We start from the raw sequence: 230686 nt of genomic DNA, 5'->3' as shown, positions 1-230686 counted from the left end.
AGGCCCTCGTGGGTGTGCGCCCCGGGAGCGAGCCCGCGCACACCTCATCGATGATCGGCTACACCACACAGCGGGACGCCATCCTCGTCGCCGGTCGGGCGGAAGGGCCGTTGCGAAGCCCTGCGACCTGGTGATCGCGCCGGTCACATGATGTCCAGCAGGTCGGGCGGCCGGTCGCGCGCGGCAGGCGACTGCGCCGCCGGCAGGGCGACCGTCGATCCCGCGTCGCCGAGCGCTCCTGCCGGGCCCGGCTGCCGACTGTGACGGCCGGCTTCTGCCGCGTGCTGCTGGTGCCCGGACCGTTCGTCTTCTCCCTGCACGCCATCGAGGCCCGCTCCATCGTCCGGCAGCTCAACGCGGCCGGCTGCCAGGTGCTGGAACTGCCTTCCCCCACGCGGCGGCCGCCCGCCCTGCGACGGCCGGAAGGTGCCAGCGCTGATGGCTGATCAGGATTCGGCGAGGCCGCCGCACCGCCCGGGCGCATCACCCGGCGCGAATCGTGCAGATCCCATCGGGAGTACGGGGCCTCCGGGCGATGCGCGGAGCGGCGCCATCGACAAGACGGGCGGAAGGGCGTCCGACGGTGCAGGGGAGAGGGCGGGTGAAGCCCGCGAACTGCGTCACCCCGCGCGGGGCCGCTGAGAGATTCTCATCCTCAAAGTTGCAGGTCACGAGGTCTGGTGTGGGGTGGGGGTGGGGTGCTCGGGCTGGTCGGTGGCGTGATCGGTAGCAGGTGATCGTCTGCCGCATGGCCGCTTCGCCGGAATCGCTCTGCCGGGCCGGGGCCGCCTCGGACGCTCCATGGAGGGACGCGGGAAGGGGCCTGTTGGTTGTGGATGTGCTGGTGTGGGTGATGCAGCGGCGGGTGGTGCTGGCCGGCCCGGCCGAGCGGCTGCGCAAGGAGCTCGCCGGGATCGATGCCGAGGTCGCTCGGTTGGTGGCCGGGGAGGTGGCGTTCGGGCAGTTCGCCGACGCCCAGCGGGCCGGGACCGCTGATGACCCGGCCATGGCGGAGGGGTTCGAGCGGGTGACGACCTCGCCGGGGGCGGGCAGGGTGCTGCTGGTCCCGCACCGCGGGGACGGCATGGACACCAGCGCGCTGCCCGCTGACTACCAGGCGATCATGAAGATCGTGACTTTGCTGCCGGAGCCAGTTCCGGCCAAGGAGGTCGGCGTCAGGCTCGGCAGGGGCTGTTCAACATCTGACCCCTCCGCCCAGCCGCCGTGCCTGCGCCGCCCCGGGATCTCAGCTGACCGTGTGAAGCACTCCGAGGCGGCGTCCCGCGCTGCCCCGGAGTGCCCGGTGGTGGGGTGCCGGGCCCGTTGCGGGCCCGGCGGGTCAGGGGGTCGGCGGGGTGTTGAAGGGGGCGGCCCAGGTCTGGTTGGCCTGGATGTTGTCGGGTGCGGCGCCGCAGGTCCAGAGGTCGACGGGCGTGCCCGGGGTCGTCGTTGTGGTGCCGTAGACGTCCAGGCACTTGGTGGTGCCGGCGAGCTTCAGGTTGCCGTCGCGGTTGTAGGTCCAGGTCTGGTAGCCGGGGGCGGAGCCGCAGGTCGCCACACCGGCCCACTGGCCCGATGCGCCGTTGACCACCCCGGTGGTCGTGGTGGCCTGCGCGGTCAGGCAGAGGTTGGAGGCCCCGGTCTGGAGCAGCTTGACGGAGCCGTCGCTGTTCATCTGCCACTGCTGGTTGGAGGCACCGCCGCAGGAGGCGAGGTCGATGGCGGTGTTGGTGGTGCGGGACTGGTAGTTCTCAAGGCAGAGCGCGGCCTTGCCCCAGCTGTTGCGGGAGGCGGTGATCTGGCCGCGCGGGGTGGAGGTGCTGCCGGTGGGCGGGGTGATCTTCAGCATGGCGCTGTCGTGCGAGGCGACGGTGAGCGCCACCGTTCCGGCCGACGTGCTGGTGGTGTGTGCCCACAGGTCGCGGACGGTGTAGCTGCCGCCGGTGGTGTTGAAGCCGATGGCGTTCAGGTCGAGGGTGTAGTTGGCGGACGCGGCGCCCTTGTTGAGGACGACCACGGCCTTGCCGCCGTCGGCGAGCGGCTTGACCACGACGTCGATGCCGCTGCTCGCGGCGGGGGTGCCGTCCGTGTTGGCTGCGCCGCCGGAAATCCGCTGGCCGCCGGCGCCGAGGGTGTCCTGGTCGACCGCGATGACCTCGGGGTTCTTGAGGATGTCGATCGAGGCGTTGAGGTGGGCCGCCTCCGCCGGATGGGCGGCGATGTAGGACGGGGAGAACTTGCGGGCGTCGGTGGAGATCACCAGGGGGGCCGCCATCGCGGAGAACAGCGACATCTGGCTGCGCTCCTCGGCGGTGGTCATGCCGTTGTCGCCGATCAGCAGCAGGTCGGCGTCGTTCCAGTTGCCCGGCCCCTGGTAGCGGGCGAGCTCCTGAACGGCGTCGAAGCTCTGGTAGGCGCCGAAGTTGTACGAGGACTGCACGCCGAGCGGCTGGTTCCACGGGTCGGTGGCGCCGTTGTCCCGGTCGTTGAAGATGTCCGGCCCGACGCGCCAGAGCTGGCCGTTCGAACGGACCATGTTCATGAGGGCGGACTTGGTCGAACTGTTGCCGTACCCGGCCGGGGCGGAGATGTTGAACATGACGTTCGGCCTGGCGGTGCCGCTGTTGTTCTTGTTGGTGACCGCGGTCTTGAGGGCGCCCGCCATCCTCGGGGCGGTGACGTAGTGGCCCTCCTCGTTGCCGCAGTTGTCGTACTTGAGCGCGTCGACGCCCCAGAAGACGAAGGAGTTGGCGTCGGCCTGCTCGTGGTACTCGCTGCCGTTGGGCAGGTTGGGCGCGGTCGGTGTGATGGTGGTACAGGTGTGGGTGCCGGAGGTCTCGTAGATGCCGAACTTGGCCCCCAGGCTGTGCAGGTAGTCCCCGTACGCGGTCAGCTCGTAGTCGAAGCCCGGCTGCTTGGTGGTGTCGCGGACGTCGGTCTTGCCGCCCCAGTTCAGGCCGCCGTGCAGGTAGCCGGAGCTGTTGCGGTACATCCAGCAGTCGTCGACGGTGATGGTCTTGTAGCCGTTGGCGATCAGCCCGGCGTCGGACAGGCCCTTGGCGTTGTCCTTCATGTACTGCTGGAACGAGTAGTTGAGCTGTGCGGAGCCGTCGAGCGGGGCCTGGGGCCGGCACTCGGTACGGGCCCAGTTGTTGAAGCCCATGGGCGGCAGGGCGGCGATCGGGCCCTGCGGGGTGGCTGCGGTCGAGTAGTTGGCGACGGACTGCGAGACGCCGTCGTTCGCGAACACCGGGGCGGCGTTCAGGACCGCGCCGGTCATGATGAGGGTGACGCTCAGCAGCAGGGTCGCTGCCTTGCGCGGGCGGTGTGCGGGAGGGATCACTGTGGGGGAGCCTCTCTCAAGAAGTGGTCTGACGTGCACCTTTGGCCGCTCGATGATGCAACTTCGAGCTTGCGGCCGTCTGAGCGGAGCGGCGCAGGAGCGACGTCGAATGGGCAGGTGCAGGGTGGGCCGCCGATGATCCGGCGCTGGGACGAACCGGACGCGGACCCCGACATCTGACGGGAGGGCACGGGGCCCGGTCAGCCGAATCACATGACACCGTCCGTGGGTTGCGGCCTGCGGAGCCCCGCCCTGGATGTGCGAGCCTCACACGGAAGAGCGCGATCCGGGGGTGGGGATGGGGTGGTGACTTCGTCGGAGGCGGGCTGGTTCCGCGCTGGGGGCGGAGAGCGTGGTGGGTGCGCTGTCCGAGCCGGCTGCCGTTGTGCGGCGCCACGCTGCGATGGGCGTAAGTGTTGACCCCTGGGAACTGCGACCTCCAGCCCGGTTACCAATTCGTTGCAGAGATTCGCCCGTTGAATCGAACAAATCATGTTAAAACGCCCAAAGTTTGCTTGGTCATGCATCAAGATGGCTTGAATAAAGCATGATGAGTCACCAATGGAGCTTCCTGTTGAACGAACGCAACCTCCGCAGCCGCCTCCCAGCCGCAGGGGGGTGCCCCACTCGCACGGTCGGTGATCAACCCCGGTGATGAAAGGAAGCTCGGTGTGACGGCTGTTCAGAGCCACCCCGTCCTCCGAAGCTGCGCGCAGGCAACCACCCCTTGAGGAACGTGTGGCGGTCAAGTGCACAGGAGCCTCGACGAGCCGCCCCTGCCGCGGGACGCGAGCGTCCCGACGTCGGTCCGAGGGCGTACCGGCCACACGGCTATCGCGTGTTCCCCGTCGCAGCCTCGGCCCGGCAGGCCCTCCAGCGTCCCCGCGACCTCGGCGTCCTGCCCCGAGCACTGGGCATACGCCCGGCCCGGGCTGCGCCCTGATCAGACCTGGACGACCTCGATGCCCTGGCTGGCGAACTGCTGGACCAGGTCGTGGTCGGCGTCCTTATCGGTGACCAGGACTGATCCGCTGGTCATCTGGCAGACCTGGGCGAAGGCCCGTCGTCCGAGCTTGCTGGAATCCGCGACGATGATGATCTTTTCGGCGCGTTCGGCGATGGCGCGGTTGACGTCGGCCTCGCCTTCGTCGTGGGTGGCGGCGCCGAAGTGGGCGTCGACGGCGTTGACGCCGAGGACGGCCACGTCCAGGGCGAGGGACTGGAGGACGTGGGTTGCCAACGGGCCTGTGAGTTCGTAGGAGTTGGGACGGGCGACGCCGCCGGTGACGACGACTTTGATCTGCGGTCGTACGGCGAGTTCGTTGGCGATGTTGATGGCGTTGGTGACGACGGTGAGGGACCCGCCGGGGCCGTTGTCGTTGAGGTCGGCCCGGGTTGCCAGTGCGCGGGCGACCTCGGAGGTGGTGGTGCCGCCGTTGAGGCCGACGATCCCACCGGCCGGTACGAGGGCGGCGGCCGCCTCGGCGATACGGTGTTTCTCGTTGGCCCGGCGTGCGGTCTTGTAGCGCAGGGGAAGGTCGTAGGAGACCGAGCTCAGTACGGCCCCGCCGCGGGTCCTGGTCAGCATCTGCTGGCGGGCCAGCTCGTCCATGTCACGCCGGACCGTCGCCGCGGAGACGCCGAGCCTCTCGGACGCCTCCGTCACCGACAGGTGGCCGGCCTCGCCGAGTACCTCCAGCAGCTGAGTCCACCGCTCGTGCGCGCCCATGGTCGTCCATCCTGTGTGCGTGTGCCATGCATGGCATCTGCCCGGTGCCCGACGTGTCGTGCGTGTTCCCGCCTTTCTCCCACCCTATTGGCTCGCGTACGGATGGCCTGGACCAAGGCCCAGTGCCAGGGGGAGTGAGCCGGCCGTTGCCTGTGGGGCCGTTGCCTGTCGGCGGCGTTGAACCGTGACCCTTTCTCGTCCGTTGAGTTCTGCCCCTCGCGTCTTGTGTTGATCTTGTTGGATCGGTGGTCGACGCGGTGGAGCCGGAGTGGTGACCGCGGGTGCTTGCTCGGTGCGTGAGCCTGGCAGCGGGCGTGTGCTCGTGACGAGCAGGGCCTGGCCGCCGACGCCCAGGGCGTCCGCCAGGCCCTGCCCGGGCGTCGTTCCAGGCGGTACGGGGCTTGCCCGGGCCGGTGTGGTCGTGCGCGGTGGCATGGACGCCCACGACTTGGCCGGCCGCCGCCTGCTTCGACCTCGGCCACGATCTCCACGCGTCCCGCGGCGACGCGGAGCTCTCCGCCTCGACGGCCGGATCGGACAACCCCTCTCGCTCGGCGGCCGACCTTCGACACGGTCGGCGACATGACCGTCGACGTCGCGATCGCCGGGCCGTGGGTCCTCGACGGGTTCAGCGATTCGCCGGCCGGCACCGGTTCGGCCTCTCCGGCCTGCTTCCGTTGCCCGCCCTCGGGCAGGCGGTCTAGCCTGCGGGTATGGGTGAGTCCGAGCGGCGGAGCCGGGGCGCGGCCAAGGCCGGTCTTCCCGCCGAGCTGACCAGCTTCGTCGGGCGCAGGCGGGAGATCGCCGAGGCGAGGAGCCTGCTGTCCACCGCCCGCGCGGTGACCCTGCTCGGCCCGGGCGGTATCGGCAAGACCCGGCTGGCACTGCGGGTCGCCGACCAGGTTCGTAGGGCGTTCACGGAGGGGGTCACGTTCGTCGACCTCGCGCCGCTCCAGGACGCGGACCTGCTCGCCTACACGGTCAGCGATGCGCTGAGAATCGCGAGCCGTCGTCCGCACGACCCGGTGGACGTCATCACGGAGTTCCTGCGGGACCGGCAGACGCTGCTGGTGTTCGACAACTGCGAACACCTGACGGACGCCTGCGCGGATCTGGTCAACATCGTGCTCCGCGCCGCCCCCGACGTGCGGGTGCTGGCCACGAGCCGGCAGCGCCTCGGGGTCACGGGGGAACGCCTGTGGCAGGTGCCGCCGCTGACCGTACCGGATCCGGACCGAACCGGTCGGCCCGCCGCCGTCCCTGAGTCCGAAGGGCTGACCCTGTTCGCCGCGCGGGCCGCGTTGGTGAGCGACTTCGTCCTCACCGAGGACAACTGGCCCGAGGTGGCGCGGCTGTGCCGCAGGATGGACGGCCTGCCGCTGGCGATCGAACTGGCCGCGGCAGGCACCAGGGTCCTGCTCCCCGGCGACATCCTGGAGCGGCTCGACGGCAGGGTCCGCATCCTCGCCTCCACCGACCGTGGTGCACCCTCCCGCCACCGCACCCTGGACGCGGTCGTGGACGGGAGCTACGGATCGTGCTCACCGCAGGAGCGGCTCCTGTGGTCCCGCGTTTCCGTCTTCGCCCACGGCTTCACCCTGCACGCCGCCGAGCAGGTCTGCGGTGACGAGACCATTCCCCCCGACACCGTCCTCCACCTGGTCACCGGCCTGGTCGACAAGTCCGTCCTGACCCCCGAACGGCACCTCGGCGAAATCCACTACCGCCTCCTGAACACCCTCGCCCGCTACGGCCGGGACCGGCTCCGCGAAGCCGGTGAGGAGGACGCCGTCCGCCGGCGCCACCAGCGCTTCTACGCCGCCATGTCCACACGGTTCTCCACCGAGTGGTTCGGCCCCGGGCAGGTCGAGCAGGCCCGGCGGATGCGGGCGGAGCACGCCAACCTCCGAGCCGCACTCGACGAGTGCCTCACGGCCCCCGGGGAGCGCCAGGCCGGTTTGGTCATGGCCACCGACCTCATCCACTACTGGGTGGGGTGCGGGCACATCACCGAGGGCCGGCACTGGCTCGAGCGGGCACTCGCCCTCAACCCCGAACCCACCCCGGAACGGGCAAGGGCGCTGCGCCGGCTCGGCTCGCTCGCCGGGAGACAGGGCGACGCCGCCGCGGCCGTCCCGGCGCTGGAGGAGTGCCGGGCCATCGCCCAGCGACTGGGCGACGGTGTCCTGGACGCGGAGGCCGTGGCCATGCTCGGGCAGGCCGCCATCACCGCGGGAGACCCCGAAGCGGCTCTTCCCTTCCTGCGGGAGGCGGCCGAGAGCCTGCGCCGGCTGCAGCACCCACCGGAGCAGCACCTCTACGTCCCCATCCTCATCGCCCTGGCGAAGCTCCTGCTCGGCGCATTCGACGAGGCGGCCGCCGCGGCCCAGGAGGCCGGCCGGCTCAGCAGTCGGTCCGGCGACCGCTGGTACCTGGCCGCCGCCCTCCTCGACTTGGGATACGCCGAGTTCGGCCGGAACAACCCGGCTGCGGCCGCCGCGTACGCCATACAGGCCATGGACATCGGGCATGACTTCGACGACCCCACGACCGTCGGTCTGGCGCTGATGTGCCTGGCCGGTACCGCGATGGCGACCGGAGATCACCGACGCGGCGCCGTGCTCACGGGGGTTTGCCATGGCATCTGGCAGCAGGCCGGCATGTCCCTCGGCGTCGCGGCCGTCTTCAGCCCGACGATGAAGCCACTCGAAGCTGCGACCAGTGCGGCACTCGGCGAAACCGAATTCCTGAACGCGGTGGCCTACGGCGCCGGGCTCGACCTCGACCAGGTCATCGGGTTCGCGCACGGCGCCCACAGTGAGACCCCGGAGCGGACCGGCCCGGGTGACAGTCCGCTGACCAGACGCGAACAGCAGGTGGCGGTCCTCGTGGCCGAGGGCTTGTCGAACAAGCAGATAGCGGCCGACCTGGTCATCGCCCAGCGCACCGCCGAAGGCCACATCGAGCACGTCCTCAGCAAGCTCGGTTTCACCTCCCGCACCCAGATCGCCATCTGGGTCGCCCAGAACCCCAACACCGCGCACCATCCGGCCGCGAGAAGACAGCGGCAGAACTTCGGCAATCAGACCTGAGGTGCATGAGCCACCCCAGGCCCCTGGCAGGGCACCCGCGACCCGGCGGCCGGCCCTCGACCCGACGGGATGCGGGCCGTTCGAGCAGCGGACACCTGCCCGTCCCATGGGCTCACGCTCGCTGCAGATGAACCCGGCCGGGTGAGGTCCGCCCTGGCGGGCGCACGGTCAGTTGATGTTCCAGCGCTGCAGGGTGGAGGCGGTGTCCGTCTCCTGGGTGACGAGGGCGCCGTTGGAGGTCGAAGCGGTGGTGACGGAGAGCCCGCTGTTCTGCGAGGTGATCTTGTAGCCGCCGGTGGTGGCGGCGACCACCCAGCGCTGGTTGCTTCCGCCGTGGCAGGTCCACTGGATCACCTGGGCTCCGGCCGCGACGGAACCGCCGTTGACGTCCAGACACAGCTTCGAGGAGCCGTTGGCGATCTGGTAGCTGCCGTCCGCCTGCTGGGTGAAGACCCAATTCTGATTGCTCGCGCCGTTGGGAGCCCAGGTGATGAGCTGGGTGCCGGTGTTGGGCGAGCTGTTCGGGTCGTCGAGTGCCTTGCCCGAGGTCCGGACGGTGCGGGTGCCGTTCAGTGCCGGGCTGACGGACCAGTTGACCGAGGCACTGCCCGACGGACCCGTGCTGTCCGTGGCGGTCACCTTGACGCTGTACGTACCGGAGGTCGTCGGCGTACCACTGACGAGACCGGACGAAGGGTTGACCGACAGCCCGGGCGGAAGGCCCGTTGCAGTCCAACTCAAGCTCCCCGTAGCCGTGTCCGTCGCCCGCAGCTGCAACGTGGTCGCAGTCCCGGCCGTGCCCGCCTGGTCACCCGGCGCGGTCACCGTGACGCTTCCGGCGGTGCCGGTGGTCCAGGCGTCGGTGATCGGGGTCGCCTGGGCGGCGGCGCCGGCGTAGGGCAGACCGTACATGTCCTCGATGGTGCGCAGGACGCTGAAGTGGTCGATGTGTTCGCCGTAGGTGCCGGGCTTGACGGGCTGGCCGTTGATCAGGGTGGCGATCTGGTTGTTCCCGGCGCTGTCGTCCTCGTCGAAGGTGGTGATGAGGAGGCTGTTGTGGGTTCTGGCCCACTGCACGTAGGCGTCCAGGTGGTTCTTGAGCCAGGTGTCGCCGGTGGCGGTGGAGCAGTCGTGCATGTCGTTGCAGAGGTTGGGGACCACCCAGGAAACGGTGGGAAGTTGGGTGAAGTCGGTGGGGAAGGCGGTGAGCGGCCTGTTGGCGGTGGCCGGGACGTTGGTGAAGTTGACCCAGGGGTTGTGCTTGCGGGCGTACTTGCCGCTGCTGCAGACGGTGGAGCCGGTCGAGGGAAGGTCCTCGGAGTAGCCGGCGAAGGTGAGGCCCTTGGCGAACAGCTGGGCGGCCTGGTTGTCGGTGGGGAAGGTGTGCGGGCAGGAGTCGTTCGTGACGCCCTGGCTGGAACCGGAGAACAGGTCCAGGTAGTTCGGCTGGCTGGGGTGCGTGATCGCGAAGGAGTTGGTGAAGTTGGCGCCGGTGCTCGCGAGTTGGTTGAAGTACGGGGCATCGGGGCTGCCTATGACGGAGCTCTCGGCAGTGTTCTCGAAGACCACGACCACCACGTGGTCGGGGCGCGGCACGCCGGTGGTGGCGGCGGCGGGCAAGGCGGTGGTGATGGAGGCCAGGCCACCGAGCAGGCCCAGGGCGGTGAGGTGGGTGACCGGACGGGTGATACGCAACGCGAACTCCTCGCAGAATTGGGTGATGTTTTCCATCTTTGGCGATGATCCTTCTCTGCATAAGGAGTCGAAGGGGAAACGTCAGAAGAATTAGGCGCGGCCAATGAGAAGGTGCATCGTATGCGACCAAATAGTTCATGCGAGAGTAGTTTCCAGTGGGAAGAAATATCACCCCTATGCGGGTCGAAATTGGCTCGCCCTCTGGATCAAGGTTCCCGGTGAGGGTGATTTCTCGGCCCCGTGTGCCGCTCGCGGCGAGGGTGATATTTGTGCGCCAGGCCGGGGCGGGTAGAAGCTGCTGGTCGGCGGGGCGGAGGGTGTCGGTGGGCCGGGGGTGGCGACCCTTGGCGGGCATGTTCTTCAAGCCGGTACGACAGCAAAGGGCGAATTCGATCCGTCGGGGTCTTCGCGCCCTACATGCCCCGGTGCAGGGCCCGGGCGCGTCGTCGGCTCGGAGCCTTTGCCCGGTCCTGTCTGGGCCGCGGTCGTGTGGCTCTGCGCGTGACGGTTGGCTGTGCGGCCCCCGACTGCCCTGAAGGCCAGGGGGGATCGGCCTCCTGTACTGGGCGGGGTGGATCAGTCAAATGATCTGCTCATTTGAATGGCCAAGTCAACAGCAATGAGCATTGAGTTTCAGCTTCGAGCAAAGTTCGACGTGTCCTCGCCAAGCGGGGTGCGCGCCTGGTGTGCGCCACTCGCACGCCTGGCCCCACAGGTGGCCGGCACCAACGAGCCCGGGATCAACAGGCGGCCTCCGGGCCCCACGAACTGGGCGAACCATGTATGCGTGAGCGCCCGCGGCGCGCAAGTCGTCGGCTCTCGACCTGTCCGACGCCGCCAACTACCAGCCGGCAACCGCGAGGCGGCCTTCTACGCACCTTTCCCGCAATGATCGGAGCGGACCGTTATCGCAGCGGGGCCGGCGGGTGTGGGAACCTCCGCGGAGGTCTGGAATCGTGGATCCCGAGAAGTCATCCGGACTGCTGAACACCACATCAGCCGACGCCGTACGTCGTATCACCCACGCCGCCGCCGGCGGCCGGGCGTGGACGAGGACACCACCGAACAAGCCCTGCAGGTCGATTTCCCCTTCACCACCACCCCCGTCGAGCACACCCCGCCGCCGATCGCCCTCCACCTCGACCACCCCACCCACCATGGGTCACGCCACCCTGCGCATGGCGTGGACGACTGCGCCCCGCCACCCGGGCGGGTGACCGGAACACCAGCTGCACACCGAACGACCCTGTCCGACAGGTCCGGCAGGGGCGCTTCTCCGAACCCTCCGGGGAGCAGACACATGCACACCTCCGACCCCTTCGCCCCTCTGCAGCCTGCCGCCTACCTACGCCGTCCTCTCCATGGCCCGACCTCGCTGGAGACCCAGCGCGATACCTTGCGCCGCTTTGCCGCCTGCCTCGGGATGCCCGCTCCGGCGCTCTACCTCGACAACCTTCCACCAGCCGACAGCCGGCGGCCTCGGCCTCAGTTCGAAGCCCTCGTCCATGCCATGAAGGACGGCTCCCACCATGTGCTGCTGATACCGGGATCCTGGGTCTTCTCCAGCGACGAGTACCGCGCCCGCCTCGCCCACCAGGTACTCACGGCCGCCGGGTGCCGCCGCATCCTGACCCTGCCCACGCCGCTCGCGACCATCTGGCGCCGCCGGGCCGACGCAGGTCAACAGGTGTGAGGGAGTGCCAGGGCGGGGGGCGACGCCGGCCGAGCCGCTGCCGGTGAAGGTCATGCCGCCCACAACGCCGGTGGTCACATCGTCGCCGCAATCACGCACCGGGTCGCTACCTGGAGCGACCTCGTCCCGCACCTGGTCGGTTCGCACGAGATCGGTGCGTCGGTTGAAGTATGACGGCGCATCAGGGCAGGGTCGGCGGGATGGTCTGCCGACCCTGCCCTGATGCACCTCGGGAGAGCGCACAGCCCCCTTGCTCCCCGCCCGGCCTGCTCGGCGTCGCCGCCGTCCCGGGCGGCTGCCGGTGGCGGATCGCGTCGCGCTCGCTGGTGTCGTCCGCATGCTGCGAAAGGGCGTGGTACAACGCTACATCCCGGCGCGGTTCGTGGGCTGCTCCGGGGCTGACCAGTGGGCGCCGGCTGCGGGACCTGACCGAGGCCCGTTGCCCCCTCGCACGAGGTCGGAGCCCGCGCGGGCCGACGGCCGTCGATCGCGTGGGCTCCGACCGGTTCCACGGCAGAGCCGTTCCTGACCGCCCGACCTGCACGTCACGTGCCCGGCCCCGTCCCGGCTGCGTGATCAGGAGGTGTCGATGGTGCTGCGGGGATCGGTGAAGTTCTCGCGGGTGGTGTGGAGTTTCCTGAGTGTGTTGGCGACGTGATGTTCGACGGTGCGGGGGGAGAGCGCGAGGGCTTGCGCGATGTCCTTGTTGGTGGCGCCGGTGGCGAGGAGGCCGGCAACCTGCTTCTCGCGGGGGGAGAGTTCGTTGCCGTAGCTGCGCCGACCGCGAGGGGTGGGACGGTCGAGGCCGAGATCGCGCAAGGTGCGTTGGCAGCGGGCGGTGTCGGCGGTGGCTCCGAGGGCGGCGAAGGTGGTGGCGGCGTCGGTGAGGTGGCGGGCGGCGGTGTTGGGGTCCGCGCCGGCCAGGTCTCGGGCGGTCTCTTCGAGGCCGCGGGCCGCGTAGTAGGGGCGGCCGATGAAGGCGATGATGCGGCGGTGCCTGTCGAAGCACGCGGCGGCGCCGGCGCTGTCGCCGTCGTACCGCAGGAGGAGACCGCGGGTGAAGGCGAGTGCGGAGCGGGTGGCGGGAGCGTCCTCACCTTCCAGGTCCTGTTCGGCCTCGGCGGTGATCTCCCGCGCGGCCTGCGGGCGGCCGCTGGCAAGGGCGGCCTGAACGGCGACCGCCAGCAGAAGGGCGGCCCTGGCCCAGGTGGACTCGCTGCGCCGCCTGTCGAGGGCGGTACGGATGACGGCCCAGGCGTCCTGGGCCTCACCGCGGATGAGGAGAACGTGGGCGATGCCGGCCGCCGCGCGCAGGGCGCAGTCCGGCTCCAGGGCCGTCTCCGCGAGGCGGGCGGCGTGGCGCAGTTGCTCCAGGGCGAGGGTCCACTGCCCGCGGACCGCGGCCAGGTATCCGCGGCCCAGGTAGGCCTCCATCAGGATGTCGGCGGTGTCGGGGTACTGCGTGAGCAGGGCTGTGTGGTCCGCCTCCAGGTGCTCCCAGCGGCCTGCCTGCCAGTCCAGCCGCAGGAGTTGGCTGGCGCTGTAGACCTCGATGAGTGCGGCCGTGCCCAGGCGTCGGGCGAGGTCGAGGCTCTCCCGGAGCAGTGCCTCGGCGCGTCGGTCGTGCCCGACCGCCAGACCGTAGTACGCGACGTTGAACAGTGCGCGGGCGCTCTGGCGCAGGACTTCGGGATCGGCGTCGTCGCGGGGCAGCCGCTCCACGAGGTCCTAGACGGCCGGGTCGTTGGCCCTGGCCATCAAGGTGAGGCGGGTGGCGTGGACGGCGGCGCGAGCGCCGCGGTTGGGGCTGTCGTGGACGGCGTCCTCCGCGCGCCGCATCCATGTCCGCACTTCCTGCGGGGTCCGGTTCGGGTGCACGGCGAGGGCGACCATGGCCCGGGCGGCGACGTCGGGCCGGGTGGCCAGTTCCTCGATCGCCCGCTCCAGTTCGCGTTCGCCGCCCGCCGCGTCTCCTCCCTGGTTGACCATGAGGAGACCGAGGGCGAGGCGGATCTCGCTGCGGGCGGCCTCCGTCAGACGGGGGGCGGAGACGATGCGGCGCAGGGCGGTGGCGCTGGTCGTGTGGTCGACGCCGTTGACGGCGATCCGGGACAGGGCCAGGGCGGCGCGGGTGCGCAGGTCGCCCTCCAGCCGGGGTTCGGCGAGGATCTCGTGGATGAGCGTGGACGCGGTGCCTTCGTCGCCGAGGGAGATGGCCTGGTCGGCGGCGGCTTCCGCCTGGCGCAGCCAGGTGGGGACGTCGCCGAGGGTGCGGGTGTGGTGGGCGATCTGGACCAGGGGCGGGGAGGGGGAGGCCGTGAGGGCGCGGACGGCCTGGCGGTGGAGGTTCTGCCGGTGGGGGCCGGGGATGTCCTGGTGGACGGTCTGCTGGGCGAGGGCGTGGCGGAAGGTGTAGCGGCCGGGGGCGGCTTCGTGCAGGACGGTGGCCTGCAGGGCTTCGGTCAGTGCTTGGTCGACCTGCTTCGGGTCGAGCCTGGCGACTTCGGTGAGCAGGTGCTGGTCGGCGGGTACGGCGAGGACGGCGGCGGCCTCCACCAACGCGACTGCCGGCTCCGACAGGGTCGCCATGCGCTGGTTCACTGCTTCGCGCAGGCTCCGTGGGACCTCTGCTTCCCTCAGTACCGACACGTCGTCCGTGGCAGTGGCGACACCTATCGTGTGGCCCGGGCGTGGCTGGGCGGTGAGGGTGAGCAGGTCCTCCTCCACGATGAGGGGCAGGCCGGCGCTGCGTTCGAACAGGGTTCGCCTCAGGGCTGTGGTGGCGCGTGGGCCGAGGACGGCGGTGGCGAGGTCGTGCACGTCGTGTTCGGTGAGGGGTTCGAGGTGGATCTCCGCGCCGCCGGTTCCCGGTGGGCGGCGGTAGGGGACTCCGAGGACGGGGACATCGGTGGGCAGGTCCTCGCGGCGGTAGGTGAGCACCAGCCCGAGCCGTCTGGGCAGGTCCCGGGCGAGGAGCAGGAGCAGCTCGCGGGTGGCTTCGTCCGCCCAGTGCAGGTCCTCCACCACCAGGACCAGGGGGCCCACGGCGTCGAGCACGGAGCGCACCGCACCCATCAGCTGGAAGCGTCCGGCCCGGGTGTCGTCCGGGAGAGCGGGGGGCGGGGGCAGCCGGTGGGCGAGAGCGGGCAGCAGCGGCGCCAGTGCACCGGCCTGCGGGTTGAGGCGCTCGGGAGGGGGCAGCCACTCGCCGGTGCCGCCCAGGGCGTCCAGGACCGGGCCGAACGGCAGGGGTTCTCGCAGCGGGTGGCACATGCCGGTCACCATGCGTATCCCGCGGTCGGTCAGCGCCCCGGTCGCCTCCTGCACGAGGCGTGACTTGCCCACTCCGGGCTCGCCCTCCACCAGCACCACGGCCGGCGGGAACTCCAGCGCCGCGACCAGCAGGTCCAGCTCCCGGCCCCGGCCGACGCAAGTGAAACCGCGCCCCGAAGCCGCATGATTCACTGCCACCACCGACCTCCATGGGCTCGGTAAATTCCGTCCATGACCCCTCCTTCAAACTACTCCCCGTGAACTCCCGCCGAAACGAACAGGTGCGGCGTAGCGTCCTGGCCCCCAGGACCTCAGGCCGGGCGCCCAGTTCCTCGGATGCTCCGCCACCGACAGGTGGCCGGTTTCACCGAGTACCTCCAGCAGTTGAGTCCATCGTTCGCGCGTGACTCCCGCGGCGACATCGCCATTTGGTGGACGTACCCCTCGTCGCCGACCACGACGGCGCGCTCCGGTCGGCGCCGTGCGACCGGCGCGTACAGGGCCACGTCCACGTCGCCGCCGGTGGCTGGGCCGGCGCGCGGCAGCCGGTAGGTCTGGTGACACCCGTAGCGGGGTTCCTCACGGTGCGTGACCCGATCAGGGCCGTGGCAGCGCACGTGCCATCGGTGCCCGGGTGCGGCAGCGGGCACGCGCTCATGACGAGCGGGTCCTGGTCGTCCGAGCGGAGATGCGTCGAGAGCGGTTACCGCGGCGTGCGGCAGCGGGGCGCGCCGACAGACGGCCGGGCGGGCGGTGTGCGGGGGAGCGGGCGAAGGCGGTACGGCCTGTGCGGGCTTGCGCCGCCCGGCCGTTCGGCGAGCCTGACAGAGGCTGTTCGGGGGTGCGCCGGTGTGGTGGACGCGCGCAGCCTGCGGGTTCCTGTGCCAGGTCAGGGGTGCCTCCGTGGTTCTGGTCAGCCGTCACTACGGCGTCCTGTCACGAGCCGAATTCGATCGTCGGCCGTGGGTGACCCGGACGACCGGAGCGGCCGGGACGGCGATGGCGCCAGGTGCGCCAGCGTCACGTTCCCGATCCATCTGGTGACGCATTATGCTTCATCTGGCGCTTAAGAATGCAAGAACAAGCAAAATCAGCAGATGTTCGGGCTGTATGTCCGACTTGCCGGGAAGCGCCGCAACGATTCGATAACCGAGCTGGAGATCGTTGTCGGAACCCGTTAAGACTTGCGCTCATCTCGGGACGACGCCCCACAACGGCAGCCGGCCGGACAGCACGACCGTGCCCTCCGTTCGCCGCACCCCGGATCCATCTCCTCCGACGAAGTCGTCGTCCCCACCCATCCCTCCGGGCCGCGCAACGCACGGTCCGCGCACAAAGGCGAAATGTCATGAAGCGACGTCTGCTGTGCCTCTCGGCCATCGGTGTCACCGGCGCCCTCGCGCTCTCGGCGTGCTCCTCCGGCGGCTCGAACTCCCCGGTCGCCGGTCCCTCGAAGACCACGATCAAGCTTGTGGCGGCCGACTACGGCGACAAGGAGTCCAACAGCTCCAAGGCCTACTGGGACGCCGTCGCCTCCGCGTTCACCGCGGCCAACCCCGCCATCACGGTCGACGTCCAGGTGGTCAACTGGAACGACATCGACAAGCAGGTCAAGACGATGATCCAGTCCGGCAACGTTCCCGACGTGCTGCAGACAGGCGGCTACGCCGACAAGGTCGCCGACGACCTGCTGTACAAGGCGACTGACGTCCTCTCACCCGCGACGCAGGCCAACTTCATCGACACCTTCTCCAAGGCCGGCCAGGTCCAGGGCACCCAGTACGGCATCCCGTTCGTCTCCTCGGCGCGTGCCTTCTTCTACAACAAGGCCCTCTTCGCACAGGCCGGCATCACCGAGGCCCCCAAGACCTGGGACGACGTCCGGAAGGACGCCCAGCTGATCAAGGCGAAGGTCCCCGGCGTCACCCCCTACGCGCTGCCGCTCGGTCCCGAGGAGGCCCAGGGCGAGAGCATGATGTGGGAGCTCGGCAACGGCGGCGGCGTCACCGACGCCTCCGGCAAGTACGCCATCAACTCCGCAGCCAACATCGAGACGTTCCGCTGGCTGAAGGCCGACCTCGTCGACGGCGGCCTGACCTACCCCAACCCGGCCACCACCGACCGCAAGACCGCCTTCGCGGACTTCGGCGCCGGCAAGGCCGCGATGCTCAACGGCCACCCCTCGCTGATCCAGATGTCCAAGGACGGCAAGGTCGACTACGCGGTGGCCCCGATCCCCGGCAAGGACGGCCCGCTGGCCTCCACCCTCGGTGTCGCCGACTGGGTGATGGCGTTCAAGAAGAACGGCCACCAGGAGCAGGTGAAGTCGTTCCTCGACTTCGCCTTCAACAAGGAGAACACGCTCAAGTTCGACGAGCTGTACAACCTCATGCCGGTCACCAAGGACACCCTCGCCGACATGACCAGCAGCGGCAAGCACGCCGACCTGGCGCCGTTCTTCGCGCTGCTCCCGCAGGCGAAGTTCTACCCGCTGGGTGACACCAGCTGGGACGCGGTCTCCGCCGAGATCAAGAAGAGCGGCGGCACCGCCGTCTCCGGCGACCCCGCCAAGGTCCTCGGAGACCTGCAGAAGAAGGCCGAAGCGGCAGCTGCCGACAAGTAGCAGCCCGCGGCCGAGCGCCGCACCGAGCCCGGGCGCCGCCGTCCCCGACACCTTCGGCCGGCGCCCGGCTCGACCCGCACCCCCCGAAGGGCACCAACCCCGTGTCATCACACACTCCACCCAAGGGCGCCAAGGGCCCCTGCCCTCCTCGCCCGGACGCGAAAGCCCGCCGCCGTCGCGGTGCCGGCCCGCTGCCGTGGATCGGTCCGGCCGTCGCCCTGATCCTGCTCGTCGTCCTGTGGCCCGTCGTCGAGATGGTCCGCACCTCGTTCCTGAGGATCAGCACCAGCGGCTTCGTCCGCGGCAGCGCCGGCCTCGACAAATACCGCAAACTCTTCGACGAACCCGGCTTCCTCCCGGTCCTCCTCTGGACCGCCCTGTGGACCGTCGCGGTCGTCGCCGCCACCATCGTCCTCTCGCTCGCCCTGGCCCAGCTGTTCAACCAGAACTTCCCCGGCCGCCGCCTCACCCGCTGGGCACTCATCGCCCCCTGGGCCGCATCCGTCCTGATGACCGCCATCGGCTTCAAGTGGATGCTCAACCAGACCGCCGGAGTCCTCAACACCGCCCTCACCGACCTCGGCATCGTCGACGGCCCGCAGGACTGGCTCGGCGACCCCGCCTCCGCCAAACCCTGGATGGCCCTGGTCGCCGTCTTCGTCTCCCTCCCCTTCACCACCTACACCATCCTCGCCGGCCTCCAGACCGTCCCCGGCGAGGTCTACGAAGCAGCCAAGGTCGACGGCACCAGCACCTGGCAGACCTACCGCCTCATCACCCTGCCCATGCTGCGCCCGGCCCTGCTCGTCGCACTGGTCATCAACCTGATCAACGTCTTCAACTCCTTCCCCGTCATCTGGGGCATGACCCAGGGCGGCCCGGACAGCGACACCGCGACCACCACCGTCTTCGCCTTCCAGCTGATGAACACCGACATCGGCGAATCCGCCGCCATGTCCGTCGTCAACTTCGGCCTGATCGTGGTCATGGTGCTGGCCTTCCTCAAGGTCAGCCGCTGGAACGAGGAGAACTGATGACCACTCACATACCGATGGCCCGGCGCCGCGCCGTCAAGAAGCTGCCGGCCATCGGCCGTCGCACCGCCCTGATCGCCGTCACGGCCTGGTCCCTCGCGCTGCTGTTCCTGCTCCCGTACGCCGAGATGGTCATCACCGCGCTGCGGCCCGCCGACGAACTGCGCGACGCCACCTACCTGCCCGGTCACTTCGCCTGGTCCAACCTCATCGACGTATGGCGCGAATCGACCCTGGGCACCAACCTGCGCGTCACCCTGCTGGTGGCCGCCGGCTCCACCCTGCTCGTCCTGCTCGTCGCCCTGCCGGCCGCCTACTACACCGCGCGGGTCAGATACCGCGGCCGCAACGTCTTCCTGCTGCTCGTCCTGGTCACCCAGATGTTCCAGCCCACCTCCCTGCTGGTCGGCCTCTACCGCGAGTTCTACCAGTTCGGGATGCTCAACTCCGTCTGGACCCTGATCCTCTGCAACGCCGCCTTCAACCTCGCGTTCGCCATCTGGATCCTCACCGCCTACATCTCCTCCATCCCCGTCGAACTCGAGGAAGCCGCCCAGATCGACGGCCTCGGCCGACTCGGCGCCCTGCGCCGCGTCACCGTCCCCCTCGCCATGCCCGGCATCGTCACCGCCCTCATCTTCACCTTCATCTCCGCCTGGAACGAATTCGTGATGGGCCTGCGCCTGACCACCGTCCCGGACAGCCAGCCCCTCACCGTCGGCATCAACAACTTCATCGGCAACTACACCGTCCAGTGGAACTACCTCTTCGCCGGATCCGTCGTCGCCATCCTCCCCGTCGTCGTCCTCTTCGGCCTCATCGAAGGGAAGGTCGTCTCCGGCCTCACCGCCGGATCCGTCAAGTAACACCCGTGCCCTCACCCGCCATCCAGGAGAATCCTTGTCCCACTTAGACCGACCGGCAAATGGATCACTTGAGGCGTCGGGTGGTGGGCCGGCCGTCCCAGCGGTAGCGGCTCGTTGCCCGGCGGATCAGCATGCGGAGCGTGACGAGGGCGGCGGCGAGGTAGAGGTAGAAGTCCACGACGCTGCCGCTCCTCTCGGTGCAGCGCCGGAGCTTGCCGTAGTCGTTCATCCACGAGTGCGTGCGCTCGACCACCCAGCGCTTGCCGGCCTGGATCGGGGCGGGCACGCCCTTGCGGGCGATCTCCGCGGTGAAGCCCAACTGGGCTATCAGCGAACGGGACTTGGCGCTGTCGTAGCCGCGGTCGAGGTTGACGTTGACGGCTTCCGGCAGCGCGCCGACCTGGTCCTTGGCGGCGTCCAGGGTCGGGCCGAGCAGGGGCGAGTCGTGCCGGTTGGCCCCGTCGGAGACGATCCCGAGCGGGACGCCGCAGGCGTCGGTGGCGACGGAGCGCTTCAGACCCTGCTTGCCCCGGTCGACCGGCGAGCGCCCGGCCTTGTCACCGCCGGACGGGGCCTTGGTGATACAGCCATCCACCGAGATCTCGCCCAGACCGAGGCCGATCATCCGGTCGTAGGCCTCGAGCGCGAGAGCGTGCACAGATTCGGAAATCCCTTGCTCGGCCCACTCTTTGACACGCCGCCTGATCGTGCGGTCGGAGCATCCAGGGGTGGAGACGCGCTCGTAGCCGGAGCCGTGGACCAGCGCGAGCACGATGTGCTCGAAGACCGTCCGGTCAGCGATCCGGCGGCGGTGGCAGCCCAGCGGATGGTTCGCGACGAACGCTTCCCGGGCAGGCAAGAGTGCAGCGAACTGGTCCCAGAGGGGTTCGAGCAGGCAAGATGGCAGCGCGGGCACGGCCGTCCTTCGTGATCACTGAGCGTAGAGAACTCCATGATCACGTGGACCCGTGCCCGTACTGCATCCACCCCGCCTTACGTGCGACAGCGACTGCCTATTGCCGGTCGGTCTTAGCTTGAATTTAAAGGTTGCCCCTCGGCGTTCCGGTCGAGGGGTTGTCCTTTTTGCTCTGGTTTTTTCCGACGGGATGGCGGGGTGCGGGGGCTGAGGTGCTGCCGGTGGGGCGGCCTGGGCCGGGGCGGGTGGCTTTCGGCGGGTTCGCGGGAGTGCCGACAATCCGGCGGATCCGGTGATAGCCGCGGCGGACCCTGGCCGGGGTGAGGCGGCCGGGGTCGAGGGGTTTCTCCCAGGGGCGGCGGAGGTCCTCGGCGAGGGGACGGGCGAGGCGGAGTTGCGTGTGGGCGGCCACGAGGAGCCAGGCCCACCGGTCGGCCTGTTCGGGGTGGCGGAGGCGGGGCCGGGTGAGGCCGAGAGTCTGCTTGAGGAAGCGGAACGTGTGCTCGAGGTCGAATCGCCGCAGGAAGATACGCCACAGCCGGTCGACATCGTGGGCAGTCGCGTCGGGGACCGAATGCCACAGCCACAACGGTTTCGGGTCCCGGTTGCCTGGCAGGTGCTCGACCACCAGGTGAACCAACGTGCCTTCGACGATGGGAAGTTCGCCCTCGTGGCCGGTCCAGCCGCCCTGGCGGCGTTCCAGCTTCGGGTGCAGGCGCCCCCAGCAGCGGGCGGTCACGGCGCCGAACCGGTCATGGCGGGTGGCCGACTCCTGGACCGGATCCGGATGCGTGGCCGAGTGGGCGAGGCGGAACTCCTCCCCGTGGCGGGGCTGCCGGCCGGGCCACGGTCCCTTGCGGCGGCCGGCCGGGTGGTGCATCACGCGATCGGAGCGGATCCGGCCGAGCAGCCGCACCGGCTCCTCGCGCAGCAACCAGGTCAGGCGCACGATGTCGTAGCCGGAGTCCAGGACGAACAGCACCTCGGGGTCGCCGTCGCGCCACTGCCCGGCCTCACGAAGCCGTTCCAGCAGGTCGCGGATCTGGGCGGCGGTGACCGCCGTAGGATCGTCGCCAGGCCCGATACGGACCGCGTCGAGCACCCCGGTCCAGGACGAGCGGCCGCCGCCCAGCGCGGCGGCGACCTGGTACGGCCAGCCTGGAATCGTCTGCCGGACGCCGTCGCACCGGCACGGCCGGTAGCAGTGCAGGCGGGCCGGCGAGCACTCCGCGTCAGGCCTCGGCCAGGGCGTCACGTCCACCGCGATCGACAGTTGCCGATCCGCCCCGCGCGGCAACTCAAGCGCGGCCAGAGCCAGCCGCAGTCGTCCGACATCGATCCGGCCGTTCGCCAGAGCGTCGTACATCGCCCCGTGGCCGCGCCGGTGCACCGACTCCAGGCTCAACTCCGGCAGCGACACCACCGGCCCGTCCGCACACAGCACCGCGTCCACCAGCTCGAACAACGCGTCCGCGCGGCGCGGCAACGCACCGAACAACTCCATCCGAAAGGAGGACAGTTCGACCAAACCCGACATCTGCACAGCCGCATGGACCACACTGGACACCGACGACCTCCGACCCGTTGTGAGACTCGACATCACACAGCGTGAACCAGAGGTCGTCGCCATTTCCGGCGAATCCCCATGTGGGTGAACAGATCGGGCATCAGGCGATCACGGAAGGTTAAAACTCAAGCTTAGACGCCGAGACCGCGAGCCGACCCCCCTGCTGGGCGCGCGCCGCCGCCACGGCCCCCGGCGACACGGGCAGCGTTCCCGCGGCCGTAGCCCTCGCCAAGGCCAGCGGCCTCGGTCCGGACCAACCCCGCGACCTCACCCGCTCCGTCGTCCTGACCGCCGCATGAGCGCCGCAGCCCCCAGGGTCATCGCCATCGACGTCGGCGGCACCGGTATCAGGACCGCGCTCATCGACGCCCACGCCAAGGTGCACGACCAGACCTGGCGACCCACCGCACGCGAGCGCGGCCCAGGATCGGTCGTCCGCACCGTCACCGCCCTCGCAGCCGAACTGGCCGATGCCGCCCGCCGCGCCGCAGCACCCGCCCACGTCATCGGCCTGGCCCTCCCCGGAATCGTCGACGAAGCGACCGGCACCGCTCTGTACTCGGCCACCATCGGCTGGCGCGACGTCCCCTTCGGCGACCTCATCACCCAGGCCACCGGCTTACCCACCGCCATCACCCACGACGTCAGAGCCGGCGGCATCGCCGAAGCCCGCCTCGGCGCCGGCCGCGGCCACCGCAGGTTCCTCTTCGTCCCCATCGGCACCGGCATCGCCGCCGCCATCATGACCGACGCCACCCCCGAACCCGGCGCCCACCACCGCGCCGGCGAAATAGGCCACCTCACCATCCGCCCCCGCGGCGACCGCTGCGCCTGCGGAGCCCGCGGATGCGCCGAGACCTACGCCTCGGCCTCCGCCATCTCCCGCCGCTACGCCATGGCCACCGGGTACTCCGCCGACGCCTCCGAGGTCGCCTTCCTCGCCGCCGACGGCGAAGAGGCCGCCCGCCGCGTCTGGGAGCAGGCCGTCGACGTACTCGCCGACACGCTGCTCCAGACCGCGACGGTTCTCGACCCCCCGCTCATCGTGCTGGGCGGAGCAGTCGCCGCGTCCGGCGAACTCCTCCTGTCGCCCCTTCGAGCGGCGATGGCGTCCAAGGCCGTCGTCACCGTCGTTCCGGCCCTGGCCCTGGCCGAACTCGGCGACCGGGCCGGCTGCCTCGGCGCGGGTCTGGCGGCGCTCGACCTGATCACCGTCCGCGCCGACGTGGGAGGACACCTCCGATGATCGTCACCGTCACCGCCGACCCCGCACTCGACATCACGTACGACGTGAGGGGCCTCGGCGCCCACCCCACGCACCGTGTCGTCGAGGCGCACGAACAGGCCGGCGGAAAGGGCGTCAACGTCTCCCGCGTGCTGACCTCGCTGGGACGCCGCACCACCGCTGTGCTCCCGCTCGCCGGCCCCAACGGCATCGCCGTCCAGGACGATCTGCAGCGCGCGGGCGTGACTCACTGCCTGGTCCTGGGCGGCGCACCGACCCGCCGCAGCGTCGCCGTCGTGGACGACCACGGCGTGACCATGTTCAACGAGGCCGGGCAGACGGCCGACGACGGCTGGTGGCATGCTCGGCCTCACGGTGCAGGTCGAACGACCGGTCCAGGCCCTCCTGTGTCAGGTCGAAGCTGTAGGAGTCCTTCATCGTGAACTCCCGGGTCCGTAGCAAGCCGCCCTTGGCGCGGGGTTCATCGCGGAACTTGGTCTGGAACTGGTACCACGTCTGCGGCAGTTCACGGTACGACTTCAGCTCGGTGGCGAGCGACGTGAAGATCTCCTCGTGGGTCATGCCCAGCGTCAGTTCGGAGCCCTTACGGTCCGTCAGGCGGAACATCTCTTCCCCCATGGCGTCCCACCGGCCACTGCGCCGCCACACCTCCGCCGGGTGCATCGCCGGTAGGGAGAACTCCTGCGCCCCGATGACGGTCATCTCCTCCCGGATGATGCTGACGATCTTCGACCGTACCCGGACGGCGAGCGGCAGCAGCGAGTAGTGGCCTGCCATGAGCTGCCGGATGAATCCGGCGCGAAGCAGGAGCTGATGGCTCGGCGCGTCGGCCTCGGCAGGGTTCTCGCGAAGGGTCGGGATGTGCGTCTGGGACCAGCGCATGGTCAGCAGCTTTCGTTCGATGACCGACGGGTCTGACGTGACCGTTTCCAGGGGCGCTTCGACAGGAGACGGATCGATGCGTTCCGAAGGTTCGTCGGCGGTTGTCGGTAACTCCAAGGGACCCGTACCCGTGGGCCGAGTGTGGCCCGGCCCCCTTCGATGGTGCTCCTCGTCCGTGACATCCGGCGACGCGGGTGGCCGAGTCGAACCCGGAGAATCCGGCCCGCTGTGGTGTTCGCCGAGTCTGTGGTCCTGCCCGGCGCTCGCCCGGCACTTGGCCGTTGCGTGCTTGGCCGGTCACGCTCTCGCGGATGCGACGATCGGTGACGTGAGCAGCTCGTGTGCGGCGAGCAGGACGGCGATCTCGGCGGGATCCCGGCTGGGCTCCTCACGGGGTTCGATACGGGCGTTGTTGCAGGTGGCTGCGATCCGCCCGACCGTGACCTTGACCGGGTCGGCCGGGCGCCGCGGGAACGTCCACGTCCAGGATCGTGGCCGGGCGGAACGTGGTCACCGGCTCCCCGCCCGGCGTCGGCCGCAACGTCGGCGCAGTTCGTTGCGCCTCCCGTACCCGCGCAGCAGGATGGAAGGAGTGACCGAGTGCGGAGGTCGAGATGGCGGGTGGTCTGCTCATGGACGTGGGTACTGGTGGCCTTCTCGCCCGGGCCTGGTCGGGCACCTTCCCACGGAGTTCTGTCTCACCGGAGGGCCCGGGAGGGCAGCCACGGACGATCGGGACCTCAACCGCCGTGTCACCGCGATGAGCGGCCCTGAAGTGTCTGGTCCGCTTGCGGCGGGTAGCGGCAGGAGGAGCCCAATGCCGGGGAGCACGCCTCCGATCCTCACCCTGACGGTGAACCCCACCATCGACATCTGCTGCGAGGTCGACCGCCTGGCGGACATCGGCAAGACCCGTGCCCGGGTCAGGTTCGTGGCCGCCGGTGGCGGAGGGATCAACGTCGCCCGGGACGTGTCACGGCTCGGAGGACGGGCGACCGCCGTCCACACCGCCGGCCGCGAGGTCGGCCAGCGCCTCAACCGCCTGCTGGACGAGGAGGGGGTCGACCACCTCGCTCTCGGGATCGCGGGTGAGACCCGCGAAGCGTTCGTGTTGTTCGAGACCGAGTCACGCCGCAGCTATCACATCGTGCCGCCGGGCCCGCGACTGGACGACTCGGAGGGAGGGCGTCTCCTGGACGCGCTGGCCCGGGCGGCCAGCGGCCATCAGTACGTCGTGGCCAGCGGCAGCCTGTCCAGCGGGCTTCCCGACGCCTTCTACGCGGCTGTCGCCCGCCGGGTCAAGGAGGCCGGGGCCCGGCTGGTGCTGGACACCTCGGGGCGGGCCCTGCGCGAGTCACTGCACGAGGGCGTCTTTCTGCGGAGGTGCAACAATCACGAGGCCGCCAGCCTCGCCGGCCGGGCGGTCCGGAGCTTCGACGACGCCCGCACCGTCAACGAGTCCCTGCTTGCCGCAGGAGCGACTGAGATCGCCGTCACCACCCTCGGGGAACTCGGCGCACTCTGTTCGACCAGGCACGGTCACACCGAGTTGAGAGTCCCGCCGTTGCCCGGCGAGCCACTCAGCGACGCCGGGGCCGGAGACGCAATGGTGGCCGCACTCACCTTGCGGCTGGCTGCGGGCGACGATCCGGTCGAGGCCTGTGCCCTCGGCGTGGCCGTGGCCGCCGCATCGGTGCTCACCCCCGACACCGAACCGTTCGATCGGGAGCTGGCTGAGTCCCTCTACCCCGCGGTGCGGATAAGACGGCAAGCCGGTTCATGACCGAACTGCCCCAGCCGTCCGTGGCCGCCGGCGGTCGCCGCTACGGCGTCGACGAGCTGAACGGCGACGTCCCAACGGACGGTGCCGCAGGGGCTGACAGCGTGTTCGCTCATGATCTGGGCGAGTGTCACGGCGGAGTGGGCCGGCGCAGAACTCTTGGCGGGCGAGGGTGGACAGGTCGGACGCGGCAGTGGCGGTGCCGTGGTGGCGCATTCCGGGTTTCGAGGCTGCGGAACGGAGACGGAGGCCCTCGCGTCGGAGGGTTGGCCTCCCCTGCGGCTGAGCTCTCCGGACCACGGACCAGCAGAGGTCATGGACACGAGTGAAGGCGGCTCGGATCAGGTGCTGAAGGACCAGCGCCGAGACCGAGCTGCGGGCCTACCAGGGGCGGGGTACGTCCTGTTCCCGGGCCCGGGAGTGTGTCGCCGGTGTCCCGGGGGTCGGCGCGGTGGGTGGGGTGCGCAGGGCGAGGACGGCGAGGTCGTCGCGTCCATCGGTGAGGTGGGCGTCGGCCAGGGTCCGGCACAGGTCTTCGAGGGGCAGAGCGGCGTGGGCGGCGGCGACCTGGGCGAGGGCGGTGAGGCCGGCGTCCAGGGGGCGGTGGGGGTGTTCGACCAGGCCGTCCGTGAAGAGTACGAGGGTGGCGTTGCCGGGCAGCGGGCATTTGTGGTCGGGGCGGGGCACGTCGGGGTCGACGCCGAGCGGCAGGCCGGGGTCGGCGTGCAGGTAGCGGGCGGTGCCGTCGGGGCCGATCAGGAGCGGTGGCGGGTGTCCGGCGTTGCTCCAGTGGATCGTCCAGCCGTCCTCGGCGGGTTCGATGCGGGCGAGGCAGGTGGTGGTGATCGGGTTGTCGGTGATCGCTTGGAGGGTGCGGTCGAGCTGCGTCAGGACGCGGCTGGGCGGGGTGCGGCGGTCGTAGAGGAGGGCGCGCAGCATGTTGCGGGTCTGGGCCATGGTGGCGGCGGACTTCAGGTCGTGTCCGGCGACGTCGCCGATGACCAGGGCGCAGGCGCCGTCGGGGAGCATCAGGGCGTCGTACCAGTCGCCTCCGACGTGGTCCGGGGTGGCGGCGGGCCGGTAGATCGCCGCGACGGAGAAGGGCGCCACATCGGGCAGGCTGGGAAGGAGGAGGCGCTGGAAGTACTCGGCGCTGGCGCGGACCTTCCGGTAGAGGCGGGCGTTCTCGATGGCGAGGCCGGCCGCGCCGGCGAGCGCCACGAGGATGTCCTGGTCGTGCTCGTCGAAGGGCTGTCCGTCGCGCCGCCCGCAAAGATAGAGGTTGCCGAAGACGCGTCCGCGGCCGGTGAGCGCCACCCCGAGCAGTGTCCGCATCGGCGGGTGGCCCGGTGGGAAGCCGACGGCGTCCGGGTGGGCGCCGATGTCCGCGACGCGAAGCGGTCCGGGGTGGTCGATGAGGTGTCCCAGGAGGCCGCGCCCGTGGGGGAGGGCGACCCCGGCCAGGGCCTGCACCTCGCGTTCGCTCAGCCCTACGGGGATGAACTCCTCCAGGTGTTCGCCGTCTTCGCTGAGCACGCCGAGCGCGCCGTAGCGGGCGTCGACGAGGCTCATCGCGGTGGTGATCACCCGGCGGAGCACGACGGGCAGGTCCAGGTCCCGGCCCACCGCCATCACCGCGTCCAGCAGGTCCTGGAACCGGCGCTGGGTGTGGGCCAGGTCCCGTAGACGGCCGACGATCCGGTCCATCTCGTCATCGATTCGGCGGCTGCGGTCGGGAACGTCCGCCCACCCGGATCCACCCTCCGGATCCACCCGGCCCACCTTCGATTCCCGTGCTGGACGACCGTACCTTCGACGCGTCGCGCAACCGGACGCCGGACGCAGCGGCGCGTCCTGCTTTCAACCGTAGGTAGGTCCGTCGCCGACCGCGACCGTGACCGGCGCAGCCGCGTCCTCAGCTGCCGCGGTAGCACTCGGACGGGTCACCCGCCGTGGTGTTGCCCGCATCCCTGGACCTGGGTGGCCCCGGTGGATGATCGGGAAGCCTGCACGGACTTCGTTGCGCCCGGCGGTGGCCGTGCCCGCCCGGTCACGTGCGACCGTGCCCTCCGCTCGGCCCCGTCGTCAGCGGTGCCACCGTCGTTGCTCTGCCGACCGGCGCCGGATGACGATCAGGTCGATCACCGCGACGACGGTGGACACGGCGCACAGCACGGCGAGGCCCGTGAAGAACGCACGGTCGGCGCGCGGTGCGGGCAGTGCGTTCGCCGCAAGCAACGTGAAGACGATGGCCCCGAGCAGGAAGAACGGGACGAAGATCCGTCCGAGTAGCCGTCGGGCCGGCAGATCGCTGCGTGCCCAGCGCGGCTCGGTGCCGAAGTGCCGCCACCGCCGGGCGGCGGCCCGGGCGCGGCGGTCGGCCGCCGCGGCTTTCCAGCGCTCGGCAAGGCGGTGAGGCCCGTGGTGCGGTGTGTGGAACGGCTGCGTCATCTTCTCGTGGGCCCTCCGTGCGATGCCCTGCACCGGTCTCCGGCGAAGGCCGTGTCCCCTCGGCCTCGGCCGGAAGGGGACGGTGACGGCTACGGGGTCCTGGTCGCCCCGTTGGGCGCCGGTACGTGAACGGGGTCGGGAGCAGGTAGGTGAACGGACTTGGTCGCGAGTTGGGTGTCCGGGGTGTCCGGGCGTGGGTGTGGTGCGGGAGCGGCGGCGGCGGTCGCCTCGCGGGAGAGGAAGGAGCCGAGTTCGCCGATGGTGCTCATCAGGGGTGCAGGGAAGACGACGGTGCTGTTCTTGTCGACGGCGATCTCGACGAGGCTCTGCAGGTTGCGCAGTTGGAGGGCGAGCGGGTGGGCCATCATCGTGTCGGAGGCTTCGCCGAGTGCGGAGGCGGCCAGGGCCTCTCCCTGCGCACTGATGATCTTGGCGCGCTTCTCCCGCTCGGCTTCGGCCTGCTTGGCCATCGCGCGCTTCATGGTGTCGGGCAGTTGGATGTCCTTGAGTTCGACCAGGGTGACGTCCACGCCCCATTCGGTCGTGGTGACGTCCAGGATCTGGCGGATGTCCAGGTTGATGCGGTCGGTCTCGGACAGGGTCTCGTCCAGGGTGTGCCGGCCGACGACCTTGCGCAGGGTCGTCTGGGCGATCTGGTTGATCGCGGAGTTCACGTTCTCGATGGCGACGACCGACTTGATGGCGTCCACGACGCGGAAGTAGGCGACGGCGGAGACGTCGACGCTGACGTTGTCGCGGGTGATGATGCCCTGGGACTGGATCGGCATGGTGACGATCCGCAGTGAGATGTGGTGCATGACGTCGGCGAACGGGATGATCAGGCGCAGTCCCGGGTCGCGTGCTCCGGTGATCCGGCCGAACCGGAAGACGACCCCCTTTTCGTACTGCCGGACGATGCGGATCGACATCGCGAGCGCGATCAGGACCAGGATGACGAGCACCACCAGGACCGCTATCAGGGCGGTCATGTCGGCTCCCTTCGGTTGCGGGCCTGCCTCGACAGCCAGGTCCGGGAACGCGTCGCCGCGAGCAGAGCGACCGGGAGGCGCGGGACCGGTCTTCGGTCCTACCGTGAGCCTGCCCCGCATCCGGTGCCGGCGACAGGGCCGAACGGGTCCGCTCCCGTCGTGACCGGCCCACCCAGGTGCAGGACCTCCTGCGCCGGCGGGTCACCGAAGGCGTCCCCGGGAGCGGCATCCGTCGCCCGAACGCCGGCACCGGAGCGGGGGCGGCCAGCACGGCCCCTACCCGGCTCGTGGGTCGGAGGTGCTCAGGGGGGTTTTCGGGGGCGCGCCGGCGCCACCGGGCCTCGGGCCGTTCGACGGCCTGATGCAGGCCTCCTCGGCTCGGCAGGGTGCGTGCGTCCCACGTCCACGCCGCGCCCCCAGCCCGGGCGGTCCCCTGTCTGTCAGGCTGGAGGAGGCCCTGTCGGCGACCCGGAAGGGAGCGGCCATGGAATCCGAGGCCATTCGTGTTCGGCCGGTGCCGGGAGCCGCGCCAAATCTCGCCGACTACGAGCGGGCCCGGCGCGAATTCTCGTGGGAGTCGGCGCGGGAGGCGCTCGACGGGCTGCCGGGCGGTCGGGGGCTCGACGTCGCGTACGAGGCGGTCGACCGGCACGTCGCCGCCGGACGCGGCGAACGCGCTGCGCTGCGTCGCCGTGGACCGGCGGGTCAGTACGGTGACCTACGACGAGCTGGCCCGCTGGACGAACCGCTTCGCGAACGTGCTGCGCTCACTGGGCGCAGGCCGCGGCGACCGGTTCGCCTCGCTGCTGACTCGCTGCCCGGAGCTGTACGTGTCCGTGCTCGGGACCCTGAAGAACACCTCGGTGTTCTGCCCGCTCTTTCCCGCCTTCGGTCCGGTCCCGGTGGAGGAGCGCCTGCGGCTGGGCGGCGTACGGGTACTGGTGACGACCGAGGACCTCTACCGGCGCAAGGTGGCGGCCCGGCGCGAGCAGTTGCCGCAGCTGGAACAGGTACTGATCGTCGGCCCGTGCCCCGAGCCGCTGCCGGGTACCCGTTCGTTCGACGCGCTGCTGGCACAGGCGTCCGAGGACTTCACGATCCCGGACACCGACCCGCAGGAGACGGCGCTGCTGCACTTCACCAGCGGCACCGCGGGTACTCCCAAGGGTGCGATCCACGTGCACGAGGCGGTGGTGGCCCACTACGCCACTGCGGCCTTCGCCCTGGACCTGCATCCCGACGACGTGTTCTGGTGCACCGCCGACCCGGGTTGGGTCACGGGCACCTCGTACGGGGTCATCGCGCCGCTCACCCACGGGGTGACGATGGTGGTCGACGCGGGGGAGTACGAGGCCCGCCGGTGGTACGGCATCCTCGCCGAGGAGCGGGTGAGCGTCTGGTACACCGCGCCGACCGCGATCCGGATGCTGATGCGGGCCAGCCCCCGCGGCAGCCCGCCCGACCTTCCGCGCTCCTTCGACCTGTCGGCGCTGCGGTTCATCGCCAGCGTCGGTGAACCGCTCAACCCGGAGGCGGTCCGCTGGGGGCAGGAGATCTTGGGCCTGCCGATCCACGACAACTGGTGGCAGACGGAGACCGGCGCGATCATGATCGTGAACTTCGAGGCCACCGAGATCAGGCCCGGCTCGATGGGCCGCCCGCTGCCCGAGGTGGAGGCGGGCCTGCTGGAGCGAGGGCCGGACGGAAGAGTCCTGATGACGGATGGTCAGGTGAGCGAGATCGAGGTGCCCGGGCGCGAGGGCGAGCTGGCGCTGCGGCCGGGCTGGCCGTCGATGTTCCGCGGTTATCTGAACGCCGAGGAGCGCTACGAGGCCTCCTTCGCGGCCGGCTGGTCGACGACTACCCCCGCCTGACCACCCTGAACAGCGCCGCCGTCTTCCTCACTGAGCGGACCTGACGCACCCGTGCGGACGCGGCGAGTGGCTGAGTGCCGACTGCGGCAGCTTCCGGGAGGCCCGGTCGTCCGCCGACCACGGTCATCAGCGCCTCTCCGGGCAAGGACGGCGAGCGCGCCGAGGTCCCCGCTGCCGAGGCGTAGTGCGCAGCCCTCGTGCAGTCCGAGTTCGCGCAGCACGCAGGCGGCGACCGCGACGTCGGCCTCAGTGTCGTAGGTGTCCACCAGTAGGGGTCACCTGGCCGGGGTGGGCTCGGACGAAGGCGCGGAACACCTCGGCCTCGTCGCCGAACACCCAGGACTCGGCCGGTACCGTGACCGCGGCGGTGCCTGCCGCCCAAGTGCCGACTCGCGGAACCTCGGGACGCCGGAACGCCGGAACGCCGGAACGCCGGGACGCCGGGACGCCGGGACGGCAGGCGAGGAAGGCGTTGCCGCGCGGACACCGGGACCGTGCGGACCCGGGTGATCACCGAGGTGGCCCGATAGGCCCTGGCCGACCGATGCCCGTACGGCGCACCGTGGAAGAACTACCGGGGAGGTGGGACGGATGACCCCGAGCCGGCGCTCCGGGTGGCGGCGGCTGGGCGCAGAGGGCGTGGGAACGTTCTTCCTGGTCCTGGTCGCCGCCGGCGCGGGCGTGGTCGACAGCGTCACCGGTGGCCAAGTGGGCCGACCCGCCGCCGTGGTAGCCCCGGGACTGATGGTGCTGGCCCTGATCTACACACTGGGCGAGGTCTCCGGGGCCCACCTCAATCCCGCGGTGACCATGGCCTTCGCCGCCCGCGGGCACTTCCCCTGGCGGCGCGTCCCGGGGTACGCAGCCGCGCAGCTGGCGGGGGCGGTCGCGGCGGCCGGTGTGCTGCGCGCGCTGTTCGGGACCGCCGGGCAGGTGGGGGCCAGCCGGCCCGGGGCAGGTATCGGTACCGGTACGGTGTTCGGGCTGGAAATCCTGCTGAGCCTCGGACTGATGACGGTCATCCTCGGCACGTCCTCCGGAGCCCGGAACATCGGCCACAACGCGGCCATCGCGATCGGCGGTTACATCGCCCTGGCCGGGCTGTGGGCGGGCCCCGCCAGCGGAGCGTCCATGAACCCGGCCAGGAGTCTGGCACCGGTGCTGGTCGGCGGGCACGGCGGCCCCCTGTGGATCTACCTGCTCGGGCCGCTGGTCGGCGCGGCCCTCGCAGTGCCGCTGGCCTGGGTCCTGCGCGGCCGTCCCAGCACCGAGGCCACCCACGCGGCCCAGGGCAGCGACGAGCTGGGCCCGCCCGACGAGCACCCGCCCGAGCCCGACAGCCGGTCGGGGTGAGCACCAGCCGGTCGGCCGACCGGGCCACGGCGCCGGTAGCCGTGTCACCGGCGGCCTTGGCCTGGACGTCACGGTGGAGAGCGGAGCCGGCGTGGCGGCCTGGTTCTCCGACGAAGGCGCCCGGCCCATGCCCCGCTCCTTCGAGACCGGGAGGCCCCGGCCTCAAACCACCGGCCCGACTCAACCCACCGGTACAACCGCAACCGGGCAGTGCGCGTGCTGCACGACGGCCTGGCTCACCGAGCCGAGCCGCCGCATGGGCCCGCGCACTGCGCCGTGGCGCCCGACCACCACCAGCTGATGGGCTTCGGAGAGAGTCACCAGCAGCCGTGCCGCGCCGGAGCGCACCGCGACTTCGGCCACCTCGACATCGGGGTACTGCTGGCGCCTGCCCCCGAGCGCCTCGACCAGCAGCCGCTCCCGCTCGGCGGCGACGTGCTCCTCCTCATACACGGCCGGGAACGCGTGACCCGGCCCGCTGACCAGGGGATAGCTCCAGGCATGGACAGCCTGCAGTGACAGGTGCCTCCTGCTTGCGGCCTCGAACGCGAATGTGAGTACGTCGTCGCCGCCGTTCTCCCCGTCCACGCCCACCAGTACGCCGCCGGCCGTCGACCGGATGTCGGGGGAGTGGACCACGACGACAGGGCACATGGCGTGCGCAGAGACATACAGGCTTGTCGAGCCGACCAGCAGACGCGAGAATCCGCCCGAGCCGCGCGCTCCGAGTACGAGCAGGTCCGCCTCCTCGGACACCGCGAGCAGGGCGTCGCGGGCATAGTCGTCCGCCAGCTGAGTGGTGACCGCGAGGCCTGGACGGTGCATCAGGGCCTGTTCGCGCGCCGCTCCGAGCGCCTCCTCACCGGCGTCCCGGGTGAGCCTGGTCTCCTGCCCCGCCGGTGCCTTCAGCGTCTCGCCGAGCCAGGCGTGCAGGATGAGCAGCGGGACACGCCGCAGACCGGCCTCCTCCGAGGCCCAGTCGAGGGCGTCGTGACTGGCATCCGTACCGTCGATTCCCACGATGACCGGGTATCTCATAGCCTGCTCCTCCGAAGTCCGAGTTTCCGTGACGAGCCGAGCGCCCGCCGGCCGGGATCGAGCGCCATGCCTTGAACCTGCACCGGGTGAGGTGTCCGGGCTTGGGCCTCGCGGCGGCAGGAACCTCCCGGCGCAGCCGGCTGCGGGTCTCCGAAGACGCGTATCCAGTGCGCGTCCGGGCTGGGTCGCAGAGCGCTCTGCCGTGCACCGACGGTGCTGCGCCCGCGGGGTCGGTGCACAGCCGGGCAGGGCAGCCGACCGAGGCTGAGGACCTGCTCGACCAGGATCGATCGATCGTCCTTCCGCCAGGGGCCGCCCGGACTCGGCACGGCGACCACTTCACACCTCCATGCTGCGCCCGGCCCGCGCCCGGTGCGAGGACAGGGGCGCGGCAGGTGCTCAGCCAAGTCGAAGGAGAAGGGGTGAGTCCGGGGAGCGGTCGTGCTGCGCCTGTGCGGCGCCGTTGACGGGTGTCGGTCACCGAGTGGACGCAGCGGGAGGACCGGCCGGGCGACGATCAGGGTGCCATGCCATGCCATGCCATGCCATCACCGCCCGACCCGCGAAGGGCTCGACCGACGTGGTCGGGTCGATGGCCCCGCGTCGTCGGCAGGGCGCTGCGGCGGGTCGCGCGGCAGGCTCGGATGGAGGGGGTGGCCGCGGTGATCGAATCCGGAGTATGCGCCAATGAGCGGATGCGGCTGCCTGTCCTGGGCCGTGACTTCCAGGAGGCCACCCGTCAGGCGCCTGTGAGGGCGTCGAGCACGAGCAGTGAGCTGGCGGTGCCGCTCGCTCTGACACCGCTCACTTCGGAACCCCGACGCTCCGCCGGTACCGGAGATCGGCGACGAGCGCGGCCGGCCGGGCCCCGGTCCACCCCGGGCGGCAGCCACTGCGGGCCGGGCGGGCCCACTCGGGCGCGGAGGCCACCGGGGCCCGACCGTGCCGGTGACGGATGGGGGCCACCACGTCGTCGGACGGGCGTCACCGGTGGCCAGCACGCTCCAGCCGGTGCGCAGCACCTCGTCGATCCGGTCGACCTCGAAGGCGACGCGCCGGCTGACGGTGGCGGCAAGCGGGCCGTCGGCAGCCGTGCGGAAGATCAGTGTGCCGTCCAGCACCCAGTAGTTGGCCGGGAGGACGATGGGACGCCTTGCGGCGCCCAGGGCCACCCGGCCGACTCCGTCGGTGGACAGTCGCTCCCAGCACTCGGAACGAGCCAGCTCCTCCAGCACCGGGTGCGCCGCGGTGCTCGCGCGGTCGGGCGGCAGGTCGAGTTCGCCGCCCAGCAACTGGGTGACCGACGTGCCCAGAACGGCGGCCAGCCTGGCCAGTGCTCCGCTCTCGACGTCGGTGGGCGAGGTGTCCAGGTAGTCCAGGTACGGCACCGCCATGCCGGCCCGGACCGCCGCTTGTTCCCGGCCGAGTCCCAGCTGCTCACGACGTAGCGCGACTCGTCGGCCGAGGTCGCCGGCGTTCCCCGGCATGGCCTGTTCCGGACCGCCGGTGGGTTCGCCGGGCCCGGCCGGCTCGCTCCGCTCAGTCTCCGAGGAGGTGTGCGGTCGGTCGGACGGTCGGGGCGCCTGCCCGCTCGGGTCTTGGCGGGTGAAGTGGTGCAGTCGACTATCCGGACCGGGGAAGAACAGGGTGGAGTGCCCGGTGTCCGACCACAGGACTTCCCAGGGCGGTTCGCTGTCCGGCCGGTGCACCGCGATCACCTTTCCGTCGCGCCGCGGCACGCCGGGGCGGGCGCCTTCCACGATGACCCGGTCTCCTATGGTGGCTCTCGTCGCGGCCTCCCGAGAGGATCTTTGGGGGTGGAGCGTGGTGTCGTGCCGAGCGGACGACGTGGATCTTCACTCGACGCCGGGTTACGTTTCAGGTCGGTGAGGATCATGCTGCCGGTCGTCGCGCCACTGTCGACGACGAACTCGCCTCCGGTCGAGTAGGTGGCGTCAGCGGCCACGAACAGGGCCACCATCCCGGCGGTCATCGGTTTGCTGATCGGCCCCAGGTGGATGGAGCAGACCCGGACTCCGTCGCGGGCGAGTTCCAGGGCGGAGGTGAAGGCGGCCGCGCCCGCCCATCCGGTTGGCCGTCGCTCAGTGATGGGGCGCCGAGTGCGGGCCGATAACGCCGGGCATCGCCGACAGCCCGGGGTCGACGTGGCTGTCGTCGAATTCGTGGCCAAGGGTTTGGCGGACGGCGACCACGCCGTCCAGTGAGCGGCACATTCCCTCGATGATGGGGATGAGGCTCTTGCGTTCGATTGTGCCGGTCAGGGTGACGACGCCATCGTCGACCGAGACCTGGACGGCGTCGGCCGGGAGCCACAGTGTGTTGAGCAGGACGTCGTGGGTGATCTCGGCGCGGATCGAGGCGTCGTCGCGGAGGAACGGCTGGAGCAGGTCGCTGCGGCTTACGATGCCGGTCAGCCGGCCTTCGTCGTCGACCACGGGCAGCCGCTTCAGTTTCTTGCGGTGCATCGCCCGGGCGGCCTCCACCAGGGTCCAGTCGGCTCGCGCGGTGACGACCGGGCTGGTCATCATCTCTTCGGCGATCTCCGCCTCGGCGCGGTACCGCTCGTGCGGGTGGAGCCAGCGGGTGACCGAGCGACCCTCCTCCAGCAGGCTGGCTTCCTTGCGGATCAGGTCGGCCTCGGACACGATGCCGACCGGGTGGTTATCGCTGTCGACTACCGGCACGGCGGTGATGTCGTTGCGGTGGAACAGACCGGCGATCTCCTTGAACGTGGCCTCGCGGTGGGCGACGACGACGTCCTGGGTCATCACGTCCTGGACGGTGCTGTGCTGCATGGCCTCTCCTCAGGGCTTCATGGCCTCTCCTCCCGCGCGGCTTCGGGTGCCCCGATCACGCGGACACGGCAGGGGTGCGCGCGGCACGACGGCGGGGAGGTGGGCGTGGTGGACGAGTCCGAGGGAGTGCCCCGTCCTCCGCTCGGCCCACTGTCATGGTCCTCCGGCTGCGTCGCTGTGGCACGTCCGTTCCCGTTGGGAGCAGGACAGGGCCGGATCGGCGGGTGGCTGCCAGCCGGGATGCTGCCGCTCGCATGTCCTCGGCACGGGGAGGATCCTGAATGAGGCGGGTGGTGTACGGCTCGGTGGCCGACTGGCCGTGCCCCATCGGGCGGCGGGCATCGTGCCGTTCGCGCGTGGCAGTGGCAGTGGCAGGTACAGGCACAGCCCGCGCAACCGGTTCGCCGCGAGCGCTTTGAACCGGGCCGGACTGGCCACGTTGCTGTTCGACCTGCTCACCGCCGAGGAGGAGATGGACCGGGCGAACGTCGTCGACGCCGCCCTGCTCACTCGCCGCCTGACCGGCGCCGCGCACTGGCTGCGTGGCCGGGACGGGGCCCGCGGTCGGCTACTTCCGCCAGCACAGGAACTGCAGCCCCTCTCTCCGGGCGGCCGCAGACCTGGCCACGTCCTGGTTCACCGAGCACCTGAAACCCGACCGTCTCCGGAGGGCTGACGCCGGGTAGGCACCGAACCCGGCCGACCCGAAGCGTGGGCCGGCCTCTTCGGAGGAGGAGGCATGATGACGGTTCTGGTCGGCTACGCGAGTGCGCACGGTTCCACTCGGGAGATCGCCGAGCGCATCGGCAGCCGGCTGACCGAGTCCGGCGTCTCCGCCGATGTCCGGCCGCTCGACGACAGGACGCCGGCGGCCGGGTATTCCGCCTTCGTCTTGGGCAGCGCGGTCCACAACCGGCGGTGGCTGCCGGAAGCGGCTGCCTACCTGGAACGCCACCGTGACACGCTCGCGCAGGGTCGGGTATGGGCCTTCAGCGTCGGTATGCCCGCCGCGCTGCGGGGGCCGTGGCGCAGGCTCGCCCCCCGCGAGGGGGCGATCGTCCTCGACGCGCTGGGACCGCTGCCCTACCTGCGCGGGCATCGTCTCTTCTCCGGTGTCGTCACCCGCGAACAACTCGGCCGGGTGGGCGCGCTCGCACTCCGTCTTCTGGGCGGACGCGCAGGCGACTACCGTGACTGGGACGCCATCGACGCCTGGGCCGCCGAGATCGCCGGCGAGTTCCGCGCAACCGGGGAAGCTCCGAGGCGCTGACCTCGGATTGAACAGATCGCGTGACGTGGGCGCACCGGTCCCGACGCTGCCACCTTCGGCCGGTGACCCACAGAGGGTGCGCCGCGACCGTCAGGGCGGCCACCACGTCGCCACGCAGCCGAACCCGCCGGCAGCCCCTGAGCACGGCCGGACCCGGCGATGCGGGCACGAGGCGGTGCCGGGACGGCCTGTGCCGTCGCCGTCACGAACCCATGGATCTCCTTCCGTCGCGGAGCCCCAGCACGCCGCTGGACGGAGGCACGGCGGATTCACCGAGGCACTGTCCGGTTCGGTCGGCCGGCCCGGTCATCCGGGCAGCGATGGGGCCGTTCGGCCCTGGTGCCGGGCGGGGGCGGGAGTAGCGTGAACATCGGCCTGCAGGGCGAGCGAGGGAGTTCGACCGGACGGCCCCGGGCGACGGGCGGAGGCTCCGCGCGGGGCGTTTGTCGACGGTGGGGCTGAGAGGCTGGAAGGTCTGTGAGACCGGAAGGCGACCTCCATCACCTGATCCGGACAATGCCGGCGAAGGGAGCCCAGCTTGCAGGTTTCCGTCTGCCCGCAGGACATTGGTACGAGTCGCGACCAGTGACGAGGGGCTGCGGAGCGGCCGCCGGGTCCCGGGTGGACGGCGGTGTGCGACTTCACCTTGCGTGCCGCCTCATGACCGTCTTGGCGCTCTCGCTCGTCTGGGTAGTACTTCAGCCTGCCGATCCGGATTGGCGGCCGTGGTCGCGTGCGTAGGCTTCGAATGTCTGCTTCGGTGTGCCGTGTGTGTGGAGGAAGCGTTCGTCGAGGATGGCGGCGAGATCTTCGAGGGCTGCTTTGAGCGCCGAACCGGAGTGCCGGACCTCCGGATGAGCGGCGGCTGCGGCTTGGTCGGCTTGTTCGACGGCGTCGCCGATCTGGGCGGGCAGTGAGGTGCGGTCGTCGCCGTCGTAGAAGTAGTAGGACTCGGCGTACTGCATGAAGTCGACGGAGACCACGGCGACTTCCCTGGAGAGGCTGTCGAGCAGAGTGGCCCCGGCGATTGCCCTGCTCAGTCCTGTCGTGGGGCGGCTGCGGCGCAGATGGGACAGTCGTAGGGCCAGGGCGCGCCGGCGGGCGAGGGCGGGGTAGATGCCGATGATCCAGGAGACGGTGGCGCTCAGGAGGGCGAAGCCGACGAGGGCTTCGATGGGGGCGACGATGCGTAGCCATCCCGCGGTCGGCGCGATGTCCCCGAGGCCGAGGGTGGTGAGGTTGACGAGGGAGACGTACAGCGCGTCCACGAAGCCGGCGTGGTCGGCGGGATCGAGGCCGGTGGCGTAGGTGAAGGAGACCGGCATGTGCGGCCAGTAGACGAGTGCCCAGCCGATCGCTGCGGTGAACGCCCACAGGGCCACGACCGAGACCATGGCGAGCGGGCCCGCCAGCCCGGCCGCTCGGCGGTGCGTGCTGAGGTGCGAGGTCAGCCGCCATGCGGCTGTCATGACGAGTCTGCTGAGTCCGCCGTGGCGGGTGGGGTGCCACAGTGTGTGGAACACGTCCCGCAGGACGAGGAGCACCACGAGCGCCCCCGACACGGTCACCAGCCAGTTCATACCGCTTCCTTTCGCCGCGGTGTCAGGTTCTCGCGCCGGGAGGCGTGACCGCTGGAGCCGCGCGCACGGACCCGGGCCTTGCGTGCGGGTGCTGTGTCTCGGAGGTGGCCAGGGCCGTGCACCCGGCGCAACCGTCGGGCAACTGCAACGCCTCGGCCGCGAGACACCGGAAGCCTGAAATAGGGGAGGCCTGTCGGGCTCGCCGCGAGCCCTGCCCGGCGCCCTCACCGACTCCTTCGTGCTCGGCGGCCACAACGCCTCGCTCGTCCTCCTGCCCACGCCCTGGCGGTCGGCCGGCTGTCCGTGGGCGGGACTAGGCTCGCAGCATGTTGATCACCGATGTTGCGTCCCATCGAGCCGCCGCCGATCGCCTGTTGGCCACTCCGTTCGCCGAGATCGAGGACCGGGACGGTGCGGAGTGGAGCGGTCCGGGTTTCCGGCTGGCCGCGCTGATGGAGTCCCGGGACTTCTGGGAGGTCCACGACCCGGATGTGGTCGACGCGGAGGAGCGCAGGGTGGAGACGGCCCTTGACACCCTTTCGGCCGCTCTCACCAACGCCTGGGGCGCCCCGACCACCGTCGAGCTGTGGCTCTATCGCGAGACCGACCTGCCGGACCCCGCCGCACCGGGCCCACTGGGGTTTCTGGCCGACGTCGCCTCCGAGCTGCGGGTGTGGCAGCCGTCCGTTGACCGGTGGCTGGGCCTGACCGTGGGCCAGGCCGACCCCGAGCTGCCGTTCCGGCTGCTGGCGTTGGTCGGTGCCGGAACGCTACCGGAGCCGCCGACCACCTGACGCGAGGACGTGCCCACCGCGGGGGACATCGCGGAGCTCACGTGCCGGACGGTGGGGGTCACGCGGGCGGGTGCCGGGATCTGAAGCGGGCCCCTGCCGGATGGTCAGTTCGGTTGCGGGACGACTGCGTCGACGGGCAGGGCATGCGCTCGGGTGGGCGGGCCCGTCAGCCAGGAGGCAGTGACGCGGGTGGGCGCGAAGCGTTGAGTGTGAGCGGCGCGGCGAGGTCTGGGGGCATGTGGCGGCCGGGCGGGTTGGCCGGGGCGGGCGGCCCACCGCGGTGCGGATCGTGGCGGGGCGCTGGGTGAGGGAGCTGGCCCGGGTCAACCGAGGGTGGTGATGGCGGCCTTGACCTCGTCGCCGATGGCGGCGGGCATGGGGACGCAGCCCTTGTCGGCGATGGCCTTCCGGGCGCTGTCGCTGATCGCGTAGGTCAGGAAGGACTTGAGGGTGTCGAGGCTGTCGGCCTTGTTGCCCTTGTTGCGGACGACCTCGTAGGTGACCAGGACGACTGGGTAGGCGCTCGGTCTTGGTGCCGTCGTAATCCGCCGGGTGGTGCCTCGGGGGCGGGGGCGGAGCGGGCGCCCGAAGGGCAGAGCATGGCGGACCCGCGGCGGGTCGTCGGCCGCGAGCGGAGCCGGCAGGGTGGGCCGAAGCCGGGGGCGCTGCGGGTGCCGGTACGGACGGTGATGCGGGTGGTGGCCGGCCCGTTCGCCGTCACGGTGCCAGGCACTGCGGTGGCAGCGGGAACCAGCGCAAGGCTTCGAAGTCTGCAGGGAGGGCGCAGGGGCCGGAGTCGACCGGGTCGGGCCGGCCGTCGAGCAGCCTGCGGGCCTCGTCGAGCTGCCCGGCGAGCGCCTCCTCGCCCGTCCGCGCGCGTCCGTGCGGCCAGTGCAGGTGGCCGTGTTCGTCGTAGCGGGCGTCGGTGAGCCGCAGGGGCGGTCCGGCCGCGGCGTCGCGGTGGCGCCACAGTCCGGTGCGCGGGTCGAAGCGGTAGTCGGGCAGCAGCCGGTGTCCGTTGTCGGCGAGCAGGTCGACGGCGTCGATGAGGTAGTCCCGGACGGTGTCGGACAGGAAATAGTGGAAGTTGATCCGGGTCCAGCCCGGCTTGATCCCCTCGCACCGGTGCCCGACGATCTCGTCACGGAAGGCGTGTGAGTGCGGCGCGTCGATCGCGAGCAGGCGGTGGCCGTACGGCCCCGCGCAGGAGCAGCCGCCGCGTGACTGGATGCCGAAGAGGTCGTTGAGTACGGCGACCACGAAGTTGTGGTGCAGGAACCGGTGCCCGTGCCGGATCCGGAAGGAGACGATGGACAGCCTGCGGGCGCGGTGGCTGCCGAGGACGTCGATGCGCGGGTTGCATTCCCATCGGTCGAGGGCGGCGTGCCACATCCGTTCCTCGCGGGCCTGGATCAGGTCGGTGCCGACGGCCTGTTTCAGGCCGAAGACCAGCCCGGCGCGGATGGATTCGACGATGGCGGGTGTGCCGCCCTCCTCGCGGGCGACCGGGTCGTCGAGGTACCGGTGGCTGGTGGGGTCCACGAACAGCACCGTGCCGCCGCCGGGCGCGGTGGGCACCGGGTTGCGGACCAGTTCCCGGCGGACGACCAGCACGCCGGGGGTCTGGGGGCCGCCCGGGAACTTGTGCGGGGAGATGAACAGCGCGTCCTTGCCGTCGCCCCGGCCCGGGGCGCTGTCGGCTGCGCGGATGGGCACGTACGGCGCGGCCGCGGCGTAGTCCCAGAAGGACAGCGCCCCGTGTTCGTGCAGGAGGCGGGCCGTGCGGTCGGTGTCGGTGAGGATGCCGGTGACGTTGGAGGCGGCGGAGAAGCTGCCGATCCGCAGTGGCCGGTCGGCGAAGCGGACGAGCTGCGCCGTGAGGTCGGTGAGGTCGAGGTGTCCGTCGGCGTCCTCGCCGATGGGCACCACGTCGGCGATGGTCTCGCGCCAGGGCAGTTCGTTGGAGTGGTGCTCGTACGGTCCGACGAAGACCACCGGCCGTTCGGCGGGAGGGAGAGGCCCGTCCGGCCGGTGGCGTTCGGCGGGGCCGGTCGGCCGACGGAGTTCCAGGATGCCGACGAGCTTGTTGACGGCGGCCGTGGCGCCGGACCCGCAGAAGATCACCAGGTGGTCGTCGGTGCCGCCGACGCAGTCGCGGATCATCCGGCGGGCGTCCTCGCGCAGCCGGGTCGTCTGCAGGCCGGTGCCGGAGCTCTCGGTGTGGGTGTTGGCGTAGCGGGGGAGGACGGCGTCGCGGATGAAGTCCTCGATGAAGTCGAGGGAGCGGCCGGAGGCGGTGTAGTCGGCGTAGGTGACCCGGCGTGGTCCGTAGGGGCCGTCCAGGACTTCGCCTTCGCCGATGATGCCCGCGCGGATGCGCTCCAGCAGTGGTGACGGCGGGGCGGCGGCCGTGGACCGCTCGTCCGACGCGGTGGTGGTGCTCACGTCGGCCTCCTTTCGGGGCGGCCGAGATCGGTCGGTGCCGTCCCGGAGAACCCGTCGACTGCCAGCATCCCGCAGGGGATGCCGGCAGGCCAGAGCCGGACGGCCCTCCTACGCAGCCCGTCGCAGGCTTCCCGCGTGGTGGAGCCGACGGTGGAGCCGGGCGGGCGGATCGGCTTCTCCCGCTCGTCAGGGTGGAACCGGTCACCGGTGTCGAGGTGGTTGGAAGCGTCGAGGAGATCGCGCAGTCGGTCGAGGGTGAGGCCCGGACGCTTCGGGCGGCGGAGAACCAGCGGGCGCCGGGGGTCCGACGGGGCGGTGGGCCCGGGAACCGGGCCGCGACGGACAGTGTCCATTCGGTCGTAGGCTGCGGGATCCTCAGCCGGGTTGCACGACCCGATGGTCGATTGGAGACGAGCGTGGGACTCATGGGTCAGGGCGGACCGATGCGACTGGTAGTGACGGGCGGCGGCACTGGCGGTCACACCTACCCGGCGTTGACTGCGGTACGGACGTTGCAGGCGCGGCTGGCCGCCGAGGGACGCTCGGTGGAGGTGCTGTGGGTGGGTACCGCAGAGGGGTTGGAGGCCCGGGTCGCGCCCGCGGAGGGCATCAGGTTCGCGCCCGTCGCGACGGGCAAGGTCCGGCGTTCGTCGAACCCGCTGAAGATGATCTCCCCGGCGAACGTCCGGGACATGGGCCGGGTACCGCTGGGCGCGGTCCAGGCGCGTTCGCTGATTTCGGAGTTCGCACCGGACGTGGTGCTGGCGACGGGCGGGTACGTGGCGGTGCCGGTCGGGCTGGCGGCGCGCTCGTGCGGGGTGCCGCTGGTGGTGCACGAGCAGACGGTGCGGCTCGGCCTGGCGAACAAGGTCCTCGCCCGTGCCGCAACCCGAGTCGCAGTCTCCTCGGAGTCCACGCTGCCGCTGCTGCCGGAGTCCGCACGGCGCACCGCGGTGGTGACGGGCAATCCGGTGCGGCCGGCGGTGCTGACCGGGCAGGCTGAAAAGGCCGTGTCGGCGCTGGGCCTGTACGGGTTCGAACGCTCGCTGCCGACGGTGTACGTCACGGGTGGGGCGCAGGGCTCGGTACAGATCAACACCCTGGTGGCGAAGCTGCTGCCGTGGCTCCTGGAACACGCCAACGTCGTCCACCAGTGCGGTCCGGCGAACGAGGCAGGTCTGCGGGGGCAGGCCGAGGTGCTGGCGCCGCACCTGGCGGGCCGCTATCTGCTGACCGGCTACATGGGTGCGGAACTCCCGGACGTTCTGGCGCTGGCGGACGTGGTGGTCAGCCGCAGCGGCGCGGGCACGCTTGCGGAGCTTACGGCGCTCGGGAAGGCGGCGGTGTTCGTCCCGCTCGCGTCGTCGGCCGGCGACGAGCAGGCTCACAACGCCTCCCACCTCCAGCGGGCGGGTGCCGCCGTTGCGCTGCTCGGCGACGTCACGGCGGGCGGCCTGCGGGAGGCGCTGGCCCCGCTGCTGGCGGACCCGGTGCGGCGCGAGGCCATGGCGGCGCGCTCCCGGGAACACGGCCGCCCGGACGCGGCGGAGCGCCTGGTGGACGTGGTGCTCGCGGCGGCCTCGGGCCGCTGAACCGGAGCGGCCCCGGTCCCAGCCCTGTCGACGAAGCCGGGGCCGTGGCCGTATGCCGGGTTCATGCGGGCGGGGGAGACGCTACCGGAAGTGCCGCCGGGGGTTCGGGGCCCTCCTCTTCACACCCGGGCTTCGGCAGGGGCGGGGAGTGGCTGCTCCGCCCAGATGATCTTGCCCTGCGAGGTGTACCTGGTGCCCCAGCGCTCGGTGAGCTGGGCCACCAGGAAGAGCCCGCGGCCGCCCTCGTCCGTCGTCGCCGCGTACTTCAGGTGCGGGGAGGTGCTGCTGCCGTCGGTGACCTCGCAGATCAGGCTGCGGTCGCGCAGCAGCCTCACCCGCACCGGCGGGGAGCCGTAGCGGATGGCGTTGGTGACCAGTTCGCTGAGTACCAGTTCCGTGCCGAACGTCAGATCGGCCAGGCCCCACTCGTCCAGCGTCGCGCTGATCCACGCACGCACGTCGGCGACGGCGGCCGGATCGGACGGTACCTCGCGCTCGGCGATCCGGTCGGCGTCGAGCACCCGGGTCTTCGCGATCAGCAGGGCGACGTCGTCCTGCGGACGGTCGGGCAGCAGGGCGTCGAGGACGGCCCGGCAGTTCTCCTCGGGTTGCCGGTCGCGGTGGGAGAGCGCCTCGCGCAGCAGCTCCATGCCGACGTCGAAGTCGCGGGTGCGCTCCTCGATCAGTCCGTCCGTGTAGAGGACGATCTGGGTGCCTTCGGCCAGGTGCAGCTGTGCTGTCTCGAACGGCATGCCGCCCACTCCCAGCGGTGGGCCCACCGGGAGCTCCGGGAAGAAGACGCTGCCGTCGGGCCCGACCAGCGCGGGCGCGGGGTGTCCCGCCGTCGCGACGGTGCAGAGCTGGGAGACCGGGTCGTAGATCGCGTACAGGCACGTGGCCCCGGTGACGCCTGTCCCGGTACCGCCGTCGCTCTCCTCCTGGTCGATGCGGTTCACCAGCTCGTCCAGGTGACCGAGCAGCTCGTCCGGTGGAAGGTCGAGGGTGGAGAAGTTGTGCACGGCGGTGCGCAGGCGGCCCATGGTGGCCGCGGCGTGCAGGCCGTGACCGACGACGTCGCCCACGACGAGGGCGACCCGACTGCCGGGCAGCGGTATCACGTCGAACCAGTCGCCGCTGACTCCGGACTGTGCGGGCAGGTAGCGGTGCGCGACGTCGAGGGCACTCTGCTCCGGCAGGGCGCGCGGCAGCAGGCTGCGTTGCAGGGTCACGGCCATCGCGTGCTCGCGGGTGTAGCGGCGGGCGTTGTCGATGCTGACCGCGGCCCGTGCGACCAGTTCCTCGCCCAGCGAGCGGTCCCCGTCGTCGAAGGGCCCGGGTTTCCGCGACCGCCAGAAGTTGGCGACGCCCAGGATGATGCCGCGCGCCGTCACCGGAATGGTGAGGAGCGAGTGGACACCGTGGTCGACGATCCGCCGCGTCCATTCCGGGTCCTGGGCCTGCCAGCCGTGGGCGACCGACAGGTCGGGCACCACCTGCGACCGGCCGCTGCCGAAGCCCTGGGCCTGAGGGGTGGAAGGGACGAAGTCGATCAGCTTGCCGCGCGGGTAGAAGGGATGGTCCTCCTGGATCCCGTTGACGGCGACCCGGCGCAGGTCCAGCCGGGTGCCGGTCGGCTCGTCGCCATGCAGCACGGGGTCGGCGAGGTCGACGGTGACGAAGTCCGCGAAGCCGGGAACAGCGAGCCCTGCCAGCTCCTCGGCAGTGCGCACGACATCGAGCGACGTACCGATGCCGATCCCGGCCTCGTAGAGGAGGGCGAGGCGGTTGCCGGTCACCTCGGCCTTGCCGGCCAGCGCGAGGAGTTCCGTGGAGTCACGGATTGTCGCGACCGTTCCCATGGAACCGCCGTGCCGGTCGGTCGGCCGCTGGTTCACCACGAGCAACCGGCCGGTGGCCCGGTGCACCTCGTCCGTGGCCACCCGGCCCGAGAGCAGCAGCTCCTCGGTGTCGGGGTTGAGGCCCCCCAGCCCGCCCAGGTACCGGCCCTCCGCGTCGGCCGGGAGTCCGAGCAGCTCCCTCGCCTCGTCGTTCGCGAGGAGCAACCGCTTGTCCTCCCCGACGATGACCACGCCCTCCCGCACGGCGTGCAGGACGGCGTTGTGGTGCTCGTACATGCGGGTCATCTCGGCCGGGCCCAGTCCGCGGGTCTGGCGCTTGAGCCGCCTGGCGACCAGGGCGGTCCCGGTCGTGGCCACCGCGAGTGCGGCTGCGCCCGTGCCCAGAATGACGGGCAGCTGCCGGTTGCCGGCCGAGGCGACGTTCTTGACCTTGAGCCCGGCCGACACCAGCCCCACGACCGACCCGTCGGGGGCCTTGACGGGAACGACCGCCTGCACCTCGTGGCCGAGCGGGCCGTGCACGCTCTCGGTGTAGATCCGGCCGGCCAGCGAGGGGCCGATCGTTCCGACGAACTGCTTGCCGATCCGGTCGGGCAACGGGTGCGTGTACCGGATCCCGTGGGTGTCCATGACCACGATGAAGTCCACACCCGCCTGCTGGCGCGTCTCCTCCGTCAACGGCTGGAGCACCGCCGTCGGAGAGGGGGACTTCAGTGCTTCGCGCAGGCCGGGGGAGTGCGCGAACGTCTCCGCGACGGCCACCGAACGATTTCGGGCCTCCGCGTCGCTGGCGTGCCGCGACTCCAGGACCAGCGCCAGGATCGCCCCGAGGACGAGCAGCACCACGACCACGACCTGCAGCACGAAGACCTGGCCGGCAACGCTCCGAGGACTCTTCCCGAGAGGTTTCTTCGCCGCCAGCGACCGCTTCGATACGGTTCGGACTCGGTCGGGCTGTTCGACCATGTGTCATTGATAACACCGCGGCGAGGGCGACCACGAAGCGTAGGCGCGCTCGTTCGAGGGCGGCCCCGTCGGAATCGCGAGAGCGTGGGGCCGGCTCCGACGGGACGTGCGACCCGCAGGTGTCCGACGATCCACGAGCGCCCCGGGCTCGTCCCTGGCGGTCGCGCGCACCAGGGCGCCCGTCCTTTGGTACCGACGGTCGACGCCGGCCCGCGGCGAATTCGGGGGCGGCATCACGATCGGTTCCGGCACGGGCCCGCCCCTTACCCGGGCACGCCGCAGCGCCTCGGGGGCTGCGGCGACCGTCGGCCTGGCAGAGCACTCGGAGCTGCTGGGCACCACCCGGGCGGCGAGGCTCGCCGACGGTCTGGCCGCAGCCTGCGCCGAGGCGGCTGGCGACTGCGGGGCAGGCCAGGCCGGGCGCGGGTCGACCGGCACGTTCGTTGCTGCGCCGCGCGGTTTCGTGGGCACCGTGACGGGTGCGGCGGCACGGCACGGCGAAGACTGTCCTGGATCGGCGGCAACCTTCCTTCTCCCGGCGGCAACTGAAGGACGAACGGACCCTCGCCGCAAGGAGTGACCCCTATGCCCGCACACGCTCGTCGCCGCCCGGCCGGCCGCCGCCGGCTCGCCCTGTTCGGGGCGGCGGTGGTGGCCGCGGCCGGCCTGGGCGCCATGCCGCTGGTCGTGCACGCCGACGCCGCCGCCACGGTGTCCGCGCGCAGGATGCTCGCCGTGGCCGCCGACGGCTCGGCGGCGTACCGGACGGTGCAGTCGGCGGTGGACGCGTCCGCGCCCGGCGACACCGTCCTGGTCGCCAAGGGCACGTACCGCGAGGTGGTGAACGTCCCGGTGGCCAAGACGGGACTGACCGTCAAGGGCGCCACCGGTAACGCCGAGGACGTGGTCATCACGTACGACAACGCGGCCGGCACCCGCAGGCCCGACGGCTCCAGGTACGGTACCGAGGGCAGTGCGACCCTCACCGTCTCGGCGAACGACACCACGCTCACCGGCGTCACGGTGCAGAACACCTTCGAGCGATCGGCCCACCCGGAGATCACGGACACCCAGGGGGTGGCCCTCGCCGCTCGCGGGGACCGCCAGAGTTACGTCAACTCGCGCTTCATCGGCCACCAGGACACCGTGCTGAACTGGGCGCCCTCCGCGACCGGGCAGTACCGGCAGTACTTCCGCAACTCCTTCGTCGCCGGTGACGTCGACTTCGTCTTCGGCAACGCCACCGCCGTGTACGAGCACGTGAACATCACGCTCCGGGACCGCGGCGCGGCCGCCGGCGGGAACAACGGCTACCTGTCCGCGCCCAACACCGCCTCGGCGAAGCCGTACGGCATCCTCATCACCGACAGTGCGATCAACAGCCCGGCCAAGGCGGACACCTTCTACCTGGGGCGTCCCTGGCACACCGGGTCCGACGCGGTCGGCCAGTTGGTCATCCGCGACACCAGCCTGCCGGCCGCCGTCAAGAGCGCCGCACCGTGGACCGACATGGGCGGCTTCTCCTGGAAGTCCGCCCGCTTCGCCGAGTACGCCAACACCGGCCCCGGCGCCGGCACGGGTGCGAACCGGCCGCAGCTGACCGACGCCCAGGCCGCGAAGTACACGGCCCGTGCCTACCTGGCGGGCAGTGACGGCTGGAACCCGGCAGGCTGATGGGAGCCGCCGACCGGCCGTGGCGGGAGGCGGTCGCACGGCGGCCGGAGAGCGGGCTGCTAGGCTGCCACACCTGAATGTGAGCGCTAACAATGCACCGAGAGGCCTTACCGAGGGCATGGCCGCCGATGAGGCCTCCGCGGAGTTCCACGCATTCTTCGAACGCCACCATGCCGAGCTGGCCCGCCTCGCCCGTCTGCTGACCGGAGAGGCGGACGCCGCCGACGATCTCGCCGCGGACGCCATGGTCGCCCTGTGGCACCGCTGGGACAAGGTCCGCGACGCCGACCACCCGCTCGGCTACCGCGTCGCCCACCGGCGGCGGGAGCGGCACGATCCCCGTGTGGCCGACGCCGACGGTCGACGTTCCACTGACGGCCACTCAGCAGATCAGCGCGTTCTTCGACGGCGGGGGCCGACGCTTCGTCGGCAAGGGCGCGCTCGGCTCGGGTGGTCAGTCCGAGAGCCAGCCGGCCATGTTCGAACTCGCCGACGGCGCCGTGCTCCAGAACGTGGTGCTCGGTGACCCGGCCGCCGACGGTGTGCACTGCAACGGAAGCTGCACCCTGAAGAACGTCTGGTGGGAGAACGTCGGCGAGGACGCGGCCACCCTCAAGGGCAGCTCGGCCGCCCAGGTGATGACTGCCGCGGTGGATCGGGGGCATGGACTATGGCGGCCACCGCCATACTGCCCACCGCTACCGCGCCGGCGGTGGCCAGGGTCGCAAGAACGACCCGGGGCCAGGACAGAGCCCTGCCGCGCTCACGGTGACGCCCCCGGACGGCCGGCCCGGGGCCGGTCATGCCGCGCTCCACCCGGGCCAGCATGCGGGCCCGGTCGGGCCGATGGGCCTCGGCACTCGTGCGCAGCCGGTCGCGCAGTTCGTCGGTCACCGGCTCCTGCTCCCCATGAGACGGCCGGCGGCCCACGGGTGCCCAGCAGCCGTTGAAGTTCCGCCATGCCCTTGGAGGTCTGGCTCATCACCGTACCGACCGATATCCCGAGGACCTGGGCGGTCTCCTTCTCCGACAGGTCGAAGGCGTGCCGGAGCACCACGCAGGAGCGCTTGCGGAACGGCAGCCGGGCGAGTGCGGCCCGGACGTCCAGGACGGCCGCCACGTCCGGGTCTTCGGTGCGTTCCGGGTGGCGGGACCAGAAGAGCAGGACACGACGCTTCTCGCGGACCGCGCCGCGGATCCGTACGCGCGCCAGGTTGGCGACCGCGCCGCGGGGCCGTGACTGTGGCCGTGGCGCTCGACGTGGGCGCCGGCGTCACGGTCGGCTTGGCAGTGGCAGTGGCAGTGGCAGTGGCAGTGGCAGTGGCAGTGGCAGTGCTGGCTCCCGGCACGTCCAGGCACAGCCCACCGGCGGTGCTGGCCAGGGTGCATGTGCCCGGGGCGGGGGTCGGCGCGGCGGCGTTCGCGCTCGCCCAGATGCCTCCGGCCACGCCTGCCGCCGCCAGGGCCGCCGCGCTGCCCAGGGCCACGATCCTGGCACGCCTGGGGCGTATGGCTCGCTTGCTCACGTCTCACAGTTCCTTACGGGTGCGGGTGCTGACCACGTCGGGACGCCGCACCACCGCGGTGCTCCCGCTCGCCGGCCCCAAGGGCATCGCCGGCCAGGACGATCTGCAGGGCGCGGGCGTGACCCACCGCCTGGTTCCGGGCGGCGCACCGACCCGCCGCAGCGTCGCCGTCACGGTGGGCTCGACATCCTCCGGGTAGCCGGCGCGGGTGCGGGTGCGGAACCGGAGGAGCGCCGTGGTCGGTTCCCGCTCATGCCGGCCGCAGATGGACCACCGTCCTGACCTCCGCGCCCCGGACCTCGGTGTGCGGCTCACCCACGGCGGCGAAGACCCGGAGGGCCGCCACGACGTGCTCGACGCGCTCGCGCGGGCCGACGATCTCGGCGGTGATCTCGCCGAGCAGGTGGTGGTGCGCCCCGATCCGGCGCCCGGGGCCGTCCACGCGAAAGCCCCGGACCCAGGCGTGCGGGGGATCCGTCGAGGCGGTCGCATTCCCGGGGGCGAGGAAGACGTCGGTGTTCGGCTGGGGGACGAAGGCGCCGCCCAGGGCCCGGTGGACATCGAGCGCCGTCTCCTTCGTGCCGCCGTTCAGGTGGACCATCACGTACTCGTTGGAGGGCAAGACGACCCAATCTCTCCTGGCCCGCAGATCGGCCCGGATGCGCCGACTGTCCGGGAGGACGCACGAACTCGCAGCCGATACGGCCGCCCGGCACCTTCAGGATGGCTTGCGCCGGCCTCGGCGGCATCGCGGAGCGGCCGGCGGGGGTGGGTCGGCGCCCGTGCATGCTTGCAGGGCGAGGGCTACGAGGTCACGGGGTGAGAGGTGCCCGGCTCGAGCGATGCTGCACCTCGGCCCGGCCCCGCCCGGCTTGCCGGGAACCGCCGGATGGGGTGCGCTTGAGGTGCTGACCGGGACACGGAGCGTAGCGAGGAGACGGCGGCCATGGCCGAGAAGAAGATCATCACGGTGTTCGGTGCGACCGGCTCCCAGGGTGGAGGGCTGGCGCGGGCGATCCTGGCGGACCCGAGCGGCGAGTTCGCCGTCCGCGCGGTGACCCGCGATCCGGACGCGGACCGGGCGAAGGCCCTGGAGCGGCTGGGAGCGGAGGTGGTCCGGGCCGACATGGACGATCCTGACACGCTCGGCCCCGCCCTGGAGGGAGCGTACGGCGTGTACCTCGTCACCAACTTCTGGGAGCACATGTCCGCCGAGCGGGAGAAGGCCCAGGCCGCGGCCCTCGCCACGGCCACGGGGCACGCGGGTCTGCAGCACGCCGTCTGGTCCACCCTGGAGGACACCCGCGAGTGCATCCCGCTGGACGACGGCCGGATGCCCACCCTGCAGGGCTCCTACAAGGTGCCGCACTTCGACGGCAAGGCGGAGGCCGACCACTACTTCACCGATGCCGGCGCGCCGACGACCTTCCTGCGGACCACCTTCTACTGGGAGAACCTGCTCGGCGCCTTCGCGCCGCAGCGTGGGGAGGACGGCACCCTCCGGATCATCTTCCCGATGGGTACCCACCGGCTGTCGGGGATCGCCGTCGACGACATCGGCAAGACGGCCCTTGCCGTCTTCAAGCGCGGCACCGACCTCATCGGCGCGACCGTCAGCATCGCCGGCGAGCACCTGCGGCTCGCCGACATGGCCGAGGCCCTCACCGAGGCCGTCGGCGAGCCGGTGAAGTACCTTCCCCCGACCCCGGACGCCTTCCGCGCACTCGGCTTCCCCGGCGCGGACGAGGGCGGCAACATGTTCCAGTACTACGCCGACTGCGAGGAGCGGTTCACCGCCGCGCGGGACCTGGCGGCGGTGCGGGAGCTCAACCCGGAACTCCAGACCTTCGCCACCTGGCTGGCGGCCCACCGGGACGAGCTGCGCGCGGCCTGGAGCGGGACCCGCTCCAGCTGAGCCGCCCGCAGCCCCGGGCCCGTCCGGGACGGTCCCGGCGGGGCCGGCCGCCGCCGGCCAACCCGTCCGACCGGCGACGAGCATCGATCTCGGATATGTCCCCACCCATGAACAGCCCAACGAGCGAACCCAGCAACCGTCACGGTACGCACCGTTGCAGCACGGGGACGGCGGCTCGTGGCCGTTGCGCCGGATGCGCAGTTCGGTGGAGCCGGGGCTCCAGCCGGTCACGAGGATTGCCGCCGCGGGGCCTTTGATGATCAGCCGTCGGTCATCGCCGTGCCGGACGGCCAGGGTGGCGTCCGCGTCCTCCAGGACGATGCTGCCGGCGAGCCCGCACCCGACCGGCCGCCCGACGCGGCGCCACCACTCGGGCTCTCCATTTCCCGGTGGCCGCACGTCGGGTGCCCCAAGGCCCTCGCCGACCCGGTAGCAAGCGTCCGGCGGGCACGTGCCTGCGCCGGCAGCCGCAGGCAGATCCGAACGGATGATCCTGCGCCCCGGCGGGCCCGACCGACGCTCTGCGAGAATCGGTCCCGGGCATCAGGACCGGAGGAGGCCGCCGTGGGCGGGGAGGACGAAGTGACGCGCTCGCGGATTCCGCAGCTGCGGCTCGACGAACTGCTGGAGGAACTGCAGGCGCGGATCGACGCCGCCCGCGGGACCAGGGACCGGGTGCACAGCCTGCTGGAGGCGGTGCTGTCGGTCGGGCGTGAACTGGACCTCACGCAGGCGTTGCGACGGATCGTGGAGTCCGCCGCCGTCCTGGTGGACGCCCGCTACGCGGCGCTCGGGGTGATCGGTCCGGACGGTGAGTCGCTGTCGCAGTTCCTGACGGTCGGGCTGTCGGAGGAGGAGATCGCCCGGATCGGTCCCTACCCGACGGGCAAGGGCCTGCTGGGTGAGCTGATCAGCCACCCGAAGGCGCTCCGGCTGGAGGATCTGTCGCAGCATCAGTCGTCCTACGGGTTCCCGGCCAACCATCCGCCGATGCGTACCTTCCTCGGTGTGCCCGTACGGGTGCGGGAGGAGGTGTTCGGCAACCTGTACCTGACCGACAAGCGCGGCGGTGAGGAGTTCGACGCCGACGACGAGTCGGTGATCGCGACACTGGCGGTGGCGGCCGGGGTGGCGATCGACAACGCGCGGTTGTACGAGGAGGCGCAGCGCCAGCAGCGCTGGCTGCGTGCGAGCGGGGAGATCACCCGCGCCCTGCTGTCGGGGAGTTCGCGGGCCCAGGTGGTGGAGCTGATCGCGCAGCGGGCACGCGAGATCACCGGCGCGGAGCTGGCGGACGTGGTCGTGCCGGAAGCCGGTGACATGCTGCGCCTTGAGCTCGCCCTCGGTGGGGACGCCGCCGGCAGGGCGGGCCTGGTGGTGTCGCGGGAGGGCACGCTCTCCGGGGCGGCGTGCACCCAGGGCACGCCCGTGACCACGACGGATCTGGCCACCGACCCGCGCCTGACGGGCGATCCGCGACGGCGGGAGCGGCTGGGCCCGGCGGTGGCGGTGCCACTGGGGCGCAGCGCCGGGCACATCGATGCCGTGCTGCTGCTGGCCCGCGGGCCGGGGGAGGCCGTGTTCACCGACCGGGAGATCGGACCGCTGCTCGGGTTCGCGGACCAGGCCGCGCTGGGCCTGGAACTGGCCTCACGGCGCCGGGACGCCGAACAGCTGGCGATGTTGGAGGACCGGGACCGGATCGCCCGGGACCTCCACGACCTGGCGATCCAGCGGCTCTTCGCCACCGGGATGACGCTGCAGAGTGCCGCGCGGTTCATCGAGCACCCGGGGGCGTCGGACCGGGTGCTGCGGGCGGTGGGGGACCTGGACGAGACCATCAAGATCATCCGATCGACCATCTTCGGGCTGCGCGCCCGGGACGAGGCGTCGGGCAACGGTCTACGGGCCCGGGCGGTGAAGACGGTCGAGGCGGCGCAGGCGGCCCTGGGTTTCGCGCCCCGGCTGAGTATGGAAGGCCTGCTGGACACCGACGTTCCCACGGCGGTCGCGGACCACGTGGTGGCCGTCCTGGGCGAGGCGTTGAGCAACGCGGCCCGGCACGCCAGGGCCCGGCGGGTCGAGGTGGCGCTGCAGGCGACGGGGACGCAGGTCGTGCTGACGGTGCAGGACGACGGTGTGGGGATTCCGGCGCAGGGCCGGCGTAGCGGCCTGCGCAACCTCGCCGAGCGGGCCGAGGGCCTGGGCGGATCGCTGGAGCTGGCGAGCCCGCCCGGCGGCGGGGCGCGGCTGGTGTGGTCGGTCCCGCTGGGCACCTGAGGCCCGTGCTGTCCCAGGCTGTCGCCCCGTTCCTCGGCGACCCGACACCGCGGTCGCCGAGGAGGCGCTTGGTGCCGCCCTGGCGTTCGCCGAGCACCCGGGTCCGGCCGGGCACCGTGACGGCCTGGCCGGCCACGCCCTGGAGTGGGTGCACCTGAACACCCGGGTCAGGTTCCTGCCGGAGAAGGTCGCCAGGAACGACACCGAGCGCCTCGCCGGGGCCGCCGGTGTGCCGGGTGCCGCACGGTGCAGCGCTGCGACACACGAGGTCTCATGACCTCGCTACCTCGAAGTGATCGGATCGGGGTATCTAATGGTGATTTGTCATGAATTGTCCATCAGGTGTCCTGTCATGCTGGTGACTTGTCGCTCGGGGGCGGGGCGCTCTGTTGTGAGGAGAGGTGAACCCGCGGATGAGTGCTCGTGCTCGTGGACAGGGCGACCTGCCGTGGTACCGGATCAGCCGCCAGTGGCCCGTGGCCGTGTTCAACAGGGTCACGGACGGTGGGACGACCCCGGTTCCCGCCGTCGTCGCGTCCGATCCGGTTGACTCGGGTGGACAACGTGGGGAGCGCGGTGCGGGGCTGGCTTCGCTGGGGTGCGCGCTGCTGTCCGGCATGGCGCTGCTGGCGGCCACGGCCCCACCGGTGGCCGCCGCGCAGGTGGAGGCCGTGCCGGTGCAGGCGCAGCGGGCGGATCCGTCGCAGACCTTCGTCTTCACCGGCGCTCCGCAGACCTTGACGGTTCCGGCGGCGGCGGTGGTGACGATCACCGCGGACGGCGCGGGTGGCGCCGACAACACCGGCACCGCCTGTTCCGTCACGGGGGCCGGCGGGGCGGGGGCGCGGGTGGTGAGCACCCTGCCGCAGAGCGTCGCCCCGACGACCTTCACCGTCAATGTCGGCGGCACCGGCGGCAAAGGCTGCAACGGCACCGGGACGCCGGGTGCCGGCGGGTTCAACGGTGGTGCCCCGGGCGGGAGTTATCCGGCCAGTGGTTTCCAGTTCGAAGGTCCGGGCGGGGGCGGGGCCTCCAGCATCAGCACGGGCGGCTCCCTGCTGGTGGTCGCCGGGGGCGGCGGTGCCGCCGGCGGCACCGGGGCAGGTTCCACGGGGGGCAACGGAGGCAACGGCGGGACTACGCCGGATGCCACCGGCGGTACCGCAGGCACTGCCACCGGCCCCGGGGCTTCGCCGGGGCAGGGCGGGGGCGGCGGCAGCACCAGTACCAGTACGGGTGGTGCCGGCGGGGCCGCAGGCACCGTTCCCTTCTGTGCGGTCACCAACGCCGGGTCGGGGAGCGGGTTCTCCGGTGCCACCGTCGGTACCGGTGGCACCGGGGGCAGCTTCGACGGCGGCTGCGCAGCCACTGCCGTCAGTGCCGGTGGTGGCGGCGGGGGCGGGTACTTCGCCGGTGGGGGTGGCGGCAGCGGCGCCGTCAACAACACGGGCACCGCGGCGGGTGGGGGCGGAGGTGGTGGGGGCAGCAGCTTCGCCACCCCCACGGGTACCGGCACGAGCTATGCGCCTTCGACACTCGGGACGGCGAACCACGACGGCCAGGTGACCATCTCCTACACGCTCCCGTCCCTGACCATCACCAAGACCCACACCGGTGACTTCACGCCGGGTCGGGACGGCACCTACACCATCACCGTGGGCAACGCCGTCGGGGCAGCCCCGACCGACGGCACCACGGCCACCGTGTACGACACCCTGCCCGCCGGGCTCAGCGCCGGCAGCATCAGTGGCACGGGATGGACCTGCACCCTGAACATCCTCACCTGCACCCGTAGCGACATCCTCCCCGCCGGGAGCAACTACCCTCCCATCACCCTGAAGGTCGACGTTTCCTGCTGGGCCCACGCCGAGGTGACCAACCGCGCCACCGCTCTCGGAGGGGGCGACACCACCAGCCACACCGCCACCGACCCCACCCAGATCAAGCGCCACGAGCACGACGAGCGCTGCGAGCGCCACGACCACTGGTAGCCGGGCCGTCCTGTGCCGACGGCGGGGCACGTCCATGAGGACGTGCCCCGCCGATCACCCGACCGGGTCGACGACCCGTTACGGCCGGCCGGCGCCGACGTCCGGCAGGACGCGCCCCGTCACCAGTTCGGCGCGGATCCGGATGGACACCTGGCCGGGGCGGCGCAGGGGGATGGGTTCGTGCGGCGGCTGCGCCTCGGTGACGTCCGCCCGGCCGAGCACGGTGACGCTCCAGCCGCTGCCGTCCGACTCGCTGACCTCGCCCGCCTCGAAGGCCACCAGCGCGCCGGACACGGCCCTGACCAGTTCGGACCCGGGGGCGGCGGAGATCAGCACACTGCCGTCGGCGTCCAGGCGGTAGCGGGTGGGCAGGACGGCCGGCAGGGCTCCGACCGTGTAGACGACACGGCCCACCCGGGTCGCGGCCAGGAGTCGCAGGCACTGCCGCTCGTCGAGCGGTGAGGTGTCGGCCGAGGGGATCTGATCGGGCTTCATGGCATCGATGGTCGCCTCGGAACGGCTCGCTGGTGAGGGGCCGATGGTCCCCCGTGGGCCGCCGGGAGGCCCGGGGGACGAATCGGTCGTGCTCACCGGTCCGGCCCGCTCATCGTGCGTGGTGCCCGGTCGCGTGGTCGCGGGCTGCCGTGGCCTGGGTGGCGATGACGGCGGCCTGTACGCGCCGCTCGACCCCGAGCTTGGCCAGCAGTCGCGAGATGTGGTTCTTGACGGTCTTTTCGGCGAGATAGAGCCGCTGGCCGATCTGCCGGTTCGTCAGGCCTTCGCCGACCAGGGCGAGGATCTCCCGTTCCCGGTCGGTGAGATCCGGGAACGCCGAGGGGGCCTGCGGCCCGGTGTCGCCGCGTAGCCGCGCCATCAGACGGGTGGTCGCACCGGGGTCCAGCATGGACTGCCCGGAGGCGACCGTGCGGACGGCGGAGACCAGGTCGGTGCCGCTGATCTGCTTGAGCACGTAGCCGGCGGCGCCTGCCATGATCGAGTCGAGCAGAGCCTCCTCGTCGTCGAAGGAGGTGAGCATCAGACAGGCGAGGCCGGGCATCCGCGAGCGCAGTTCCCGGCAGACCGTCACGCCGTCGCCGTCCGGCAGCCGCATGTCCAGCACGGCCACGTCCGGACGCAGCGCGGGAACGCGGGCGATCGCCTGCTCGGCGGTCGCAGCCTCGCCGACCACGGTGAGGTCCGGCTCGGTGTCCAGGAGGTCGTGCACGCCGCGGCGGACGACCTCGTGATCGTCGAGGAGGAACACCCTCACCGGGGCGCCCGCGTTGCCCGCCGCACTGTCCGCCATCACATCTCCGCACTCGTGGGCCCGCCGGCACGACGGGGGAGGAAACCTGGGGAGATTCTGGCGCAGCCGCAGCGGCGTCGGTAGGGCCGGACGGCCCTATAGCCGGCCGGCCGGCGGGGCTGGGGCCGGGCGCCCCTGCACCCGCTGACGGGGCGTCGGCGGACCGGGGCGGGGCCACGCCCGCCGGTGGTTCGGTCGCGCCGGCGGCCTCGCCGCCATCGGCAAGGCCGCCGGGCGCGCGGCGCCCGGCCCCGGCAGCGTTCCGTCGGCCCGGGCGACGGGACTACGGGCCACAGGGCCCGGACGCGGGGACGTTCGGCCCTCGGCGCACCCACCGGTCGCGCGGCAGTCTGAACCTACGAAGGAAGGAATCTCTGATGATCCGTCTGCAGACCAAGCCCGTCGACATCCGGCTGGAGACCAGGGGGGAGGTGTCGCTGGGCGCGCCTGACTACGCGAAGGCCAAGGTACTGGCCGTGGTCGAGCGGCTCGACGAGCCCGTCCTCGCGGCCCGGGTGAAGCTCACCCAGGAGGCCAACCACGCGATCCTCAAGCCGGCCCTGGCCCAGGTCGTGATCGATCTCGACGGCCGTCCGGTCCGGGCCCACGTCGCGGCCGCGACCATGCGCGAGGCCGTCGACCTGGTGCAGGAACGTCTCGTCGCCAGGCTGGCCAGGATCCGGCAGCACGCGGACCCCCGCCGCCGGCCCGCGGTTCCGCCGGCCGGGCCGGGGGCCCGGGACGGCGCCGAGCGCCGCGGGCACCGCCCGCACCACCGCGTCCGCGCGCCGGAGGACCGGCGGATCGTCCGGCACAAGACCTACAGTCTGTCCCGGCAGGCAGTCTGGGCCGCGGTGCTGGAGATGGAGGCGATGGACTACGACTTCCACCTGTTCACCGAGGCCGGGGCCGGACGTGACAGCGTGGTCTACCGGGACGAGGGCACTGGCGGCCTCCGCCTCGCCAGCGCCGGACCGGCGGAACCCCGGCCCGAGCGGGGGCTGAGCGTGAGTACGGCCAGGGTCCCGGAGCTTGCGGTGGCCGAGGCCGTCGCGCGCATCGACCTCACCGGCCTGTCGTTCCTCTTCTTCACCGACGTCGCCACTGGCCGTGGCAACGTCCTGTACCACCGCCACGACGGGCACTACGGGCTGATCACCCCGGCGAGGTAGCGGCCACCGGACCGGCCGGGCGGCTGTGGGGGTACGCCCGGCCAGGGGCGCGGGACCGGAGACGGGTGGGGCCGTCTGCGGTCCCGCGCCCATTGCGCGTGCCCTGACGGAGGCGCGAACCGGACACCCGCACGCCCGGTGGCCTCTCCGCTGCGGCCGGCCCCTCGACGCGGTGCCCGACGACCCTGCGCGCAGCGGGTGTTCCCGGGGCGCCATGGAGCTGAAGCGGGCGCCGCCGAGGGCCGTGGCCGCCCGGACACCGAGGATGGCACCGGCTCGAAGCGAAGCAGCCGACAGGGCGCTTCGCCGCAGGAACGCCGTAGCGCGGGAGCGCAGGAACGCAAGAGCGCAGGAGCGCAGAAGGCGGTGGGTCCCGGGGCTCAACCGGGACCCACCGCCTTCCTGTACGGCGCCGCGCCCGTTGCGGCCGCCGGCGCGCGGGACGCGTGGCGGCGGCCGCAACGGGCGGTCGCGCCACCGCGCCGGGTGGACCCGGTGCGGTGCGCCCGACCCGCCTTTGCTCAGTCGTGCGGGACGACGGCGACCGGTGCCTGTGCGTGGTGGAGGACGGCGTGGGCGACCGGCCCGATCCGCATCCCCGCGTGGTGCGGGCGGCGCCGCCGGCCGACCACCACGAGGGCGGCGTCGGCGGACAGGTCCACCAGGGCCGAGGAGCCGGTGCCGATGCGGCAGTCCTCGACCAGGACGACGTCCGGGTACTTCTCCCGCCAGCCGGTCAACGCCTCCGCGAGCAACTCCGCCTCGATCGCGCGGAACTGGTCCGCCTCGGCCTGCGGGGGCACCCACCCGGCGTACCCCCAGACGGCCGGCGGCGCCCAGCCGTGGACGGCACGCAGCACGGCCCCGAGCCGGGCGGCCTGGTGGAAGGCGAAGTCGACGACGTCGGGGGAGGGGGAGCGGGAGTCGACGCCGAGGACGACCTCCCGTGCGTCCGGATCGCCGGGGCGTTCGTCCTCGAAGGCGCGGACCAGCACGGTCGGCACCTCGCAGCGGGCGGCGAGGGCGAGGCCGGCCGAGCCGACCAACAGCCCCGCGAATCCCCCGAGGCCCCGCGAGCCGAGGACCAGCATCTCGGCTGCGGTGGCGGCCTCGGCCAGCTCGTCGACCGGGTCGCCGCCGCCGATCAGCTCGGTGTGCACCTCCAACTCCGGGTGGGAGCGCCGGACCTCCGTCTGCGCGTCGGAGAGCATCCGCAACGTGAGGGCGCGCACGTCCGTCGGACGGGACGGGTCCGCGTGGATGTCGTCGAGCCAGGTCCGCGCGTGGACCAGCCGCAGGGGGATCCCCCGGCGGAAGGCCTCGCCGGCTGCCCATCGGGCTGCTGCGGTGCTCTGCGGTGAGCCGTCGACGCCGGCAAGCAGGTACTGGGTCATGGGAACTGGTCTCCTGCGCTGTGGTGGGGCTGGGGTGGAAGGGCGGTGGTGGTGAGATCCGGGGCCCGCGCCGTGCGGCGCACCTGCACCGGTCGGTGTGCCCCGCCAGCTTCCGCCGGCCGGGGCAGCGGCGGGCAGGGGCCGGCCGGCCTCCGGCTCAGGGCCGTAGGTCCCGGGCTCCGCCCGCGCGTTGGGCCCGGCCGGCCCTGTCACGACTCGGGTGGGAGCGTGACGCTGGAGCGGGCTCCAGGCGCCGACGTCGCGCCCGGGCGGCAGGCACGGCGCCGGCCCGCCCGAGGCCACCGGCCGCACCCGGGGAGCTCGACCCGGATCGATCCGACCACAAGGAGCTGAGCACCATGGACCTGCCCGTAGCCGTCGGGGTGGACACCTCCACGGCAAGCCTGGCGGCGGCCGACTGGGCCGCGGCCGAGGCGGCCGTCCGCGATCGCCCGCTGCGTGTTCTGCACGCGCTGCCCCTGATGCCGCACCTGCTGCCGGGTGGAGCGCGCCGGTCGCAGCTGGGCGGCAGCCGTCTGCTCCACGAGGTCCAACACGTCCTCGCGGTGCGGCACCCGCAGGTGCGCGCGCACACCGAAGAGGTCCACGACGTGGCCACCGCAGCCCTGGTGGCTGCCGCGGAGGCCGCCGAACTCCTGGTCCTGGCGGCACGCGGGGACGGCGGCTTCCCCGGGCTCCGGGTCGGATCCACCGCCCTCCACGTGGTCGCGAGGGCCTCCTGCCCGGCGGTGCTGCTGCCGACGGAGGCGGCGGACGCGGGCCTGCGCGATCACCTCGCCGTCGCCGTCGACGCCCGCCGTCCGCACGGCCCGGCGCTCGACTTCGCCTTCGAGGCCGCGCGCAGACACGGTTTGCCGCTCCGGGTCCTGCACGTCTTTCCGGCGGCGGGGCCGGCCGGACCCGCCACCGCACGCGAGGCCGAGGCCGCGCTGCTCGCCTCCGCCCTCGTCCCGTGGAAGGTTGCCCATCCGGATGTCGAGGTCGCCTGGGACGCCGAGCCCGGCGGCGTGGGGCTGGTGCTGGTCGAGGCCTCGGCCAAGGCCCGGTTGCTGATCCTCGGGCGACGGCCCGGCGCCACGGACGGGCGCCTGGGCCCCGTCGCCCATGCCGTCCTGCACCACGCGGCCTGCCCGGTCGCGGTGGTGCCGGGCGTCTGAGCCCGGACACCGGGACCTTCGGGCCTGCGGCGGGGCCGGCCGGCACCTGGGCCGGGCCGGGGACGCGGCAGGAGAGTGCCGAATGGACAACGGCCGCGCGAATCCGCGCCCGGCCGGTCGAGGCGAGGGAGGACACGGCCATGAAGCACGCCGTAGTGGTGGGGATCGACGGATCGGCGCAGAGTGCGGCGGCCGCCGACTGGGCGGCCGAGGAGGCTCGTCGAACCGGACGAAGCCTGCGCATGGTCCACGTGGTGCGCGCGGAGGGCGGCGACCTCGCCCGGGCCTGGCGGCCGGCGGACAGGCTGCCCCGGTCCGTGGCCGAGATCCGCGACCGGATCTCGGCGTTGCTGCCCGAACTGCGGACCACCTGCGAGCAGGTCCCCGGGACCCCTTCGTACGCGCTGGCCGCCGCGGGGGAGCGGGACGGCCTGCTCGTCCTCGGCTCCCGAGGGCTCGGGGGCGTCGCAGGCCTGCTGGTCGGCTCCGTCGGACTTCGGACGGCGGCCCACGCCAGGTGCCCCGTCGTCCTGGTCCGGGACGGCGCCGGCGGAACGGCCGGAGAGGGGAGCGAAGTCCTGGTGGGAGTGCAGGGCGACCGGCCCTGCGACGCGGTGCTTGCGTTCGCCTTCGACCAGGCGGCTCGTCGCGGGGCCGTCCTGCGCGCGGTGGAGGCCCGGACGACCCCCGCCGGCCCGTACCGGACTCAGGCTCCGCTGGACCAGCAGGCGATCACGCGTTCGCTGACGGCGGATCGGCTGGTGCACCTCCAGGACGCTCTGAGCCGCTGGCGGGAGAGGTTCCCCGACGTCCTCACGCGGGCCGAAGTGGTGGACGACGGCGCGGCCGAGGCGCTGCTGGAAGCCTCGCACAGTGCGGCCCTGGTCGTGCTGGGACGGCGGGCGCCCGGGCACCCCGTGGCCGCACCCCGCCTGGGACCGGTGACCCATGTCGTCCTCCACCGCGCCCACGTCCCGGTCGCCGTCGTACCGCACGACTGAGGCCGGCCGCCGGTGGCCGCGGCCGGGCGACGGCGCGGCCGGGGCGGACCAGGCCGGCCTGGTGCCGGCCGGGACACGGCCACGGTGCGCGGCCGGGCCGGCGGGACCAACCGCCCGGCGGACAAGGGACCTTCGGCCCGAAGGCCTGCCCCGTCCGGCAGGGGCCGCCGCCGCGGCCGCCACGGAAGGCTGTGTGACGAGGCGCCGGACGACCGGAAACGCCCCACCCGGACGACGAACCGAAAGGTGGTCCACCATGCCCCGCAGCCCGCTGACCGCGAAGAGCGCCGAGCACGCGAAGAGTGCCGAGCCCGCGCGGATCCCCGTCCCCGCCCCGGTCGTCCCGCCCGCGGCGGCGGCGGCCGCCGCCGACCGGCCGGTCCAGGCACCGGCCGCCGCCGAGGTGGACCGGCTGGTCGCCGGAGCGGTGACCGCCCTTCAGGAGTACGGATCGTTCACCCAGGAGCAGGTCGACCACATCGTCAGGAAGGCGTCCCTGGCGGCGCTCGCCCGGCACACCGGCCTCGCGGTGCTGGCGGTGGAGGAGACCGGGCGCGGGGTGTTCGAGGACAAGGCGGTCAAGAACGTCTTCGCCTGCGAGAACGTCACCCACGTGATGGCCCGGGTGAAGACGGTCGGGGTGGTGCGGCGGGACGAGATCGACGGGATCGTGGAGATCGCCGAACCGGTCGGGGTGGTCGCCGGCCTCACGCCGGTGACGAACCCGACCTCCACCACGATCTTCAAGTGCCTGCTGGCCCTCAAGACCCGCAACCCGATCGTCTTCGCCTTCCACCCCGCGGCGCAGCGCTGTTCCGCGGAAGCGGCCCGGATCGTGCGGGACGCGGCGGTGGCGGCGGGGGCTCCGACGCACTGCATCCAGTGGATCGAGCGTCCTTCGATGCCGGCCACCGAAGCCCTGATGAATCATCCGGACGTCGCCACGATTCTCGCCACCGGCGGGAACGCGATGGTCCGCGCCGCGTACTCGTGCGGCAAGCCCGCCCTCGGTGTCGGTGCGGGCAATGTGCCCGCCTACGTCGAGCGGACCGCGGACCTCAGGCGGGCGGTCAACGACATCGTGCTGTCCAAGTCCTTCGACAACGGCATGATCTGCGCCTCCGAGCAGGCCGTCATCCTGGACGCGGAGATCCGTGACGCGGCGATCGCCGAGTTCCGCAGGCTGAAGGCCCACCTCGCCACGGCGGAGGAGAAGGCCCTGCTGGAGCGGCACCTGTTCGGCGTCGGCGAGGGGGCCTCGTGCGCCGGCGAGCGGCTGAACGCCGCGGTGGTGGGCCGCTCCGCCGTACAGATCGCCGCGGCCGCCGGCTTCACCGTGCCCGCCGACACCTCCGTCATCCTGGTGGAGGCGGAGCGGGTCGGACCGTCCGAGCCGCTGACGCGCGAGAAGCTCTGCCCGGTGCTGGCCCTGCTGACCGCGGAATCACGCCGAAGCGGAGTGGAACTCGCCGCCGCCATGGTGGAGTTCAACGGTCTCGGGCACTCCGCGGCGGTGCACACCGAGGACGAGGCGTTCGCCGAGGAGTTCGGGCACGCGGTCAAGGCCTGCCGGATCATCTGGAACGCGCCCAGCTCCCAGGGCGGGATCGGCGACGTCTACAACGCCTTCATGCCCTCGCTGACGCTCGGCTGCGGTTCCTACGGCCACAACTCGGTGGCGGGCAACGTCTCGGCGCTGAACCTCGTCAACATCAAGCGGATCGGGCGGCGCAACACCAACATGCAGTGGTTCAAGGTCCCGCCGAAGATCTACTTCGAGCGCAACTCCGTGAAGTACCTGGCGAGCATGCCGAACGCCCACCGGATCGTCGTCGTCACCGACCGGACCATGGTGGAGGTCGGCCACCTGGAGCGGATCCGCGGGATCCTGGACCGGCGGCGCGAGCCGGTCGAGGTCCGGGTGGTCGACTTCGTCGAGCCGAACCCGAGCATCGACACCGTGCGCAGGGGCGCCGAGTTGATGCGCGACTTCCGGCCCGACACCATCATCGCCCTGGGCGGGGGCTCGCCGATGGACGCCGCCAAGGTGATGTGGCTGATGTACGAGCACCCGGAGGTGGACTTCGCCGACCTGAAGGAGAAGTTCTTCGACATCCGCAAGCGCGCGTTCACCTTTCCCGACCTCGGCGAGAAGGCCAAGCTGGTCTGCGTCCCGACCACCTCGGGCACCGGCAGCGAGGTCACCCCGTTCGCGGTCATCACCGACACCGCCACCGGACAGAAGTACCCGCTCGCCGACTACGCCCTCACCCCGAGCGTCGCCATCTGCGACCCGGCGCTCACCACCCACCTGCCGGCCGCGGTCACCGCGGACACCGGCTTCGACGCCCTCACCCACTGCATCGAGACCTATGTCTCGGTCTACGCCAACGACTTCACCGACGGGCTGGCGCTCCAGGGCATCCGGCTGATCTTCGAGAACCTGGAACGGGCCGTCACCGACGGGCCGAACGACCCGGTCGCCCGGGAGAAGATGCACAACGCCGGCACCATCGCGGGGATGGCCTTCGGCTCCGCCTTCCTGGGCGTCGTCCACGCCATGGCGCACACCCTGGGCGGCACCTTCCACATCGCCCACGGCCGCACCAACGCGCTGCTCCTGCCGCACGTGATCCGCTACAACGGCGGGGCGCCGGCGAAGGTCACCGGCTGGCCCAAGTACCGGAGCTACGTCGCCCCCGAGCGCTACCAGGACGTCGCCCGGACGCTCGCACTGCCCGCCGACACCCCCGAGCAGGGCGTCGAGTCGCTGGCGTCCGCCGTCGAGGCGCTCCGCGACCGGGTCGGCATCCCCCGCTCGTTCAAGGAGGCGGGAGTGGACGAGGCGGCCTTCCTGGCGGCCCTCCCGCAGCAGGCGATGAACGCCTACGAGGACCAGTGCGCCCCGGCCAACCCCCGGATGCCGATGCTCGACGACATGCGGCAGCTGATGCGTCAGGCCTACTACGGCCACCGGATCTGAGCACCGGCGGCCCCGTACCCGGGGCCGCCGCACCGGCCGGGCGAACCGCCGGCCGGCACAGCGAGGTGCCGAGGGCACCGAAAGGGGAACGGCGACCATGACCACCGAGCAGGCGGAGACGACCACCGGCAGTGCCTGGGCCGGGTTCAAGGGCGGCCTGTGGCGCGACGCGATCGACGTCCGCGACTTCATCCAGCACAACTACACCCCGTACGAGGGCGACGGCGGCTTCCTGGCCGGCCCGACCGAGCGCACCACGGCGGTCTGGCGGAAGATCACCGACCGCTTCCCGGAGGAGCGGGCCAAGGGCGTGTACGACGTCGCCCACGACATCCCCTCCACCATCACCGCGCACGCCCCCGGCTGGATCGACCGCGACCGGGAACTGATCGTGGGCCTGCAGACCGACGCCCCGCTGAAGCGCGCGATCATGCCGAACGGCGGCTGGCGGATGGTGGCCGGTGCCCTGGAGACCTACGGCTACCCGGTCTCCGCCGAACTGGCGACGGTCTTCACCACGTACCGCAAGACCCACAACGCGGGCGTGTTCGACGCCTACACCCCCGAGATCCTGGCCGCCCGCCGGGCCGGGATCATCACCGGCCTGCCGGACGCCTACGGCCGCGGCCGGATCATCGGCGACTACCGCCGGGTCGCGCTGTACGGGGTGGACCGGCTGATCGCGGCGAAGCGGGAGGAGAAGGCCGCCCTGGACACCGCACCGGCGGACCCGGGGCGCCTGGAGGAGGTGATCCGTTCCCGGGAGGAACTCGCCGAGCAGATCAGGGCCCTGAACGAGCTCAAGGAGATGGCCTCCGCCTACGGCCACGACGTCTCCGGCCCGGCGCGGACCGGCCGGGAGGCCGTCCAGTGGCTGTACTTCGCCTATCTGGCGGCGGTGAAGGAGCAGAACGGCGCGGCCATGTCGCTCGGCCGCACCTCCACCTTCCTCGACGTCTACCTCCAGCGGGACATCGCCGAGGGCCGGCTGACCGAGAGCGGAGCCCAGGAGTTGGTCGACGACTTCGTGATCAAGCTGCGGATCGTCCGCTTCCTGCGCACCCCCGAGTACGACCAGCTGTTCTCCGGCGACCCGACCTGGGTCACCGAGTCGATCGGCGGCATCGGCGAGGACGGCCGCCCGCTGGTCACCCGGACCAGCTTCCGCTACCTGCAGACCCTGTACAACCTCGGCCCGGCGCCCGAGCCGAACATGACGGTCTTCTGGTCGCCGCGACTCCCTCGTGGATTCAAGGAGTTCTGCGCCAAGGCATCGATCGACACCTCCAGCATCCAGTACGAGTCGGACGAGCTGATGCGCCCGCGGTCCGGCGACGACACCGCCATCGCCTGCTGCGTGTCGGCGATGGCCGTCGGCCGGCAGATGCAGTTCTTCGGCGCCCGGGTGAACCTCGCCAAGACCCTGCTCTACGCGGTCAACGGCGGCCGGGACGAGATCTCCGGCGCCCAGGTCGGCCCGGACAGCGGCGCGCTCACCTCGGAGGTCCTCGACTACGAGGAGGTGCTGGAGAAGCTCGACCGGCAGATGGACTGGCTGGCCGAGACCTACGTCCATGCCCTCAACGTGATCCACTACATGCACGACAGGTACGCCTACGAGCGCCTGGAGATGGCGCTGCACGACCGCGACGTGCGCAGGACGATGGCCTGCGGGATCGCCGGTCTCTCCGTCGCGGCCGACTCCCTCGCCGCCATCCGGTACGCGAGGGTCGCCCCGGTGCGGGACGCGACCGGCCTGGCCACCGACTACCGGATCGACGGCGAATACCCCGCCTACGGAAACAACGACGACCGCGCGGACTCGATCGCGGTCGACCTGGTCGAGCGGTTCATGGCGAAGGTGCGCAAACACCCCACCTACCGGGGCGCCGAGCACACCCAGTCCGTGCTGACCATCACCTCCAACGTCGTCTACGGGAGGAAGACCGGCAACACCCCCGACGGCCGCCGGGCCGGCGAACCCTTCTCGCCCGGTGCCAACCCGATGAACGGGCGCGACCGGCACGGCTACGTGAGCAGCGCGCTGTCGGTCGCCAAATTGCCGTACGAGCACGCCCAGGACGGCATCTCGCTGACCAACACCGTCACCCCCGACGCCCTCGGCCGCACCCCGCAGGAGCGGATCGCCAACCTGGCCGGGGTCCTGGACGGCTTCACGGCGGTGGGCGGGTTCCACATGAACGTCAACGTGCTCGACCGCGCCACCCTGCTGGACGCCATGGAGCACCCGGAGGACTACCCGCAGCTGACCATCCGGGTCAGCGGCTACGCCGTCAACTTCGTCCGGCTGACCCGCGAGCAGCAGCTCGACGTGGTCAACCGGACCTTCCACGGCTCGCTGTAGCCGGTCCAGGAGGATTCCCATGGCTGTCACGCTCGGCACCGCCATCCCGGTCGGGCCGCCCCCGGCGCTCAGCGGGTCGGTGCACTCCTGGGACGTGTCCACCGGCGTGGACGGCCCGGGCACCCGGTTCGTGGTCTTCCTGGCCGGGTGCCCGCTGACCTGCCTCTACTGCCACAACCCGGACACCTGGCGGATGTCGGACGGCACCCGCACCGGCGTCGACGCCGTGGTCGCCGAGGCCGCCGGGCACGCCGCCTTCATCCACGCGGCCGGCGGCGGCGCGACCCTCACCGGCGGCGAACCGCTGCTCCAACCCGCCTTCTGCACCGAGCTGTTCCACCGCTTCAAGCACGAACTCGGGCTGCACACCGCACTGGACACCTCCGGCTTCCTCGGCGCCCGGGCGGACGCCCGGCTGCTGGCCGACGTCGACCTCGTCCTGCTCGACATCAAGTCCTGGGACCGCGACCTCCACCTGTGCCTCACCGGACAACACCTGGAACCCACACTGGACTTCGCCCGCCGGCTGGCCGACCTCGGCAAGGAGGTGTGGGTCCGGTTCGTGCTCGTCCCCGGGCTGACCGACGGGCCGGCGAACGTCGAGGGCGTCGCGGGGTTCGCCGCCTCGCTCGGCAACGTCTCACGGGTGGACGTCCTGCCCTTCCACAACCTGGGCTCCGCCAAGTACCGGGCCCGGGGGAGGCGGTTCCCGCTCCAAGGCACCCCGGCGCCGAACGCCGAACAACTGGAAGCAGCCCGCTCGGTGTTCGCCGGCCACGGCCTGCACGCGGTGTGACGCGAGGGCGCCGCGCACCGTCCTCCGAGCCCCGCCGCTCCCGCGGCCCGAGCGCGCGTCCGGCCGGGGGCCGTGCGGCCCCGGCGGGTGCTCAGGCCAGTGACGCTCCCCACGCCACGGCCCGCTCGCGCTCGCCCGTGCGCAGCGGGCCACCGGTGCTCTCCACCACGAATCCTTCGGGGGCGGTCACCAGGTCGTAGTGGTGGTGGGTCAGCCTGCGGGCGATCCCGTGCGCGGCTCCGCCGCTGATCAGCATGTCCGCACGGGTGTCGAAGGCGGCACCGCGGGCGCCCGGCCGGGGCTCGGGGAGCGATCGGAACCAGGTCCGCAGCCCGGGGCCGGGGTCGGATCCCGGGCCGCGCGTCCCCGGCTCGTTCCCCGCGGGTGTCCCGGCGGCGGCGAGCCGAGCCATCCTGCGGGTCGTCCCGGAGCTCATCCCGTACACGTGGGTGGGCCCGCCGGCCACCAGGAGGTCCGCACTGCCGGTCACCTCCGGTCCCGCGCCGGCCACCGGGACGCAGCGCACCACGGCGTCGGGCCGGGCGCCCCGCAGGCCTTCGGCGATCGCCTCGGCGACGATCCGGGTGTTGCCGTACACACTCTCGTACACGATCACTGCCTGCACGACCGCTCACCTCCGGAAGTCGGTTCGCAACGTCGACCGCCGCGCGCAGCCGTCGCGGCGGTGGCGTCAGTGGTGGGGGACCACGACGACGGGGCAGGAGGCGTGCTGGGTCGCGGCCTGCGCCACCGGTCCGAGGGAGGGGCCCATCGCCGGGCGCCGGGTGCGGCGCCCGACCACCAGCAGCCCGGCCTGTGCGGCCGCCTCCACGAGCGTGCGGGCCGCGCTTCCCGGCGTCAGCTGTTCGACCACGTCCACCTGCGGGTAGCGCTCCCGACCCGGCCCCAACGCGTCCGCGAGCGCCCGGTGCTCGACCGCGGCCACACCCGCCATGGAGCCGGCCGCCGTGAAGGCCATGAACAGGGCCTCCTGCCCGGCCGGCCGTCGCCCGCCCCAGCGCTCCGCGTCATCGCTCCCGAGGACGTGGGGCCGCCTCCACGGCCAGGCCTGGACCAGTTCCAGGGGCAGGCGCCACCCCAGGGCCTCGCGGGCCGCCCAGCCGGTGGCGGCCAGGCTCTCGGGTGATCCGTCGAAACCGACGACGACCGGTCCGTCCACGATGTCCTCCGTCGGTCAGGTGCCGGTCGCGCGCACCACGACGACGGGACACGGGGCGTGCTCCACGCAGTGCCGGCTCACCGAACCGAGCAGGGTCCCCGTGAAGCCGCCCAGCCCCCTGCTCCCGACCACCAGGAGGTGCGCCCCGCGCGCGAACCGCAGCAGGACGTCCGCCGGGTGGCCGTACTCGGTGCGCTGCCGCACCGGGACCGGTGGATGGGTGGCGTCGTGTTCCTGCTTCACCGTGTCGGCGAGAGCCAGCCGGGCCGCCTCCTCGATCTCCGGCCCCGGGATCGACAGGCCCCAGCCACTCAGCGGGGGGAAGTCCCAGGCGGCGACCGCTTCGACCGATGCGTCCTCCAGCCGTGCCTGTCGCCGGGCCCAGCGGAGCGCCGCCCGCGAGGAGGGCGATCCGTCGACGCCGACGACGATGACGCGCTGTGCACTCTCAGGCGTGGTTCCCATGACGGACCTCCGGTTTCCGGTGTTGCTCGCGGTGTGTGGTGACGTACGTCTGCTCCGGTGCCCGGCCCGTCCGGTCGGTGACCGACACGACGCCGTCCACGGACCGGCACAGGCGCAGCACGACCGTTACGAGGTACGGGGGCTCGATCGTGCCGCTCAGCACGACCCGGCCCTGCGCGACCTCCACACCGACGGCTGCCGGGCTCACCCCCGCCACGTGGCTGAGCACCTCCTCGACGATGTCCCGCCTGATGGCCCGGTCGTCCCGGAGGAACACCTTGAGGAGGTCGCCGCGGCTCACCAGGCCGGTGAGCCGGCCCTCCTCGTCCACCACCGGCAGCCTCTTGACGTGCCGGCCGGCCATCAGGCGGGCCGCGGCCACCACGGTGGCACCGGGCGCGACGCACACGGCGGGACTGGTCATCAGCTGCCGCGCGGTGGCGGCCCCGGCCGTGTCCGGCCCGCCGGCCGGCGGCGGTTGCAGGCCGGTGGGGTCCTCCTGGGCCGACTGGGTGCGCAGGAGATCGGCCTCCGAGACGATGCCGACCGGCCGGTCGTCCTCGTCGACGACGGGTACGGCGGTGATGCCGTACTCGTGGAGCAGCTCGACGATCGCGCGGAATCCCGTCGCCGGTGCGACCCGGACGACATCGCGGGTCATCACGTCCCGGACGGTGCGGTGCGTCAGCACGACGACTCCCCGGCGGCAGCGGCGCCCCGGTGGTCCGTCAGGTCGAGGGTCTCGTCGACCGGGCGGCGTGGCGTGGCGGGTCCGGGCGGGCCGTAGCCGAGACGCAGCACGAGCTGGACGTGGCCGACTCCTTCGGCCGGGTCCCGCAGGCCCCAGCGGGTGTCGGGCCACTCGACGGCCTGGTGCAGGACGGAGGCGCGCACTCCGTGGGCCGTAGCCAGCAGCCAGACGCGCTGCATGGCCTGGCCGGCGCGCAGCCAGTCGGCGGGTGTGTCGCCGTGAGTGGTGAGGAGGGCCAGCTGGGGCAGCGCTTCGAAGCGTTCGGGCGGCGTCGTGGGCAGCGTCCGGCCGGTGAAGCCGCGCATGGGCACCCGGGCGTCGTGGTCCTGCGGGCCCAGCGCCGCCGCGGGTATCCCGTCCGCGGCGGGTTCCTCCAGCCGCAACCAGCTGCGGGTCTCGGCCGTCCGCGCCAGGTCGGCGCCGGTGCGGCGCTCGGCGTCGCGGGTCAGGGCGAGCACACGGCGCACCCCGTCCTCCTCCAGGGGGGACAGCACCGCGCCTTCGCCGAGGGCGGCCGCCGTCAGCTCGCCGAGGACGGCCTCGGGCACGTCCCGGTTGATGAACGGCCGGCGGCTGGAGTGGCGGTGCCGGATCGCGTCGTAGAGGTCCGGCCCGGACGGCGGCGCCGACGGCGCAGGGTGGGAGAGACCGATCTCGGCTGCCAGGTCCGCTTCGGCCGGATCGGGGAGCATCCGCACCCGCGGGTCCCGTCCGAGCCGCAGTGCGGAGAGCCGCAGGTTGAACAGCGCCGCGCCCACCGAGATGTGCAGTGCCCGGCCGTCCGGGTCGGTCAGCGGCACGGCTCGTTCGCGGTCGAGGTACACCCGCAGGCCGGACGAGTCGGTCGTGGGGGTGAAGCGCCACGGCTGGCTGTTGTGCAGCGAGGGCGCCGCGCCGGCGGCGGAGGCCAGGAAGCGCAGCTGGGTCAGGGTCAGTGAAGGCTCGTTCATGGTGGACCGCTCCCTGGTGCGACTCACTTCGTCAACGGTGGGCGGCCGGCCTTTCGTCATCAGCGGGGGCCGGGGTCGAAGGCCGCGGTGTCGCTCTCGCCCGCGCGCAGCAGCTGGTGACCGAGGTCGACCAGGGCGCGCCCGGCCGCGAACTCGTCACCGATCTCGGGGACGTCCGGGTCGTCCGGGCTGCGCCGTGCGGTGGCGCGGCTGCGGAGGGTGTTGTCGCCGGTGTCGAGGACGGCGTGCACGGTGGTGAGGTCGCCCTCCTCGAACAACTGCAGGTGCAGCGTCCACTGCTTGGTGCGCTGCTGCGCGATGCTGCCGGTGGCGGTCATGGCCGGGACGTCCTTCCGGTCGGTCTTCCGGGCTGCTGCGGGTGTCGGCACCCGTCTCCTGCGCCGGTCCCGCTTCCATCCTGCTCCGCGTCCGGATCGCGGACATGGGCCCTCCGGCCCCAACCACCCGCCGGACGGCCCGGACGGGACGCGGCCGGGTCCGGAGGAGATCCGCTGGTCATCCGGCGCCTTCGCGGAGCACGACGACCGGGCACGGCGCGTGCTGCACGCAGTACTGGCTCACCGACCCCAGCAGGGCGGCGCCGAACCCGCCGCGGCCCCGGTTGCCCACCACGAGCAGGTCGGCGCCCCGTGAGCGCTCGACCAGCACCTCGGCGGCGTTCCCCGGCACGGCCGTCGTGCGGACCTCCTCCGGCCGGACCCCGCCGAAGGTACGGGTGACCACCTGGTCCAGCACCTTCGCGGCGGCACGGCCGAGCTCCCGGTCCACCGACACCGGTGCCCGCCCGTACACCGTCGGCAAGGTCCAGCAGATCACCGCGTCCACCGGACCGCCGGTCAGGCGTGCCTGGGTGACGGCCCACCGCAGGGCCTGTTGGGACGAGGGCGAGCCGTCCACGCCGACCACGATCCGCTGTCCCGCCGGGGTCACCCTGTGCATCGCGTTTCCTCGTTCCCGGCCGCGGCGGACCGGCCGCCGTGCCTTGGGGGAGGGCCGCCCGGCCGCCCGGCCGGCGTGGCGGTCCGGGGACTTCAGGCGGTCGCCGCGGTGGCCCCGGCCTGCGATGCCGCCGAGGGATGCTCGATGGCCTGGTGCACGGAGACCACGCCGTCGACCGACGCGCAGAGGCGCTCGACGACGGGGATCAGGCCGGCCTCCTCCATTCGCCCGGCCAGGGTGACGACACCGTCCCGGACGGTGACCCGTACGGCGCCGGGAGCGAGGTGCAGGGTCCGGTCGAGGATGTCGCGGGCGATCTCCTCACGGATGGCCGTGTCGTGCCGGAGGAAGAGCCGCAGGAGGTCGGAGCGGCTGACGATGCCGTTGAGCCGCCCGGCCTCGTCGACGACCGGGAGGCGTTTGATCCCCTCGCGGTCCATGGTCCGGGCGGCCTCGACGATGCTCCACTCGGGGCGCGCGCACACCGCAGGGCTGGTCATCAGGCCCTCCGCGGTCTCGGCCACGGTGGCGGCGCTGTCGCGGGAGCCCGCCGGGAGGCTGACCGAGTGGCCCTGCGGGTCGGGGAGGCGTGCCTGCGTGCGGAGCAGGTCCGCCTCCGAGACGACGCCGAGCGGGCGGTCCCGGTCGTCGACGACCGGGACGGCGGCGACGCCGTTGCGCTCGAAGAGCCCGGCGATCTCCTTGAAGGGGGTGCCGGGCCGTGCGGTGACGACCCCGGGGGTCATCACGTCGCGGACGGTGCGGTGCTGCATGGTCCTCACTCCTTCGCCGGGGTCCTCCTGCTCTCACACTGTCCGCCTGTCGCGCCGCCCCGGACAGGGCCGTTCGGGCCCTGTCCGGCGGGCCGGCGGGTACTGGACGGCCTGTCCGGGTCGGACGGCGCTCAGGGGTCGCCGACGCCGGCGTGGTAGCGCGAGACCTCTGTCGCGATCTGTTCGGCGAGGTGTGCCGCGGCGGCCTCGACCGGAGCCGACAGCCCCGTTCCCGGGGAGCAGTCGGCCCCCTCCACGGCGTGGACGACCAGGCGGCGCGGCAGGCGGTCCAGTTCGCGGGCCAGTTCCACGGCGTCGCCGAGGCCGAGCCCGTGGGAGCTGGTCGCGCGGTCGGCCGCCGCGATCCGCCCGTCGTCCATCACGAGGCGGTGCACCCGGCCGGGCTGCCCGGGGTGGGTGTGGGCGGCGTCCACGACGATCGCGAGGTCCGCCCCGTCCCAGTGGGAGATCAGCCTGGCGGGGTCGCCGTCGCACACCACGAGCGAGGTCCGGCCCGGCAACGGGCGCGTGCGGGTACGGTCCGCCAGCCTGGCGACGACGGCCCAGCCGACACCGTCGTCACGGCGGTACTCGTTGCCGACACCGATGACGGTGACGCGGGCGGGGGTGTTCACCCACCTGGTCTTCCCGCCCGTGGTGGCCCCGAGCCGCGGCGGGCCCCGGCGAGGCCCGCACGAGGTCGCCGGAGAGCCACCTGGAGCACACCGGACCTGTCTTCCCCTGCCCGGGCGCGCTTCCTTCCCCATACTGGCAGCGGGGGCATCGGCCTGGGAGGTTGGGTGGCGACGGACACCGGCGGCTCGGCGGTGATCGACAAGGACGGCCTGGACGCGTTGGTCGCGCTCCTGGCCGGCCGTGGCCGCACGGTCATCGGACCGACCGTGCGGGACGGGGCGATCGTGCTGGCGGAACTCGGCTCGGGGTCGGACCTGCCCTACGGGTGGGGGGTCGAACTGGAGGCCGGAACGTACCGGCTGCGGGCCCGCGAGGACGGCGCCGCCTTCGCGCACAGCGCGGGGCCGCAGTCCTGGAAGAACTTCCTGCATCCGCCCCGGGTACGCGAATGGAGCGCCGACCGCGGCGCCGACGGCGACCTCGTCGTCACCGAGGACACCGGCACACCTCCTTCCTACGCCTTTCTCGGGGTACGCCCCTGTGACCTGCGGGCCATCGCGATCCAGGACCGGGTGCTGACCGGGGGCAGGCACACCGACCAGGCCTACCGCGGGCGCCGCGAGCGGGCCTTCCTGGTGGCGGTGGAGTGCACGGAGCCGGGCGCCACCTGCTTCTGCGTGTCGATGGGAACCGGCCCCGCCGCGGGGCCCGGGTTCGACCTGGCGCTGACCGAGGTGCTGGACGCCGAGGGCCACCGCTTCCTGGTGCGCGCGGGGAGCGAGGAGGGTGAGTCGGTGCTGGCCGGGCTTCCCCGGAGTCCGGCCGATCCCGCGACCCGGGAGGCGGCCCGCGAGCGCGTGGCCGAGGCGGCGGACCGGATGGGCCGCAGCATGCCGCCGGTGGACCTGCGGACCCTGATGCGCGAGACCCTCACGGCCGAACGCTGGGACGACGTCGCGGCCCGCTGCCTGACCTGCGGCAACTGCACCATGGTCTGCCCGACCTGCTTCTGCACCAGCACCGAGGACGTCACGGACCTGACCGGTGACCACGCCGAGCGGTGGCGGCACTGGGAGTCGTGCTTCGACCTCGACTTCTCCCATCTCCCGGGCGGCCCCGTCCGGGAGTCGCCGCGCAGCCGCTACCGCCAGTGGGCCACCCACAAACTCGGCACCTGGTTCGACCAGTTCGGCAGCTCGGGTTGTGTCGGTTGCGGGCGCTGCATCGTGTGGTGCCCGGTCGGCATCGACATCACCGAGGAGGCTCACGCACTCCACCGGGAGCGGGAGAGCCGGGCCGGCCGCCCGCCGGGCCCGGAGAGCCCGTCATGACCACCTCGCAGCACGGCTTCCTCGGCGCCCTGCCGCCCGCCCACCGGGACAGGCTGGCCGAATTCGCCCACGAGGTCGAGATCCCCGCGGGCGCCCGGATCTTCGAGGAGGGCGGGGCCGCCGACCGGTTCTGGATCATCCGCTCGGGGGGCGCGGCACTGGACGTCCACGTCCCGGGCCGGCCGCCACCCGTCGTGGAGACCCTCGGCGAAGGCGATCTTCTCGGCTGGTCCTGGCTGTTCGAGCCCTACCGGTGGCACCTGGGTGCCCAGGCCCGTGGCAGGCTGCGGGCCGCCGAGTTCGACGCCGGGCGCGTCCGTACCGCGTGCGGGCAGGACCCCGCGTTCGGCCTGGCGGTGACCGGCGCCGTCGCAGCGGTGATCGCCCGTCGGCTGAAAGCCACCCGCACCCGCCTGCTCGACCTCTACGCGCCACCCGGCGCCGGGGCCGGCGGAGGTGACGGATGACGGCGCCCGGTGCGGTGGGGCGCTCCGCCGCGCTTCCCGTCCCCTACCGGGTCGCCGCCCGCGCGGCCGGGGCGCCCGGCACCGCCACGATCGTGCTGGAGCCCGTCCGATCGGCCCTGCCACCTTTCACGCCCGGGCAGTTCGCGATGGTGTACGCGTTCGGCGTCGGCGACATCCCGCTGTCGGTGAGCGGGATCGACGGCGACCGGCTGACGCACACCGTCCGCAGCGTCGGCCCGGTCTCGGCCGCCCTGCACGGGCTGGAGGCCGGCGCCACGGTCGGTGTGCGCGGCCCGTTCGGCACGGACTGGGGGCTCCCCGCCGCCGCCGGGCGCGACCTGCTGGTGGTCGCGGGCGGCATCGGCCTGGCACCACTGCGCCCGCTGGTACGCGCCGCCCTCGCCGCACCGGGGGAGTACGGCCGGCTGAACGTCCTGATCGGCTCCCGCACGCCGCAGGACCTGCTCTACGCCCAGGAGACCCGTGCATGGGCGCCGCGGGCCCGCGTGCTGGTCACCGTCGACCGTCCCGACGGGCGGTGGCGCGGGGAGGTCGGTGTCGTCACCGCCCTGCTCGACCGCGCCGGCTTCGACCCGGGGACGGCGGCGGCCTTCGTCTGCGGCCCCGAGCCGATGATCCGCGCCACCGCGGCCGAGCTGGTGCGTCTCGGCGCCGACCCCGGCCGGATCATGGTCTCGCTGGAGCGGACCATGCACTGCGCCACCGGCCACTGCGGGCACTGCCAGCTCGGGCCGCTCCTGCTGTGCCGCGACGGCCCCGTGGTCAGTTGGACGACCGCCGAACCACTCCTACTGGTAAGGGAGTTGTGAGATGACTGCCGAGCCCCGTCGGCGTCCCAGGCTCGCGGTCTGGAAGTTCGCCTCCTGCGACGGCTGCCAGCTCACCCTGCTCGACTGCGAGGACGAACTGCTCGGCCTCGCCGAGCAGGTGGAGATCGCGCACTTCCTGGAGGCCTCCAGCGCCAGCGCGCCGGGCCCGTACGACCTGTCCCTCGTCGAGGGCTCGGTGACCACCGCACAGGACGTCGACCGGATCCACCACATCCGCGCCGTCTCCCGGCGCCTGGTGACCATCGGCGCCTGCGCCACCGCCGGCGGCGTCCAGGCGCTGCGCAACTACGCCGACGTCGCCGAGTTCCAGGCCGCCGTCTACGCCCGCCCCGACTACGTCGCGACACTCGCCACCTCCACCCCGATCAGCGCCCACGTCCCCGTCGACTTCGAACTGCGCGGCTGCCCCGTCGACCGCCGCCAGCTGCTGGAGGTCATCACCGCCCACCTGGCCGGGCGCCGACCGGCCGTCCCCGCGCACAGCGTCTGCTTCGAGTGCAAGCAGCGCGGGACGGTCTGTGTGACGGTCGCCCACGGCACCCCCTGCCTCGGCCCGGTCACCCACGCCGGCTGCGGCGCGATCTGCCCCACCTTCGGGCGCGGCTGCTACGGCTGCTTCGGCCCGAGCGACTCCACCAACTTCCCCGCCTTCGTCCCGCTGCTGCGCCGCGACGGGATGGACACCCTCGACGTGGTGCGGGTCCTGCGCACCTTCAACACCGCCGCGCCCGAGTTCGACGCGGCCTCCCGCAAGGAGCTGGAACGGTGACCCATCGGGGCTCCAGGGTGCTGCACGTCGGATCGCTGTCCCGGGTCGAGGGCGAGGGCTCCCTCCACCTGCGGATCCGGGGCGAGGAGGTCGCCGAGGCGCGGCTCGCCATCTACGAACCCCCGCGGTTCTTCGAGGCCTTCCTGCGCGGACGCTCCTACACCGAACCGCCCGACATCACCTCCCGTATCTGCGGGATCTGCCCGGTCGCCTACCAGTTGAGTGCCTGCCGCGCGATCGAGGACGCCTGCGGTGTCACCGTGGACGGCCAACTTGCCGCGCTGCGCCGCCTGATCTACTGCGGCGAATGGATCGAGAGTCACACCCTGCACGTCCACCTGCTCCACGCACCCGACTTCCACGGCTGCGCGAACGTCGTCGAACTGGCCCGGTCCAGGCGGGCCGACGTCGAGCGGGGACTGCGGCTCAAACAGGCGGGGAACGCGATCATCGAGCTGCTCGGCGGCCGGGCCGTCCACCCGGTCAACGTCCGCCTCGGCGGCTTTCACCGGGTGCCCAGCAGATCCGAACTGCGGCCGTTGGAGGAACAGTTGCGCCGGGCCCGGGAGGACGCCGCGCTCACCGTGCGCTGGGTGGCCGGCTTCGAATTCCCCGAGGCCGGGTGCGACCACGACCTGCTGGCCCTGGCCGAGCCCGACCGCTACGCCATCGAATCGGGCACACCCACCGTCATGCCCGCTCCGCACACCGCCGGACTGCCCGCCACCAGCCGGCGAGCCCTGCCCACCCGCACCTTCGGCGTCCGCGAGTTCGGAGACCACGTCGTCGAGCGCCAGGTCCCGCACTCCACCGCCCTGCATGCCCGGCTCGACGGCCGCCGCCACCTGACCGGCCCGCTCGCCCGGTACGCGATCAGCGGACGCCTGCTGTCCCCGATCGCCCTCCAGGCCGCCCAGGACGCCGGGCTCGGCGACCCCCGGCAGGGTGTCGTCTGCCGCAACCCCTACCGCAGCATCGTCGTCCGGGCGGTCGAGGTGCTGCACGCCGTCGACGAGGCGCTGCGCCTCATCGACGCCTACGAACCCCCGCCACGCCCGTACGTCGACGTACCGCCACGCGCCGGCACCGGCCACGGGGCGACCGAGGCGCCACGCGGCCTGCTCCACCACAGCTACACCCTCGACGCCGAGGGAACCGTCACCGACGCCGTCCTGGTGCCGCCGACCGCGCAGAACCAGGACGCGATCGAGGAGGACCTCCGCCGCACCGTGCAGGAACACCTGCGGTCGGGGGATCCCACCGACGCCGAGCTGACCGCGCTGTGCGAACGGGCCGTCCGCAACCACGATCCGTGCATCTCCTGCTCGACCCACTTCCTCGACCTCACCGTCGACCGGGCCGGGGGCGGCCACTGACCGTCCCGCGCCCGAAGCCCGCCCGCCCGGTCAGGGCGGCGGGCGACCGTGTTCGGCGGCCACCTGACGGGCATGGGAGACGATCTCCTCCGCGGCCTGCTCGCTGACCCCGAGCGCGTGGTGGAGCCGGTGGGCGCTCCAGCCGTGGCGGGCCAGCAGGACGGCGACCGGGTGGTGCCCCGAAGCCGCGACGGCGGCGTGCGCCGGAGCGGGTGCGACGGCCGCCGGCCTCGCGGGAGCGGCCGTGCGACGGCGCACCAGAGCCCTGCGCAGCTCGTCCGCGCCCCAGACGACGAACGGGAACGGTGCCACGATCGCCAGTTGAGCGGGGCTGAGCGCCTCCGTGCCGAACACGTGGTGCAGCAGGGGGACGTAGACGATCGTCGCGGCGAAGGCGAGCGAGAACCCGATGCCGACGAGCAACTGCCGGTTGCTCAGGACACCGATGGAACGCAGCGAGGCGCGCTCGGTGCGAGCGGCGAAGGCGGTGCCGATCTGGCAGGCGACGATACCGAGCCAGGTGACCGTGGTGGCCTGCCGGTACGTCAGGTGCAGGGCCGTGCCGGGGCCGGTCGGGTCGCCGGGGTGCCAGCCGCCCAGGGTCAGGGTGAGCAGGAAGCCGCCCATCACCAGGCAGGCCGAGACCAGACCGAGCAAGCCCCAGGCCCGGACCAGCATGGCGCGCTGGATCACCTTCTCGCCCCGCGGGCGCGGCGGGCGGTCCATCAGGCCGGGTTCGGCGCGTTCACGGCCCAGCGCGAGCGCGGGGAGGGTGTCGGTGCCCAGGTCGACGGCCAGGATCTGCATCACCGTGAGGGGCAGCGGAATCGTGCCGCCCGCGAGGGCGAAGACGAGGAAGGGCACCACCTCGGGGACGGCGTGGGCGAAGATGTAGACGATGAACTTGCGGATGTTGTCGTACGTCCGCCGGCCGGCCTCGACGGCCGCGACGATGGTGGCGAAGTTGTCGTCGGTGAGCACCATGGTGGCGGACTCACGGGCGACATCCGTGCCGGAGCGTCCCATGGCGACGCCGATGTCGGCCCGCCGCAGGGCGGGTGCGTCGTTCACCCCGTCGCCGGTCATCGCGACCGTGTGGCCTTCGGCGCGCAGCGCGTCCGCGATCCGCAGTTTGGCCTCGGGGGAGGTGCGGGCGAAGATCACCTCCTCGCCGCGGGCGAGCAGCGTGTCCAGCTCCCGCTCGCCCATGGCCGCCAGCTCGGTTCCGGTGACGATGCGGGAGCCGAGACGGCCGATGCCCACCTGGCCGGCGATGGCGGCGGCGGTCAGGCCGTTGTCGCCGGTGACCACGTGGACGGTGATCCCGGCGCGGTGGGCGAGGGTGATCGCGCCCGCGACCTCGGGCCGGGCCGGGTCGGCCATCGCGATCAGGCCCACCAGGCACAGGTTCCGCTCGGCGTCCTCGCGCCGGTCGGGGGGCGCCTCACCGGGTGGCAGCGGCCGCCGGGCCACGCCGATCACCCGCAGCCCCCGGGCCGCCAGGGTGCCGACGGCGCGGACCACCTCGGTCCGGTCGGCGGGCGTGAGCGGCCGTTGCGAATCCCGGTCGAGGAGGCGGTCGGCGTGGGCGAGGACCTCCTCGGGCGCGCCCTTGGTGTGCAGGACGACCGTGCCGTCCTCGAAGTCCGCCGTCGTCATCAGCTTGATCCGGGGATCGAACCGGAAGAGTGCCCGCCGGTCGAGGTCACGCTGCGCGGGCGGTCGCGCGGTCGCGAGCCGGTCGGCCAGGTCGAGCAGGGCAAGCTCGGTGGGGTCGCCGTGACCGGCCTCCGGGTGGGCAGTCGTGCAGGCCGCCGCCGCGGCGGCCAGCAGCCGGACCTCCGGCGGCGCGGCCGCCGGGACATCGACGGCGCACTCTCCGCCCGGCGTCCAGACGGCCGTGGCCAGCATCCGGTTCTCGGTCAGCGTCCCCGTCTTGTCGGTGCAGACGACCGTCGTGGAACCCAGGGTCTCGACGGCGGAGAGGCGCTTGACCACGGCCCCGCGCCGGGCCAGGTCCCGCACACCGGAGGCCAGCGACAGGGTGATCGTCGGCAGTAGTCCCTCGGGCACGTTGGCGACCAGCAGGCCGATCGCGAAACTCACCGCGGCGGCGAGTGACAGGCCGGCGGCGAGGCCGATCGGCAGGAAGGCGAGCCCCACCCCGATCGCCACCAGCGCGATCAGCCGGGCGGCCCGCTTGACCTGGCGCTCCAGCGGGCTCTCCTCACGCCGGGTGCGCTGGCTCAGCGCCGCGATCCTGCCCAGCTCGGTGTGCATCCCGGTGGCGGTGACCACCGCCTGCGCCTGGCCACCGGTGCAGGCCGTCCCGGAGAAGAGCAGGTCACGGGCGTCCAGCAGGGAACCCTCGACGTCCACCGGCTCCGCCGAGCGGAACACCGGCACCGACTCACCCGTCAACGCCGAGAGGTCCACCTCCACACCGCCGGACAGCAGCCGGGCGTCGGCGGAGATCCGCTCGCCCTCCTCGACCACCAGCACGTCCCCGGGGACCAGCGAGGTGGCCGCCACGTCCCGTCGCACGCCGTCGCGGATCACGCTCGCCTGCTCCGGGAGGAAGGCGGCCAGAGCCTCCACGGCCTTCTCGGCCTGCTGCTCCTGCGCGAAGGCGAGCGCGGCGTTCAGCAGGATCACGGCAACGATCGCCACCGCGAGGGCCGGCGCCCCGCTGACGGCGGCGAGGACCGCCGCGAGCGCCAGCAGCAGGGCGAGCGGGTGGGTGAACTGCTGTGCGAGTTCCCGGGGCCAGCGCCGTCCGCCGCGCGCGGTCAGGGTGTTGGGGCCGTACACGGCCTGGCGGCGGGCCGCCTCGCGATCCGCCAGGCCCCGCGCCGAGGTGCGCAGGTCCCGGAAGAGCAGGGCGACCGGCTCACGTGGGTCCGGCGTGTCCCCGCCGTCCGGCGGCCGGTCCGTGGCCTGCCGCAGGGTGCCGGGGCCGGCGGTCCTCATCTGCCCGGTTCGCCCGTCGGCCGGGGCACCGTGACGATCGGGCAGCGGGCGTGGTGCAGGAGGCCGTGCGGCACGGAGCCGAGGCGCATGCCGGTGAATCCGCCGCGTCCCCGGCGCCCCACCACGACGGCCAGCGCGTGCTGCGAGGCCTTGGCCAGCTCCTCGACGGGGTGGCCGTGGATCACTTCGTGGGTCAGTCTCACGTCGGGGTACCTGGCGGAGCGGCCGGCGGTGGTCTCGGTCAGCAGCCGCCTGGGCTCCTGGTCGGCTTGGAGTCCGTCGGCCCGGTCGAAGGGCCGGGACTGCCGTACCCAGACGGCACGCAGGGCGGCTCCGCGCCGGGCCGCCAGGTCGAAGGCGACCTCGACGGCCGCGGCCGACGACGGGCTGCCGTCCACGCCGACCACGAGGTAGGGCGGGTCCTGGGTGACGTGCTCGGGCTCGCGTACGACCACCACCGGGCAGGTGGCCTGCGCGCTGACCGGGACGGCCACCGAAGAGGTGCTGAGGAACTCCTCGGCGCGGGTGAGCCGGCGCGAGCCGAGTACGACGAGTTCGGCCCCTGCCGACTTCTGACAGAGAACCTGGCCCGGATTGCCGTCCACCAGGGTGGTGGCCAGCTCCAGCCGCGGATGCCGTTCGCCCGCGAGGGCCGCGGCCTTGTCCAGCGCCGCCCGTCCGTCGGCGCGAAGCTCCTCGTGGTATCGCTTCTCGAAGCCGCGCCGGTCGGAGCCCGGTTGCGGCACGGCATGGACCATCAGCAGGGGCAGTCGACGGCGGTCCGCCTCGTCGGCGGCCCATGAGGTGGCGAGCAGACCGGGGCCTCCCGCGTCCACGCCGAGGACGATCGGGCGCCGTGCGCTGCCGGGTGCCATGGCTCCTCCACCGGGGATCGCGGGGCGGCCCGCCGAATCCGGGCCCTGCTCGTACCGTAGGCGCGGCCGGCGCCGAGGGGCAGGGCCGACCGGCCCCGGGTGCAGGGCGGGCGGCCCTGGCCAGGACTCCTGTGCAGGTCCACCCTGGACCTGTCGGCCGAACGGCCACAAACCGCGTCCGCCACCCGCAGGAGGGCCGCCATGAAGAAGCAGAGGATCCTCGTGGCCTACGGAAGCAAGCACGGCGCCACCGGCGGCATCGCCGACGAGATCGGTCGCACGCTGGAGCAGGACGGGTTCGACGCGGAGGTCCGCCCCGCCTCGGAGGTCCAGGACGTGACGGGGTTCGACGCCGTCGTCCTGGGCAGCTCGCTCTACGCGGGCCACTGGCAGCGTGACGCCCTGCGGTGCGCCGACCGCAACGCCGACGCCCTCGCCCACCGCCCGGTCTGGCTGTTCAGCAGCGGCCCGGTGGACAGTTCCGCCGAGCAGCACGACATCCCGCCGGTGCCCGGCGCGGCCAGGACGATGGAACACCTGCACGCCCGCGGGCATGCCACCTTCGGCGGCAGCCTCACCTCCGAGACCCCCGGCTGGATCGCCCGCACCATGGTCAAGCACGGCAAGGGCGGCGACTTCCGGAATCCGGAACGCATCCGGACCTGGGCCCACGAGATCGGGAACGAGCTGCGCTCCCAGGGCCCGGAATAGGTCCGGGGGAGCGTGCGTCCCGTGCCCACCCCGGTGCCCGCGATCGAGATCAGTTCGCTGACCAAGCGCTACGGACCGACGGTCGGCGTCGAGCAGCTCGACCTCACCGTGGCCGCCGGCGAGGTCTTCGGCTTCCTCGGACCGAACGGGGCCGGCAAGACCACCACGCTGCGCTGCCTGATCGGCCTGCTGCGGCCCACCGAGGGGCGGGTCCGGGCACTGGGCCTGGACCCCGTCACCGACCACCGCCGACTCGCCCCCGCGCTCGGCTACCTGCCCGGCGAGCTGCGCCTCTACCCGGAACTGACCGGCCACCGATCCCTCCGGCTGCTCGCCGATCTGCAGGGCGCCCCGACACCCCGCCGCGCGGAGCTGTGTGAGCGCCTCGCCCTGCCGGATTCCGACCTGCGCCGCACCGTCCAGGAGTACTCGCGCGGCATGAAGCAGAAGCTCGGCCTGGTGCAGGCTCTCCAGCACGACCCCGACCTCGTGGTGCTGGACGAGCCGACCGAGGGCCTTGACCCGCTGGTCCAGGAGACCTTCTTCGAACTGCTGGCCGAGGCGCGGGCGGCCGGTCGTACCGTCCTGCTCTCCAGCCACGTCCTGCCCGAGGTGCAGCGGACCTGCGGCCGGGTGGCGATCATCCGGGACGGCAGGCTGGTGACGGTGGAGAGCGTCGCGGCCCTGCGTGAAGCGCGGGCGAGGAAGATCCGGTTGACCTTCACCGACGGCCGCGGGCCCCGCCCGCTCGGCGGGGCGGAGCGCTGGTCGCCGCGTTGGAACGGTGACCAGGTCGAACTCCTGGTGCCGCCCCGCCAGGTGGTGGACGCGCTGCGCGGCCTGCTGGCCCTCCCCGTGGCCGACCTGGCGGTGGAGGAGGCCGGCCTGGAGGAGGCGTTCCTCGACCTCTACCGGCACGCCGACCCGGGGTCACCGCCGTGAGCAGCCGCTTCCCGCTGCTCGGGCTGGCCCTGTACCGGCGCCGGCGGATGCTGGTCGCCCTTGTCCTGGGCATGGTGGTCTTCGAGACCCTCATCGTGGTCATCGCCGACACGCTCTCGCCGGCCCAGCTCTTCGCCGGCGGCGGGCGCACACCGCCCAGCGCGTTCCGGGCGTTCAGCGGGTCCAGCGGCGACGTGTCGATCGCCAGCTACCCCGGGCTGCTCGGCGCCGGGCTCACCCACCCGTTCTGGATCGCGATCCAGCTGACCGCGGTCGGCGCGCTGACGGCGGCAGCCGTCGCGGCCGACGTGGAGTCGGGGACGATCGAGCTCCTGATGGCCCGGCCCGTCTCCCGCAACCGGCTGCTGGCCGAACGCACCGCGGCCGTGGCGATCACCTCGGTGGTGCTCAACCTCGCGGCGACGTCCACCGTGGCGATCGGGGTCGCCCTGTCACCGCAGCTGCACCGGGCCGTGCCGATCAGCGGTGTGTTCGCGGCCGGGCTGCTGGGCTGCGCCTTCACCCTGTGCCTCACCGGACCGGCGCTGGCGGTGTCCGCGGCGGGCCGCCGCCGCTCCCAGGTGGTCGGGGCCACGATCGCGTTCGGCGCGGTCGGGTTCGCCCTGAACTTCGTCGCGCTCGCCTGGTCGAAGGCGGCGCCGCTGCGCTTCCTCAGCCCGTTCCACTACTACACGCCGGGCGACGCGCTCGCCCACGGCGCCGTGCCGTGGTTCTCCGCGGGCGTGCTCGCCGCCGTGGGTCTGGCCGGGGTGGCGGCGGCGTTCGGGCTCCTGGCCCGTCGGGACCTCGCCCCGTGACCCGCCGGGTGTCGTCGGCGCCGGCCGGCAGCGGTCGTGGCCGTGGCCGTGGCCGCGCGTGGCGGGCGGCCGGGCTCAGAGTGAGAACCGGTGGCTCCCGCCCGGCCGGACGGTCGTCGACGAGCCCCGGAAGCCGACCCGGACGGGGGCCTGGCGGCTCTCGCGAAGGCTGACCTCGACGGTGCGGCGGTCGACGGAGAGGGCGATGCCCCAGTGGCCGCGGTAGCGGAGGTCCAGGTCCACCCGGCCGATCGCCGACGGCAGCCGGGGGTCGAGCCAGATCGTGTCCTGGCGGATCTCCAGACCTGTGTAGCAGCGCTGCAGGAGGTCGACGGTGCCGGCCATGGCGCCGAGGTGGATGCCCTCGGCCGTGGTCCCGCCCTGCCCGTCCGTGAGGTCGCCGTCGAGGGCGTCGCGGAAGAACCTCCAGGAGGCGCGGCGGTCGCTGCGGGTCAGGACCCAGGCGTGCACCACCGCGCTGAGCGTCGAGCCGTGGACGGTGCGCCGCAGGTAGTGGTCGGTCGTGCGGCGCAGCAGCTCGTGGCCGGCCGGATATCCGAGGCGGCGCAGAAGGCCGCGCACCTCGTGCGCGGAGAACAGGTAGAACAGCATCAGGACGTCGGCCTGCTTCGACGCCTTGTAGCGGTTCACCGTGTCTCCCTCGGCCTCCAGGATCCGGTCGAGCCGGCGCAGGTCGGGGTAGCGCCGGCGGTAGGCCGCCCAGTCGAGTTCGGCCAGGCGCTCGTAGCCGTCGAACTGGCTGAGCAAGCCGTCGTGGAAGGGTACGTGCAGGCGGCGGCTCACCTCCTGCCAGCGGTCGAGTTCACCCTGGTCGAGCCCGAGCCGCTCCAGCAGTTCGTCGCGTCGGTAGTCGGGCAGGATTCCCACGGCGTCGAGGGCGCGGGCCAGCACCCAGGAGGCCAGCACGTTGGTGTAGGTGTTGTCGTCCAGCCCCGGCCGGCCGGACCAGGGATAGGCGTCGTGGTACTCGTCCGGCCCGAGGACGCCCCTGATCGAGTACCGCTCGCGGTGCGGGTCGTACACGGCCGAGGAGGACCAGAACCGGGCGATCTCCAACAGCATCTCGGCGCCGGTGCCGGCGAGGAAGTCCAGGTCGCCGGTGGCCTGGTAGTGCTGCCAGACGTTGTAGGCGACGGCGGAGCCGACGTGGCGCTGGAGGTGGCTGTGGTCGGGCAACCAGCGCCCGGAGAGCGGGTTGAGGTGCAGCTGCTGGGACTCCTCCCGGCCGTCGGAGGCGCTCTGCCAGGGGTACATCGCGCCGCGCAGGCCCACGGCACGGGCGGCCTGCCGGGCGGCGTCGAGCCGGCGGTGGCGGTAGCGCAGCACCGCCCCGGCCAGTTCGGGGAACCGCAGGTTGAGCAGTTGGAGGACGAACAGTTCGTCCCAGAAGACGTGCCCGCGGTAGGCCTCGCCGTGCAGGCCGCGCGCCGGGATGCCGACGTCCAGGTCGACGGAGTGCTCGGAGTAGGTCTGCAGCAGGTGGAACAGGTGCAGGCGCACCGTGCCGATGCCGTCGAAGTCCGCGTCGATCCGGCAGCGGCGCCACAGCTCCGTCCAGCGCAGGGCGTGGTCACGGGCGAGGTCGCCGAAGCCGGGTGCCTGCCGCACCAGTGCCCGGGCGGCGCGCAGAGGGGCGCCGATCGCCGGGTCACGGGAGGTGTACACCGAGACCGTCTTCTCCACGGTGACCGGTGATCCCCGCACCGCCTCCAGCACGAGGACCTGGGCCGCCCAGCCCGCTCTGACCTCGTCCGTGCGGGCTGCCGGGAGGGGGACGCCGGCCCGGTGCAGGCGTGTCCGGGCGGCCAGCGCGATGCGCAGCGGTGATCCGGTGGCGGCCGCCTGGAGCCACAGGGTGCCGTCGGCGTCCACGCCCTGCCCGTCCGGTACGAGGTGGCGGCCGTTCAGGCCCCGGTAGCGTGCGACGCCGCTGTTGGACACCTCGCCGTCGAGCGCTGAGCGGACCTCCAGCCGGCCGGACCAGTTCTCGGGGACCAGCTCCGTCTCCAGCACGAGCAGATGCGGCTGGGCCTGGCTGGCGATCCGGCGCTGCGTCAGCCGGGTCCGGCGGCCGTGCCCGTCCACGACCAGCGCCCGCCGGGTCAGTACGCCGGCGCGCAGATCGAGTTCCAGGCTCTCGGACGCGGCGGGTCCGGTGAACCAGGCACCCCCCTCCGGCCGGAAGGTGAGGGGCAGCCAGTTCGGGCAGTTGACCAGGTCCTCGTTCTCGACGGTGCGGCCGCCGATCACGGAGATCGTCCGGTCGTAGCAGCCGGCCAGGTACGTCCCGGGGTAGTGGACGCCGTCGGCGTGACTCTCCGGCGCGGCGGCGCGGCTGACCAGGTAGCCGTTGCCGACCGCGCAGAGGACCTCGCGGACGCCCTCGTCGGCCGGGTCGAAGCCCTCGTAGCCGAGTCGCCAGGGATCGGCGGGTGCGGAGCCCCGTGAGCGTCCGTGCCGGTCGCTCACGGTGTGTCGTCGGAGGGCGTCGTCCCGGCGGTGCGGATGACGCGTCCGGTGATCCTGTCGGGGCGGATCCGCACCCAGGTGTCGCGCCGGCCGCCCACCCAGGGCCGAGGGTCGGCGTGCTCCCCGAACCATTCCATGGCATCCGCCTCCGTGACCTGATGGGCCCGGCCGGTGACGAGGACGCTCCAGCCGACGCCGAACGCCCCGTCGAGCTGGTCGACCTCGAAGGCGACCCGCTCGCCCACCGCGGCGGCGGCGGCGCTCTCCGCGGTGGTGCGGTAGAGCACGGTGCCGTCCAGGATGCGGTAGTTGACCGGCAGGACCTGTGGACCCTCGGGCGTGGACCGGGCGACCCGGCCGACGCCACCCGGTTCCATCTTGGCCCAGCACTCCCAGGGCTGCAGCTCCTCCACCACCGGGCGGAGGAGCGGCGTGGCCTGTCCGGGCGGCGAGTCGAGTCCGCCGCCGAGCAGATACCGGACCGAGGTGCCGAGCGCGCCGGCCAGCCCTGTGATCGTCTCCAGGTCGACGGCGGCCGGCTGCGACTCCAGGTACTCGAGGTAGCTGACGTCCATCCTGGCCCGCACCGCCACCTGCTCGCGAGTGAGGCCCAGTTGCTCACGGCGGTGTGCGACGCGGCGGCCGACATCGCCGGGGTGGGCGGGGTCTCCCCGGGTGCGACCGCGATCCGTTGTACTCACGAACATCATCCCTCTCCAGTCATAGGCATCCGTCGCCTGCCGACAGCTGTCACCTCCCCGACCCCCATCCTTCGCCGGGCCCGGTCACCTGTACCAGGGCCGTTCGGGTCCCCAGGACGACGCGAACGGGCCTGACGGGGGTGGCCGGAGGACCGACCGGCCCTGGCCTTGGCCCGCGGTACGGGCGGACGCTGGAGTCGGCCCACCACCGGGCGCCTGCCGCGGCCGGGCCGCACCCAGGGAGCCGCAGATGTCCACCGTCCAGCGTTCGCCGTCCGCCGCCGAGGCCCTGCTGGCCGACGGCACCACCGCGATCATCCGGCCACTCGTCCAGGCGGACCGGGCGGCCGCGTTCGACCTGCACGCCGTGCGGATGTCCGACGCGAGCCGCCGGATGCGGTTCTTCGGCGCCAGCCGCCTGGCACCGCGGCTCGCCGCCGACCGGCTGTGCGGGCCGCCCCGTCCCGGCTTTCTGGCGCTGGGCGCCTGGGCGGGCGGCGAGCTGGTCGGCGAGGCCGACTACGAGACCGAGGAGGGGCACGAGGACACCGCCGAGCTGGCGTTGGCCGTCGCCGACGCCTGGCAGCACCGGGGCGTCGGGACGCTGCTGATCGAGCACCTGATCCAGGCGGCGCGCGAGCGCGGCATCCACTCGATCGAGGCCGACACCCTCGCCGGCAACCGCGCGGTCCACCGGGTCTTCTCCGACCTCGGACTCCCCGTCCACCGCCGCTTCGAGCAGGGCGGGATCCGCGTGCAAGTCGCGCTGGACGAGGCCGACGAGCACTACCGCGAGGCTGTCGACGAACGCGGCCGGGCCGCCGGCGTGGCCAGTCTCACGGCGCTGCTGCGGCCCCGCTCGGTCGCGGTGGTCGGCGCCTCGCGGCGGCCCGGTTCGGTCGGCCGGGCGGTGCTGCTCAAGATCCGCCAGGGTGGGTTCGCCGGCCCGGTGTGGGCCGTCAACCCGCACGCCGGCACGGTCGCCGGTGAGCCTGCGCATCCCTCGGTCACCGACCTCCCCGCAGTGCCCGACCTCGCCGTGCTGGCCGTGCCGCCGGCCGCGGTGGCGAGCGTCGCGCAGGAGTGCGGCCGGGCCGGGGTCCGGGCCCTGGTGGTGCTCACCTCCGGTCTGGACGCCGCGACCGCCCGGCAGCTGATGCACGCCTGCCGCCGTCACAGCATGCGCCTGGTCGGCCCGAACAGCCTCGGTGTCGCGCAGACCGACCGGGCGGTCGCGCTGGACGCCGAGTTCGGCGGTGCCTTCCCGCTGCCCGGCACCGCCGGGGTGGCCGCCCAGTCGGGCGGCGTCGGCATCGCCCTGATCGAGCGGCTCACCTGGCTCGGCATCGGCGTCTCCAGCTTCGTCTCCCTCGGGGACAAGTACGACGTCAGCGGCAACGACCTGCTGCAGTGGTGGGAGAGCGACGGCCGTACCGACCTGGCCCTGCTGCACCTTGAATCCTTCGGCAGTCCGCGGGCCTTCGCCCGCACCGCCCGCCGCGTCACCCGTAGGTTCCCCGTGCTGACCGTCGACGCCGGGCGCTCCGCCGCCGGACGCCGCGGCGCCGCCTCGCACACGGCCGCCGCCGCCACTCCGACGGTGACCCGGGAGACGCTGTTCCGCCTGGCGGGCATCACCGCGGCCCGGGGCATAGCGGAGCTGGTGGAGACCGCGGCCCTCCTGCACAGCCAGCCGCTGCCCGGCACCCGCGGCACCGTCGCCGTGGTCTCCAACGCCGGGGGCGTCGGCATCCTGGCCGCGGACGCCTGCGTCGAGGCCGGGCTGGACCTGCCGACGCTTCCCGCGGACCTGGCGGCCGGTCTGCTGGCCCGTCTCCCCGACGGCGCGAGCGCCACCAATCCCGTGGACACCACCGCGGCCGCCGACCCCGCCGAACTGCGCGCCTGCGTGGACACGCTGGTCCACAGCAAGGCCGTGGACGCCCTGCTGGTCTGCCTGGTGCCGACCGCTCTGACAGTTGACGCGCACCAGGACCCCGTCCGGGCCCTGCTGGACGCACCCGCCCGACGCCGGATCCCGGTCGCCGCCGTCCGGATCAGCCAGGAGGTCCCGGTCCAGTACCTCACCTGCGCCGACGGCGGGCTCCTCCCCGTCTACGCCGACGCCGTCGCCGCCGCCCGGGCCTTCGCCCACGCCCGCGACCGGGCCCGGTGGCTGGCGGAGCCGGCCAGCCCGGAGGCCGAGGCCGCCGGCGCCGACCCCGAGGCGGCCCGAAGGCTCGCCGACGCCTTCCTCACCGCCCACCCGGACGGCGGCTGGCTCGACCCGTCCGAGACCGCCCAGCTCCTGGAGTCCTACGGGCTCCCGCTCACCACGTCCCTCTGGGCCCATGACGAACACGCCGCCGTCGTCGCCGCGCGGTCGCTGCGCCAGGTCGGCCACGACGGCAAGGTGGCGGTGAAGGCCTACTGGCCTGAGCAGGTCCACAAGAGCGCGGCCGGCGCCGTCCGCACCGGGCTGGCGAGGGAGAGCGAAGTCCGGTCGGCCTACCGCGAGTTCACCGAGCGCTTCGGCGACCGGATGGCCGGCGTCGTCGTGCAGCCGATGGCCGGACCCGGTCTGGAACTGCTCGCCGGCATCGTGCAGGACCGCGTGTTCGGCCCCCTGGTCGTCCTCGGGCTCGGCGGCACCGCCACCGACGTGCTCGACGACCGCTCGACCCGGCTCGCCCCGCTGACCGAACACGACCTCACCACGATGGTGACGGAACTGCGCAGCGCTCCGATGCTGCTGGGCCGCCCGGGAATGCCGCCGGTCGACCTGGCAGCCGTGCGGCGGGCGCTCGCCGCCCTGTCCCGGCTGGCCACCGATCTCCCCCAGCTCGCCGAGGCCGACCTCAACCCGCTGATGGCCGGGCCGGACGGACTCGTCTGCGTCGACGCCAGAATCCGCCTGGAACCGCTGCCGGTCTTCGACCCGTACCTGCGTCGACTGCGCCGGCCGCCGGACACGGACGCCCCGGAGGAACGATGAACCACAGCATGCTCGACGGCGCGCCGACCGAGTCCTTCGCCCACCTCGGCACCGCGCGGGCGCTCGGCACGGCCCTGGTCCGCGACTGGATGAGCCGGCCCGCCGTGGCCGTCGTCCCGCGCTCCGACTTCGCCAGCATGGTCACGGCGATCACCGCGTCCCGGCGGGGGGTGCTGCCCGTGGTCTCGTCGGACGGCGCACCGGTCGGTGTGGTGGCCGCCTCGGACCTGCTCGCCGCCTACGCCCGCGAGGAGGCCGGTGCCGGGCACGGGGCCGGGAGCACCGCGGGCGACCTGATGACCTCCCCCGCTGTCACCGTGACCCAGGACCGGACGGTCGGCGAGGCCGTCCGCATCGCCCGGCAGGCGTCCGTGCACCACCTGCCGGTGGTGGACGACGGCGGACGGCTGGTGGGGATACTGTCGCCGCACGACCTGCTCGACTCGCTGCGCGCGGACGACGAGGCGATCCGCACCGAGGTACTGGGCCTGGCCCTCACACCCGGTTCGGGAGTGGTGCCGAGTTCACTGCGGGTGCGGTGCGAACGGGGCCACGTCGCCGTGACCGGACGTATCCGTGGCCGGGCCGACGCCGCCGCCCTGTGCCTGGGGATCGCCGCCGTCGAAGGAGTCGCCGGTCTCACCCACCGTCTCACCTGGGACATCGACGACACCGTTGGCGGCAGCCCGGCCGGCGACGCCCCGGCCGGCGACGCCTGAGCCCACGATCGGCCACCTGCCCGGACGACGGCGGGCCGCCGCGCACCGCACGAGGACCCGTTCACCGGAGCGCGGGACCACCGCGGTCCAGCCGAGTTCGCGGTCGATCCGGTCGCGCGGCGCCCCGGCGGGCAGCCGCCCGGCCCGGCGCAGCTCGGCGAGCTGGTGCAGCACGACCTCGGTACGGTCGACGGCGAACGACGGGATCACGACTGTGCCGCCGCAGGTGAGGGTCCGCTCGATGGCACGGGCGAACCACTCGCGGGCGGCGGTCTCCTCGTGGTCGCGGTTGCTGTGGGTGGACTCCATCAGCAGCACGTCGGCGCCGCCGAACGGCTCGGCCGGGCGCAGCAGGGGGGCGGCCGCGGTCGCCGCTGGCGGCCAAGGTGTGCCCGTCCTCCAGGGTCAGGTGTGCCCAGGCGGAAGAAGGTCAGCAGACCGGGGTGGGGCCCACTGCGGCGGTGCCGCCGTCTGCCGTCATGTCTGCCTCCCTGATGCCTCCCTGATAAGCGGCCCGGATTCCCATCGTGACCCCGGAGCGGCCCGGTGTCCTGGGCCGCTCCGGCCCGGGCGGCTGGACCGAACGGCCCTGTGCGGGCCGCCGCGGGCGGGCGGACAGTGGGAGGACGGAAGGCACTACCCGCGAAGGGGTGAGGACCATGCAGCACCGCAGCGTCCGTGACGTGATGACCCAGGAGGTCGTCACCGCCGGGCCTGACACGTCGTTCAAGGAGATCGCGGGGCTCTTCCACCGCAACGACATCACCGCGATCCCGGTCGTCGACGACCAGCGGCGCCCGATCGGCATGGTTTCGGAAGCCGACCTGATTCGCAAGGAGGCCGTGCTGCCCGACCCCGAGGGACGTGCTCCCGGTCGCTGGCTGGACGCGCACGACCGCGCGCGGGCGGAGGCGGAGACCGCCGGCGGGCTGATGACCAGCCCGGCCGTCACCGCCCGCGCGGGCTGGTCGATCCCCGAGGCGGCCCGTGCGATGGACCGCCGCAAGGTGAAGCGGCTCCCGGTGGTCGACGAGGCAGGCCGGCTGGTCGGCATCGTCAGCCGGCGAGACCTGCTCCAGGTCTTCCTGCGCCATGACGCCGCGATCCGCGAGGAGATCAGGCACGACGTCCTCGGCCAGACCCTCTGGCTGGCCCCCGCCGATGTCGAGGTGAGGGTGCAGGACGGGATCGTGACGCTCACCGGGCGGTTGCCGCGCCGGAGCCTGATCCCGATCGCCGAGCAACTGTGCCGGGCGGTCGACGGTGTCGTCGCCGTCCACCAGACGCTCGACTGGACCGAGGACGACACCGACGTCCCGGTGGAGCACCCTCGCGCCTACCGCGCGGGGAGATGACCTGCGGGCAGGCACCGGGAACCGGTACGTCGTCCAAGCGGTGTACCGGAACCTGCAGCGGCCGGCGGGAGGCCGCGGGGTACGGTCATCGGGCACCGTCCTCGGCGGCCGCGACGTGCTGCTTCACGGCGGCGAAGCTGTCCGGTACCACCGAGACCGAGTCGATCCCGGCGTCGACCAGGAACCTCGTGAACTCCGGGTCGTTGCTCGGGCGCTGACCGCACAGACCGACGGTGCGCCCGGCCGCGTGGGCGGTGGCTATCAGCGCCTCGATGCTGCGGGTGACGGCCGGGTTCCGCTCGTCGAAGAGGTGGGCCAGCAGGTCGGAGTCGCGGTCGACGCCCAGAGTGAGCTGGGTGAGGTCGTTGCTGCCGATCGAGAACCCGTCGAAACGCTCCGCGAACTGCTCGGCCAGCAGGACGTTGGCCGGGATCTCCGCCATCACGTAGACCCGCAGCCCGTTCCGGCCGCGACTCAACCCGTTGTCGGCCATCACGGCGAGCACCCGGTCGGCCTCCTGCGGGGTCCGGCAGAACGGGATCATCACCACGACGTTGGTGAGCCCCATCTCGTCCCGCACCCTCAGCAGGGCCCGGCATTCGAGGGCGAAACCCTCCCGGTAGCGTTCGTCGTAGTAACGACTCGCGCCCCGCCAGCCGATCATCGGGTTCGCCTCGACCGGTTCGAACGGACCGCCCCCGGCCAGGCGGGCGTACTCGTTCGTCTTGAAGTCGCTGGTGCGCACCACCACCGGGTCCGGCCAGCGCGAGGCGGCGATCCGGGCGACCCCCTGGGCCAGCCCGTCGACGAAGTACTCCGTGCGGTCGGTGTATCCGCAGCTGAGTTCGTCGACCCGGCGGCGGTCCTCGGGGGACAGCCGCTCGGGGTGCACCAGCGCCATCGGGTGCACCCGCACCTGGTGGGCGACCACGAACTCCGTCCTGGCCAGCCCGACCCCGTCGGCCGGCAGGCGCCACCACCGGAACGCGGCGGCGGGATCGGCCAGGTTGAGCATCACCTTCGTCCGGGTCGGCGGGAGTGAGCCCAGATCGATCTCGGACTCCTCGTAGTCGACGCGCCCGGCGTACACATGCCCCTGGGCACCCTCCGCACAGGAGACCGTGACCTCCTGACGGCCGGCCAGGACCGTGGTGGCCCGGCCGGTGCCCACCAGTGCGGGCACGCCGAGTTCCCGGCTGACGATCGCCGCGTGCGAGGTCCGGCCGCCGTGGTCGGTCACGATGGCCGCCGCCCGTTTCATCAGCGGCTCCCAGTCCGGGTCGGTGATCGCCGTGACCAGCACCGACCCCGCGGGGAAGCGGTCGAGGTCGACCGGACTGTCGAGGCTGCACACCGGACCCACCCCCACAGCCTCCCCGACGGCGATCCCGTCGATCAGCCGCTCGCCGCCGCCGGACAGCCGGTAGCGCCGGAGCACCGTCCCGTGCCGCCGGGACTGCACCGTCTCCGGCCGGGCCTGCACGATGAACAGCTCCCCGGTCCGGCCGTCCTTGGCCCACTCCAGATCCATCCCACACCCGTAGTGCCGCTCCACCGCCACCGCCCACCCGGCGAGCCTGCGGACCTCGGCGTCGTCCAGTACCCGGCCGGCCCGCTCCTCGCCCGACGTCTCCACGGTGCGGGTGAGTCCTTCGTCGGCGTAGACCGCCTTGCTGCGCTTGGCACCGACCACGGCCTGGACGACGGGGTTCAGCACGTCGTCCTTGAGCAGCGGCTTGAACACCGTGTACTCGTCCGGCTCGACCTGCCCGCTGACCACCGTCTCCCCGAGCCCCCAGGCCGCGCTCACCACCACGACGTCCGGGAAGCCGGTCTCGGGGTCCAGGGTGAACATCACCCCTGCCCCGCCCAGGTCGGAGCGGACCATCAGCTGGACCCCCACCGACAACGCGACCGAGAGATGATCGAAGCCGAGGCGCTCCCGGTAGTCGATCGCACGGTCGGTGAACAGCGAGGCGAAGCAGCGCCGGCAGGTGTCGAGCAAGGCGTCGCGGCCCCGGACGTTCAGGAACGTCTCCTGCTGCCCGGCGAAGCTCGCCTCGGGCAGATCCTCCGCCGTCGCACTGCTGCGCACCGCCACATCGGGGTCGGCCCGCCCGGACCGGTGTGCCAGTTGCTCGTAGCCGGCGGCCAGCTCGCGCTCCAGCTCCGCCGGCAGGCTGGTGGCCAGCACGGCGGCGCGCACGGCGGCACCGACCTCGGCGAGCTCCCCGTCCGCGTGCAGCCGGTCGAGGAGTTCACGGATCCGCCCGCGAAGCCCCCCGGTGTCGAGGAACTCCCAGTAGGCGTCGGCGGTGGTGGCGAAGCCGTCCGGCACCCGGACGCCCTCCGGCGCGAGGTGTCCGATCAGCTCGCCCAGGGAGGAGTTCTTACCGCCGACCACGCCCACGTCCTCACGCCGAAGGCCGGCGAACCAGATCAGACGGCGCATCGCTGCTCCCACGGGGTCGGTACGGAGGCGGACGGCCGGACCGGAGTGCGACAGGGCGCTGAGCCCGGACGGCACCGCCCGGGCAACTCCGGATCCCTGACTCGTGCGTCGCCCGCCGTCTTCAGCACATCACCGGCGCCTCCCGCCCGCCAGGGCCGACCGGCCCACCCGCTCGGTACCGGGCAGCCCTGGCCCCACCCCGGCGCCGCACAGTCTCCTGGAGGCTAGGAGGTGGTCCGAGGGAGGACGTACCCAGCCGGCCGTCATGGCCGCTCACGAGCAGTTCCGGATCCGCACCCCGCGCACCCGAGATCTCGATCCCCCTGGAGCAGGAGCGATGCGAGTCGCCGATCTGATGATCACCCCACCGATTGCCGTGCTGCCGCACGCCACCGCGCGACAGGCGGCCCGCCGCATGGACGAAGAGGCCGTCGGCTGCGTGCTCGTGGCCGAGCGCGGCGTCCTCCACGGCATCCTCACCGACCGCGACCTGGTCGTCCGGGCGCTGGCCCCGCAGGCCGACCTGGAGACACCGGTGTCCGAGTTCATGTCCGCCCCCGCCGTCACGGTGGACGTGGCCGACGACCTGGAGGCCGCCTACCGGGCCTTCCGCCGGACCGGGGTACGGCGGCTGCCGGTACTCGACGGGCACCGGCTGGTAGGTCTCCTCGCCATCGACGACCTCTTCCTCGACGTCCTGCAACGCCTTTCCGACCTGCTCGGGCCACTGTCGTTCAGCGTGCTGCGGGAAGGCAGCGCCGGCCCCGGCCCCGCAGCACGCCCCCCATCCCCTCAGGAGCACGCCATGACACGCCAGTGGAACACCGTCGGTGAGGTCATGACCCACGCCGTCGTCGCCGTGGGCCGCGATGCGACCTTCCGAGAGATCCTGGACACGCTCCAGCGGTGGAAGGTCAGCGCCGTTCCCGTCCTCGCCGGTGACGGCCGGGTGATCGGCGTCGTCTCCGAGGCCGACATGCTGACCACCCAGGACCGGGAACCGGACCGCGCGGAGGCGTTCACCGCCGGTGAGATGATGTCGGAGCCGGCCGTCACGGTGCATGCGGAGAGCCCGATTGCGGAAGCCGGCCGGGCCATGGCGCGCGGCCACCTCAAACGGCTCCCGGTGGTGGACGACGAGGGCTATCTGGTCGGGATCGTGAGCCGCGGCGACCTCCTCAAGATCCACCTCCGGGACGACGAGGACCTTGCCGGCCAGGTGAAGGTCGAGCTGCTCGCGGCCCTTCCCCCGGAGCAGACGGTGGCGGTCGACGTCCGGGCCGAGGAGGGCAGGATCATTCTGACCGGCACCCTGCCGGAGGCCTCGACCGTCCCCGTCCTGGAGCGGCTGGTCCGGGCGGTCCCCGGGGTGGTGGATGTCGACGTGCGGGCCCTCGCCCCGGCCTGACGCTCCTGGGCGGCCGCCGTCCTCGCCGGTGCCGGCGGAACCCCGGCGCCGGCCGGCCCCGGAACGCTCCCACGTCTTCGGGGCTCAGCCGTCGCCATCCGGACCGCCGGTCCGCGGGTCACCCGTCCCGCCGGGCCTCCCCCGGTTGTCGCTCCGCGATGCGCCGTGCGCCGATCGGGCCGCCGGGCGTCCCGCGTCCTGCGGCGGGGCCGGGGCACGGGCACAATCGAGGCAGGTGTCCGCCGTCCGGTTCAGGAGACGATCGATGGACGTGACCGAGGCCCGCGAGGCGGGGCAGCCCCTGCGCGTGTTCCTGCTGGACGATCACGAGGTGGTGCGGCGGGGGGTGCGGGACCTGCTGGAGGCCGAACCCGACATCGAGGTCGTCGGTGAGGGCGCAACATGTGCGCAGGCACTGGCTCGCGTGCCCGCCCTTCGCCCTCGGGTCGCAGTGCTGGACGTACGGCTGCCGGACGGCGACGGGGTGTCCGTCTGCCGGGAGCTCCGTGACCGGGTGCCCGGGCTGGCGTGCCTGATGCTGACCTCCTTCGACGACGACGAGGCCTTGCTGGACGCGATCATGGCCGGCGCCGCCGGCTACGTCCTGAAGCAGGTCAAGGGCGCCGATCTGGTCAGCGCGGTGCGCACGGTGGCGTCCGGGCAGTCGATGCTCGACCCGGCCACCACCAGCAGGCTGATGGAGAGCCTGCGCCACCACGACGAGTCCGACGCGGAGGCCGCCCTGACCCTGCTGACCCCGCGCGAGCGGGAGATCCTGGTGCTGGTGGGGGAGGGGAAGACCAACCGGGAGATCGGCCAGGAGCTCTACCTCGCCGAGAAGACCGTGAAGAACCACGTGTCGCGGCTGCTCGCCAAGCTCGGTGTCGAACGCAGGCTCCAGGCGGCCGTGATCGCCGCCCACGCCGACGACGTGCAACAGCAGACCCGGCCGCACCGACCCTGATCGGCCCGGTGGTTTGAGCCGGTCGGCCCAAGCCAGGACCTGGCGACCGGGTGCACCGTGGGAAGTGAGGCGACAGCTTCCCTCCACGACCGGGAGCCTGCGATGAGGTACTGGAACGACCACGACATGGGTGGTTGGGGCTACGGCTTCATGGCCATCGGCATCCTGCTGATCCTGGGACTGCTGGTCGTCGCCACCGTCCTCCTGACCCGCCACCTCGGCCGGCTGCCCCCGCAGCGCCCACCCGACGGGCAGGCCACCCCGCCGACGTCGCCGGAACAACTGCTCGCGGAGCGTTTCGCCCGGGGCGAGATCGACGCCGACGAGTACCGCCACCGTCTCGACACCCTGAGATCCGGTCCCACCGGGCCGGTATCCGGCTGACCCCGCCGACGCAGGGAGGACGCCATGGACACCTTGGCTCTCGACGATGCGGCGCTGGGGACACTGCTCGCCGCCGCGGTCGCCGCGCCGTCCGTCCACAACAGTCAGCCGTGGCACTTCCGGCTGGACCCGGCCACCTCGACGATTCAGGTGCGGGCCCTTCGGGAACGCGCGCTGCCGGTCACCGATCCGGACGAGCGGGCGCTGCACATCTCCGTGGGGGCCGCGGTCCTCAACCTCCGCGTCGCCGCCCGCCGGATGGGCTGGGCGCCGCTGGTCCGACTGCTGCCCGACTCCACCGAACCCGACCTGCTGGCCGCCGTCGAGCTGGACGAGATGTCCCGCGCCCGGCTCGCCAGTACGGCCGAGCTGTACGGCGCGATCTGGCGACGCCACAGCGTCCGGACCCCGTTCACCGGGCAGCCGGTCCCTGCCGCCGTGCTCGACCAGCTCGCCGAGACCGCGCTGGCGGAGGAGGCACTGCTGCGCTTCCCGGTCGGTGAGGAGCGAAGCCGGCTGCTGCAGCTGACCGCGGAAGCCGAGTGGCGCAACACCACGGACCCCGTACGCAGCCGGGAGAGCCGCGGCTGGGTCCAGGGGCCCGACGCTTTCGCGTACGGCATTCCCCCCACCGCGCTCGGTCCGCAGGACAGTGCCGGTCGGATGCCGATGCGGGGCTTCCCGGTGATCAGCCCCGCGAAGCCCCCCTCGCCGGTCCCGTTCGAGACGGAGCCCTGCATCGCCGTCCTCGCCACCCGGGACGACGCGCCGGTGGACTGGCTGCACGCCGGCATCGCCCTGGAACACGTGCTGCTGGTCGCGACCACGCACCAGATCCGGGCCTCGCTCCTGCACCAGGCCATGGAATGGCCTGAACTGCGCCGCGCCGCCGGCGACCCCCGGCACGGCCCGGGCTACGCGCAGGTGCTCATCCGCCTCGGTTACGGGCCGGAAGGCCCGCCGACGCCCCGGCTCGCCGTCCCGGACGTCCTCGACCCCGATGACCACGGTCCCGACCGGCCGTGACCGTGCCCCGGCCGCCCTCGCTCCGGGAGGCGACCGGCCCCGGCTCCACGCAGGGAGCCGTCCAGCCGTCCCCGGCCGCCGAAGGGCGCCGGGAGACCGACAGCCGTGACACCGAAGAATCCGGCTGCACCCGAGGGAGATGATCCGCATGGCCTTCTCGGCGACCGGGCATCCGGTACGCGTCGACGCGCGGCTCGACCTGCCACTGTCACGCTGGTTGTGGCTGGTGAAGTGGCTCCTGGCGATACCGCACTGGATCGCGCTGTTCTTCCTCTGGATCCTCTTCGTCCTCCTCACCGTGGTCGCCTTCTTCGCGATCCTCTTCACCGGCCGCTACCCGCGCCCGATCTTCGACTTCAACCTCGGCGTGCTGCGATGGTCCTGGCGGGTGTCCTACTACGCCTACGGAGCCCTGGGCACCGACCGGTACCCGCCGTTCACCCTGGGCGAGGAGCCCGACTACCCCGCGCACCTGGACATCGCCTACCCCGAGCAGCTCTCCCGGGGCCTCGTGCTGGTCAAGTGGTGGCTGCTGGCGATCCCGCAGTACGCCCTCGTGGCGGTCTTCGCGGGCGGAGGCCGGGAGAACTGGACCGGCGGGGGCCTCGTAGGCCTGCTGGTGCTGTTCGCCGGGGTCGCCCTGGCCGTGACCGGCCGCTACCCGCTCGGGATCTTCGATCTCGTCGTCGGCCTCGACCGCTGGGTGCTGAGGGTCGCGGCGTACGCCGCACTGATGACCGACGCCTACCCGCCGTTCCGCCTGGACCAGGGGGGCTCCGAACCCGGCGGCATCCCTGGCACGGCAGGACCGCGGTGACGGCCGGGCACCGCACCGGTCTGGACCGGAGGGCTCTGTCTTCCGGTCCTCCGTACGGTCCTGGAGACTGATCTCTCGGCGTGGCCCGGCCTCGCGGCGGCCACCGTCGCGGGGTCCATCGGGTTCGTGGCGGCCCGGCTGAGCTCACGATCCGGCCGTGGCGCAGGACACCCCACCGGCTGAGACGTTCTCCGCGATTCACCACCCGGCGGAAGCAGACCGGAGGGACAGCCCAGGTCGCCCGCCCTAGTCTGGGATCCGGGGGCCGTGGAAGTTGTGACATCTCCGAACGGAGCACTGCGGTGGGCTCACCCTCGCAGCCAGGCCCCACCGACTCGGCGCGGCCGGGCCTCGACGACCTCCTGCGGACGCTGCGGTCCGGTCCGGGCACCGCGCAGGCCACCGCGCGGCGGATCCAGGACCTCCTGGAGGCGGTGCTCGTGGTCGGCCGTGACCTCGACCTCGGCCAGGCGCTCCGGCACATCGTGGAGGCCGCGGTCACCCTCGTGGACGCGGAGTACGGAGCGCTCGGTGTCATCGGCGAGGAGCAGGGGCTGTCCCGGTTCGTCCCCGTCGGAATCGACCAGGAGCGGATCGAGCGCATCGGCCCGCTCCCGAGCGGGCACGGCCTCCTGGGCGAGCTGATCCGCCACCCCGGGCCGCTCCGCCTGGCGGAGATCTCCGAGCACCCGGCCTCGTACGGCTTCCCGGAGCACCATCCGCCGATGCACAGCTTCCTGGGCGTGCCGATCCGGGTCCGCGACAGGGTCTACGGCAACCTCTACCTGACCGGGAAGCGCGGTGGCGCGGAGTTCGACGCCGATGACGAAGCCGTCCTGGAGACCCTGGCGGCGGCGGCCGGGGTGGCCGTCGACCACGCCCGGCTGTACGCGCAGGCGCGGCTGAGCGAGCGCTGGCTGGCAGCGACCGCCGAGGTCACCAACGTCCTGCTGTCGGGCAGCTCCCAGCGGGAGGTTCTCGACCTTCTGATCGCGCGGGCGGCCGACATCGCCGGCGCGGACCTGACGGTGGTGGCGCTGCCCTCCTCGGACGGCCGGAGCCTGGAGGTGAGAGTCGCTGTCGGACTGGACGCGGAAGTGCACCGGGGGCTCGTCCTGCCGACGGAGGGATCCTTCGTCGGTGCCGCCGTCCGGACCGGCGGGCTGGTCACCACCGCCGACGTGCGCAAGGACCCGAGGATCACCGTCGGGCCGCCGCCGCGGTGGGCCGGGCTCGGGCCGGCCGTGGCCGTGCCGATCGGCACGGCGGCGGGAGGGGTGCGCGGTGTGCTGATGCTGGCCCGGGCGGAGGGAAAGCCCGTGTTCGGACCGGAGGAGTCCACCCCGCTGGCGGGTTTCGCGGGGCAGGCCGCGGTGGCGATGGAACTGGCCGAGCGCCGCCGCGACTCCGAGCAGGTCGCGCTCCTCGAAGAGCGCGACCGGATCGCCCGGGACCTGCACGACCTGGCGATCCAACGCCTGTTCGCCACCGGGATGACCCTGCAGGGCGCCACCCGCTTCATCGAGCACCCCGAGGCGTCCGAGCGGGTGCTGCGGGCCATCGACGACCTCGACGAGACCGTGCGGACGATCCGCTCCAGCATCTTCGGGCTGCGGGCCAAGGACCGTGGACCGGTCGCGCACGGGCTGCGGGGAAGGGTGGTCGCCACCGTCGACCGGGCGGCCGCCGGCCTCGGCTTCGCCCCCGCACTGAGGATGGAGGGCCTGCTGGACCTCCGGGTGCCCCCGCCGGTGGGGGACGCGCTCGTCGCGGTCCTGGAGGAAGCCCTGTCGAACGCCGTCCGCCACGCGCGCGCCCACAACGTCCAGGTGGACCTGAGCGCGGACGGCGAGCTGAAGCTCACGGTCACCGACGACGGGATCGGCCTCCCACCAGGCGGCCCCCGAAGCGGGCTGGCCAACCTCGAGGAGCGGGCACTACGCCTCGACGGGAGCTTCCAGGCCGGTGCGGGCCCCGACGGCGGGACCCGGCTGGAATGGCGGGTACCGCTCCCCGGGCCGGAACGAGGGACGCCCCCGGGCTGAACCGCACGGCGTGCCGGGTCCGCCGCCGGTTCACCCGGCGTCAGTCCGCGATCAGGACGGCGACACCGGTGACCCGGTCGGCCGCCAGGTCCGCCAGTGCCCGGTCGGCCCGGTCCATGGAGTACCGCTGGACGTGGACCGCCGGGCGGTGCAGGGCGGCCTCGGCGAGGTAGGCGCGGCCGTCCTCCCGGGTGTTGGCGGTGACGCTGCGCAGCGTCCGCTCCTGGAAGAGGTGCCGTTGGTAGTCGAGCCCGGGAATGTCCGTGAGATGGATTCCGGCCACCGCCAGTGTGCCGCCGCGGTCCAAGGCGGACAGTGCCACCGGCACCAGCTCACCGACCGGCGCGAACAGGATCGCGGCGTCGAGCGGCGCCGGCGGGACGCCGTAGGCGTCGCCGGCGGATGCCGCTCCCAGCTCCAGCGCCAGCCGCCGGGCCTCCTCGGCCCGGGTGAGGACGTGCACGGTTGCGCCCCGGGCGAGGGCGAGCTGTGCGGTCAGATGGGCGGACGCCCCGAACCCGTAGATCCCCAGCCTGCCGCCGGGAGGCAGTTCGGCCCGCTCCAGGGCCCGGTAGCCGATGATCCCGGCGCACAGGAGCGGAGCCAGTTCCTCGTCCGGAAGCCCTTCGGGCAGCCGGTAGGCGAAGCGGGCGTCGGCCACCGTGTACCCGGCGTAGCCGCCGTGCAGGTCCCAGCCCGTGTACCGGGAGGCCGGGCAGAGATTCTCCCGGCCCGCCAGGCAGTACCGGCACCGGCCGCAGGTGCCCGCCAGCCAGGCCACGCCGACCCGGTCGCCGGGAGAGAAGTCCTGAACCCCCGGACCGCAGCGAAGAACACGACCCACGACCTCGTGGCCCGGGGTGCACCGCGGCGTGCGCGGCGGGAGGTCGCCCTCGGCGAGGTGGAGGTCCGTCCGGCACACACCACAGGCGGCCACCTCGATCTGCAGCTCCCACGGACCGGGCGCCGGGACGGTGTCGGCAACGGGTGAAACGAGGACCACGAACGGCGGATCAAAAGCGGGCCGCTCTGCGATCTCTTGATCATCCTGACTTCAATGATCTGAGGTCAGGAGGAAGAGAGGGTGATCCGCGTGGAGGACTGGGCCGAGATTCGTCGATTGCACCGGGCGGAGGGACTGTCCGCCCGAGCCGTGGCCCGACAGCTGGGGATCTCCCGTGGCACCGTGTTGCGCGCGCTGGCCTCGGACCGGCCACCGAAGTACCAGCGGCCGCTGAAGGGCTCGGCGGTCGATGCGGTGGAGCCGGCGATCCGTGAGCTGCTGAAGCAGACGCCGACGATGCCGGTCACGGTGATCGCGGAGCGCATCGGCTGGGAGCGCGGGCTGACGATCCTGCGCGAGCGGGTCCGCGAGCTGCGGCCGGCCTACCTGCCCGTCGACCCGGTCTCGCGGACCGTCTACCGGCCCGGCGAGCTCGCACAATGCGACCTGTGGTTCCCGCCGGTCGACATCCCACTCGGCTACGGCCAGGCCGGGCGCCCACCCGTGCTGGTCCTCGTCTCCGGCTACTCGCGGGTCATCACGGCCCGGATGCTGCCCTCCCGGCAGAGCGGCGACCTGATCGACGGCCACTGGCGCCTGCTCACCGCCTGGGGCGCCGTCCCGAAGATGTTGGTCTGGGACAACGAGGCGGGCGTCGGCAAAGGCAGGCTGACCAGCGAGTTCGCCGCGTTCGCCGGACTTCTGGCGGTCAAGGTCCACCTCTGCCGGCCCCGCGACCCGGAGGCGAAGGGCCTGGTCGAGCGCGCCAGCGGCTACCTGGAGACCAGCTTCCTGCCCGGACGCACCTTCACCGGCCCCGACGACTTCAACACCCAGCTGAGCGCCTGGCTGCAGATCGCCAACCGCAGACAGCACCGCTCCATCGCCGCCCGGCCGGTCGACCGCTGGGAGGCCGACCGCGCCGCGATGCTCACCGTCCCGCCCGTCGGCCCGCCCAACTGGTGGCGCTTCCACACCCGCATCGGCCGCGACCACTACATCCGCGTCGACACGAACGACTACTCCGTCCATCCCCGCGCCATCGGCAGGACGGTCATGGTCCGCACGGACACCGAGGAGGTCACCGTCATCTGCGACAACGACATCGTGGCCCGGCACACCCGCTGCTGGGCCAGACACCAGACCCTCACCGACCCCGAGCACGCCGCCGCGGCCGACGTCATGCGCGGCGAGGTGATCCACCAGCACGCCGCCCGAGCGGCCACCGCCCGGGCCGCCCTGCTGGCCCCGGACAGCCTCGGCATCGAGGTCGAGCAACGCGAACTGGGCACCTACGACCGCATGTTCACCCTCATCGAGGGCGGCGCCGGCAAGGAGGACACCTGATGACCCGCACCGCGAAGGCCACTGCCGACGCGGCGAAGGCAGACAGCCCCACGGCCCGCACGGGCCGGCAGACCGCCGCCGACCTGGCCTTCCTCGCCCGCGCCATGAAGGCCCCCGCACTGCTGGACGCCGCCGAACGCCTGGCCGAGCGCGCTCAGGCCGAGTCCTGGACCCACACCGAGTACCTGGTCGCCTGCCTGCAGCGCGAGGTCTCCGCCCGCGACAGCCACGGCGGCGAGGGCCGCATCCGCGCCGCCCGCTTCCCCGCGGTCAAGACCATCGAGGAACTCGACCTCGCCCATCTGCGGGGCATGACGCGCCAACAACTCTCCCATCTGGGAACATTGGACTTCATAGCGGCCAAGGAGAACGCCGTTTTTCTGGGGCCGCCGGGCACCGGCAAGACGCACCTGGCCACCGGCCTCGCGGTCCGGGCCTGCCAGGCCGGGCACCGCGTCGCCTTCGCCACCGCTACCCAGTGGGTCGACCGCCTCGCCGCCGCCCACCACACCGGCCGCCTCCAGGACGAACTCGTCAAGCTCAGCCGCTACCCGCTGATCGTGATCGACGAGGTCGGCTACATCCCCTTCGAGGCCGAGGCAGCGAACCTGTTCTTCCAGCTGATCTCGAACCGATACGAGAGGGCCAGCGTGATCGTCACCTCGAACAAGCCCTTCGGACGCTGGGGAGAGACCTTCGGCGACGAGACCGTCGCAGCCGCCATGATCGACCGACTCGTCCACCACGCCGAGGTCCACTCCCTCAAAGGAGAGTCCTACCGCATGCGCGGCCGCGAACTCGGCCGCACCCCGACCACCAACAACGACTGAACAAGACTGCACAACGGCTCCCGATTAAGACCGACCGGCAAATGGATCACTTGAGGCGTCGGGTGGTGGGCCGGCCGTCCCAGCGGTAGCGGCTCGTTGCCCGGCGGATCAGCATGCGGAGCGTGACGAGGGCGGCGGCGAGGTAGAGGTAGAAGTCCACGACGCTGCCGCTCCTCTCGGTGCAGCGCCGGAGCTTGCCGTAGTCGTTCATCCACGAGTGCGTGCGCTCGACCACCCAGCGCTTGCCGGCCTGGATCGGGGCGGGCACGCCCTTGCGGGCGATCTCCGCGGTGAAGCCCAACTGGGCTATCAGCGAACGGGACTTGGCGCTGTCGTAGCCGCGGTCGAGGTTGACGTTGACGGCTTCCGGCAGCGCGCCGACCTGGTCCTTGGCGGCGTCCAGGGTCGGGCCGAGCAGGGGCGAGTCGTGCCGGTTGGCCCCGTCGGAGACGATCCCGAGCGGGACGCCGCAGGCGTCGGTGGCGACGGAGCGCTTCAGACCCTGCTTGCCCCGGTCGACCGGCGAGCGCCCGGCCTTGTCACCGCCGGACGGGGCCTTGGTGATACAGCCATCCACCGAGATCTCGCCCAGACCGAGGCCGATCATCCGGTCGTAGGCCTCGAGCGCGAGAGCGTGCACAGATTCGGAAATCCCTTGCTCGGCCCACTCTTTGACACGCCGCCTGATCGTGCGGTCGGAGCATCCAGGGGTGGAGACGCGCTCGTAGCCGGAGCCGTGGACCAGCGCGAGCACGATGTGCTCGAAGACCGTCCGGTCAGCGATCCGGCGGCGGTGGCAGCCCAGCGGATGGTTCGCGACGAACGCTTCCCGGGCAGGCAAGAGTGCAGCGAACTGGTCCCAGAGGGGTTCGAGCAGGCAAGATGGCAGCGCGGGCACGGCCGTCCTTCGTGATCACTGAGCGTAGAGAACTCCATGATCACGTGGACCCGTGCCCGTACTGCATCCACCCCGCCTTACGTGCGACAGCGACTGCCTATTGCCGGTCGGTCTAAACTTGAGTTTTAACCTTCCGTGATCGCCTGATGCCCGATCTGTTCACCCACATGGGGATTCGCCGGAAATGGCGACGACCTCTGGTTCACGCTGTGTGATGTCGAGTCTCACAACGGGTCGGAGGTCGTCGGTGTCCAGTGTGGTCCATGCGGCTGTGCAGATGTCGGGTTTGGTCGAACTGTCCTCCTTTCGGATGGAGTTGTTCGGTGCGTTGCCGCGCCGCGCGGACGCGTTGTTCGAGCTGGTGGACGCGGTGCTGTGTGCGGACGGGCCGGTGGTGTCGCTGCCGGAGTTGAGCCTGGAGTCGGTGCACCGGCGCGGCCACGGGGCGATGTACGACGCTCTGGCGAACGGCCGGATCGATGTCGGACGACTGCGGCTGGCTCTGGCCGCGCTTGAGTTGCCGCGCGGGGCGGATCGGCAACTGTCGATCGCGGTGGACGTGACGCCCTGGCCGAGGCCTGACGCGGAGTGCTCGCCGGCCCGCCTGCACTGCTACCGGCCGTGCCGGTGCGACGGCGTCCGGCAGACGATTCCAGGCTGGCCGTACCAGGTCGCCGCCGCGCTGGGCGGCGGCCGCTCGTCCTGGACCGGGGTGCTCGACGCGGTCCGTATCGGGCCTGGCGACGATCCTACGGCGGTCACCGCCGCCCAGATCCGCGACCTGCTGGAACGGCTTCGTGAGGCCGGGCAGTGGCGCGACGGCGACCCCGAGGTGCTGTTCGTCCTGGACTCCGGCTACGACATCGTGCGCCTGACCTGGTTGCTGCGCGAGGAGCCGGTGCGGCTGCTCGGCCGGATCCGCTCCGATCGCGTGATGCACCACCCGGCCGGCCGCCGCAAGGGACCGTGGCCCGGCCGGCAGCCCCGCCACGGGGAGGAGTTCCGCCTCGCCCACTCGGCCACGCATCCGGATCCGGTCCAGGAGTCGGCCACCCGCCATGACCGGTTCGGCGCCGTGACCGCCCGCTGCTGGGGGCGCCTGCACCCGAAGCTGGAACGCCGCCAGGGCGGCTGGACCGGCCACGAGGGCGAACTTCCCATCGTCGAAGGCACGTTGGTTCACCTGGTGGTCGAGCACCTGCCAGGCAACCGGGACCCGAAACCGTTGTGGCTGTGGCATTCGGTCCCCGACGCGACTGCCCACGATGTCGACCGGCTGTGGCGTATCTTCCTGCGGCGATTCGACCTCGAGCACACGTTCCGCTTCCTCAAGCAGACTCTCGGCCTCACCCGGCCCCGCCTCCGCCACCCCGAACAGGCCGACCGGTGGGCCTGGCTCCTCGTGGCCGCCCACACGCAACTCCGCCTCGCCCGTCCCCTCGCCGAGGACCTCCGCCGCCCCTGGGAGAAACCCCTCGACCCCGGCCGCCTCACCCCGGCCAGGGTCCGCCGCGGCTATCACCGGATCCGCCGGATTGTCGGCACTCCCGCGAACCCGCCGAAAGCCACCCGCCCCGGCCCAGGCCGCCCCACCGGCAGCACCTCAGCCCCCGCACCCCGCCATCCCGTCGGAAAAAACCAGAGCAAAAAGGACAACCCCTCGACCGGAACGCCGAGGGGCAACCTTTAAATTCAAGCTAAACCGATCAGAGCGGCCCGCTTTCAGCCGTTGCCGACAGACGGTTCGCTCCGCACGTTCCAGCGGAGCCGACGAGATCGGGCCCGGGTGATCCACCACCCACGCCGTCGTGTGGATCGGGCCGCTGTCGGTTGTCGGCATCATCGGCTCCCTTCCCGCGGACTCTCCGGCGCCCGGCTCCGGCGGACGGCCCGGAACGGACTCGCCCCTCCATCGTCCACCGCCTCGGACCTCGACGGGTCGGGGTCGAACGGCCCCCGATCCGCCCTGAAGGCCCCGGTGCCGGCGGTGCCGGCAAGGACGGCACGAGTGAGAGTGGAACCACTCGGGCTTCTCTCCGCCGGCCCGGGCGGCCGCGACCTGCCGGAAGCCGAGGCGGATCCGGCCCGATCCGTCACGAGCCGGGCCCGCACCCCGGGCCGGCGCCACCAGGCGCCTGGAGGAGAAGAAGGCGACGATGAAATCGGCAGCAGGCTCCGGGGCCCGGTGCCCGGTGCCCAAGTCCACCACTTCGAGCACACCGATCACCCGGGGCGGGCAGCCGCCACCGACCGACGGTCGGGGGATCACCATTCCGATGACCGGTTTCAGGAGCGCCGGCCGGGCCCGGACGAGCGGGAGCCGGGCGGCGCCCTGCAGGTCCGTCCGGAACGAGGGAGCATGTCATGGCACATCCAGTGATCGTCGGGGTCGACGATCCCGCGAGCGCAGGTGAGGCCGTCGTCTGGGCCGTGGACGAGGCCTGGTCCCGGGGGACGCGCCTGCACCTCGTCCACGCGTGGCTCTGGGAGCCGGATCAGGCACCGGAGTCGCTGGACGCGCAGGCGGCCAGGCGGTCGGGCGAGGAGTCGCTGCGGGTCCTCGCGGAGCGGGCCGCCGCGCGGCACCGCGACGTCGAGGTCACCAGCGGGGTGGTGGATTCGAGGCCGCGCGAGGCACTGGTCGCTCTCAGCGCCGCAGCCGGCCTGCTCGTCCTGGGATCGCGGGGGTCCGGCGGATTCCAGGGCCTGCTCGTCGGTTCCACCAGCCTGCACGTCGCCGCTCATGCCGCCTGCCCGGTCGTCGTGGTCCGGGCGACCGGCGCCGGGGCCACGGACGGTGTCGCAGTCGGGGTGGAGGGACGCGGCCCGTCCGGATCCCTGCTCGATTTCGCCTTCGACAGCGCCCGCAGGCGCGGCCTGCCGTTGCGCGCGGTCCATGCCTGGAGCTTCCCGCTCGTCCTCGGGCCGGGCCACGCCCTGCCGCCCGTGTACGAGTCCGGCCACGTGGAAGCCGAGGAGCAGCGGTTGCTCGCCGAGGTCATGGCCGGATGGCAGGAGAAGTATCCGGAGGTGCCGGTCGAGGAGGATGCCGTACGGTCCGGCCCGGCGAAACACCTGGTGGCCCTGTCGAAGACGCACCAGCTCGTCGTGGTGGGCCGGCACGGGAAGCCGGAGGGCCCCGTCAGCCGGCTCGGGTCGGTCAGCCAGGCCGTCGTCCAGCACGCCCACTGCCCGGTGGCCGTCGTCCCTTCCGCCTGACTGATCCCCGACCACCGCAGCAGCCCGGGTGTTCCGATGTCCGGACCGACCGGCCCTGACGGCGGGTGCCCCGGTGGGCGAAGGGTGGGACAGCGGCGATGCACGCTGGGCCACCGACGAGACCGCACTCCTGCTCGCCGACATCCTGCCCACCTCGTACGACCGGTGACGCACAGGTTCGGTCTGGACGAGATGCAGGACGCCTGCGACGTCTTCGCCGACGCAGGGGACAACGGCGCCCTCGAGGTCGCCCTGTTCAGAACCTGACCCTGACCCAGAACCCGACCGGAGGCGAACGCGGGCGCCTGGACGGCGGCCGGCCCCTCCACGCCGGCTGTGCTGTCGTGCCCGTTCCCGCCGCTCCCTGCTGCTCCGGCGCGAATCGGGCCGCAGCTCACGGGCGGGCGTGTGGCCCGCTCCCGGAGCAAAGGGCAGGAGAAGCGGGAATAGGGCCGTTCGGCGCACCCGGCGGCCCGAGCGGCCCCCGGGAGGAGGCGCCAGGGACGCGCACGCTGGTGATTGGGCGGGGAACTCCACCTATGGACCTGTCGGAGAGGCTGGCGTCATGTGCAGGACTTTCACCCGCCACCCGCTCGCGATGCCGACGAGACCGGTCACACCCGCGGTGAGGGGGTGCCCGGCTGCCGGGAGGACTGCCCGAGAGTCCCGACTGCCTGAGCCCCTGCGCGGCAGGGAGGCCGCCGTACCCGGACCGGCAGCTGCAGTACCCGGAGGTGAGCCCGGTGGTTCGCTCTGACACCCCGAACGCTGACACCCCGAACGGCGATCACTCGAACGTACGATCGGCAGAGGGGCATGGAACCGAGGAGTGCACCCGGGAACAGAGCCTGGACCTGCTCAGCCAGACGGTGATCGGGCGACTCATCCACACCGACGACGCGATGCCCGCCGTAACTCCGTCCTGCTTCACCCTGGACGGCCTCGGCGAGGTGGTCATCCCCCTGCCGGCGAGCTGGCGGGCGGAACTGATGGACGGGGAGGTGGTCGGGTTCCAAGCGGACCGCTTCGACGAGCAGACGCTTCAGGGCTGGACCGTCCTCATCGTCGGCCGGTCCCGCCTGGTGACCGACCCCGTGACGATCGCGGACCTGGACCACCGGGGTCCGCTCCAGTGGGGACACCGACCGACCAGGGGATACCTGAGCATCCAGTCGGAGCTGGTCACCGGCCGACGGTTCGGATCCTGACCTCACCGGCGCCACTTGGGCACACGCCGGTCCCGGCCCCCGGAACGAGGGCCGGGCCCGTTCCCCGGAGAGGAGGAGCGCCATGGCACCCGCACGTCCCAGGGCCGCCGGCCGTGCCATCAGGACCACCCTCCGCATGCATGTCATGAGGGCGGCCGGCCGGGAGTCGAACCCCCTCGGCCGTCGCAGTGACGTACAGCGCAGCCGGCTCGTCCTCGCCCTCACCTTTGCCCTGCTCGTCTCCTTCGCTCTCGCGCTGCTGACGGCGCTGGCCGTCCTGCGTGCCGGCCAGTGGGAGGCACGGTCCGAAGGACAGCACCGCCACCGGGTCACCGCGACCACCGTGTCGGCGGCCGTGGCGGACAGGACGGGTTCACGATCCGGGGTCGGTGGTTTCCACGCGCAGGCGGTCTGGCACTTCCCGGCCGGCGTGCGCGGCAGCGGCCCGATCGAGGTCGGTTCGGTCGCTCCCGCAGGAACGGAGCGCACGATCTGGGTCGACGACCACGGGCGGAAGGCCTCCGCGCCCCGACCGGGGACGGAAGTCGCCACGACGGCCGTCCTGACCGGGACGGGAACCATGACGCTGGTGTCGGGCGCCGTCTTCGCGGCCTACTGGCTCGGGAACCGCAGGATCGACCGACGCACCACGGCGGCCTGGGCGAAGGAGTGGGAGGGCGTGGAACCCGAGTGGTCCGGCCGTCCCCGTCACCAGGGGTCGGGCGACCAGTGAGTGCCCGCCCCTCGCCCTGCCCGGACCGGCGCGGTCGGCAGGCCCTTACCTCGCCACCGATGACATGCTGGACCGCAGGAGGTGGATGGCCATGACCGGAAGCAGCCCCCTGCCCGAGAAGCCTCGTGGGGCCCCGCCCGCTCCGGGGGGTGTCGCCGAACGCATCGCCTTGCGCTCCCGACAGCTCGGAATCACGCGCGAAGAGCTGGCGAATGGAGCAGGCATGTCACTCCGGTACCTCCAGCACCTGGAGGAACTCGGCGAGGCCTTCGACCCGGCCGCCGTCGTGCGGCTGGCCGCTGTTCTGCAGATGACCTACGACGAACTCCTGCACGGGCGTACCGACCTCCCGCCGGGTCAGCCTCCCCCGGGACCGCACCCCACGTTGATGAAGCTGACCCCGGACGAATGCTGGGACCGGCTGTCGGACCACGGCATCGGGCGGGTGGCCCTGTCCTCGGAGTCCGGCCCCGCCATCCTCCCGGTCAACTACCTGGTCGATGCGCATTCGGTCGTCTACCGGACCTCCCGAGGGGGCGCCGCGGCCGCTGCCGAGGGCAGCGAGGTCGCCTTCGAGACGGACCACCTGGACGAGACCGACAGCAAGGGCTGGAGCGTGCTCGTGGTCGGCAAGGCCGAAGGGATCGACGAGGACACCGAGAGACGGCTCGCAGCTCAGCCGGGTGCGCAGCCCTGGGCAGCCGGGATCCGTGACCTGTGGATCAGGATCACCCCGACCCGGATCACCGGCCGGTTGATCGGGAGCACCTGACCGGACCACCCGTACCCGTCCGCGCCGCGGGCCGCCCGACCGGCAGAGCCTCGCTCGCGAACCTCGGTACGGCCCGGTTCAGGCCGTGACGGAGGGCGCCCCCGAAGGGAGCGCCACGGTGAAGGCGGTCTTCCCGGGGTGGCTGGCGAGCGTCACGGCGCCGCCGTGGGCGGACACGACGGCTTGGACGATCGCCAGCCCGAGGCCGGTGCTCCCATGGGTCCGGGCTCGGGCCCGGTCGCCGCGTACGAAGCGCTCGAAGACCCGGGGTGCGACCTCGGGGTCGATGCCGGGGCCGGTGTCGGTGACGGTCAGCAGCACCCGGTCCTCGCCGCGTTCGAGCGCCAGCGTCACCTCGGTGCCGTCGGGGGTGTGGGTGCGGGCGTTGGTGAGCAGGTTGGCCACCACCTGGCGCAGCCGGTCACCGTCCCCGGGGACCACGACCGGCTCCTCGGGCAGGACGAGCCGCCAGCGGTGGTGCGGCCCGGCGGCGCGGGCGTCGTCGGTGCAGTCCAGGGCCAGCCGGGTCAGGTCGACACTGCCGTGTGCCAGTGGCCGGCCGGCGTCGAGCCGGGCGAGCAGGAGCAGGTCCTCGACGATGGCGCCCATCCGCCGGGACTCGGCGTCGATGCGGGTGAGCGAGTGGCGTACCGGCTCGGCCATCGGGCCCTGGTGCCGTAGCGCCAGTTCGGCGTGGCCCCGGACGGTGGCGACCGGGGTGCGCAGTTCGTGACTGGCGTCCGCGGCGAACGCACGTAGCCGCGCCTCCACGGCCTGCCGCTGGGCGAGGGCGTCCTCGATGTGTCCCAGCATCCGGTTGAGCGCCGCTCCGACTCTGCCGACCTCGGTCCGAGGGTCGTCGTCCCTCACCCGGACGCTGAGTTCGACCTCCCCACTGGCCAGCGGCAGGGCCCCGACACGCTCGGCCGCTGCCACGACGCGCCCGAGCGGGCGCAGTGAGAGGCCGATCCAGAACGCGCCGGCCGCGGTGGCGGCTGCCAGCGCGATGGCGAACACCACGAGTTCCACGGTGATCAGTTGATGGGTCGTGGCCTCCAGAGGGTGCAGCGGCAGGCCGGTGACCAGGACGTCGCCGTCCTGGCCGGCGATGGCGCGCAGCCGGTAGCCGCCGAGTCCGGACAGGTGCACGCTCCGGGCCCCACCGTCGACCGGCAGCGCGGCCAGTGCCCGCTGGTCGGCGGGGGTCAGCTGCACCAGGTCGTCGGTGTCGGCCGGGGTGTTCCCGGCGGCGACCTCGGCGTCGTCGGCGTCGCCGTCGACCACCCCGGCGTTGGTCACCCTGCCGTCCAGCAGCCTGGCGCCGAAGGTGCCCGGCGCCTGGGCCCGGGTGTCACTGCGGTTCCCCGTGGTTCCCGGGGCCCGGGTGTCGCGGTGCTCCAGGCTCGCGGCATAGCGGCCGGAGGTGTCGGCGAGCTGCTGGTCGAGGCGGTCGACCAGGAAGTGGCGCAGCGCGTCGGTGGTGGCGAGGGCGACACCGCCACAGGTGAGCAGGAGCAGCGCCAGCAGTCCGGCGACCAGGCGGGCCCGCAGGGTGCGCGGCACGGGCAGGCGCGCGGCGGCGCGGCGGGCCGCCGGGCCGATCACTGCGGTGCCTTGAGCAGGTAGCCGGCCCCGCGGACGGTGTGGATCATCGGTGGCCGGCCGGCGTCGATCTTCTTGCGCAGATAGCTGATGTAGAGCTCGACGACGTGGGCCTGGCCGCCGAAGTCGTACGACCAGACGGCGTCCAGGATCTGTGCCTTGCTCAACACCTGCCGGGGGTGGCGCATCAGAAGGCGGAGCAGGGCGAACTCGGTGGGGCTCAGGTCGACGGTGTCACCGGCGCGGGTGACCTCCCGGGCCTGCTCGTCCAGCACCAGATCCCCCAGGACCAGGGCGTGCGCCGGGGGTTCGACGCGCTCCGGCTGCACCGGGGTGGCCCGGCGAAGCAGGCCGCGAAGGCGCACCACCACCTCGGCGAGACTGAAGGGCTTGGTGACGTAGTCGTCCCCCCCGGCCGCCAGCGCGGCGATCCGGTCCTCCACGGCGTCCCTGGCGGTGAGGAACAGGACGCGCACCTCGGGCCTGGCAGCGTGGATCCGCTCCAGTACCTCCATGCCGTCGAGGTCGGGGAGCATCATGTCGAGCACCACGGCGTGCGGGTTCCACTTCGCGGCGAGCGCCACGGCGCTCGGCCCGTCCTCGGCTCCGCGTGCCTGCCAGCCCTCGTACCTGAGCGCGCCGCAGAGCACCTCGACCAGGTCGGGCTCGTCGTCGACGACCAGGATCCGCCAGGGTGACGGGTCGGCGGTGGGGGCGGTGTCCATGCGGGTCCAAGGGCTCGGGGGCGGCGGCTGGATCCATTCTCGCTCCCCGATGAGAAGCCGATGAGATCCACTTCCGTCCGAATGCCTGGTCCAACGTCCCTGACCTGCGCGAACGCGCTGACCGGCGGGGATCGGCCGCATCGCGTTCAGAGGGAACTGAGAGCTTGCGGTGCCAGGGTGGCCTGCAGCGATACCGGACGGAGAGGAGGTCGCGATGGGTGCACTGACACAGGCGGGTGGCGCCGGGCCCACGAGGACGGCCCGCCACGGCTCGGCCGGGCGGAGCCTCCCGCCGGGGGCGGTGGCACGGCTAGTACAGGCAGCGATCGCCCTGGGGGCCGCCGGAGTCCTGGCGATCTGGTGGCAGGGCACCGCCGGAGTGAGCGGTGCCGCCGACTGGCTCACCGGTGCCGGACGCATCACCGGCCTGCTGGCCGGGTACGCCGCACCGGTCCTGCTGCTCCTGATGGCCCGCATACCCCTGCTGGAACGCGAGGTGGGCGCGGACCGCCTGGCCCGCTGGCACGCGGCTGGCGGGCGCTACCTGGTCGGCCTGGTCGCCGTGCACGTCCTGACCATCACCTGGGGCTACGCGCTGACCGACGGTCGCGGGCTGGTCGGTGAGGGCGTGCGGCTGGTGTTCCACTACCCCGAGATGATCAAGGCGGCGCTGGCCACCCTGATCATGTTCGGCACCGGCCTGGTGAGCGCGCGGGCCGCCCGCCGCCGGATGAGCTACGAGGTCTGGTACTACCTGCACCTGGCGACGTACCTGGCCGTCGCACTCGGCTTCGGCCACCAACTGGCCGACGGCGCCGACCTCGGCGGCGGCCCCGAACGCGCCGCCTGGTACGCCCTGTACCTGGGCACCGCCGCCCTGCTCGGCTGGTACCGCCTCGCCGTCCCGTTCCTGCGCGACCGCCGCCACCGGATGCGTGTGGCCGAAGTCCGTCCGGAAGGCCCGGGCGTGGTCTCACTGTTCGTCACCGGCGAGCGCCTCGACCAACTCGGCGCCGAGGCAGGCCAGTTCTTCCGTCTCCAGTTCCAGGCCCCCGGTCTGCGCTGGGCGGCCAACCCGTACTCGCTCTCCGCGCCGCCGCACCCGCGGTACCTGCGCTTCACCGTCAAGGACCTCGGTGGTCACAGTGCCGCCGTCGCCCGGCTGAAGCCCGGCACCCGCGTGCACGCCGAGGGCCCGTACGGAGCGTTCACCGCCGGGCAGCGCCGGGGACGCAAGGTGCTGCTGCTCGGGGCCGGGGTCGGGATCACCCCGCTGCGCGCCCTGTTCGAGACCCTGCCCGGCCGGGTCACCCTCGTCCAGCGCGCCCGCCGGCCGCAGGACGTCCTCTTCCGGGACGAACTGGCGGGCGTCGCCGCCACCCGCGGCGCCCGGGCGCACGAACTGCTCGGCACCCGGGCCGAGATCGGCGACCTCGGTACCGCGCTGCGCAGGCTGGTCCCGGACCTCGCGGCGCACGAGGTCTACCTCTGCGGACCGCCGGCCTTCGCCGAGGAAGCCGTACGAGTGCTGCGGACCGCCGGGGTGCGGCGCTCGCGCATCCACGTCGAATCCTTCGAACTCTGAGCCGCCGGCTCCGACCCGCCACCAGTCCCGAACCACCCGACCGCTGAGGAGAACCCCGTGCGCAGAGCAGTCATCACCAGCAGTGCCACCGTGGCAGGGGTGATCCTGCTGCTCTCGCTCAAACCGCACGACACGGCCACGGGCGGCGGTGTCATCAGTTCCGGCGGCTCGGCCGCGCCGGCCCCGGCGGCCACGTCCGCGCCCGCGGCCTCCGCGCCCTCCGCACCGGCTCCGTCGGCGCCGTCCGCCCAGGCCACCACCGGTGCCTCGCGCTCGGTGACCGGCGACGCGGCCAACACACGCTACGGAGCCGTCCAGGTCAAGGTCACCCTGGACGGCAGCAGGATCTCGAAGATCGACGTGATCCGGTACCCCAACCGCGACCGCCGCGACCAGGAGATCAACGGTTTCGCGCTGCCGCAGCTCAACCAGGAGGCGATCACCGCCCAGAGCGCGCACATCGACGTGGTCTCGGGCGCGACGTACACCAGCGACGGATACACCCGGTCCCTGCAGAGCGCCCTCGACCAGGCCGGACTGTGACGGTGGGCGCCGACGCCCCCGTCCTCCCGCCGGCCCGGCCGGCCGTCCTGAGGCACGCCGAACACGTCATGGGGACGGTGTTCTCCTTCACCGTCCACGACCCCACCGCCGAGACGGGCCCTGCGCTGCGCCGGATCGTCCGGCGGTTGCACCGGATCGACGAGGTGTTCTCCACCTACCGGCCCACGTCCGACATCAGCAGGCTGGGGCGCGGCGAACTGACACTCGTTCAGTGCGATCCGGAGGTCGCCGAGGTGCTGGAGCGGTGCCGCGAGACCGCGGACGAGACCGACGGCTGGTTCACCGACCACCCGGGGGGCCGGCTCGACCCGAGCGGGTGGGTGAAGGGCTGGGCCGTCGAGGAGGCCTCCCGGTCCCTGCGAGCGGCCGGTTCCGCCCGGCACAGCGTGGGCGGCGGCGGTGACGTCCAGACCTGCGGAGGCCCGTGGCGGATCGGTGTCGCCGACCCGCTGAGCCCGGGCGGCCTCGCCGCGGTCGTGACCGGCCACGACCTCGCGGTCGCCACCTCCGGCGTGGCGGAGCGCGGCGCCCACATCATCGACCCGCACACCGGCCGCCCGGCCGAGGGCATGCTCTCCCTCACCCTGGTGGGCCGTCACCTGGCCCGCACGGACGCCTGGGCCACCGCCGCGTTCGCGATGGGCCCCGGGCGCGCCCTCGACCGGGTCGAACGGCGCCCGGGGACCGAAGCCCTCGCCGTTCTGGCCGACGGCACCCGACGGTGGACCTCCGGCCTGCCACGGCACCTCGCTCCTTCCGTACCGTCAGCCGCCGGGCCGGCACGGTGGAGGCTTCCGCCCACCGGCTGACCACCTGACCCGCCCCGTTCGTGACCCACGCGGGTCTCACGAGGCGGACGCCTCCTGGCCGGCGCTTCCCTGCCCGGGGTCGCCCGTGGATGATGGGGGCCGGTCGCGAGCACAAGGTGGAGGCTGGGCCGACCATGAGTGACCATGTCCACGGTTCCTTCACCCGCAGCGTGCGGCTTCCTGAAGGCGTGCAGGAGCAGGACATCACCGCCACCTTCGACAAGGGCGTGCTGACGGTGAAGGCCCCGATGGGCGAGGTCGAGAAGCAGGCCCGCCGGATCGAGATCGCGGGCGGTTCCGCGGGGTGAGGCCGGACGTCGTTGCTATGCCGCTCACCGTCCCGATGTGCTCAGGGGCACTTGACGCGCTGTCGTGAGCCGCCGGATCCGAGGGCGGAGCCCGCAGGGGCGGCGGTGCGCTGCGCTTGTCCCCTGCGGCCACCGTCGCCGATCCCTGGTTCCGATGGATCGGCGACGTGCTTGTGGACGGGGGCGCGACCCGGGTGCCCACCCGCTCCGGGCGCTCATCGTTCGCCCTCCCGGTCCGCCGCTCGACCGGTGCAGCCGGGGGCACACCTGCGTGCGGGCGCGAGCCGCCGCCACCTGTGGCAATGTCGGCGTCAGCGCACAGCTGGTCGAGGCGCCGCCCGTTGTTGCGGCCCCGGAGCCGCTTGCGCGCGGCACCGGCGCCAACAGCAGGAGGACGTGTGCGAGGACCGATCGTGGTCGGATTCGACGGATCGCCCGAGAGCGCCGCCGCCGCCGACTGGGCCGCCCGTGAGGCAGTCCGCCGCCGCCTACCGCTGCAACTCGTCCAGGCATGGCCCTGGCCCCGGAACGACGTGCTGGGAAGCGAGGACGCCGTGCGGTGGGGCCGAGCGCGGCTCACGAGCAAGGAGGCCGATATCCGCACGCGGTTTCCCAGCGTGGAGGTGAGCTCCGAACACCTGCCGGGAGCCCCGAACGCGGTGCTGCAGGCGGCCGGGCGCAACGCCGCCGTACTGGTGCTCGGTTCACGCGGGATGGGTACCCTGCACGGCTTCCTGGCCGGTTCGGTGAGCCAGGAGGCCCTCCGGCTGGCCGACTGCCCCGTGGTGCTGGTCCGGGCCGGCAGGACGGCCGCGGACGAGCACGTGCCGACCGCCGAAGGCCGAGAGCCGGTCGACAGGCCGTACCGGGATGTCGCCCTGGGTCTGGACCTGCGCCACCCGTGCGACGCCGCCATCGCCTTCGCCTTCGAAGCCGCCGCGCTGCGTGCGGCGCCGCTGCGGGTGATTCACGCCTGGGGCACTTCTCTCGTGGGCGAATACATGGCCCTGGGTGCCACGGCGGGCTTGGCGGCGCGCGTCGAGAAGGCCGAGAAGGAGGCGCTCTCAAGCGTGTTGTGGCCCTGGCGCGAACGGTACCCGCAGGTCGTGCTGCTCCCCCGGTCGGTACTCGGGAGCACGGCGCCTGCACTTCTGGACACCTCCGCACAGGCCGGGCTCCTGGTGCTGGGCCGTCGCAGCCGGCCTTCGCCGCTCGGGCCGCACCTCGGTCCCGTCGCCCACGCGGCCGTCCACCATGCGGTGTGCACGGTCGCCGTGGTGCCCTGCCGCTGACGCGACCGCCGCGGTCGACCCTCGTTCGCTCCGGGCCTGCGGCGGCCGCGCCCCAGACCGACCGATGGACTCGACACCGGTGGCAACACACCGGAATGGCACACCGCCGCCTCCAGTGCTCGACGGCCCGGCGGTGCCGGCGATCGGCGACGACTCGCGGCCGGTGGGCGCGCCGCAGCGCTCGCACGACCGGGTGGGAGGTCGGAGCCGCCGTCCAGCAACTGGGTGACTGTCGATCCTCCCGCACCCGGTCAGGCTCAGTGGTAGGGCACCACCGCGACCGGGCAGCGTACATGGTGGATCACCGCATGTGCCACCGGGCCGAGGTGTGTTCCACCCGTCCTGCGGCGGTGGCGGGCCCCGATCACCAGCAGCTCGGCCGTCGCCGCGGCGTCGACCAGGGCGAGTCCGGCGTGGCTGCGGAGCAGCTCCGTTGCTGCCGGCAGGTCGGGGAACGCGGCCAGCCAGGGTTTCACTGCATCCTCCAGCGCCTCCCGTTCCGGGCCCGCCAGTTCGTCCTCCAGGCCGCCGATCGCGCCGAAGTGCATGTACTCCGTACCGGCGGGCGGTCCCCAGGCGTGCAGCACGGTCAGCGGAACTCCGCGCAGGGCGGCTGTCTCGAAGGCGAAGGCCAGGACCTGCGGGCACGGGTGTGCGAGGTCCAAACCCACGACCAGGCCCCGTTGCGTCAGGTTGTCCGGACCCGGCCCGTCCGTCAGGTCGGACGGCGGACGCACCAGGACGACCGGGCAGGCGGCGTGACCGAGGACCTGCTGGCTCACCGATCCGACCAGGAAGCCGCGCAGCGCGCCGAGCCCGCGCGAGCCGAGGACCAGGACCGAAGCCCGGTGCGAGGCGGCCTTCAGCACACCGACCGCGTCGTCCGGCAGGTGCTGTGCGCGTACCTCCAGGCCGGGGAAGCGGGATCGGACGTCGTCCGCCTGTACAGCCAGTTGCTCACGCCCTCGGCGCTCGGCCTGTCCGGTGACCTGGGATCCGCTCGGCTCCCACGGCCGTGCCTGGAGGATCTCCAACGGAAGCTCGCGGCGGGTGGCCTCGCCGGCGGCCCATTCCACGGCCGCCCGGCTCGGGCCCGATCCGTCGAATCCGACGATCATCATTGTGCCCACTGCGTGCCTCCGGTGCCGGGTTCGTGCTCAGGGTGAGTGGGTCCCCGTTCCCATGGTGCCGGTCAGGCTTCACCCGCGCCCTGCCGCGGGCACGTCGACTCGGACAACGGCCTGGCCGCGGGAGTCGGGGGATCCGGTGGCACTGCGGCCAGTCGGGCTCCTTCCGGTAACCTCCTACCGTGACCGGTGACGAGGCGATCAGTGACGCGCAGCGCCCGCCGGGCCAGGTGGCGGCCGGGTCTCCTGATGGCAGTGAGGGCCGTGCCGCTGCTCCGATTCCCGCGGCGCGTCGCCGGTACCGGTCGGACGGAGCCGGGGCATCGTCGGTCGAGCCATGAGAACGGCAGGGCGCGGCCGTCCGGGAGCGGACCGGCCCCTCCGCATCACCGTAGGACGGGTACCGACGGCACGAGCAGGGCCGGTCGGCCCGTACCCCCGGCCCGGTCCCCGTCGCGGGAGGGCCGACTGCCACGGGCACCCGGGGCTGCCGAGCCCCCCGGCGAGGGATAACGACGCGGCGGGGGCCAGGAAGCGGCGGGCCGGATCTCGGGCTCCTCGGCCCGCGCCAGCGTGGGGCCTCGGCGAAGTCGGCTCCATGGCCGCGCCGACGACGCTGCCGTGGACCCGCCGGTGCTCGCAATGGGGCACCAAGACTCCGGCTGCCTCGGCGCAGGGCAGCCACGACGAGTGGTTCGGGGCTCGTGACCGTTCCTCGCCCGGTCACCTTCAGGTGAAGGCCGGCGGCTCTCCCTCACGCCGCTCCCCAGCCGCCCCCGCCCGGTGTACGGATCTCCAAAGCGTCCCCCGCTCCGACTTCGACGGTGCCGCAGCCGGGCAAATCGTCGACGGTGCCGTCCGCGCGCAGGACCCGGTTGGCGCCCAGGGCGCCGCCGGAGCCGCCGTCGAGTCCGTACGGGGGGACACGGCGGTGGCTGGACAGGATGCTGACGGTCATCGGCTCGCGGAAGCGCAGCCGTCGGAGCGTGCCGTTGCCGCCGTGCCGGCGGCCGGCACCCCCGCTGCCGGGACGGATGGAGAACTCCTCGACGAGAACGGGTAGGCGCCATTCCAGGACCTCGGGGTCGGTGAGGCGGGAGTTGGTCATGTGGGTCTGGACGGCGTCCGCCCCGTCGAAGTCCGGGCCGGCACCGGAACCCGAGGCGATGGTCTCGTAGTACTGGTGCTCCGCGTTGCCGAAGGTCACGTTGTTCATCGTGCCGGAGCCCTCGGCCTGCACGCCGAGCGCGGCGTAGAGCGCGCCGACGATGGCCTGCGAGGTCTCGACGTTGCCGGCGGCGACGGCGGCCGGGTGCTCCGGGGCGAGCATCGAGCGGGGCGGGACGACGATCCGCAGCGGGCGCAGGCAGCCGTCGTTGAGCGGGATGTCGTCGGCGACGAGGGTGCGAAAGACGTACAGGACGGCGGCGGTGACGACCGCGGAGGGGGCGTTGAAGTTGCTGCCCAGCTGGGGTGAGGTGCCCGTGAAGTCGATCGTGGCGCAGTGGTTGTGGCGATCCACGCGGACCGAGACGGCGATCACGGCGCCCGAGTCGGTCTCGTAGCGGTACGACCCGTCGGACAGGCCGTCGACGGCGCGGCGGACCGCCTGCTCGGCGTTGTCCTGGACGTGCCGCATGTAGGCCTGGACGACATCGAGGCCGAAATGGTCGATCATCGCGTTGACCTCGTCGACACCTTTGCGGTTGGCCGCGATCTGGGCACGCAGGTCGGCAAGGTTGGTGTCGGGGGCGCGGGACGGGTAGGGCCCCTCGGTGAGCAGCCGGAGGGTTTCCTCCTCACGCAGCTGCCCGTTCACCACGAGTGGCCAGTTGTCGAAGAGCACGCCCTCCTCGTGGATCTCGTGGCTGTCGGCGGGCATCGAGCCGGGGACGGTACCGCCGATCTCGGCGTGGTGGCCACGGGAGGCGACGAAGAACAGGACTTCGGTGCCGTCCGGGTCGAAGACCGGCGTCACCACGGTGATGTCCGGCAGGTGGGTGCCGCCGTGGTAGGGGTCGTTGACGGCGTAGGTACGACCTGGGCGAAGGTTCCGGCCGCGTCGGCGCAGCACCTCCTTGACGGTGGTGCCCATCGAGCCGAGGTGGACGGGGATGTGTGGGGCGTTGGCGACGAGGTTGCCCTCCGGGTCGAAGAGCGCGCAGGAGAAGTCCAGCCGCTCCTTGATGTTGACCGACTGGGCGGTGGACTCCAGCCTGGCGCCCATCTGTTGGGCGATCGCCATGAAGAGGTTGTTGAAGACCTCCAGCAGGACCGGGTCGGCGGTGGTCGGGACGGCCTCCCCTGCGTGGTCCCTGATCTGTTCGACCAGCAGGTGGCCCGCGGAGGTGACCGTGGCCTCCCATCCGTCGTCCACCACGGTCGTGGCGTTGGCCTCGGCGATCACGGCCGGGCCGGTCACGGTGTCGTCCGGCCGCAATGACTCACGTTCCAGCAAGGGGACCGGGCGCCACCGGCCGCCGGTGTGGAGGGACACCGTGGCGGGTGGCGCGGGGTCCTCGGGCACGGGGGCGATTACGTCGAGTCCAGGCTGTTCGGTGAGACCGAGACCCTCGACGGCGAGAGCCTCGATCACGAGTGGACGGTCCATCAGGAAGGAGTAGGTGGACCGGTGTCGCTCTTCGAACTCGGCCTCCATGCGGACTGGTTCGCCCAGTTCGACGGCGATCGCGGTGTCGGTTCCCTGGTAGCGCAGTCGGGCCCGGTACGTCAGCCGGATTCGATCCCGTGGAACACCCTGGTCGAGCAGCTCGCCTGTGGCGACCCCCGCCAACTCGTCAGCGAGAGCCCGCACGGCGCCCATCTCCGCTTCGGCCAAAGGACGTTCGACGGCGTGCTCGCGTAGGACGGTGGTGTCGGCCAGCCCGATGCCGAGCGCGGACAGCACCCCGGCCATCGGCGGGACGAGTACCGTGCGGATGCCGAGCGCCTCCGCCACCTGGCATGCGACCTGGCCTCCCGCGCCGCCGAAGGTGGTGAGCGCGTAGCGGGTGACGTCGTGGCCCTGCTGGACGGAGATGCGCTTGATCGCGTTGGCGATGTTGACCACCGCGATCCGCAGGAAGCCCTCCGCCACCTCCGCCGCGGACATGTCGCCTATCTCGCCGGAAAGTTCGCTGAATCGACGCCGCGTCAGATCCAGGTCGAGTGGCTGATCGCCGTCCGTTCCGAAGACCTGCGGGAAGTGCTCCGCGTCGATGCGGCCGAGCAGCAGGTTGGCGTCGGTGAGGGTGAGCGGTCCGCCGTTGCGGTAGCAGGCGGGTCCCGGGTCGGCGCCGGCCGAGTCCGGACCGACCCGCAGGCGTTCGCCGTCGAAGCGCAGCACCGAGCCGCCGCCCGCCGCGACGGTACGGATGTCCAGCATCGGCGCCCGCAGTCGCACGCCGGCGACCTGGGTGGTCACCACCCGCTCGTACTCGCCTGCGAAGTGCGACACGTCCGTGGACGTGCCGCCCATGTCGAAGCCGATCACTCGCTCGTAGCCCGCCAGTCGGGACATCCTCACCATGCCCACGATGCCGCCGGCCGGGCCGGAGAGGATCGCGTCCTTGCCCCGGAAGTGCCCCGCTTTGGCCAGGCCGCCGTTGGACTGCATGAACATCAGCCGGACACCGGCCAGTTCGTCCGACACCTGTCGGACGTAGCGGCGCAGACCGGGATTGAGGTATGCATCGACCACGGTGGTGTCCCCACGTGGCACGAGTTTCATCAACGGGCTCGTCTCGCTGGACAACGACACCTGGTCGAAACCGAGTTGCTCGGCGAGTCGGCCGATCTCCCGCTCATGGGCGGGGTGCAGGTAGCTGTGCAGGCAGACCACGGCGACGGACCGGATGCCGTGGCGCAGACAGTCGCGCAGGTCCTCGGCAAGCTGGTCGAGGTCGGGCGGGCGCAGCACCTCACCGTCGGCGGTGATCCGTTCCTCCACCTCGACCACCCTGGCGTACAGCGGTTCGGGCAGCCTGATCTCGCGGGCGAAGATCTGCGGTCGGTTCTGGTAGCCGATCCGCAGGGCGTCCGCGAAGCCGCGTGTGACGACCAGGACGGTCGGTTCGCCGGTGCGTTCCAGCAGCGCGTTGGTGGCCACGGTCGTGCCCATCCTGACCGAGTCGACGGCCGCGCCGGGCGGCAGCAGGGCCCGGATCCCCGCGACCGCCGGATCGCGATAGCGCGCCGGGTTGTGGGAGAGCAGCTTGTGGGTCAGCAGGCGGCCGTCCGGTGCCAGCGCGACCACGTCGGTGAAGGTTCCGCCTCGGTCCACCCAGAACCGCCAGCCCCTGGACACCATGACCGGCTCCCTTCGTCGTGCCGTACGGCGCTCCGTGCGTGGGGGGTCTGCGAACGAGTATCCGACCCGGCGATCCGACCGGGCAAACGGGAACATACTGGTTCTGTCGGCCGGCCCGGGAGGCAGCGATGACGATCACGGCGGTGGGAGTGCTCCGCGAGACCACGCCTGGCGAGCGCAGAGTGGCCCTCGTGCCCGAACTGGTGCCGGCCGTGGGCCGCCTGGGCATGAGGGTCCTGGTGGAGCCCGGCGCCGGCGCCCTCGTCGGCTACCACGATGCCGACTACCGCGCCGCAGGGGCCACGGTGGTGGGGCGGACCGAGGTGCTGCGCCACGCGGACGTGCTGCTCGGTGTTCACCCGCCGAACGTCGACCCGGTGCGTGCGCTGCGCCCCGGTCAGGTACTGGCGGCGATGCTGCGACCCCTCCGGATCCCGTACCTGGTCCGGCAGTGGGCGGACCGGGGCGTGACGGCGATCGGCCTCGACCTGGCGCCCGACCTGCCCGCGGCGTACCCGCTGGACGCCGAGGCCTCGCAGGCCAGGGTGGCCGGCTACCGGGCCGTACTCGTGGCCGCAGGGCGGCTGAGCCGCTGCCTGCCGCCCTGGGGTACGGCGGACGGGTTCTTCGACCCGGTCCGGGTACTGGTGGTCGGGGCTGGACACGCGGGCCTCCAGGCGATCGACACCGCCCGTCGGCTGGGCGCGCCGGTCGACGTGGTCGAACCGCGTCAACGCGAGCGTGTGGCCGCCGCCGCACTGGGAGCCCACCTGGTGGACCTGCCAGAGCTGCGCCCGGTTGTGGACGACCGGGCGCAGCTGGAGGCCGTCGACTCCAAACGTCCGGCATGGGCTGCGGGGGTGGCTGAGGCCGCCGCTCGGTGCGACATCGTGGTGACGGCCCTGGTCATGCCAGGAGTGCGGCCCCCTGTCCTGTTCCGCACGGTAACGGTGGCGCGGCTGCGGCCGGGCTCGGTGCTGGTGGACCTGGCGTCCGGTCCGGAGGGCGGAAACATCGAGGGCAGCCTGCCGGACACCACGACGCTGGTCGGTGACGGGGTCACGGTGATCGGAGCCGGTGAGTTTGCGGCGCAGGTACCCGAGACCGCTTCGCATGCCTATGCCCACAACGCGTTGGCACTGGTCGACCGCCTGTCGCACACCCGTTCGCTCGCGGGTGACCCGGTATTCGGCCCGATGCTGGTGACCGACCGCGGCGCCGTTCGCCACGGGCCCACCGGCCTGCTGCTGGCGGAGGTTCTGGCGGCCGCAGGCCTTCCGTAGACCCTCATCCGCCGACCTGGGAGAACAGCACGGCGTGTCGGGCGATCGAGCCGGCCCGGTCGGCGCACTGCTGGTAGCAGCAGCACAGCATCACGAGGTCGGTGACATCGACCGGATCGGTCGCCGCCTCGCGGAGCAGCAGCTCGTACAGCAGCCGCTGCCGTTGCCCCACGTCGTGCAGTCCGCTCAGAGTGTCGGCGACCTCCTCGGGTGCCCCGGACTCCAGGACGTCGGCGGAGCGCGCGACCAGACCCAGGGTCGCCTCGGCGAGCCCGCGCAGGGGAGCACGCAGCCGTGCGCCGATACGTGCCCGCTCCTGACGGGACCAGGCCGCCTCCAGCAGCCGCTGGGCCAGCCCTCCGAGTGCCTCCACCTCGCACCCCACGTGTACGCCCACGACGACCCCGGCCCTGCCGCCGGGCGCCAGGGCGGCGTCCTCCTCGATCCGGGTCAGGAGTTCTTCCAGGGCCTTCTCCGCGGCCGGGATCCCGTCCCGGATGTCGGCCGGGTCCGTGAGCACGGCCGACGCGCCGGCCAGCGCGGTGTGTGCCAGCCGCACCAGACCGGCGAGCTCGCGGACCAGCGCGCGGTACCCGTCGTCCCCGCCGTCAGCCATCTGTTCACTCCCGTCCTCCAGCCCCTGGACCAGTTTCGCTCCATCGCTGCCGGGCCGCCTCGGCCACGCCGGGTCCGTCACGCCGGGTCCGTCGCGTCCGGGGACGTTCCGGGCAGCTCCGGTCCGCGACGCTCCAGGTGACGGTGGTCGCGGTTTCGCCGAGGCTCGTGCGGGCCGTGCCTCGGCCTCGCCGGCACCGGAGGCCCGGGCCGGCACCGGACGATCCGACCCGGTCGGTCCGCGCCGGACGGTCGGGCTCAGACCAGTCCGGCGCCCCAGGCCCGGGCGCGGTCGAGCTCGCCGGCGCGCAGGGGACCGTCGTTGCCCTCCACGATGAAACCCTCCGGTTCGGCGACCACGTCGTAGTGGTGGTGGGAGAGCCGGTGGGCGATGCCATTGGCCGCGCCGCCGGACCGGGGCATGGCGACGCGGGTGTCGAAGGCGGCGGCGTAGGTCCCGGGCTCGGTCGTAGGGAGGTCATGGAACCAGGCCCGCAGGCCCGGTCCCTCGACGGTCTCCCGCGCTTCGGCGGCGGCCTCTTCGCGGCCCTCCTTGTGCCCCTCGGCCGAAGCGGCCATCCGGCGGCTGAGGCCGGAGGACATGCCGTGCATGTGGGTCGGTCCGCCCACCACCAACAGGTCTGCTGAGCGGGTGGCGTCGGTGGTGGCCTCAGCCACCGGGATGCAGTCAACGGCCGCTGCGGGGTCGGCCTGGTGGACGCCTTCGGCGATCGCCTCGGCGATCTCCCGGGTGTTGCCGTACATGCTCTCGTACACGATCACGGTGTGCATCGTTGCAGCCTTTCGTTACCGTCAGGTTCGCTCTGGAACTTCTGTGTGCGGGTGGCTGTTCGGCTCGGGTCGGCCGCCGGACTGGCACGCCGGCGGCACGTGGTGAATCGCGACCGGGCAGCACCCGTGGTGGATCACTGCGCGCGTGACCGGGCCGAGGACAGCTCCGCGCGGCGCGGCAGGCCGAGGAGAACTGTCCCGGTGGCAGAACTCCCGGGCCGTGGGGCCACCGCTCAGCCGGCGGACAGGTCAGTCGGCGAACAGGTGCGGCTGGGGCACTACGGACTCGGGACCCTTGCGCTCTTGGTCGAACTGGTGGATTCGGGCGTCCGGCCCTGGGAAGTACTCGGTCACCCGGCCGTCCTCCGACCAGCGGACGTCATACGGGGGGCTCCCGTCCGGATGGTGCAGGGCGACGATCTCGCCGTCCCTACGGGCCGCGCCCGGCCTCGTGCCTTGGACGATGATGCGGTCTCCCACGGCGGCTCTCATGCCGTCCTCCCTGGTTCGGCGCAGTGCGGGGACGTTGCCCGGTTCTCCGTACTTCCATGGCACCACCCGGTGAGGGGACCCGTCAGGTGCCGAACGGTCCCAGGCACTGGGCCCGACCGGCCCAGTGCGTGCGGGCCGCCGTCGGTGAGGTTGGCCGCTTGTGCGACGGCCTCCGGCAGGACACGGGGTCGGTGAGTTTCCAGGACCGTCGCGTCCAGTGCCGGTCCCTGCGAGCGGACGGTGCGGAACAGCGCTGCGGAGGTCCGGGGGATCGCCCGGGCGCGCCGCGGGCCGTGCGCTCCACTGGTGGGGACCGCATCCGGCGGCTCGTTACGTTCGCCGCGCCGAGGTGGGTCGTCGTCGGGTCCGGCGGACCCGCCCGGTGGTCCGCACCGCCGGGCTGCGGATGCCGGAGGGGGACAGGGCGGCGCAGGTCGTCCGCCGACGGACGTTCCGGGATGCTGCTCCTGGAACGTCCGTCGGGTCGGCGGTGTCAGGCCCGAGTCCGGGGGAGGAGCCCGACGGTGTAGCCGTCGTCGTCGACGACCGGCCATGCTTCCAGGTCTCGGATGCGCATGGCGGTCGCGGCGGTGTCGGCGGCCATGGACGCGTGCGCGAACGGGCCGCGGTCGTGGACGATGTCGTCCACCGAGGTGCTGCAGATGTCGTTGCCCCGGCGGTAGGGGTGGTCGCCCCGGCGGTAGGGGCCGAGCTGAGCGCTGGTCAGCAGCCCCGCGCAGCGGCCGTCGTGCCCGCGGACCAGCATGTGGCCCACGTGGGCGCTGCGGAGGATGTCGATCGCCGTGTCGATCAGAACGTCGTCACTGATCTGCAGATCCGGCAGGTTCATCCGGTCCTGGACCGTGGCGCGGTGCTCGCCGACGGCAGTGCCGGCCACCGCGGTGCCGTGGCCGGGCACGTGCTGCCCCGGGCTGAAGGGTTTCACCGGGAACGGCTGGTAGTCGGTCATCAGTCCGCTCCTCGCACGATGTGCGCCGGCGGCCCGGCCGCCAGCAGGTCGCTGGCGGTGAGGGTGTTCGCGGGGTCGGCTGCGCTGGCCATCAGCTCGGCGGCCGCGGCTTCGTCGGTGCGCGGCGGGATCACCAGCAGGTCCAGGCGAAGCGGTGCGTAGGAGCGAACCATGATCTCGTTGGGATCCTGTTCCTGCTGGAACCAGCCGGCATGGACGACGTGTCCGGCCACCGGGATCCGCGGGGGAATGACGGGCCAGTGCGCGGGATTGAGGGTGACCCGGGTCACCCGGCCCCAGCGCCCGTCCAGTTCCTTCGCGAGGGACGGGAGTTCGGCGAGAAGGTCGTCAGACCGGGGCCACCAGGCACCGTCCAGCCGACCTGCCGCGGCGCCGTCGGGCGTGAGCGTCAGACGTAGTGGTGCTGCGGGCGTCCGTGGGGTGTTCACACGGTCGAAGGTCACGGTCATGTCCCGGACCTGTCCCCGGGTCCATTCACATGGGCCCGGCATTGTCGGTCTCCGGAGACGAAGCCGGATCGGGGTCCGGCCTGCGATGTGCCTTCGGTGACTCCCAGGATACTCCGGTGCGGCGCCCGACCCACCATGCCTCCTGGGCCCACCGTGCCTCCCGGGGCCCACCGTGCTTCCCGGGCCCACCATGCGTCCCGGGGCCCACCAAACTCCCCGGGGCCGGCCGACGAGCGGCTGCGGCCCCGCCGCGGTGAGGACCGGAAAGCGGGCCCTGCGGCCACATCGATGGCCCGCCACCTGCGTGTTGGGCGGGGGACCGGTCGTGGGTGTGGTGGAGTGGGCGACTATGGCAGAGGCTGATGGGCGGCCCGACAGGGTCGTGGTGGACCGGTCGGAGGGGTTCGGTGAGCGGCTGCTCGGGGTGCTGCTGGACCGGGCGCACGAGATGCCGCCGCAGCTGATCGCCCCGTTGATCGCCGAGGAGGTCGGCATCGTCGGGGGCCGGGAGGTCTCGATCCTGTTGCAGGACTACGAGCAGCTGATGCTGGTCCCGCTGCCCGGGCGCCGGTTGAGGGTGGGGGAGCCCCAGCCGATCGACGCCTCCCCCGCCGGCACGGCTTTTCTGCGCGCGACGGCGGTCGAGGTGGCGCAGCCCGACGGGGTGCGGATGTACCTTCCGTTGCTGGACGGCAGTGACCAGGTGGGGATTCTCGCCCTGACGCTGGACACCGTGGACGACGACGACCGGCGGCTGCTGCGGCGGCTGGCCGGTCTGGTGGCCGACATGCTGGTCACCAAGAACGGGTACACCGACGAGTTCTTCAGGGCGCGTCGGCTCGCTCCGATGACGACCGCCGCGGAGATCCAGTGGTCGTTGCTGCCGCCGTTGACGATGTCCACCCCGCAGGTCGAGGTCGCCGGGATCCTGGAGCCCGCCTACCAGGTGGCCGGGGACAGCTTCGACTACGCGCTGAACGGCGAGGTCCTGCATGTGGCCGTGATCGACGCGATGGGCCACGGGCTGGACGCGGCGGTGATGGCGACGGTCGCCATCGGGGCCTACCGGCACTCCCGGCGCTCGGGCATCGGGCTCGCGGAGACCTACGCCTTCATGGACGCGGCGATCGCCGAGCAGTTCGGGCCCGAGCAGTTCGTCACCGCGCACATGATGCAGCTCAACGTCGCCTCGGGTCGCCTGCAGTGGGTCAACGCCGGTCATCCGGCGCCGCTGCTGATCCGCGACCACGACGTGGTCCAGCAGCTGAAGGGCCCCACGACCTTGCCGGTCGGCTTCGGCGGGGAGCAGCCGCGGATCAGCGAACAGCAGCTGCGGCGTGGTGACCGGGTGCTGTTCTTCACCGACGGTCTCGTGGAGGAGCACCTGGCCGGCGGTGAGCAGTTCGGCGAGGAGCAGCTGATCGAGATCGTTGCCCGGGTGGGGCGTGCGCAGGTCGGCCTGCGGTCGACGGTGCGGGAACTGTCACACACCCTGAAGCGGGAGCGCGGCGGAGTCACCAGTGACGACGCGACGCTCTTCCTGGTCGAGTGGCGCGGCGGTAGCGCCGACCACCTCGCCACGGCCTCCTGGGACGACGGCCGCGGCACACCCCTCCCGGAAGGGCAGGCAGCACCCGGAACCAGGGCCTGACCACCTGACCGTCAACGGGACGACACGGTCTCCGGAGATCGGTCGGGTGTCGCTCAGAGGCCGGCGGCTGCGCGGACGGCCCGTGCGGTGGCGGCGGGATCCGGGTCGGTGACGGCCAGGCGGGCGCAGGGCGAGGGACCTTCCAGATCGACGCAGACGACCGGCCGGCGACCTCGGGCTCGGACGGCGGCGAAGTCCGTCCCCCCGGGATACGTACGGGTGCCGATGGACAGGACGCCGGGAATCCACGTGCCGCGTCCACGCATGCCGCGCAGGGCACGCCACCAGTCGGGTTCCACGGTCACCTGACGGATCGCGGACACCGGTACCCGGACGTCACGGCGATGCGCCGCCGGCCTTTCCCACCACGACAGGGCGACGACGAGCTCGTCGCCCTCCACCACGAGCCTTGCCATCGCTCCTCCGTGTTGCTTTCCGGCTGTGCGCCCGTGACCATCCGATGTGCCCTGCGGCAAGGCATCCGGGACATCCGCATACTGCCATCCGCATCCCGCTCCGGCCGCGAGCCCGCGCCGTCCCGTCGAGTTGGCGCTCGTCGAAATCCCGAGGCGGATCGCCGTTGCTCAAGGCCTGCCTCGCCGGGCCGCCGCCTCGGCCGCGCTGCTCACCCGCGTGTGGAGCGGGTCGGGACCAGGCGGCGCGCCGCTCCGCTGGGCCGTTCGAGGGGCGCCGCCTGCTCGAACGGACGAGTGGTGCGAGCCGTGGGTCCCAGGACGGGCTGTGGTCGAGGAGTGTTGTCCGTCGGTGCCGGCGTGCGGCCGATGACGGGAGAGATCAGTGAGCTCAGCAGTGGATCAGGGCCGGTGGCCCGTGCCGCCGATCCTGCGGGGGCAGAAGGCCCTGGTGACGGGGGCGAACTCCGGCATCGGGAAGGCGACCGCGATCGGTCTCGGCCGGGCCGGCGCCGACGTGGTGGTGAACTACGTCTTCGGGCCGGAGGCCGCCGAGGAGGTGGTCGAGGAGATCAAGTCCTTCGGTGTGCGGGCCTACGCCCACGAGGCGGACGTCTCCCAGGAGGACCAGGTCGTCGCGATGGTCGACCGGATGGTCCAGGAGTTCGGCACCATCGACATCATGGTGGCCAACGCAGGCCTGCAGCGGGACGCCGCCGTCACCGAGATGACCGTCGCCCAGTGGCAGAAGGTGCTGGACGTCAACCTCACCGGTCAGTTCCTGTGCGCCCGGGAGGCGGCGAAGGAGTTCGTCCGCCGGGGCGTCGTGCCGGAGGTGTCCCGCTCGGCCGGGAAGATCGTCTGCATGAGCTCGGTGCACCAGATCATCCCCTGGTCGGGCCACGTGAACTACGCCTCCTCCAAGGGCGGTGTCCTGATGATGATGCAGACGCTGGCGCAGGAGCTGGCCCCGCAGGGGATCCGGGTCAACGCGGTGGCGCCCGGTGCCATCCGCACCCCGATCAACAAGTCCGCCTGGGACACCCCCGAGGCCGAGGCGGACCTGCTGCGGCTGATCCCGTACCGCCGGGTCGGCGACCCCGTGGACATCGCCAACGCGGTGACCGTGCTGGCCTCCGACCTGATGGACTACGTCGTCGGCACCACCCTCTACGTCGACGGCGGGATGACCCTCTTCCCCGGCTTCGCCACCGGAGGCTGACCGCACCGTGGAAGACCACGTGACACCCCGCCGGGTGGTGACTCCCGGCGGGGGCTTCGCCGGCCTCCTCGCGGTTCGGGCCCCGCGCAGCGCCCCGGTCGCGGTCACGCCGGTCGACCGCTGCGCACACCCGGGCAGCGCGGTTCGCCGGCCCTTCCCGTCACCCGATCCGAGCCATCGAGGCCCGTATGAGCACCACAGCACACCTGTTGGCCGAAACCCCCGCGCAGCTGCTCCCCGCCCGGGAGCTGATGGCGTTCACCCTGGCCTCCCACATCATGCTGGTGCCGTTCGGTGTGGCACTGCCGTTCATCACGCTGCTCATGCACCACCGCGGTCTGCGGAAGGCCGACCCGACCGCCATGCTGCTGGCCCGTCGGTGGTCGGCCGTGATGGCCGTGCAGTTCGCCGTCGGCATCGTCACCGGCACGGTGCTCTCGTTGGAGTTCGGCCTGCTGTGGCCCGGCATGATGGGCCGCTGGGGTGATGTCTTCGGCCTCGGCTTCGGCGTCGAGGGGTGGGCGTTCTTCCTGGAGGCGATCCTGATCGCCATCTACCTGTACGGCTGGCGCCGGCTGAAGCCCTGGACGCACTTCTGGCTGGGCGTGCCGCTTCCGCTCACGGCGCTGATGGGCGCGTTCGGCATCATCGCCGCCAACTCCTGGATGAACACCCCGCAGGGCTTCACCCTCGACTCCTCCGGCAGACCGGTGAACGTCAGCGTCCAACAGGCGATCTTCACCCCCATGTTCGGCCCGGAGTACTGGCACTTCGTGGTGGCGATGTTCCTCACCGCCGGATACGTGGTGGCCGGGGTGTACGCGGTCGGCTGGCTGCGCGGCCGCCGTGACCGCTACCACCGGCTCGGCTTCACCGTGCCGTTCACCGTCGCCGCGATCCTCACCCCCCTGCAGTTCTTCCTCGGGGACAACATCGCGCGGCAGATCTTCCACAAGCAGCCGATCAAGTTCGCGGCCGCCGAGCTGGTCTGGGACACCGACACCCACGTGCCGGAGTACCTGTTCGGGCGCCTCCAGGAGGACGGCACTGTCAAGGGCGGCCTCAAGATCCCCCAACTCGACTCCATCCTCGCCGGGTTCACGCCGGACACGCAGGTCACCGGGCTCAGCTCGGTGGCCGCCGACGACCGCCCCACGGCCACCCAGGCGACCATCACCCACTGGGCCTTCGACATCATGGCGACCATCGGCAGCGTCCTGATCCTGCTGGCGCTCTGGTACGCCTGGTGCTGGTGGCGACGCCGCGACCTGCCGAAGTCCCGGTGGTTCTTCCGCTGCGCCGCCGCCGCCGGCGTCGCCAGCGTGATCACCGTGGAATGCGGCTGGATCACCACCGAGGTCGGCCGCCAGCCCTGGATCGTCTACCAGAACATGCGCGTCTCCGAGGCCGTCACCCCCACCGGCGCCGCCTCCCTGTGGACGATGTTCGGCATCGTCGTCACGGTCTACGTGCTCGTCCTCGGTTCCTTCCTCGCCGTGCTGCTCAAGATGCGCACCCGCTGGCGCCTCGCCGACGCGGGCTCCGCCCGGGCCCACGCGGAGGGCCCGGAGACGGACACCCCCTACGGCCCACGCCCGGAACCGGCCACCACCACCGGCCCGGGCGAGAACCGAGCACCCGGGAGCGACCTGTGACCGCCACCGTCGTCGCCTGGATCCTGCTGCTCGCGGTCGCCGCCTACGCCTGCGGCGGCGGCGTCGACTACGGCGCCGGGTTCTGGGATCTCCTCGCCGGCGGCGCCGAGCGCGGAAAGCGCCCGCGCTGGCTGGTCGACCACGCCATGGCCCCCGTCTGGGAGGTCAACAACGTCTGGCTGATCTTCACCCTGGTCGTCATGTGGACCGGCTTCCCGGTCTTCTTCCAGACCGTCTTCACCGCGCTGTGGCTGCCGCTCGCGCTCGCGGCCGTCGGCATGGTGCTGCGCGGCGCCGGTTTCGCCCTGCGCAAACCCACCAGGCGCCTCGCGGCCCGCCGGATCTACGGCGCCGTGTTCGCCGTCTCGTCGCTGCTCACCCCGTTCTTCCTGGGCACGGTCATCGGCGGGGTGGCCTCCGGACGGGTCTCGCCCGGCACCACCGCCTCGGCCGACGCCTGGGCCAACACCACGTCGATCATGGCCGGCCTGATCACCGTCGCCGCCACCGCCTTCCTGGGCGCGGTCTTCCTCACGGTGGACGCCCGCCGTTTCGAGGCCCACGACCTCGTCGGCTACTTCCGGCTCCGCGCCCGGATCGCCGCCGCAGTGCTGCTGGCCCTGGGGGTGATCGGCCTGGTGGTGACCGACCCGCACGCGAGCTACGTCCACCACGGGCTCACCCACGGCGCCGGACTGGCTCTCGTCATCGCCGCCGTGGTGGCCCTCGCGCTTTCGGTGTGGCTGGTCGCCGGCCAGGCCGCCGGCTGGGCGCGGTACAGCTCGGTGGCCGTCGTGGCACTGCTGGTCGCCGCCTGGGGCTTCGCCCAACGGCCCTACCTGGTACCCACCTCGCTGACCGTCCAGCAGGGCGCGGGGGCTGACGCACCGCTCCAGTGGATGCTCGTCGTCGCCGCCGTCGCCCTCGTGTTCATCGGCCCGGCCCTCGTCGTCCTCTACCGCCTCGACACCCATGGCGTGCTGGAGCCCCTCACCGACGAGGACGTGGCCGAATGACCGCTGACCGCGGCGAGCGGTGAGCATGGTTCCCGACCTTCCACGGCTCGGCCTTCCGCCTGCTCGCCGGCGCCGGCCTGCCGGCGATGCGGGTCTGCGCCACCCTCTCGCCCGAGGTCGAGCATCCACCAACTCGTCACGTGGGACGGCCTCGAAGGAAGGACGGCGATGACAACAAGTCAGATCCTGCTCGGCACCTCGCTGATCGTGGCCCTGGCCGTCGGGTCCCAGCTGGTGGCGAGCCTGCTGCGGGTCCCGGCGATCCTCCTCCTGCTGCCGGCCGGATTCGTCGCGGGCACGCTGACCGACGTCGTCAATCCCGAGAATCTGCTGGGCCCCGCGTTCTCCCCCCTGGTCTCCCTCGCCGTCGCGGTGATCCTCTACGACGCGGGACTCGGACTCGACCTTCGCCACCTCAAGGGCCACAACCGCAGGGTCGTGGTCCGGCTGATCTGGATCGGGGCGCTGGTCACCTGGGTGTCGGCGGCCCTGCTCGCCGTCCCCGTCATCGGCATGTCGCTGAGCGCCGCCGTGATGCTGGGCGCGATCCTCGTCGTCAGCGGCCCGACCGTCGTCGGGCCGCTGCTCAACTTCGTCCGCCCGACCGAACGGCTGCAGCGCGTCCTCGTCTGGGAGGGCTCCCTGATCGACCCGCTCGGCGGCATCCTCGGGGCCCTCGTCTTCCACGGCGTCCTGGCCGGCGGACAACACGGCCTCGCCAGCCAGATCGGCAAGTTCTGCGGCAGCGCGGCCGTCGGGCTGGCCGGCGGCGCCGTCGGGGCCGCACTGCTCTGGCTGCTGCTGCGCCGCCTCACCCTCGACGAGGTCCTCGGCACCACGGTCCAACTCGGCGCCGTGGTCGCGGTGGCAGGAGTCTGCGACGCCTTCCGGGACGACACCGGGCTGATCGCCGCCGTCGTCATGGGGATGGCCCTGGCCAATCTGCCGGGGCTGGACATCCCGGCCCGCCGGCCCTTCTTCGAGACGCTGGTCTCGCTGATCATCGGCCTGCTGTTCATCTCCATCTCGGCCACCGTCACCCCGCAGTCCCTGCGCCACGTGGCACTGCCCGCCCTCGGCCTGGTCGCCGTCCTCGTCGTGGTGGTCAGACCCCTGGTGGCGCTGCTCGCCACCGCCCGGACCGACGTCACCTTCCGGGAACGCTGGTTCATCGGCTGGATGGCGCCGCGCGGCATCGTCGCCGCGGCCACCGCCTCCACCTTCTCCGTCGCACTCGTTCAAGCCGGCATCGGCGGCGCGGAGAAGATCCTTCCGGCCACCTTCGTGGTGATCGTCGCGACCGTGATGGTGTACGGCCTGACGGCGCTCCCGGTCGCCCGGCGGCTGGGCGTGCGCCGCTCGGCGCGCTCGCGCCCGCTGCTGGTCGGCGGCGACCCCTGGGTGGTCGAGCTGGGCCGCGCCCTGCGCTCGGCGGGCCTGGACGTGCTCATGTGGGCGGGCCTCGACCGCCAGCGACGCAGCATCACCGACGCCGGTCTGGACCTGGCCCCCGGCGAACTGCTCGCCGCCGCCAGCGGTGCGGGCGCCGAGTTGGAGGGCATCACGGATGTCCTGCTGCTCACGGACGAGGACGATTTCAACGCCCTCGCCTTCATGACGCTCAAGGAGACGGTCGAGGGGCCCGTCCACCGCCTGGCGCCGCCCACCCGAAGCCATGGCGTGGTCGCCCCCTACACGGGCAGCGAGGCGCTGTTCGGCCACGGTCTCAACCGGCCCGAACTGGCCCATCGGTACGCGGACGGTGCCCGCATCGTCACCCACCGGGTCGAGGGGGACATCCCGGCCGGACACGAGGTGCTGTTCGTGGTGCGGCCGGACGGAAAGCTCACCGCGGCCACCGAGACCGGCGCGCCGACGGCCGGCGCCGGCGACACCGCCATCCTGCTGACACCCTCGGCCGGTTCCTTGAAGTAGCCCCGCGGGCGCGCGCGTCGGCAGGATCGCGCCGGAGGTCCGGGACGATCCTGCCGACGTGCGGGCGGCTCGGCCGGAACCGCTCAGCGGAGGCGTTCGGCGATGTGGTCGCCGACGCGCAGGGCGTTGGCGATCGCGGTGAGGGACGGGTTCACGGCGCCGATGCTCGGGAAGAAGCTGGTGTCCACGACGTAGAGGTTGTCGAGGTCGTGGGCCTTGCAGTGGACGTCGAGGGCCGAGTTCGCCGGGTCGGTGCCGAACCGGACGGTGCCGGCCTGGTGGGCGGTGGCGCCGATCGGCATGCCCTTGTGCAGGTAGAGGCTGTGCGGCAGCAGGTGGTGCGGGTGCATGCCGAGCTTGCCGAGCATGCCCCGCAGCTTGTGCTGCAGCCGCTTCAGCCCCTCGATGTTGTTCTTCTCGTCGAGCGCCAGGTGGATGTCGCCGTTGTCGTCGAGCGTGACGCGGTTGCCCGGCTGGGGGAGGTCCTCACCGCAGAGCCAGAAGTCGACGGCGTGGTGGGCGAGGACCTCGAACGGCATGTCGGGGGAGGCGAGTCCGGCCCAGCGGGGTGCCTCGCCCTTGATCTGGTCGGAGTCCGACTTGCCGAGCATCTGGATGCCGCCGAGCGGGAACTCCCAGTCGTCCGCCCCGAGGTACCAGTCGTTCAGCGCAAGGGTCTTCTGGAACTGGGTGTCGTTCGGCTCCTCGGAGACCGCCATCAGCGCCAGGTTGTTGTGCCGCATGTAGTTGCGGCCGACCGTGTCGGAGCTGTTGGCCAGCCCGCGGGGGTGCTGCTCGTTCGCCGAACGCAGCAGCAGTGCGGCGGAGTTGACCGCACCGCAGGCGACCACGACGACATCGCCGCGGAAGCGTGCCTCGGAGCCGTCCTCCAGCTCGGCGACCACCGCGGTCACGGTGCGGCCACCGTCGTCCGTCTCCAGCTTCCGGACGTTGGCGCCGGTGACCATGCTGACGTTGTCGTGCTCCAACGCCGGCTCGACGCAGATCACCTCGGAGTCGGACTTCGCACGGACGAGACAGGGGAATCCGTCGACCCTGTTGCAGCGGATGCAGACGCTCTCGTGGGTCGCACCGCCCTTGGCGTCCTGGGTGAGATTGACGCCGATCGGCAGGTGGAAGGGGTGCAGGCCGTGCTTCTCCAGGTCGTCGCTGAGCTGTTGGATCCGTGGCTCGTGCTGGACGGGCGGGTACGCGTACTGGGCGCTGACCGGGCCCTCGCCCGGGTCCTCGCCGTGGTGTCCGTGGACGAGGTAGAGGTGCTCGGCCTGGGTGTAGTAGGGCTCCAGGTCCTCGTAGCGGATCGGCCAGGCGGGGGAGAGACCGCCGTGGTGGCGGATCTCGCCGAAGTCCTCGGGGCGCAGGCGGAAGAGCGCGGCTCCGTAGAACTTGGTGTTCCCGCCGACGTAGTAGTTGACCTCGGGCGGGAACCGGTCGCCGTGTTTATCGTACCAGAACTCGGGGGCGCGGTACTTGCCCTTGACGAAGACCGCGGTGGACTCCCAGTTGTCGCGCTCGCGGGGGAGGTAGCCGCCGCGTTCCAGGATGAGGATCCGCTTGCCGGTGGGCGCGAGCCGGTGCGCGAGAGTACCGCCGCCCGCGCCGGTGCCGATGATGATGACGTCGTAGTGCTGGTCGTCGGCCATGTCGGCCACCTCGATGTCGTCGGAGATGTCGTCGGAAGGGGGTCTGGCGGTGGATCGTCGGGTCAGAGGACCGCGACGGGGTTGACGGGCGATCCGGTCGCGTGGGGGAGGCGCAGCGGGGCGATCACGCACAGGAACGACCACCGGCCCTCCCGCGCGCAGACCGGTGCCAGGTCCTCGAACTGGAGGTAGTCGAGCAGGTGGAGGCCGAGCGCGTGGATCGCCAGCACGTGAACCGGGAAATCCACGCCGTCCGTGACGCTGGGGGCCGTGTCGTTGTTGCCGTCGCTGCCGAGGACCGCGACCCGGCGCTCGGCGAGCAACTCCAGGGCGGTCGGGTGCAGGCCGGCCCTGCTGTGCGCCGCGTCCCACGGGCCCTTCTCGATCCGCCTGCGCCGGTGGCCGACCCGGACGAACAGCAGGTCGCCCTCACCGGCCCGGACGTCCTGGGCCGCCTCGGCGGCGAGCAGGTCGTCGGCGGTCACGTGGTCACCGGGCTCCAGCCAGGGCACGCCGCGCAGGCGCGGGACGTCGAGCAGGACGCCCCGGCCCACGATCCCGTTGCGCGCCACCTCCACCGAGAGCGCGGTGGCGCCTTCCGGGGTGACGGTGGTGGCGGGGACGCCGCCGTACAGGGTGCCGTCGTAGACCACGTGGCACAGGGCGTCCAGGTGGCTGTCGGCGTCGCCGTGCACGTTCATGCCGAAGCGGTCGGTGGCGAAGTGCAGCCCGTGGGCGTGCTCCTCGTCCTCGGGCGGCCCGGTCAGCGTGTGGCCGGCGGGCTGCGGATTGTCGGGAGCGGGCTCGGTCTCGACCGCCGCGGCCATCGTCACCGTCAGGCCGAGGCGCACTTCGCGCGCCGCGGCCCGGACGTGCTCCGGGGTGATGCTGTCCAACGCGCCCCGGGCGCCGCCGACGGAGGCCTGCCGCAACCGCCGGTACAGGGCCGTGAACTCGTCATGGCTCTGGCGTAAGGGGCGGCTCCGCTGATGCTGCGCTCGCATGAACAACTCCTCGGGCCGGGTCAGCCGGACTGCCGGTCCAGCGCCTCGTCCAGGGTGCTGGCGGCCATGATGAGCGACAGGTGGGTGAACGCCTGTGGGAAGTTGCCCAGTTGCTCGCCGCTCGGGCCGACCTCCTCGGCGAAGAGGCCGACGTGGTTGGCGTAGGTGTGCATCTTCTCGAAGGTGTACCGCGCCGGGCGCAGACGCCCGGCGCGGGCGAGGGCGTCGACGTAGAGGAAGGTGCAGAGGCTGAACGTGCCCTCGGAGCCGCGCAGTCCGTCGGGGGAGGCGGCCGGGTCGTACCGGTAGACCAGGCTGTCGGAGACCAGGGTGCGGTCCATGGCGTCCAGGGTGGACAGCCAGGACGGGTCCCGGGGGGCGACGAAGCCGACCCGGGGCATCAGCAGCAGCGAGGCGTCCAGGACCGGGTCCCCGCCGTAGTGCTGGACGTAGGCCTGCTTGTCCTCGCTCCATCCGCGGTCCATGACCTGCAGCAGGACGGCGTCGCGGGCCTTCTTCCAGCGGTCGGTGTCGGCGGGCCGGCGGAAGTCCTCGGCCAGCCTCAGGCCGCGGTCGAAGGCGGCCCAGCACATGACCCGGCTGTAGGTGAAGTCCTGGCGGCCGCCGCGGGTCTCCCAGATGCCCTCGTCGGGGCGGTCCCAGGAGTCGGCCAGCCAGTCCAGGGTCCGGGAGAGCACCTTCCACCCCCGGTAGCCGGCCTGGCTGGCGATCTCGTGACCCTCGGACAGCGCGTAGAGGGCCTCGCCGTAGATGTCCAGCTGCAGCTGGTCGGCGGCCGCGTTGCCCAGCCGCACGGGCGCGGAACCCCGGTACCCCTCCAGGTGGCCGAGGATCTCCTCGGTCAACAGCGGTTCGCCGTCGACCCGGTACATGATCTGCAGGGGTTCGCCGTCCTTGCCGGCGGAATCGCGCAGCCGGTCCCCGAGCCAGTGGGTGAAGTCGGTCGCCTCCTCGACGAAACCGAGGTCGAGCAGGGCGCGGACGGAGAGCGAGCCGTCGCGCACCCAGGTGTAGCGGTAGTCCCAGTTCCGCTCGCCGCCGACCTGCTCGGGCAGGCCCATGGTCGCCGCGGCCACCGGCGCGCCGGTGGGGGCGTAGGTGAGGAGCTTGAGGGTGATGGCGGAGCGGTTGACCATGTCGGGCCAGCGGCCGCGGTAGTTGGAGCCGCGGACCCACTTCTGCCAGAAGTCGGCGGCCTCCCAGAGCTGTCGGGTGATGCCGTCGACGGTGGGCGGCGGAGGAGCCTCGCCGTCGGGGTCGCAGACGGTGAGGACGACCGCCGCCTCTTCCCCGATGTTCAGCGTGACGGAGCCGCGCAGGTCGTCGCCGTCACGCTCGACCGGGAAGGTGCTCCTGAGGTACGCGCGGACACCCGGCGCCTGGAAGACGGCGACATCGGGGCGCAGGTCGAGTGTGTGGGTCGCCCGGCCGTAGTCGAACCGGGGCCGGCACTCCAGGTCGAAGCGGACGGTGCCGCGAACGGTGCGGACCGTCCGGAGCAGGGTGTGCCGGTCGGTCGGGGTGCGGCTGGTGTCGGGCGGCATCCAGTCGATGACCTCGCCCACCCCGTCGGGTGACATGAAGCGGGTGACCAGCAGGGCGGTGTCGGGGTAGTACAGCTGCTTGCAGCTGGCCTCAGGGTCCGCCGACGCGATCCGGAAGTAGCCGCCCCGGTCGTGGTCGAGCAGGGCGGCGAAGATGCTCGGGGAGTCGAAGCGGGGCGCGGCGAACCAGTCGACGACGCCCCGCGAAGTCACCAGTGCGGCGGTCTGCAGGTCGCCTATGAGGCCGTGCTCGGCGATGGGCGGGTAGCGATCCATGAGCGTCCCAAGGTCGGAGCGATCCTTTGATTTCACTATCGGCCAGGGGAGGCGGACGCGCCTGTTGCGACGGTTGACCGCGTTCGTCGGCTCCCGTTCGGTGCGGCGCCACGCTGCCGCCGTCGCCCGGCCGACGTCGCGGCCGCGGCCTCAGTGACCGGGCCCGGTGACCACGTTGGCCAGCGGCGCGCCCGTGCGGTGGCGCTCCAGTTGGCTGTGGATCAGGCGCAGGGCGCGTGGCAGGAAGGCGGTGCTGTTGCCGCCCACGTGGGGGCTGATCAGGGTGCGGGGGGCGTGCCAGAGCGGGTGGCCGGGGGGAAGTGGCTCCGGGTCGGTGACGTCCAGGGCGGCGGAGAGGCGTCCGCGCTCCAGCTCCGCGAGCAGGGCGGTGGTGTCCACCACCGGCCCCCTGGCGACGTTGACCAGCAGCGCGTCGTCCTTCATCGCGGCCAGGAACCGGGCGTCCACCAGCCCCCTCGTCTGCGCCGTCAGCGGGAGGGTCAGCACCACCACGTCCGCGCGCGGTACCAGGTCCATCAGGTCGGCCAGCGGCCGGACCGGGCCTCGCGCATGGGCGCGGGCGGTGCGCGCGACCCGCAGGATGTCGCATTCGAAGGGGACGAGCCGCTCCTCGACGGCGGCGCCGATGGACCCGTGGCCGACGAGCAGGACGGTGCGGTCGGCGAGCGCGGTGGCATGGCCGCCCTGCCACACCTCGCGGTCCTGGGCCCGGACGAAGCCGGGCACGCCGCGCAGCGCGGCGAGGATCAGCGTTACCGCCAGCTCGGCGGTGCTCGCGTCATGGACACCGCGGGCGTTGCAGAGCGTCACCCCGGGGGGAACGAAGGGCAGCAGGTCGTCGACGCCGGCCGACAGGCTCTGGACGACCCGCAGCCGGGGCATCCGCTCCAGCAGCGGCAGCGCGGCGGCGGTCCGGGTGTACGGGACGACGAAGAACTCCACCGACCGGAGCACACCTTCGGGAGGCGGAGCGCCCCGGCCGTCCCAGAGGGCCGCCGCGAGGCCGGCCGCGCCGACCTGCTCGGCCGGATACGGGAGGAGGACGGCCGGTGGCCCGGCGGGTACCGCGGAGGGGCTGCTCATGGGGCGATCCCAACAGCTGTCGGGCGCCGCCGCAATCACCCGGGCCGCCGCAGCGCCCGTCCTCCCTCCTTCGGCGGCGCGGCCCCGCAGCTCCGGTTCGGACGGTTCGCCCCTGGGCCGTCCGGGCGGTTCCGGTCCGCCCGCGCGGTGGCGGACGGTCCGGTTCCGCCCGCGGTGCGGGAGGGTGCTGAGGGGGAGCCGCCCCCCCGGGTGAGGACCACGAGGAGCAGGATGGGGACATCGGTGCCGGCGCCGACGGTCGTGGTGGTGATGGGTGTCGCCGCCTCCGGCAAGAGCACCGTGGGGCGCCTGCTCGCGCGCCGCCGGGGAGTGCCGTTCGTGGAGGGCGACGAGCTTCATCCGGCGGAGAACGTCGCGCGGATGGCGCGCGGCGAGTCGCTCGACGACGAGGACCGCAGGCCCTGGCTCCAGGCCCTCGCCGCCCGGATCCGCACCGCGACGCAGGACGGGACGGGCGCGGTGATCTCGTGTTCCGCCCTCAGGTACGCGTACCGGCAGCTCTTTCGCGAGGCCGGGTCCGGTGTGTGGTTCCTCCACCTCGACCTGGACCCCGAGGTCGCGCAGGCCAGGATCGACCGGAGGACCGGGCACTTCATGCCGGCGGCCCTCCTGGGCTCCCAGTTCGAGGCGCTGGAGCCGCTGCGGCCCGGGGAACCGGGGCTGACGGTCGACGCCGCCGCCGGCCCCGAGGCGGTTCTGGAGGCGGCCGAGGCCGCCCTCGCGGACTTCGAGGCTCGGGGCCGGCGCTGAGCCACCGAAGATTCCCGGCGGGGGTATGGCTGAACACGGCCTATCTGGCCGTGGGCCCCGCCGCCGTCGCCAACCTTTTCTACTACCGGGGTGTGGCGGCCGTCGGCCCCGCGTCGGCCTCCCTGATGATGTTCGCCGTACCGATCATCAACACGCTCTGCGCGACGATCCTGCTCGGCGAGTCCTTCGGCGTGCTGCAGGGAGCGGGCGCCCTGGTGCTGCTGACGGGGGCCGTACTCGCGGTCACACAGGGACGGCTGCCGTGGCGGTCGGCTTCCCCGCATCACCGGGGTGTTGGTGGTGCCGGCCGGGGCGAGCCCGAGGGTGTGGTCCGCCGCTGACCTGCCGATCGCCTCCCGCCCCGGGTGCCGGGTGGGCGAGGGGGACTCACGGGGCGGTCCCGTGAGCGCTCCGCTGCCGGCCTCCGTCCGCTTGCGGTGCCGCCGACCCGGCCCGGCAGGAGCCGGAGAATACCTCGCCCACAGGCACCGAAAAATCTGTGCTGGCGAGAGTAGACACTGCACCGTGTCGTGGTTAGTGTTTCTCTCGTAGACGCGGTCCAGCGGTGCTCGCCGGAGACGAACCGGCGGGCGTGGTTACCGAAGACCGCACATCGGCACGGTTGTGGGGTTCTGAAGCCAGGCAGGTGCAGGACGGCGACAGGACCGGCGGCCGGGCCCGGTGGCCCGCAGTGATCAGGGGTCGCCATCTCGGCGGTACCGCGGTGAACGCAGGTGCGGTACCAGCAGGTGAAGCCGAGTCGAGCGATATCAGCAGTCGCGGGACGCGGTATCCCGGTGAAGGCGCCCAGGCTGCGGGCGCGCGTGCCGGGAGGTCCGGGCAGTGGGGTTCCAAAGCCAGGGAAAGTGCAGGACGGGCGACGGGGCTGGCTGCCGGACGGGGTGACCCCTGCGGGTCGCCGCAGCGGTACCAGGAAGTTGCAGTTCAGCGGTACCCGTGTTGAGAAGAACCAGCAGCGCCCAGCAGTTCGAAGTCCGGACAGTACAGACAGAGGATGAACGGAGGGGACAGAGCACCATCAGGATCGCCCGGCCCGTGAGGCATGTTCGTCCGGGCGGACACCGCAGACCCCCCAGTTGCGAAGGACGGTGGTTTCCGGTCACGCATACGCGATCCCCGCACGCCCCCTCCCCCGGGGCAGTGCGGACCTGAGGAAGCCGGCTCCGGCCGGCAGATGGTGATGTAACCCTTCGGGGCCCCGGAGCCGCCACGGCTTCGGGGCCCCTCGACGCGTCCCCGACCCCACACGGAAGAGGTGCAGTGACCACGGCAACCATCCGGCCCCACAACCCCGGCTCCAACCCCGACCCCGGCCCCAGCTCCCTGGACGACGACGACTACCCCGCCTACACCATGGGCCGCGCCGCCGAGATGACCGGCACCACCGCCGCCTTCCTCCGCGCCCTCGGCGAGCACCGCCTCATCACCCCCCTGCGCTCCGACGGCGGTCACCGCCGCTACTCCCGCTACCAGCTACGGATCGCGATGCGCGCCCGCGACCTGGTCGACCAGGGCACTCCCGTCGAGGCCGCCTGCCGCATCGTCATCCTCGAGGACCAACTCGAAGAGGCCCTGCGCCTCAACGAGCAACTGCGCCGTCCGCCGGCCGACGCGCCGCCGCCCGCCGACACCTGACCCGGCTGCCCGGCGGTACCGGTCCGTGGTGCGCCGGGCCTGCGGTCGCTACGGTGGGTACCAGCCCCGCCGTCGGGCCGTCGGGCCGGCCTTCCGTTTCGCGGGCGCACCCCGACCGCCAGGACCCGCCGACGCAAGGAGCACCCAGTGGCCGCTTCGCCAGAGCTCGACCCGCCCGGCCTCGACGTCCGCCTTCGGCCGGGAGGGGACGCCCTCGTGCTGGACGTGGCCGGCGACCTCGTCCAGGGCACCGGCCCGCTGCTGCACGCCGCCGTCTCGGGCGCCCTCGACACACACCCCTCCCCGAGGGAACTGGTGATGGACCTGTCCGAACTCAGGTTCTGCGACTCCGGCGGCCTCAACGCCCTCGTCCGCGCCCACCACCACGCCCGCGAGGCGGGCACCGAACTGCACCTGATGAACCCGACCACCCCCGTCGCGTTCCTGCTGCATCTCACCGGCGTGGCCCAGGTGCTGCGCGTGAGTCCGAACCCTGGCGCGACCACCCGGGTGGCGGCGGATGCCCCATAAGGGGTGAGACCCACCGGGGCCCGGTGTCATCGCCCGGGTGCGGGCGCTCCGGTGCCCGAGGGTCGTGAGGCGTCGGTGAGGTCGGCGCCGGTGGCGGCGTCGCGCCGGGTGGTGCCGGGGCCGTGCCAGTCCAGGCACATGATGGTCGCGTCGTCGTGCAGGTGGCCGTGGCCGGCGTCGAGGATCGCTCCGATGAGGGTGCGGGCGGCCTCGCGGGGATGCAGGGCCCGGGTGCGGACGATCAGGTCCGGCAGGTCGAGGCTCTGGGCGTTGCGCTCCAGCATGCCGTCGGTGAGCATCACCAGCCGGTCCCCGGGCCGCAGATCCAGCGACTGGACCTGGTAGGTGTTGGCGTGGACGCCGAGGCCGAACGGCAGGTCGATCTCCGGGACGATCTCCCGCACCTGCCCGTCCCGCATCCTCAGCGGCCAGGGGTGTCCGGCGTTGACGAACTCGGTCCGGCCGTCGAGGAGGCTGATGCGCAGCAGCTGGCCGGTGGCGTAGCTCCGGCGGCCGTGGTCCCGTACCGCCTGGTCGGCCTGGCGGGCCTGTTCGTCGAGTCCGGCCCCCGCCCGGCGGGCCCGCCGCAGTGCTCCCACCAGGAGGGTGGCCAGCAGCGCGGCGTCGACGTCGTGGCCCATGGCGTCCGTCACGGAGAGTTGGACGGTGTCCCGGTCGATCACGTAGTCGAAGGTGTCGCCCCCGACGTGGTCGGCGGGCTCCAGCGCCCCGGCGACCGCGAACTGTGCCGCCTCGCAGGCCAGCGACGCCGGGAGCAGCCGGTGCTGGATCTCCGCGGCAAGGCTCAGCGGGGTGGTGCGCCGGCCCCACTGGTACACGTCGGTGAAGGACCGGTTCGCGATGACGATGTACGCCAGCGCGTGCGCCGTCTCGCTGATCTCCCGCATCACCTGCGCGCTCGGCGCTGCGGGGAGGAACAGTTCGAGGAGCCCGATGGCGTCCCCGCGGTTGGTCACCGGGGCGAGGACCCGCACGAGCCCGTTCCCGGTGCCGTCCTGCACCTTCGGCTGCTGGGTGCGGATCACGTCGTCGTACAGGGTGCCCCGCAGCGGGATGCGCCGGGCCGGCTCGTCGGTCTCGACGCTGCCGGCAGTGCCCAGTCGCACGACCGAGCCACCGGTGAAGTCAGTGATCAGGAACGAGACGGACGCTGCCCCCAGGTGGTCCCTGAGCATGCGCGCGACCACGTCGAGCGATTCCACGGGCGGCGCGGCCTCCGCGGCCTCCAGCGTCCCCGCGAGAGTCATCGCACTGCCCCGGGCACACCCGCCGACGGGAGGAGAGGGGTGGCCGCCGTCGCCGTCGGGCTCTCCTGCGCTCACTGCGACTCCTCAATGCTCGATGACGCTCGGACTCCGTCCCGGACGGGGAGGGGACCGCCCGGGACGCACTGGACGCGGCTACGGGATCCCCGGCCTCGCAGCCGGTCGGCGCACACCGGTCCTCCTGGACAAGGTACGGCCAGGGTTCCGGGGCTCCTGCGTTCCGGCACGGCCGGGAACGCCGGTCAGGTGGCTGCCAGGAGGACGGCCGTGTAGTGCGCGGTGAAGGCGGCGACGGTGAGGGTGTGGAAGACCTCGTGGAAGCCGAACCAGTGCGGTGACGGGTCGGGGCGCTTGAGTCCGTAGACGATGCCGCCCGCCGTGTAGAGCAGTCCGCCGGCGATGACGAGTGCGACGACCGCGGTGCCGCCGGTGCGCGCGAAGTCGGGCAGGTAGAAGACGGCCACCCAGCCCAGGGCGATGTAGCACGGCGTGTACAGCCATCGGGGAGCCCCCAACCACAGGGTGCGGAAGGCGATGCCGGCCAGGGCACCCGTCCACACCACGGTCAGCAGCACCTGCTGCCTGCGGGTGGGCAGCAGCAGTACCGCCAGCGGGGTGTAGGTGCCGGCGATGATCAGGAAGATGTTCGCGTGGTCCAGCCGCCGCAGGACCGCCTCCCCGCGCGGGCCCCAGGTCCCGCGGTGGAAGACCGCGCTGGTGGCGAACAGCAGGCAGGCCGACAGCGCGTACACCGAGCAGGCCGCCGCTGCCGCACCCGGGCGCGAACGGCCGACCAGGACGATGCCGCCCGCCAGTGCGAGCGGGAATGTGCCGGCGTGCAGCCAGCCGCGCATCCTCGGCTTCAGCGCCGCGGCCGCAGGCCCCACCTCGCCCGCCAGGACGGTCGCCTGTCCAGCCTTCGGCCGGCCGGTCGTGCCGGCAGGTGGATCGGCCGCGGGGGCGGCGAGGTTCGCGTCCCGGTGGGGCCGGTACTCCTGTCCGTGAGTCGATTGCTGGGCGTCTTCGGCGATCATGTTCCCACTGTAGGAAGTCGGCGGTCGAGTGCGGGCGACGCCACACCCGAACCGCAGGCGCGGACCTTGTCAGCGCGAACCGGATGCCAGGGGGCGTACCGCGGGTGTCCTTCTCGCGGTCGTGTTCGGCGCAATTGGCCTGGGCCTGATGGGCATTCTCCTCCCGTGACCGCGTCAGGGCTGTTCGTCGTCCGGCCACGTCCGGGTGTCGCGGGGCCGGACGTACGGCTCCTCCCCCTTGGGCAGTCCGCCTTCGGTGGCGCGTTCGCGGGAGAGCTCGGCGTCGAACTCCAGGCCGAGGAGGATGGCGAGGTTGGAGATCCACAGCCAGACGAGGAAGACGATGACGCCGGCGAGGGTGCCGTAGGTCTTGTTGTAGGAGGAGAAGTTCGCGACGTACAGGGCGAATCCGGCGGAGGCCGCCATCCAGAGCGCGACGGCGAGCAGGCTGCCGGGTGAGATCCAGCGGAACCCGCGGTCGCGCACGTTGGGCGCGGCCCAGTACAGCAGGGCGATCATCAGTGCGACGAGGAGCACCAGAACCGGCCACTTGGCGATCGACCAGGCCGTCAGGGCGCTGCCGCCCACGCCCAGGGCCCGGCCCACCCGGTCCGCGAGCGGGCCGGTGAACACGACGATCACCGCGCTCGCCGCCAGCAGCACCATGAGCAGCAGCGTCAGCCCCAGGCGCAGCGGGGTGGTCTTCCAGACGGGGCGGCCCTCGCGGATGTCGTAGACCGCGTTGGAGGAGCGGATGAAGGCCGCGACGTAGCCGGAGGCCGACCAGAGGGCGCCCGCCAGGCCCACGATCATCAGGACGGTGCTGGTGCCGCCGTTGTTCTGCAGCTGGTGGACGGCGTCGCGCAGGATGTCGCGGGCGGCGCCGGGTGCGAGGCTCTGCAGGTTGTCCAGGACCGAGTCGGTCGCGGTGCGCCCGATCACACCGAGCACGGACACCAGCACGAGCAGGGTGGGGAAGATCGCCAGGACGCTGTAGTAGGTGAGGGCGGCGGCCCGGTCGGGCAGCTCGTCCTCCAGGAACTCCTGGCCGGTGCGGCGCAGTACCGCCCACCAGGAGCGCGGGGGCAGGTCCCCGGGGGCGTCCGGGGCGGCTGCCTCGACCTGCCGACCGGGCCCGGGGCCGTCGGTGTGCTCCTGGCCTTCGGCCGTGTGCTTGCGGTGGTGCGGTGATGCCATACCGGGCGTCTGCCCGCGACGCCGGCGGTGAACCGTTCGCCGGTGTCCGGGGCCGGCGGCTCGCCGACCATCCGCCGGCCGGCACCACCGGAGCGAGCTGCGGGGGTGAAGCCGTCCTCTGCGGGGTATGTCCGAGGCATGCTCACCCTCGGCGTGGAGGAGGAGTACCTCCTGCTGGACCCGGCGACCGGTACGCCGGTTGCCCGGGCGGCGCAGGTGCGCCGAGCAGCGGATCTCCAGCCGGCGATGGACCAGGGTGAGGTCCAGCGCGAACTCCTCCAGGCGCAGCTGGAGATCGCGACTCCGGTCTGCCACGAGCTGGAGGAGGTCGGCGGCCACCTCCTGCGGATGCGCCACGCACTGGGCCGGGCCGCGGCCCAGGACGGCTGCCTGCTCGCCGCCTGTGCCAGCGCGCCGTTCACCGATCACCTCCCCGTTCCCGTGACGGAAACCGTGCGCTACCGGGCCATGCACAGTGACGCTCCCCGGCTCACCGACGAACAGCTGATCTGCGGCATGCACGTCCACCTCGGCATCCCCGACCGTGCGACCGGCATCGCGCTGCTGAACGGGCTTCGGCCCTGGCTCCCGCTGCTGGTGGCGCTGGCCGCGAACTCGCCGCTGTCGCAGGGCACCGACACCGGATTCGCCAGCTGGCGCACGCTGCTCTTCGATCGCTGGCCCGTCAGCGGTCCGCCGCCCTCGTTCGAGGGCGCCGACGACTACGACCACCGGACCGGGGCCCTGGTGGAGGACAGGTTGATCCCCGACCTCGGCCAGATCTACTGGCACATCAGGCTGTCCGAGCGGTTCCCCACCGTCGAGATCCGCGCGCTGGACGTGCAACTGCGCCCGGACGAGGCGGTGATGCTCGCCGGCACCGTCCGTGCCCTCGCCACCCGCCTGCTCGGCGACGCGGCCGCCGGGCGTCCGGTGCCCGTGATCCGGCCCGAGACGCTTGACGCGGCCGTGTGGTACGGCGCGAGGCACGGCTGCAGCGGTGAGGTGTTCGACCCGCTCCACGGCGGGCTGCGTGCGCCGGGGGACGCGGTGGCGGCCCTCCAGGAGTTCACCGCCTCCGCGGCCGGGAAGGACGGGCGGCACATCACGCCCGTCCTGGAGCGGATCCTGCGTGAGGGCAACGGGGCGGCGCGTCAGTTGCGCGAACTGCGCCGCGGCGGCCGTGAAGGGCTCGTCGGCATGATCGCCGACCAGACCACGGGTGCCTGAGCGACGACGAGGAAGCTCCGCCCTGGCCTGCGGTCGGGTGGCCGGGTCATGGCGACGTGACCCGGCCGCACCGGGCCCGGTGCGGCCGCAGCGGACCGCTGGTCGATCAGCGGGCCGGATCAGGAGGCGCGGAAGTTCTCGACGGCCCCCAGGGTGCGGGTGTCGGTGAGGAAGCCCTCGCGGACCATGCGCGGACGGACGCAGGCATCACCGAGGACGGTGCCCTCCGGCCGGCCCGAAGCGGTTGCGCCCACGCTGCTGTCCTGGACAGCACAAGCCACCCCTCCGCCGCAACGAAGGGGAATGACGTGCGGTCGTGGCGTCACCCTGGAGCCCGGCGCCGATCACCCCCTTCCGAAGGCCGGCCCCGCACCTGAGGGTGAATGCTGGGCATGCGGGCGGCCTGCGCGAGGTGCAGAGTCGTTCGAAGGCCGGGCACCCGTCCCGGCCGTTGCCGAGGAGTCCGCCGTGACCGCTGGGTCGTCCTTCGTGACCGCTGGGTCGTCCTTCCGACCGTCCACCCTGCCGCCCTGGCCGGTGCGGCTGCCCCGCCAGCCCGATCCCCGTCGGGAGAGCACCCGGTGAGCACCGGCGCCGTGTCGGCCCGTCCGCTGACCGACCAGGCCGGGTCCGTGAGCACCGGAGCCGACGCCGCGGAGCACCGTCGATCCGTGGCCCGGGCGTTCACCCGGATGGCGGCCTGCGGGGAGCTGGATCTCCCGCTGCCCGGCGGCGGCCTGACCCGCACCCGGTGGGAGGCACTCACCCGCTGGGCGCAGGCCGATCTCTCGTTGGCCCGGCTCGCCGAGGGACACGCGGACGCCGCGGCGATCCTCGCGGAACTCCGGGCGCTGCGCGTCCAGGGTGCGGAGGATCTGCCCTCGGGCGGGGAGGGGGCTCGCTGGGGCGTGTGGGCGGCGGAGCCCCCCGGCCACAGGCTGGAGGCGCGGCAGGTGCCGGGCGGGTGGCGGCTGTCCGGGGTGAAGCCGTTCTGCTCGGGCGCCCGGGTCTGCACGCACGCTCTGGTGACCGCGCGCGAAGGGGAGCGGCGACGCCTGTTCGCCGTGGAGGTCCGGCAGCGCGGCGTCGAACCGCTGCCGGACAGCTGGCCCGGAGCCGGCATGGCGGGCAGCGACACCCTGGACGTGACCTTCGACGACGTCCGGGCAACGCCGGCCGGCGGCCCGGGAGCCTACCTGGAGCGCCCGGGGTTCCACCACGGCGGTATCGGCGTCGCCGCGTGCTGGTACGGCGGCGCCCGCGCGGTGGCCCGCACGCTGCTGGCCGCCTCCCGGACGTGGGAGCTGGACCCGCACGCCCTGGCGCACCTGGGCGCCGTCGACGCCCGCCTGGCCACCGTCGAGGCCTTGCTCGACAGCGCCGCCGCGGCCGTGGACGCCGACCCGCACGACCTCGACGGCGCCGCCGGCCTGCGGACGATGCGGGTGCGCGCCGCCGTCGAGCAGGCCGGGGGCGAGGTCCTGACCCGGGTCGGCCGGGCCCTGGGCGCCACCCCTCTCGGTCACGACGCCGTCCATTCGCGCACCGTGGCGGACCTGACCGTCTACCTGCGCCAGCACCATGCCGAACGCGACCTCGCGGCCCTCGGCAAGGCCGCCTCCGCCACCCGGCTGTCCTGGGAGGACGAATGACCGGCCGTCCGGCGCCCTCCCTGTCGGTCCCCGAGCCGCCGCTCCCACCCGCCGACCCGATCCAGGCACCCGGCACCCGGGAGGAGGAGTGGCTCGCCTGGCCCGGGCTGACGGGCCTGACCGCGGTCGACCCGCTCGACGCGCTGCCCACCGGGGCGGCCCGCTCGCCCCGGGTGCTGATCATGGCGGCCCATCCCGACGACGAGGTCCTCGGCTTCGGCGGCACGACAGCCCTGCTGGCGGCGGCCGGCGTCCGCCTGCGACTGGTGTCCGTCACCGCCGGGGAGGCCTCCCACCCCCGCAGCCGGGCACCGTCGGCCCGTGACCTCGCTGCTGTCCGCCCCCGGGAACTGCATCAGGCCCTGGGCCGGTTGGGCGCCGACGTGCAGAGTGTGAGCCTCGGCGTGCCGGACGGGGCGGTCGCCCGCCACGAGCGGGACCTCACCGGTCGGCTGGCAGGACTGCTGCGCGACTGCGACCTGTGCGTGGCACCGTTCAGCCGGGACCTGCACCCCGACCACGAGGCCGCCGGCCGCGCCGCGCTGCGCGCAGGCGCCGCCGCGGGCGTGCCGGTGTGGGAGTACCCGGTGTGGGCCTGGCACTGGGCCGTACCCGGCGACGTCCGCCTGCCCTGGCACCGCGCGGCCCGCATCGCGCTGCCGCCCGACGCCCGGGCCCGCAAGCAGGAAGCCTTGGAGTGCTTCCGCAGTCAGACCCAGCCGCTCGGCGACCGGCCCGAGGACGCGCCGATCCTGCCGCCGGCGGAACTCGCGCACTTCCGACGCGACTTCGAGGTGGTCTGGCGATGACCGCGCCCGGGATCAGGGCGGCGGACGGCGGCGGGGCCGGGAGCACACCGGGGGAGTACTTCGCCCGGATGTACGCGGACCGGCCCGACCCGTGGCGGCTCGCCGACCGCTGGTACGAACAACGCAAGTACGCCCTCACCCTCGCGGCCCTTCCCGCCCCGGACTACCGCAGCGCCTTCGAGCCCGGCTGCTCGGTCGGCGTCCTGTCTGCCCTGCTCGCCGGCCGTTGCCGGGCCATGCTCTCCTGCGACCGGGAGGAACGCGCCCTCGCCCAGGCCCGCCCACGGCTCGCGCGCCTGCCGCACGTGCGCATCGAGCACCGCGTGCTGCCCGCTGACTGGCCCGCGCCCGGCGAGCGCTTCGACCTCGTCGTCCTGTCCGAGCTGCTGTACTACTTCACCGCCGCCGAGGTGGCCGCCCTCCTCGACCTCGCGGTGCGGTCACTCGACCCGGGCGGAACCCTGCTGCTCGTCCACTGGCGCCACGAGGTGACCGAGCACGCGTCGAGCGCCGACGTCGTCCACCGGCAGGCCCGCGCCCACCCGGCCCTGGTGCGGATCGCCGGCCACACCGAACCGGACTTCCTCCTCGACGTGTTCATCCGCCCCGAGCGGGCCGGCACACCCGCCCGGCGCCTCTCGGTGGCCGCCCGCGAGGGGCTGACGTGATCCGGTCCCTGGCCGTGGTGGTGCCGGCCCGGGACGAGGAGGAGCTGCTCGGGGACTGCCTCGACGCCCTGCACCGGGCCGCCGCGCATCCATGCGTCCGAGCCCTGCCGGTCCGGGTGGTCGTCGTCGCCGACGCCTGCGTGGACGGCACCGCTGCCGTCGCCCGTCGGCACGGTACGGATCTCCTGGAGCTGAGCGCCGGCAGCGTGGGCGCGGCCCGCGCGGCCGGCAGCCGCCACGCAGTCGGCCTAGCCCTGGCGGCGCGGCCCGGCCTGACGAGCCGCCAGATCTGGCTGGCCCACACCGACGCGGACTCCCTGGTCCCGCCGGGCTGGCTCGCGCAGCAGCTGGCCCACGCGGCCGCCGGCTGGCACGCGGTGGTGGGAACCGTCCGGGTGGCCGACTGGAGCGGCCACCCGGACGGAACCGCCGACGCCTTCCGCCGGCGCTACCGGCGGCGCGGCCTCCCTGCCGGGCATCCGCACGTCCACGGGGCCAACCTGGCCGTGCGGGCCGACGCCTACCACGCGGCCGGCGGCTTCGACCCGCTGACCGTCGGTGAGGACCGCAACCTGGTGGCCGCCCTGGAGGCCGCCGGCCACCCGGTGAAGCGCACCACCCGGAACCCGGTCACCACCTCCGCGCGGCGCGATCCCCGCGCTCGCGGAGGATTCGGCGACTTCCTCCTGGGCCTCGACACCCTGGCGGGTTGATCACCGGGGGCGCTTTCCCGGCCGGTGTCCGAGCCGGTACCTGCGGCGCCGTCCGGCTCCGTCCGGCCCCCTCTCGCAGGGCGAGGTCGCGGACGGCTGCGTGACCTGCCCCTGGCACGGCAGTGTCTTCCGGCTGTCCGACGGCTGGAACGTCGGCGGTTCCGCCACCGCCCCGCGGCCGCGCTTCGCCACCCGCACGGACCTGAACGGCAACCTGCAGGCGCGCCTGCCGGGCGCGGGCTGAACCTGCCGACCGTTCCTGTCGGTGCTACTGCGAACCGGTGGCCTCCGGAACGGCCTGGTGTGCCGTCCCAGGGTTCGGGGAAGGCGTGCCCGGACCGTGCTTCCCCCAACCTTTCGGGAGCACACCGTGGCAGACGACTTCGTGATCGACGTGAGCCGGATCCGGGACGAGGCCCGGCAGAAGATGGCCGACGGCGCCGTGACCAGCACCTACGGCCTCGACACCGGGAAGGTGATCGCCGTCCTCAACGACGTGGTCGCCACCGAGGTGGTCTGCTGGCTCCGCTACACCCGGCACGCCATCTCCGCCGTGGGCATCGACCGCGCCCAGGTGGTGGCGGAGTTCACCGAGCACGCGGCCGAGGAGATGCAGCACGCCCTGCGGGCGGCCGAGCGGATCGCCCAGCTCGGCGGCGAGCCCGACTTCGACCCCGCGACCCTCGCCCAGCGCGCCCACACCGACTACACCACGCCGGACGAGAAGGACCTCAAGGCCATGCTGGAGCACAATCTGCTGGCCGAACGCATCGTGATCTCCACCTACCAGGAGATCGCCCGCTGGCTGGGGGACCACGACCCGACCACCCGCCGCCTCATCGAATCCATCCTCGAGGAGGAGGAAGAGCACGCCGACGACCTCACCGACCTCCTCGCCGTCTGACCCCGGCAGGCGGCTCCCGGCCGATTGGGCCGGCCGGATTGCGGACAGACGCGCAGCAGCCGCTCGGCGCGGGCGGCCCTGGCCCACAAGGGAGGTCACCATGGTCAGGATCCTGTACAAGCCCCTCGGGCTGCTGATCGGCGCCCTCGGCGGGATCGTCGCGGGCGCCGTTTTCAGGCGCCTGTGGGCCCTTCTCGGTCATGAGGACGACGCGCCCCGGGCCACCGACCGGGACAGGACCTGGAAGGAGGTGCTGACCGCCGCCGCTCTGCAAGGTGCGGTGTTCGCTCTGGTGAAGGCCGCGATCGACCGCGGCGGCGCGGTCGGCACCCGCCGCCTGACCGGCACCTGGCCCGACTGAGGCCGCACCCGCGTCGGTGAACCGCTGACGGCCGCCATCAGCGGCCTGGGAGGCAGTCATGAAGGAGTTCGACCGCGAACTCGCCCACCGCAACGCCACCGATCTGTCGCACCTCAAGGACGAGGTGGACCGCAAGAACACCGAACACATCGACCGGGCCCGCGCCACCTCGGAGGAGCCCGCCGGTGAACCGGAGGACGACGAGGGCGGATCCCCGGCAGACCGGACGGCGTGACGGGACCGGCGACGGTACGCTCACGCCACGAGAGGGGCCGGGGCGGCCGTCAAGCCGGAGGCGGTCAGCAGCCGGCCGTCCGCGTCGTCGGTCACGGTCGCGCGGTCGACCCGGTCGGCACCCGCGAGGACCCACCGTCCGGCGACCGGGCAGCGGCTCCCGGCACAGCCGCGCCGACCTCCGTCGACGCGGCCGGAAGTACCGGCCGGGAGGCGGTCTCAGCCGTTGACGTCGAGTGCCGTCCCGTACAGCCGGGACACCTTCAGACGGATGACCACCCGATGCTCGGCGACCAGCTGCGCCAGGAACGCATCCTCGTCCTGCGGCCTCGCGGCCGCCGGCACCATGGCGAGCAGCTCCCGCCCGACCGCGTCCCCCGGCGTGGTGGTGACGGCGGAGACATCGGCCTCGCCCTCGGCCACCGCGAACGACCACACATCGCCACCTTGCACATGCACGGCCGCGCGTGGGTCGCGCCGGAGCTGTCCGACCTTGATGCGGTCGGCAGTCGTGGAGAACCGGACGATGCGTGCTGCGGCGTCCCAGCTGTAGAGCATGGTGGTGAGATGGGGGTGGCCACTGCTCTTGTTGGTGGCGAGGATCGCGAACTGCTGGGTGCTCAGCAGTTCGGAGAGAGCATCGTCGGAGAGGGCGCGAGGTGCTGGACCTTGAGTCATGACGTGCTGAACTCCCTTGCAGCCCTGTGCATTCCAGCTGCCGTCCGGATGCGCGGCCACCGGCCCGAGTGCTTCGGTACCCGCGCCTTCGGCCCGGTCGGCGCCGAGGGCGCCTCCAGCCCGGTGCAGGTGCGCCGCGCCGGCCGGCTCGGCTGCCTGTTCACGGACGGTGGAGCTGCTCGGGTGGGACGGTTCGTTGCCGGTACTGTCCGACCGCGACCTGCGCCAGGTGCCGTAGCAGGCGGCGGTTGCGCAGGTTCAGGACCAGTTCGCTCGGCGGTCCCTGGAGGCGGGCGCCGGGGCCGGTCAGGGGGTGTTCGTCGAGCAGCACCAGGGTGTTGTCGCCCCAGGGGATGAGGGTGAACGCGATGCGGGCGGCGCCGAACGGGCTGGCCTCGGCCTCGAGTTCCAGTCGAGCACGGGGTTCGCAGATCCGCACGGTGCAGCTGTCACGGAAGGTGAGCGGGCCCAGTCCCACGGCGTAGCGCAACTCGGCGCCGACAGCCGGCCACGCCGGGTCGACGTGTTCGATGTCCCGGGTGGCGACGACCCACTCGGCGTAGCTGTGCCCGTCCGCGAGGACGGCCCAGACCTGCTCCGGCGGGCATTCGATGAACTGTTGACGCCGTGCCATACGACTCCTCCTCGGTGCTTCCCGCCGGGTGGCCCACGGGGGCGGGCGGGCGTGATGCGGTGACGGGTCAGTGGTGAGCCTGCGGTCCGGAGAGCAGCCGCTGGGCGGCGGCGAGGCCGGGGGAGAGGATCCGGCCGGCCAGCAGTCGGTGCGAGCGGATGGCGGCGCGGGCCGCGTTGGCACCGCAAGGCCGTGGACGCCGCCACCGGGGTGGGCGGAGGACGAGGCGAGGTAGAGCCGGGAGACGGGTGTCTCGGGGCGCCCGGTGCCCGGCACCGGCCGGAAGACGAACTGTTGGTGCAGGGCGGTGGTACCGCCGTTGATCGCGCCCCCGACCAGGCTGGCGTTCATCGACTGGAGGACCGGAGGGGTGAGGACGCGCCGGGCGGTGATCCTGTCCCGGAAACCCGGCGCGAAGCGCTCGACCTGCCGCTCGACGCGCTCCGCCATCGCGTGGGCCTCGCGCTCGTCCCAGCGTCCGGTGATCGCGTCGGGCCCCAGGTCGTCCTTGATCGTCTGCGGGACGTGGGTGTACGCCCAGGCGGACTCGGTGCCGGGCGGGGAGCGGGTGGGGTCGGCGGTGGTCATCTGCCCGAGCAGGGCGAACGGCAGGCGCGGAAGTCGACGGGTGGACAACTGGAGTGCGTAGTCGCTCAGTTCGTCCATGTCGGCGCCCAGATGGACGGTGCCGGCGGCGCGTGCCCCGGCCGCTGTCCAAGGGACGGAGCCCCTGCTCCATGGCGGCGCACGTTTCGGCGGCGCTCCTGTGCGCCGGCTCGGTGGGCGGGCCGAGCCCGGGCGGGACGGGGGGCCTCGCTCGGCACCCGTCACGAAGCGGCCATGTCCGCTCGCAGCCGCTCGCCTCGTCGAAGTCCGGCCCCCGGCCCCCGGCCCCGGCCCCCGGCCCCGGCCCCGGCCCCGGCCGCGGGCGCGGGCGCGGGTGGTCAGGCGGTCGGCACGGGGGCGAGGAGTGCGGTGCTGTTCCGCCTCCAACGGGTGAGGGCGTGCTCGGCGAGGCGTTCGTCGAGCAGGACGCTCGCGGCGAGGCCGAACGCGATGTCGTCCTCCAGACCGGGTTCGTCCTGCAGCAGCGCGTCGATGACACCGTGGCGCATGAGCTGTTCGTGGACGGCGTCGGCCTCGACGTGCTCCTGGTAGAACCGGGTGCCCGCGGGCCCGGCGCCGAGGCGCTCCAGGGCTGCGGCCAGACGGGCGGATCCGGGCGAGGACGTGATCTCCACGCCGGCGAACTGCCCGATCAGGGCGCCGCGGTGCGCCCGGTGCAGGGCGAACAGCGACATCAGGTTGACCACAGCCAGCGCCGGGGCGGGCACGAGATCCAGGTAGCGTCCGTAGGATCCGTCCAGGCCGAGGTCCGCCATCATCTCGGCGAACAGCCGGGAGTGGGTCCGCTCGGGGTGCCCCGCCCCGTATTCGTCGTACTGGACCGCGACGAGCGCCGCTTGGGCCGCACCATGGAGGCGGGGGATCACCCAGCTCTGCGGGTCGGCCTCCTTCAGGTGGTACAGGGAGCGGAGCACCAGGTACTCGCGGGCCTGCCACCGCTCGCCTTCGCGCAGCAGGAAGTAGGAGGGACCCTCACCGTCGACGGGCTCCAGCAGGAGCTCGCTCAGCTGCCCCGCCAGCGGGGCCACCGTCCCCGTTTCCGCGCGCAGGGCGTCCAGGAAGGCATCCTCCAGAACTCGGCGCAGGCCCAGGACCGCGGGGTGCCATTCCCACGCGGCGTCCACACCGGTGAAGGCGCGGTAGTGCAGTTCGTAGCAGAGATAGAGGGCCAGCTGGTGGTCCTCACCCCAGGGGTCGGCCGTGCCCGCATCGGCGAGCGGAACCGCGGCACCCGGCCCGGGGGCGGAGCTCAGCAGCGTGACGAGCGCCCGGGTCAGGGGCCCCCGCGGTTGCGGAAGGGCGGGGCCGGGGCCCGCTGCCGTGACACCCACGAGAAGAACCTCCAGGAAGAGTCGGGGGTTGTGACTTGCTCCTACCCGCCGGACGGGCCTCGACCCGCCCGGGTCCGTCCGGCACGTTCAGCGGCCGGCCCCCGACGTGTCCTCGCCCTCCTGCCGCGCCCGCTCCGTCGGTGGCAGCGAGCGGCGGCGGTGGCTGGTGTCGCAGAAGGGGTAGTGCTTGCTGCGCCTGCAGACGCACAGGGCGACGATCGGGCGCTCACCCGACCGCACGGTGCCGTCCGGCAGGACGATCTCGACAGGCCCCTCCACCAGCAGGGGTCCGCTCTCCGCGGGCATCGTCAGACGTCTCGGACGCTGCGCGTCAGGCCGCCCGGACACCGCGGATCACCGCCAGTTCCTCGTGTCGCACCCCGGCGGCGATCAGTCCCTGCTCCTCGAACCACTCGGCGCGCGCCGACATGACCGGACCGAAGGGGATCCGCTGCCGGGCGGCCACCTCGGTCCGCAGACCGGCCCGGGAGAGCGCCCGGCAACTCGCCTCGACCCCGGACAGTGAGGAGTGCACCAGGAGCAGGACACCGCCCGGAGCCAGCACTCGTGGGGCGTCGAGGCAGATGCGGTCGATCAGTGCGCGCCCGTCGGGCCCGGCGTCCCAGGCGCGTGCCGCGCCGTGGGTCGGCAGGGCGTCGCCCGCCGCCGGCACGTACGGGGGATTGGAGGCGATCAGGTCGAAGAGCCGCCCGCGCACGGGCTCCAGCAGGTTTCCGTGCCGCACGTGGATGTGCCGGCCGTTCAGTGCGCCGTTGACCCAGGCCGTGGCGAGGGCGCGGCGCGAGACGTCGATCGCGGTGACGCGGGCCCCCGTTCCGGCGGCGGCGAGGGCCACCGCGCCGGTGCCGGTGCCGATGTCCAGAACCTCGTTCCCCTCCCGGAGGTGCTCGCGGGCCAGGCTCGATATCAGTAGATCGGTGTCATCCTGCGCGCGGTAGACACCGGGAGGTTTCAACAGCCACATACTGCACGTTTGCCCCTCTTTGCGCTGCTGACACGCTGCCGCCCGGCACGGGAACGGGGTCGGCTTCCCCGGGTCAGGCGCCCGAGAAGGTCTGCGGTCACCAGAGTGGGTGGCTGGTCGGTGCCCGGGCGGAGGATCGTTGCGGCGAGGGCTCGCCCGGTCGGCCGGCGCCAACGGGTGGTCCAATGATGCCGTTCGGCCAGTGGCCGGAGGAATGCGGCGAGATTCGGGTCGTGGCCGAGGGCGGCACTGTGCAGAACGGCAGCGCGTTCGGGGTCGCTGAGGCCCGGTGCGGCCAGGGCCGGTGCCGCCTCTCGCCACGTTGCCCGCAGCCGCTTCGGTACCGCGATGGTGTCGTCGGCAAGGGTCGCGGTGCCGGTCAGCCGGTCAGGTCACCTGGGCGGATGCGGTAGACCTGCAGAGTGAGTCCGTAGTACTTGGTGGTCTCGCCGACCCACTCCATGCCGAGCCGCCTCGTCATGGCGATGGCGCGGAGGTTGTTCGGCCGCGCGACCGCGAAGAGTTCCTCGGCGTCCTGAGTGAAGGCCCAGGCGATGAGCGCGCGGCCGCCCTCGGTGGCATAACCCTGCCCCCAGGCCTCGGGGGCCACCTGCCAGCTCATCTCCAGGTCGTCCTCGTACGGTGGCAGCAGCCGGATGCCGAGGCCACCCACCACCGCGCCGTCGTCCCGGCGCTGCACGGCCCACCGGCCCCGAGGCGCCGGCAGATTCGGCTGCGCCTCCTGCCACGCCTCCAACAGCGAGCGCATCGCCGCCACGTCACCGACGCGTTCCATCGCCGGAGTGAGCCAACGCGCGACATCCGGCGAACCGTAGATCGCCAGGGCGTCCTCGGCATCGTCGACGGACCAGTCCCGAATGACGAGCCGCTCGGTGACCAACGCGATGTCCATCGCCCGGACCTCCTCAGTCTTCCTGGTGCCCATGATGCTCCCGCCTCCCCGCGGCCGCACGGCTGGATCGTGGACGGCAGCAACCCGGCGGCGGGCCGTTCACCCAGCAGGGGAGCCGACTGCGACCGGCACCGGCACCGGCCCCGACCGGTCCGCCGGCCGTCGACCGGCCGAGCGCAGCGGGTCGATGCCGTGGTCAGGGCTTCCCGAGGCCCACGGGAGCGCTTCGCCGTCGGAGGGCGGGAGCACCCGGCACCCGTCAAGATCGGCAAGGTCAACCTCGGCACCGCCGGCATCGGCGCCTGCCAGTACGCCTGCCTCGACCTGGTGGGCCGGTAGGACTGGGACGGTCGGTTCGGGGCATCCTCGGCCGCTGCTCCGCCCTCCGGAGGGCCGGGCGGCCGCCCGCGTCGACGTGGCCGAGGGGGCGGTGCGCAACGCCGTCCCGCGGGCCCCCAGGACCGGGCCTCGGCGCTGCACCGGCATGGCGCTGCTGCCAGCCCGGCCGGTGCGGAATCGCGGCGGGAGCTGGGCCCGCGACCCCGCCCGGTCGGGCTGGACGAGATCCGACCGCTGCGCCCCGCTCGGGGGAGCGGCCCGCCGGCGCTGCCGTCGTGACCGACGGGCCGTGCCGGGTGGGACCGGGACCTGTGGCGCGGCCTGCCCGGAAGCTGGGCGGCGGCGCTCCGACGAGGTCCACGTGAGTGCTGTGCAGAGCCCTCGGTCCCGGACGGTGCAAGGCGATGACGCGGGCGCCGTCCCGCCCGTACCGTGCTGTGGGTGCCGGACGTGCCGCAGGCGCGGACGTGCCCACGGCGGCGGGGGAGGGGTGGGACGGTGGCGGATCACGTGTTCAGCCGGGGAAAGGGCCAGGGGCGGGCACGGCTGGAGTTCCCGAAGCCCGAGCGCGCGGTGCTGCTCGCCGTCCGCAAGCAGCGCGGGGCGCCGATGGACCTCTTCACCGTGCGCCCCACCGGCCGCCGCGGCCACTTCGTCCGACGGTTCGACGCCGAGGACTCCGAGGCGCTGGTGCTGCTCCCCCGGGACCGCCAGGGGCGGCACCAGAAGTTGTGGGTGGAGACCGAGGGCCACTGGTCGCTGCGGGTGCGCGAGGTTCCCACCGCGCGGGCCTTCACCCGCGAGGTGGAGGGAGCGGGCCCGGAGGTGCTGGACTACCGGGGACCTGCCGGGTGGGCGACGATCACCCACCGCGCCACCCGCGAGCGCTTCGTCCTGGCGGCCCACCCCGACGGCCCTGACCGGGCGCGGGTCGACCTGAAGTCGGTACCGCACCCCGTAACGGACACCGGGGCGCAGTCGACCTGGCGCTACGTCGTCCCGCTGGACGGGCCGACGCTGCTCGCGGTGGAGCAGGGGCAGGACTGGTCGATCAGCGTCACGCCCGTCGACGCGCCGGATCCGCACTCGCCCGTGCGGCGCTGGGCCGGCACCGCGACGATGCTCTTCGAACGGCCACGCGCGGACGGCCCCGTCCTGCTCGACTTCCACTACGAGGGGCGGGGACGCCAGATGGCCCCCAGCCTGGAGGTGCTGGACGACGACGGGCTGCGGCGCGAGTACCTGCCCGGCCTCGGCCTCAGCCAGGACCACCGGTTCCTCCTCGGGGCCGACGAGCGGACGGCGGGCCTGCGCAGTCTGCGGATCCGGGTGGACGGGCCTGACCGGGAGTGGGAATTGCGGCTCACCGACGTCGAGCACGCCCGGCCGCTGCGGTCGGCGGCCGCGGGCAACGGCGCCGAGGTGCTGCGCTACGAGGGCCCGCCCGCGGTGCTGTCCGTCGCGCACGTCGGGGAGTCCAATGTCGCCGAGGTGACGGGCTGGGGCCCCGGCCGCTACGACTGGCGGCTGAAGACGGGCACGCCCGGCCGCAGTTGTCACGGCGCCCTGATCGGCGCGGGAAGGGCGCCCGAGCTGATCCGCGTCCTCGCCTGGGGGCAGTGGCGGCTGCAGGTCACCCCGCTCGACTCCGTGCGCGCCTTCGCCCCGCGGCGGGAGAGCACGGGCAGCACCCTGGTGCGCTGGAGCGGGCCCGCGGCCGACCTGCGGCTGACCCATCTCGCCGGACACCCGCTGCCCATCACCGTCGACGTGCTCTCCGAGGAGCTGCGCAGCGTCGGCCGGCTGACGGCCGGGCCGCCGGCCGCCCCGGCCGACGGTCTTCCGGTGCGGCCGGGCGCCCTGCTGGCGGTGTCCGACCCGTACAACGCCGGCTGGGTGCTGGAGGGTCGGTGAGGGCCGTGCGGCCCGGACGGCCCGGGCGGCCGGCCGCCGCGAACAGGGCTGTGCGGCTCAGCGCGGACCGGTCGGCTCCGGTACGCCGAACGCACGCTCGGCCGTCGTCGTCACCCACATCGGAAGCTGCGCCGCCGCGACAGCAGGGGAGGCGGGGTAGTCCGGGCTGACCGACCCCTTCGGGAAGAACGCCACCCGGCACCGCCGGCACAGCCAGGCCGCCTGCCAGACCCGGTGGTGCCGTTCCCAGACCGCGTGCCCCGCCCTGGTAGCGTCCTCGGCCACCCGGACCCGCCGCCGCCGCGTCGCCAGCTGCACGACCAGCCCGGCCAGCGCCAAGGGCACGGAGAGGACCAGCGGGCCGAGGAGGTAGCCCATCCGGTAGGAAGCGTCGGCGACCTCCGGGTCGGGGACACCCTTGGCCACGTTCATCAGCCAGAGGACGGTGATCACGCCCGCCACCGTGTAGAGCACGACGGCGGGCGTGCTGCGTGCGACCGCCGCCGGTGCCGGCGGCGGTGGCGGCAGGAGCTGGCCGTGCTCCGGTGCCCCGAGCGGGTGGGCGGCATCGGTCAAGGTGTGCGGCACGCTCACCGTCTGGTCGGACTCGGCGCATCGGGGGCATTCAGCGTTCATCGGCCGGTACTGCTCCCGGTTCTGAGGTGCACTCGCAGGGTGTGCGCGGACGGCTTGACAGCGTATTGGAACACAGGTGCCAGAGCCTCCGTCGCATGATCTCGGCACGCGGACCAGCTCAGAGCCGGGGCCGCGCGTCCCCGCCCCTGACCACTGGCCACCAGGGCCGTCCACGGGGCGAACGGTGCGAACGGGCCGGGCGACCGTCGCCCCCACACGGGGTGGACCGGTCAGCAGCCGCCCGTGGTGGAGCAGGAGTCCTGCGGAGCGGCGCCGAGGGTGACGAGCTGCGGCGCGGCGGGGGTCGAGCAGCAGCCACCGGTGTCGGTCTGCTCGGCGCCGGTCTGCTCGGTGCCCGGCTGGTCGAACAGGCCGGCGCCGCCGCACACGCCGGTCTCCGGCAGCGTCAGCTCGACGCGGGCGGCGGCCGCGTGGTCCCCGGCCAGGGCGGCGGCGACGGAGCGGACCTGCTCGTAGCCGGTCCTGGCCAGGAACGTGGGCGCGCGGCCGTAGGACTTCATGCCGACCAGGTAGAAGTCGCTCTCGGGGTGGGAGAGCTCGGCGGCGCCGTGGGGGTAGACGGTGCCGCAGGAGTGCTGGTTGGGGTCGATCAGCGGAGCGAGCGCGACGGGAGCCTGCAGACGCTCGTCGAGGCCGAGGCGGACCTCGGAGAGGAACGACAGGTCCGGGCGCAGGCCCGTCAGGACGACGACCTCGTCCAGCGGATCGCTGCGCCGCCCGTCCTCCGAGAGCAGGACCACCCGGCCGTCGGCCTGTTCGACGCCGGCGGTGCGGAACCCGGTGAGGGCGCTTGCGTGACCTGCCTCGACGGCCGCCTTGGCGCGGAGGCCGAGCGCACCGCGGGCGGGGAGCTGGTCGGCGTCGCCGCCGCCGTAGGTCGAGCCGCTGAGGCCGCGCCGGAGCACCCAGACCGCGTGCGTGCCGGGCTCCTCCTTCGCGAGGCCGGCGAGGAGGGCGAGGGCGGTGAACGCGGAGGCGCCGGTGCCGACGACGGCGGTGCGCCTGCCCGCGTGGCGGGCGCGGACGGCAGCGTCCTTCAGGTCGGGGACGCGGTAGGAGATCCGGGCGCCGTGGGTGCCTTCGCCGAGGGCGGGCAGGCCGTCGGCGCCGAGCGGGTTGGGGGTGGACCAGGTGCCGGAGGCGTCGACGACGGCGCGGGCGGTGATCCGCTCCTCGCTCCCGTCGGCCGTGGTGACGTGGACGGTGAACGGCTGCTCGGCGCGCCCGGAATCGACGATCCGGTCGCGTCCGGCGCGCGCGACGCCGGTGACCCGGGCGCCGTAGCGGACGCTCCCCCAGCCTTCGGCCGGGGGTGCCCCCATGCCGAGGACGTCGGCGAGCGGCTGCAGGTAGAGCTCGGCCCAGTCGGCGCCGGACGGGTAGGAGGCGCCGTCGGGGCGGACCCAGCCGGTGGGGGCGAGGAGTTTCTCGGCGGCCGGGTCGACGACCTCGGCCCAGGGCGAGAACAGCCGGACGTGGGCCCACTCGCGCACCGCCGTGCCGGCCCCGGGCCCGGCCTCCAGGACCAGGGGCTCGATGTTCCGCCCGATCAGGTGGGCGGCGGCGGCCAGGCCGACCGGGCCGGCGCCGATCACGACGACGGGCAGCTGATCGGTGGGGGTGTTCTCGCTCATGTCAGGGTCTCCGGGAGGATGCGGCGGTGCGGGCGGTGGGGTTGGGGGACGGGTCAGCAGCAGCCGGCAGCGGCGGCGACGGCCTCGCGCTTGGCTGCCGGGTCGCAGCAGACCTCGGAGCCGGCGTGCTCGGCGGTCCCGCAACAGGGGGCCACGGCGACGGTCACCCGCACGGCCGGGCGTTCGGTGGCGATCGGGCCGCAGCAGCCGGTGGACCGGGTGGCGGTGTCCGGGGCGGGGGTGGCGCGGTCGCTCATGACGATCTCCTCGGCGAGGGGCAGGTACTGGTCGGCGGACCGGAAAAGCCGTCGGCCGCTTCACTGATTCGACGTTTGTCGATGTGCCTCCGAGCTTGCCGCTGGCTTCGATGGATGTCAACATAGACGCATGTCGAATCTGAAGTTGGTGGAGCTGCCGGTGGTCGAGCCCGAGACCGCGCCGTGCTGCCCGCCCGTCACCTCGGCGGCCCTGTCCGAGGCGGACTCGGTGCGGATGGCGGCGATGTTCAAGGCGCTCGCGGACCCGGTCCGCCTGCGCCTGTTCTCCCGGGTCGCCTCCCACGAGGGCGGTGAGGCGTGCGTGTGCGACATCCAGGACGTCGGCGTCTCCCAGCCCACCGTCTCCCACCACCTCAAGAAGCTGCGCGAGGCCGGCCTGCTCACCAGCGAGCGGCGCGGCACCTGGGTCTACTACCGGGTCGCCCCCGAGGCGCTCGCCGCCATGGCCGGCCTGCTGGCGGCCGCTCGCTGACGGCCCGCCCCGGTCGGCGGGGCTTTTGCCGTGGCCTTTCATCGACTATCGTCGATTGTCGATGAATGAGATGCGCTCCCTCCCCCTGATCGACGCGGAAGCCGCCGAGCGGTACGCCGCGTGGTTCAAGGCGCTGGCCGACCCGACCCGCGTCCGGCTGCTCCACCTGCTGGCCGTCGAGGGTCGGCCGCTGGCCGTCGGTGAGATCGTCGAGCGGGCGAGCGTCGGTCAGTCGACCGTCTCGCACCACCTGAAGATCCTCGCCGAGGTGCGCTTCGTCCAGGCCGAGCGCCAGGGCACCTCCACCCGGTACGAGGTCAACCGGACCTGCCTGGCGGTCTTCCCGGCCGCCGTGCGGATGATTCTCGGAGAGGACTCCGCCGGGCAGGGGGCCGACCGTGGCCGCTGACTTCACCGTCGTCCCGATGGTCGCCGCCCATGCCACCCAGGTCCTGACGATCTACCAGGCCGGGATCGACGAGGGTGACGCCACCTTCGAGACCGCGGCTCCGACCTGGGAGGCCTTCGACGCCGGGAAGCTCCCGGCCCACCGCCACGTCGCCCTTGAGCCGGGAGGCCGAGTGCTCGGCTGGGTCGCCGCGAGCCGGGTCTCCGACCGCTGCGCCTACGCCGGCGTGGTCGAGCATTCCGTCTACGTCCACCCCGGCGCCCGCGGGCGCGGCGTCGCCCGGGCCCTGCTGGACGCCCTGATCCACTCCACGCAGGCCGCCGGCATCTGGACGATCCAGTCCGGGATCTTCCCCGGGAACACCGCCAGCCTCGCCCTGCACCGGCGGGCGGGCTTCCGCGTCATCGGCACCCGCGAGCGGATCGGCCGGCAGCACGGCGTCTGGCGCGACGTCGTGCTGGTCGAACGCCGAAGCCCGGTCGTCGACTGAGCGGGAGACGATCAGCTGTCGCTGTCGCTGCTGCCGCTGCCGCCGTCGTGCCGGTACCGCGCCCGCCTGGTCGGCCGGGGGCGGGAGCGCTCGGTGGCGGCGTCCAGGATCGTGAAGTCGAGCCCGGCGCGCCGCAGGTGGTGGCCGACGGCGCGGCCGGCCTGCCCGCTGCCGGCGACGAGGACCTGGGTGCGCCGGGCCTCGCTCACTTCGAACCGGCCGCGGCCGAGGTGCGCCGACGGTGGTCGAAGACCAGTGCCACCAGGGTGAGGCCCACGACGCCGCCGACCAACTGCAGGCCGATGAAGCCCGGTACGGAGCTCGGGGCGATGCCCGCGAAGGTGTCGGTGAACGCGCGCCCGATGGTGACGGCCGGGTTGGCGAAGGAGGTGGACGACGTGAACCAGTACGCGGCGCCGATGTAGGAGGCGACCGCGACCGGCGCGAACCGCAGGTGGTCGGTCTTCGCCAGTCCGAAGATCAGCAGGACCAGGCCCGCCGTGGCGACGACCTCGCCGAGCAGCAGGTGCCCGGCGGACCGGTCGTGCGTGGACCACTGCACCAGCGCCTTGCCGAACATCGCGTCGGCCAGGATCGCCCCGGCGATCGCACCGACGATCTGTGCCGGGATGTAGGCGGCGACCTCGCGCGGGCCGAGCCCCTCGGGGGCCTTGCGGCCGGTCCACCACTCGGCCAGCGTGACGACCGGATTGAAGTGCGCGCCGGAGACGGGGCCGAGCAGCAGGATCAGCACGCCGAGGCCGAAGACGGTGGCCAGGGAGTTGGCGAGCAGTTGCAGGCCGACGTCCTCGCTGAGCTCGGTGGCCTGGATGCCGGAGCCGACCACGACGGCGACCAGCGCCGCGCTGCCGACCAGCTCGGCCACGACGCGGTTGGCGAGCGGGACGGCGTGGGGGCGCCCCCGGCCGGAGGTCGGGGGAGGTTCGACCGTGAACGGGTCCGCGATGTCGGGTCCGGCCTCCATGGCGCTCAACGGGTTCTCCTCGGACGGGGCGGGCTGGCCGCCGGGCGGGGGTGGGTGGTTCAGCAGGACCGCTTGCGACGGTTCGCGGCGGCCTCACGGGCGGTGGCGGCCAGCCCGGCGAACTCCGCCGCCACGGCCTCAAGGGCGTCGGGGCGGAGCGAGTAGTAGGTGAATCGACCGCACGGCTCGGTGTCGACCAGTCCGGCGTCCCGGAGGATCCTGAGGTGGTTCGACAGGTTCGTCTGCCGGGCGCCGGTCTCCTCGACGAGGTGGGTCGTGCACAGTGCCTCCTCGGCGAGCAGCGTGAGGATCCGGATCCTCAACGGGTCGGCCAGGGCCTTCATCACGTCACTGTCGACTGACATCACCATGGGCTGATACGTTAGCGCTCGCCGGGGGAAATCCCAAGCCGCACGGCCCCGCCCGGGCCGCAGACGCACCGCACCCCGCCGCGGGTCTCGACGAAGGAAGAGCCATGCCCACCACCGCCTCCGCGTCCGTGCTGTTCGTCTGCATCCACAACGCGGGCCGCTCCCAGATGGCGGCCGGCTTCCTGCGCCACCTCGCGGGCGACCGCATCGAGGTCCGCTCCGCCGGCTCCGTGCCCGGAGACCGGATCAACCCGTCGGCGGTCGCCGCGATGGCCGAGCTCGGCATCGACATCTCCGACCGGAAGCCCAAGGTGCTGACCGCCGACGCGGTCCAGGCCTCCGACTACGTCATCACCATGGGCTGCGGCGACGCCTGCCCGTACTTCCCCGGCAAGAAGTACCTGGACTGGAAGCTCGACGACCCGGCCGGCCAGGGTGTCGAGGCGGTCCGCCCCATCCGCGACGAGATCAAGCGCCTCATCGAGGGCCTGATCGCCGAGATCGACGCCGGGCCGCAGGAGAGCTGACGCCCAGCAGTGGGCACACCGAAGAGCGCCTTCGCCCGGAACAGCGGGTTCGCCGCCGGCTCCGGGGTGACTGCCCGGGAACGGACTCCGCGAGCTTCGCTCCATCATGTCCAGCGCCGTGCTGATGACCGTCGGGCATCGCCGGCGGGCCGTCGCGCCCTTCCTGTCCTACGGCCGCACGGGGCCGGTCCTGAACGGTGCGGGGTGCCCGGTCAGTGCCGTGCCGAACGGGTCCGGCGCCTGTTCACCGGCCGGTGCCGGTGTCGGAGCCGGCGGGGCGTCGGCCTGCGCCCGTTCCAGCGGGAAGTCGATGCTGCGCAGCACCCGTGTGAACAGCGGCGCGTACACGTCCTGCCAGTGGGCGAGGTCCGGGGTGGTGAGGTCGACGACCAGCACGCCGCCGCCGGGCCCCGGCAGCGGGAGGTGTCCCTGTGCGCGGAGCAGCGGGATTCGCGCCGTCCTGCCTCCGTCGGCCGGTACCTCCCAGCCGGGCGTGGTCCGTACGGTGACGACCACCGGGCCGGCCGGGGCGGTGAATTCGCGTACCTCGGCGCCTGCCGCCTCGCCCTCGGTGGTCAGCACCGAGAGCAGGCCGGCCGCCGCCGTCCGCCGGTCCGCCGCGCCGGTGTCGACGCCGGCGACGGTCAGTACGGCCGTCGACGGGGCGCCGTCGATGCTGCCGAAGGCGGTGCCGGACCAGATGGTGCCGGCCGCCTCCAGGGCGGCCGAGCCGTCCAGGTACAGCTCGGCGAGCGCTTGCAGGTGGTCCGCGCCGAGGCCGGCGGCGGACGTTCCGAGCCGCGCCAGGACCACGGCGGCCGCCGCGTCGGCGTCCGTCACCTGCTCGAACGGGACGAAGTCCGGCGGTACCTCGAATTCGACGCCGGGCTCGCCGGCTGCCTCGGTCGCGGTGCTCAACGCTGTTTCCCTTCGGGATCTTACGACTGGTCGCCGCCCTGGTCGCCGCCCTGGGCACGCAGGGTCGGTGGTGGCGGCGGGGGCTGCGTGCCACCGGGCGGGCGGGCCGGCGCCGGACGTCCGAAGGAGCGTCGCAGTGCCCGCTCCCGCATCCGGGCCACCTGCCAGGCCCCGAGCGCGGCGGCCACCGCGAGTGCGCCCAGCACCGCGGCGAGCACCGAGGACTCCTGGCTCGCCGCGGTGCCCGAGAAGATCCCGAGCACCAGGCTCAGTGCCACCAGCGGGTACGGTGAGAGCCGGTCCGACACCACGTCGGCCGGGGCGCCGGGCAGTTGCTCGGGGGTGGGCGGTACGGGGTACGCCCCGGGCGGCCAGCCCGGCGGGGTCCAGAGGTTCGGCAGCCACTGGCCGGCTGTCAACCAGGCCCACTCGACCGGACTGTCGGCCCCCGGCCGCAGATCAGGGGCGCGCATCCAGGCCGCCCGCCGCCGGGCCAGCGGGTCCTGGTCCAGCACCAGGGTCAGCACCGGCGGGACGCCGCTGCGCGGTGCGGACGGACGGTACGACTCGAAGCGGTACCCGTACAGGCGGGCCACCCAGAGCTCGTGGCCGAGATCCTGCCGTGTGGGAACCCCGGACAGTTCCACCCGCGGACGGCCGTCCAGGGCGGCGGCGATCTGCTCCGGGCGCAGCATGTTCACCTGGCGGCCCCGGCCTTCTCCCGCCTGGCTGCCCGGTCCTTCTCGTACCCGTCGTGCCAGGAGTTCTCGATGCCCACCAGCAGCGAACCGCCGGTGGCCGTCTCGATGGACTGCCGGTCGTTGCGGGGGAGGAACACCTTCAGACCGGAGGAGTCCATCAGCCAGCCGGTGACCGACAGTGAGGTCCCCGCGGCTCCGACCACGTTGGCCTCGTCACCGGCCTTGGCCAGGGCGGCCCCCGCCTTGCCCAGCTTGCCCGGCGAGCCGACCACCGGGACGGTGCCCATGATGTCGGTGGCGAAGCTCATCGGCGGAACGTCGGCGCCCGCGAGCGCGGCGACGCCGTGCGCGGCGAGCGCACCGCCCGCCAGGCCCACCGACACCCCGTCGAGGGCGACGGCTGCGGCCTCCGTCCACGGTGTCGGTATGCAGTGCAGCGCCAGCCCGGCCAGGCCGACCGCCGTACTGGCGTTGCTCAGCAGGTCGCCGATGGCGGCGATGGCGTTGGCGTGGTCCTGGACCCATTTCAGGGCGGCGTCGGCCAGTTCGAGGTTGGCCGCGACGAAGCCCTCGATGCCGTCGACCAGCTTGGCGAACCAGCCCGGCCCGTCCGGCGCCCGGGAGGCGGCCCGGGCGATGGCGGCGGCCGCCTCCTGAGCGAGCCTGTCGTGATCCCCGCGCAGGTGCTTCGCCTGGGCGACGATCGCCGACAGTTCGGCGTCGGCGGTGGCCAGTTCGGCGTTGGCGGCCTTGTAGCGGGCCTCGGCGTCGGCCAACTGCTGGTCGTCGCCGAAGGACAGGCCGGCCAGCTTGAGGTCGGGATTCCCGGCGGCGCGGTCCCGGCGGCCGCGGGCGTCCTTCGCCTGCCGCTCCTCCTCGTCCGCCCGGCGTTGGAGGTCGGCCAGCCGGCCGTGCCAGCTGTCCATCGTGCGGTAGGCCGAGGTGAAGGAGTCCTGGGCGGTGGCGAGTTGCTGCGGCAGCTTGGCGATCCGGGCCGAGAACGCGTCGGCCGCCTCGCCCTGCCAGGCCTGACCGTTGTTCGAGGCCCGCAGCACGCTGGTGTGCGCGTCCTGCAGTTCCTTGGCGGCCCGCTGGAGGTCGCGCACCATGCTCTCGATGCCGGGCAGGCTGCCGGGCGCCGGATCGAAGCCGAGGGCCTCGAAGCCGTCCCGGTCCGGGCTGCCCCACGGGTACCCGCCGAACGACCCGCTCACGAGGCGGCCTGCGCGACCTGGCCGGACATGGTTCGGCGGATCACGTCGTCGGTGCGCCGGTAGCCGCGCGCGGTGGCGTCCAGGCCCTTGCCGATGGCCTGCAGAGCCTCGGTCAGCTGCTTCAGCCCGTACGACCAGTCGTGTCCGAACCCCTCGCAGGCCATGTCCGGCCCGGCTTCACCGGTGACCTTGGGATTGGTCTGCTCCAACGCGTGCACGGCCCCTCCCATGCTCTGCGTCGCCTCGCCCAACTCCTTGGAGAGCTGCCCGAGCTCGTCCGCCTCCACCTTGAAGGTCTGTCCCACTGAAGTACTCCCCCGTACGTCGGATCCCGGTCGGAACCCTACCGACGGGAGATCGACGCACGGACCGTCCGGGGCGGTTCCGAGTGCTTTCTTGACGGGCATTTGACGGTTGGCCCCCGGCCCGCCGCTCCCACCACGTCCGGACGCGGCTCATGATGGTGCGGCCTGCCCGGAGCACACCGCGAAGCTGCCCAGTGGCAGGCTGGACGGGGCCCGGCGCGTCGTCAGTGGCGGTCATGGGCGCCGGGGCGTCGGCGGGCACCAGGTGCGCTACGAGGCGGACGCAGGCGAGCATGCCGAGGACCTCGACCAGGGTCTGGGTGACCACGACGACCGAGCCGATCGCCGGCTCGCCGGGCAGCGCCGGCGCGAGTGGCAGGACGACCGGCGAGTTGCGGGTCGCGCCGGTGAACACGATCGCCCGCCCGGCAGCCGTGTCGAGGCGGAGCGGCCGGGCCACGGCCTTGCCGGCGAACGCCATCACGACGAGGAACAGCACGTAGAACGGGACGACGCCGACGACGTCGCCCCGGCTGTCCCCGAGCTCGGGCACCTGGGCGGCCACCACGGTCAGCAGGGTCGTGGCCATCAGCGGGCCATCGTGGTGGTCGCCGCGTCCGAGACCTTCCGTCCGGCCGTCCGGCGGGCGGCCCATGCCTGCAGGGCCCAGGCGAGGGCGAGCGGGATGACGATCAGGAACGCGAAAGCCTCGACGAACGGGGCCGACCGCGACGATGTCGGCGAGCTCCGATCCCATGAACAGGTAGAGGAACCCCGGGAGCAGGTGTCCGCCCGCCCGTCTGCCGGCCGGTCCGGTCCTCAATGCCAGCCTCGGCCGGTGGTGCGGGGCAGCCGCTGTTGGGGTGACGGTGTGTGCGCCGGTCGGCGTCCTGCGGGGGTGGGGAGGCCGGCTCGCATAGCCTGGCGACGCCGCTCGCCTGGCGGCCGGGGGATTTGTGGCGGCCGACGGGAGTGCAGGGTGGTGACCTCAGCTTCGGGTGCTCGCGGTTCTTCGCCGTCGGCGCGGCAGCGGTTGCGGGCGTGGCTGCTGGAGGGCGCGGCGGACCGGGTCAAGCAGCACCCGGGCCCGCACGCCGAAGCTCCTGCGGAGCATCGGCAGCGTTGGTGGCGGGTGATGTGCCTGACCGGTCTGGACTACTTCTCCACCCTGGGCTACCAGCCCGGCATCGCGGCGCTGGCGGCCGGACTGCTGTCGCCGGTGGCGACCGTCGTGCTGGTGATCGTCACCCTGTGCGGGGCGCTGCCGGTGTACCGGCGGGTGGCCCAGGAGAGCCCGCACGGGCAGGGCTCGATCGCCATGCTGGAGCGCCTGCTGTCGTTCTGGCAGGGCAAGCTGTTCGTGCTGGCGCTGCTCGGCTTCGCCGCGACCGACTTCGTGATCACCATCACCCTGTCCGCCGCCGACGCCACCGCGCACCTGGTGGAGAACCCGCACCTCACCGGCGCACTGCACGGCCGCCAGGTGCTGATCACGATGATCCTGGTGGCCCTGCTCGGGGCGGTGTTCCTCAAGGGCTTCGGCGAGGCGATCGGCGTCGCCGTGGTGCTGGTGGCGGTCTACCTCGCGCTGAACGTGGTGGTGGTCGCGGTCGGGCTGTGGCACGTGCTGTCGGATCCCGACCTGGTCACGGACTGGACGCACGCGCTGACCGTCGAGCACGGCAACGTGGTGGCGATGGTCGGGGTGGCCGTGCTGGTCTTCCCGAAACTGGCCCTGGGCCTGTCCGGGTTCGAGACCGGGGTCGCGGTGATGCCGCACATCGAGGGCGAGGAGGGCGACACCGAGGAGAAGCCGGTCGGGCGGATCCGCGGCACCCGCAAGCTCCTCACCACCGCCGCCGTGATCATGAGCGTGTTCCTGATCACCACCAGCTTCATCACGACCCTGCTGATCCCGCCCGCCGCCTTCGAGCCGGGCGGCGCGGCCAACGGCCGCGCCCTGGCCTACCTGGCCCACGAGTACCTCGGCAGCGCGTTCGGCACCGTCTACGACGTCTCCACCATCGCGATCCTGTGGTTCGCCGGGGCGTCCGCGATGGCCGGCCTGCTCAACCTGTTGCCCCGCTACCTGCCGCGCTACGGCATGGCGCCGCACTGGGCGCGGGCCGTGCGGCCGATGGTGCTGGTGCTCACCGGGGTCGCCTTCCTGATCACCTGGATCTTCGACGCCAGCGTCGACGAGCAGGGCGGCGCCTACGCCACCGGTGTCCTGGTCCTGATCACCTCGGCCGCCATCGCCGTGACCATCGCCGCGCACAAGGCCGGCCAGCGCGGCTGGACCGTCGGCTTCGCGATCATCGCGGCGGTGTTCGTCTACACCACCGGCGACAACATCGCCGAGCGGCCCGACGGCGTGAAGATCGGTGCCTGCTTCATCGCCGCGATCGTGCTGGTCTCACTCGCCTCCCGGCTGGCCCGCGCCTTCGAACTGCGGGTCACGGACGTCGTCCTCGACCAGGTGGCCGAGCGCTTCGTCCGGGACTGCTCGAACCGGACCATCCGGCTGATCGCCAACGAGCCCGACAACCGGGACCTCGCCGAGTACCGGGAGAAGCTCCAGCAGATCCGGACGGACAACGACATCCCGGTCGAGGACGACCTGGTGTTCGTGGAGGTCACCGTCCGGGACCCGTCGGACTTCGAGGCGGAGCTGACAGTCCGCGGCGAGGTGCTGCACGGGCGCTACCGCGTCCTGACCCTGGAGCACTCCAGCATCCCGAACGCGCTCGCCGCGCTGCTGCTGCACGTGCGGGACGCCACCGGGCAGCAGCCGCACATCTACTTCGAGTGGACCGAGGGCAACCCGTTCGCGCAGTTCCTGCGGTTCTTCCTGTTCGGACAGGGCGAGGTCGCCCCGGTCACCCGCGAAGTCCTGCGGGAGGCCGAGCGGGACCGCACCCGCCGCCCCCGGGTCCACGTCGGCTGACCGGCCGGTCGGCGCGACGATGGAGACAGGCGCCGTAGGACCGGCCGAGGCGTCGAAGTGGAGGCCCCGGTGAGCAGAGTCGGGAAGCTACGGGTGTACCTGGGCGCGGCCCCGGGCGTGGGGAAGACGTACGCGATGCTTGCCGAGGGGCGGCGGCTTCGCCAGGGCGGGCTGGATGTGGTCGTCGGCCTGGTGGAGACGTACGGGCGCCGGGGTACCGAGGAGCAGTTGGGCGACCTGCCGTTCGTCGCGCGGAGTGCGGTCCGCTACCGCGGAGTGGAGCTGACCGAGCTGGACGTGGAGGCGGTGCTCGCGCGTCGCCCGGGGCTGGCCCTGGTGGACGAGCTGGCGCACAGCAATGCGCCGGGCCGGCGCAACTCCAAGCGCTGGCAGGATGTGCAGGAGCTGTTGAGCGCCGGCATCGACGTGTCCACGACGTTGAACATCCAGCACCTGGAGAGCCTCAACGACGTGGTCGAGCAGATCACCGGGGTCGTCCAGCACGAGCAGATCCCGGACGCTGTGGTGCGTGGCGCGGACCGGATCGAGCTGGTGGACCTCAGCCCGGAGGCTCTTCGGCGGCGGCTGGCCGAGGGGCACGTCTACGGGCCCGACAAGATCGACATCGCGTTGGACAACTACTTCCGGGCCGGGAACCTGGGCGCGCTGCGGGAGCTGGCGCTGCTGTGGCTGGCCGACCGGGTCGAGGAGGAGCTCGCCGACTACCGGGCCCGGCACGGCATCAAGGCACCATGGGAGACGAAGGAGCGGATCGTCGTCGCGCTGAACGGCGCCCCGCAGGGCGAGCACCTGATCCGGCGGGGCGCGCGGACGGCCAGACGGGTCCACGGTGACCTCATCGGGGTCCACGTGCGGATCGACGACGGCACCGTGCGGTCCGAGCCGTCCGCACTGGAGGGGCAGCGCCGCCTCCTGCGGGAACTGCACGCCAGCTATGTCGAGGTCGACGGCACGGACATCGCCCGAGCCCTGGTGGACTTCGCGCGGACCGAGAGCGCCACCCAGATCCTGCTCGGCCCGACCGGCCGCTCACGGCTGCGCGAGCTGGTCAGCGGTTCTGTGATCAACCGGGCGATCCGCATGGCCGGCCCGATCGACGTCCGGGTGCTGCCACCACCGGGCCCCGGGATGCTGGAGCTTCCGAAGTCGCCGAGAAGTCGCCGACCCGTGGTCGTCGCGCGGCGCAGGCTCTGGTCGGCCTGGCTGCTCGGGCCGGCGGGTGCCCTCGCGCTCGCGGTGCTGCTGTCGCCGCTGCGCGGCTCGCTCGGCCTGTCCGGCGCGCTGCTGTGCCTGCTGCTCGTGGTCGCGGGAGTCGCCCGTCTCGGCGGCCTTGCCCCGGCAGCCGTAACGACCCTGGTAGCGGCCCTGTCGGCCGACTACTTCTTCACCTCCCCCTGGTACAGCCTCACTGTCGAGCGCTCGGCGGACACCGCGGCACTGGTGGTGTTCCTGGCCGTTGCCGGGATCATCAGCCACCTGATCGACGGGTTGGCCCGTCGTTCCGTGCAGGCCGCCCGGGCCCGGGCTGAGGCGCAGGCGCTCGCCCGCCTCGCCGGGGAGACCGTCCGTACGGGTGCGCGGGCCCTGCCGCGGCTGCTGGTGGAACTACGGCGGACCTTCGCTCTGGAAGCGGCGGGAATCCTGGTCCCCGAAGGGAACGCCTGGCGGGTCGCGGCGTCCTCCGGCGCCCCGCCGCCCGAACGGCCCGAGGACGCACCGTTCGCCGCCGACCTCGACCAGGGCGCCGTACTCGTCCTGTCCGGCCCGTCGCTCACCCAGGAGAACACCCGGCTGCTCGGCCCGTTCGTCACGCAACTGCGGCTCGCGCAGGAGCGCGAGCGCCTCACCGAGGCGGCCGCGACCGCCTCGGCCCTGGCACACACCGACGCACTGCACACCACCCTGCTGGAAGCAGTCGCGCACGATCTGCGAGCACCGCTGGCCGCGATCAAGGTCTCGGCCGCCAGTCTGTTGTCGCCCGGGATCGACCGGCGGCCGGATGCTGTCCACCGGTGCTGCGACGTCATCGACACCGAGTCGGACAGGCTGGCGCATCTGATCGCCATCCTGCTCGACCTCAGCCGCCTTCAGGCCGGGAAGGTTCCTGTGACGCTCGGACCGACCGATCTCGGCGAGGTCCTTCGCGTAGCGCTGGCCGGCCTGGCAGGCGTGGGTTCCCCGGTCGAGATCGACGTCGCCGAGGACCTTCCCGAGGTCGAGGCGGATGCGGGGCTGTTGGAGCGGGCGCTCGCCAACGTGCTTGCGAACGCGCGGACCTGGTCGCCGCCGGGCACTCCGGTGCGGGTGGACGCCGGCGCGGTGGCCGACCGGGTTCATCTGCGGGTCGTCGACCGCGGGCCCGGGATCGCCGCCGATGAGCGGGACAGGCTCTTCGAGCCGTTCCACCACGGCACCGGCCGGGACCGCCGGCTGCCCGCAGGCCTCGGACTCGGCCTTGCGGTCGCCAAGGGCTTCACCGAGGCGATGAACGGCGAACTCACCGTCGAGGACACCCCCGGCGGCGGTACCACCTTCGTGTTCGGTCTTCGCCGAGCAGCAGCACCCTGAACCGCTCGTGGGACTGCCGTGCACCGGTCCGTCGGCGCAGACTGGAACGGGCGGGCCTGCCCGCACCGTCGCAGGGAGGAGGACTCCGATGGATGCCGGTCGGCTGCTGCCGCTCGCTCTCCTCGTCGGCATGGGCGGGGCGGTCGCCTACCTCGCCGGTGCAATGGGGCTGAACCGGACCCGCAGGCTGCGACGGGTGGGAGTGCCCGTGCAGGCGCTGGTCAGATACCGCCCGGCCGATGCGGGAGACCGCACCGGGGCTGGGCGGCCGCTGCTGCAGTTCGTGACCGTGGACGATGCCGTGATGGAGGTCTCCTCGCCGGTGCCCGCGGGCCGTGCGCAGCCGCTGGCCGACGGCGGGCAGGTGTGGATCAGCTACGACCCCGCGGCCCCCCGCGAGATCGCGGTCCGGGGGCGCGAACGCGTCTGGCTGGACGGAGCGTTCATCGTTCTCGGCGCCGTGGCCGTGTTCCTGTCGTTGGCCCTGTTCCTGCTCGCCGTCTGACGGGGCGCCGACGCTTCGGTGCGGGTCGCGGTCCGTGGTTCACCGTGCTGCGGCGGGACGGTGCGAGACTCGGGCGTTTCCGGCGGCGAACGGCATGGGCGCCCCACTGCGCGCGGTGAGCTCCAGGCTCTCCAGGAGCGCGGACGGGGAGACCACGACCACCTCGCAGCGTGCGTGGGCGCGGCAGTGGCGGACGACCGAGCCGTGCAGTGCCCGCTGGACCCTGCCGTGGTGGCCGCTGCCGAGTACCAGCAGGTCACCCGGGCCACTCGCAGCGGCCACCAGAGCACGGCCGGGTTGGGAGCGGACCACCAGCGGGCGGATGACGATGTCGCCGGGGTACCCGCCGAAGGCCTGCTCGAACGCGGTGTCCAGGCACCTGCGGGCGACGTGCTCCAGCTCCGAGAGCGGCCGTAGCGTCTTGTCCGCGGCGGTCCACGCGATCACCGGGACGAGCATCGCGTCGCGTCTGCCGGCCTCCTCCACCGCCCGGTACAGGGCCGCGAGACTGCTCAACGAGCCGTTGACCCCGACGACGACCCGACTGTTCTCGACCATGGCTGCTCGCTTCCCTTCCGTGTCCCGGTCGGCGCCTGCCGGTCGGGACGGACCTGTGCTCCCCGGAGGATTCCGGCCGGCCCTGCCCCTCCATTCGACGCCCTCGCTGACCCTGCGGCACCGGCCTTGACGCACGTCGTACGCGTCCCGGCGCTTCTTTGATGCGGCCTTGACATGCTGGACCGGGTGCGGCATCCGGTCCGGCGTGGGGTCAGCCGCTCGCTGTCGCGGTGCCCCGAGGGTCGAAGCGGTATCCGACCTGGCGGACGGTGGAGATCCGGTCCCGGTGCTCAGGGCCGAGCTTGCGGCGCAACCGGGCGATGTGGACATCGACGGTCCGCGAGTCGCCGAACGGTTCCTGGGTCCACACGAGGTGCAGCAGCTGGCGGCGGGTGTAGACCCGCAGCGGGTGTGCCACCAGGTGGGCGAGGAGCTCGAACTCCATGAACGTGAGCCGGAGCGCGCGGCCGCCGACGGTGGCGGTGCGACCTTCGCCGTCGACCGCTATTCCACCGGCCTCGACCCGGGACCGGTCCGGCCGGCGCCGGGCCGCGACGAGCAGAGCGGTTGCCTGTACGGCGGCCGGGTGGACCGCGTGGATGCGGGAGACCCGCGGGTAGTGCAGGGACATGCTTTCCCCTTGTGAATGCGTCAGCGGCCGGAGTCGCTGGGCGGCGTGTTCAGTGCTCCGAATCCCAGCGGGCTTCGAGCCGCCGCCGGCCGTCGGCGCTCACGACCGGCCGCCAGCTGGCCTGAAGGGGGACGGGAGGACGGCGCGGGCTGTCACCCCCTGCGGGCGAGGGGCCGCCGAGGGCCTGCAGCACCGTGTTGTCGAGGGGGCTGTCGGCCAGCCGTCGAAGTAGGGCGGTCAGGAACACGCGCGAGGGTCCGTGCGCCCGGGTGGAGCGGACGGGCGTGCGGAGGTGGAAGGTACCGGGAACGGTCATGTGGACACCACCTTCACGAGGCGTCAGCAGGTGCGGGTTGTCGGCAGGTTGCGGCGAGGACGGCTCAGCGGCCGACCTCGCGGGCGCGGAAGTCCTCGACGCTCTCACGCCGGATCAGCAGCCGGGCCCGACCGCTGCGGACGGCGGCGAGTGCGGGGCGGCCGACCAGGTTGTAGCCGGAGGCCATCGAGAGCTGGTAGGCGCCGGCGGCGGGGACCGCCAGCAGGTCGCCCGGGCGCAGGTCGGCAGGCAGGCGGGCAGCCCGGACCAGGACGTCGCCGGCCTCGCAGTGGCGGCCGACCACGTCGACCTCCCGTACGGCGGCGGTGGAGGTGCGGCCGACCAGGCGCACCGCGTACCGGGCCCCGTACAGGGCGGGCCGGGGGTTGTCGCTCATGCCGCCGTCGACCGCGGCGTACACCCGGCCGTCGGCGGTGTGCTTGACCGTCAGCACCCGGTAGACCGCGACCGCGGCTGGCGCGATGACCGCCCGGCCGGGCTCGACGACCAGGCGGGGGACGTCCAGGCGGCGGCGTTTGCAGGCATCGGCCAGTCGGACGGGGACGAGCGCGGCGAACTCGTCGAGGTCCAGCGCGGCCTCCCCGGGGAGGTAGGTCACCGCGTGCCCACCGCCGAGGTCGAGCTCCGGCAGCTGGACGCCGTGCTCGTCGCGGATCGCCGCGAGGAGTTCGACGAGGCGGTCGACGGCGGTGAGGTACGGCTCGACGGAGGGGATCTGGGAGCCGAGGTGGCAGTGCAGTCCGGCCAGGACCAGGCCGGGTTGGGCCAGGATGCGCCGGACGGCTTCCAGAGCGTCGCCGCCTTCGAGGGCGAAGCCGAACTTCTGCCCCGCCACGCCGGTGCGGACGGCCTCGTGGTGGCCTGCGGCCACGCCCGGGACGACCCGGACGAGAACGCGCTGGGGCGTGTCCGAACTGCTCAGGGCCGCGAGCCGGGGGATCTCGGCGAGGCTGTCGACGACGATCCGCCCGACCCGCAGGCGCCGGGCGAGCCGCAGCTCCTCGGGGCTCTTGGCGTTGCCGTGCAGCAGGATCCGCTCGGGCGGGAAGCCGGCCGCGGCGGCCAGGCGCAGTTCGCCCTCGGAGCAGACGTCGAGCCCGAGGCCCTCCTCGGCGATCCAGTCGGCGAGGGCGCTGCACAGGAACGCCTTCGCGGCGTACAGCACCTCTGCGCCCGGCAGGGCGGTGCGGTAGGCGCGGCAGCGGGAGCGGACCTCGTCCTCGTCGAGGACGTAGAGCGGTGTTCCGAAGCGGTCGGCGGCGTCGGCGAGGGCGACCCCGGCGACGGTGAGCCCGGCGGGGCCGTCCTGGGCCGAGGCCGGCCAGGGGGTGCCGATGGGGGTACCGGGGGTGGTGTCGGGTTCGTCGGCGTACAGGCAGCCGCGGACGGGGGTGAGGGTCATGAGGCGGCGCTCCTTGCGAGGGTTACTACGGACGCCGGGCGGGTTGCCGTGTCCACCGACGGGACGAGGCGGCGCAGGACCAGCTCGACCTGTACCCGGGCGGCGCCGGCCCGGCGCAGGTCCGCGACGACGGCGCGCAGCTCGCACTGGTCGACGCAGGCCGGATGCAGTTCCAGGTCGGCCTCCCCGGCCAGCACGAGTCCTCCCCGTACGGCGGGAATCCGTGCTGCCAGCCGCTGGAAGTCCAGCGGCACCGGCCCGTGGGTGACACGGGCGACGGCCCGCAGCGGCCGCCCCGGGGTGCGCGGGTCGAACCCGTCGGGGGCGCCGAGCGGGGATCCGCTGCGGGTCGGCCGCTGCCTTGGGGCAGCGGTAGTGACCTCGTTGGGGCACAGCCGCAGGGCGGGGGCGCCGGCGTGGGCCGGGCCGATGCCCAGGGGCGCGCTCAGCGGCTGAAGCTCCACCTCGTCGGCCGGGTCGGCCGGTCGGTCGGCGGTCATCGCTGGGGCTGCAGGGCGGGGAAACGGGGCGCCGCGTGCCCGGCGGTGCGGGAGGTCCGCGCCGCGGTGTGCGGGGCGACGGGCGGGGCGACCAGCTGGGGGTCGATGACCAGCGTGGTGGTGCCGAGCGGTGTCGCCAGGGCGCGCAGGGCGGGTTCGGCGAGTCGGACGGAGCGCTGGGTGGGCCCGAGCAGCGTCGTCAGCGCGGTGGCCGAGGTGAACGCGACGGCGCAGCGGCTGCCGTCGCGCTGCTTGAAGAGCCGCAGTGCGTACGCGGCTCCCACGGCTCGGACCGGGACGTGCAGTACGGGCCGGGGTTCTTCGGGCTCCGTAGGGGCCGGGGTGGTGTTGGTCATGGCGGGTGCTCCGGAAGACTGGTGGAGATGGGGCGGGTCCTCGTCGACCCGAGGAGAACATCTCCGACGCTAGGTGGGCCCACGCGGGAAGCGGGTGATCCTGACGACTCGTTGACTGCCCGGGGGCCTGCCCTGACGAAGCCTTGACGTGGCTCATCCGTTCGGCGCAACGGGGGTTGCGCGGAGCCCGGGGAGGTGCAGGAGAGGGCCACGCGGAGCGGCTCCGGAGCGGTCGGGCCGGATCACCCGATACCGGAGCGGTTCCGGGACGCCGGGGGACGCACCCAGGCGTCAAGGCCGCGCCAATCTTCCCTGTCGATCCGTCAGAAAGGCGTCAGCAAAGCCGGGCGGCAGCCCCGGGGACGGTTGGCTTGGGCCCCGTCCCACTGCCCCCGTGACCGGCCCGCCCGCAGAAGGTTCGACGCATGCTTGCACCGGCTCCTGAGAAGGACCCCACCACCTCCCCGGCACCGCAACCGCCACCGGTCCGCCGCCACCGTGCCGCCAGCGGTCTCTTCGACCCGAAACAGCTGCTCACCTCCCTGCCGGAGGCGCTGCACAAGCTTCATCCGCGGGTGATGGTGAAGAACCCGGTGATGTTCGTCGTCGAGGTCGGCTCGGCCCTCACCACGCTCTCCGCCCTGGTGTCGCCGAGCGTCTTCGCCTGGCTGATCAGCCTGTGGCTCTGGCTGACCGTCGTCTTCGCCAACCTCGCGGAGGCCGTGGCCGAGGGCCGCGGCAAGGCCCAGGCCGCGTCCCTGCGAAGGGCCAGGACGGGCACGGTGGCGCGGCGGCTCCTCCGATGGCGCGTCGGTCTGGAGCGCTGCCCCGAGGAGCGGGTGCCTGCGGAGGAGCTGCTGCTGTACGACTTCGTGGTCGTCGAGGCGGGGGAGACCGTCCCGGGTGACGGCGACGTGGTGGAAGGCGTCGCGGCCGTCGACGAGTCCGCGATCACCGGCGAGTCGGCCCCCGTCATCCGCGAGGCCGGCGGTGACCGCAGTGCCGTCACCGGCGGTACCAAGGTGCTCTCGGACCGGATCGTCGTCCGGATCACGTCCAAGCCCGGGCTGACCTTCATCGACCGTATGATCGCCCTGGTCGAGGGCGCCGAGCGTAAGAAGACCCCGAACGAGATCGCCCTCAACCTGCTGCTCGCCTCCCTCACGGTCGTCTTCATCCTCAGCGTCGTCACGCTCCAGCCGATGGCCGTCTTCGCCGGCGCCGAGCAGAGCACCACCGTCCTGGTCGCCCTGCTGGTGGCGTTGATCCCGACCACGATCGGCGCGCTGCTCTCGGCGATCGGTATCGCCGGGATGGACCGCCTCGTCCAGCGCAACGTGCTGGCGATGTCCGGCCGGGCGGTGGAGGCGGCCGGTGACGTGGACGTGCTCCTCCTCGACAAGACCGGAACGATCACCTTGGGCAACCGGCAGGCGGTCCGCTTCGTCCGGCTCGCCGGGGTGTCGGACAGCCAGCTCGCCGAGGCCGCCCAGCTGTCCAGCCTCGCTGACGAGACCCCCGAGGGCCGCTCGATCATCGTGCTCGCCAAGGAGAGGTACGGCCTGCGGGCCCGCGCCGCGGGCGAGCTGGGCCGGATGGAGTTCGTCCCGTTCAGCGCGCAGACCAGGATGAGCGGCGTCGACCTGAACTGGACCGACGCGCCACCCGTCCTGGTCCGTAAGGGCGCCGCCGCGGCGGTCGCGGCCTGGGTGCACGAGCGCGGCGGACAGGTCCCGCCGCAGGCGTTCGAGATCGTCGACGTGATCGCGGCGGGTGGCGGCACCCCGTTGATGGTCGCCGTCCACGACCGGCACGGTGCCCGCCCGCTGGGCGTGATCCAGCTCAAGGACGTCGTCAAGGACGGCATCGGCGAGCGGTTCGCCGAGCTGCGCCGGATGGGCATCAGGACCGTCATGGTCACGGGCGACAACCCGCTGACGGCCCGGGCGATCGCGGCGGAGGCAGGGGTCGACCACTTCCTCGCCGAGGCCACCCCGGAGGACAAGCTGGCGCTGATCAGGCAGGAGCAGGAGGGCGGGAAGCTGGTCGCGATGACCGGTGACGGCACGAACGACGCGCCGGCCCTCGCCCAGGCCGATGTCGGCGTGGCGATGAACACCGGCACCTCGGCCGCCAAGGAGGCCGGGAACATGGTGGACCTGGACTCCAACCCCACCAAGCTGATCGACATCGTCGAGATCGGCAAGCAACTGCTCATCACCCGGGGCGCGTTGACGACGTTCTCGATCGCCAACGACGTCGCCAAGTACTTCGCGATCATCCCTGCGATGTTCGCCGGCGCCTACCCGGGCCTGCGACACCTGAACGTCATGGATCTGCACAGTCCTGCTTCGGCGATCACTTCGGCGATCATCTTCAACGCACTGATCATCGTCGCGCTGATCCCGCTCGCCCTGCGCGGTGTCCGCTACCGGCCGGCATCGGCCTCCGACCTGCTCGGCCGAAACCTGCGGGTCTACGGCCTCGGGGGACTGGTCCTGCCGTTCGTCGGCATCAAGCTGATCGACCTGCTGGTGCAGTTCGTCCCCGGTCTCTGACGTCTCCCGTCAGAGACGCGTTCGGATCGTCACCGCGGTCGTCAGGAAAGCGTCAGGGAACGGTCTCCCCCCATGCCGGTGGGCTTGGCTGGAGGCAGTCGAGTGAACTGAGGAACGGAAATGACGGACCTGGACGGGGTCGGCCGCGGCGAGCAGCGGCCCGGGCGGATCGTGGTCGGTGTGAGTGGATCGCTCGGCAGCCTGGCAGCGCTGCACCGGGCTGTCGCCGAGAGTCGCCGCACCGGCTCCGAGGTAATGGCGGTGCTCGCCTGGATCCCGCCGGGCGGTGAGCACGGCTACCGGCTGGCGCCCTGCCCGCCCCTGCTGGCGACCTGGGAGGAGGCCGCGGCGGTGCGTCTGAAGGAGGCCCTCGGCGAGGCGTTCGGCGGAGCGCCCGCGGACGTGCGTCTCTCCGCCCAGGTCATCCGCGGGGACAGCGGCCCCGCCTTGGTGCACACCGCGGACCGCGCGGCCGACCTGCTGGTGGTCGGAGCCGGCGGCGGCAGCCTGCTGCGCCGCGGGCTTCGGCCTTCCGTGACGGCGCACTGCGTCAAACACGCGGCCTGCCCGGTGCTCGCCGTGCCGAGGCCTCCGCTCCACCGTGAACTGGCGGCCATCCATCGGCGCACCGTCTGGCACCTGCCGACCACTCCGGCCCCGAGCCGCTGAGAAGGGGGTGGACGCCCATGAGGCTCTACCGTGCTCGCCCCGGCCGACGCAGCTTCCGGCCGCTGGTGCAACGTCTTCCGGTCAGCATGTCGGGCGCGGTCGCGCTGGGCGGCTTCGCCGTCCTCGCACCCACCCTGGCGGTGGTCGGTGAGTTGCACGCCACCTGGTTCGCGCTGAGCGGCTTCACAGTCCTCTGCGTCCTCCTCGGCGCCCTCTCCCGTCCGACGGCGGCGCCCCTCATCGCGGGGGCCGGCTGGCTGTTCTTCAACGGCTTCGTGGTGCACCGCTACGCCACCCTGGAGTGGGGCGGCGCGGGCGTCGAATTCACCCGCCTCGGGCTCTTCACCGCTGCCGCGCTCCTGCTGTCGCTCCCCGCCGCGCTGCCCCGACGGACTGTCCGGGTACAGGTACTCCCTGCACCGGACCGTGCCCGCAATCCGGGACTGACATGACGTCAAGGATTCATCAGGGCAGGTGAACGGGCCTTGCTCGGGCAGCGCCGGCGTACTTCAATGAACGTCATGAACCGCTCGACCCGCCACCACGACCGCCCGCCTCATCCGCGGGTGCTCGGCAGGGGGCACCTCGCGGCCGCAGGCCGGGGGACGGTCGCGGTGATACCCGCCGTCCGGTAGAGCGTCCTCCCCGAGGCTGTCCCGGTCGCACCGCGGGCGGGCCGCAACGGCCGCCCGCGCCATCTCCGGCCCGGGCTCCGATCGCCCCACCGGCCGGCGCATCGTTAGCAGTACACCTCCCGCACCTCCCGGCCCCGGCGCGCATGTCAGCACGCCGGTCCTCCCGGGGTGCCTCGCAAACCCTTGGATGGGTCATGTCCGCAGTCCTTTCCTCCCACGTGTCGTCCGCCCGCTCGGCCCTGGTCACCGGTGCCTCTTCAGGGATCGGCTGGGAGACCGCCCGCCTGCTCGCCGGGCACGGTGTCACCGTCATCGTGCACGCCCGCACCGCTCATGAGGGTGAGGACGCCGTCGAGCGGCTGGTCGCCGCAGGAGCGTCCCGGGACCGGCTCCACCTGGTCGCGGCCGACTTCACGCGTCTCGTCGAGGTCGCCGTACTGGCCGGCACGGTCGCCGCGGCCTTCCCAGCTCTCGATCTGCTGGTCAACAACGCGGCGATCATGGCACCGGAGCGGTGCACGCTGTCGGAGGACGGCAACGAGGTCTCGCTCCAGGTGAACTTCCTCGCTGCCCACCTGCTGGCCAGGCTGCTCCGGGAACCTCTCGCGGCGGCCGGGGACGCCCGGATCGTCAACGTCTCCTCCTCGCTGCACCGCACCGCGTCGATGAACTGGAGCGACCCCAACCGGGCCAGGAGGTACTCCCGGGTCGCCGCGTACGCCCAGTCCCAGCTCGCGCTCACCATGGCCACCCGCGACATGGCCCCCGAGGACTCGGGCATCACCGCCGTCAGCGTCAATCCCGGTCTCTGCGACACCGCCCTGCTCCCGCTGTACGGGCGGGTCGGCGCGCCGCCGGCGGACGGAGCGGCGGCCGTCGTGAAGCTCTGCCTGCCGGACTTCCGCCTCACCCACGGCGAGTACTACGACGGCGGCGACATCGCCCGGAGCGCCCAGGTCGTCCACGAGGAGCGCTCACTGCGCCGCCTCACCAGGCTCGCCGACCAGCTGGTCACCCAGGCCTGAGGGCAGGGAACGGAGCACCATGTCCAAGCGCGCACGCAGGAAGCGGACCCGCCGCAAGAAGAAGGCCAACCACGGCCGCAGGGCCTGCCGGTAGGCCCCTGATCCACCCGGCGCCGTGTGCCACCGGCGCCGGGTGTCCACAACCGCCGCCCCGAGGTGCTGTCCGTTTACGGCCGTAAGGCCGACGGCGCCCCGGGGCAGCGGCATTCCTTCGGACATCAAGGCTGCGTCAGGGCTCCGGGCGCGGACGTCAGGGTTCCGTATGGGCTGCCGGAAGCCACCCCGAACAGGGGACAACATCCAGGCAGCGCATTCCATCCACGGAGGTCATTCGATGTTCGGTGCCACCGACGCGCAGCGGTCCACCCACCCCGCCGGCGAGGCGGATCCCCCCGATACCGGCATACCGCCGGAGCGGCAGCGCGACCGGCTGACCGCGCTCGGCGGCCTGGCGGCCCTCTCGTTGGACGCGATGGCGTCGGTGGCGTACGGACCCGAGTCGATCGTCCTGGTACTGGCGGCGGCCGGCTCGTACGGACTGGGGTTCACCCTGCCGGTCACCGTCTCGATCGCCGTGCTGCTGGCCGTCCTGGTCGCCTCCTACCGGCAGGTGATCGCGGCCTTCCCGGACGGCGGCGGGTCCTACGCCGTCGCCAAGGCCCACCTCGGCAGACGGACGGCGCTGACGGCCGCCGCCTCCCTGGTGATCGACTACATCCTGAACGTGGCGGTGTCCGTCACGGCCGGGGTCGCCGCCCTGACCTCGGCGTTTCCCGGCCTCTACGAGCAGCGGGTCTGGCTCTGCCTGGCGGTTCTCGCCGTGGTCACCGCCGTCAACCTGCGGGGGATCGCGGAGTCCGCGCGCTGGTTCATGGCACCGACGGCCGTCTTCGTCCTCTCGATCCTGGCGATCATCGTCATCGGCCTGTTCCGGGACGCGCCCGCCTCCACCGAGGCCGCCGCCGGTCACGCCTCGGCGCTGGCAGGCAACGCCACCGCGGTCGGCGCGCTGCTGCTGCTCAAGGCGTTCGCCGCCGGCTGCTCGGCGCTCACCGGCGTGGAGGCCGTCGCGAACGCCGTCCCGTCCTTCCGGACGCCTCGCGTGAAGCGCGCGCAGCACACCGAGGTCGCGCTCGGCGGCCTGCTCGGCGTGATGCTGATCGGCCTGGCCGTCCTGATCGGCCGCTTCCACCTCCAGCCGGTGGAGGGGGTCACCGTCCTCGCGCAACTGGCGGACGCCTCGCTCGGCCACGGCTTCGGCTTCTACCTGGTGCAGTTCGCCACCGTGATCCTGCTCGGGCTGGCGGCCAACACCTCCTTCGGCGGCCTGCCCGTCCTGCTGCGCCTGCTGGCCCGCGACAACCACCTGCCGCACGTCTTCGCGCTGCGCGCCGACCACCAGGTGCACCGCCACGGCGTGCTCTTCCTCTCGCTGGCCTCGGCCGCCCTGCTGGTCGGCTCCGGCGGCGACGTGAACAGCCTGGTCCCGCTCTTCGCGATCGGTGTCTTCGTCGGCTTCACGATCTGCCAGGTGGGCATGGTCAGGCACTGGAACGGGGAGCGTGGCCGCGGCTGGCAGGGCAAGGCACTGCTCAACGGCTTCGGCGCACTGCTCACCGGCGTGGCGGCCCTGGTCGTCACCGGTACCAAGTTCACCGAGGGCGCCTGGGGTGTCTGCCTGGCGCTCCCCCTGCTCGTCCTGCTGTTCGAGGCCGTCCACCGTGCGTACGCCAGGATCGGCGACCGGCTGGAACTCGGTCGGGTGCCCGGACCGGTCACCCGCCAGCGCTCGCTGGTCGTCGTCCCGGTCACCGTGATCACCCGGCTCACCCGGGACGCCCTGAGCGCCGCCGTCTCGCTCGGCGACGAAGTCCTCGCGGTCACCGTCGTCCACACCGCCCCCGACGCCGAGGACCAGCAGGCGGCCGAGACCCTGCGTCGCGACTGGGAACTGTGGCGGCCCGGAGTCCCGCTGATCGAGGTGCCCGACGGGCACCGGCGACTCGGCCCGCCGCTGGCGGCGTTCGTCAACGAACTCGCCGCCGAGCACGTCTACGACCGGATCACCGTCCTGATCCCCGAGGTCGAGCCTGCCCGGCTCTGGCAGCGCGCCCTGCAGAACCAGCGCGGCGCCGTCATCGACCGCGCACTGCGCCGCCACACGGACGCGGTGGTGTGCCGACTGCGGATGCGGATGTAGGCAGGCAGACCTGGCGGATCAGCCGATTTGGGCGGTATGTCCGATTCCATCGTCATATCTTGACGATCCCTTAACGGCACCCTTCAACGCTCCCGGGAGGCTCGCACTTCGGCGATGGTTGACCTATCTGACCTGCGGAAACAGTCAGGTCGTCGAGGTCGTCGGCGGCTCGGTGCGCCGATTTCGGTCCCATTGTCCTAACGCCGGAGCCGCCTACGCTCGCCCATGTGTTCAATCTGCCCCAGGCGCTGAAGCGCCTCGTGATCGGTAGAGCCATGCGCAGCGAGGAACTGGGCGAGACCCTGCTCCCGAAGCGACTGGCGCTGCCGATCTTCGCGTCCGACCCGCTCTCCTCGGTGGCCTACGCCACCCAGGAGATCCTGCTGGTGCTCACCGTCGGCGGCACCGCCTTCCTCTATCTGACCCCCTGGGTCGCGGCGGGCGTCGTCGCGCTGATGGCCGTCGTGGTGATGTCCTACCGCCAGGTGGTGCACGCCTACCCGAGCGGGGGCGGCTCCTACGAGGTGGTCTCCAAGAACCTGGGTGCGAACTCGGGCCTGGTGGTGGCGGCCTCGTTGCTGGTCGACTACGTGATGACCGTCGCGGTGTCGGTGGCGTCCGGCGTCGACAACATCATCTCGGCCTTCAACGGTCTGGCCGACTACCGGGTCCTGCTTGCCGTGGGGTTCGTGGCTGTCCTGGCCGCGATGAACCTGCGGGGTGTCCGGGAGTCGGGCAACGCGTTCGCCGCGCCGACGTACCTGTTCATCGGGGCCATGCTGCTGATGATCGCCACCGGTCTGGTCCGGGTGGTGTTCGGGGATGCGCCGGTCGCCGAGAGCGCGGCTTTCGGGGTCGAACCGGAGCACGGCAAGGACGCCCTGGCCGGTCTCGGCCTGCTGCTGCTCGGCCTGCGGGCCTTCGCCTCCGGCTGTACGGCGCTGACCGGCGTGGAGGCGATATCCAACGGCGTGCCCGCCTTCCGGGCGCCCAAGTCGCGCAACGCCGCCAGCACGATGGCCGTCATGGGCATCACCGCGGTGGTGATGTTCGTCGGGGTCACCGCGCTCGCCCTGGTCGCGAAGGTGCACTACGTCGACGACGCCTGCCAGCTCACCGGCCTCGCCGGCGACTGCTCGACGTACACCCAGCAGACCGTGATCGCGCAGCTGGCGGCCTCCGTCTTCGGCGGCAGCGACAGCATCCTCTTCTACCTGATCCAGGCAGCCACCGCGCTGGTGCTGATCCTGGCCGCCAACACCGCCTTCAACGGGTTCCCGCTGCTGTCCTCGATCCTCGCCGAGCACCGCTACCTGCCCCGGCAACTGCACACCCGCGGCGACCGGCTGGCCTTCTCCAACGGCATCATCGCCCTCGCGGTGGTGGCCGGCGGCCTGCTCTGGCTCTACCAGGCGGACGTCACCAGCCTGATCCACCTCTACATCCTCGGCGTCTTCACCTCCTTCACGCTGTCCCAGATCGGCATGGTCCGGCACTGGAACCGGGCGCTGGCCACCGAGACCGACGCCCAGGTGCGGGGCGCCGCGCAGCGCTCGCGGATCATCAACGGCCTGGGCGCGGTGACCACCGCCCTGGTGCTGGTGATCGTGCTGCTGACCAAGTTCACCCAGGGCGCCTGGCTGGCGGTGGTCGCCGCGGTCGTGCTCTGGCTGATGATGCGCGGCATCCGCCGGCACTACGACACCGTCGCCGAGGAACTGGCCGTCGAGGACCCGCAGGCCGAGTCGGCCCGGCCGTCCCGGGTGCACGGCATCGTGCTGGTCTCCAAGCTGCACAAGCCCACCCTGCGGGCGATCGGCTACGCCGAGGCGTTCCGCCCGGACACCCTGGAGGCCGTCACGGTCGCGGTCGAGAAGGACTCCACCGACGAGCTGAGGGCTCAGTGGGACGAGTTCGGAATTCGCGTGCCGCTGAAGGTGCTGGACTCGCCGTTCCGCGAGATCACCAAGCCGGTCGTCGGGTATGTTCGCGGCGTCCGACAGGGCAACCCCCGTGACGCCGTCGCCGTGTTCATCCCGGAGTACGTGGTCGGCCACTGGTGGGAGAACCTGCTGCACAACCAGTCGGCGCTCTGGCTGAAGAGCCGCTTGCTGTTCACCCCCGGGGTCATGGTCATCAGCGTGCCCTGGCAGCTCTCCTCGGCCCCCAGGGCCGACCGTCCGGCCCGCCGGGCCCCGGGCGCGGTGCGCCGTGGCGAGCCGGTGCGGACGAAGGCCGTCCCGGAGTCCGAGAAGGTCTGACGCTCCTTGTGCACGGGCCCCGGGCAGCTCCTCCGCTGCCCGGGGCCCGACGCTTTCCGGGCACCTCAGGTCTCCGGTGTGTGACGCCGGCATCAAGGACGCGTCAATGTCGCGGGGGTGCCCGTATGGAGCTCGTCAGGACGGCCCTCGGCGGCCTGACCGGCTGATTTGCTGCTCTTGCCGGTCTGCCGCCGGCGCCGTTGCCGGCCTTCGGACCGATACGGCCAGGCCCCTGAACCCTTGGGTGGAGCCCATGTCCGATCTCATCTTCGTCGGTGTCACGGTCGCCGTGTTCGCCGTCATCGCCCTGATCGCGCGAGGGGTGGAGAAGCTGTGAGCGCCGAGAACATCGCAGGTCTCCTCGTCGCCGCCGCGCTCGTCGGCTACCTCGTTCTGGCGCTGATCCACCCGGAGAAGTTCTGATTATGAGCTCCACACTCGCGGGCTGGCTGCAAGCTCTCGCCCTCGTCGGCGCGCTGGCCCTGTGCTACCGCCCTCTCGGCGACTACATCGCCGGACTCCTCACCACCGCCAAGCACCTCAAGGCCGAGCGCGGCATCTACCGCCTCATAGGCGTCGACGGTGACGCCGACCAGCGCTGGCCGGTCTACCTCCGCTCGGTCCTGGCCTTCTCGGCCGTCTCGATCCTCTTCCTCTACGGCTTGATCCGCCTCCAGACCTTCCTGCTGCTGAACCTGGGCGTCCCGCAGATGCCCGGCCACCAGGCCTGGAACACCGCGATCTCCTTCGTCACCAACACCAACTGGCAGTCCTACAGCGGCGAGTCCGCGATGGGCCACCTGGTGCAGATGGCCGGCCTGGCGGTGCAGAACTTCGTCTCCGCCGCCGTCGGCATCGCCGTCGTGGCGGCTCTGATCCGGGGCTTCACCCGCAACCGCACCGACCGGGTCGGCAACTTCTGGGTCGACCTGACCCGGATCGTGCTGCGCCTGCTGCTGCCGCTCGCCATCGTCTTCGCCCTCGTCCTGGTGGCGAACGGCGTGGTGCAGAACTTCCACGGCTTCCACGAGGTGGCGACGCTCGCCGGCGACCCGCAGTCGATCCCGGGCGGCCCGGTGGCCTCGCAGGAGGTCATCAAGGAGCTGGGCACCAACGGCGGCGGCTTCTACAACGCCAACTCCGCGCACCCGTTCGAGAACCCGACCGGCTTCACCAACGTGCTGGAGATCTTCCTGCTGCTGGTGATCCCGTTCGCACTGCCCCGGGCCTTCGGCCGGATGGTCGGCGACAACCGCCAGGGTTATGCGATCGTCGCCGTGATGGGCCTGTTCTGGGTCGCCTCCGCGGCGCTGATCACCTTCGCCGAGGCGCAGCACGGCGGCACGGCCCTGAACGCGGCGGGCGCGGCGATGGAGGGCAAGGAGCAGCGATTCGGCATCGCGGCCTCCGGCCTCTTCGCGGCGTCGACGACGTTGACCTCCACCGGCGCGGTGAACTCCTTCCACGACTCGTTCACGCCGTTCGGCGGTGGCCTGACGATCTTCAACATGATGCTCGGCGAGATCGCGCCCGGCGGTACCGGCTCCGGCCTGTACGGGATGCTGATCCTGGCGATCGTCGCGGTCTTCGTGGCCGGTCTGATGGTCGGCCGCACCCCCGAGTACCTCGGCAAGAAGCTCGGCGGCCGGGAGATGAAGTTCGCCTCCCTCTACATCCTCACCACCCCGAGCATCGTGCTGATCGGCGCGGGCGTCGCGATGGCGCTGCCCGGCGAGCGGGCCGGGATGCTGAACTCCGGTCCGCACGGCTTCTCCGAGGTGCTGTACGCCTTCACCTCGGCCGCCAACAACAACGGTTCGGCGTTCGCCGGCATCACCGTCAACACCGACTGGTACGACACCGCGCTGGGTCTGGCGATGGTGTTCGGCCGGTTCCTGCCGATGGTGTTCGTGCTCGCGCTGGCGGGTTCGCTCGCCCAGCAGCAGCCGGTTCCCGCCACTCCGGGCACCCTGCCCACCCACAAGCCGCTGTTCGTGGGCCTGCTGTCGGGCGTCGTCCTGATCGTCGTCGGCCTCACCTACTTCCCGGCCCTGGCTCTCGGGCCGATCGCGGAAGGTCTGCACTGATGTCGTCCACTCTCACCCCAGTACCGGCTGACACGACCGAGGCCCAGGCGCCCCACAGAGTCGCCAGCGGTCTCCTCGACCCGAAACTGCTCGTCGCCGCGCTCCCCGACGCGGTGAAGAAGCTCGACCCGCGCGTCATGTACAAGAACCCGGTCATGTTCGTGGTCGAGGTCGGCTCGGTGGTCACCACCGTCTCCGCCGTCGCCGACCCGAGCGTGTTCGCCTGGGCGATCACCGTGTGGCTCTGGCTGACCACGATCTTCGCCAACCTGGCCGAGGCCGTGGCCGAGGGGCGTGGCAAGGCGCAGGCGGAGACGCTGCGCCGGGCGAAGACCGAGGCGATGGCCCGCCGGCTCGTCGACTGGCCCGCCTCGCAGGCCGAGGAGGAGGTGGCGGGAACGGCCCTGCGGCTCGGTGACCACGTGGTGGTCGAGGCCGGGCAGACCATCCCCGGCGACGGCGACGTCGTCGAGGGCGTCGCCTCGGTGGACGAGTCGGCGATCACCGGCGAGTCCGCCCCCGTGATCCGCGAGTCGGGCGGCGACCGCTCGGCCGTGACCGGCGGCACCAAGGTGCTGTCCGACCGGATCGTGGTGAAGATCGCCTCCGAGCCCGGCAAGTCCTTCATCGACCGGATGATCGCCCTGGTCGAGGGCGCCGCCCGGCAGAAGACGCCGAACGAGATCGCGCTCAACATCCTGCTGGCCTCGCTCACGATCGTGTTCCTGATCGCGGTCGTCACCCTGCAGCCGATGGCGACCTACGCCGGCGCCCCGCAGCCCATGGTCGTCCTGGTCGCCCTCATCGTGGCGCTCATCCCGACCACCATCGGCGCACTGCTCTCCGCGATCGGCATCGCGGGCATGGACCGGCTGGTGCAGCGCAACGTCCTCGCGATGTCCGGTCGCGCCGTCGAGGCCGCCGGGGACGTCAACACCCTGCTGCTCGACAAGACCGGCACCATCACCCTCGGCAACCGGCAGGCCGCCGAGTTCCAGCCGGCCGCCGGGGTCACCGTCGAGGAACTGGCCGACGCGGCACAGCTCTCCTCGCTGGCCGACGAGACGCCCGAAGGACGCTCGATCGTGGTGCTCGCCAAGACCGGGTACGGTCTGCGGGCCCGCGCCCAGGGCGAGTTGGAACACGCCACCTGGGTGCCGTTCACCGCGCAGACCCGGATGTCGGGTGTCGACCTGGACGAGGACGGGGTGGTGCAGTCGGTTCGCAAGGGCGCGGCCGGCTCGGTCACCAACTGGGTCACCGAGCAGGGCGGCACCGTCGGGAGCGATGTGGCGGAGCTGGTCGACGGGATCTCCGCGGCCGGCGGCACGCCGCTGCTGGTGGCATCGCGGATCGGCGGCGGCGCCCCGCGTGCCCTGGGCGTCATCCACCTCAAGGACGTCGTCAAGGAGGGCATGAAGGAGCGGTTCGACGAGCTCCGCCGGATGGGCATCCGCACCGTCATGATCACGGGAGACAACCCGCTGACCGCCAAGGCGATCGCGGAGGAGGCCGGCGTGGACGACTTCCTCGCCGAGGCCACCCCTGAGGACAAGATGGCCCTGATCAAGAAGGAGCAGGAGGGCGGCAAGCTGGTCGCGATGACCGGCGACGGCACCAACGACGCCCCGGCCCTCGCCCAGGCCGACGTCGGCGTGGCGATGAACACCGGCACCATGGCGGCCAAGGAGGCCGGCAACATGGTGGACCTGGACTCCAACCCCACCAAGCTGATCGAGATCGTCGAGATCGGCAAGCAACTCCTTATCACCCGAGGGGCGTTGACAACCTTCTCGATCGCCAACGACGTCGCCAAGTACTTCGCGATCATCCCGGCGATGTTCGCCGGCGTGTACCCGGGCCTGCGGCACCTGAACATCATGGGCCTGCACAGCCCCACCTCCGCCATCACCTCGGCGATCGTCTTCAACGCACTGGTCATCATCGGCCTGATCCCGCTCGCCCTGCGCGGCGTCAAGTACCGGCCGTCCGACGCCGGATCCCTCCTGCGCCGCAACCTCGGGATCTACGGCTTCGGCGGTCTGGTCGTACCGTTCGTCGGCATCAAGGCGATCGACCTCATTGTCCAGTTCATCCCCGGCCTGAGCTGAAACGGAGGAAACAGCAATCATGCCCAAGCCACTGCCCACCTCCGTCCGCACCCACTTCACCGCCCTGCGGATGCTGCTGGTGATGACCGTCATCCTCGGTCTCGCCTACCCGCTGCTGGTCACCGGCATCAGCCAGGTCGCCTTCAGCGACAAGGCCAACGGCTCGATCGTCAGCTCCCAGGGCAAGGAGATCGGCTCCAGCCTGCTCGGCCAGAACTACAACCTGCCCAAGCAGAACCCCGACGACCCGAAGGAGGCGCCGGTTCCGGACCCCAAGTGGTTCCAGCCCCGGCCCGCCGCCTACGCCTACGACCCGAAGAGCTCCGGCGCCTCCAACCTCGGCCCCAACAGCGAGGACCTGCTGAAGGCCGTCGAGGACCGCCGGGCCGCCGTCGCCACCTTCGACGGCGTGGATCCGGCCACCGTCCCGGTGGACGCGCTCACCGCCTCCGGATCGAGTCTCGACCCGCACATCTCCGTCGCCTACGCCAAGGAGCAGGTCGCCCGGGTCGCCAAGGCCCGCAACCTGCCCGCGGACAAGCTGAACGGGCTGGTCGAGAAGTACACCGAGGGCCGCTCGCTCGGCTTCCTCGGCCAGGACGGCGTCAACGTCGTCCTCCTCAACAGGGCCATCAGCGAGCAGAACTGATGTCACATCTGATGGTCGATTAGGTAGGCCGGTCTGGGCATGGGGGAGCACTCCATGCCCAGACCGGGCGCCCGCATGTGTGTTCCGCTCAGCGGAACAGTCTGCACCGCCACGGTGCTGCCAGTACACATCGTCCCAACGCCGCCCTCGTAGGAAAGAGCAGCGCCCATGCCTCGCGACCTCACCCCCGGTGCCCTCCCCCGGCGAGGCCGGCTGAGGGTCTACCTCGGTTCGGCGCCCGGAGTCGGCAAGACGTACCGGATGCTGGACGAGGCCCGCCGCAGACAGGAACGCGGGGCCGACGTGGTGGTCGGCTACATCGAGTGCCACGGCCGCCGGCACACCGAGAACATGCTCCAGGGCCTGGACGTCGTCCCGCGGCTGACCCGCACCTACCGGGACGCCGAGTTCACCGAGATGGACACCGACGCGATCCTCGCCCGCAGGCCCTCGGTGGCACTCGTGGACGAACTCGCCCACACCAACATCCCCGGTGGGCGCAACGCCAAGCGCTGGCAGGACGTCGAGGAGCTGCTGGCCGCCGGCATCGACGTCGTCACCACCGTCAACATCCAGCACCTCGAATCCCTCAACGACGTCGTGCAGAAGATCACCGGGATCCCGCAGCGCGAGACCGTCCCCGACGAGGTGGTCCGTCGCGCGGACCAGATCGAACTCGTCGACATGGCCCCGCAGGCGCTGCGCCGCCGGATGGCCCACGGCAACGTCTACAAGGCGGAGAAGGTGGACGCCGCGCTCTCCAACTACTTCCGGGTCGGGAACCTCACCGCCCTGCGCGAACTCGCCCTGCTCTGGGTCGCCGGACGCGTCGACGAGGGTCTGCGCGACTACCGCGCCAGCCACAACATCGACCGGGTCTGGGAGACGCGCGAACGCGTCGTGGTCGCCCTCACCGGCGGCCCCGAGGGCGAGACGCTGATCCGCCGCGCCGCCCGCATCGCCGACCGCACCGCCGGCGGAGACCTGCTCGCCGTGCACATCACCCGCAGCGACGGCCTGGCCGGCGCCTCCCCCGGCAACCTCGCCGAACAGCGGCAGCTCGTCGAATCGCTGGGCGGCAGCTACCACGTGGTGGTGGGCGACGACATCCCGGACTCCCTGCTCACCTTCGCCCGCGCGCACGACGCCACCCAACTGGTGCTCGGCACCAGCCGGCGCGGCCGGATCAGCCGCTTCCTCACCGGCCCCGGCATCGGCGAGACCACCGTGGACGGCTCCGAGGACATCGACGTCCACATGGTCACCCACGAGTTCACCGGACGAGGACGCCTGCCGTCGCTGGGGCGCCGCCACTCCAAGCGGCGCACCGTCGCCGGCTACACCGCCGGCCTGGTGCTGCCCGCCCTACTGACAGCCGTCCTCTCGCAGGTGCACGGCCTGAACCTCACGACCGTCGCGCTGATCTTCCAACTTGGCGTGGTCGCGGTCGCGTTGCTCGGCGGCGCCACCTCCGCGCTGATGGCCTCCCTGGTCGCCTCGCTGCTGCTCAACTACTACTTCATCCCGCCCGTCCACACCTTCACCATCGCCGAGACCAACAACGTCATCGCGCTGGCCGTCTTCGCCGCCGTCGCCCTGACCGTCTCCACCGTCGTCGACCACGCCTCCAGGCTCACCAGCCGCGCCGCCCGCGCGACCGCCGAGGCCGAGACCCTCTCCACCCTCGCCGGCAGCGTGCTGCGCGGCGCCGACGCCCTGCCCGCCCTGCTGGAGAAGTCCGGCACCGCCTTCGGCATGGACGCCGTCGCCCTCCTGGACCGCACCGGCGGCGACGTGCTGGCGCGATGGGGGTCCCCCCGGACGGAGTCCGGGGGAGACGCGGCCGGCGACCCGGGGTCCGACCGCGAGATCACCGAAGTCCCGGTCGGAGCAGACGCGTTGCTCATCCTGGCCGGACACCGGCTGCCCGCGGCCGACCAACGGGTGCTGACCGCGTTCGCCGCGCACGTCGCCGCCGCGCTGGAACGCGACCGGCTCGCCACCGCCGCCGCCGAGGTCGAACCCATCAAGGCCGCCGACCGGATGCGCACCGCCCTGCTCGCCGCCGTCAGCCACGACCTGCGCACCCCGCTCGCCGCCGCCCTCGCCTCCATCGGCTCACTGCGCAGCCCCGACGTCGAGTTCTCCCCGGAGGACCAGACCGAACTCCTCGACCTCGCCGACGAAGCCCTGGTCAAACTCACCCGACTGGTCGACAACCTGCTCGACATGAGCCGCCTCCAGGCCGGCGCCCTCACCCTGCACCTGACACCCACCCACCTGGACGAGGTGCTGCCCCGCGCCATGGACTCGCTCTCCGACCCCGACGCGCCCGTCCAGCCGCTCGACCTCGACACCGCCCCACCCGTCCTCGCCGACCCGCCGCTGCTGGAACGCGTCCTGGCCAACGTCATCACCAACGCCCTGCGCCACAACGCCCCGGGCGCGCCCGTCCTGGTCGCCGCGAGCCACCACGCGGGCCGGGTGGAGATCCGGGTGGTCGACCGCGGCCCGGGCATCGCACCCGAGGACCGGGACCGGGTCTTCCTGCCCTTCCAACGCCTCGGCGACACAGACAACACCACCGGCGTCGGCCTCGGCCTCGCCCTCTCCCGTGGCCTCGCCGAAGCCATGGGCGGCACCCTCGACGTCGAGGACACCCCTGGCGGAGGTACCACCATGCTGCTCACCCTGCCCGCCGCCGGGCCCGGGCCCGCACCCGGGGACCATGACGAGGTGACGGTGTGAACTACATCCTCGTCGTCGACGACGAACCCCAGCTCCTGCGGGCCCTGAAGATCAACCTCCATGCCCGGCACTACTCCGTCCTCACAGCCGCCACCGGTGCCCAGGCGCTCGACCTCGCGGGTCACGACCTGCCCGGTGCGGTCCTGCTCGACCTCGGCCTGCCCGACCTCGACGGCATGGACATCATCCGCGGCCTGCGCGCCTGGAGCGCCGTGCCGATCATCGTCGTCTCCGGGCGCGACAACCCCGCCGAGAAGATCAAGGCCCTCGACGCCGGCGCCGACGACTACCTGACCAAACCCTTCGTCATGGAGGAACTGATGGCCCGCCTCCGGGCGGTGCTGCGCCGCCCCCCGGGAGAGCCGGCGCCCACCCGGGCCGTGATCGGCGGGTACGAGATCGACGTCGCGGCAGCCACCGTGACCGGCCCCGACGGGCCTGTACGCCTCACCCCGACCGAGTGGAGGATCCTCGCGATCCTGGTGGCCAGCCCCGGCCGGCTGGTGCCCGGCCGGCAGATCCTGCGCGAGATCTGGGGCCCCGAGCAGGAGGAGAGCGGCAACTACCTGCGGGTCTACCTGGCCGGCCTGCGGCGCAAACTCGAACCCGACCCGGCCCGCCCCCGGCACCTGATCACCGAGCCCGGGATCGGCTACCGGTACCAACCATGAACGCCCGGGCGCAAAGGAAGCGTCAAGACCGGTCCCCGCGGCGCCAGGAAAGCGTCAGGAAAGCCGGCAGACGATCTCCGGCGGCATAGCGTCGCAGACGAGGGAACGGCCCGCTCCGTGGGGGACGCGGGTCGTGACCACGCCGGTGGAAACCGCCATGGGCGACCGATCCGGCGGCCAGGTGAAAAGGGGAGGGGACGCGCGGCCATGCCATCGGGTGCATCGGGCAGAACGGTCGTACCGGGGAAGACGAGCCCGCCAGGGACGGAGGGCTCGGGTACGACCGGCCGGGTACCCGCGCCGCGCGCTCCCCGCACCGCCACCGCAGGGGGACAGGAAGCTCCGGGGCCGGGCGCGAACACCTCGGCCCCGCGCCCGACCCCGGGACGGCTCGGCCGCCGGCGGGTACTCACCGGCAACCGGTGGAACACACCCCGCCTCGTCCGCGGCCTCACCGCACTCTGCCTCGTCGCGCTGCTCTCCTTCGCCGCCGCGACCGCCTTGGTGCTGGCCGGCGCCCGGGGCGGCATCGACACCATCGGCCACCGGTCGGCCCCGCAGGCCGTCCGCGCTGCCGACCTCTACTTCGCGCTCAGCGACATGGACGCCCAGGCCGCCAACCTCCTGCTGATCGGCGCCGACACCGACTTCGCCGCTCTGCGCAAGCAGACCCTGGACACCTACGAGCAGCGCCGCAACCAGGCCGGAACCGACCTCCAACGCGCGCCCGAGGCCTCCGCCGCCGACCCCGCCGGGCAGCGCGCCGTCCAGAGCGTGATGAGCGAACTCGGCCGGTACGAAGCGCTGGTGGCCCGATCCCAACTGCTGGAGGACCAGGCGCACGCCCCGGCGGGCAAGCCCGCGCCGGAGGCCCTGGAGACCTACCGGCAGGCCAGCGACCTGCTCCGGCAGAAGATCCTGCCGGCCGCCGACGAGGTCACCGCCGGCAACGCCGCCACCGTGGACCGGACCTATGCCGCCCAGCGCCGCGACCTCGCCGCCGGCTGGTGGTGGCTGCTCGCCACAGGTCTGCCGGCCCTGGCCGCCCTGGCCGCGCTCCAACGCACCCTCACCGTGCGCTTCCGCCGCCTGGTCAACCCGCCGCTGGCGGCCGCCACCCTGGTCACCGCCCTGGGCCTGACGTCCGCGCTGATCCTGACCACCGGCGCCGGCCACCACCTGGTCCTCGCCAAGAGCAACGCCTACGACTCGGTGATCGCCATCAGCCGCGCCCGCGCCGTGGCGTACGACCTCAACGCCGACGAGAGCCGCTACCTCACCGACCCGGCCCACGCCGCCGCCTACGAGCAGGCCTTCCTCGACAAGACCCAGGCCGTCGCCCGCGTGGACGGCGCCACCCTGAGCACCTACAACGCCCGGCTGGCCGCGGCGGCCGACGCCCACCGGGCCGACCACACGGTCGTCCGGTTCGACGGCTTCCTCGGCACCGAGCTGCGCAACATCACCTTCGCCGGCGAGCAGGAGGCGGCCGAACGGGTCCTGACGGCGTTCCAGCAGTACCAGTTGGACGACCGGAAGATCCGCGACCTGCGGAACCAGGGACGATTGAAGGACGCGGTCACCTTCAACACCGGCGCCTCGCCCGGTCAGTCCAATGCCGACTTCGAACTCCTCAGCACGGCCCTGGGCGACGTCCTGGCCGTCAACCAGCGGGCCCTCGACCGGGCGGTCACCGATGCCGACGACGCACTCGGGGCGGGAGCCGCCGCGGCCGGCGGCCTGGCGCTGACGGCGGTGCTCGCCCTCACCGTGCTGGGTGTCCGGCCACGACTGCGCGAGTACCGCTGAGGGGCGGGGCCGCGGGTGGGCGACGGTGCTCCGGGGTTTCCTGTGCGGTACGGGGCGTCGCACAGGAAATCTGTTTACTTCTGATGTTTTCCGTCGCTCCGGCGACAGTCCCGGACGTGAGGGGCGGGCCCGCGCCCCGGTGCGCCGGCCCGGGCGTGCGCGACTCCTCGCACTGGTCCCGCACACATGCGCTGGTACAAGGCGTGGAGCGGAGTTGGCGACCCGCCCTACCCGCTGAACGTGTCGGTCCGGTAACACGGCGAATACCTGGGATCGACATGTTGACTGTTCGACAGGACCGCTGTTCTATGTGACCCAAGGGTTTCACATTTGTTGGATTCTGGGCCGACTGGTTCATTCTCCGCCGGTGTGGAGCCCCTCGGCGAGAGACCACCCACCGCGCCCACCCCTCGCGCTCGGATCACGACCCGCCGCCTGTCGCCGCCGCACCCTCAGGCAACGGCCCACCGCAAGGCCGGCGAGAGAGCAGCCCACCCGCGAATCCACCCGCGAACCCACCCCCCCAAGGACCTCACATGCCCCACGCCGGCAGGCAGCCCTTCGCGCAAGTCCCCCGCAGAACGGCCGGCGCGCTGGCCGCCGCCTTCGCGCTGGCCATCGGCCCCCTTGCCGCGCTCTCCCCCCAACCGGCCGCCGCCGTGGACAGCGCGCCCGCGCCCACCATCGTCGCCGCCGACGGCCACAGCCCCGGGCGGACCTTCGACGGCATCGGCGCCCTCAGCGGCGGTGGCGGCAACACCCGCCTGCTGACCGACTACCCCGCCGCCCAGCAACAGCAGATCCTGGACTACCTGTTCAAGCCCGGCTACGGTGCGAACCTGCAGATCCTCAAGGTCGAGGCCGGCGGCGACACCAACTCCACCGACGGCTCCGAGTCCAGCCACATGCGCACCCCCACCACCGTCAACTGCAACACCGGGTACGAGTGGTGGCTGATGGAGCAGGCCAAGGCCCGCAATCCCGCCGTCAAGCTCGCCGCCCTCAGCTGGGGAGCGCCCGGCTGGGTCGGCGGCGGCAACTTCTGGACCACCGACATGATCGACTACCTGACGAGCTGGCTCGGCTGCGCCAGGCAGCACGGACTGGCCGTCGACTACATCGGCGGCTGGAACGAGAACGCCTACAACGTAGGCTGGTTCAAGCAGCTGCGCACCGCCCTGGACACGGCCGGCTACGACAAGGTGCAGACCGTGGTGTCGGACGACTGGGGGGCGGGCGCCTGGAAGGTCGCCACCGACGTCGCCGGCGATCCCGGGTTCGCGAAGGCCGTCTCGGTCATCAGCGCCCACTACCCCTGCGAGGGCGGCAACGGCGGCACGGCCCTCAACTGCCCCACCGACGCGACGGCCCGGGCGACGGGCAAGGCCATGTGGGCGGGCGAGAACGGATCGCAGGACCTCTTCTCCGGTGCGGCCCCGCTGATCCGCACCTTCACCCGCGGGTACGTCGACGGCAGGCTCACCGCTCACCTGAACTGGCCGGCGGTGGCGGCCGTCTACCCCAACCAGCCGTACAACACGGTCGGCCTGGTGCTGGCCAACCAGCCGGCGTCGGGAACCTACACCGTCGGCAAGAGCGCCTGGGCGACCGCGCAGATCACCCAGTTCGTCTCGCCCGGCTGGAAGTTCCTGGACAAGGGCTCCGGCTACCTGGGCGGCGCCGAGAGCAACGGCACCTACGTGACGCTCAAGTCGCCGAACGACGCCGACTACTCCACGATCATCGAGACGACCACGGCCACCACCGCCCGGACGGTCAGGATCGACGTCTCGAACGGCCTGTCCTCCGGTCCCGTCCATGTGTGGGCCACCGACGTCAACGACTCGAACTCCGCCACCAGCCTCTCCCGCCAGACCGACATCACCCCCGTGAACGGTTCCTACGCCCTGACGGTCCAGCCCGGCCACATCTACTCGCTGACCACCACCACGGGCCAGGGCAAGGGCACCGCCACCGGCCCGAAGCCGGGCGCCGTCCCGCTGCCGTACGCCGACGACTTCGACAGCACCCCGATCGACCAGCAGCCCCGCTACCTCGCGCAGCAGCAGGGTGCCTTCGAGGCCACCGCCTGCGCCGGCGGCCGCACCGGGCGCTGCCTCACCCAGCGGGCACCGGCCCCGCCCATCCCCTGGGACGACCGCCACGATGTCGACCACCCCTACACCATGGGCGGCGACCTCGGCTGGACCAACTACACCGTCGCCGCCGACGCCCTGCTCCAGCAGCCCGGAGCCGTGCAGCTGATGGCCCGCACCGGTGTCCAGGGCTGGCACCCGTCCCTGTTCGACGCCTACTACCTGGAGGTGTCCGACACCGGCGCCTGGTCCATCGTCCGCTCCAGCAGGGAGGACGACGGCACGGCCGAAGACGGCAACACCACCGTCCTGAAGAGCGGCCAGGTCCCCGCCCTCGGCACCGGCACCTGGCACCACCTGGCACTGACCGCCGACGGTCCGACCCTCACCGCCGCCGTGGACAACGTCACCGTCGGCTCGGCCACCGACACCGCCCTCACCACCGGGATGGTCGGCCTGGGCGGCGACGGCTACCGCAACGACCAGTTCGACAACCTGTCGGTCACCCCGGTCGGCCCGCCCGCCGCCGCCACCACCGGACCCGTCAGGAACACGAACTGGGGCAACGAGGTGGTGGGCTGCCTGGACGGCAACGGACCCACCGGCCCCGAAGGGACCGTGGTCCGCACCTGGGGCTGCGACGGCAGCGCCGCCCAGCGATGGACCGTCGGCACCGACGGCACGGTCCGCGTCAACGGCAAGTGCCTGGACGTCTACCGTGGAGGAGCCGCCGACGGCTCCAAGGTGGTGCTGTGGGACTGCCACGGCGGCTCGAACCAGGAATGGATCGCCCAGGTCGGCACCCTGTACAACCCGGTCTCCGGCCGCTGCCTGCACGTGCCGACCAGCACGAAGCCCGGCGACGCCGACTACGCGATCCCTGCCGGGACCCAGCTGACCATCTCGCACTGCGAACGCAGCGACCCGCGTCAGCGGTGGAGCCGGTAGGAGGCCCGCACGGCCCGAGCCGTCGCGATCGAGCCTGTCCGTCGGTCCGGAAGGAACGGCGGACAGGCTTCGACGGCGCCGTCGCAGTTCGTCAGGAGTTCTCGGCGCTCCGGTGGCCCGCGGCCGCGCGCCGGGCGCCTGCCCCTCGGGCGGCTCCACCCCGGGGACTCCGGCGCCGTACCATTGGTGCCGCTCGCCGCTCGCCGCTCGCCGCTCGCCGCCCGCCGCCCGCCGCCCGCCGCCCGCCGCCCGCCGATTGACCCCTGGACCACCGGGTACCCCTCCGAAGCCGAAAGGCATCCAAAGGTGACGCAGGCGATCGCGGTATCGCGCTCGATGGCCATGAGGCGACTCGTCAGCCGATGCGTGACGGCCGTCGGCTGTCAGGAATCGAAGCTGGTCCGGTAGGTGTCAGGGATTTCACTGAAGCCGTCGGGCTGCCGCCGCCGCAGGCGGATGTACCGCTCGTCGAGCAGATCCACTGCCAGGCGAAGGCTCGTTCCGAACTCGGAACGGATGCTCTGGATCGCATGGATCCTGCGGTTCTCCAGGATCAGGGCGTCGATGGCCGACCATCGTCGGTCGGCCTCCCGGTCGGTGGCAAGCTCGTCCTGGAGGCGTTGGACCTCCTCGACGATCTCAGGGTCGGTGGCCACGCTGACGATCGTGGTCCCCTGCGGGCCCGCCTCCTTCCGGAGGATGCCGAGTCTGATGCAGAGTCGTGTCCTCAGATCACCAAGGTCCCGCCGCAGTGCGTCGCGCTCCGCGCGAACCGCCGAGAGTTCACACCGTATCGCCTCAAGATCGTCAGCTGCCATGACGACAGTCTGTCAAGGGAGCGACCTGCCCCGCGAGTTTCACCGTGCCAACAATGAGATCGGGGAACGGACGCACCTGTCGCCGCGCACCGTCGGCTCCGGCTGCTACCGGGTGTTCCCCGATCTGGGCGTCACCTCCCGGGCGGCGCTGCGCGACGCGCCCGCCGCGGTGCCGTCGGATCCCGGGCGGGGCGACGCCGCCTGAAGCACCCGCCGCCGGCCCGGCCGGGCCACCGTTCGGATGGTTCTCCGGCGCGGGGTCGAACGTGGTGTGAAGGATCCGGCCTTGCGGTTTCCGCCGGCCCGCGCGTCGGTACGGAGGCTGGTACGCGCCGCCACGACACACGGGAGACCCTGGCATGAGTACTTCGGAGCGCTACGTACGCGCGTGGGAGGGCTTCTGGGCGGAGAACACGGGCGAGCCGGGCGAGCCGTTCTGGGACGCCCGAGCTGCTGCGCGGCGCCGGGTTGGAGATCCTCGACCAGGGCGGGACCGACCTCGCGATGAGCGAGCGCCACCCGGACGGTACCCGGATGGCCCTGCCGGCCCAGTGGTTCGTGGTCGCCGCGGTGGAGGACGGCCGGCCTGGCGGCTGAGCGCCCGTCCGGGCCCTGCTCCGGTACGCCGGTCAGGACCGGTCGCGGTCCGGTACCTGCTCGGACGACATGGCCCGGTTCGGTCTCGGTGAGGACTCCCGGACCGACCGGTCGTCGTACAGGCGCGCGGTGAGCTCGTCCGTCTGCCGGTGAGCCGGCGTGCTGTCACGTCGATCACGGCTCGCCGCACGCTCGGCTCAGAACCAGCTGTCGAGCCACAACCTGGCGCGCCAGTCGGCGTACGGGATGCTCTGCCCCGTGTAGAGCGGGACGAAGTGGACGAAGTTCCAGCCGATCAGCAGGACGAGCACCCCGGCCACCAGCACGCCCCGCACACGGCGCCGGTCGCTCGCCCCCGGCGGCCCCGGCAGGGCTCCCAGCATCATCGTCACGGCCAGGCTCAGGTAGGGCACGAAGGCGACCGCGTAGAAGGAGAAGATCGTGCGGTCCTGGTACAGGAACCAGGGCAGGTAGCCGGCCCCCACCCCGCACAGGACGGCGCCGGCGCGCCAGTCGCGTCGCAGCGCCCACCGGAAGAGGAGGTACACCAGCGCGCAGCAGGCCGACCACCACAGGAGCGGTGTTCCCAGGGCGAGGATGGTCTGCGAGCAGGCGGTCGCCGCGGGGCAGCCGGCCGTGCCGGGCTCCGCCTGGGTGTGGTGGAACAGGACGGGGCGCCCGAGGACCAGCCAGCTCCAGGGGTTCGATTCGTACGGGTGGGGCGTGTGCAGCCCCACGTTGAACTGGTAGACGTCGTACTCGTAGTGCCACAGGCTGCGGAGCGGGGCCGGGATCCAGGACCAGGTGCCGCCGCGGCCGTCCGCCCAGTGCCGCCCGTACCCGTGGTCGGAGCGGAGCCAGCCGGTCCAGGTCGCCAGGTAGGTCAGGGCGGTGACCAGGACGAGGGACAGTGCCGACCAGAGGTCCTTGCGCAGCACCGCGCGGTAGGGGTGGTGCGCTCCCGCGGTGCGGCGGGCGCCGGCGTCCCACAGCAGGGTGAGGACGAGGAAGAAGGCGAGGAAGTACAGGCCGTTCCACTTGACCGAGGCCGACAGGCCGAGGAAGAGGCCGGCCGCGAGCCGCCAGGGGCGCGGGCCCGTCCCGGCGCGGGCGGCGGTGTGCCCGTCCAGGTGTGCCCGGCCGCCCCCGTCCCCGCGCCCGTCCCCGCGCCCGTCCCCGTCGACCGGCAGGGCGGCGGCGAGCCGGTCCCGGGTACGGTCCCGGTCGATCAGCAGGCAGCCGAACGCCGCCAGGGCGAAGACCATCACGACGAGGTCGAGCAGCGCGGTGCGGCTCATCACGTAGTGCAGGCCGTCCACCGCCATCAGTGCCCCGGCCAGGCAGCCCAGCAGGGTGGAGCGGAACAGGCGGCGGCCGATGCGGCACAGCATCAGCACCGAGAGCGTGCCCAGGGCCGCCGTCATGAAGCGCCAGCCGAACGGGCCGAGGCCGAACATCCACTCGCCGAGGGCGATCACCCACTTGCCCGCCGGTGGGTGCGCGACGAAGGCCCCGGCGTCGGAGAGCGGGATCACCTGGGGGCGGCCCAGGATCTGCGGGTCGGCGACCAGGCGGTCCGGCCAGCTGCCCTCGTAGCCGAGCCGCAGCAGGGACCAGGCGTCCTTGGCGTAGTACGTCTCGTCGAACACGACCGCCCGCGGGCTGTCCAGCCGCCAGAAGCGGGCCAGTCCGGCGAGGAGGGTCACCAGCAGCGGCCCGCCCCAGCCGGACCAGCGCGCCAGGCGGCGCAGCGCCGCCGGGGCCGGCCGGGGCGGGCGCCGCATCCGCGACCCGGGCTCGGGGAACGGCGTCACCAGGTGGTCGTGCACGGAGAGCTGTGGTCGGGCGGCGTACCCGGCGCGGTGCAGCTGCCGCTCCCACGGGGTCGGCCGGCGGTCGGCCGGCTGCCGCTGTGGGTCGGCCGGGGCGGTCGCGTTCTCGGGGATCACGTGGTGGGCCTTCTCCTCGGGGAGGGTGGGACGAGCGGGGGCGGGTCGCCCGCCGTCGGGGCGGTCCTCACCCGACGGGGCCGCCCGCGCCCGGCCGGGGCGCCGGCCGGGTGGCCGAGATCCGGTCCGGCCCCGTCGCCGGCCTCGGCGTCGACAGGCGGTACGGTGCCGGCGCCCCTTCGGCGGTGGAGGCCGGGCGGCCCGGCGACGTCATGGTCACCGACCCGGCGGAGACCAGGGGAAGGGGCCGGGGGCCGGCCGGCCCGCCCCGGGAGAAGGAACTCGCGACGACCAGCAGCGCGACGCAGAGCCCGGCGGCGGTCAGTACCGATCCGGCGGCCTTCCACGCCGTCCGGACCCGCTTCCGGGCCCGCACGCCGGCGTGCAGGCGGTCGCGGTGGCGGTCCTCGTACGGCGTCCCCTCCTGTCCCTCGCGCATCATCCGTACCAGCTCCTGCTCGAAGCGATCCATGGCTCCCCTGGTCACCCGACCCTCCTCATACGACTCATCCCGCACGACTCATCCCGCACGAGTCGCCTCGCGCGGTCCACCTCGTGCGGCCCGCACCCGCGGCCCGCACCCGCGGCCCTCCCGGCCGGACAGGTTCCTCACTCGACCGGGCTGACCGCCTCCGCCAGCAACTGCCGCAGCCGCGCGACGCCACGGGCCGTCAGCGACCGGGCGGTACCCACCGGGCACCCGAGCACCTCCGCGACCTGGCCCTCGGGCAGGTCCTGGTAGTAGCGCAGCACCACCGCGGCCCGCTGCCGCGCCGGCAGCAACGCCAGCACGGCCTCCAACCTGGTCCGCTCGTCCACGGCCGCGGCCTCGTCCGCCGCTCCGGGCGGGTCGGGCAGCCGGCCGATGGGCTGCTCGCCCCACCAGCGCCGCCGCGCCGAGCGGGCCGCCGCACGGGCCAGGACCTTCCGTACGTACGCCTCGGGCGCCTGCTCGGCCACCCTCGGCCAGGCGAACCAGAGCTTGACGAGCGCCTCCTGCAGCAGGTCCTCCGCCCGGTGCCGGTCCCCGCCGGTGAGCAGCCGCGCCAGGTGGAGCAGCGCCGGCCAGCGAGCCGCCACGAAGCGGTCGAACGCGTCGACCCGCGCCTGCCCCGTCACCCTCGACCCCTTGCTTCCCCGCCGAGCACGCCGACCCCTGCTGCCGTCCCGTGGGGAGCGGTGCGGCGCACGTGTCGCGGACGACGTGCGCCGCCCCACGATCACGGACGCGTTCCTGTACCCCTGTTAAGGCGCTGGACCTCGCTCCGCTATGCACCTCCGGGCTATGACGTGGGTCACACCTTCGGTGCGCCCGGTCGGCGGGTTCAGTTGTCGCTCCACCGGTGGAGGAGCCAGCCGAAAAGGGCGTTGGTGGCGCCGGCGGCGGCCCCGCGAGCGGCGGCAGCGGTGAGGGTGGGCGCCGGTTCGCCGCCGCCCGGGGTGTTGCCGGGAGCCGGGCGGGTGGGGTTGCCGGGGCCGGTGCGGTCGCTGAGGCGGCCCCGGGCGTCGTCGCGGCGGAGTTGGCGGATGGCCTGAGGCCCAGCGGCGGGAAGGGCACGGGCTGACGGCTCTCCAGGCCGACCTGAGGGCGCAGTTGGAGGCGGCTCACCGGATCGCGTGGACGGCGCAGGGAACGAGCCTGTCGCGCTGCGCGAGGAACTGGAGCGGTTGGCGGGGGACGGCGCCGCCCTGTCCGTGCGCCTCGGGCAGGCCCAGGGGCAGGCCCGGGCGGCCGTTGAACGCGCCCGCGTCGAGCGGGAAGCCCGCCGGGAGGAGGCGCTGTTGGCGGGCGCGCTCACCGAACGGCTGGCCCGCCGGCTGGAGGAGATGACCGCCTCCAGGGACCGCCTGCGCACGGAGCTGGGTCGCGCTCGCGCCCAGATCCAGCTCCCGCGGGTGCGGGAGGTCGCCGGGCCGGGCAGCCCTTCGGTGAAGCCGCCCGGAGTCCGGCCGCAAGGCGGCCGCCGCTGGGTGGAGCGGTTGCGCCGGGTGTCCGTCAGGTACGACCGCGGTGAGGGTGCGTCCGGGGCCCGGTGGCGGGGCACCGTCCGGCGGGGTGCTCGGCCGGGCCGGTCCTCCGTGCACGGAAACCGCCTTTCGTACCGAGCGGTCAAGGGCTACTGTTCGGGTGCGGCGAGTGGCCCACGAGGAGCTGAGAGATGCCCGGTAGTCCGAGCGCGCGTTGACGTCGTAGGCCGTGACCGGCCTGTCATCGCGTGCCGCCCTTGACGGTCCGGCAGAGCGAGCCTTCCCCTGCCCGCGACGCAGGCGCCCCTGGTGTGCGCCGGCTGACGGGCCTCGTCGTCGGCAGTCCGAGGGAGCCCCGTGCCGTTTGTCTCCTCCCGCGTGTCCGAACCCGGTCGAACCGTCCCGCCGAACCTGTGGCGGGACCGCGACTTCCGCCGGCTCTGGGCGGGCCAGACGGCCTCCCAGCTCGGCGAACACAGCACGCTGATCGTTCTTCCGCTCTTCGCCGTCCTGACGCTCGGCGCCGGCGCCGGCGAGTTGGGTGTTCTCCGCGCGGTCGGGCAGGCGCCGGTCCTGTTGCTCGCGCTCCTCGCCGGCGCCTGGGTGGACAGGTGGCGGACCCGCACGGTCATGGTGCTGGCGGACGCCGGCCGGGCCCTGGTCCTGGGCGCCGCGGCGGCAGCCGGTCTCCTCGGCCGGCTCGGCCTGCCCGCGCTGCTCCTGGCCGCCTTCGCCGCCGGGGCCCTGTCCGTGTTCTTCGACGTGGCCTACCAGGCCTCGCTCGTGCGGCTGGTGACCCGCGATCAGCTGCTGCAGGGCAACAGCGCGCTGGAAGGCAGCCGTTCCGCGGCCCAGGTCGGCGGTCCCGCCCTCGGCGGCGCGCTGGTGACACTGCTGTCGGCGCCGGTCGCCGCCGCCTGCGGCGCGTCGTTCTTCGCGCTGTCGGTCCTGTCGGTCCGCCGGATCCGCCGGACCGAAGCGGTCCCGGGACACTCCGGGCGTCCCCCTCGGGTCCGGCGGCGGATCCACCAGTGCCTCCGGTTCGTCGCCGGCGACATCCCGCTGCGGACGGTGTGCCTCGCCTCGGCCGCCTTCCAGTTCTCCTTCGCGGCCATGATGACCGTCTATCTGCTCTTCCTGCCGCGGGAACTGCACCTGTCGGGCACCGCCGTCGGCCTGGCGCTGGCGGCGACCGGACCGGGCGCGCTCCTGGGCTCGGTGCTGGCCGCCCGGCTGCCGGGCCGGTTCGGCCACGGCACCGTGCTGGTGTCCGCGGCGGCCCTCGGCGACGGCGTGTTCCTGTGCGTGCCCGCGCTGCACAGCTCCTCCGTCGCCACGGTCGCCCTGCTCCTGGCGGTCAACTTCGTGTTCGGGGCCGCCGGACAGGTGGTGAACGTCGCGGTCATGGCGGTGCGGCAGGCCGCGACCCCGGACGGGATGCAGGGCCGCGCGGCCGCGACGATCACCTTCGTCGGCATGGGGACGGCCCCGCTCGGCTCCCTGCTCGGCGCGCTTCTCGCGCAGGGGTGGGGGCTGCGCACCAGCCTCCTGGTGACGGCCGCGGGCATGCTGCTGTCCCCGCTGGTGATGGCGCTGTCCCCGCTCGCCCGTCTGGGCCGGGCCCTGCCGGGGCCACGGTGACCGGGGGCGACCGGCCACCGCCGCCCCGAGCCTGCCGGCGGGCGGCGGTGCCGCCCCGGCGCCGGCCGGCTCCGCGTCGGGGAACATGCACGAGGAACGACGTCGCTGCCCGGGGCAGGGCGTCGGATGTGGCAGTCTCGTCGGTGATCGAGTTCGTGGCGGAGCCCGTCGGAAGGGCAGGCCTCCGCTCGCGGCGGCGGATTGTCAGACCCCCGCAGCATCATGGGTCAGGACACCGTCAGCCCGGTCGGCTGACCGGTCAGGGGCGCAGCGACGAGTTCCTGCGGCCTTCTCACCAACGTTGTCCGAGCACACCGGAGGAACACGTGGCTCAACTGTTGAGGGTCCAGAACTTCATCGTCTCGAGTGACGGCATCGCTGCCGGTGAGGACCAGAGCTTCGAGCGGCCGTTCGGCTACGACCATCCCGAGAAGCTCTTCGCCTGGGCCGGCGCGACGGCGAGCTGGCCCAATCGCACGGAGCCCGGGGGGAGCCGGGGTCTCGACGACTACTTCACCCGCGACTTCGCCCGCAACATCGGTGCCGAGATCATGGGCCGCAACAAGTTCGGGTTCCAGCGCGGGCCCTGGCAGGACCACGAGTGGCGCGGCTGGTGGGGCGACGAGCCGCCGTTCCGCACCCCGGTGTTCGTGATGACCCACCACTGGCGTCCCTCCTTCACCCTCTCCGACACCACCTTCCACTTCGTCGACGGGGACCCTGCCACGGTTCTCGAACGGGCGCGCGAGGCCGCGGAGGGCAAGGACGTCCGGCTCGGCGGCGGAGTGACCACCGTCCGGGAGTTCCTCGACGCGGACCTCGTCGACACCATGCACGTGGCGGTCTCGCCGGTGAAGCTCGGGTCCGGACTGCACCTCTGGCAGTCCCCCGACGAGCTGCTCGACCGCTTCCACCTGGAGGTCGTGCCCAGCCCGAGCGGTGTGACGCACCACCTGTTCTGGCGGAAGTGACCCACCCTCAGGCCGGTCCGGCGACCGCCTCGGGCTGACCGCGGGCGGACCGGCGCAGCAGGGGGACGACGCCCGGCCGGTCTTCGCCGGCTTCAGCCCGACGGTGGCGCCGCGACCTGCGGACTGGCCGTCCCGGGTCGAGGTGACGGGCTACTGGTGGCCTCCTCGGCCGGACGGCTGGAGCCCCCTGGCCGAGCTGGCCGACTTCCTCCGGGCCGGCCCGCCGCCGGTGTTCATCGGGTTCGGCAGCATGGCACCGGGCGAGGGGGAACGCCTCAGCGAGCTGGTGGCCGCTGCGGCGAAGCGGGCGGGCGTGCGCGCGGTGGTGCAGGCGGGGTGGGCCGAGCTGAGCGGCGGCGGTGACGACCTCCTGGCGATCGGCGACGTCCCGCACGACTGGCTCTTCCCTCGCACGGCCGCCGTCGTCCACCACGCCGGCGCGGGAACGACCGGAGCCGCGCTGCGCGCCGGCGTGCCCGCCGTGCCGGTCCCCGTCATGGCCGACCAGCCCTTCTGGGCGGACCGGCTCCACCGGCTCCAGGTCGCCCCCCGACCGGTGCCGTTCCAGGACCTCGACGCCGAGAACCTCGCCGTCGCGATCACGGCCTGCGTGACCGACCCGGCCCCCCGCCGCCGCGCGGCCGAACTCGCCCGCCGGATCGTCTCCGAGGACGGCGCCGGCGCTGTGCTCGCCCACGTCGCCACGTTGGGGTGACAGGGGGAGCGGGGTTCGGAAGGCGGTGCGGCGCGAGCGGTGGCAGGCGGGCTGGCGGGCGGGTCCGAGGCGGGGGCGGGCGGGGCCCCAGCCGGGCGGAGCGATCCCGGCGGGGACGGCGTGAAGGACGACGAAGACCGGACCGTCGAGCCGAGCTTCACGAAAGAACCAATGTCACCGCCGCTGCCTCGGCCTGCTCGCCGCACCGGCGTCGTCGGCCGCTGCCCGGAAAGGCGCGATGATCCTGACCGCCCTGCGGCCCGGGCGACCTGACCCCCTGTTGGGGCGCGGCAGCCCCAGGCCCGGCGGCATATTTCGTACCCGACTCGGGTTGGCCTGCCCGTGGCCAAGATTCTGGTGACCGGCGCGACCGGCAAGGTGGGCAAGCACATCGTCTCCGCGTTGACCGCAGGGGGACACCACGTACGGGCGTTGGTGCGCCGTCCGGAGCAGGTGTCGCTGCCGGACGGGGTGGAGGTCGTGCGGGGCGACCTCGCGTCGCCGCGGACGCTGGAGCCCGCAGTGCGCGGCGTGGACAGCGTGTACCTGATGTGGCCGGGCATCCCGGTGGAAGCACGCGTGGTGGAGACGATCTCCGCGCTCGCGGCCCGCGTGGTGTACCTGTCGACCGACGTGGCCGATCTCGCGGAAGGCGAGCAGGCGACGTCCTACCATCAGGAGATCGAGCGGCAGATCAGGGCGTCCGGGGTGAGCTGGACGTTCGTGCGGGCCATCGACTTCGCCACCAACACGCTCGGGTGGGCCGACCAGGTCCGGCGGGGGCTGGTGCGCTGGCCCTACGGGGAGGCGTCCAGGTCGCTGATCCACGAGCGGGACATCGCCGACGTCGCCGCGCACGTACTCACCTCGGACGGGCACGACGGAGCCAAGTACCTGATCACGGGGCCCGAGTCGATCACCCATGCCGAGCAGGTGAGGATCATCGGCGAGGTCCTCGGCCGAGAGGTTCGCTGGGAGGACCTACCGCCGGACGCGGCGCGCGAACAGCTGACGGCGGCCTGGAGGAACGCACCGTTCGTGGAAGCCAGGCTGAAGGCGTGGGCGTCGTTCGTCGACTCGCCGGAACGGGTCACCGACACGGTGGAACGGCTGCTTGGCCGGCCGGCGCGGACGTTCCGTTCGTGGGTGGAGGAGCACGCGGACGATTTCCGCCGGGGAACCTGAGCTCGGACGACCGGGGCGCCGACCCCGCCGGCCCGCCCCGCCGCCCCGGGGAAGCGCCGCACGACCCCTGCGCGTAGGTCACCTCTGCCAGGTCAGGCCGGCCTCCGCGGGGACGTCACCTGCCCAGGTGTACTCCATCTGGCGGGCGGTGCGGCGGGCGAGTTCTTCGCCGAAGAGCCGGCCGACGATGTGCAGCGCGGCGTCCATGCCTGCGCTGATCCCGGCGGAGGTGACGATGTCGCCGTCGTCGACCCAGCGGACGTCGGTGCGCACCCGGACCTCGGAATGGCGCCGGGCCAGCTCCTCCTGGTCCTCCCAGTGCGTCGTGGCCGGGCGGCCGTCCAGAGCTCCGGTGGCGGCGAGTAGGAAGGCGCCGGTGCAGATGCTGAAGGTCAGGGCGGCGGTCCGCCGGCGCCGGGCCAGCCAGGCGACGACGTCCGCGTCCGCCTCGACCGCCGTGGTGACTCCGCCGGGGACCACCAGCACGTCGAAGGGCGGATCCTCGTCCAGGGTGTGGTCCGCCACGATCCTGAGTCCTCCGCGGGCGCGGACCGGGCGGCGGGTCGCCGCGACCGTGAGGACGCGCAGCAGGGGCTGGTCGTCGGCGGTACGGGCCAGCCGGCCGGCGGTGCTGAAGACCTCGAACGGGCCTCCCATGTCGAGAACCTCGACCTCGTCGAAGACGAGCATGCCGAAGGTGAGGGGAACGGTGCGGTCAGGGTGCATGCCATCAGGGTCGGGCCTCGCGGCCCCCGCCCGGGAGCGTCGGAAACGACGCGCACCGCTAGGATTCCGTCATGCGTCGCCACCGGATCGCCTGCCTGGCCTTCGACGGGATGGCCCCCTTCGAGCTCTCCACGGTCGCGGAGGTCTTCGCGGTCCCCCGGCCGGAGCTGGACGTGGACTGGTGGTACGGGTTCGAGCTGTGCGCCGAGACACCCGGGCCGCACCGCGTCGTGGGCGGCTTCGACATCGTGGTGCACCACGGTCTGGACCGGCTCCGGTACGCCGACACCGTCATCGTCCCCGGGGTCGCGGACGTGCGCCGCGACGTCTCGCCGAAGGTCCTGGACGCGCTGCGGGATGCGCACGGACGAGGGGCGCGGGTGGTGTCCATCTGCAGCGGCGCGTTCGCCCTGGCCGCCGCGGGGCTGCTGGACGGGAAGGAGGCGACCACGCACTGGCGGTACGCCCGGCTGCTCCAGGAACGCCACCCGGCGGTGAAGGTCGACGCGTCGGTGCTCTACGTCGACCACGGATCGGTCGTCACCGCGGCCGGAACCGCCGCCGGCATCGACGTCTGCCTGCACCTCGTCCGCACCGACCACGGCGCCGATGTCGCCGCTCGCGTGGCCCGCCGGATGGTCGTGGCCGCCCACCGCGAGGGCGGCCAGGCACAGTTCGCGGAGCACCCGGTGGACAGGGCGCCGTCGGACGACCCGATCGGCAAGGTCATCCGGTACGCGTCGGAGAACCTGCACCGGCGTCTCGCCGTCGACGAACTGGCCGAGGTCGCGCACCTGTCGGTGCGGCAGTTCGAACGCCGATTCGCCGACGTGGCCGGTCTGCCGCCGGGGCGCTGGGTCACCCAGCAGAGGATCCGGGCCGGTGCCGTCCTGCTGGAGTCCGCGGACACGCCGATCGAAGCGGTGGCCGGCCGGGTGGGCCTGACCGTCGCGGGCTTCCGCCACCACTTCCGGGAGGCGATGGGCGTCAGCCCCTCGACGTACCGTCGCCAGTTCCGGAGCCGCCCGGCACCGCCGACGCCGTAGGAGTGTGAAGGTTCCTGATGAGGTTGCGCCCGCCGTCGTGATCACCGCTGAGCACGATCCGCTTCGGGACGAGGGCGACGCGTACGCCGCCCGGCTGGCCGCCGCGGACGTTCGGGTCGGCCACCGTTGCGAGGCCGACATGGTCCACGGATTCCTCACCCTCGACACCCTCTCTCCCGCTGCCGCCGCGGCGGGGGAGAGGGCGTTCGCGGAAGTCGCCGACCTGTTTGGGCAGATGAACTGACGTCCGATCAAGAAAGCTGTTCAGCAGGCCTGTTCGGTACGACTACCCGCCAGTGGCGACCCCTGGCTCATCCGGCGCCCTGGGGCGGCAGCGCTGCCACGATCGGATGGTCCTTGCCGATCGGGCCGAGCTTCGCGCTGCTGCCGGGGGAGCCGAGGTCGGCGAAGAACTCGGCGTTCACGGCGGTGAAGTGCTTCCATTCCTCCGGGGTGTCGTCCTCGAAGAGGATCGCCTCGACGGGGCACGCCGGTTCGCAGGCGCCGCAGTCGATGCATTCGTCCGGGTTGATGTAGAGCATGCGCTCTCCCTCGTAGATGCAGTCGAGGGGGCACTCGTCGATGCATGCCTTGTCCTTGACGTCCACGCAGGGCAGGGCGATCACAAAAGTCATCGGGCTACCGTCCTGTTCGGGTCGTTGCTGCTTGCCGTTCCGACGCAGCCGACCGTAGGGCCTCAAGTAAGCTTGAGGTCAACAAGGAGGCCCCGCATGACGAGCTATCACCCTGGCGGCGCCCGGGCCACCCCGGACGACTGGCTGAGCATCGGCGAGATGAGCGCGCGGACCGGGGCAGCGGTCTCCGCGCTGCGGTTCTACGGCTGCGGATGTCTCTCGATGAAGGCATGCGCGTTGCTGAACCCCGGCGATGCGCTCGCCGAGGACGGCGCCGGGCCCCGGCGGCTGTGAGAGCGGGTGCGCCGGAACGGCGATCCGGTGCACCCGCCGCCTCGTCCACATCCGCGTGCGAACGGCCGCCGCGACCAGGCGGGGCACCGCTGCCAGGCAGGGCACCGCGGCCAGACCGGCCACCGCGATCCGACCGGGCGCCGCTTCCCGATCCGGGCTTGACCTGGAGCGCACTCCAGCTGCGACGGTGGTCGCATGGCGGACACACTCTCCCCCGCTGAGGTCGTGGAACGGTCCGGCTTCAGCATCGACACCCTGCGCTACTACGAGCGCATCGGCCTGCTCGACCGGATCGACCGAACCGTGGGCGGCAGGCGGCAGTTCAACGAGAACCACCTCGACTGGCTGGGCGTGCTGCGCTGCCTGCGGGACACCGGCATGCCCATCGCCGAGATGCAGCGGTACGCCGACTCCGCCCGCGAGGGCGACGCCACGCTCGCCGAGCGGCTGGAGCTGCTCACCGAGCACGCCGCCCGCGTGGAGCAGACCATCGCCGAACTTCGGCGCCAGCAGCAGCACTTGGCAGAGAAGATCGCCTGGTACCAGGCGCAGATCCACATCCGACCGGGAGAATGACCATGAACCGCACTCTGGGCAGCACCGGCATCGAGGTCAGCGCGATAGGCGTGGGCTGCTGGGCCATCGGCGGCCCGCTGCACGCCGGCGCGGAGCAGTTCGGCTGGGGCGCGGTGGACGACGACGAGTCGACCGCAGCCCTCCACCGAGCCTTCGACCTGGGCGCGACCTTCTTCGACACCGCCTCCAACTACGGGGCGGGACACAGCGAGAAGGTCCTCGGCCGGGCCTTCGCCGGCCGTCGCGACCAGGTGGTGATCGCCACCAAGTGGGGCAACACCTTCGACGAGACCACCGGCGAGGCCACCGGCCAGGACGCCACCCCGGCCTACCTGCGCACCGCTGTCGAGGGCAGCCTGCGCCGCCTCGGCACCGACTACCTCGACCTCTACCAGTTCCACATCTCCGACGCCCCGTTGGCCACCGCCCTCGACCTGGTCGACACCCTTGAGGAGTTGGTGACGGCGGGCAAGATCCGCGCCTACGCCTGGTCCACCGACGACGCCGCCAACGCCGCCGGTTTCGCCGAGGCGGCCCCGAGTTGCGCGGCGATCCAGCACGACTGCTCGGTGCTCAACCCGGCGCCGGAGATGGTGGCGGTGGTGGAGGCGTCGGGCCTGGCCTCCGTCGCGCGCGGCCCGCTGGCCATGGGCCTGCTCTCCGGCAAGTACCACGGCGGCCGCCGGGTGGCCTCCGACGACGTCCGCGCCCAGGGCCACCGGTGGATCCCCTACTTCGGCCAGGACGGCGCGGGCGATCCGGAGTGGCTGTCCCGCATCGACGCCGTCCGCGAGGTGCTGACCGGCAACGGCCGCACCCTCGCGCAGGGCGCTCTGGCCTGGCTGCTGGCCCGCACCGACGCCGTCATCCCCATCCCCGGCTGCCGGACCGTCGCCCAGGTCGAGGAGAACCTCGGTACCCTCGCCCACGGCCCGCTGCCCGCAGTCGAGTTCGCCGAAGTGGAGGCCCTGCTGCGCTAGATGGCCGATGAGGAGCCGGGTTCCGGCCCCACCGCCCGGGCCGGGCCGGAACCCGGCTTGGGGGCTGCCGGGCCGGACCGCGACTGAGGGGGCTGCCGGGAGCGCCCTACCCCGCGCCGTGAGTACGGGAGTTGACGGCGGCCGGCGGAGGGAAGCGGGTGGCGAAGTCGCAGACGGTGACATGGGTCGGATCGATGGAGATCAGCGCCATCTCGGTGGTGTTCGCGCGCTTGACGCGCTCCCACTCCTCCATTCCGGCCTCTCCCACGCTGCGGCGGGAGGCGTCGATGTGCTCCTGGGGGACTCCCTGCCGGATCTCGACCGAGGCCGTGCCGCGGACCATCATGATCAGTGGCGTGAAGTCGGTGGTGTCGACGGTGAAGGACACCTGGGGGTGCGCCGTGATCGCCCTGACCTTGTAGGCGCTCGTCGGAGTGGCGAAGACGAAGGCCTGGCCGTTCCACAGGTAGGCGACCGGGACGGTGCGCGGGTGCCCGTCCAGTCCGACGTACCCGAGCCGCATCGGGATCGGCGCCTCCAGGAGGGTTCGGATCACCGGGTCGGTGTTCACCAGGTGCACGATCTTCGAGTGGTCCACGGTAGTCCCCATCTGTGCCGGTGGAGCGGTGGATGTGACCGCGCCTGTTCCGTCATGGTCGCGCGCCCCAGTCTTGCAAGTCGGGGGCCACGCCGGTTCTCCTGTCGTGCCTCCCGGGGAACGGCGTCCCGGGGGCCTGGTCACTTCACCGCCGCCTCACTCGTTCGAGTGAGTGGACGGCGTGGGGCGGGTGGGTGCTGCTGACCGTGGGTGGCTCCCGCAACGCTGCCGGGCGCCCGGGGCCGCCGGCACCGGGCCGATGCGGGCCGAGGGCGCCGGAGACGTGCAGCCGGCCCGACGGAAGGAAGCTCGTGAGCGACGCCACGCCGGTCATCGACCCGGAGGAGAACGGCCCCGAGGGGGACGCGTTCTACATCCCGCCGTCCCCGCTGCCCGACGGCGTCCCGGGCGATCCGATCCACGCGCGGCGCCTGGACAACCCCGCGGCCGCGCTGGAGGCGGGGGAGAACTGGCTGGTCCTCCACCGCTCGCAGGACGTGCGCGGCGAGGCGGTGGCGACGTCCGGGATCATCGTGCTGCCGGACCGCGACGAGCACCCCCTGCCCGCGGACGGCAGCGGCTACCCGCTCGTCACCTGGGCCCACGGCACGGTGGGGATCGCCAACTTCGTCGCGCCGTCCAGGGACCGGGGCGACACCGGGGCCTCGCCGATGAACGCCTCGCCGCACGGCTTGCTGAACGGCTTCCTGCGCCGCGGCTGGGCGGTGGCGATGACGGACTACGAGGCCCTGGGGACGGGTACGGAGGAGCACCTCCACCCCTACCTCCTCGGAGCCTCGGAGGCGAACGGGGTACTGGACATCGTCCTGGCGGCCCGGCGCCTGTTCCGGGGTGTGATCGGAGACGCGTACGCGATCGTCGGGCACCCGCAGGGCGGCCAAGCCGCGCTGTTCGCCGCCCACCACGCCCCCGAGCGCGTCGGGAACGGCCTGGTGGGGGTGGCCGCGATCGCCCCGTCCAACCACCCCCTCGGCCTGGTGCGGCTCGGCGCCACCCTCGACCCGCACCGTCACGTGCCCGAGGTCCTCGCCGGCGTCGACGCCGTCGCGCCACAGCTCCCAGCCGGGCTTGAGCTCCTGGATCTGCTCGGCGGTCAGCCCCTCGTAGCGGCCGTAGTCCCACTCGATCAGGTCGGTGTCGGGCTCCGCTCCGCTCAGCCCCGCAAGTTCGGCGGTCCGCACGGCGCGAGTCGGCGGGCTGCTGCAGACGGCGGCGAACTCCTCGTGCGGCACCACGTCAACATGCTCGGCCGGTACAGCTTCCTGCTCCCCGAAATACCCGGCGGCCTGCGGCCCGCTGCGCGACCCGGACCGGGCCGAGGTGGGCTGAGCACGCGGCACGCCCACTCGCCGGCACGGCCGGTGCACCGCGCCGGGGCCCGCGGCGGTGTGTTCACCCCTCGATACGGCGCTTGCTGAGCCAGGCGACCATCTCGGGGTCGTGGTGGTCGAAGAACAGGGTCTTGCCGGTGTCGAGGGCGGCGATGGCAGCCATCTGATCGTCGGTGAGGGCGAAGTCGAAGACGTCGATGTTCTGCGCCATCCGGTCGGGGTTGACGGACTTGGGGATGGTAACGATGTCGCGCTGGATGAGCCAGCGCAGTACGACCTGCGCGACCGACTTGCCGTGCGCCTCGCCGATCTTGCTGAGGACGGGGTGGGTGAACAGGTCGTTCTTGCCTTCGGCGAAGCCGCCCCACGCCTGGTGTCGCACACGGTGCTCGCGCATCAGGGCGTGGTCGGGGTCACGCTGGAAGAAGGGGTGGGTCTCGATCTGGTCGACCTGCGGGGCGGTCTCGTTGTTGAGGATCAGGTCCAGCAGCCGGTCGGGGTAGAAGTTGGCGACGCCGATGGCTCGGGTCAGGCCCTCGCGTTGGGCCCTCTCCATGGCGCGCCACTGGCCGTAGACATCGCCGTAGGGCTGGTGCATCAGGTACAGGTCGACGTGGTCCAGGCCCAGCGTGGCGAGGGAGGTTTCCAGGGCACGGCGGGTGTTGTCCTGGGCGGGGGCGTTCTGCACCCACAGCTTGGTGGTGACGAACAGCTCCTCGCGCCGGATGCCGCTGTTCTTGATGGCGTGGCCGACGGCTTCCTCGTTGCCGTAGGCGGCGGCGGTGTCCAGCAGGCGGTAGCCGGCCTCCAGGGCCTGGGCGACGGCACGCTCGGTCCGGTCCGCGGGGATCTGGTAGACGCCGAAGCCGAGGATCGGCATCTGGACGCCGTTGTTCAGGGTGACGGTCTGCACGGTGTTCTTCTTTCGCTGTTCGGGTGCGGGTCGGGTGGCGGCTGGGCCGCCGGTGCCGGGACGGGGCCCGGTCGAGGTGAAGGGGGTGTTCGGGGCTCTGTGCAGGTCCAATCTCCTTGGGCTGGTCACCGGCGGCATCCGCTCCGCCGCCGGGCGGGGCAGGGTTTCAGGTACCGGGGGGTGCGGGCGCGCAGGGCGGCCAGGGCCGCGGTGGCGGCGAGCAGGACGGCGGCGGCGATCAGGCCGGTACGCATGCCGCGGGTGAAGGAGGCCCCGGTGACGAGGGCGCCGTAGACAGCGACGGCCACGGCCCCGCCCACCTGGCGAAAGGTGTTCAGCACGCCGGAGGCCAGCCCGGCCCGCTCGGCCGGGACGGAGACCAGCATCAGGCCGGTCATCGCCGGGACCGCCAGCGTGCCGCCGAACGACACCGGCATCAGCAACACCGCGACCACCCCCACCGGCACCGTGGCCGGCAGCAGGCACAGCACCAGCAGCCCGGCACCCATCACCACCTGCCCGGCCACCATCGTCGCCCTGGCACCGAACCGGCGGGTCGCCGCCGCGGAGACGAAGGACACGCCCACGCTCTGCAGCGTCATCGGCAGGAACAGCAGGCCCGTGAGCGCCGCCGACATGCCGCGGAAGGTCTGGAAGTACAGGCTGAACAGGAACGTCACCCCGTAGAAGCCGACGTTCAGAGCGAACCCGGCCACCAACGCGGCCACCACCGGGCGGGAGCGGAACAGATCCAGCGGCATCATCGGTGCCCGCCCCCGCGCCTGGCGGACCAGGAACACCCCTGCCGACGCCACCGCGAGCACCAGCGCCGCCACGATCCGAACGCTGGCGAAGCCGGCCTGGCCGCCCTCGATCAACGCGTAGGTGAGCGCGCCCAGCGCCGCCACCGCGGCGACCTGGCCGACCACGTCGAACGGCACCGCCCGCCGCGGCGAGGAGGGTGCGCGGCCCAGCAGCCCCAGCGCCAGCGCGCCAACGGGCAGGTTGATGAAGAAGATCCACCGCCAGTCCCACCCTGCCAGCGCCCCACCCACCAAAGGGCCCGCAGCCGAGCCCACCGACCCGCCCACCGCCCACAGCCCCAGCGCCCGAGTGCGCCGGTCCGCGTCCGGGAACGCCTCGCGGATCAGCGCCAGCGTCGCCGGCATCATCACCGCTGCCCCCGCTCCCTGCACCAGCCGCGCACCCACCAGCACCCCCAGCCCCGGGGCGAGGGCGCAAGCCGCCGACGCCACCAGGAACAGCCCCAGCCCAAGACCGAACGCGCGCTTCGCGCCGATCCGGTCCGAGACCGACCCCGCCGACAGCAGCAGCGCCGCCAGCATCAGGGTGTAGCCGTCCACCACCCACTGCAGCCCGCTGATCCCGCCACCCAGATCGGAGCCGATCGCGGGCAGCGCGACGCTGACGATCAGCGCGTCCAGCGTGATCACGAAGAACCCCAGCAGCGCCGCCCCCAGCGCGAACCCCGAACCCGCCACCGGCACCGCGGCTGAACCGGGGCCGGTGCCGGACGGGGCCGGGCGGTCGGCGACGGGGACAGTGGCGGGCATCGAGGAGCCTCCAGGCGAGGGACGAGCGGTCATGCCCTCCAGACAACCGCGTCCCGCACCCCGGCGGGGCACTCAAGCAGACCCTGACAAGGACCCCCACGCCCGTGCTCCCGCGAGGCGGACCGCCGTAGTGTCGAAGACATGGACCGCCGCACCGAGATCCGCGACTTCCTCACCACCCGCCGCGCCCGGGTCACCCCCGAGCAGGCCGGCCGCACCCTCTCCCCGCTCTCCGGCACCCGCCGCGTCCCCGGCCTGCGCCGCGAGGAAGTCGCCCAACTCGCCGGCGTCAGCGTCCCCTACTACACCCGCCTGGAGCGAGGCGACGCCCGCGGCGCCACCGACGCCGTCCTCGACGCCATCGCCCGCGCCCTCCTGCTGGACGACGCCGAGCGCGCGCACCTCTTCGACCTCGTCCGCGCCGCCAACGCCACCGGCCCGGCAGGAGCGGCCCGGCCCGCCCGCCAACCCGTCCGCCCCGGCCTGCGCAACCTCGTCGAGACGATCAGCGACGTCCCCGCCTACCTCCGCAACGCCCGGCTCGACCTTCTCGCCGGCAACCCCCTCGCCCGCGCCCTGTTCGCCCCCATCTTCGACAGCCCCGCCCGCCCGGCGAATGCCGCCCGCTTCACCTTCCTCGACCCGGCCGCCGCAGCGTTCTACCCCGACTGGGAGACCGTCGCCGAGCAGAACGTCGCCACGCTGCGCGCCGAAGTCGGCCGCAACCCCTACGACAAGGCGCTCTCCGACCTGATCGGCGAACTCTCCACCCGCGGCGGCGACGCCTTCCGCGGTCGCTGGGCCCGCCACGACGTACGCCACCACCGCGCCGGCGCCAAGCGTATCCACCACCCCCTCGTCGGCGACCTCACCTTCACCTACGAGACCACTCAACTGACCGCCGACGACGGTCTCTACCTCATCCTGTGCGCCGTCCCACCCGGCAGCCGAGACGCCGAAACCCTCGACCTCCTTGCAAGCTGGAACGCCTCCGCACCAACAACCTCGCCGTCCAGCACCTGACCCGGCCCCTTCCGGTCCTTCCGCCGACACGTCAGGACGCTTCTGCTCCTCCCCGGCCGCATCTCAGCGCCGGGCGTCACCCGGCGGCGCGGTCCCGTTCAGCTTCGTCACCCGCGGCGACCGCGGTCTCTTCCTCACCCAGGCTGGCCCCAACGCCGTCGCCACCGTCCACGTCCACGACGACGGCACGGTGATGCAGAGCGCCGCCGCCCCGACCAGCCAGATCGCGACCTGCTGGATCACCGCCGCCGGCGACTTCCTCTACGCGTCCAACACCGGCAGCGCCTCCGTCAGCGGCTTCCGGGTCGGCCGGAACGGCGCCCTCACCGCGCTCGGCAACACCACCACGACCCGGGCACCGTCGATTCCGCCGCCTCCGAGGACGGCCGGTACCTCTACGTCCAGACCGGCATCAACGGCATCCTCGACGAGTTCAGGGTCAACCAGGACGGCTCGCTGACCGCCCTCGGCTCCCACATCGTCCCCGGCGCCGTCGGCGGCGAGGGAATCGTCGTCTTCTGATCGGACGGCCGTCGCTTTCCGACCTGACGGCCGCCGCCCGGTGGACACCGACCGGACCTCGGTCGGTGTCCACCGCGGACGGCTGGACCTCGCGGACTCCCGGCGGGAGCGGCGGCCGGTCGCCGGGCCGTCCGTGACCTTGCCGTCGGTGGTGCCCGGTGGGCCGCCCTCGCCCGACGGTGCCGGCGGCCCACCCTCGCGGCGCCACGCGCGCGGCGCCGTCAGCCTGCCGCCGCGGGCGGCTCGTCCGGACCGGTCGGCGGGCCGTCGTTGCGGATCGCCCACCGGGGCGGCCAGCTCTGGTCGTGGGAGATCGCCACCCCCGCTATGCCGAGGGTCGCCCTGGCGCAGCGGTGGAACTCGTCGCGCGCCGACCGGTAGGCGGCGAAGCCGGCCTGCCACTGCGCCGGGTCGGCCGGGGACCGGCCGCTGCTCATCGAACTGAGGTGCCACACGCACCGGTTCAACTCGGTGACAGCTGTCATCGTGTCCGTGTCGGTGAGCAGCCGTACCGTCTCGACCAGTGCGATGCGTCGCACTTCCGCGTCGTCCAGGTCGGCCAGGTTGCGTTCGGTGGGTTCCAGCGGAGTGGCATGAGGCGTCAGACCACGGTGGGCGGCCAGTCTGTTCGCGACGGCGACGATGTCCTTGACGGCGCCGACGTAGTCGGAGTAGGCGACCAATCGCCTCTCGTCCCAGCGCACTTCGAGCTGTCGGCGCCAGCGAGCCCGCTCCGACAGCGCGGTGGTCAGGTATGAGGCACCGGCGCCGACCACGACACCGACCAGAGCGACGAATTCAGCACCCATACCCGCCAGGTCCCTCCCCCCGGGATGTGCGGCGGGCCGGCCGCACAGGACGCTGGCACGAACACGGCCGCAGGGCAAGCCTGGAGCTGCTTCGTGGAGCCCCGTCCGCTGCGCGGGCCCGCCGGGAGCCGGTGTCGCTCGTCGGACCGGGAGCCGGACCGGGAGTCGGATCCGGGAGTCGGATCCGGGAGTCGGGTTGGGGTCGGCTGCTGGACGGAGTGTCACGTCCGGTGATCGGTAGGGGCGCCCGTCCGCCCGGCTGCGCCTCCGGCGTGGGGGCGGGGCGGTCCGCCGCGGCGGGCCGGTGCCGAGGCGCCGGTCCGGAGACGTGTCCGTTCGACTTCGAGCATGCTCCAAGCCCTGGCGTCGCGGTTGTGGGTGCACGGTCGAGGTCCGGCCGATCCGGACGGCGGGCGGGCGAGCCGGCCGCCGCGCCGCCCGGGGGCGGTCGGCATCGAGCCGGCCTCCGAGACCGCGGCCGGCGTGCACGACGAGCGCCTCGCCGGAGTCGGGTGGGAGGACCGGCCGCGCGGCCGGAACGGCGTCCGCCGAGACATGGCCGGCGAGGGGCCTCGGCCCTGCCCTGGCCGAGGCCCCCCGCCGGCCATCTCGTGCCCTGGCCGATGTCGGCGTTCGGGCCGGACCGCCGAGGGCGGCCGAGGCCTCGGCGGCGCTCGCCGCCGGTGGTGATCGGCCGGCTGGGACGCGTGACCTACGTCTCTTGTCCGGACGGGTCTGTCATGGTTTGATCACGATGCTTCTGTGGGTGGCCGCCGACGGGGCGCCGGACCATCGTGGGCCGGCGGGTCCGTGCGTGGCGGTCTTGTCGGGGTGGGGGTGGAGGACTTGTTCGCGGATGCTGATCCGGTCGGCGGGGGTGGTGAGCCGACGCCGGCGGAGCTGCGGGATCTTCAGGCGCGCGCGGACGCGCTGGCGGGGGATGTCGCAGCGATGCGGGAGCGGCTGAGACAGCAGCCCGACCTGCCCCGCGGGGTGCGGGGAGCGCTGCCGGGGTCGGTGGACGACGCTCTCACGCAGGTGGCCCGGCGGATCGGGGGCGCCGCCGAGAAGCTGGCGCGGGTGCGCGCCGCCCAGCAGCCCGGGTCGTGCACCGCGTGGTGGGGGATCTGCCCGCACTGCGGGCCGACGCTGCGCACGGAGGACGGCCGCTCCTGGTGCCAGGAGTGCGGTACCGGATGGGGCTACGACCGCGCTCAGGGCCCCTGCGGCGAGGCGGCGACCTTCCTGGCGATGGACGCCCAGGGCGGAACGGTCATCGTCTGCGCCGCGCACGGACGGCACATGCAGGAACGACTGGACGGCGGGCTCCTGCTGGCGATCCCCACGTTGTAGAGCCGCGTGCCGGGGCAGCGCGCAGGCCCCGCCCCGAGGCCGGTGGCCGGAACGGACGCACCCGCCGGTCGCGGGCCGCCGTGACCCTGTGGCGCCGGGAGCAGGCGGAGCCGTCCCGGCCGCCGCCGCCCCGCGACTGTCGTCACCGCCCGCTCCGCCGCGGTGTGCGGCCGGCTCTCCTGCCGTCCCGGCACGCCGCCGGCGCTGCTACCGTCCCGGCATGCCAGCGGCGCCTCCCGCCGTTCCGGGGCCGCCCGGCACCCGCGACGGGTGCACCGCCCGGCGCGGCGGCGGTTCGGCCGTCCCGGCCGGCGCTCCGGTGCCGGTCGGGTCGACCATGGGTGCGGTTGGCGCGGCCCTCGCCGGAGCCGGGGGAGGGGCGCGGGCCGGCCCGCCGACGCCGGCCACGCGGGCGGTGCCGCGGGGTCGGCCGCCACCCGCGTCGAGCGGCGGCGGGTGCGTGACGTGACCCCGGGTACCTGCTCAAGGCTCAAAGCCCACGGCTCACGGCCCGGACCAGGGCTCCTCGCACCGCGGGGCGCGTCGACCGTCGTCGCTAGGACGTCACCGGCCGGACCGGCGGGGCCGTCGACCAGTCGCCCGGTCGGCCGTCCGGTCGGCAGGCCGTCCCCCCGCCGTCACGGTGCGCGAGCCGTCCACGCCGCCTCCGTGGTGCGTCCCGTGCTGCATCTGCCCGTTGCCGCACAGGGGTTGACAGTGGTCAGTCGTACCTCGAGACTCCCGGAGAGCGCTCCCCCAGGCGCGATCCGCGACCTGTCCCAGTGCGTTCCGCCCCCGTCGGACAGCTGCCGTACCCGCCAGGCAGCCGCCGTACCCCGCTCGGCAGCCGCCGTACCGCGCGACGGCCCGGGCCGGGCCGCGGCATCCCACCCCCAGGGAGATGCACATGCGATTCCTGCCCCTGCTCTTACGGCCCCGGGTCCGGGCGTCGCGACGACGACGCCCGCTGGTGGCCGTCCTGGTCGCGCTCGCCCTGGCGGCCGGCGGAGCGGTCGGTGTAACGGCCGGCACCGCGAGCGCCGCCTCGGGCCTGCTGTCCCAGGGCAGGCCGGCGACGGCCTCGTCCGTGGAGAACGCCGGGACCCCGGCTTCGGCGGCGGTCGACGGCAATGCCGGTACCCGCTGGTCCAGCGCCGCCGCCGACCCCCAGTGGCTGCAGATCGACCTCGGCGCCTCCGCCACCGTCGACCGGGTGGTGCTGAACTGGGAGGCCGCCTTCGCCAGCGGCTTCCGGATCGAGGTCTCGGCCAACGCGACCGCCTGGACCCCGATCTACACCACGGCCACCGGCACCGGCGGCGTCCAGGACCTCGCCGTGTCCGGGAGCGGCCGCTACATCCGCCTCTACGGCACCGCCCGCGGCAGCGGCTGGGGCTACTCGCTCTGGGAGTTCCAGGTCTACGGCACGAGCGGGACCGGCTCGGGCTGCGGCACCGTGAACGCCGCGCAGGGCAGGCCGGCGACGGCCTCGTCCGTGGAGAACGCCGGGACCCCGGCTTCGGCGGCGGTCGACGGCAATGCCGGTACCCGCTGGTCCAGCGCCGCCGCCGACCCCCAGTGGCTGCAGGTCGACCTCGGTGCCACGACCTCGGTCTGCCGGGTGGCGCTGAACTGGGAGGCCGCCTTCGCGAGCGGCTTCCGGATCGAGGTGTCCGACAACGCGACCGCCTGGACGCCGATCCACACCACCACGAGCGGTGCCGGCGGCGTCCAGGACCTCGCCGTGTCCGGCAGCGGCCGCTACATCCGCCTGTACGGCACCGCCCGCGGCAGCGCCTGGGGCTACTCGCTCTGGGAGTTCCAGGTCTTCACCGGCTCCGGCGGTGGCGGTGGCGGCGACTTCTCCGGTTCGGTGATCTCCGCCTACCAGCAGGTCACCGCCTCGTCGTACGAGGGCGGCAACGCCCCGGCGGCGGCGCTCGACGGCCGCAGCACCACCCGCTGGTCCAGTCAGCCCGGCGACACCCAGTGGCTGCGGGTGGACCTCGGCGGCGCCGCCACCGTCACCGGTGTCGTACTCACCTGGGAAGCCGCCTACGCCACGGGCTACCGCATCGAGGTGTCCGACGACGGCGCCGCGTGGACGCCGATCCACACCACCGCCGCGGGCACCGGCGGCACCGAGCGGCTGGCGATCAGCGGCAAGGGCCGCTACGTGCGGTTCTACGGTACGGCGCGGGCCACCGGCTACGGCTACTCGCTGTGGGAGTTCCAGGTCTACGGCACGGTCGACTCCTCGGCCGCCACGCCGCCGCTGCTCTCCGGGCCCACCAGGGCGCCGGCCACCACGGGCCAGTTCGCACTGGCCGCTCCGGCGGACCGGGCCATGGTCACCAGCACCCGGCGGCCGGCCTTCTCCTGGGCCGCGGTGCCGGGCACCGCGCGCTACGAAGTGTGGCTGAACCTCAGCCGCACCGACTACGACTTCACCCAGAACGTCGATCTGATCGACCTCTACACCAAGGTCGCCGAGCCCACCGGCACGACCTATACGCCGAGTTGGGACATCTCCGACCGCTGGACCTACCGGTGGTACGTGGTCGCGGTGAGCGCCTCCGGGGCCCGCACCACCTCGAACATCCGGACCTTCAGCCTCTACGTGCCCGACATCGAGAGCACCGATGACGGCATCGGTGTCGTCAACGGCGCCCGCGACCTCGACAAGAACGGGACGATCGAGCCGTACGAGGACTGGCGGCAGCCTGTCGAGACCAGGGTCGCCGACCTCCTGGGCCGGATGACGCTGGAGGAGAAGGCCTTCCAGATGTTCTACAACGTCCAGTCGTACCCCATGTCCGGCTGGCACTTCGGCCCGGCGCAACCGGGGGACCTGCACAACGTGCTGCTCTCCACGGCGGCCACCCGTCTCGGCATCCCGCCGGTCTCGGCGGGCGACACCACGGCCGGGTACCAGACGACCTATCCGCTGCAGAGCACCCTGGCGGCCGGCAAGGACTACGCGCTGGACTACCAACTGGGCAACATGCAGCGGCTGGAGGAGCTGGAGGTCGGGGCGCGCGGCACGCTGTCGCCGCTCGCGGAGGTCGGCACCAAGGTGCTGTACCCCCGGATCCAGGAGGGCGGCGGTGAGAACGCCGAGGTCGCGGCGGCGCAGCTGCGGGCGCTGGTGGCCGGCCTCCAGGGCGGCCCGGAGCTCAACCCCGGCTCGGTGCTGGCGACGGTCAAGCACTGGCCCGGCGAAGGCGCCGGCGGCGAGGCCGGGATCACCTACGACGGGGTCACCATCAAGTACCACATGATCCCGTTCCGGGCGGCGATGCAGGCCGGCGCGGTGAACATCATGCCAGGCTACGCGGGCAGTTCGTACCTGGACCCGGGTGGCCCGGGCGCGGGCGACAGTGCCAAGATCCTGGCGTACCTGCGGCAGAACCTCGGCTACACCGGCCTGATCACCACCGACTGGCTGCCCTCCTCGGCGTGGGTGAACGCGGCCAACGCCGGGTCGGACGTGATGGGCGGCGCCGACCCGGGCGCGCCCGGCTACAGCATGGCGACCTTCGAGTCGCAGGTGCCGCTCGCCCGGATCAACGACGCGGTGACCCGGATCCTGCGGCTCAAGTTCCAGCTGGGTGTCTTCGAGCACCCGTACGGCGACCCGGTGAACGGCCCCTACCGGTTCCACCAGCCCAGTTATGTGGAGCTCGCCAACAAGGCGGCGCGGGAGTCCGACACGCTGCTGAAGAACAACGGGGT

Annotated in this window: 196 protein-coding genes and 12 pseudogenes (1 of these 208 running past the window's edge); 113 read left to right on the top strand and 95 right to left on the bottom strand. The window is 72.7% G+C overall.

The window, feature by feature from the left end; genetic code table 11:
• The first annotated feature begins 260 nt into the window (after nt 1–260).
• A complete protein-coding gene (locus OG689_RS03200; protein WP_266317281.1) occupies nt 261–446 on the top strand; it encodes a hypothetical protein in 186 nt (61 codons plus the stop codon).
• A gap of 893 nt (nt 447–1339) precedes the next feature.
• Here OG689_RS03200 and OG689_RS03195 read toward each other — a convergent pair.
• Together OG689_RS03195 and OG689_RS03190 are read right to left on the bottom strand one after the other, a co-directional pair.
• Nucleotides 1340–3343 (bottom strand): ricin-type beta-trefoil lectin domain protein, encoded by a 2004-nt coding sequence (locus tag OG689_RS03195; RefSeq protein ID WP_266317277.1) that lies wholly within the window; start codon nt 3341–3343, stop codon nt 1340–1342.
• 943 nt (nt 3344–4286) lie between these two features.
• Nucleotides 4287–5072 carry a DeoR/GlpR family DNA-binding transcription regulator gene (locus tag OG689_RS03190; RefSeq protein ID WP_266317273.1) on the bottom strand — a complete coding sequence of 262 codons (786 nt, stop codon included), beginning with the start codon at nt 5070–5072 and terminating at the stop codon, nt 4287–4289.
• A 713-nt stretch (nt 5073–5785) separates the two neighbouring features.
• Here OG689_RS03190 and OG689_RS03185 point away from each other — a divergent pair.
• On the top strand, nt 5786–8164 hold the full coding sequence (locus tag OG689_RS03185; RefSeq protein WP_266317270.1) for a LuxR C-terminal-related transcriptional regulator: 2379 nt from the start codon (nt 5786–5788) through the stop codon (nt 8162–8164).
• A gap of 168 nt (nt 8165–8332) precedes the next feature.
• Here the strand turns inward: OG689_RS03185 and OG689_RS03180 are convergent, their stop codons facing one another.
• Nucleotides 8333–9895, bottom strand: coding sequence for an RICIN domain-containing protein (locus tag OG689_RS03180; protein WP_266317267.1), 1563 nt, complete (start codon nt 9893–9895; stop codon nt 8333–8335).
• A 1264-nt stretch (nt 9896–11159) separates the two neighbouring features.
• On the opposite strand from OG689_RS03180, the gene OG689_RS03175 reads away from it, so the two are divergent.
• Both OG689_RS03175 and OG689_RS03170 read left to right on the top strand, forming a co-directional pair.
• Nucleotides 11160–11552: a recombinase family protein gene (locus tag OG689_RS03175; protein ID WP_266317264.1), complete on the top strand. Its 393-nt coding sequence runs from the start codon at nt 11160–11162 to the stop codon at nt 11550–11552.
• Nucleotides 11553–11787: 235 nt separating this feature from the next.
• Nucleotides 11788–11989 (top strand): annotated as a pseudogene (locus OG689_RS03170) (IS5/IS1182 family transposase); the annotation flags it as partial.
• A gap of 139 nt (nt 11990–12128) precedes the next feature.
• Here the strand turns inward: OG689_RS03170 and OG689_RS03165 are convergent.
• Entirely contained in the window at nt 12129–13274 is a 1146-nt protein-coding gene (locus OG689_RS03165; RefSeq protein ID WP_266317262.1) for a LuxR C-terminal-related transcriptional regulator, read from the bottom strand.
• 6 nt (nt 13275–13280) lie between these two features.
• A complete protein-coding gene (locus tag OG689_RS03160; RefSeq protein ID WP_266317260.1) occupies nt 13281–15023 on the bottom strand; it encodes an AAA family ATPase in 1743 nt (580 codons plus the stop codon).
• A gap of 1150 nt (nt 15024–16173) precedes the next feature.
• On the opposite strand from OG689_RS03160, the gene OG689_RS03155 reads away from it, so the two are divergent.
• The 3 genes from OG689_RS03155 (at nt 16174) to OG689_RS03145 (ending at nt 19348) form a co-directional block, all read left to right on the top strand.
• Nucleotides 16174–17448: an extracellular solute-binding protein gene (locus OG689_RS03155; RefSeq protein ID WP_266317258.1), complete on the top strand. Its 1275-nt coding sequence runs from the start codon at nt 16174–16176 to the stop codon at nt 17446–17448.
• 101 nt (nt 17449–17549) lie between these two features.
• A complete protein-coding gene (locus tag OG689_RS03150; RefSeq protein WP_266317256.1) occupies nt 17550–18482 on the top strand; it encodes a carbohydrate ABC transporter permease in 933 nt (310 codons plus the stop codon).
• A gap of 17 nt (nt 18483–18499) precedes the next feature.
• Nucleotides 18500–19348 carry a carbohydrate ABC transporter permease gene (locus OG689_RS03145; RefSeq protein WP_266326827.1) on the top strand — a complete coding sequence of 283 codons (849 nt, stop codon included), beginning with the start codon at nt 18500–18502 and terminating at the stop codon, nt 19346–19348.
• Nucleotides 19349–19412: 64 nt separating this feature from the next.
• Here the strand turns inward: OG689_RS03145 and OG689_RS03140 are convergent, their stop codons facing one another.
• Together OG689_RS03140 and OG689_RS03135 are read right to left on the bottom strand one after the other, a co-directional pair.
• A complete protein-coding gene (locus OG689_RS03140; protein WP_266276092.1) occupies nt 19413–20264 on the bottom strand; it encodes an IS5 family transposase in 852 nt (283 codons plus the stop codon).
• Between the two features lie 124 nt (nt 20265–20388).
• Nucleotides 20389–21801 (bottom strand): NF041680 family putative transposase, encoded by a 1413-nt coding sequence (locus OG689_RS03135; protein WP_266317147.1) that lies wholly within the window; start codon nt 21799–21801, stop codon nt 20389–20391.
• A gap of 325 nt (nt 21802–22126) precedes the next feature.
• Here OG689_RS03135 and OG689_RS03130 point away from each other — a divergent pair, with 325 nt between their 5' ends.
• Complete coding sequence (locus OG689_RS03130; protein WP_266317254.1) at nt 22127–23077, top strand: ROK family protein; 951 nt, start codon at nt 22127–22129, stop codon at nt 23075–23077.
• Nucleotides 23074–23340, top strand: a pseudogene (locus tag OG689_RS03125) (PfkB family carbohydrate kinase); the annotation flags it as partial. The gene OG689_RS03130 and the pseudogene OG689_RS03125, both read left to right, overlap by 4 nt.
• 37 nt (nt 23341–23377) lie before the next feature.
• On the opposite strand, the gene OG689_RS03120 reads toward OG689_RS03125, so the two are convergent.
• Entirely contained in the window at nt 23378–24076 is a 699-nt protein-coding gene (locus OG689_RS03120; protein WP_266317252.1) for an aminoacyl--tRNA ligase-related protein, read from the bottom strand.
• Nucleotides 24077–24776: 700 nt separating this feature from the next.
• On the opposite strand from OG689_RS03120, the gene OG689_RS03115 reads away from it, so the two are divergent.
• Nucleotides 24777–25742 carry a 1-phosphofructokinase family hexose kinase gene (locus OG689_RS03115; protein WP_266317251.1) on the top strand — a complete coding sequence of 322 codons (966 nt, stop codon included), beginning with the start codon at nt 24777–24779 and terminating at the stop codon, nt 25740–25742.
• 378 nt (nt 25743–26120) lie between these two features.
• Here OG689_RS03115 and OG689_RS03110 read toward each other — a convergent pair whose 3' ends face one another.
• The 3 genes from OG689_RS03110 to OG689_RS03100 all read right to left on the bottom strand — a co-directional run bounded on the left by OG689_RS03110 (nt 26121) and on the right by OG689_RS03100 (nt 29179).
• Nucleotides 26121–27446, bottom strand: a complete 1326-nt coding sequence (locus OG689_RS03110) for a GAF domain-containing SpoIIE family protein phosphatase (RefSeq protein WP_266317250.1) — start codon at nt 27444–27446, stop codon at nt 26121–26123.
• 378 nt (nt 27447–27824) lie between these two features.
• Entirely contained in the window at nt 27825–28190 is a 366-nt protein-coding gene (locus OG689_RS03105; protein WP_266317248.1) for a hypothetical protein, read from the bottom strand.
• 89 nt (nt 28191–28279) lie between these two features.
• A complete protein-coding gene (locus tag OG689_RS03100; protein WP_266317247.1) occupies nt 28280–29179 on the bottom strand; it encodes a slipin family protein in 900 nt (299 codons plus the stop codon).
• Nucleotides 29180–29892: 713 nt separating this feature from the next.
• On the opposite strand from OG689_RS03100, the gene OG689_RS03095 reads away from it, so the two are divergent.
• Nucleotides 29893–31053, top strand: coding sequence for an AMP-binding protein (locus tag OG689_RS03095; RefSeq protein WP_323189247.1), 1161 nt, complete (start codon nt 29893–29895; stop codon nt 31051–31053).
• A gap of 137 nt (nt 31054–31190) precedes the next feature.
• Here the strand turns inward: OG689_RS03095 and OG689_RS03090 are convergent.
• A pseudogene (locus OG689_RS03090) lies at nt 31191–31401 on the bottom strand (nicotinate phosphoribosyltransferase); the annotation flags it as partial.
• Between the two features lie 243 nt (nt 31402–31644).
• Here OG689_RS03090 and OG689_RS03085 point away from each other — a divergent pair.
• Nucleotides 31645–32274: pseudogene (locus OG689_RS03085) on the top strand (aquaporin); the annotation flags it as partial.
• On the opposite strand, the gene OG689_RS44995 reads toward OG689_RS03085, so the two are convergent.
• From OG689_RS44995 to OG689_RS03070, 4 genes are all read right to left on the bottom strand, one after another.
• On the bottom strand, nt 32247–32348 hold the full coding sequence (locus tag OG689_RS44995) for a hypothetical protein (protein ID WP_354536919.1): 102 nt from the start codon (nt 32346–32348) through the stop codon (nt 32247–32249). The pseudogene OG689_RS03085 and the gene OG689_RS44995 sit on opposite strands and share 28 nt — an antisense overlap.
• A gap of 238 nt (nt 32349–32586) precedes the next feature.
• Nucleotides 32587–33444: a universal stress protein gene (locus tag OG689_RS03080; RefSeq protein WP_266317245.1), complete on the bottom strand. Its 858-nt coding sequence runs from the start codon at nt 33442–33444 to the stop codon at nt 32587–32589.
• A 548-nt stretch (nt 33445–33992) separates the two neighbouring features.
• Nucleotides 33993–35222, bottom strand: a complete 1230-nt coding sequence (locus OG689_RS03075; protein ID WP_266326825.1) for a pyridoxamine 5'-phosphate oxidase family protein — start codon at nt 35220–35222, stop codon at nt 33993–33995.
• A gap of 324 nt (nt 35223–35546) precedes the next feature.
• Entirely contained in the window at nt 35547–36260 is a 714-nt protein-coding gene (locus OG689_RS03070; RefSeq protein WP_266317243.1) for a CBS domain-containing protein, read from the bottom strand.
• 739 nt (nt 36261–36999) lie between these two features.
• On the opposite strand from OG689_RS03070, the gene OG689_RS03060 reads away from it, so the two are divergent.
• Complete coding sequence (locus tag OG689_RS03060) at nt 37000–37530, top strand: flavodoxin domain-containing protein (protein ID WP_266317241.1); 531 nt, start codon at nt 37000–37002, stop codon at nt 37528–37530.
• Nucleotides 37531–38228: 698 nt separating this feature from the next.
• On the opposite strand, the gene OG689_RS03055 is transcribed toward OG689_RS03060, so the two are convergent.
• Nucleotides 38229–39110: a potassium channel family protein gene (locus tag OG689_RS03055; protein ID WP_266317239.1), complete on the bottom strand. Its 882-nt coding sequence runs from the start codon at nt 39108–39110 to the stop codon at nt 38229–38231.
• 374 nt (nt 39111–39484) lie between these two features.
• Between OG689_RS03055 and OG689_RS03050 the strand changes: the two genes are divergently transcribed.
• Nucleotides 39485–39904, top strand: a complete 420-nt coding sequence (locus OG689_RS03050; RefSeq protein ID WP_266317238.1) for a hypothetical protein — start codon at nt 39485–39487, stop codon at nt 39902–39904.
• 717 nt (nt 39905–40621) lie between these two features.
• Here OG689_RS03050 and OG689_RS03045 read toward each other — a convergent pair.
• Nucleotides 40622–42349, bottom strand: a complete 1728-nt coding sequence (locus OG689_RS03045; protein WP_266317236.1) for an aminotransferase class V-fold PLP-dependent enzyme — start codon at nt 42347–42349, stop codon at nt 40622–40624.
• Nucleotides 42346–42702: a hypothetical protein gene (locus OG689_RS03040; RefSeq protein WP_266317234.1), complete on the bottom strand. Its 357-nt coding sequence runs from the start codon at nt 42700–42702 to the stop codon at nt 42346–42348. The genes OG689_RS03045 and OG689_RS03040 overlap by 4 nt, the downstream gene beginning before the upstream one ends.
• A gap of 90 nt (nt 42703–42792) precedes the next feature.
• On the opposite strand from OG689_RS03040, the gene OG689_RS03035 reads away from it, so the two are divergent.
• Nucleotides 42793–43941 carry a UDP-N-acetylglucosamine--N-acetylmuramyl-(pentapeptide) pyrophosphoryl-undecaprenol N-acetylglucosamine transferase gene (locus tag OG689_RS03035; protein ID WP_266317232.1) on the top strand — a complete coding sequence of 383 codons (1149 nt, stop codon included), beginning with the start codon at nt 42793–42795 and terminating at the stop codon, nt 43939–43941.
• A 119-nt stretch (nt 43942–44060) separates the two neighbouring features.
• On the opposite strand, the gene OG689_RS03030 is transcribed toward OG689_RS03035, so the two are convergent.
• The gene (locus OG689_RS03030; RefSeq protein ID WP_266317230.1) at nt 44061–46766 is read right to left on the bottom strand and encodes a SpoIIE family protein phosphatase/ATP-binding protein; all 2706 of its coding nucleotides are present in this window, start codon (nt 46764–46766) and stop codon (nt 44061–44063) included.
• A gap of 585 nt (nt 46767–47351) precedes the next feature.
• Between OG689_RS03030 and OG689_RS03025 the strand changes: the two genes are divergently transcribed.
• The 3 genes and pseudogenes from OG689_RS03025 (at nt 47352) to OG689_RS44720 (ending at nt 49390) form a co-directional block, all read left to right on the top strand.
• Nucleotides 47352–48440, top strand: a complete 1089-nt coding sequence (locus tag OG689_RS03025; RefSeq protein ID WP_266317229.1) for a pectinesterase family protein — start codon at nt 47352–47354, stop codon at nt 48438–48440.
• Nucleotides 48441–48558: 118 nt separating this feature from the next.
• Nucleotides 48559–48738: pseudogene (locus tag OG689_RS03020) on the top strand (sigma factor); the annotation flags it as partial.
• Between the two features lie 43 nt (nt 48739–48781).
• The gene (locus tag OG689_RS44720) at nt 48782–49390 is read left to right on the top strand and encodes a pectate lyase (RefSeq protein ID WP_323189246.1); all 609 of its coding nucleotides are present in this window, start codon (nt 48782–48784) and stop codon (nt 49388–49390) included.
• On the opposite strand, the pseudogene OG689_RS44715 reads toward OG689_RS44720, so the two are convergent.
• Nucleotides 49369–49671 (bottom strand): annotated as a pseudogene (locus OG689_RS44715) (sigma factor-like helix-turn-helix DNA-binding protein); the annotation flags it as partial. The gene OG689_RS44720 and the pseudogene OG689_RS44715 overlap by 22 nt on opposite strands.
• A gap of 17 nt (nt 49672–49688) precedes the next feature.
• Between OG689_RS44715 and OG689_RS03005 the strand changes: the two are divergent.
• A complete protein-coding gene (locus tag OG689_RS03005; RefSeq protein ID WP_266317228.1) occupies nt 49689–50165 on the top strand; it encodes a hypothetical protein in 477 nt (158 codons plus the stop codon).
• A 51-nt stretch (nt 50166–50216) separates the two neighbouring features.
• Here OG689_RS03005 and OG689_RS03000 read toward each other — a convergent pair whose 3' ends face one another.
• Entirely contained in the window at nt 50217–50588 is a 372-nt protein-coding gene (locus tag OG689_RS03000) for a hypothetical protein (protein WP_266317227.1), read from the bottom strand.
• Nucleotides 50589–50912: 324 nt separating this feature from the next.
• Between OG689_RS03000 and OG689_RS02995 the strand changes: the two genes are divergently transcribed.
• The 3 genes from OG689_RS02995 to OG689_RS02985 all read left to right on the top strand — a co-directional run bounded on the left by OG689_RS02995 (nt 50913) and on the right by OG689_RS02985 (nt 56152).
• Entirely contained in the window at nt 50913–51881 is a 969-nt protein-coding gene (locus tag OG689_RS02995) for an NmrA/HSCARG family protein (protein WP_266317225.1), read from the top strand.
• A gap of 564 nt (nt 51882–52445) precedes the next feature.
• Nucleotides 52446–54161 (top strand): GAF domain-containing protein, encoded by a 1716-nt coding sequence (locus OG689_RS02990; RefSeq protein ID WP_266317223.1) that lies wholly within the window; start codon nt 52446–52448, stop codon nt 54159–54161.
• 413 nt (nt 54162–54574) lie between these two features.
• Complete coding sequence (locus OG689_RS02985) at nt 54575–56152, top strand: hypothetical protein (protein WP_266317222.1); 1578 nt, start codon at nt 54575–54577, stop codon at nt 56150–56152.
• A 78-nt stretch (nt 56153–56230) separates the two neighbouring features.
• Here the strand turns inward: OG689_RS02985 and OG689_RS02980 are convergent, their stop codons facing one another.
• Both OG689_RS02980 and OG689_RS02975 read right to left on the bottom strand, forming a co-directional pair.
• On the bottom strand, nt 56231–56647 hold the full coding sequence (locus OG689_RS02980; RefSeq protein ID WP_266317220.1) for a pyridoxamine 5'-phosphate oxidase family protein: 417 nt from the start codon (nt 56645–56647) through the stop codon (nt 56231–56233).
• Nucleotides 56648–56756: 109 nt separating this feature from the next.
• The gene (locus OG689_RS02975; RefSeq protein WP_266317218.1) at nt 56757–57458 is read right to left on the bottom strand and encodes a response regulator transcription factor; all 702 of its coding nucleotides are present in this window, start codon (nt 57456–57458) and stop codon (nt 56757–56759) included.
• Nucleotides 57459–57835: 377 nt separating this feature from the next.
• Here OG689_RS02975 and OG689_RS02970 point away from each other — a divergent pair, with 377 nt between their 5' ends.
• A complete protein-coding gene (locus OG689_RS02970; RefSeq protein WP_266317216.1) occupies nt 57836–58630 on the top strand; it encodes an HPF/RaiA family ribosome-associated protein in 795 nt (264 codons plus the stop codon).
• Nucleotides 58631–59151: 521 nt separating this feature from the next.
• Here the strand turns inward: OG689_RS02970 and OG689_RS02965 are convergent.
• On the bottom strand, nt 59152–60024 hold the full coding sequence (locus OG689_RS02965) for a universal stress protein (RefSeq protein WP_266317214.1): 873 nt from the start codon (nt 60022–60024) through the stop codon (nt 59152–59154).
• 359 nt (nt 60025–60383) lie between these two features.
• Here OG689_RS02965 and OG689_RS02960 point away from each other — a divergent pair, with 359 nt between their 5' ends.
• The 5 genes from OG689_RS02960 (at nt 60384) to pflA (ending at nt 68347) form a co-directional block, all read left to right on the top strand.
• Nucleotides 60384–61202: a universal stress protein gene (locus OG689_RS02960; RefSeq protein WP_266317212.1), complete on the top strand. Its 819-nt coding sequence runs from the start codon at nt 60384–60386 to the stop codon at nt 61200–61202.
• A 140-nt stretch (nt 61203–61342) separates the two neighbouring features.
• Nucleotides 61343–62203: a universal stress protein gene (locus tag OG689_RS02955; RefSeq protein WP_266317210.1), complete on the top strand. Its 861-nt coding sequence runs from the start codon at nt 61343–61345 to the stop codon at nt 62201–62203.
• Nucleotides 62204–62459: 256 nt separating this feature from the next.
• Entirely contained in the window at nt 62460–65186 is a 2727-nt protein-coding gene (adhE, locus tag OG689_RS02950) for a bifunctional acetaldehyde-CoA/alcohol dehydrogenase (RefSeq protein ID WP_266317208.1), read from the top strand.
• A gap of 97 nt (nt 65187–65283) precedes the next feature.
• A complete protein-coding gene (pflB, locus tag OG689_RS02945) occupies nt 65284–67551 on the top strand; it encodes a formate C-acetyltransferase (RefSeq protein WP_266317206.1) in 2268 nt (755 codons plus the stop codon).
• A 19-nt stretch (nt 67552–67570) separates the two neighbouring features.
• On the top strand, nt 67571–68347 hold the full coding sequence (pflA, locus tag OG689_RS02940; protein ID WP_266317204.1) for a pyruvate formate-lyase-activating protein: 777 nt from the start codon (nt 67571–67573) through the stop codon (nt 68345–68347).
• A gap of 91 nt (nt 68348–68438) precedes the next feature.
• Here pflA and OG689_RS02935 read toward each other — a convergent pair whose 3' ends face one another.
• The 9 genes from OG689_RS02935 to OG689_RS02895 form a co-directional block, all read right to left on the bottom strand.
• Nucleotides 68439–68972, bottom strand: coding sequence for a hypothetical protein (locus OG689_RS02935; protein ID WP_266317202.1), 534 nt, complete (start codon nt 68970–68972; stop codon nt 68439–68441).
• Nucleotides 68973–69038: 66 nt separating this feature from the next.
• On the bottom strand, nt 69039–69527 hold the full coding sequence (locus OG689_RS02930) for a universal stress protein (protein ID WP_266317200.1): 489 nt from the start codon (nt 69525–69527) through the stop codon (nt 69039–69041).
• Nucleotides 69528–69542: 15 nt separating this feature from the next.
• Nucleotides 69543–69992 (bottom strand): universal stress protein, encoded by a 450-nt coding sequence (locus OG689_RS02925; RefSeq protein WP_266317198.1) that lies wholly within the window; start codon nt 69990–69992, stop codon nt 69543–69545.
• Nucleotides 69976–70683, bottom strand: a complete 708-nt coding sequence (locus OG689_RS02920) for a CBS domain-containing protein (RefSeq protein ID WP_323189245.1) — start codon at nt 70681–70683, stop codon at nt 69976–69978. Before OG689_RS02920 ends, OG689_RS02925 begins: the two co-directional genes overlap by 17 nt.
• Nucleotides 70677–71693 carry a hypothetical protein gene (locus OG689_RS02915; RefSeq protein WP_266317196.1) on the bottom strand — a complete coding sequence of 339 codons (1017 nt, stop codon included), beginning with the start codon at nt 71691–71693 and terminating at the stop codon, nt 70677–70679. Before OG689_RS02915 ends, OG689_RS02920 begins: the two co-directional genes overlap by 7 nt.
• 59 nt (nt 71694–71752) lie before the next feature.
• A complete protein-coding gene (locus OG689_RS02910) occupies nt 71753–72031 on the bottom strand; it encodes a DUF1876 domain-containing protein (RefSeq protein ID WP_266317194.1) in 279 nt (92 codons plus the stop codon).
• A gap of 178 nt (nt 72032–72209) precedes the next feature.
• A complete protein-coding gene (locus OG689_RS02905) occupies nt 72210–72653 on the bottom strand; it encodes a universal stress protein (protein ID WP_266317192.1) in 444 nt (147 codons plus the stop codon).
• Between the two features lie 92 nt (nt 72654–72745).
• The gene (locus OG689_RS02900) at nt 72746–73426 is read right to left on the bottom strand and encodes a CBS domain-containing protein (protein ID WP_266317190.1); all 681 of its coding nucleotides are present in this window, start codon (nt 73424–73426) and stop codon (nt 72746–72748) included.
• Between the two features lie 131 nt (nt 73427–73557).
• Entirely contained in the window at nt 73558–74061 is a 504-nt protein-coding gene (locus OG689_RS02895; protein WP_266317188.1) for a hydrogenase maturation protease, read from the bottom strand.
• Nucleotides 74062–74226: 165 nt separating this feature from the next.
• Here OG689_RS02895 and OG689_RS02890 point away from each other — a divergent pair, with 165 nt between their 5' ends.
• From OG689_RS02890 to OG689_RS02870, 5 genes are read left to right on the top strand one after another with little or no spacing between them, the layout of a single operon-like run.
• Entirely contained in the window at nt 74227–75393 is a 1167-nt protein-coding gene (locus tag OG689_RS02890) for a 4Fe-4S dicluster domain-containing protein (protein WP_266317186.1), read from the top strand.
• On the top strand, nt 75390–75860 hold the full coding sequence (locus OG689_RS02885; protein WP_266317184.1) for a cyclic nucleotide-binding domain-containing protein: 471 nt from the start codon (nt 75390–75392) through the stop codon (nt 75858–75860). Before OG689_RS02890 ends, OG689_RS02885 begins: the two co-directional genes overlap by 4 nt.
• Nucleotides 75857–76690 (top strand): FAD/NAD(P)-binding protein, encoded by an 834-nt coding sequence (locus OG689_RS02880; RefSeq protein ID WP_266317182.1) that lies wholly within the window; start codon nt 75857–75859, stop codon nt 76688–76690. The genes OG689_RS02885 and OG689_RS02880 overlap by 4 nt, the downstream gene beginning before the upstream one ends.
• A 1-nt stretch (nt 76691) precedes the next feature.
• Nucleotides 76692–77480: an oxidoreductase gene (locus tag OG689_RS02875; RefSeq protein ID WP_266317180.1), complete on the top strand. Its 789-nt coding sequence runs from the start codon at nt 76692–76694 to the stop codon at nt 77478–77480.
• On the top strand, nt 77477–78856 hold the full coding sequence (locus OG689_RS02870) for a nickel-dependent hydrogenase large subunit (protein WP_266317178.1): 1380 nt from the start codon (nt 77477–77479) through the stop codon (nt 78854–78856). Before OG689_RS02875 ends, OG689_RS02870 begins: the two co-directional genes overlap by 4 nt.
• Nucleotides 78857–78886: 30 nt before the next feature.
• Here OG689_RS02870 and OG689_RS02865 read toward each other — a convergent pair whose 3' ends face one another.
• Nucleotides 78887–81826, bottom strand: a complete 2940-nt coding sequence (locus tag OG689_RS02865) for a cation-transporting P-type ATPase (RefSeq protein WP_266317177.1) — start codon at nt 81824–81826, stop codon at nt 78887–78889.
• Nucleotides 81823–82701 (bottom strand): universal stress protein, encoded by an 879-nt coding sequence (locus tag OG689_RS02860; protein WP_266317175.1) that lies wholly within the window; start codon nt 82699–82701, stop codon nt 81823–81825. Before OG689_RS02860 ends, OG689_RS02865 begins: the two co-directional genes overlap by 4 nt.
• Nucleotides 82702–82902: 201 nt before the next feature.
• Here OG689_RS02860 and OG689_RS02855 point away from each other — a divergent pair, with 201 nt between their 5' ends.
• Genes OG689_RS02855 through OG689_RS02845 form a run of 3 tightly spaced genes read left to right on the top strand, consistent with a single transcriptional unit; the run spans nt 82903 to nt 85172 of the window.
• Nucleotides 82903–83412 carry a flavodoxin domain-containing protein gene (locus OG689_RS02855; protein ID WP_266317173.1) on the top strand — a complete coding sequence of 170 codons (510 nt, stop codon included), beginning with the start codon at nt 82903–82905 and terminating at the stop codon, nt 83410–83412.
• A gap of 21 nt (nt 83413–83433) precedes the next feature.
• Nucleotides 83434–84354: an ABC transporter ATP-binding protein gene (locus OG689_RS02850; RefSeq protein WP_266317172.1), complete on the top strand. Its 921-nt coding sequence runs from the start codon at nt 83434–83436 to the stop codon at nt 84352–84354.
• Nucleotides 84351–85172 (top strand): ABC transporter permease subunit, encoded by an 822-nt coding sequence (locus tag OG689_RS02845; protein WP_266317171.1) that lies wholly within the window; start codon nt 84351–84353, stop codon nt 85170–85172. Before OG689_RS02850 ends, OG689_RS02845 begins: the two co-directional genes overlap by 4 nt.
• 75 nt (nt 85173–85247) lie before the next feature.
• On the opposite strand, the gene OG689_RS02840 is transcribed toward OG689_RS02845, so the two are convergent.
• Nucleotides 85248–87662 (bottom strand): glycosyl hydrolase family 65 protein, encoded by a 2415-nt coding sequence (locus OG689_RS02840; RefSeq protein WP_266317169.1) that lies wholly within the window; start codon nt 87660–87662, stop codon nt 85248–85250.
• The gene (locus OG689_RS02835; protein ID WP_266317168.1) at nt 87659–88363 is read right to left on the bottom strand and encodes a pyridoxamine 5'-phosphate oxidase family protein; all 705 of its coding nucleotides are present in this window, start codon (nt 88361–88363) and stop codon (nt 87659–87661) included. Before OG689_RS02835 ends, OG689_RS02840 begins: the two co-directional genes overlap by 4 nt.
• 250 nt (nt 88364–88613) lie before the next feature.
• Here OG689_RS02835 and OG689_RS02830 point away from each other — a divergent pair, with 250 nt between their 5' ends.
• The 3 genes from OG689_RS02830 to OG689_RS02820 all read left to right on the top strand — a co-directional run bounded on the left by OG689_RS02830 (nt 88614) and on the right by OG689_RS02820 (nt 93432).
• A complete protein-coding gene (locus OG689_RS02830) occupies nt 88614–91358 on the top strand; it encodes a GNAT family N-acetyltransferase (RefSeq protein WP_266317166.1) in 2745 nt (914 codons plus the stop codon).
• Nucleotides 91355–92077, top strand: a complete 723-nt coding sequence (locus OG689_RS02825; protein WP_266317164.1) for a CBS domain-containing protein — start codon at nt 91355–91357, stop codon at nt 92075–92077. The genes OG689_RS02830 and OG689_RS02825 overlap by 4 nt, the downstream gene beginning before the upstream one ends.
• 659 nt (nt 92078–92736) lie before the next feature.
• Nucleotides 92737–93432: a CBS domain-containing protein gene (locus OG689_RS02820; protein WP_266317163.1), complete on the top strand. Its 696-nt coding sequence runs from the start codon at nt 92737–92739 to the stop codon at nt 93430–93432.
• Nucleotides 93433–93517: 85 nt separating this feature from the next.
• On the opposite strand, the gene ppsA is transcribed toward OG689_RS02820, so the two are convergent.
• Nucleotides 93518–95884 carry a phosphoenolpyruvate synthase gene (gene ppsA / locus OG689_RS02815; protein WP_266317162.1) on the bottom strand — a complete coding sequence of 789 codons (2367 nt, stop codon included), beginning with the start codon at nt 95882–95884 and terminating at the stop codon, nt 93518–93520.
• A 337-nt stretch (nt 95885–96221) separates the two neighbouring features.
• On the opposite strand from ppsA, the gene OG689_RS44710 reads away from it, so the two are divergent.
• From OG689_RS44710 to OG689_RS02780, 6 genes are all read left to right on the top strand, one after another.
• On the top strand, nt 96222–97292 hold the full coding sequence (locus OG689_RS44710; protein ID WP_323189244.1) for a CBS domain-containing protein: 1071 nt from the start codon (nt 96222–96224) through the stop codon (nt 97290–97292).
• Between the two features lie 265 nt (nt 97293–97557).
• Complete coding sequence (locus tag OG689_RS02800) at nt 97558–98256, top strand: response regulator transcription factor (RefSeq protein WP_266317160.1); 699 nt, start codon at nt 97558–97560, stop codon at nt 98254–98256.
• 102 nt (nt 98257–98358) lie between these two features.
• Nucleotides 98359–98640, top strand: a complete 282-nt coding sequence (locus OG689_RS02795) for an SHOCT domain-containing protein (protein ID WP_266317158.1) — start codon at nt 98359–98361, stop codon at nt 98638–98640.
• Nucleotides 98641–98664: 24 nt separating this feature from the next.
• Nucleotides 98665–99666: a hypothetical protein gene (locus OG689_RS02790; RefSeq protein WP_266317157.1), complete on the top strand. Its 1002-nt coding sequence runs from the start codon at nt 98665–98667 to the stop codon at nt 99664–99666.
• 148 nt (nt 99667–99814) lie between these two features.
• On the top strand, nt 99815–100483 hold the full coding sequence (locus OG689_RS02785; RefSeq protein WP_266317156.1) for a DUF4389 domain-containing protein: 669 nt from the start codon (nt 99815–99817) through the stop codon (nt 100481–100483).
• A 302-nt stretch (nt 100484–100785) separates the two neighbouring features.
• Entirely contained in the window at nt 100786–102528 is a 1743-nt protein-coding gene (locus OG689_RS02780; RefSeq protein WP_266317154.1) for a GAF domain-containing protein, read from the top strand.
• A 40-nt stretch (nt 102529–102568) separates the two neighbouring features.
• Here the strand turns inward: OG689_RS02780 and OG689_RS02775 are convergent, their stop codons facing one another.
• Entirely contained in the window at nt 102569–103531 is a 963-nt protein-coding gene (locus tag OG689_RS02775) for a zinc-dependent alcohol dehydrogenase family protein (protein ID WP_266317153.1), read from the bottom strand.
• An 81-nt stretch (nt 103532–103612) separates the two neighbouring features.
• On the opposite strand from OG689_RS02775, the gene istA reads away from it, so the two are divergent.
• Together istA and istB are read left to right on the top strand one after the other, a co-directional pair.
• Nucleotides 103613–104878, top strand: a complete 1266-nt coding sequence (gene istA / locus OG689_RS02770) for an IS21 family transposase (RefSeq protein ID WP_266317151.1) — start codon at nt 103613–103615, stop codon at nt 104876–104878.
• Nucleotides 104878–105708 carry an IS21-like element helper ATPase IstB gene (gene istB, locus OG689_RS02765; protein ID WP_266317149.1) on the top strand — a complete coding sequence of 277 codons (831 nt, stop codon included), beginning with the start codon at nt 104878–104880 and terminating at the stop codon, nt 105706–105708. The genes istA and istB overlap by 1 nt, the downstream gene beginning before the upstream one ends.
• Before the next feature lie 46 nt (nt 105709–105754).
• Here istB and OG689_RS02760 read toward each other — a convergent pair whose 3' ends face one another.
• Nucleotides 105755–106606: an IS5 family transposase gene (locus tag OG689_RS02760; protein ID WP_266276092.1), complete on the bottom strand. Its 852-nt coding sequence runs from the start codon at nt 106604–106606 to the stop codon at nt 105755–105757.
• Between the two features lie 277 nt (nt 106607–106883).
• Between OG689_RS02760 and OG689_RS02755 the strand changes: the two genes are divergently transcribed.
• The 5 genes from OG689_RS02755 (at nt 106884) to OG689_RS02735 (ending at nt 112538) form a co-directional block, all read left to right on the top strand.
• Nucleotides 106884–108296 (top strand): NF041680 family putative transposase, encoded by a 1413-nt coding sequence (locus OG689_RS02755; RefSeq protein ID WP_266317147.1) that lies wholly within the window; start codon nt 106884–106886, stop codon nt 108294–108296.
• Between the two features lie 674 nt (nt 108297–108970).
• Nucleotides 108971–109825, top strand: coding sequence for a universal stress protein (locus OG689_RS02750; RefSeq protein WP_266317145.1), 855 nt, complete (start codon nt 108971–108973; stop codon nt 109823–109825).
• A gap of 743 nt (nt 109826–110568) precedes the next feature.
• Complete coding sequence (locus OG689_RS02745) at nt 110569–111033, top strand: pyridoxamine 5'-phosphate oxidase family protein (RefSeq protein ID WP_266317144.1); 465 nt, start codon at nt 110569–110571, stop codon at nt 111031–111033.
• Between the two features lie 82 nt (nt 111034–111115).
• A complete protein-coding gene (locus OG689_RS02740; protein WP_266317143.1) occupies nt 111116–111766 on the top strand; it encodes a hypothetical protein in 651 nt (216 codons plus the stop codon).
• Between the two features lie 223 nt (nt 111767–111989).
• Nucleotides 111990–112538 carry a pyridoxamine 5'-phosphate oxidase family protein gene (locus OG689_RS02735; RefSeq protein ID WP_266317141.1) on the top strand — a complete coding sequence of 183 codons (549 nt, stop codon included), beginning with the start codon at nt 111990–111992 and terminating at the stop codon, nt 112536–112538.
• A gap of 78 nt (nt 112539–112616) precedes the next feature.
• On the opposite strand, the gene OG689_RS02730 is transcribed toward OG689_RS02735, so the two are convergent.
• Nucleotides 112617–114143 (bottom strand): HAMP domain-containing sensor histidine kinase, encoded by a 1527-nt coding sequence (locus OG689_RS02730; protein ID WP_266317139.1) that lies wholly within the window; start codon nt 114141–114143, stop codon nt 112617–112619.
• Nucleotides 114140–114865, bottom strand: a complete 726-nt coding sequence (locus tag OG689_RS02725; RefSeq protein WP_266317138.1) for a response regulator transcription factor — start codon at nt 114863–114865, stop codon at nt 114140–114142. The genes OG689_RS02730 and OG689_RS02725 overlap by 4 nt, the downstream gene beginning before the upstream one ends.
• Nucleotides 114866–115079: 214 nt before the next feature.
• Here OG689_RS02725 and OG689_RS02720 point away from each other — a divergent pair, with 214 nt between their 5' ends.
• The 5 genes from OG689_RS02720 (at nt 115080) to OG689_RS02700 (ending at nt 119423) form a co-directional block, all read left to right on the top strand.
• Entirely contained in the window at nt 115080–116450 is a 1371-nt protein-coding gene (locus OG689_RS02720) for a ferredoxin reductase family protein (RefSeq protein ID WP_266317136.1), read from the top strand.
• Nucleotides 116451–116507: 57 nt separating this feature from the next.
• Nucleotides 116508–116993, top strand: a complete 486-nt coding sequence (locus tag OG689_RS02715) for an FMN-binding protein (protein ID WP_266317135.1) — start codon at nt 116508–116510, stop codon at nt 116991–116993.
• A gap of 68 nt (nt 116994–117061) precedes the next feature.
• Nucleotides 117062–117823, top strand: a complete 762-nt coding sequence (locus OG689_RS02710) for an FAD:protein FMN transferase (protein ID WP_266326818.1) — start codon at nt 117062–117064, stop codon at nt 117821–117823.
• A gap of 134 nt (nt 117824–117957) precedes the next feature.
• The gene (locus OG689_RS02705) at nt 117958–118131 is read left to right on the top strand and encodes an Hsp20 family protein (protein WP_266317134.1); all 174 of its coding nucleotides are present in this window, start codon (nt 117958–117960) and stop codon (nt 118129–118131) included.
• 302 nt (nt 118132–118433) lie between these two features.
• Entirely contained in the window at nt 118434–119423 is a 990-nt protein-coding gene (locus tag OG689_RS02700; protein WP_266317133.1) for a universal stress protein, read from the top strand.
• Nucleotides 119424–119680: 257 nt separating this feature from the next.
• Here OG689_RS02700 and OG689_RS02695 read toward each other — a convergent pair whose 3' ends face one another.
• A complete protein-coding gene (locus tag OG689_RS02695; protein ID WP_266326816.1) occupies nt 119681–120544 on the bottom strand; it encodes a universal stress protein in 864 nt (287 codons plus the stop codon).
• A gap of 760 nt (nt 120545–121304) precedes the next feature.
• Nucleotides 121305–124859, bottom strand: a complete 3555-nt coding sequence (locus tag OG689_RS02690) for a hydantoinase B/oxoprolinase family protein (RefSeq protein ID WP_266317132.1) — start codon at nt 124857–124859, stop codon at nt 121305–121307.
• A gap of 128 nt (nt 124860–124987) precedes the next feature.
• On the opposite strand from OG689_RS02690, the gene OG689_RS02685 reads away from it, so the two are divergent.
• Nucleotides 124988–126142, top strand: a complete 1155-nt coding sequence (locus OG689_RS02685; protein ID WP_266317131.1) for an NAD(P) transhydrogenase subunit alpha — start codon at nt 124988–124990, stop codon at nt 126140–126142.
• Nucleotides 126143–126146: 4 nt separating this feature from the next.
• Here OG689_RS02685 and OG689_RS02680 read toward each other — a convergent pair whose 3' ends face one another.
• The 5 genes from OG689_RS02680 to OG689_RS02660 form a co-directional block, all read right to left on the bottom strand.
• Nucleotides 126147–126758: a hypothetical protein gene (locus OG689_RS02680; protein ID WP_266317130.1), complete on the bottom strand. Its 612-nt coding sequence runs from the start codon at nt 126756–126758 to the stop codon at nt 126147–126149.
• Nucleotides 126759–127015: 257 nt separating this feature from the next.
• On the bottom strand, nt 127016–127549 hold the full coding sequence (locus OG689_RS02675; RefSeq protein WP_266317129.1) for a flavodoxin domain-containing protein: 534 nt from the start codon (nt 127547–127549) through the stop codon (nt 127016–127018).
• A 249-nt stretch (nt 127550–127798) separates the two neighbouring features.
• Nucleotides 127799–128041 carry a DUF1918 domain-containing protein gene (locus OG689_RS02670; protein WP_266317128.1) on the bottom strand — a complete coding sequence of 81 codons (243 nt, stop codon included), beginning with the start codon at nt 128039–128041 and terminating at the stop codon, nt 127799–127801.
• Between the two features lie 493 nt (nt 128042–128534).
• A complete protein-coding gene (locus OG689_RS02665; RefSeq protein WP_266317127.1) occupies nt 128535–129011 on the bottom strand; it encodes a CBS domain-containing protein in 477 nt (158 codons plus the stop codon).
• A complete protein-coding gene (locus tag OG689_RS02660; protein ID WP_266317126.1) occupies nt 129011–129481 on the bottom strand; it encodes a DUF5994 family protein in 471 nt (156 codons plus the stop codon). The genes OG689_RS02665 and OG689_RS02660 overlap by 1 nt, the downstream gene beginning before the upstream one ends.
• Nucleotides 129482–129830: 349 nt before the next feature.
• Here OG689_RS02660 and OG689_RS02655 point away from each other — a divergent pair, with 349 nt between their 5' ends.
• Nucleotides 129831–131132, top strand: coding sequence for a PP2C family protein-serine/threonine phosphatase (locus OG689_RS02655; protein ID WP_266317124.1), 1302 nt, complete (start codon nt 129831–129833; stop codon nt 131130–131132).
• A gap of 53 nt (nt 131133–131185) precedes the next feature.
• On the opposite strand, the gene OG689_RS02650 is transcribed toward OG689_RS02655, so the two are convergent.
• On the bottom strand, nt 131186–131548 hold the full coding sequence (locus OG689_RS02650; RefSeq protein ID WP_266317122.1) for a hypothetical protein: 363 nt from the start codon (nt 131546–131548) through the stop codon (nt 131186–131188).
• A 382-nt stretch (nt 131549–131930) separates the two neighbouring features.
• Between OG689_RS02650 and OG689_RS02645 the strand changes: the two genes are divergently transcribed.
• From OG689_RS02645 to OG689_RS02630, 4 genes are all read left to right on the top strand, one after another.
• The gene (locus OG689_RS02645; RefSeq protein WP_266317121.1) at nt 131931–132767 is read left to right on the top strand and encodes an SDR family oxidoreductase; all 837 of its coding nucleotides are present in this window, start codon (nt 131931–131933) and stop codon (nt 132765–132767) included.
• 188 nt (nt 132768–132955) lie between these two features.
• Nucleotides 132956–134422 carry a cytochrome ubiquinol oxidase subunit I gene (locus tag OG689_RS02640; protein ID WP_266317119.1) on the top strand — a complete coding sequence of 489 codons (1467 nt, stop codon included), beginning with the start codon at nt 132956–132958 and terminating at the stop codon, nt 134420–134422.
• Nucleotides 134419–135438 (top strand): cytochrome d ubiquinol oxidase subunit II, encoded by a 1020-nt coding sequence (locus tag OG689_RS02635; protein ID WP_266317118.1) that lies wholly within the window; start codon nt 134419–134421, stop codon nt 135436–135438. Before OG689_RS02640 ends, OG689_RS02635 begins: the two co-directional genes overlap by 4 nt.
• A gap of 168 nt (nt 135439–135606) precedes the next feature.
• The gene (locus OG689_RS02630) at nt 135607–137373 is read left to right on the top strand and encodes a cation:proton antiporter (protein ID WP_266317117.1); all 1767 of its coding nucleotides are present in this window, start codon (nt 135607–135609) and stop codon (nt 137371–137373) included.
• An 83-nt stretch (nt 137374–137456) separates the two neighbouring features.
• On the opposite strand, the gene OG689_RS02625 is transcribed toward OG689_RS02630, so the two are convergent.
• The 4 genes from OG689_RS02625 to OG689_RS02610 form a co-directional block, all read right to left on the bottom strand.
• Nucleotides 137457–139037: a GMC family oxidoreductase gene (locus OG689_RS02625; protein ID WP_266317115.1), complete on the bottom strand. Its 1581-nt coding sequence runs from the start codon at nt 139035–139037 to the stop codon at nt 137457–137459.
• A 62-nt stretch (nt 139038–139099) separates the two neighbouring features.
• Entirely contained in the window at nt 139100–140041 is a 942-nt protein-coding gene (locus tag OG689_RS02620) for a cyclase family protein (RefSeq protein WP_266317113.1), read from the bottom strand.
• Nucleotides 140042–140061: 20 nt separating this feature from the next.
• The gene (locus OG689_RS02615) at nt 140062–141882 is read right to left on the bottom strand and encodes a glycoside hydrolase family 15 protein (protein WP_266317112.1); all 1821 of its coding nucleotides are present in this window, start codon (nt 141880–141882) and stop codon (nt 140062–140064) included.
• 150 nt (nt 141883–142032) lie between these two features.
• The gene (locus OG689_RS02610; RefSeq protein ID WP_266317110.1) at nt 142033–142986 is read right to left on the bottom strand and encodes a 2-hydroxyacid dehydrogenase; all 954 of its coding nucleotides are present in this window, start codon (nt 142984–142986) and stop codon (nt 142033–142035) included.
• 231 nt (nt 142987–143217) lie between these two features.
• Between OG689_RS02610 and OG689_RS02605 the strand changes: the two genes are divergently transcribed.
• The 4 genes from OG689_RS02605 to OG689_RS02590 all read left to right on the top strand — a co-directional run bounded on the left by OG689_RS02605 (nt 143218) and on the right by OG689_RS02590 (nt 145944).
• Entirely contained in the window at nt 143218–143757 is a 540-nt protein-coding gene (locus tag OG689_RS02605) for a gluconokinase (RefSeq protein ID WP_266317109.1), read from the top strand.
• On the top strand, nt 143754–144098 hold the full coding sequence (locus tag OG689_RS02600; RefSeq protein ID WP_266326814.1) for a DMT family transporter: 345 nt from the start codon (nt 143754–143756) through the stop codon (nt 144096–144098). The genes OG689_RS02605 and OG689_RS02600 overlap by 4 nt, the downstream gene beginning before the upstream one ends.
• A 1033-nt stretch (nt 144099–145131) precedes the next feature.
• Nucleotides 145132–145413, top strand: coding sequence for a MerR family transcriptional regulator (locus tag OG689_RS02595; protein ID WP_266326812.1), 282 nt, complete (start codon nt 145132–145134; stop codon nt 145411–145413).
• A 147-nt stretch (nt 145414–145560) separates the two neighbouring features.
• The gene (locus tag OG689_RS02590) at nt 145561–145944 is read left to right on the top strand and encodes an STAS domain-containing protein (protein WP_266317107.1); all 384 of its coding nucleotides are present in this window, start codon (nt 145561–145563) and stop codon (nt 145942–145944) included.
• 26 nt (nt 145945–145970) lie between these two features.
• Here OG689_RS02590 and OG689_RS02585 read toward each other — a convergent pair whose 3' ends face one another.
• From OG689_RS02585 to OG689_RS02575, 3 genes are all read right to left on the bottom strand, one after another.
• The gene (locus OG689_RS02585; protein WP_266326810.1) at nt 145971–147212 is read right to left on the bottom strand and encodes a PP2C family protein-serine/threonine phosphatase; all 1242 of its coding nucleotides are present in this window, start codon (nt 147210–147212) and stop codon (nt 145971–145973) included.
• 260 nt (nt 147213–147472) lie between these two features.
• Nucleotides 147473–148084: a hemolysin III family protein gene (locus tag OG689_RS02580; RefSeq protein WP_266326808.1), complete on the bottom strand. Its 612-nt coding sequence runs from the start codon at nt 148082–148084 to the stop codon at nt 147473–147475.
• 354 nt (nt 148085–148438) lie between these two features.
• Nucleotides 148439–149461: a YihY/virulence factor BrkB family protein gene (locus tag OG689_RS02575; RefSeq protein WP_266317106.1), complete on the bottom strand. Its 1023-nt coding sequence runs from the start codon at nt 149459–149461 to the stop codon at nt 148439–148441.
• Between the two features lie 138 nt (nt 149462–149599).
• Here OG689_RS02575 and OG689_RS02570 point away from each other — a divergent pair, with 138 nt between their 5' ends.
• Nucleotides 149600–150691 (top strand): glutamate--cysteine ligase, encoded by a 1092-nt coding sequence (locus tag OG689_RS02570; RefSeq protein WP_266317104.1) that lies wholly within the window; start codon nt 149600–149602, stop codon nt 150689–150691.
• Between the two features lie 119 nt (nt 150692–150810).
• Here the strand turns inward: OG689_RS02570 and OG689_RS02565 are convergent, their stop codons facing one another.
• Nucleotides 150811–150945 carry a hypothetical protein gene (locus tag OG689_RS02565; protein ID WP_266317103.1) on the bottom strand — a complete coding sequence of 45 codons (135 nt, stop codon included), beginning with the start codon at nt 150943–150945 and terminating at the stop codon, nt 150811–150813.
• Nucleotides 150946–151272: 327 nt separating this feature from the next.
• Here OG689_RS02565 and OG689_RS02560 point away from each other — a divergent pair, with 327 nt between their 5' ends.
• From OG689_RS02560 to OG689_RS02525, 8 genes and pseudogenes are all read left to right on the top strand, one after another.
• Nucleotides 151273–152343 carry an acyl-CoA dehydrogenase family protein gene (locus OG689_RS02560; RefSeq protein WP_266317101.1) on the top strand — a complete coding sequence of 357 codons (1071 nt, stop codon included), beginning with the start codon at nt 151273–151275 and terminating at the stop codon, nt 152341–152343.
• On the top strand, nt 152340–153152 hold the full coding sequence (locus OG689_RS02555; protein WP_266317099.1) for a PIG-L family deacetylase: 813 nt from the start codon (nt 152340–152342) through the stop codon (nt 153150–153152). The genes OG689_RS02560 and OG689_RS02555 overlap by 4 nt, the downstream gene beginning before the upstream one ends.
• Nucleotides 153149–153820: an SAM-dependent methyltransferase gene (locus OG689_RS02550; protein WP_266317098.1), complete on the top strand. Its 672-nt coding sequence runs from the start codon at nt 153149–153151 to the stop codon at nt 153818–153820. Before OG689_RS02555 ends, OG689_RS02550 begins: the two co-directional genes overlap by 4 nt.
• Entirely contained in the window at nt 153817–154533 is a 717-nt protein-coding gene (locus tag OG689_RS02545; protein WP_266317097.1) for a glycosyltransferase, read from the top strand. The genes OG689_RS02550 and OG689_RS02545 overlap by 4 nt, the downstream gene beginning before the upstream one ends.
• A 64-nt stretch (nt 154534–154597) precedes the next feature.
• A pseudogene (locus tag OG689_RS02540) lies at nt 154598–154777 on the top strand (Rieske (2Fe-2S) protein); the annotation flags it as partial.
• Nucleotides 154778–154903: 126 nt separating this feature from the next.
• Entirely contained in the window at nt 154904–155437 is a 534-nt protein-coding gene (locus OG689_RS02535) for a ferritin-like domain-containing protein (protein ID WP_073928171.1), read from the top strand.
• Between the two features lie 100 nt (nt 155438–155537).
• Complete coding sequence (locus OG689_RS02530) at nt 155538–155798, top strand: DUF4235 domain-containing protein (RefSeq protein ID WP_266317095.1); 261 nt, start codon at nt 155538–155540, stop codon at nt 155796–155798.
• Nucleotides 155799–155856: 58 nt separating this feature from the next.
• Nucleotides 155857–156033, top strand: coding sequence for a hypothetical protein (locus OG689_RS02525; protein WP_266317093.1), 177 nt, complete (start codon nt 155857–155859; stop codon nt 156031–156033).
• A 218-nt stretch (nt 156034–156251) separates the two neighbouring features.
• Here the strand turns inward: OG689_RS02525 and OG689_RS02520 are convergent, their stop codons facing one another.
• The 7 genes and pseudogenes from OG689_RS02520 to OG689_RS02490 form a co-directional block, all read right to left on the bottom strand.
• Nucleotides 156252–156710 carry a TIGR03618 family F420-dependent PPOX class oxidoreductase gene (locus OG689_RS02520; RefSeq protein ID WP_266317091.1) on the bottom strand — a complete coding sequence of 153 codons (459 nt, stop codon included), beginning with the start codon at nt 156708–156710 and terminating at the stop codon, nt 156252–156254.
• A 160-nt stretch (nt 156711–156870) separates the two neighbouring features.
• The gene (locus OG689_RS02515; RefSeq protein ID WP_266317090.1) at nt 156871–157344 is read right to left on the bottom strand and encodes an SRPBCC family protein; all 474 of its coding nucleotides are present in this window, start codon (nt 157342–157344) and stop codon (nt 156871–156873) included.
• A gap of 67 nt (nt 157345–157411) precedes the next feature.
• A pseudogene (locus OG689_RS02510) lies at nt 157412–158082 on the bottom strand (phytoene desaturase family protein); the annotation flags it as partial.
• Between the two features lie 206 nt (nt 158083–158288).
• Nucleotides 158289–159302 (bottom strand): iron-containing redox enzyme family protein, encoded by a 1014-nt coding sequence (locus tag OG689_RS02505; RefSeq protein WP_266317089.1) that lies wholly within the window; start codon nt 159300–159302, stop codon nt 158289–158291.
• Between the two features lie 87 nt (nt 159303–159389).
• Nucleotides 159390–159608, bottom strand: coding sequence for a CDGSH iron-sulfur domain-containing protein (locus OG689_RS02500; protein ID WP_266317088.1), 219 nt, complete (start codon nt 159606–159608; stop codon nt 159390–159392).
• A 25-nt stretch (nt 159609–159633) separates the two neighbouring features.
• Entirely contained in the window at nt 159634–160287 is a 654-nt protein-coding gene (locus OG689_RS02495; protein WP_266317087.1) for a HemK2/MTQ2 family protein methyltransferase, read from the bottom strand.
• Nucleotides 160288–160666: 379 nt separating this feature from the next.
• The gene (locus OG689_RS02490; protein ID WP_266317085.1) at nt 160667–161233 is read right to left on the bottom strand and encodes a GNAT family N-acetyltransferase; all 567 of its coding nucleotides are present in this window, start codon (nt 161231–161233) and stop codon (nt 160667–160669) included.
• A gap of 159 nt (nt 161234–161392) precedes the next feature.
• Between OG689_RS02490 and OG689_RS02485 the strand changes: the two genes are divergently transcribed.
• Nucleotides 161393–161539 (top strand): hypothetical protein, encoded by a 147-nt coding sequence (locus OG689_RS02485; RefSeq protein ID WP_266317084.1) that lies wholly within the window; start codon nt 161393–161395, stop codon nt 161537–161539.
• A 510-nt stretch (nt 161540–162049) separates the two neighbouring features.
• Nucleotides 162050–163453, top strand: a complete 1404-nt coding sequence (locus OG689_RS02480) for a hypothetical protein (RefSeq protein WP_266317082.1) — start codon at nt 162050–162052, stop codon at nt 163451–163453.
• A gap of 57 nt (nt 163454–163510) precedes the next feature.
• Here OG689_RS02480 and OG689_RS02475 read toward each other — a convergent pair whose 3' ends face one another.
• From OG689_RS02475 to OG689_RS02465, 3 genes are all read right to left on the bottom strand, one after another.
• The gene (locus OG689_RS02475) at nt 163511–164041 is read right to left on the bottom strand and encodes a hypothetical protein (protein ID WP_266317081.1); all 531 of its coding nucleotides are present in this window, start codon (nt 164039–164041) and stop codon (nt 163511–163513) included.
• 278 nt (nt 164042–164319) lie between these two features.
• The gene (locus OG689_RS02470) at nt 164320–165744 is read right to left on the bottom strand and encodes an FAD-dependent oxidoreductase (protein ID WP_266317080.1); all 1425 of its coding nucleotides are present in this window, start codon (nt 165742–165744) and stop codon (nt 164320–164322) included.
• A 53-nt stretch (nt 165745–165797) separates the two neighbouring features.
• Nucleotides 165798–166001 (bottom strand): hypothetical protein, encoded by a 204-nt coding sequence (locus tag OG689_RS02465; RefSeq protein WP_266317079.1) that lies wholly within the window; start codon nt 165999–166001, stop codon nt 165798–165800.
• Nucleotides 166002–166131: 130 nt separating this feature from the next.
• On the opposite strand from OG689_RS02465, the gene OG689_RS02460 reads away from it, so the two are divergent.
• The 3 genes from OG689_RS02460 to OG689_RS02450 all read left to right on the top strand — a co-directional run bounded on the left by OG689_RS02460 (nt 166132) and on the right by OG689_RS02450 (nt 167393).
• Entirely contained in the window at nt 166132–166494 is a 363-nt protein-coding gene (locus tag OG689_RS02460) for a metalloregulator ArsR/SmtB family transcription factor (protein ID WP_266317078.1), read from the top strand.
• 70 nt (nt 166495–166564) lie between these two features.
• Nucleotides 166565–166903, top strand: coding sequence for a metalloregulator ArsR/SmtB family transcription factor (locus tag OG689_RS02455; RefSeq protein WP_266317077.1), 339 nt, complete (start codon nt 166565–166567; stop codon nt 166901–166903).
• Nucleotides 166904–166919: 16 nt separating this feature from the next.
• Nucleotides 166920–167393 carry a GNAT family N-acetyltransferase gene (locus OG689_RS02450; RefSeq protein WP_266326806.1) on the top strand — a complete coding sequence of 158 codons (474 nt, stop codon included), beginning with the start codon at nt 166920–166922 and terminating at the stop codon, nt 167391–167393.
• 11 nt (nt 167394–167404) lie between these two features.
• On the opposite strand, the gene OG689_RS02445 is transcribed toward OG689_RS02450, so the two are convergent.
• Genes OG689_RS02445 through OG689_RS02435 form a run of 3 tightly spaced genes read right to left on the bottom strand, consistent with a single transcriptional unit; the run spans nt 167405 to nt 168749 of the window.
• The gene (locus tag OG689_RS02445; RefSeq protein ID WP_266317076.1) at nt 167405–167602 is read right to left on the bottom strand and encodes an FAD-dependent monooxygenase; all 198 of its coding nucleotides are present in this window, start codon (nt 167600–167602) and stop codon (nt 167405–167407) included.
• Nucleotides 167599–168387, bottom strand: coding sequence for an MIP/aquaporin family protein (locus OG689_RS02440; protein WP_266317075.1), 789 nt, complete (start codon nt 168385–168387; stop codon nt 167599–167601). The genes OG689_RS02445 and OG689_RS02440 overlap by 4 nt, the downstream gene beginning before the upstream one ends.
• A gap of 50 nt (nt 168388–168437) precedes the next feature.
• Nucleotides 168438–168749: a metalloregulator ArsR/SmtB family transcription factor gene (locus OG689_RS02435; protein WP_266317073.1), complete on the bottom strand. Its 312-nt coding sequence runs from the start codon at nt 168747–168749 to the stop codon at nt 168438–168440.
• 104 nt (nt 168750–168853) lie between these two features.
• On the opposite strand from OG689_RS02435, the gene OG689_RS02430 reads away from it, so the two are divergent.
• Nucleotides 168854–169276, top strand: a complete 423-nt coding sequence (locus OG689_RS02430; protein ID WP_266317071.1) for an arsenate reductase ArsC — start codon at nt 168854–168856, stop codon at nt 169274–169276.
• Between the two features lie 168 nt (nt 169277–169444).
• Here the strand turns inward: OG689_RS02430 and OG689_RS02425 are convergent, their stop codons facing one another.
• The 5 genes and pseudogenes from OG689_RS02425 to OG689_RS02405 form a co-directional block, all read right to left on the bottom strand.
• Nucleotides 169445–170194 carry a hypothetical protein gene (locus OG689_RS02425; protein WP_266317069.1) on the bottom strand — a complete coding sequence of 250 codons (750 nt, stop codon included), beginning with the start codon at nt 170192–170194 and terminating at the stop codon, nt 169445–169447.
• Between the two features lie 20 nt (nt 170195–170214).
• Nucleotides 170215–170895, bottom strand: coding sequence for a hypothetical protein (locus tag OG689_RS02420; protein ID WP_266317068.1), 681 nt, complete (start codon nt 170893–170895; stop codon nt 170215–170217).
• Nucleotides 170892–172109, bottom strand: a complete 1218-nt coding sequence (locus OG689_RS02415; protein WP_266317067.1) for a putative T7SS-secreted protein — start codon at nt 172107–172109, stop codon at nt 170892–170894. The genes OG689_RS02420 and OG689_RS02415 overlap by 4 nt, the downstream gene beginning before the upstream one ends.
• A complete protein-coding gene (locus OG689_RS02410) occupies nt 172106–172414 on the bottom strand; it encodes a type VII secretion target (RefSeq protein WP_266327773.1) in 309 nt (102 codons plus the stop codon). Before OG689_RS02410 ends, OG689_RS02415 begins: the two co-directional genes overlap by 4 nt.
• A 250-nt stretch (nt 172415–172664) precedes the next feature.
• A pseudogene (locus OG689_RS02405) lies at nt 172665–173198 on the bottom strand (arsenic resistance protein); the annotation flags it as partial.
• Nucleotides 173199–173549: 351 nt separating this feature from the next.
• Between OG689_RS02405 and OG689_RS02400 the strand changes: the two are divergent.
• From OG689_RS02400 to OG689_RS02390, 3 genes are all read left to right on the top strand, one after another.
• Nucleotides 173550–175361: an amino acid transporter gene (locus tag OG689_RS02400; RefSeq protein WP_266326804.1), complete on the top strand. Its 1812-nt coding sequence runs from the start codon at nt 173550–173552 to the stop codon at nt 175359–175361.
• Between the two features lie 69 nt (nt 175362–175430).
• Complete coding sequence (locus tag OG689_RS02395; RefSeq protein ID WP_266317066.1) at nt 175431–177950, top strand: ATP-binding protein; 2520 nt, start codon at nt 175431–175433, stop codon at nt 177948–177950.
• Nucleotides 177951–178038: 88 nt separating this feature from the next.
• The gene (locus OG689_RS02390; protein WP_266317065.1) at nt 178039–178455 is read left to right on the top strand and encodes a DUF3592 domain-containing protein; all 417 of its coding nucleotides are present in this window, start codon (nt 178039–178041) and stop codon (nt 178453–178455) included.
• 39 nt (nt 178456–178494) lie between these two features.
• On the opposite strand, the gene OG689_RS02385 is transcribed toward OG689_RS02390, so the two are convergent.
• From OG689_RS02385 to OG689_RS02360, 6 genes and pseudogenes are all read right to left on the bottom strand, one after another.
• Complete coding sequence (locus tag OG689_RS02385; RefSeq protein WP_266317063.1) at nt 178495–179013, bottom strand: universal stress protein; 519 nt, start codon at nt 179011–179013, stop codon at nt 178495–178497.
• Between the two features lie 211 nt (nt 179014–179224).
• Nucleotides 179225–179521 (bottom strand): annotated as a pseudogene (locus OG689_RS02380) (winged helix-turn-helix domain-containing protein); the annotation flags it as partial.
• Nucleotides 179522–179693: 172 nt separating this feature from the next.
• Complete coding sequence (locus OG689_RS02375; protein WP_266317061.1) at nt 179694–179960, bottom strand: hypothetical protein; 267 nt, start codon at nt 179958–179960, stop codon at nt 179694–179696.
• 64 nt (nt 179961–180024) lie between these two features.
• Entirely contained in the window at nt 180025–181383 is a 1359-nt protein-coding gene (gene lysA / locus OG689_RS02370) for a diaminopimelate decarboxylase (protein WP_266317058.1), read from the bottom strand.
• The gene (locus tag OG689_RS02365; protein WP_266317057.1) at nt 181380–181883 is read right to left on the bottom strand and encodes a hypothetical protein; all 504 of its coding nucleotides are present in this window, start codon (nt 181881–181883) and stop codon (nt 181380–181382) included. Before OG689_RS02365 ends, lysA begins: the two co-directional genes overlap by 4 nt.
• On the bottom strand, nt 181880–182239 hold the full coding sequence (locus OG689_RS02360) for an SAV_915 family protein (protein WP_266317056.1): 360 nt from the start codon (nt 182237–182239) through the stop codon (nt 181880–181882). Before OG689_RS02360 ends, OG689_RS02365 begins: the two co-directional genes overlap by 4 nt.
• Before the next feature lie 425 nt (nt 182240–182664).
• Between OG689_RS02360 and kdpB (OG689_RS02355) the strand changes: the two genes are divergently transcribed.
• From kdpB (OG689_RS02355) to OG689_RS02290, 14 genes are all read left to right on the top strand, one after another.
• Complete coding sequence (kdpB, locus tag OG689_RS02355) at nt 182665–184797, top strand: potassium-transporting ATPase subunit KdpB (RefSeq protein ID WP_266317055.1); 2133 nt, start codon at nt 182665–182667, stop codon at nt 184795–184797.
• 120 nt (nt 184798–184917) lie between these two features.
• The gene (locus OG689_RS02350; RefSeq protein WP_266317053.1) at nt 184918–185466 is read left to right on the top strand and encodes a universal stress protein; all 549 of its coding nucleotides are present in this window, start codon (nt 184918–184920) and stop codon (nt 185464–185466) included.
• A gap of 17 nt (nt 185467–185483) precedes the next feature.
• Entirely contained in the window at nt 185484–185918 is a 435-nt protein-coding gene (locus tag OG689_RS02345; RefSeq protein ID WP_266317051.1) for a hypothetical protein, read from the top strand.
• Between the two features lie 377 nt (nt 185919–186295).
• On the top strand, nt 186296–187126 hold the full coding sequence (locus OG689_RS02340) for an SDR family NAD(P)-dependent oxidoreductase (protein WP_266317049.1): 831 nt from the start codon (nt 186296–186298) through the stop codon (nt 187124–187126).
• Nucleotides 187127–187460: 334 nt separating this feature from the next.
• Nucleotides 187461–189326: an APC family permease gene (locus tag OG689_RS02335; protein ID WP_266317048.1), complete on the top strand. Its 1866-nt coding sequence runs from the start codon at nt 187461–187463 to the stop codon at nt 189324–189326.
• Between the two features lie 275 nt (nt 189327–189601).
• Nucleotides 189602–191587 carry an APC family permease gene (locus OG689_RS02330; RefSeq protein ID WP_266326802.1) on the top strand — a complete coding sequence of 662 codons (1986 nt, stop codon included), beginning with the start codon at nt 189602–189604 and terminating at the stop codon, nt 191585–191587.
• 333 nt (nt 191588–191920) lie between these two features.
• Nucleotides 191921–192010, top strand: coding sequence for a K(+)-transporting ATPase subunit F (gene kdpF, locus OG689_RS02325; RefSeq protein ID WP_191294550.1), 90 nt, complete (start codon nt 191921–191923; stop codon nt 192008–192010).
• Between the two features lie 2 nt (nt 192011–192012).
• Nucleotides 192013–193674, top strand: a complete 1662-nt coding sequence (gene kdpA / locus OG689_RS02320) for a potassium-transporting ATPase subunit KdpA (protein WP_266317045.1) — start codon at nt 192013–192015, stop codon at nt 193672–193674.
• Nucleotides 193674–195785, top strand: coding sequence for a potassium-transporting ATPase subunit KdpB (kdpB, locus tag OG689_RS02315; RefSeq protein ID WP_266317044.1), 2112 nt, complete (start codon nt 193674–193676; stop codon nt 195783–195785). Before kdpA ends, kdpB (OG689_RS02315) begins: the two co-directional genes overlap by 1 nt.
• A 19-nt stretch (nt 195786–195804) precedes the next feature.
• Nucleotides 195805–196434 (top strand): potassium-transporting ATPase subunit KdpC, encoded by a 630-nt coding sequence (gene kdpC, locus OG689_RS02310; protein ID WP_266317042.1) that lies wholly within the window; start codon nt 195805–195807, stop codon nt 196432–196434.
• Nucleotides 196435–196602: 168 nt separating this feature from the next.
• Nucleotides 196603–199182 (top strand): ATP-binding protein, encoded by a 2580-nt coding sequence (locus OG689_RS02305; RefSeq protein WP_266317040.1) that lies wholly within the window; start codon nt 196603–196605, stop codon nt 199180–199182.
• Nucleotides 199179–199853 (top strand): response regulator, encoded by a 675-nt coding sequence (locus tag OG689_RS02300; RefSeq protein WP_266317038.1) that lies wholly within the window; start codon nt 199179–199181, stop codon nt 199851–199853. The genes OG689_RS02305 and OG689_RS02300 overlap by 4 nt, the downstream gene beginning before the upstream one ends.
• A gap of 207 nt (nt 199854–200060) precedes the next feature.
• A complete protein-coding gene (locus OG689_RS02295; protein ID WP_266317037.1) occupies nt 200061–201662 on the top strand; it encodes a hypothetical protein in 1602 nt (533 codons plus the stop codon).
• A gap of 536 nt (nt 201663–202198) precedes the next feature.
• On the top strand, nt 202199–204706 hold the full coding sequence (locus OG689_RS02290) for a ricin-type beta-trefoil lectin domain protein (RefSeq protein WP_266317035.1): 2508 nt from the start codon (nt 202199–202201) through the stop codon (nt 204704–204706).
• Nucleotides 204707–205089: 383 nt separating this feature from the next.
• Here the strand turns inward: OG689_RS02290 and OG689_RS02285 are convergent, their stop codons facing one another.
• On the bottom strand, nt 205090–205524 hold the full coding sequence (locus OG689_RS02285) for a hypothetical protein (RefSeq protein ID WP_266317033.1): 435 nt from the start codon (nt 205522–205524) through the stop codon (nt 205090–205092).
• Between OG689_RS02285 and OG689_RS02280 the strand changes: the two genes are divergently transcribed.
• Entirely contained in the window at nt 205523–205729 is a 207-nt protein-coding gene (locus tag OG689_RS02280; RefSeq protein WP_266317032.1) for a hypothetical protein, read from the top strand. The two genes, OG689_RS02285 and OG689_RS02280, sit on opposite strands and share 2 nt — an antisense overlap.
• 263 nt (nt 205730–205992) lie before the next feature.
• Entirely contained in the window at nt 205993–206121 is a 129-nt protein-coding gene (locus OG689_RS02275) for a hypothetical protein (RefSeq protein WP_266317030.1), read from the top strand.
• A gap of 197 nt (nt 206122–206318) precedes the next feature.
• Here the strand turns inward: OG689_RS02275 and OG689_RS02270 are convergent, their stop codons facing one another.
• The 3 genes from OG689_RS02270 to OG689_RS02260 all read right to left on the bottom strand — a co-directional run bounded on the left by OG689_RS02270 (nt 206319) and on the right by OG689_RS02260 (nt 209189).
• A complete protein-coding gene (locus tag OG689_RS02270) occupies nt 206319–207905 on the bottom strand; it encodes a phospholipid carrier-dependent glycosyltransferase (protein ID WP_266326800.1) in 1587 nt (528 codons plus the stop codon).
• Between the two features lie 232 nt (nt 207906–208137).
• A complete protein-coding gene (locus OG689_RS02265) occupies nt 208138–208557 on the bottom strand; it encodes a cellulase (protein WP_266317028.1) in 420 nt (139 codons plus the stop codon).
• A 122-nt stretch (nt 208558–208679) separates the two neighbouring features.
• On the bottom strand, nt 208680–209189 hold the full coding sequence (locus OG689_RS02260) for a SigE family RNA polymerase sigma factor (RefSeq protein ID WP_266317027.1): 510 nt from the start codon (nt 209187–209189) through the stop codon (nt 208680–208682).
• 1227 nt (nt 209190–210416) lie between these two features.
• Between OG689_RS02260 and OG689_RS02255 the strand changes: the two genes are divergently transcribed.
• The 4 genes from OG689_RS02255 (at nt 210417) to OG689_RS02240 (ending at nt 214550) form a co-directional block, all read left to right on the top strand.
• Nucleotides 210417–211679 (top strand): MFS transporter, encoded by a 1263-nt coding sequence (locus OG689_RS02255; protein WP_266317026.1) that lies wholly within the window; start codon nt 210417–210419, stop codon nt 211677–211679.
• A 326-nt stretch (nt 211680–212005) separates the two neighbouring features.
• On the top strand, nt 212006–212650 hold the full coding sequence (locus OG689_RS02250; RefSeq protein ID WP_266317025.1) for a dihydrofolate reductase family protein: 645 nt from the start codon (nt 212006–212008) through the stop codon (nt 212648–212650).
• A gap of 103 nt (nt 212651–212753) precedes the next feature.
• On the top strand, nt 212754–213365 hold the full coding sequence (locus OG689_RS02245; RefSeq protein WP_266317024.1) for a glycosyltransferase: 612 nt from the start codon (nt 212754–212756) through the stop codon (nt 213363–213365).
• 357 nt (nt 213366–213722) lie between these two features.
• Nucleotides 213723–214550, top strand: coding sequence for an NAD(P)H-binding protein (locus OG689_RS02240; protein WP_266317022.1), 828 nt, complete (start codon nt 213723–213725; stop codon nt 214548–214550).
• Nucleotides 214551–214628: 78 nt separating this feature from the next.
• Here OG689_RS02240 and OG689_RS02235 read toward each other — a convergent pair whose 3' ends face one another.
• Nucleotides 214629–215276 carry a DJ-1/PfpI family protein gene (locus tag OG689_RS02235; protein WP_266317021.1) on the bottom strand — a complete coding sequence of 216 codons (648 nt, stop codon included), beginning with the start codon at nt 215274–215276 and terminating at the stop codon, nt 214629–214631.
• 71 nt (nt 215277–215347) lie between these two features.
• Between OG689_RS02235 and OG689_RS02230 the strand changes: the two genes are divergently transcribed.
• Nucleotides 215348–216322, top strand: coding sequence for a helix-turn-helix domain-containing protein (locus OG689_RS02230; RefSeq protein ID WP_266317020.1), 975 nt, complete (start codon nt 215348–215350; stop codon nt 216320–216322).
• A 4-nt stretch (nt 216323–216326) separates the two neighbouring features.
• Nucleotides 216327–216566 carry an alpha/beta hydrolase fold domain-containing protein gene (locus tag OG689_RS02225; protein ID WP_266317018.1) on the top strand — a complete coding sequence of 80 codons (240 nt, stop codon included), beginning with the start codon at nt 216327–216329 and terminating at the stop codon, nt 216564–216566.
• A gap of 67 nt (nt 216567–216633) precedes the next feature.
• Here the strand turns inward: OG689_RS02225 and fdxA are convergent, their stop codons facing one another.
• Nucleotides 216634–216957 carry a ferredoxin gene (fdxA, locus tag OG689_RS02220; RefSeq protein WP_266317017.1) on the bottom strand — a complete coding sequence of 108 codons (324 nt, stop codon included), beginning with the start codon at nt 216955–216957 and terminating at the stop codon, nt 216634–216636.
• Between the two features lie 204 nt (nt 216958–217161).
• On the opposite strand from fdxA, the pseudogene OG689_RS02215 reads away from it, so the two are divergent.
• The 3 genes and pseudogenes from OG689_RS02215 to OG689_RS02205 form a co-directional block, all read left to right on the top strand.
• Nucleotides 217162–217251 (top strand): annotated as a pseudogene (locus tag OG689_RS02215) (redox-sensitive transcriptional activator SoxR); the annotation flags it as partial.
• A gap of 195 nt (nt 217252–217446) precedes the next feature.
• Nucleotides 217447–217827 carry a MerR family transcriptional regulator gene (locus tag OG689_RS02210; RefSeq protein WP_266317015.1) on the top strand — a complete coding sequence of 127 codons (381 nt, stop codon included), beginning with the start codon at nt 217447–217449 and terminating at the stop codon, nt 217825–217827.
• Between the two features lie 2 nt (nt 217828–217829).
• Entirely contained in the window at nt 217830–218807 is a 978-nt protein-coding gene (locus OG689_RS02205; RefSeq protein ID WP_323189243.1) for an aldo/keto reductase, read from the top strand.
• A gap of 106 nt (nt 218808–218913) precedes the next feature.
• Here OG689_RS02205 and OG689_RS02200 read toward each other — a convergent pair whose 3' ends face one another.
• The 4 genes and pseudogenes from OG689_RS02200 to OG689_RS02180 all read right to left on the bottom strand — a co-directional run bounded on the left by OG689_RS02200 (nt 218914) and on the right by OG689_RS02180 (nt 223244).
• Complete coding sequence (locus OG689_RS02200) at nt 218914–219417, bottom strand: pyridoxamine 5'-phosphate oxidase family protein (protein ID WP_266317011.1); 504 nt, start codon at nt 219415–219417, stop codon at nt 218914–218916.
• 1046 nt (nt 219418–220463) lie between these two features.
• Nucleotides 220464–220637: pseudogene (locus tag OG689_RS02190) on the bottom strand (histidine phosphatase family protein); the annotation flags it as partial.
• Nucleotides 220638–220818: 181 nt separating this feature from the next.
• Entirely contained in the window at nt 220819–221670 is an 852-nt protein-coding gene (locus tag OG689_RS02185) for an aldo/keto reductase (protein ID WP_266317010.1), read from the bottom strand.
• A 125-nt stretch (nt 221671–221795) separates the two neighbouring features.
• A complete protein-coding gene (locus tag OG689_RS02180) occupies nt 221796–223244 on the bottom strand; it encodes an MFS transporter (protein ID WP_266317008.1) in 1449 nt (482 codons plus the stop codon).
• A gap of 141 nt (nt 223245–223385) precedes the next feature.
• Here OG689_RS02180 and OG689_RS02175 point away from each other — a divergent pair, with 141 nt between their 5' ends.
• Nucleotides 223386–224267, top strand: coding sequence for a helix-turn-helix transcriptional regulator (locus OG689_RS02175; RefSeq protein ID WP_266317007.1), 882 nt, complete (start codon nt 223386–223388; stop codon nt 224265–224267).
• Nucleotides 224268–224528: 261 nt separating this feature from the next.
• Here OG689_RS02175 and OG689_RS02170 read toward each other — a convergent pair whose 3' ends face one another.
• Nucleotides 224529–224837, bottom strand: a complete 309-nt coding sequence (locus OG689_RS02170; RefSeq protein ID WP_266317005.1) for a hypothetical protein — start codon at nt 224835–224837, stop codon at nt 224529–224531.
• A gap of 173 nt (nt 224838–225010) precedes the next feature.
• Nucleotides 225011–225598 (bottom strand): hypothetical protein, encoded by a 588-nt coding sequence (locus tag OG689_RS02165; RefSeq protein ID WP_266317004.1) that lies wholly within the window; start codon nt 225596–225598, stop codon nt 225011–225013.
• Nucleotides 225599–226444: 846 nt separating this feature from the next.
• On the opposite strand from OG689_RS02165, the gene OG689_RS02160 reads away from it, so the two are divergent.
• Together OG689_RS02160 and OG689_RS02155 are read left to right on the top strand one after the other, a co-directional pair.
• On the top strand, nt 226445–226951 hold the full coding sequence (locus tag OG689_RS02160) for a hypothetical protein (protein ID WP_266317003.1): 507 nt from the start codon (nt 226445–226447) through the stop codon (nt 226949–226951).
• A 907-nt stretch (nt 226952–227858) separates the two neighbouring features.
• Nucleotides 227859–230686, top strand: partial view of a discoidin domain-containing protein gene (locus OG689_RS02155; RefSeq protein ID WP_266317001.1) — the 5' portion only. The gene runs 688 nt beyond the window's last position; 2828 of the gene's 3516 nt are visible here — the first part of the coding sequence; the start codon lies at nt 227859–227861; its stop codon lies off the right edge, out of view.

It is taken from the genome of Kitasatospora sp. NBC_00240 (genome assembly GCF_026342405.1).
In the GTDB taxonomy this organism is placed as follows: domain Bacteria; phylum Actinomycetota; class Actinomycetes; order Streptomycetales; family Streptomycetaceae; genus Kitasatospora.
This window is presented reverse-complemented; position numbering and strand designations above follow the sequence as displayed.

Excerpts from the sequence above, each read along its gene's own strand:
- OG689_RS03190 (WP_266317273.1), bottom strand. The coding sequence starts at position 5,072 with ATGGGCGCGCACGAGCGGTGGACTCAGCTGCTGGAGGTACTCGGCGAG.
- OG689_RS03185 (WP_266317270.1), top strand. The coding sequence starts at position 5,786 with ATGGGTGAGTCCGAGCGGCGGAGCCGGGGCGCGGCCAAGGCCGGTCTT.
- OG689_RS03180 (WP_266317267.1), bottom strand. The coding sequence starts at position 9,895 with ATGGAAAACATCACCCAATTCTGCGAGGAGTTCGCGTTGCGTATCACC.
- OG689_RS03175 (WP_266317264.1), top strand. The coding sequence starts at position 11,160 with ATGCACACCTCCGACCCCTTCGCCCCTCTGCAGCCTGCCGCCTACCTA.
- OG689_RS03155 (WP_266317258.1), top strand. The coding sequence starts at position 16,174 with ATGAAGCGACGTCTGCTGTGCCTCTCGGCCATCGGTGTCACCGGCGCC.
- OG689_RS03145 (WP_266326827.1), top strand. The coding sequence starts at position 18,500 with ATGGCCCGGCGCCGCGCCGTCAAGAAGCTGCCGGCCATCGGCCGTCGC.
- OG689_RS03135 (WP_266317147.1), bottom strand. The coding sequence starts at position 21,801 with ATGTCGGGTTTGGTCGAACTGTCCTCCTTTCGGATGGAGTTGTTCGGT.
- OG689_RS03130 (WP_266317254.1), top strand. The coding sequence starts at position 22,127 with ATGAGCGCCGCAGCCCCCAGGGTCATCGCCATCGACGTCGGCGGCACC.
- OG689_RS03115 (WP_266317251.1), top strand. The coding sequence starts at position 24,777 with ATGCCGGGGAGCACGCCTCCGATCCTCACCCTGACGGTGAACCCCACC.
- OG689_RS03110 (WP_266317250.1), bottom strand. The coding sequence starts at position 27,446 with ATGGACCGGATCGTCGGCCGTCTACGGGACCTGGCCCACACCCAGCGC.
- OG689_RS03105 (WP_266317248.1), bottom strand. The coding sequence starts at position 28,190 with ATGACGCAGCCGTTCCACACACCGCACCACGGGCCTCACCGCCTTGCC.
- OG689_RS03100 (WP_266317247.1), bottom strand. The coding sequence starts at position 29,179 with ATGACCGCCCTGATAGCGGTCCTGGTGGTGCTCGTCATCCTGGTCCTG.
- OG689_RS03080 (WP_266317245.1), bottom strand. The coding sequence starts at position 33,444 with ATGAGATACCCGGTCATCGTGGGAATCGACGGTACGGATGCCAGTCAC.
- OG689_RS03070 (WP_266317243.1), bottom strand. The coding sequence starts at position 36,260 with ATGCAGCACAGCACCGTCCAGGACGTGATGACCCAGGACGTCGTCGTC.
- OG689_RS03060 (WP_266317241.1), top strand. The coding sequence starts at position 37,000 with ATGATGACGGTTCTGGTCGGCTACGCGAGTGCGCACGGTTCCACTCGG.
- OG689_RS03055 (WP_266317239.1), bottom strand. The coding sequence starts at position 39,110 with ATGAACTGGCTGGTGACCGTGTCGGGGGCGCTCGTGGTGCTCCTCGTC.
- OG689_RS03040 (WP_266317234.1), bottom strand. The coding sequence starts at position 42,702 with ATGGACACTGTCCGTCGCGGCCCGGTTCCCGGGCCCACCGCCCCGTCG.
- OG689_RS03035 (WP_266317232.1), top strand. The coding sequence starts at position 42,793 with ATGCGACTGGTAGTGACGGGCGGCGGCACTGGCGGTCACACCTACCCG.
- OG689_RS03030 (WP_266317230.1), bottom strand. The coding sequence starts at position 46,766 with ATGGTCGAACAGCCCGACCGAGTCCGAACCGTATCGAAGCGGTCGCTG.
- OG689_RS03025 (WP_266317229.1), top strand. The coding sequence starts at position 47,352 with ATGCCCGCACACGCTCGTCGCCGCCCGGCCGGCCGCCGCCGGCTCGCC.
- OG689_RS02995 (WP_266317225.1), top strand. The coding sequence starts at position 50,913 with ATGGCCGAGAAGAAGATCATCACGGTGTTCGGTGCGACCGGCTCCCAG.
- OG689_RS02985 (WP_266317222.1), top strand. The coding sequence starts at position 54,575 with ATGAGTGCTCGTGCTCGTGGACAGGGCGACCTGCCGTGGTACCGGATC.
- OG689_RS02980 (WP_266317220.1), bottom strand. The coding sequence starts at position 56,647 with ATGAAGCCCGATCAGATCCCCTCGGCCGACACCTCACCGCTCGACGAG.
- OG689_RS02975 (WP_266317218.1), bottom strand. The coding sequence starts at position 57,458 with ATGGCGGACAGTGCGGCGGGCAACGCGGGCGCCCCGGTGAGGGTGTTC.
- OG689_RS02970 (WP_266317216.1), top strand. The coding sequence starts at position 57,836 with ATGATCCGTCTGCAGACCAAGCCCGTCGACATCCGGCTGGAGACCAGG.
- OG689_RS02965 (WP_266317214.1), bottom strand. The coding sequence starts at position 60,024 with ATGACCCAGTACCTGCTTGCCGGCGTCGACGGCTCACCGCAGAGCACC.
- OG689_RS02960 (WP_266317212.1), top strand. The coding sequence starts at position 60,384 with ATGGACCTGCCCGTAGCCGTCGGGGTGGACACCTCCACGGCAAGCCTG.
- OG689_RS02955 (WP_266317210.1), top strand. The coding sequence starts at position 61,343 with ATGAAGCACGCCGTAGTGGTGGGGATCGACGGATCGGCGCAGAGTGCG.
- adhE (WP_266317208.1), top strand. The coding sequence starts at position 62,460 with ATGCCCCGCAGCCCGCTGACCGCGAAGAGCGCCGAGCACGCGAAGAGT.
- pflB (WP_266317206.1), top strand. The coding sequence starts at position 65,284 with ATGACCACCGAGCAGGCGGAGACGACCACCGGCAGTGCCTGGGCCGGG.
- pflA (WP_266317204.1), top strand. The coding sequence starts at position 67,571 with ATGGCTGTCACGCTCGGCACCGCCATCCCGGTCGGGCCGCCCCCGGCG.
- OG689_RS02925 (WP_266317198.1), bottom strand. The coding sequence starts at position 69,992 with ATGGGAACCACGCCTGAGAGTGCACAGCGCGTCATCGTCGTCGGCGTC.
- OG689_RS02915 (WP_266317196.1), bottom strand. The coding sequence starts at position 71,693 with ATGAACGAGCCTTCACTGACCCTGACCCAGCTGCGCTTCCTGGCCTCC.
- OG689_RS02910 (WP_266317194.1), bottom strand. The coding sequence starts at position 72,031 with ATGACCGCCACCGGCAGCATCGCGCAGCAGCGCACCAAGCAGTGGACG.
- OG689_RS02905 (WP_266317192.1), bottom strand. The coding sequence starts at position 72,653 with ATGCACAGGGTGACCCCGGCGGGACAGCGGATCGTGGTCGGCGTGGAC.
- OG689_RS02900 (WP_266317190.1), bottom strand. The coding sequence starts at position 73,426 with ATGCAGCACCGCACCGTCCGCGACGTGATGACCCCCGGGGTCGTCACC.
- OG689_RS02885 (WP_266317184.1), top strand. The coding sequence starts at position 75,390 with ATGACCACCTCGCAGCACGGCTTCCTCGGCGCCCTGCCGCCCGCCCAC.
- OG689_RS02880 (WP_266317182.1), top strand. The coding sequence starts at position 75,857 with ATGACGGCGCCCGGTGCGGTGGGGCGCTCCGCCGCGCTTCCCGTCCCC.
- OG689_RS02875 (WP_266317180.1), top strand. The coding sequence starts at position 76,692 with ATGACTGCCGAGCCCCGTCGGCGTCCCAGGCTCGCGGTCTGGAAGTTC.
- OG689_RS02865 (WP_266317177.1), bottom strand. The coding sequence starts at position 81,826 with ATGAGGACCGCCGGCCCCGGCACCCTGCGGCAGGCCACGGACCGGCCG.
- OG689_RS02860 (WP_266317175.1), bottom strand. The coding sequence starts at position 82,701 with ATGGCACCCGGCAGCGCACGGCGCCCGATCGTCCTCGGCGTGGACGCG.
- OG689_RS02855 (WP_266317173.1), top strand. The coding sequence starts at position 82,903 with ATGAAGAAGCAGAGGATCCTCGTGGCCTACGGAAGCAAGCACGGCGCC.
- OG689_RS02830 (WP_266317166.1), top strand. The coding sequence starts at position 88,614 with ATGTCCACCGTCCAGCGTTCGCCGTCCGCCGCCGAGGCCCTGCTGGCC.
- OG689_RS02825 (WP_266317164.1), top strand. The coding sequence starts at position 91,355 with ATGAACCACAGCATGCTCGACGGCGCGCCGACCGAGTCCTTCGCCCAC.
- OG689_RS02820 (WP_266317163.1), top strand. The coding sequence starts at position 92,737 with ATGCAGCACCGCAGCGTCCGTGACGTGATGACCCAGGAGGTCGTCACC.
- ppsA (WP_266317162.1), bottom strand. The coding sequence starts at position 95,884 with ATGCGCCGTCTGATCTGGTTCGCCGGCCTTCGGCGTGAGGACGTGGGC.
- OG689_RS44710 (WP_323189244.1), top strand. The coding sequence starts at position 96,222 with ATGCGAGTCGCCGATCTGATGATCACCCCACCGATTGCCGTGCTGCCG.
- OG689_RS02800 (WP_266317160.1), top strand. The coding sequence starts at position 97,558 with ATGGACGTGACCGAGGCCCGCGAGGCGGGGCAGCCCCTGCGCGTGTTC.
- OG689_RS02795 (WP_266317158.1), top strand. The coding sequence starts at position 98,359 with ATGAGGTACTGGAACGACCACGACATGGGTGGTTGGGGCTACGGCTTC.
- OG689_RS02790 (WP_266317157.1), top strand. The coding sequence starts at position 98,665 with ATGGACACCTTGGCTCTCGACGATGCGGCGCTGGGGACACTGCTCGCC.
- OG689_RS02785 (WP_266317156.1), top strand. The coding sequence starts at position 99,815 with ATGGCCTTCTCGGCGACCGGGCATCCGGTACGCGTCGACGCGCGGCTC.
- istB (WP_266317149.1), top strand. The coding sequence starts at position 104,878 with ATGACCCGCACCGCGAAGGCCACTGCCGACGCGGCGAAGGCAGACAGC.
- OG689_RS02755 (WP_266317147.1), top strand. The coding sequence starts at position 106,884 with ATGTCGGGTTTGGTCGAACTGTCCTCCTTTCGGATGGAGTTGTTCGGT.
- OG689_RS02750 (WP_266317145.1), top strand. The coding sequence starts at position 108,971 with ATGGCACATCCAGTGATCGTCGGGGTCGACGATCCCGCGAGCGCAGGT.
- OG689_RS02740 (WP_266317143.1), top strand. The coding sequence starts at position 111,116 with ATGGCACCCGCACGTCCCAGGGCCGCCGGCCGTGCCATCAGGACCACC.
- OG689_RS02735 (WP_266317141.1), top strand. The coding sequence starts at position 111,990 with ATGTCACTCCGGTACCTCCAGCACCTGGAGGAACTCGGCGAGGCCTTC.
- OG689_RS02725 (WP_266317138.1), bottom strand. The coding sequence starts at position 114,865 with ATGGACACCGCCCCCACCGCCGACCCGTCACCCTGGCGGATCCTGGTC.
- OG689_RS02720 (WP_266317136.1), top strand. The coding sequence starts at position 115,080 with ATGGGTGCACTGACACAGGCGGGTGGCGCCGGGCCCACGAGGACGGCC.
- OG689_RS02710 (WP_266326818.1), top strand. The coding sequence starts at position 117,062 with ATGGGGACGGTGTTCTCCTTCACCGTCCACGACCCCACCGCCGAGACG.
- OG689_RS02705 (WP_266317134.1), top strand. The coding sequence starts at position 117,958 with ATGAGTGACCATGTCCACGGTTCCTTCACCCGCAGCGTGCGGCTTCCT.
- OG689_RS02700 (WP_266317133.1), top strand. The coding sequence starts at position 118,434 with ATGTCGGCGTCAGCGCACAGCTGGTCGAGGCGCCGCCCGTTGTTGCGG.
- OG689_RS02695 (WP_266326816.1), bottom strand. The coding sequence starts at position 120,544 with ATGATGATCGTCGGATTCGACGGATCGGGCCCGAGCCGGGCGGCCGTG.
- OG689_RS02690 (WP_266317132.1), bottom strand. The coding sequence starts at position 124,859 with ATGGTGTCCAGGGGCTGGCGGTTCTGGGTGGACCGAGGCGGAACCTTC.
- OG689_RS02685 (WP_266317131.1), top strand. The coding sequence starts at position 124,988 with ATGACGATCACGGCGGTGGGAGTGCTCCGCGAGACCACGCCTGGCGAG.
- OG689_RS02680 (WP_266317130.1), bottom strand. The coding sequence starts at position 126,758 with ATGGCTGACGGCGGGGACGACGGGTACCGCGCGCTGGTCCGCGAGCTC.
- OG689_RS02675 (WP_266317129.1), bottom strand. The coding sequence starts at position 127,549 with ATGCACACCGTGATCGTGTACGAGAGCATGTACGGCAACACCCGGGAG.
- OG689_RS02670 (WP_266317128.1), bottom strand. The coding sequence starts at position 128,041 with ATGAGAGCCGCCGTGGGAGACCGCATCATCGTCCAAGGCACGAGGCCG.
- OG689_RS02665 (WP_266317127.1), bottom strand. The coding sequence starts at position 129,011 with ATGACCGACTACCAGCCGTTCCCGGTGAAACCCTTCAGCCCGGGGCAG.
- OG689_RS02660 (WP_266317126.1), bottom strand. The coding sequence starts at position 129,481 with ATGACCGTGACCTTCGACCGTGTGAACACCCCACGGACGCCCGCAGCA.
- OG689_RS02655 (WP_266317124.1), top strand. The coding sequence starts at position 129,831 with ATGGCAGAGGCTGATGGGCGGCCCGACAGGGTCGTGGTGGACCGGTCG.
- OG689_RS02650 (WP_266317122.1), bottom strand. The coding sequence starts at position 131,548 with ATGGCAAGGCTCGTGGTGGAGGGCGACGAGCTCGTCGTCGCCCTGTCG.
- OG689_RS02640 (WP_266317119.1), top strand. The coding sequence starts at position 132,956 with ATGAGCACCACAGCACACCTGTTGGCCGAAACCCCCGCGCAGCTGCTC.
- OG689_RS02630 (WP_266317117.1), top strand. The coding sequence starts at position 135,607 with ATGACAACAAGTCAGATCCTGCTCGGCACCTCGCTGATCGTGGCCCTG.
- OG689_RS02625 (WP_266317115.1), bottom strand. The coding sequence starts at position 139,037 with ATGGCCGACGACCAGCACTACGACGTCATCATCATCGGCACCGGCGCG.
- OG689_RS02620 (WP_266317113.1), bottom strand. The coding sequence starts at position 140,041 with ATGCGAGCGCAGCATCAGCGGAGCCGCCCCTTACGCCAGAGCCATGAC.
- OG689_RS02615 (WP_266317112.1), bottom strand. The coding sequence starts at position 141,882 with ATGGATCGCTACCCGCCCATCGCCGAGCACGGCCTCATAGGCGACCTG.
- OG689_RS02610 (WP_266317110.1), bottom strand. The coding sequence starts at position 142,986 with ATGAGCAGCCCCTCCGCGGTACCCGCCGGGCCACCGGCCGTCCTCCTC.
- OG689_RS02605 (WP_266317109.1), top strand. The coding sequence starts at position 143,218 with ATGGGGACATCGGTGCCGGCGCCGACGGTCGTGGTGGTGATGGGTGTC.
- OG689_RS02595 (WP_266326812.1), top strand. The coding sequence starts at position 145,132 with ATGGGCCGCGCCGCCGAGATGACCGGCACCACCGCCGCCTTCCTCCGC.
- OG689_RS02585 (WP_266326810.1), bottom strand. The coding sequence starts at position 147,212 with ATGACTCTCGCGGGGACGCTGGAGGCCGCGGAGGCCGCGCCGCCCGTG.
- OG689_RS02580 (WP_266326808.1), bottom strand. The coding sequence starts at position 148,084 with ATGCGCGGCTGGCTGCACGCCGGCACATTCCCGCTCGCACTGGCGGGC.
- OG689_RS02575 (WP_266317106.1), bottom strand. The coding sequence starts at position 149,461 with ATGGCATCACCGCACCACCGCAAGCACACGGCCGAAGGCCAGGAGCAC.
- OG689_RS02570 (WP_266317104.1), top strand. The coding sequence starts at position 149,600 with ATGCTCACCCTCGGCGTGGAGGAGGAGTACCTCCTGCTGGACCCGGCG.
- OG689_RS02555 (WP_266317099.1), top strand. The coding sequence starts at position 152,340 with ATGACCGGCCGTCCGGCGCCCTCCCTGTCGGTCCCCGAGCCGCCGCTC.
- OG689_RS02550 (WP_266317098.1), top strand. The coding sequence starts at position 153,149 with ATGACCGCGCCCGGGATCAGGGCGGCGGACGGCGGCGGGGCCGGGAGC.
- OG689_RS02530 (WP_266317095.1), top strand. The coding sequence starts at position 155,538 with ATGGTCAGGATCCTGTACAAGCCCCTCGGGCTGCTGATCGGCGCCCTC.
- OG689_RS02525 (WP_266317093.1), top strand. The coding sequence starts at position 155,857 with ATGAAGGAGTTCGACCGCGAACTCGCCCACCGCAACGCCACCGATCTG.
- OG689_RS02520 (WP_266317091.1), bottom strand. The coding sequence starts at position 156,710 with ATGACTCAAGGTCCAGCACCTCGCGCCCTCTCCGACGATGCTCTCTCC.
- OG689_RS02515 (WP_266317090.1), bottom strand. The coding sequence starts at position 157,344 with ATGGCACGGCGTCAACAGTTCATCGAATGCCCGCCGGAGCAGGTCTGG.
- OG689_RS02500 (WP_266317088.1), bottom strand. The coding sequence starts at position 159,608 with ATGCCCGCGGAGAGCGGACCCCTGCTGGTGGAGGGGCCTGTCGAGATC.
- OG689_RS02495 (WP_266317087.1), bottom strand. The coding sequence starts at position 160,287 with ATGTGGCTGTTGAAACCTCCCGGTGTCTACCGCGCGCAGGATGACACC.
- OG689_RS02490 (WP_266317085.1), bottom strand. The coding sequence starts at position 161,233 with ATGGGCACCAGGAAGACTGAGGAGGTCCGGGCGATGGACATCGCGTTG.
- OG689_RS02470 (WP_266317080.1), bottom strand. The coding sequence starts at position 165,744 with ATGAGCGAGAACACCCCCACCGATCAGCTGCCCGTCGTCGTGATCGGC.
- OG689_RS02465 (WP_266317079.1), bottom strand. The coding sequence starts at position 166,001 with ATGAGCGACCGCGCCACCCCCGCCCCGGACACCGCCACCCGGTCCACC.
- OG689_RS02460 (WP_266317078.1), top strand. The coding sequence starts at position 166,132 with ATGTCGAATCTGAAGTTGGTGGAGCTGCCGGTGGTCGAGCCCGAGACC.
- OG689_RS02455 (WP_266317077.1), top strand. The coding sequence starts at position 166,565 with ATGCGCTCCCTCCCCCTGATCGACGCGGAAGCCGCCGAGCGGTACGCC.
- OG689_RS02450 (WP_266326806.1), top strand. The coding sequence starts at position 166,920 with ATGGTCGCCGCCCATGCCACCCAGGTCCTGACGATCTACCAGGCCGGG.
- OG689_RS02435 (WP_266317073.1), bottom strand. The coding sequence starts at position 168,749 with ATGGTGATGTCAGTCGACAGTGACGTGATGAAGGCCCTGGCCGACCCG.
- OG689_RS02430 (WP_266317071.1), top strand. The coding sequence starts at position 168,854 with ATGCCCACCACCGCCTCCGCGTCCGTGCTGTTCGTCTGCATCCACAAC.
- OG689_RS02400 (WP_266326804.1), top strand. The coding sequence starts at position 173,550 with ATGTGCCTGACCGGTCTGGACTACTTCTCCACCCTGGGCTACCAGCCC.
- OG689_RS02390 (WP_266317065.1), top strand. The coding sequence starts at position 178,039 with ATGGATGCCGGTCGGCTGCTGCCGCTCGCTCTCCTCGTCGGCATGGGC.
- OG689_RS02385 (WP_266317063.1), bottom strand. The coding sequence starts at position 179,013 with ATGGTCGAGAACAGTCGGGTCGTCGTCGGGGTCAACGGCTCGTTGAGC.
- OG689_RS02375 (WP_266317061.1), bottom strand. The coding sequence starts at position 179,960 with ATGACCGTTCCCGGTACCTTCCACCTCCGCACGCCCGTCCGCTCCACC.
- lysA (WP_266317058.1), bottom strand. The coding sequence starts at position 181,383 with ATGACCCTCACCCCCGTCCGCGGCTGCCTGTACGCCGACGAACCCGAC.
- OG689_RS02365 (WP_266317057.1), bottom strand. The coding sequence starts at position 181,883 with ATGACCGCCGACCGACCGGCCGACCCGGCCGACGAGGTGGAGCTTCAG.
- OG689_RS02360 (WP_266317056.1), bottom strand. The coding sequence starts at position 182,239 with ATGACCAACACCACCCCGGCCCCTACGGAGCCCGAAGAACCCCGGCCC.
- kdpB (WP_266317055.1), top strand. The coding sequence starts at position 182,665 with ATGCTTGCACCGGCTCCTGAGAAGGACCCCACCACCTCCCCGGCACCG.
- OG689_RS02350 (WP_266317053.1), top strand. The coding sequence starts at position 184,918 with ATGACGGACCTGGACGGGGTCGGCCGCGGCGAGCAGCGGCCCGGGCGG.
- OG689_RS02345 (WP_266317051.1), top strand. The coding sequence starts at position 185,484 with ATGAGGCTCTACCGTGCTCGCCCCGGCCGACGCAGCTTCCGGCCGCTG.
- OG689_RS02340 (WP_266317049.1), top strand. The coding sequence starts at position 186,296 with ATGTCCGCAGTCCTTTCCTCCCACGTGTCGTCCGCCCGCTCGGCCCTG.
- OG689_RS02335 (WP_266317048.1), top strand. The coding sequence starts at position 187,461 with ATGTTCGGTGCCACCGACGCGCAGCGGTCCACCCACCCCGCCGGCGAG.
- OG689_RS02330 (WP_266326802.1), top strand. The coding sequence starts at position 189,602 with ATGCGCAGCGAGGAACTGGGCGAGACCCTGCTCCCGAAGCGACTGGCG.
- kdpA (WP_266317045.1), top strand. The coding sequence starts at position 192,013 with ATGAGCTCCACACTCGCGGGCTGGCTGCAAGCTCTCGCCCTCGTCGGC.
- kdpB (WP_266317044.1), top strand. The coding sequence starts at position 193,674 with ATGTCGTCCACTCTCACCCCAGTACCGGCTGACACGACCGAGGCCCAG.
- kdpC (WP_266317042.1), top strand. The coding sequence starts at position 195,805 with ATGCCCAAGCCACTGCCCACCTCCGTCCGCACCCACTTCACCGCCCTG.
- OG689_RS02305 (WP_266317040.1), top strand. The coding sequence starts at position 196,603 with ATGCCTCGCGACCTCACCCCCGGTGCCCTCCCCCGGCGAGGCCGGCTG.
- OG689_RS02295 (WP_266317037.1), top strand. The coding sequence starts at position 200,061 with ATGCCATCGGGTGCATCGGGCAGAACGGTCGTACCGGGGAAGACGAGC.
- OG689_RS02290 (WP_266317035.1), top strand. The coding sequence starts at position 202,199 with ATGCCCCACGCCGGCAGGCAGCCCTTCGCGCAAGTCCCCCGCAGAACG.
- OG689_RS02280 (WP_266317032.1), top strand. The coding sequence starts at position 205,523 with ATGACGACAGTCTGTCAAGGGAGCGACCTGCCCCGCGAGTTTCACCGT.
- OG689_RS02285 (WP_266317033.1), bottom strand. The coding sequence starts at position 205,524 with ATGGCAGCTGACGATCTTGAGGCGATACGGTGTGAACTCTCGGCGGTT.
- OG689_RS02270 (WP_266326800.1), bottom strand. The coding sequence starts at position 207,905 with ATGCGGCGCCCGCCCCGGCCGGCCCCGGCGGCGCTGCGCCGCCTGGCG.
- OG689_RS02235 (WP_266317021.1), bottom strand. The coding sequence starts at position 215,276 with ATGCACCCTGACCGCACCGTTCCCCTCACCTTCGGCATGCTCGTCTTC.
- OG689_RS02230 (WP_266317020.1), top strand. The coding sequence starts at position 215,348 with ATGCGTCGCCACCGGATCGCCTGCCTGGCCTTCGACGGGATGGCCCCC.
- fdxA (WP_266317017.1), bottom strand. The coding sequence starts at position 216,957 with ATGACTTTTGTGATCGCCCTGCCCTGCGTGGACGTCAAGGACAAGGCA.
- OG689_RS02210 (WP_266317015.1), top strand. The coding sequence starts at position 217,447 with ATGGCGGACACACTCTCCCCCGCTGAGGTCGTGGAACGGTCCGGCTTC.
- OG689_RS02205 (WP_323189243.1), top strand. The coding sequence starts at position 217,830 with ATGAACCGCACTCTGGGCAGCACCGGCATCGAGGTCAGCGCGATAGGC.
- OG689_RS02200 (WP_266317011.1), bottom strand. The coding sequence starts at position 219,417 with ATGGGGACTACCGTGGACCACTCGAAGATCGTGCACCTGGTGAACACC.
- OG689_RS02180 (WP_266317008.1), bottom strand. The coding sequence starts at position 223,244 with ATGCCCGCCACTGTCCCCGTCGCCGACCGCCCGGCCCCGTCCGGCACC.
- OG689_RS02175 (WP_266317007.1), top strand. The coding sequence starts at position 223,386 with ATGGACCGCCGCACCGAGATCCGCGACTTCCTCACCACCCGCCGCGCC.
- OG689_RS02165 (WP_266317004.1), bottom strand. The coding sequence starts at position 225,598 with ATGGGTGCTGAATTCGTCGCTCTGGTCGGTGTCGTGGTCGGCGCCGGT.